Source organism: Flintibacter hominis (assembly GCF_014287965.1).
Lineage (GTDB): Bacteria > Bacillota > Clostridia > Oscillospirales > Oscillospiraceae > Lawsonibacter > Lawsonibacter aceti.
Window position 1 is genome coordinate 54,652 of sequence record NZ_JACOPO010000001.1, and the last position, 229,855, is coordinate 284,506.

General features: G+C 58.7%; 214 protein-coding genes, 5 tRNA genes and 3 riboswitches (2 of these 222 running past the window's edge). Of the genes, 108 read left to right on the top strand and 111 right to left on the bottom strand.

Annotation, left to right across the window (positions count from 1 at the left end; all coding sequences use genetic code 11):
- A protein-coding gene (htpG, locus tag H8S11_RS00310; protein WP_186851804.1) for a molecular chaperone HtpG crosses the window boundary here: on the top strand, positions 1-310 show its end. Its footprint begins 1,607 nt before the window's first position; only the last 310 of its 1,917 coding nucleotides appear in the window; its start codon lies beyond the left edge, outside the window; its stop codon occupies positions 308-310.
- Positions 311-383: 73 nt separating this feature from the next.
- Here the strand turns inward: htpG and H8S11_RS00315 are convergent, their stop codons facing one another.
- On the bottom strand, positions 384-3,266 hold the full coding sequence (locus H8S11_RS00315; RefSeq protein WP_186851805.1) for a phosphodiester glycosidase family protein: 2,883 nt from the start codon (positions 3,264-3,266) through the stop codon (positions 384-386).
- Between the two features lie 203 nt (positions 3,267-3,469).
- On the opposite strand from H8S11_RS00315, the gene murJ reads away from it, so the two are divergent.
- Genes murJ through H8S11_RS00350 form a run of 7 tightly spaced genes read left to right on the top strand, consistent with a single transcriptional unit; the run spans position 3,470 to position 11,853 of the window.
- Positions 3,470-5,029, top strand: a complete 1,560-nt coding sequence (gene murJ, locus H8S11_RS00320) for a murein biosynthesis integral membrane protein MurJ (RefSeq protein WP_186851806.1) — start codon at positions 3,470-3,472, stop codon at positions 5,027-5,029.
- Positions 5,030-5,032: 3 nt separating this feature from the next.
- A complete protein-coding gene (locus H8S11_RS00325; RefSeq protein WP_147573133.1) occupies positions 5,033-6,493 on the top strand; it encodes an O-antigen ligase family protein in 1,461 nt (486 codons plus the stop codon).
- Positions 6,490-7,623 (top strand): glycosyltransferase, encoded by a 1,134-nt coding sequence (locus tag H8S11_RS00330; protein WP_186851807.1) that lies wholly within the window; start codon positions 6,490-6,492, stop codon positions 7,621-7,623. The genes H8S11_RS00325 and H8S11_RS00330 overlap by 4 nt, the downstream gene beginning before the upstream one ends.
- Positions 7,610-8,116 (top strand): DUF4330 domain-containing protein, encoded by a 507-nt coding sequence (locus tag H8S11_RS00335; RefSeq protein WP_186851808.1) that lies wholly within the window; start codon positions 7,610-7,612, stop codon positions 8,114-8,116. The genes H8S11_RS00330 and H8S11_RS00335 overlap by 14 nt, the downstream gene beginning before the upstream one ends.
- Complete coding sequence (locus H8S11_RS00340) at positions 8,113-8,607, top strand: DUF4330 domain-containing protein (protein ID WP_147573139.1); 495 nt, start codon at positions 8,113-8,115, stop codon at positions 8,605-8,607. The genes H8S11_RS00335 and H8S11_RS00340 overlap by 4 nt, the downstream gene beginning before the upstream one ends.
- 25 nt (positions 8,608-8,632) lie before the next feature.
- A complete protein-coding gene (csaB, locus tag H8S11_RS00345) occupies positions 8,633-10,846 on the top strand; it encodes a polysaccharide pyruvyl transferase CsaB (RefSeq protein WP_186851809.1) in 2,214 nt (737 codons plus the stop codon).
- A 53-nt stretch (positions 10,847-10,899) separates the two neighbouring features.
- The gene (locus tag H8S11_RS00350) at positions 10,900-11,853 is read left to right on the top strand and encodes a tRNA dihydrouridine synthase (protein ID WP_186851810.1); all 954 of its coding nucleotides are present in this window, start codon (positions 10,900-10,902) and stop codon (positions 11,851-11,853) included.
- A gap of 44 nt (positions 11,854-11,897) precedes the next feature.
- Here H8S11_RS00350 and H8S11_RS00355 read toward each other — a convergent pair whose 3' ends face one another.
- Positions 11,898-12,605 carry a FadR/GntR family transcriptional regulator gene (locus H8S11_RS00355; RefSeq protein ID WP_186851811.1) on the bottom strand — a complete coding sequence of 236 codons (708 nt, stop codon included), beginning with the start codon at positions 12,603-12,605 and terminating at the stop codon, positions 11,898-11,900.
- A gap of 144 nt (positions 12,606-12,749) precedes the next feature.
- On the opposite strand from H8S11_RS00355, the gene H8S11_RS00360 reads away from it, so the two are divergent.
- From H8S11_RS00360 to H8S11_RS00380, 5 genes are read left to right on the top strand one after another with little or no spacing between them, the layout of a single operon-like run.
- Positions 12,750-13,442, top strand: coding sequence for a nucleotide-binding protein (locus H8S11_RS00360; protein WP_243200881.1), 693 nt, complete (start codon positions 12,750-12,752; stop codon positions 13,440-13,442).
- A gap of 17 nt (positions 13,443-13,459) precedes the next feature.
- Positions 13,460-13,672, top strand: coding sequence for a 4Fe-4S dicluster domain-containing protein (locus tag H8S11_RS00365; RefSeq protein WP_147573147.1), 213 nt, complete (start codon positions 13,460-13,462; stop codon positions 13,670-13,672).
- Between the two features lie 14 nt (positions 13,673-13,686).
- Positions 13,687-14,754: a 3-methyl-2-oxobutanoate dehydrogenase subunit VorB gene (locus H8S11_RS00370; RefSeq protein WP_186851812.1), complete on the top strand. Its 1,068-nt coding sequence runs from the start codon at positions 13,687-13,689 to the stop codon at positions 14,752-14,754.
- A gap of 1 nt (position 14,755) precedes the next feature.
- Positions 14,756-15,499: a thiamine pyrophosphate-dependent enzyme gene (locus H8S11_RS00375; protein WP_147573151.1), complete on the top strand. Its 744-nt coding sequence runs from the start codon at positions 14,756-14,758 to the stop codon at positions 15,497-15,499.
- Positions 15,496-16,029: a 2-oxoacid:ferredoxin oxidoreductase subunit gamma family protein gene (locus tag H8S11_RS00380; protein WP_147573153.1), complete on the top strand. Its 534-nt coding sequence runs from the start codon at positions 15,496-15,498 to the stop codon at positions 16,027-16,029. Before H8S11_RS00375 ends, H8S11_RS00380 begins: the two co-directional genes overlap by 4 nt.
- A 75-nt stretch (positions 16,030-16,104) precedes the next feature.
- Here the strand turns inward: H8S11_RS00380 and H8S11_RS00385 are convergent, their stop codons facing one another.
- A complete protein-coding gene (locus H8S11_RS00385) occupies positions 16,105-18,321 on the bottom strand; it encodes an S-layer homology domain-containing protein (RefSeq protein WP_147573155.1) in 2,217 nt (738 codons plus the stop codon).
- Between the two features lie 270 nt (positions 18,322-18,591).
- Between H8S11_RS00385 and rsxC the strand changes: the two genes are divergently transcribed.
- The 3 genes from rsxC to H8S11_RS00400 are packed head-to-tail and all read left to right on the top strand — an operon-like array spanning position 18,592 to position 22,201.
- Entirely contained in the window at positions 18,592-19,920 is a 1,329-nt protein-coding gene (rsxC, locus tag H8S11_RS00390; protein ID WP_186851813.1) for an electron transport complex subunit RsxC, read from the top strand.
- Positions 19,910-21,577 (top strand): RnfABCDGE type electron transport complex subunit D, encoded by a 1,668-nt coding sequence (locus tag H8S11_RS00395; protein WP_186851814.1) that lies wholly within the window; start codon positions 19,910-19,912, stop codon positions 21,575-21,577. The genes rsxC and H8S11_RS00395 overlap by 11 nt, the downstream gene beginning before the upstream one ends.
- Before the next feature lie 33 nt (positions 21,578-21,610).
- Positions 21,611-22,201 (top strand): Rnf-Nqr domain containing protein, encoded by a 591-nt coding sequence (locus H8S11_RS00400; protein WP_186851815.1) that lies wholly within the window; start codon positions 21,611-21,613, stop codon positions 22,199-22,201.
- Positions 22,202-22,273: 72 nt separating this feature from the next.
- On the opposite strand, the gene H8S11_RS00405 is transcribed toward H8S11_RS00400, so the two are convergent.
- Both H8S11_RS00405 and H8S11_RS00410 read right to left on the bottom strand, forming a co-directional pair.
- Positions 22,274-22,450: a DUF1540 domain-containing protein gene (locus tag H8S11_RS00405; RefSeq protein WP_147573160.1), complete on the bottom strand. Its 177-nt coding sequence runs from the start codon at positions 22,448-22,450 to the stop codon at positions 22,274-22,276.
- A gap of 52 nt (positions 22,451-22,502) precedes the next feature.
- Positions 22,503-23,387 (bottom strand): DUF2238 domain-containing protein, encoded by an 885-nt coding sequence (locus tag H8S11_RS00410; RefSeq protein WP_240288486.1) that lies wholly within the window; start codon positions 23,385-23,387, stop codon positions 22,503-22,505.
- 198 nt (positions 23,388-23,585) lie between these two features.
- Between H8S11_RS00410 and H8S11_RS00415 the strand changes: the two genes are divergently transcribed.
- From H8S11_RS00415 to H8S11_RS00465, 11 genes are all read left to right on the top strand, one after another.
- Positions 23,586-23,798, top strand: coding sequence for a hypothetical protein (locus H8S11_RS00415; protein ID WP_147573162.1), 213 nt, complete (start codon positions 23,586-23,588; stop codon positions 23,796-23,798).
- Between the two features lie 138 nt (positions 23,799-23,936).
- A complete protein-coding gene (gene pgeF, locus H8S11_RS00420) occupies positions 23,937-24,758 on the top strand; it encodes a peptidoglycan editing factor PgeF (protein ID WP_186851816.1) in 822 nt (273 codons plus the stop codon).
- A 44-nt stretch (positions 24,759-24,802) separates the two neighbouring features.
- Entirely contained in the window at positions 24,803-26,308 is a 1,506-nt protein-coding gene (locus H8S11_RS00425) for an ABC transporter substrate-binding protein (RefSeq protein WP_186851817.1), read from the top strand.
- Between the two features lie 71 nt (positions 26,309-26,379).
- A complete protein-coding gene (locus tag H8S11_RS00430) occupies positions 26,380-30,099 on the top strand; it encodes a phosphoribosylformylglycinamidine synthase (protein ID WP_186851818.1) in 3,720 nt (1,239 codons plus the stop codon).
- Positions 30,100-30,221: 122 nt separating this feature from the next.
- Positions 30,222-30,452, top strand: coding sequence for a phage-shock protein (locus H8S11_RS00435; protein WP_147573170.1), 231 nt, complete (start codon positions 30,222-30,224; stop codon positions 30,450-30,452).
- Positions 30,453-30,571: 119 nt separating this feature from the next.
- A tRNA-Met gene (locus H8S11_RS00440) sits at positions 30,572-30,648 on the top strand.
- Between the two features lie 38 nt (positions 30,649-30,686).
- Positions 30,687-30,761 (top strand) — tRNA-Glu (locus tag H8S11_RS00445).
- A 24-nt stretch (positions 30,762-30,785) separates the two neighbouring features.
- Positions 30,786-30,861, top strand: a tRNA-Val gene (locus H8S11_RS00450).
- A 259-nt stretch (positions 30,862-31,120) separates the two neighbouring features.
- A complete protein-coding gene (locus H8S11_RS00455) occupies positions 31,121-32,548 on the top strand; it encodes a sodium:solute symporter family protein (protein ID WP_186851819.1) in 1,428 nt (475 codons plus the stop codon).
- A 123-nt stretch (positions 32,549-32,671) separates the two neighbouring features.
- Entirely contained in the window at positions 32,672-33,676 is a 1,005-nt protein-coding gene (locus H8S11_RS00460; RefSeq protein WP_147573174.1) for an ornithine cyclodeaminase family protein, read from the top strand.
- 14 nt (positions 33,677-33,690) lie between these two features.
- Positions 33,691-34,761, top strand: coding sequence for an NAD/NADP-dependent octopine/nopaline dehydrogenase family protein (locus tag H8S11_RS00465; protein ID WP_186851820.1), 1,071 nt, complete (start codon positions 33,691-33,693; stop codon positions 34,759-34,761).
- A 227-nt stretch (positions 34,762-34,988) separates the two neighbouring features.
- On the opposite strand, the gene H8S11_RS00470 is transcribed toward H8S11_RS00465, so the two are convergent.
- Positions 34,989-36,623, bottom strand: a complete 1,635-nt coding sequence (locus H8S11_RS00470; protein WP_186851821.1) for a class I adenylate-forming enzyme family protein — start codon at positions 36,621-36,623, stop codon at positions 34,989-34,991.
- A gap of 664 nt (positions 36,624-37,287) precedes the next feature.
- Here H8S11_RS00470 and H8S11_RS00475 point away from each other — a divergent pair.
- The 6 genes from H8S11_RS00475 (at position 37,288) to H8S11_RS00500 (ending at position 42,245) form a co-directional block, all read left to right on the top strand.
- Positions 37,288-37,602, top strand: a complete 315-nt coding sequence (locus H8S11_RS00475) for a YerC/YecD family TrpR-related protein (RefSeq protein WP_147573180.1) — start codon at positions 37,288-37,290, stop codon at positions 37,600-37,602.
- Between the two features lie 24 nt (positions 37,603-37,626).
- On the top strand, positions 37,627-39,369 hold the full coding sequence (iorA, locus tag H8S11_RS00480) for an indolepyruvate ferredoxin oxidoreductase subunit alpha (RefSeq protein ID WP_186851822.1): 1,743 nt from the start codon (positions 37,627-37,629) through the stop codon (positions 39,367-39,369).
- Between the two features lie 3 nt (positions 39,370-39,372).
- Complete coding sequence (locus tag H8S11_RS00485; protein ID WP_147573184.1) at positions 39,373-39,945, top strand: indolepyruvate oxidoreductase subunit beta; 573 nt, start codon at positions 39,373-39,375, stop codon at positions 39,943-39,945.
- Positions 39,945-40,310 carry a fluoride efflux transporter CrcB gene (crcB, locus tag H8S11_RS00490; protein ID WP_366460439.1) on the top strand — a complete coding sequence of 122 codons (366 nt, stop codon included), beginning with the start codon at positions 39,945-39,947 and terminating at the stop codon, positions 40,308-40,310. Before H8S11_RS00485 ends, crcB begins: the two co-directional genes overlap by 1 nt.
- A 178-nt stretch (positions 40,311-40,488) precedes the next feature.
- Positions 40,489-41,790, top strand: coding sequence for a phenylacetate--CoA ligase family protein (locus H8S11_RS00495; RefSeq protein WP_147573188.1), 1,302 nt, complete (start codon positions 40,489-40,491; stop codon positions 41,788-41,790).
- Between the two features lie 20 nt (positions 41,791-41,810).
- Positions 41,811-42,245, top strand: a complete 435-nt coding sequence (locus H8S11_RS00500; protein WP_147573189.1) for an ACT domain-containing protein — start codon at positions 41,811-41,813, stop codon at positions 42,243-42,245.
- A gap of 119 nt (positions 42,246-42,364) precedes the next feature.
- Here the strand turns inward: H8S11_RS00500 and H8S11_RS00505 are convergent, their stop codons facing one another.
- Complete coding sequence (locus H8S11_RS00505) at positions 42,365-42,787, bottom strand: GNAT family N-acetyltransferase (protein WP_147573191.1); 423 nt, start codon at positions 42,785-42,787, stop codon at positions 42,365-42,367.
- A 211-nt stretch (positions 42,788-42,998) separates the two neighbouring features.
- Entirely contained in the window at positions 42,999-43,724 is a 726-nt protein-coding gene (locus H8S11_RS00510; protein WP_186851823.1) for a TraX family protein, read from the bottom strand.
- Between the two features lie 207 nt (positions 43,725-43,931).
- Between H8S11_RS00510 and H8S11_RS00515 the strand changes: the two genes are divergently transcribed.
- Together H8S11_RS00515 and H8S11_RS00520 are read left to right on the top strand one after the other, a co-directional pair.
- Entirely contained in the window at positions 43,932-44,285 is a 354-nt protein-coding gene (locus tag H8S11_RS00515; RefSeq protein ID WP_240288437.1) for a BlaI/MecI/CopY family transcriptional regulator, read from the top strand.
- Between the two features lie 4 nt (positions 44,286-44,289).
- A complete protein-coding gene (locus H8S11_RS00520; protein WP_186851824.1) occupies positions 44,290-45,630 on the top strand; it encodes a M56 family metallopeptidase in 1,341 nt (446 codons plus the stop codon).
- A 19-nt stretch (positions 45,631-45,649) separates the two neighbouring features.
- On the opposite strand, the gene H8S11_RS00525 is transcribed toward H8S11_RS00520, so the two are convergent.
- From H8S11_RS00525 to H8S11_RS00560, 8 genes are all read right to left on the bottom strand, one after another.
- Complete coding sequence (locus tag H8S11_RS00525; RefSeq protein ID WP_186851825.1) at positions 45,650-46,096, bottom strand: SseB family protein; 447 nt, start codon at positions 46,094-46,096, stop codon at positions 45,650-45,652.
- A 34-nt stretch (positions 46,097-46,130) separates the two neighbouring features.
- A complete protein-coding gene (locus H8S11_RS00530) occupies positions 46,131-46,976 on the bottom strand; it encodes an amidohydrolase family protein (RefSeq protein WP_186851826.1) in 846 nt (281 codons plus the stop codon).
- Positions 46,977-47,096: 120 nt separating this feature from the next.
- Complete coding sequence (locus H8S11_RS00535; RefSeq protein WP_147573201.1) at positions 47,097-48,641, bottom strand: sodium:solute symporter family protein; 1,545 nt, start codon at positions 48,639-48,641, stop codon at positions 47,097-47,099.
- Positions 48,642-48,892: 251 nt separating this feature from the next.
- Positions 48,893-50,008 carry an SLC13 family permease gene (locus H8S11_RS00540; protein ID WP_366460443.1) on the bottom strand — a complete coding sequence of 372 codons (1,116 nt, stop codon included), beginning with the start codon at positions 50,006-50,008 and terminating at the stop codon, positions 48,893-48,895.
- Positions 50,009-50,170: 162 nt separating this feature from the next.
- On the bottom strand, positions 50,171-51,523 hold the full coding sequence (locus tag H8S11_RS00545; RefSeq protein ID WP_186851828.1) for an MATE family efflux transporter: 1,353 nt from the start codon (positions 51,521-51,523) through the stop codon (positions 50,171-50,173).
- A gap of 1 nt (position 51,524) precedes the next feature.
- Complete coding sequence (locus tag H8S11_RS00550) at positions 51,525-51,959, bottom strand: MarR family winged helix-turn-helix transcriptional regulator (RefSeq protein WP_147573206.1); 435 nt, start codon at positions 51,957-51,959, stop codon at positions 51,525-51,527.
- A 171-nt stretch (positions 51,960-52,130) separates the two neighbouring features.
- The gene (gene pyk, locus H8S11_RS00555; protein ID WP_186851829.1) at positions 52,131-53,561 is read right to left on the bottom strand and encodes a pyruvate kinase; all 1,431 of its coding nucleotides are present in this window, start codon (positions 53,559-53,561) and stop codon (positions 52,131-52,133) included.
- Positions 53,562-53,774: 213 nt separating this feature from the next.
- On the bottom strand, positions 53,775-54,956 hold the full coding sequence (locus tag H8S11_RS00560; RefSeq protein ID WP_147573210.1) for a pyridoxal phosphate-dependent aminotransferase: 1,182 nt from the start codon (positions 54,954-54,956) through the stop codon (positions 53,775-53,777).
- A gap of 15 nt (positions 54,957-54,971) precedes the next feature.
- On the opposite strand from H8S11_RS00560, the gene H8S11_RS00565 reads away from it, so the two are divergent.
- The 4 genes from H8S11_RS00565 (at position 54,972) to H8S11_RS00580 (ending at position 57,528) form a co-directional block, all read left to right on the top strand.
- Positions 54,972-55,148, top strand: coding sequence for a hypothetical protein (locus H8S11_RS00565; protein ID WP_186851830.1), 177 nt, complete (start codon positions 54,972-54,974; stop codon positions 55,146-55,148).
- Between the two features lie 37 nt (positions 55,149-55,185).
- Positions 55,186-55,947, top strand: a complete 762-nt coding sequence (locus tag H8S11_RS00570; RefSeq protein WP_186851831.1) for a phosphoenolpyruvate-utilizing N-terminal domain-containing protein — start codon at positions 55,186-55,188, stop codon at positions 55,945-55,947.
- 25 nt (positions 55,948-55,972) lie between these two features.
- On the top strand, positions 55,973-56,620 hold the full coding sequence (locus H8S11_RS00575; protein WP_186851832.1) for a DUF1847 domain-containing protein: 648 nt from the start codon (positions 55,973-55,975) through the stop codon (positions 56,618-56,620).
- Positions 56,621-56,715: 95 nt separating this feature from the next.
- Positions 56,716-57,528, top strand: coding sequence for a TraX family protein (locus H8S11_RS00580; protein WP_186851833.1), 813 nt, complete (start codon positions 56,716-56,718; stop codon positions 57,526-57,528).
- Positions 57,529-57,665: 137 nt separating this feature from the next.
- Here H8S11_RS00580 and buk read toward each other — a convergent pair whose 3' ends face one another.
- A complete protein-coding gene (gene buk, locus H8S11_RS00585) occupies positions 57,666-58,754 on the bottom strand; it encodes a butyrate kinase (RefSeq protein ID WP_186851834.1) in 1,089 nt (362 codons plus the stop codon).
- Between the two features lie 12 nt (positions 58,755-58,766).
- The gene (locus H8S11_RS00590) at positions 58,767-59,666 is read right to left on the bottom strand and encodes a bifunctional enoyl-CoA hydratase/phosphate acetyltransferase (RefSeq protein WP_186851835.1); all 900 of its coding nucleotides are present in this window, start codon (positions 59,664-59,666) and stop codon (positions 58,767-58,769) included.
- Positions 59,667-59,794: 128 nt separating this feature from the next.
- Here H8S11_RS00590 and H8S11_RS00595 point away from each other — a divergent pair.
- Positions 59,795-59,869: transfer RNA gene (locus H8S11_RS00595), tRNA-Thr, on the top strand.
- Positions 59,870-60,168: 299 nt separating this feature from the next.
- On the opposite strand, the gene metG is transcribed toward H8S11_RS00595, so the two are convergent.
- The 4 genes from metG to mnmA all read right to left on the bottom strand — a co-directional run bounded on the left by metG (position 60,169) and on the right by mnmA (position 64,560).
- On the bottom strand, positions 60,169-62,139 hold the full coding sequence (gene metG / locus H8S11_RS00600) for a methionine--tRNA ligase (RefSeq protein WP_186851836.1): 1,971 nt from the start codon (positions 62,137-62,139) through the stop codon (positions 60,169-60,171).
- A gap of 26 nt (positions 62,140-62,165) precedes the next feature.
- The gene (locus H8S11_RS00605; protein WP_186851837.1) at positions 62,166-63,035 is read right to left on the bottom strand and encodes a hypothetical protein; all 870 of its coding nucleotides are present in this window, start codon (positions 63,033-63,035) and stop codon (positions 62,166-62,168) included.
- Between the two features lie 112 nt (positions 63,036-63,147).
- Complete coding sequence (locus tag H8S11_RS00610; RefSeq protein ID WP_147573227.1) at positions 63,148-63,450, bottom strand: hypothetical protein; 303 nt, start codon at positions 63,448-63,450, stop codon at positions 63,148-63,150.
- Between the two features lie 33 nt (positions 63,451-63,483).
- Entirely contained in the window at positions 63,484-64,560 is a 1,077-nt protein-coding gene (mnmA, locus tag H8S11_RS00615) for a tRNA 2-thiouridine(34) synthase MnmA (RefSeq protein WP_186851838.1), read from the bottom strand.
- Between the two features lie 306 nt (positions 64,561-64,866).
- Between mnmA and nrdD the strand changes: the two genes are divergently transcribed.
- Both nrdD and nrdG read left to right on the top strand, forming a co-directional pair.
- Positions 64,867-66,993 (top strand): anaerobic ribonucleoside-triphosphate reductase, encoded by a 2,127-nt coding sequence (gene nrdD / locus H8S11_RS00620; RefSeq protein ID WP_186851839.1) that lies wholly within the window; start codon positions 64,867-64,869, stop codon positions 66,991-66,993.
- A gap of 104 nt (positions 66,994-67,097) precedes the next feature.
- The gene (gene nrdG, locus H8S11_RS00625; protein ID WP_186851840.1) at positions 67,098-67,616 is read left to right on the top strand and encodes an anaerobic ribonucleoside-triphosphate reductase activating protein; all 519 of its coding nucleotides are present in this window, start codon (positions 67,098-67,100) and stop codon (positions 67,614-67,616) included.
- Positions 67,617-67,663: 47 nt separating this feature from the next.
- Here nrdG and H8S11_RS00630 read toward each other — a convergent pair whose 3' ends face one another.
- The 8 genes from H8S11_RS00630 to H8S11_RS00665 all read right to left on the bottom strand — a co-directional run bounded on the left by H8S11_RS00630 (position 67,664) and on the right by H8S11_RS00665 (position 74,136).
- Positions 67,664-68,245 carry an ATP-binding cassette domain-containing protein gene (locus H8S11_RS00630; RefSeq protein ID WP_186851841.1) on the bottom strand — a complete coding sequence of 194 codons (582 nt, stop codon included), beginning with the start codon at positions 68,243-68,245 and terminating at the stop codon, positions 67,664-67,666.
- Positions 68,242-69,021, bottom strand: coding sequence for an ABC transporter permease (locus H8S11_RS00635; RefSeq protein ID WP_186851842.1), 780 nt, complete (start codon positions 69,019-69,021; stop codon positions 68,242-68,244). The genes H8S11_RS00630 and H8S11_RS00635 overlap by 4 nt, the downstream gene beginning before the upstream one ends.
- On the bottom strand, positions 69,008-70,084 hold the full coding sequence (locus H8S11_RS00640) for an ABC transporter substrate-binding protein (protein ID WP_186851843.1): 1,077 nt from the start codon (positions 70,082-70,084) through the stop codon (positions 69,008-69,010). The genes H8S11_RS00635 and H8S11_RS00640 overlap by 14 nt, the downstream gene beginning before the upstream one ends.
- Before the next feature lie 39 nt (positions 70,085-70,123).
- Positions 70,124-70,780 carry a Crp/Fnr family transcriptional regulator gene (locus H8S11_RS00645; protein ID WP_186851844.1) on the bottom strand — a complete coding sequence of 219 codons (657 nt, stop codon included), beginning with the start codon at positions 70,778-70,780 and terminating at the stop codon, positions 70,124-70,126.
- Between the two features lie 218 nt (positions 70,781-70,998).
- Entirely contained in the window at positions 70,999-71,553 is a 555-nt protein-coding gene (locus tag H8S11_RS00650) for a Fe-S-containing hydro-lyase (protein ID WP_186851845.1), read from the bottom strand.
- Positions 71,554-71,592: 39 nt separating this feature from the next.
- The gene (locus tag H8S11_RS00655) at positions 71,593-72,420 is read right to left on the bottom strand and encodes an alpha/beta fold hydrolase (RefSeq protein ID WP_186851846.1); all 828 of its coding nucleotides are present in this window, start codon (positions 72,418-72,420) and stop codon (positions 71,593-71,595) included.
- Positions 72,421-72,443: 23 nt separating this feature from the next.
- Positions 72,444-73,283 (bottom strand): fumarate hydratase, encoded by an 840-nt coding sequence (locus H8S11_RS00660; RefSeq protein WP_186851847.1) that lies wholly within the window; start codon positions 73,281-73,283, stop codon positions 72,444-72,446.
- A 127-nt stretch (positions 73,284-73,410) separates the two neighbouring features.
- Positions 73,411-74,136, bottom strand: a complete 726-nt coding sequence (locus H8S11_RS00665) for a DUF554 domain-containing protein (protein WP_186851848.1) — start codon at positions 74,134-74,136, stop codon at positions 73,411-73,413.
- Positions 74,137-74,293: 157 nt separating this feature from the next.
- Between H8S11_RS00665 and H8S11_RS00670 the strand changes: the two genes are divergently transcribed.
- A complete protein-coding gene (locus H8S11_RS00670) occupies positions 74,294-75,259 on the top strand; it encodes a D-2-hydroxyacid dehydrogenase (RefSeq protein ID WP_186851849.1) in 966 nt (321 codons plus the stop codon).
- A gap of 56 nt (positions 75,260-75,315) precedes the next feature.
- Here H8S11_RS00670 and H8S11_RS00675 read toward each other — a convergent pair whose 3' ends face one another.
- Entirely contained in the window at positions 75,316-76,401 is a 1,086-nt protein-coding gene (locus tag H8S11_RS00675; protein ID WP_186851850.1) for a DUF2974 domain-containing protein, read from the bottom strand.
- Between the two features lie 109 nt (positions 76,402-76,510).
- Here H8S11_RS00675 and H8S11_RS00680 point away from each other — a divergent pair, with 109 nt between their 5' ends.
- The 4 genes from H8S11_RS00680 (at position 76,511) to H8S11_RS00695 (ending at position 78,466) form a co-directional block, all read left to right on the top strand.
- On the top strand, positions 76,511-76,759 hold the full coding sequence (locus H8S11_RS00680) for a sporulation transcriptional regulator SpoIIID (protein ID WP_147573246.1): 249 nt from the start codon (positions 76,511-76,513) through the stop codon (positions 76,757-76,759).
- 105 nt (positions 76,760-76,864) lie between these two features.
- Positions 76,865-77,695 carry a thymidylate synthase gene (gene thyA / locus H8S11_RS00685; protein WP_147573248.1) on the top strand — a complete coding sequence of 277 codons (831 nt, stop codon included), beginning with the start codon at positions 76,865-76,867 and terminating at the stop codon, positions 77,693-77,695.
- 13 nt (positions 77,696-77,708) lie between these two features.
- On the top strand, positions 77,709-78,191 hold the full coding sequence (locus H8S11_RS00690) for a dihydrofolate reductase (protein WP_147573249.1): 483 nt from the start codon (positions 77,709-77,711) through the stop codon (positions 78,189-78,191).
- A gap of 5 nt (positions 78,192-78,196) precedes the next feature.
- Positions 78,197-78,466 (top strand): hypothetical protein, encoded by a 270-nt coding sequence (locus H8S11_RS00695; RefSeq protein ID WP_186851851.1) that lies wholly within the window; start codon positions 78,197-78,199, stop codon positions 78,464-78,466.
- Positions 78,467-78,503: 37 nt separating this feature from the next.
- Here H8S11_RS00695 and H8S11_RS14125 read toward each other — a convergent pair whose 3' ends face one another.
- Positions 78,504-79,646, bottom strand: a complete 1,143-nt coding sequence (locus tag H8S11_RS14125; protein WP_186851852.1) for a 5-bromo-4-chloroindolyl phosphate hydrolysis family protein — start codon at positions 79,644-79,646, stop codon at positions 78,504-78,506.
- Positions 79,647-79,954: 308 nt separating this feature from the next.
- On the opposite strand from H8S11_RS14125, the gene H8S11_RS00705 reads away from it, so the two are divergent.
- Positions 79,955-81,907: a VanW family protein gene (locus H8S11_RS00705; protein WP_186851853.1), complete on the top strand. Its 1,953-nt coding sequence runs from the start codon at positions 79,955-79,957 to the stop codon at positions 81,905-81,907.
- Between the two features lie 21 nt (positions 81,908-81,928).
- On the top strand, positions 81,929-82,606 hold the full coding sequence (locus tag H8S11_RS00710) for a DUF2461 domain-containing protein (RefSeq protein WP_147573257.1): 678 nt from the start codon (positions 81,929-81,931) through the stop codon (positions 82,604-82,606).
- Positions 82,607-83,289: 683 nt separating this feature from the next.
- On the opposite strand, the gene H8S11_RS00715 is transcribed toward H8S11_RS00710, so the two are convergent.
- The 5 genes from H8S11_RS00715 to H8S11_RS00735 form a co-directional block, all read right to left on the bottom strand.
- Entirely contained in the window at positions 83,290-84,066 is a 777-nt protein-coding gene (locus H8S11_RS00715; RefSeq protein WP_147573259.1) for an enoyl-CoA hydratase-related protein, read from the bottom strand.
- A 100-nt stretch (positions 84,067-84,166) separates the two neighbouring features.
- Positions 84,167-84,910 carry a hypothetical protein gene (locus H8S11_RS00720; protein WP_186851854.1) on the bottom strand — a complete coding sequence of 248 codons (744 nt, stop codon included), beginning with the start codon at positions 84,908-84,910 and terminating at the stop codon, positions 84,167-84,169.
- 5 nt (positions 84,911-84,915) lie between these two features.
- On the bottom strand, positions 84,916-85,608 hold the full coding sequence (locus H8S11_RS00725) for a hypothetical protein (RefSeq protein ID WP_186851855.1): 693 nt from the start codon (positions 85,606-85,608) through the stop codon (positions 84,916-84,918).
- Between the two features lie 12 nt (positions 85,609-85,620).
- Entirely contained in the window at positions 85,621-86,508 is an 888-nt protein-coding gene (locus tag H8S11_RS00730; RefSeq protein ID WP_147573265.1) for an ABC transporter ATP-binding protein, read from the bottom strand.
- A complete protein-coding gene (locus H8S11_RS00735; RefSeq protein ID WP_147573267.1) occupies positions 86,502-86,885 on the bottom strand; it encodes a GntR family transcriptional regulator in 384 nt (127 codons plus the stop codon). The genes H8S11_RS00730 and H8S11_RS00735 overlap by 7 nt, the downstream gene beginning before the upstream one ends.
- A 363-nt stretch (positions 86,886-87,248) precedes the next feature.
- Between H8S11_RS00735 and H8S11_RS00740 the strand changes: the two genes are divergently transcribed.
- Positions 87,249-88,331: a hypothetical protein gene (locus H8S11_RS00740; RefSeq protein ID WP_240288397.1), complete on the top strand. Its 1,083-nt coding sequence runs from the start codon at positions 87,249-87,251 to the stop codon at positions 88,329-88,331.
- A 62-nt stretch (positions 88,332-88,393) separates the two neighbouring features.
- Here the strand turns inward: H8S11_RS00740 and H8S11_RS00745 are convergent, their stop codons facing one another.
- The 8 genes from H8S11_RS00745 to H8S11_RS00780 form a co-directional block, all read right to left on the bottom strand.
- Positions 88,394-89,626, bottom strand: a complete 1,233-nt coding sequence (locus H8S11_RS00745) for a glycerate kinase type-2 family protein (protein ID WP_186851856.1) — start codon at positions 89,624-89,626, stop codon at positions 88,394-88,396.
- 23 nt (positions 89,627-89,649) lie between these two features.
- Positions 89,650-90,579, bottom strand: a complete 930-nt coding sequence (locus H8S11_RS00750) for a glycoside hydrolase family 25 protein (protein ID WP_186851857.1) — start codon at positions 90,577-90,579, stop codon at positions 89,650-89,652.
- Between the two features lie 98 nt (positions 90,580-90,677).
- Complete coding sequence (locus H8S11_RS00755; protein ID WP_186851858.1) at positions 90,678-93,068, bottom strand: homocysteine S-methyltransferase family protein; 2,391 nt, start codon at positions 93,066-93,068, stop codon at positions 90,678-90,680.
- Positions 93,055-93,732 (bottom strand): methionine synthase, encoded by a 678-nt coding sequence (locus H8S11_RS00760; RefSeq protein WP_147573287.1) that lies wholly within the window; start codon positions 93,730-93,732, stop codon positions 93,055-93,057. Before H8S11_RS00760 ends, H8S11_RS00755 begins: the two co-directional genes overlap by 14 nt.
- Before the next feature lie 62 nt (positions 93,733-93,794).
- A complete protein-coding gene (locus H8S11_RS00765) occupies positions 93,795-94,859 on the bottom strand; it encodes a M24 family metallopeptidase (protein ID WP_186851859.1) in 1,065 nt (354 codons plus the stop codon).
- Between the two features lie 11 nt (positions 94,860-94,870).
- On the bottom strand, positions 94,871-95,290 hold the full coding sequence (locus H8S11_RS00770; RefSeq protein WP_147573314.1) for a nuclear transport factor 2 family protein: 420 nt from the start codon (positions 95,288-95,290) through the stop codon (positions 94,871-94,873).
- Positions 95,291-95,333: 43 nt separating this feature from the next.
- Positions 95,334-96,197 (bottom strand): TIM barrel protein, encoded by an 864-nt coding sequence (locus H8S11_RS00775; protein ID WP_186851860.1) that lies wholly within the window; start codon positions 96,195-96,197, stop codon positions 95,334-95,336.
- Complete coding sequence (locus H8S11_RS00780) at positions 96,194-96,700, bottom strand: YqeG family HAD IIIA-type phosphatase (RefSeq protein WP_240288391.1); 507 nt, start codon at positions 96,698-96,700, stop codon at positions 96,194-96,196. The genes H8S11_RS00775 and H8S11_RS00780 overlap by 4 nt, the downstream gene beginning before the upstream one ends.
- Before the next feature lie 137 nt (positions 96,701-96,837).
- On the opposite strand from H8S11_RS00780, the gene H8S11_RS00785 reads away from it, so the two are divergent.
- A complete protein-coding gene (locus H8S11_RS00785) occupies positions 96,838-97,635 on the top strand; it encodes a glycoside hydrolase family 18 protein (RefSeq protein ID WP_147573295.1) in 798 nt (265 codons plus the stop codon).
- A gap of 206 nt (positions 97,636-97,841) precedes the next feature.
- Here H8S11_RS00785 and nifU read toward each other — a convergent pair whose 3' ends face one another.
- Complete coding sequence (nifU, locus tag H8S11_RS00790; protein ID WP_186851861.1) at positions 97,842-98,255, bottom strand: Fe-S cluster assembly scaffold protein NifU; 414 nt, start codon at positions 98,253-98,255, stop codon at positions 97,842-97,844.
- A 14-nt stretch (positions 98,256-98,269) separates the two neighbouring features.
- On the bottom strand, positions 98,270-99,442 hold the full coding sequence (nifS, locus tag H8S11_RS00795) for a cysteine desulfurase NifS (protein ID WP_186851862.1): 1,173 nt from the start codon (positions 99,440-99,442) through the stop codon (positions 98,270-98,272).
- A gap of 166 nt (positions 99,443-99,608) precedes the next feature.
- Between nifS and H8S11_RS00800 the strand changes: the two genes are divergently transcribed.
- On the top strand, positions 99,609-100,037 hold the full coding sequence (locus H8S11_RS00800) for an RrF2 family transcriptional regulator (RefSeq protein WP_147573301.1): 429 nt from the start codon (positions 99,609-99,611) through the stop codon (positions 100,035-100,037).
- Positions 100,038-100,111: 74 nt separating this feature from the next.
- On the opposite strand, the gene cysK is transcribed toward H8S11_RS00800, so the two are convergent.
- The 3 genes from cysK to H8S11_RS14130 all read right to left on the bottom strand — a co-directional run bounded on the left by cysK (position 100,112) and on the right by H8S11_RS14130 (position 107,123).
- Complete coding sequence (gene cysK / locus H8S11_RS00805; RefSeq protein WP_147573303.1) at positions 100,112-101,044, bottom strand: cysteine synthase A; 933 nt, start codon at positions 101,042-101,044, stop codon at positions 100,112-100,114.
- Positions 101,045-101,058: 14 nt separating this feature from the next.
- Positions 101,059-102,342, bottom strand: coding sequence for an O-acetylhomoserine aminocarboxypropyltransferase/cysteine synthase family protein (locus H8S11_RS00810; protein WP_186851863.1), 1,284 nt, complete (start codon positions 102,340-102,342; stop codon positions 101,059-101,061).
- A gap of 485 nt (positions 102,343-102,827) precedes the next feature.
- Positions 102,828-107,123, bottom strand: a complete 4,296-nt coding sequence (locus tag H8S11_RS14130; RefSeq protein ID WP_366460462.1) for an S-layer homology domain-containing protein — start codon at positions 107,121-107,123, stop codon at positions 102,828-102,830.
- Between the two features lie 315 nt (positions 107,124-107,438).
- Here H8S11_RS14130 and H8S11_RS00820 point away from each other — a divergent pair, with 315 nt between their 5' ends.
- From H8S11_RS00820 to H8S11_RS00830, 3 genes are all read left to right on the top strand, one after another.
- Complete coding sequence (locus H8S11_RS00820) at positions 107,439-107,795, top strand: TSUP family transporter (RefSeq protein WP_240288382.1); 357 nt, start codon at positions 107,439-107,441, stop codon at positions 107,793-107,795.
- A complete protein-coding gene (locus H8S11_RS00825) occupies positions 107,792-108,157 on the top strand; it encodes a sulfite exporter TauE/SafE family protein (protein ID WP_147571675.1) in 366 nt (121 codons plus the stop codon). The genes H8S11_RS00820 and H8S11_RS00825 overlap by 4 nt, the downstream gene beginning before the upstream one ends.
- Before the next feature lie 81 nt (positions 108,158-108,238).
- Positions 108,239-109,552: an alpha-amylase family glycosyl hydrolase gene (locus H8S11_RS00830; RefSeq protein WP_186851864.1), complete on the top strand. Its 1,314-nt coding sequence runs from the start codon at positions 108,239-108,241 to the stop codon at positions 109,550-109,552.
- A 55-nt stretch (positions 109,553-109,607) separates the two neighbouring features.
- On the opposite strand, the gene mtnA is transcribed toward H8S11_RS00830, so the two are convergent.
- Genes mtnA through H8S11_RS00860 form a run of 6 tightly spaced genes read right to left on the bottom strand, consistent with a single transcriptional unit; the run spans position 109,608 to position 114,176 of the window.
- Positions 109,608-110,690, bottom strand: coding sequence for an S-methyl-5-thioribose-1-phosphate isomerase (gene mtnA / locus H8S11_RS00835; RefSeq protein ID WP_186851865.1), 1,083 nt, complete (start codon positions 110,688-110,690; stop codon positions 109,608-109,610).
- The gene (locus H8S11_RS00840) at positions 110,687-111,367 is read right to left on the bottom strand and encodes a class II aldolase/adducin family protein (protein ID WP_186851866.1); all 681 of its coding nucleotides are present in this window, start codon (positions 111,365-111,367) and stop codon (positions 110,687-110,689) included. The genes mtnA and H8S11_RS00840 overlap by 4 nt, the downstream gene beginning before the upstream one ends.
- A gap of 20 nt (positions 111,368-111,387) precedes the next feature.
- Positions 111,388-112,221 (bottom strand): EFR1 family ferrodoxin, encoded by an 834-nt coding sequence (locus H8S11_RS00845; RefSeq protein WP_186851867.1) that lies wholly within the window; start codon positions 112,219-112,221, stop codon positions 111,388-111,390.
- Between the two features lie 37 nt (positions 112,222-112,258).
- On the bottom strand, positions 112,259-112,546 hold the full coding sequence (locus tag H8S11_RS00850) for a putative quinol monooxygenase (protein WP_186851868.1): 288 nt from the start codon (positions 112,544-112,546) through the stop codon (positions 112,259-112,261).
- 30 nt (positions 112,547-112,576) lie between these two features.
- Positions 112,577-112,999, bottom strand: coding sequence for a Holliday junction resolvase RuvX (gene ruvX, locus H8S11_RS00855; RefSeq protein WP_186851869.1), 423 nt, complete (start codon positions 112,997-112,999; stop codon positions 112,577-112,579).
- 55 nt (positions 113,000-113,054) lie between these two features.
- Positions 113,055-114,176: a tyrosine-type recombinase/integrase gene (locus H8S11_RS00860; RefSeq protein ID WP_147571668.1), complete on the bottom strand. Its 1,122-nt coding sequence runs from the start codon at positions 114,174-114,176 to the stop codon at positions 113,055-113,057.
- A gap of 282 nt (positions 114,177-114,458) precedes the next feature.
- Here H8S11_RS00860 and H8S11_RS00865 point away from each other — a divergent pair, with 282 nt between their 5' ends.
- Positions 114,459-116,039: an NAD(P)/FAD-dependent oxidoreductase gene (locus H8S11_RS00865; protein ID WP_186851870.1), complete on the top strand. Its 1,581-nt coding sequence runs from the start codon at positions 114,459-114,461 to the stop codon at positions 116,037-116,039.
- Positions 116,040-116,246: 207 nt separating this feature from the next.
- Positions 116,247-116,813 carry a hypothetical protein gene (locus H8S11_RS00870; protein WP_186851871.1) on the top strand — a complete coding sequence of 189 codons (567 nt, stop codon included), beginning with the start codon at positions 116,247-116,249 and terminating at the stop codon, positions 116,811-116,813.
- Positions 116,814-116,872: 59 nt separating this feature from the next.
- On the opposite strand, the gene H8S11_RS00875 is transcribed toward H8S11_RS00870, so the two are convergent.
- Positions 116,873-117,769, bottom strand: a complete 897-nt coding sequence (locus H8S11_RS00875; protein WP_240288368.1) for a rhomboid family intramembrane serine protease — start codon at positions 117,767-117,769, stop codon at positions 116,873-116,875.
- Positions 117,770-117,937: 168 nt separating this feature from the next.
- On the opposite strand from H8S11_RS00875, the gene H8S11_RS00880 reads away from it, so the two are divergent.
- From H8S11_RS00880 to deoC, 6 genes are all read left to right on the top strand, one after another.
- Complete coding sequence (locus H8S11_RS00880; protein WP_147571665.1) at positions 117,938-119,182, top strand: adenosylhomocysteinase; 1,245 nt, start codon at positions 117,938-117,940, stop codon at positions 119,180-119,182.
- 31 nt (positions 119,183-119,213) lie between these two features.
- On the top strand, positions 119,214-119,375 hold the full coding sequence (locus tag H8S11_RS00885) for a hypothetical protein (protein ID WP_186851872.1): 162 nt from the start codon (positions 119,214-119,216) through the stop codon (positions 119,373-119,375).
- A gap of 47 nt (positions 119,376-119,422) precedes the next feature.
- Positions 119,423-119,926: a GreA/GreB family elongation factor gene (locus H8S11_RS00890; protein ID WP_186851873.1), complete on the top strand. Its 504-nt coding sequence runs from the start codon at positions 119,423-119,425 to the stop codon at positions 119,924-119,926.
- A gap of 213 nt (positions 119,927-120,139) precedes the next feature.
- Positions 120,140-121,045 carry a 3-hydroxyacyl-CoA dehydrogenase family protein gene (locus H8S11_RS00895; protein WP_147571663.1) on the top strand — a complete coding sequence of 302 codons (906 nt, stop codon included), beginning with the start codon at positions 120,140-120,142 and terminating at the stop codon, positions 121,043-121,045.
- Positions 121,046-121,135: 90 nt separating this feature from the next.
- Positions 121,136-121,234, top strand: a riboswitch (SAM riboswitch).
- A gap of 97 nt (positions 121,235-121,331) precedes the next feature.
- Positions 121,332-122,519: a methionine adenosyltransferase gene (metK, locus tag H8S11_RS00900; RefSeq protein WP_186851874.1), complete on the top strand. Its 1,188-nt coding sequence runs from the start codon at positions 121,332-121,334 to the stop codon at positions 122,517-122,519.
- Between the two features lie 137 nt (positions 122,520-122,656).
- Positions 122,657-123,310 carry a deoxyribose-phosphate aldolase gene (gene deoC, locus H8S11_RS00905; protein ID WP_147571661.1) on the top strand — a complete coding sequence of 218 codons (654 nt, stop codon included), beginning with the start codon at positions 122,657-122,659 and terminating at the stop codon, positions 123,308-123,310.
- 51 nt (positions 123,311-123,361) lie between these two features.
- On the opposite strand, the gene spoVAC is transcribed toward deoC, so the two are convergent.
- Positions 123,362-123,805 (bottom strand): stage V sporulation protein AC, encoded by a 444-nt coding sequence (gene spoVAC, locus H8S11_RS00910; protein ID WP_147571660.1) that lies wholly within the window; start codon positions 123,803-123,805, stop codon positions 123,362-123,364.
- 117 nt (positions 123,806-123,922) lie between these two features.
- Here spoVAC and H8S11_RS00915 point away from each other — a divergent pair, with 117 nt between their 5' ends.
- The 11 genes from H8S11_RS00915 (at position 123,923) to H8S11_RS00965 (ending at position 134,623) form a co-directional block, all read left to right on the top strand.
- A complete protein-coding gene (locus H8S11_RS00915; RefSeq protein WP_240288360.1) occupies positions 123,923-124,438 on the top strand; it encodes a DUF6512 family protein in 516 nt (171 codons plus the stop codon).
- Positions 124,439-124,513: 75 nt separating this feature from the next.
- The gene (locus H8S11_RS00920; RefSeq protein WP_186851876.1) at positions 124,514-125,062 is read left to right on the top strand and encodes a 4'-phosphopantetheinyl transferase family protein; all 549 of its coding nucleotides are present in this window, start codon (positions 124,514-124,516) and stop codon (positions 125,060-125,062) included.
- 67 nt (positions 125,063-125,129) lie between these two features.
- Positions 125,130-125,206, top strand: a tRNA-Arg gene (locus H8S11_RS00925).
- A 107-nt stretch (positions 125,207-125,313) separates the two neighbouring features.
- Positions 125,314-125,757 carry a recombinase family protein gene (locus H8S11_RS13820; RefSeq protein ID WP_243200882.1) on the top strand — a complete coding sequence of 148 codons (444 nt, stop codon included), beginning with the start codon at positions 125,314-125,316 and terminating at the stop codon, positions 125,755-125,757.
- A gap of 51 nt (positions 125,758-125,808) precedes the next feature.
- Positions 125,809-126,249, top strand: coding sequence for a recombinase family protein (locus H8S11_RS13825; protein ID WP_243200883.1), 441 nt, complete (start codon positions 125,809-125,811; stop codon positions 126,247-126,249).
- A 644-nt stretch (positions 126,250-126,893) separates the two neighbouring features.
- On the top strand, positions 126,894-127,331 hold the full coding sequence (locus H8S11_RS14135) for a recombinase family protein (protein ID WP_366460594.1): 438 nt from the start codon (positions 126,894-126,896) through the stop codon (positions 127,329-127,331).
- A gap of 677 nt (positions 127,332-128,008) precedes the next feature.
- A complete protein-coding gene (locus tag H8S11_RS00940; RefSeq protein ID WP_186851878.1) occupies positions 128,009-129,904 on the top strand; it encodes a DUF8600 domain-containing protein in 1,896 nt (631 codons plus the stop codon).
- Between the two features lie 882 nt (positions 129,905-130,786).
- Positions 130,787-131,686 carry a DegV family protein gene (locus tag H8S11_RS00945; protein WP_186851879.1) on the top strand — a complete coding sequence of 300 codons (900 nt, stop codon included), beginning with the start codon at positions 130,787-130,789 and terminating at the stop codon, positions 131,684-131,686.
- A gap of 244 nt (positions 131,687-131,930) precedes the next feature.
- Complete coding sequence (locus H8S11_RS13830) at positions 131,931-133,157, top strand: threonine/serine exporter family protein (RefSeq protein WP_240288354.1); 1,227 nt, start codon at positions 131,931-131,933, stop codon at positions 133,155-133,157.
- 21 nt (positions 133,158-133,178) lie between these two features.
- Positions 133,179-134,126: a GDSL-type esterase/lipase family protein gene (locus tag H8S11_RS00960; RefSeq protein ID WP_186851880.1), complete on the top strand. Its 948-nt coding sequence runs from the start codon at positions 133,179-133,181 to the stop codon at positions 134,124-134,126.
- Entirely contained in the window at positions 134,123-134,623 is a 501-nt protein-coding gene (locus H8S11_RS00965; protein ID WP_147571655.1) for a DUF4358 domain-containing protein, read from the top strand. The genes H8S11_RS00960 and H8S11_RS00965 overlap by 4 nt, the downstream gene beginning before the upstream one ends.
- A gap of 34 nt (positions 134,624-134,657) precedes the next feature.
- On the opposite strand, the gene H8S11_RS00970 is transcribed toward H8S11_RS00965, so the two are convergent.
- From H8S11_RS00970 to H8S11_RS00995, 6 genes are all read right to left on the bottom strand, one after another.
- The gene (locus tag H8S11_RS00970) at positions 134,658-135,566 is read right to left on the bottom strand and encodes a DUF2156 domain-containing protein (protein ID WP_147571654.1); all 909 of its coding nucleotides are present in this window, start codon (positions 135,564-135,566) and stop codon (positions 134,658-134,660) included.
- A 30-nt stretch (positions 135,567-135,596) separates the two neighbouring features.
- Positions 135,597-136,691, bottom strand: a complete 1,095-nt coding sequence (locus H8S11_RS00975) for a metallophosphoesterase (protein ID WP_147571653.1) — start codon at positions 136,689-136,691, stop codon at positions 135,597-135,599.
- Between the two features lie 31 nt (positions 136,692-136,722).
- The gene (gene prmA / locus H8S11_RS00980) at positions 136,723-137,667 is read right to left on the bottom strand and encodes a 50S ribosomal protein L11 methyltransferase (RefSeq protein WP_147571652.1); all 945 of its coding nucleotides are present in this window, start codon (positions 137,665-137,667) and stop codon (positions 136,723-136,725) included.
- A gap of 51 nt (positions 137,668-137,718) precedes the next feature.
- Entirely contained in the window at positions 137,719-138,591 is an 873-nt protein-coding gene (locus tag H8S11_RS00985; RefSeq protein WP_186851881.1) for a DegV family protein, read from the bottom strand.
- A 57-nt stretch (positions 138,592-138,648) separates the two neighbouring features.
- Positions 138,649-139,185 (bottom strand): DUF1836 domain-containing protein, encoded by a 537-nt coding sequence (locus H8S11_RS00990; RefSeq protein ID WP_186851882.1) that lies wholly within the window; start codon positions 139,183-139,185, stop codon positions 138,649-138,651.
- A gap of 74 nt (positions 139,186-139,259) precedes the next feature.
- Positions 139,260-140,147 (bottom strand): putative ABC transporter permease, encoded by an 888-nt coding sequence (locus tag H8S11_RS00995; RefSeq protein ID WP_186851883.1) that lies wholly within the window; start codon positions 140,145-140,147, stop codon positions 139,260-139,262.
- A gap of 182 nt (positions 140,148-140,329) precedes the next feature.
- Between H8S11_RS00995 and H8S11_RS01000 the strand changes: the two genes are divergently transcribed.
- Together H8S11_RS01000 and H8S11_RS01005 are read left to right on the top strand one after the other, a co-directional pair.
- Positions 140,330-142,954, top strand: a complete 2,625-nt coding sequence (locus H8S11_RS01000) for a translation factor GTPase family protein (RefSeq protein ID WP_186852145.1) — start codon at positions 140,330-140,332, stop codon at positions 142,952-142,954.
- 36 nt (positions 142,955-142,990) lie between these two features.
- Positions 142,991-144,046 carry an NADH:flavin oxidoreductase gene (locus tag H8S11_RS01005; RefSeq protein ID WP_186851884.1) on the top strand — a complete coding sequence of 352 codons (1,056 nt, stop codon included), beginning with the start codon at positions 142,991-142,993 and terminating at the stop codon, positions 144,044-144,046.
- 164 nt (positions 144,047-144,210) lie between these two features.
- On the opposite strand, the gene H8S11_RS01010 is transcribed toward H8S11_RS01005, so the two are convergent.
- On the bottom strand, positions 144,211-145,272 hold the full coding sequence (locus tag H8S11_RS01010; RefSeq protein WP_186851885.1) for a stalk domain-containing protein: 1,062 nt from the start codon (positions 145,270-145,272) through the stop codon (positions 144,211-144,213).
- A gap of 281 nt (positions 145,273-145,553) precedes the next feature.
- Here H8S11_RS01010 and H8S11_RS01015 point away from each other — a divergent pair, with 281 nt between their 5' ends.
- Together H8S11_RS01015 and H8S11_RS01020 are read left to right on the top strand one after the other, a co-directional pair.
- Positions 145,554-146,747, top strand: a complete 1,194-nt coding sequence (locus H8S11_RS01015; RefSeq protein ID WP_186851886.1) for a coenzyme F420-0:L-glutamate ligase — start codon at positions 145,554-145,556, stop codon at positions 146,745-146,747.
- A gap of 425 nt (positions 146,748-147,172) precedes the next feature.
- Positions 147,173-147,319 carry a hypothetical protein gene (locus tag H8S11_RS01020; RefSeq protein ID WP_243200884.1) on the top strand — a complete coding sequence of 49 codons (147 nt, stop codon included), beginning with the start codon at positions 147,173-147,175 and terminating at the stop codon, positions 147,317-147,319.
- Positions 147,320-147,499: 180 nt separating this feature from the next.
- Here the strand turns inward: H8S11_RS01020 and H8S11_RS01025 are convergent, their stop codons facing one another.
- The 3 genes from H8S11_RS01025 to ppdK form a co-directional block, all read right to left on the bottom strand.
- On the bottom strand, positions 147,500-148,870 hold the full coding sequence (locus tag H8S11_RS01025) for an aldehyde dehydrogenase (protein ID WP_186851887.1): 1,371 nt from the start codon (positions 148,868-148,870) through the stop codon (positions 147,500-147,502).
- A complete protein-coding gene (locus tag H8S11_RS01030; protein ID WP_186851888.1) occupies positions 148,804-150,081 on the bottom strand; it encodes an iron-containing alcohol dehydrogenase in 1,278 nt (425 codons plus the stop codon). Before H8S11_RS01030 ends, H8S11_RS01025 begins: the two co-directional genes overlap by 67 nt.
- A 247-nt stretch (positions 150,082-150,328) precedes the next feature.
- Complete coding sequence (ppdK, locus tag H8S11_RS01035) at positions 150,329-152,962, bottom strand: pyruvate, phosphate dikinase (RefSeq protein ID WP_147571642.1); 2,634 nt, start codon at positions 152,960-152,962, stop codon at positions 150,329-150,331.
- 549 nt (positions 152,963-153,511) lie between these two features.
- Here ppdK and H8S11_RS01040 point away from each other — a divergent pair.
- The gene (locus tag H8S11_RS01040; protein ID WP_240288328.1) at positions 153,512-153,820 is read left to right on the top strand and encodes a DUF1294 domain-containing protein; all 309 of its coding nucleotides are present in this window, start codon (positions 153,512-153,514) and stop codon (positions 153,818-153,820) included.
- Between the two features lie 54 nt (positions 153,821-153,874).
- Here the strand turns inward: H8S11_RS01040 and H8S11_RS01045 are convergent, their stop codons facing one another.
- The 4 genes from H8S11_RS01045 to rlmB are packed head-to-tail and all read right to left on the bottom strand — an operon-like array spanning position 153,875 to position 157,700.
- Positions 153,875-154,396: a GNAT family N-acetyltransferase gene (locus H8S11_RS01045; protein WP_186851889.1), complete on the bottom strand. Its 522-nt coding sequence runs from the start codon at positions 154,394-154,396 to the stop codon at positions 153,875-153,877.
- 33 nt (positions 154,397-154,429) lie between these two features.
- Positions 154,430-156,688 (bottom strand): hypothetical protein, encoded by a 2,259-nt coding sequence (locus H8S11_RS01050; protein WP_186851890.1) that lies wholly within the window; start codon positions 156,686-156,688, stop codon positions 154,430-154,432.
- A 28-nt stretch (positions 156,689-156,716) separates the two neighbouring features.
- Positions 156,717-156,887 carry a hypothetical protein gene (locus H8S11_RS01055; RefSeq protein WP_186851891.1) on the bottom strand — a complete coding sequence of 57 codons (171 nt, stop codon included), beginning with the start codon at positions 156,885-156,887 and terminating at the stop codon, positions 156,717-156,719.
- A 27-nt stretch (positions 156,888-156,914) separates the two neighbouring features.
- Positions 156,915-157,700 carry a 23S rRNA (guanosine(2251)-2'-O)-methyltransferase RlmB gene (rlmB, locus tag H8S11_RS01060; RefSeq protein ID WP_186851892.1) on the bottom strand — a complete coding sequence of 262 codons (786 nt, stop codon included), beginning with the start codon at positions 157,698-157,700 and terminating at the stop codon, positions 156,915-156,917.
- Positions 157,701-157,971: 271 nt separating this feature from the next.
- Between rlmB and ftsH the strand changes: the two genes are divergently transcribed.
- From ftsH to H8S11_RS01075, 3 genes are all read left to right on the top strand, one after another.
- Positions 157,972-160,182 (top strand): ATP-dependent zinc metalloprotease FtsH, encoded by a 2,211-nt coding sequence (gene ftsH, locus H8S11_RS01065; RefSeq protein WP_394803824.1) that lies wholly within the window; start codon positions 157,972-157,974, stop codon positions 160,180-160,182.
- 71 nt (positions 160,183-160,253) lie between these two features.
- On the top strand, positions 160,254-161,099 hold the full coding sequence (locus H8S11_RS01070) for a hypothetical protein (protein ID WP_186851893.1): 846 nt from the start codon (positions 160,254-160,256) through the stop codon (positions 161,097-161,099).
- Between the two features lie 51 nt (positions 161,100-161,150).
- Positions 161,151-161,837, top strand: coding sequence for a hypothetical protein (locus H8S11_RS01075; protein ID WP_186851894.1), 687 nt, complete (start codon positions 161,151-161,153; stop codon positions 161,835-161,837).
- 218 nt (positions 161,838-162,055) lie between these two features.
- Here H8S11_RS01075 and H8S11_RS01080 read toward each other — a convergent pair whose 3' ends face one another.
- On the bottom strand, positions 162,056-162,988 hold the full coding sequence (locus H8S11_RS01080) for an alpha/beta hydrolase (protein WP_186851895.1): 933 nt from the start codon (positions 162,986-162,988) through the stop codon (positions 162,056-162,058).
- A gap of 105 nt (positions 162,989-163,093) precedes the next feature.
- A complete protein-coding gene (locus H8S11_RS01085) occupies positions 163,094-163,774 on the bottom strand; it encodes a rubrerythrin (protein ID WP_186851896.1) in 681 nt (226 codons plus the stop codon).
- A gap of 137 nt (positions 163,775-163,911) precedes the next feature.
- Here H8S11_RS01085 and H8S11_RS01090 point away from each other — a divergent pair, with 137 nt between their 5' ends.
- Both H8S11_RS01090 and H8S11_RS01095 read left to right on the top strand, forming a co-directional pair.
- Entirely contained in the window at positions 163,912-164,316 is a 405-nt protein-coding gene (locus H8S11_RS01090) for a PaaI family thioesterase (protein WP_147571634.1), read from the top strand.
- A gap of 87 nt (positions 164,317-164,403) precedes the next feature.
- A riboswitch (Lysine riboswitch) is annotated at positions 164,404-164,572 on the top strand.
- 118 nt (positions 164,573-164,690) lie between these two features.
- A complete protein-coding gene (locus H8S11_RS01095; protein WP_186851897.1) occupies positions 164,691-166,454 on the top strand; it encodes a Na+/H+ antiporter NhaC family protein in 1,764 nt (587 codons plus the stop codon).
- Positions 166,455-166,651: 197 nt separating this feature from the next.
- Here H8S11_RS01095 and H8S11_RS14040 read toward each other — a convergent pair whose 3' ends face one another.
- Genes H8S11_RS14040 through H8S11_RS01120 form a run of 6 tightly spaced genes read right to left on the bottom strand, consistent with a single transcriptional unit; the run spans position 166,652 to position 169,062 of the window.
- Entirely contained in the window at positions 166,652-166,777 is a 126-nt protein-coding gene (locus tag H8S11_RS14040; RefSeq protein ID WP_262669713.1) for a hypothetical protein, read from the bottom strand.
- A 60-nt stretch (positions 166,778-166,837) separates the two neighbouring features.
- Positions 166,838-167,005: a hypothetical protein gene (locus tag H8S11_RS01100; protein ID WP_186851898.1), complete on the bottom strand. Its 168-nt coding sequence runs from the start codon at positions 167,003-167,005 to the stop codon at positions 166,838-166,840.
- A gap of 12 nt (positions 167,006-167,017) precedes the next feature.
- Positions 167,018-167,173, bottom strand: a complete 156-nt coding sequence (locus tag H8S11_RS01105) for a hypothetical protein (protein ID WP_186851899.1) — start codon at positions 167,171-167,173, stop codon at positions 167,018-167,020.
- A 1-nt stretch (position 167,174) separates the two neighbouring features.
- Positions 167,175-167,828, bottom strand: a complete 654-nt coding sequence (locus tag H8S11_RS01110; RefSeq protein WP_186851900.1) for an ABC-2 transporter permease — start codon at positions 167,826-167,828, stop codon at positions 167,175-167,177.
- Positions 167,825-168,685 carry an ABC transporter ATP-binding protein gene (locus tag H8S11_RS01115; protein ID WP_147571631.1) on the bottom strand — a complete coding sequence of 287 codons (861 nt, stop codon included), beginning with the start codon at positions 168,683-168,685 and terminating at the stop codon, positions 167,825-167,827. The genes H8S11_RS01110 and H8S11_RS01115 overlap by 4 nt, the downstream gene beginning before the upstream one ends.
- Positions 168,682-169,062 (bottom strand): GntR family transcriptional regulator, encoded by a 381-nt coding sequence (locus H8S11_RS01120; RefSeq protein ID WP_186851901.1) that lies wholly within the window; start codon positions 169,060-169,062, stop codon positions 168,682-168,684. Before H8S11_RS01120 ends, H8S11_RS01115 begins: the two co-directional genes overlap by 4 nt.
- A 350-nt stretch (positions 169,063-169,412) precedes the next feature.
- On the opposite strand from H8S11_RS01120, the gene H8S11_RS01125 reads away from it, so the two are divergent.
- Complete coding sequence (locus H8S11_RS01125; RefSeq protein WP_147571629.1) at positions 169,413-170,840, top strand: MATE family efflux transporter; 1,428 nt, start codon at positions 169,413-169,415, stop codon at positions 170,838-170,840.
- A 52-nt stretch (positions 170,841-170,892) separates the two neighbouring features.
- Here H8S11_RS01125 and H8S11_RS01130 read toward each other — a convergent pair whose 3' ends face one another.
- The 8 genes from H8S11_RS01130 to H8S11_RS01165 form a co-directional block, all read right to left on the bottom strand.
- Complete coding sequence (locus H8S11_RS01130; protein ID WP_147571628.1) at positions 170,893-171,456, bottom strand: rhomboid family intramembrane serine protease; 564 nt, start codon at positions 171,454-171,456, stop codon at positions 170,893-170,895.
- The gene (locus tag H8S11_RS01135; protein WP_147571627.1) at positions 171,456-172,628 is read right to left on the bottom strand and encodes a phosphoglycerate dehydrogenase; all 1,173 of its coding nucleotides are present in this window, start codon (positions 172,626-172,628) and stop codon (positions 171,456-171,458) included. The genes H8S11_RS01130 and H8S11_RS01135 overlap by 1 nt, the downstream gene beginning before the upstream one ends.
- 9 nt (positions 172,629-172,637) lie before the next feature.
- Positions 172,638-172,832, bottom strand: a complete 195-nt coding sequence (locus tag H8S11_RS01140; RefSeq protein WP_147571626.1) for a hypothetical protein — start codon at positions 172,830-172,832, stop codon at positions 172,638-172,640.
- Between the two features lie 26 nt (positions 172,833-172,858).
- Entirely contained in the window at positions 172,859-173,944 is a 1,086-nt protein-coding gene (gene serC / locus H8S11_RS01145) for a 3-phosphoserine/phosphohydroxythreonine transaminase (RefSeq protein WP_147571625.1), read from the bottom strand.
- A 133-nt stretch (positions 173,945-174,077) separates the two neighbouring features.
- Positions 174,078-175,532: a MerR family transcriptional regulator gene (locus tag H8S11_RS01150; protein ID WP_186851902.1), complete on the bottom strand. Its 1,455-nt coding sequence runs from the start codon at positions 175,530-175,532 to the stop codon at positions 174,078-174,080.
- 188 nt (positions 175,533-175,720) lie between these two features.
- Positions 175,721-175,987 carry a pro-sigmaK processing inhibitor BofA family protein gene (locus H8S11_RS01155; RefSeq protein WP_147571623.1) on the bottom strand — a complete coding sequence of 89 codons (267 nt, stop codon included), beginning with the start codon at positions 175,985-175,987 and terminating at the stop codon, positions 175,721-175,723.
- A complete protein-coding gene (locus H8S11_RS01160; RefSeq protein WP_147571622.1) occupies positions 175,984-176,214 on the bottom strand; it encodes a DUF2508 family protein in 231 nt (76 codons plus the stop codon). Before H8S11_RS01160 ends, H8S11_RS01155 begins: the two co-directional genes overlap by 4 nt.
- A gap of 135 nt (positions 176,215-176,349) precedes the next feature.
- Complete coding sequence (locus H8S11_RS01165) at positions 176,350-177,510, bottom strand: S-layer homology domain-containing protein (RefSeq protein WP_186851903.1); 1,161 nt, start codon at positions 177,508-177,510, stop codon at positions 176,350-176,352.
- Between the two features lie 189 nt (positions 177,511-177,699).
- On the opposite strand from H8S11_RS01165, the gene bioB reads away from it, so the two are divergent.
- The 4 genes from bioB (at position 177,700) to H8S11_RS01185 (ending at position 181,637) form a co-directional block, all read left to right on the top strand.
- On the top strand, positions 177,700-178,656 hold the full coding sequence (gene bioB, locus H8S11_RS01170; RefSeq protein WP_147571620.1) for a biotin synthase BioB: 957 nt from the start codon (positions 177,700-177,702) through the stop codon (positions 178,654-178,656).
- A 15-nt stretch (positions 178,657-178,671) separates the two neighbouring features.
- Positions 178,672-179,226, top strand: coding sequence for a biotin transporter BioY (locus H8S11_RS01175; RefSeq protein WP_147571619.1), 555 nt, complete (start codon positions 178,672-178,674; stop codon positions 179,224-179,226).
- A 153-nt stretch (positions 179,227-179,379) separates the two neighbouring features.
- Positions 179,380-179,961: an RNA polymerase sigma factor gene (locus H8S11_RS01180; protein ID WP_147571618.1), complete on the top strand. Its 582-nt coding sequence runs from the start codon at positions 179,380-179,382 to the stop codon at positions 179,959-179,961.
- A complete protein-coding gene (locus tag H8S11_RS01185) occupies positions 179,958-181,637 on the top strand; it encodes a PepSY domain-containing protein (RefSeq protein ID WP_186851904.1) in 1,680 nt (559 codons plus the stop codon). The genes H8S11_RS01180 and H8S11_RS01185 overlap by 4 nt, the downstream gene beginning before the upstream one ends.
- A gap of 48 nt (positions 181,638-181,685) precedes the next feature.
- Here the strand turns inward: H8S11_RS01185 and H8S11_RS01190 are convergent, their stop codons facing one another.
- Positions 181,686-183,086, bottom strand: a complete 1,401-nt coding sequence (locus H8S11_RS01190; RefSeq protein WP_186851905.1) for an MATE family efflux transporter — start codon at positions 183,084-183,086, stop codon at positions 181,686-181,688.
- 257 nt (positions 183,087-183,343) lie between these two features.
- Between H8S11_RS01190 and H8S11_RS01195 the strand changes: the two genes are divergently transcribed.
- Positions 183,344-183,856, top strand: coding sequence for an RNA polymerase sigma factor (locus tag H8S11_RS01195; protein WP_147571612.1), 513 nt, complete (start codon positions 183,344-183,346; stop codon positions 183,854-183,856).
- Positions 183,834-184,832: an anti-sigma factor gene (locus H8S11_RS01200; protein ID WP_186851906.1), complete on the top strand. Its 999-nt coding sequence runs from the start codon at positions 183,834-183,836 to the stop codon at positions 184,830-184,832. Before H8S11_RS01195 ends, H8S11_RS01200 begins: the two co-directional genes overlap by 23 nt.
- A gap of 99 nt (positions 184,833-184,931) precedes the next feature.
- Here the strand turns inward: H8S11_RS01200 and H8S11_RS01205 are convergent, their stop codons facing one another.
- Positions 184,932-186,200, bottom strand: coding sequence for a competence/damage-inducible protein A (locus H8S11_RS01205; protein ID WP_186851907.1), 1,269 nt, complete (start codon positions 186,198-186,200; stop codon positions 184,932-184,934).
- 51 nt (positions 186,201-186,251) lie between these two features.
- The gene (locus tag H8S11_RS01210) at positions 186,252-186,869 is read right to left on the bottom strand and encodes an MBL fold metallo-hydrolase (protein ID WP_186851908.1); all 618 of its coding nucleotides are present in this window, start codon (positions 186,867-186,869) and stop codon (positions 186,252-186,254) included.
- A gap of 408 nt (positions 186,870-187,277) precedes the next feature.
- On the opposite strand from H8S11_RS01210, the gene H8S11_RS01215 reads away from it, so the two are divergent.
- The 5 genes from H8S11_RS01215 to eno all read left to right on the top strand — a co-directional run bounded on the left by H8S11_RS01215 (position 187,278) and on the right by eno (position 193,331).
- Complete coding sequence (locus tag H8S11_RS01215) at positions 187,278-187,781, top strand: tRNA (cytidine(34)-2'-O)-methyltransferase (protein ID WP_147571604.1); 504 nt, start codon at positions 187,278-187,280, stop codon at positions 187,779-187,781.
- A gap of 29 nt (positions 187,782-187,810) precedes the next feature.
- On the top strand, positions 187,811-189,082 hold the full coding sequence (locus H8S11_RS01220) for a phosphoglycerate kinase (protein ID WP_147571602.1): 1,272 nt from the start codon (positions 187,811-187,813) through the stop codon (positions 189,080-189,082).
- A 225-nt stretch (positions 189,083-189,307) separates the two neighbouring features.
- Positions 189,308-190,081 (top strand): triose-phosphate isomerase, encoded by a 774-nt coding sequence (gene tpiA / locus H8S11_RS01225; protein WP_147571600.1) that lies wholly within the window; start codon positions 189,308-189,310, stop codon positions 190,079-190,081.
- A gap of 126 nt (positions 190,082-190,207) precedes the next feature.
- Entirely contained in the window at positions 190,208-191,722 is a 1,515-nt protein-coding gene (gene gpmI, locus H8S11_RS01230; RefSeq protein ID WP_186851910.1) for a 2,3-bisphosphoglycerate-independent phosphoglycerate mutase, read from the top strand.
- A 307-nt stretch (positions 191,723-192,029) separates the two neighbouring features.
- Positions 192,030-193,331, top strand: a complete 1,302-nt coding sequence (gene eno / locus H8S11_RS01235; RefSeq protein ID WP_186851911.1) for a phosphopyruvate hydratase — start codon at positions 192,030-192,032, stop codon at positions 193,329-193,331.
- 69 nt (positions 193,332-193,400) lie between these two features.
- Here the strand turns inward: eno and H8S11_RS01240 are convergent, their stop codons facing one another.
- From H8S11_RS01240 to H8S11_RS01255, 4 genes are all read right to left on the bottom strand, one after another.
- Positions 193,401-193,988 carry a GNAT family N-acetyltransferase gene (locus H8S11_RS01240; protein ID WP_186851912.1) on the bottom strand — a complete coding sequence of 196 codons (588 nt, stop codon included), beginning with the start codon at positions 193,986-193,988 and terminating at the stop codon, positions 193,401-193,403.
- A 29-nt stretch (positions 193,989-194,017) separates the two neighbouring features.
- Positions 194,018-195,184, bottom strand: coding sequence for a tRNA uracil 4-sulfurtransferase ThiI (gene thiI, locus H8S11_RS01245; RefSeq protein ID WP_147571592.1), 1,167 nt, complete (start codon positions 195,182-195,184; stop codon positions 194,018-194,020).
- A 93-nt stretch (positions 195,185-195,277) separates the two neighbouring features.
- Positions 195,278-195,736, bottom strand: coding sequence for a VOC family protein (locus tag H8S11_RS01250; protein ID WP_186851913.1), 459 nt, complete (start codon positions 195,734-195,736; stop codon positions 195,278-195,280).
- Positions 195,737-195,789: 53 nt separating this feature from the next.
- Positions 195,790-197,298: a YifB family Mg chelatase-like AAA ATPase gene (locus H8S11_RS01255; RefSeq protein WP_186851914.1), complete on the bottom strand. Its 1,509-nt coding sequence runs from the start codon at positions 197,296-197,298 to the stop codon at positions 195,790-195,792.
- A gap of 370 nt (positions 197,299-197,668) precedes the next feature.
- On the opposite strand from H8S11_RS01255, the gene nifJ reads away from it, so the two are divergent.
- Positions 197,669-201,304, top strand: coding sequence for a pyruvate:ferredoxin (flavodoxin) oxidoreductase (gene nifJ, locus H8S11_RS01260; protein ID WP_186851915.1), 3,636 nt, complete (start codon positions 197,669-197,671; stop codon positions 201,302-201,304).
- A gap of 72 nt (positions 201,305-201,376) precedes the next feature.
- On the opposite strand, the gene H8S11_RS01265 is transcribed toward nifJ, so the two are convergent.
- The 12 genes from H8S11_RS01265 to H8S11_RS01320 form a co-directional block, all read right to left on the bottom strand.
- Complete coding sequence (locus H8S11_RS01265) at positions 201,377-201,952, bottom strand: DUF4352 domain-containing protein (RefSeq protein ID WP_147571584.1); 576 nt, start codon at positions 201,950-201,952, stop codon at positions 201,377-201,379.
- A gap of 265 nt (positions 201,953-202,217) precedes the next feature.
- Positions 202,218-202,883: an HAD family hydrolase gene (locus H8S11_RS01270; protein ID WP_147571582.1), complete on the bottom strand. Its 666-nt coding sequence runs from the start codon at positions 202,881-202,883 to the stop codon at positions 202,218-202,220.
- Positions 202,880-204,136, bottom strand: a complete 1,257-nt coding sequence (purD, locus tag H8S11_RS01275) for a phosphoribosylamine--glycine ligase (protein ID WP_147571580.1) — start codon at positions 204,134-204,136, stop codon at positions 202,880-202,882. Before purD ends, H8S11_RS01270 begins: the two co-directional genes overlap by 4 nt.
- A gap of 238 nt (positions 204,137-204,374) precedes the next feature.
- Positions 204,375-205,547, bottom strand: coding sequence for a phosphoribosylaminoimidazolecarboxamide formyltransferase (locus H8S11_RS01280; protein ID WP_147571578.1), 1,173 nt, complete (start codon positions 205,545-205,547; stop codon positions 204,375-204,377).
- A gap of 27 nt (positions 205,548-205,574) precedes the next feature.
- On the bottom strand, positions 205,575-206,282 hold the full coding sequence (locus H8S11_RS01285; protein WP_147571576.1) for an IMP cyclohydrolase: 708 nt from the start codon (positions 206,280-206,282) through the stop codon (positions 205,575-205,577).
- Positions 206,283-206,328: 46 nt separating this feature from the next.
- Positions 206,329-206,410: riboswitch (ZMP/ZTP riboswitch) on the bottom strand.
- A 34-nt stretch (positions 206,411-206,444) separates the two neighbouring features.
- Positions 206,445-207,101, bottom strand: coding sequence for a phosphoribosylglycinamide formyltransferase (purN, locus tag H8S11_RS01290; protein ID WP_186851916.1), 657 nt, complete (start codon positions 207,099-207,101; stop codon positions 206,445-206,447).
- Complete coding sequence (gene purM, locus H8S11_RS01295; protein ID WP_147571571.1) at positions 207,098-208,144, bottom strand: phosphoribosylformylglycinamidine cyclo-ligase; 1,047 nt, start codon at positions 208,142-208,144, stop codon at positions 207,098-207,100. Before purM ends, purN begins: the two co-directional genes overlap by 4 nt.
- Positions 208,145-208,280: 136 nt before the next feature.
- Positions 208,281-209,705, bottom strand: a complete 1,425-nt coding sequence (locus H8S11_RS01300) for an amidophosphoribosyltransferase (RefSeq protein ID WP_147571569.1) — start codon at positions 209,703-209,705, stop codon at positions 208,281-208,283.
- A gap of 11 nt (positions 209,706-209,716) precedes the next feature.
- Positions 209,717-209,860: a hypothetical protein gene (locus H8S11_RS01305; protein ID WP_186851917.1), complete on the bottom strand. Its 144-nt coding sequence runs from the start codon at positions 209,858-209,860 to the stop codon at positions 209,717-209,719.
- Between the two features lie 3 nt (positions 209,861-209,863).
- Positions 209,864-211,006 (bottom strand): phosphoribosylaminoimidazolesuccinocarboxamide synthase, encoded by a 1,143-nt coding sequence (locus tag H8S11_RS14140; RefSeq protein WP_366460491.1) that lies wholly within the window; start codon positions 211,004-211,006, stop codon positions 209,864-209,866.
- Positions 211,007-211,039: 33 nt separating this feature from the next.
- Complete coding sequence (purE, locus tag H8S11_RS01315) at positions 211,040-211,534, bottom strand: 5-(carboxyamino)imidazole ribonucleotide mutase (protein WP_186851918.1); 495 nt, start codon at positions 211,532-211,534, stop codon at positions 211,040-211,042.
- Between the two features lie 268 nt (positions 211,535-211,802).
- A complete protein-coding gene (locus tag H8S11_RS01320; protein WP_243200885.1) occupies positions 211,803-212,894 on the bottom strand; it encodes a glycosyltransferase family protein in 1,092 nt (363 codons plus the stop codon).
- A gap of 156 nt (positions 212,895-213,050) precedes the next feature.
- Between H8S11_RS01320 and H8S11_RS01325 the strand changes: the two genes are divergently transcribed.
- Positions 213,051-213,611: a phosphatase PAP2 family protein gene (locus H8S11_RS01325; RefSeq protein WP_186851920.1), complete on the top strand. Its 561-nt coding sequence runs from the start codon at positions 213,051-213,053 to the stop codon at positions 213,609-213,611.
- A gap of 1 nt (position 213,612) precedes the next feature.
- Positions 213,613-214,467, top strand: coding sequence for an aminotransferase class IV (locus H8S11_RS01330; RefSeq protein ID WP_186851921.1), 855 nt, complete (start codon positions 213,613-213,615; stop codon positions 214,465-214,467).
- 65 nt (positions 214,468-214,532) lie between these two features.
- On the opposite strand, the gene H8S11_RS01335 is transcribed toward H8S11_RS01330, so the two are convergent.
- The 4 genes from H8S11_RS01335 to H8S11_RS01350 form a co-directional block, all read right to left on the bottom strand.
- Positions 214,533-215,615, bottom strand: a complete 1,083-nt coding sequence (locus H8S11_RS01335) for an acyltransferase family protein (RefSeq protein ID WP_186851922.1) — start codon at positions 215,613-215,615, stop codon at positions 214,533-214,535.
- 131 nt (positions 215,616-215,746) lie between these two features.
- Positions 215,747-217,228: a stalk domain-containing protein gene (locus H8S11_RS01340; RefSeq protein ID WP_186851923.1), complete on the bottom strand. Its 1,482-nt coding sequence runs from the start codon at positions 217,226-217,228 to the stop codon at positions 215,747-215,749.
- Positions 217,209-217,769, bottom strand: coding sequence for an RNA polymerase sigma factor (locus H8S11_RS01345; RefSeq protein ID WP_186851924.1), 561 nt, complete (start codon positions 217,767-217,769; stop codon positions 217,209-217,211). Before H8S11_RS01345 ends, H8S11_RS01340 begins: the two co-directional genes overlap by 20 nt.
- A 139-nt stretch (positions 217,770-217,908) precedes the next feature.
- Positions 217,909-218,478 carry a uracil-DNA glycosylase gene (locus H8S11_RS01350; protein WP_147571706.1) on the bottom strand — a complete coding sequence of 190 codons (570 nt, stop codon included), beginning with the start codon at positions 218,476-218,478 and terminating at the stop codon, positions 217,909-217,911.
- 302 nt (positions 218,479-218,780) lie between these two features.
- Between H8S11_RS01350 and H8S11_RS01355 the strand changes: the two genes are divergently transcribed.
- From H8S11_RS01355 to H8S11_RS01395, 9 genes are all read left to right on the top strand, one after another.
- Complete coding sequence (locus tag H8S11_RS01355; protein ID WP_147571553.1) at positions 218,781-220,322, top strand: 4Fe-4S dicluster domain-containing protein; 1,542 nt, start codon at positions 218,781-218,783, stop codon at positions 220,320-220,322.
- 349 nt (positions 220,323-220,671) lie between these two features.
- The gene (gene mraZ / locus H8S11_RS01360) at positions 220,672-221,088 is read left to right on the top strand and encodes a division/cell wall cluster transcriptional repressor MraZ (protein WP_147571551.1); all 417 of its coding nucleotides are present in this window, start codon (positions 220,672-220,674) and stop codon (positions 221,086-221,088) included.
- Between the two features lies 1 nt (position 221,089).
- Positions 221,090-222,025 (top strand): 16S rRNA (cytosine(1402)-N(4))-methyltransferase RsmH, encoded by a 936-nt coding sequence (rsmH, locus tag H8S11_RS01365; protein WP_186851925.1) that lies wholly within the window; start codon positions 221,090-221,092, stop codon positions 222,023-222,025.
- A gap of 50 nt (positions 222,026-222,075) precedes the next feature.
- A complete protein-coding gene (locus tag H8S11_RS01370) occupies positions 222,076-222,639 on the top strand; it encodes a hypothetical protein (RefSeq protein WP_147571547.1) in 564 nt (187 codons plus the stop codon).
- Positions 222,640-222,730: 91 nt separating this feature from the next.
- Complete coding sequence (locus tag H8S11_RS01375; RefSeq protein WP_147571545.1) at positions 222,731-225,166, top strand: penicillin-binding transpeptidase domain-containing protein; 2,436 nt, start codon at positions 222,731-222,733, stop codon at positions 225,164-225,166.
- An 83-nt stretch (positions 225,167-225,249) separates the two neighbouring features.
- Positions 225,250-226,764, top strand: coding sequence for a UDP-N-acetylmuramoyl-L-alanyl-D-glutamate--2,6-diaminopimelate ligase (locus H8S11_RS01380; RefSeq protein ID WP_186851926.1), 1,515 nt, complete (start codon positions 225,250-225,252; stop codon positions 226,762-226,764).
- Positions 226,765-226,936: 172 nt separating this feature from the next.
- On the top strand, positions 226,937-227,923 hold the full coding sequence (mraY, locus tag H8S11_RS01385; protein WP_147571541.1) for a phospho-N-acetylmuramoyl-pentapeptide-transferase: 987 nt from the start codon (positions 226,937-226,939) through the stop codon (positions 227,921-227,923).
- A gap of 69 nt (positions 227,924-227,992) precedes the next feature.
- Positions 227,993-229,225, top strand: coding sequence for an FtsW/RodA/SpoVE family cell cycle protein (locus H8S11_RS01390; protein ID WP_374740292.1), 1,233 nt, complete (start codon positions 227,993-227,995; stop codon positions 229,223-229,225).
- Positions 229,226-229,286: 61 nt separating this feature from the next.
- Positions 229,287-229,855, top strand: the 5' portion of a protein-coding gene (locus tag H8S11_RS01395; RefSeq protein WP_186851927.1) for a UDP-N-acetylglucosamine--N-acetylmuramyl-(pentapeptide) pyrophosphoryl-undecaprenol N-acetylglucosamine transferase. 559 nt of this gene lie beyond the right edge of the window; the window shows 569 of its 1,128 coding nt (coding positions 1-569); it begins with the start codon at positions 229,287-229,289; the stop codon falls past the right edge of the window.

Here is a 229,855-nt window from a genome sequence, read left to right on the forward strand (position 1 = left end):
GAACGTCCGCGTCTCCTCTATCTTGAAGTCTGGCGCCTGCTGTCTGTCAGCCGACGGCCCTGTTTCTTTGGAGATGGAAAAGTATATGAGCAAGCTGGAGGGGAGCGACCACCCCAAGGCCGACCGGGTGCTGGAGCTCAACCCCGATGCCGCCCCCTTCGCCGCCATCAAGAAGGCGGTGGACGCTGGGGATAAGGATACTGTGGCCAAGTATGCCAAGCTGCTCTACGGCCAGTCCCTGCTGATGGCGGGCCTGCCTCTGGAGGACCCGGCGGAGTATGCCCAGATGGTCTGCTCTCTGATGGTCTAAGGACGAAACGATAAGAAAAAGCCAGCCATGGAGGTTTGCTCCATGGCTGGCTTTCTGCTGTTTGGAGGGCCCGTCAATTCACAGTCAAGTAGTCAGCGGACACATAGCCGATGGCGGCCTGTCCGGCCCGGTTGAGATAGAGGACCTGATACCACCCGGCCTCCTGGCCCAGAATTACCACACAGGTCCCGTTGTCCAGCCCGCCGATGACGGGCCGGTCGGAGCCTGGGCCAGAGCGGACGTTAAGACCCAGCTCCGCGTCAGTGACCGTGCCGGTCTGGGCAGCCTGTTGGCAGAGAACGGTACAGCTGGCGGACAGGCCGTTCCAGCTGGCCGTGATGGTGACAGAGGCGGTGCCTGTCCCAGTGTAAAGGTTGGTCACCGCGCCTTTGGAGGAGACAGGAGCGGCGGAGGGATCGCTGCTGGTCCAGGAGATCTCCGCTCCCTCCCAGGCCGGGGCGAGGGAGGCAGTGAGCGGGACGCTCTCACCGGACTTTAGAGTGACCTCGTTGTGGTCCAGGGTCAGCGTATACTGGCTGGGGTCGGGGAGCTGGGGCTCTATGGGCTCCTCAGGATCGACGGGGCCCTCTGGGTCCACCGGCTCCTCAGGCTCCACGGGATCTACCGGCTCCTCCGGGCCGGTGGGCACATCCTGAATGGGGGTATAGGTGAGGGCCTTATAGAGTAGGGCGGCCATCTCGGCACGGGTCAGATAGCCCTGGGGATCGATGCCGTCGCCCTTGCCGCTGATCACGCCTTGGGCGACCAGAGTGGCGGTATGTCCCTTGGCGTAGTCGGCGATCCGGTCACGGTCGGCGAACTGGTCCAGAACAGACAAGCTGGCGTCTGGGCAGTCCTTGCCCAGCAGAGGAAGGACCTGGCGCAAGATGGTAAAAGCCTGCTCCCGGGTAATGGGGGCGCCTGGAGAATAGGCGCCGTCCCCGGTGCCGGAGGCTAGGCCTACGCTCTGGCCCCAGGACAGGGCGGTATAGTAGTAATCAGTGGGAGCTACATCGGTGAAGGTGCAGTCCTGGGTGACGGCAGGCTTGCCCATGGCATTGTACAGCATCAGCATGAAATCGCCTCGGCGGATCTGGAGGTCACGGCCAAACTCAGTAGCGGAGATGCCGCCCACGATGCCGTGGGTGTAGCAGTAATCCACGGCGGTATAGGCCCAGTGGTCCTCCGTCACATCGGTATGGACATTGGTCATGGAAATTGCGATGGTCTGGGTCTTTCCGCCAGCAGAGGCGGTAATGGAGCCGGTGCCCCCAGTCTTGGAGGCGGTGAACAGACCGTTCTCATCCACGGTCCCCACGTCCCCCTCTGTGGTCCAGGTGACGGCGGTCCAGTCCCGGAGGGCGGTGCGGCCCCAGTAACTGCCGGTGACGGCCAGTTGGACCTGTTCTCCAGGCTCAACAGACAGAGAAGTGATGGGAGAGGCGCTGCCCTCCTTGGAAATGACCAGTTCAGTCAGGTGGTCCACCACATGGATCTGGGCCTCTCCCTCTATATCCAGGTCCCTGGAGCGCAGACGGAGGGTGTCGGTGCCGGCCCTGTCGCCGGCGGTGTATACCCCGTCCTCCACTTCGCCCAGGTCCTCCCTGGAGGTGATGGTCAGGTCACGGAGCTCTCGGTCCAGAAGGTTCAGCCCTTCGTCCAGCACAGCGGCATCCGGCAGGGTGAGGGAGGTGCCCGTCAGAAGGGTGAGGCCGTTTTGCGTCAGGGCCAGTTGGTCCGGCCGGCCGTCCCCCTCCTGGTCTGTGACCAGCAGCAGATAGGTGGCGCAGCTTCGGGGCTTGCCGTCAGAGGGCAGGTTGAGAACAGCGGGCCCCGTCTGTCCCGGCAGCCAGAGGGAGATGGCGGTGGAGCCGCCCCCATCCAGATTGACGGCCCAGACGCAGCCCCGCCGGATCATCTCCTCCGCCAGATCCTTCTGGGACAGGCCGGAGGAGTAGCCGGACTGGCGGCCATCCACGGCGTAGACCAGCAGAGTGCCGTCCTCCTTCATGCCCAGGGCGGTCCTGGGCTGACGGCCGTCCTTGGCATAGGTCCACTGGGATGAGTCGGTAAGCTGGCCGTCCCACACCATAATGTCCCCCACACCTCCGGCCCACTGGGCATGAGATAGGGCCTCGTTCTCGCAGGAGGTGGTCAGGGTGATCCGGTCGCCCACCTGGAAGGACTGAAAGACGGACAGATAGCCGGAGGCATCGGCGGCGGTAAGGATGTACTCCCCATCGCCAATGGCGAGGGGCTGGTCAGACTGGAGCAGCTCCGTCACCTCCAGCTCCAGGGTGCTATTGACCGTGAGGGGCTCGTCCTCCTCCATCAGAGCCATCCGTACATACCAGCCAGGGGTGGAGGTACGGGTGGACACAGCGGAGAAGTCCTGGTTGAGCAGGTAGATGCCCCCTGACTCGCTGCGCCATTTGTTCAGGTGGGAGGGCTTCACCGTGCTGTTGTCCCGCTGGTTGACCAGAGTGAGGGATACCGACGGCCCATCTACCAGGGAGACTTGACCATCGGTGATGATCATGGCGTCCTCGTGCTCCGGGCTGGACTTGTAGACACCGTCCTCGATGACGATGCCGATGGGCACGCCGGAGGCAGTGGAGAAGAAGTCGGTGTTTACCGCGCCTAGTACGTGGTAACCCAGCTCCTGGGCATAGGTGACAGCTCGGTTGATGGTAGCGGCGCCGTAAACGGTGCCGGCAGCCTGAAGCAGGATGGGGTAGGCGTCGCTGTCCTTCTCCAGCTCCAGGGAAAAGCTCTCCACCCGGCGCTCGCTGTTGTCGGTGATGGTGTTGCGGTAAGTCAGACCATCCACCAGGTCGATGGAGGTCTGCAGCTTCTGTTCCCCAGCGTGGGCATAGACGGTGGGGAGGGCCAGCGCCAGGGCTAGGACCAGGGCGGCCGCCCGGCGGGATAGGGATCTGACGGTATGTTTTTTCATGGGTACTCCTTTGTAATATGTAAACCGATTGAATATGGCCTATTATAGCAGACACAAAAATCGGATTCAATGGAAAAAGAAAGAAAGTTGCGGGAAAGGAGATGTTTACAAATCGTTCAGGATCAGATGGTTGAAAAAGGGATATTCTTGGTGTACAATAAATCAGTTGTACTAATATTGCGCAGGGAACGGAGGAAGAAGCCTTGGAGGATCGGCACAGCGCCACAAGGACGATCAGCGCCGTCATGGCCATCACTCTGCTGGGAAAAGTGATGGGACTGTACCGGGACCACCTGCTGGCCGTGCATTACGGTATGGGTATGGAGGCCAACGCCTTCTATACCGCCAGCCGAATCCCACGGGTATTCTTTGACGCGGTATTCGCCTCGGCCATCGCCGCTTGCTTTATCCCGGTGTTCAGCGAGTATCTGGAACAGAAGGGAAAGAAGGAGGCCTACCGCTTCGCGGGCTGCTTTATTACCATCATCGCCCTGCTCACCGGCGTTCTTACCTTGGCGGGGATGGCCTTTCCCCAGCCGTTGGTGGCCCTCTTTGCCGACTATGAGGACCCACAGACTACGGCCCTGGCAATTTCTTTGACTAGGACCATGTTTCCCACGGTTCTGTTTTCCGGCGTGGCCTTCTCCTTGGTCGGAGTGCTCCAGGCCCAGGACCACTTCACCGCCCCCGCCCTCATGTCCGCCCTATCCAACCTGGTTATTATCGCCTACTTTCTGTTTCTGGACCAGTCTATGGGCATCTATGGTCTGGCGCTGGCCTATCTGTTGGGCTGGTTCCTCCAGGGGGTGATCCAGGTCCCGCCGCTTAGGCGGCTGGGCTACCAGTATCGGCCGGGATTGGACTTCCGGTCTCCGGGGATGAAAAAGGTGTTTGCGCTGATGGGGCCGGTGATGGTGTCCACCTGGGTCCAGCCCATCAATCTGGTCATCAATTCCCGATTCGGTTCCCGGCTATACGGGGGGGCGGGTGTGTCCGCTATGGAGTATTCCACCAACCTGTATCTGGTTATTGCCGGTACCTTTATCCTGTCGATCACCAATGTGATCTTCCCTAAGCTGTCCCGGCTCACCGCCGGCGGACAGCAGGGGGATTTCCGGGATACCCTCCGCCAGACCGTCCACAGCAGTTTGTTTTTCGTACTGCCCATGGCCGCGGGGCTGATGGCGGTAGCCAGACCCCTGGTGTCCTTCCTCTACGGAGGGGGGGAGTTTGGGCAGCGGGCAGTGGAAGTCACCGCCAGCGCCCTGTCCTGGATATCCCTGGGCATGGCGGGCTATGCGCTTCAGAATATTCTAAGCCGGGCCTACTTCGCTCGGCAGCAGGGGAGAGGGCCCCTGGTAGCGGGCGCCCTGTCCATCGGGGTGAATCTCCTGCTGTGCATGGCCCTGGTCGGCCCGCTGGAGGTCCGGGGGCTGGCCATCGCCTCCGCGGTCTCCTCCACGGTGTACGCACTGCTGCTGATCGTTCCCATGGAGCGGGAAGGTCAGGGATTCCTGGACCGGGCCCTGTGCCTGGACTTCTTCAAAATGCTGGCTGCCGCCGCGGTTACGGGGCTGACCGCTTGGCTGCTTTTGGGATGGCTTGGATCGGTCCTGCCTGCCGGAAAGATGGGGGAGCTGCTCTCCCTGGCCCTGTGCGCCGGAGGCGGCGTGGCCGTCTATTTCGGCGTTACCCTGTCCATGGGCATGGAGGAGGCCGCCATGACGGCGGCCCTGATCAAACGTCTATTAAAGAGAGGATAAGGGATGGAACAGATGAAGCAAGTGTTGTCCGCCAGCCTGGTCTGGCGGTGGCTGACGGCGGTATGCCTGTGGTTTAGCCGCCAATGGGAGCGGAGCGGACTGGTCCAGTGGTTCCTCCACCCGGCGGGGTGGAATAGAGCCTCGTCCGAGCGGAGCGTCTTTTTTAAGCTCTGGTCCCTGGTGCGGAGGGGCCTGTGCTGGCTCTACGATAAGCTGAGGCTGGAAAAGCTCTTTGCCGGGAGCATCTTTACCAGAACCTGGCTGTGGTGCGCGATCCCGGTGGTGCTGGCCCCGATGCTGGCCGTGTCCCGCCCCTCTCTGATAACCATGGGGCTGGCGGCCATCGGCTATGCCTCTCTGCTGCTCAATTTGGTCCGGGACAGGGAGCGTCAGTTGGCCTGGTCCCCAGTCAACAAGTATATCATCCTCTACGCCGGCGTTTATCTGGCGGGCACTCTTTTCTCGGTGGACCTTGAGAGCAGCCTTCAGCCCGGCCTGCTGTCGGTGGCCTTCATTCTGTTCTCTATCGTGCTGTACAACGGGGTGACCAACCGAAACCAGTTGGACACGCTGGTGGCCCTGATGGTGCTGGCTGGGGCCATCGTGTCCGCTTACGGCATCCTCCAGTATATCTTCCGCTGGGGCTACCAGTCCGCCGCCTGGGTGGACAGCGATATGTTCTCCAGCATCCAGTTCCGGGTGCCCTCCACTTTGGAGAATCCCAATATGCTGGGGCAGTATCTGATCCTGCTTATCCCACTGGGGGGAGCCAAGCTGCTGGGGGCCAAGGACTGGCTGAACCGGGTCTTTTACCTCGCCTGCTGCTCTGTCATGTGCGTTTGCATGATCCTCACCTTCTCCAGAGGGGCCTGGCTGGGGCTCCTGTTTGCGGGGCTGGTCTTTGTCCTGCTCCTCAATCCCAGACTGCTCCTGCTGGCCCCCTTTGTCATGGTAGCCCTCTATTTCGTCCTACCGGATACGGTGATCTCCCGGTTTACCAGTATCGGAAACCTCACTGATAACTCCACCTCCTACCGGGTGTATATCTGGATAGGCGTACTGGCCATGCTGAAGGATTACTGGCTGTGTGGTATTGGGCCGGGGGACGGGGCCTTCAACATGGTCTATCCCGCTTACAGCTATAATACTATTGTGGCCCCCCACTCCCATAACCTATTCCTCCAGATGGTGTGCGACGCGGGTATCTGTGCCCTGGTGGTCTTTCTTCTTCTGCTGTTCAACTTCTTCCGGGATATGTGCTCTGCCATCGGCAAGGAAAAGAACTGGACCAGCCGGGTTCTTCAAATCGGCATTACGGCCGGAGTATGCGGCTTTATGGTCCAGGCCATGACGGATTACTCCTTCTATAATTACCGAGTCATGTTCCTGTTTTGGGCCTATCTGGCCCTGGGCGGCCTGGCTGCCCGGCGGGGGCAGCTCCCGGAGGGGAGGCTGCTGGTATGATCCGGGTGCTGAACATCATCAGTGATACCAATATCGGCGGGGCGGGCCGGGTCATCCTGAACTATTTGAGCTATGCCGACCGCTCCCAATATGAAACGATGGTGGCCATCCCCAGGGGAAGCATGTTAAAGGAGCCCTTGGAGCAGGCGGGCGCCCAGGTCTACGAGGTGGACGGCATGGCGGACCGCTCTTACCACAGGGACGATGTGAAGGTGCTCAAAGAGCTGATCAGGCGGATCAAGCCCAATCTGGTCCACACCCATGGGGCCCTGTCGGGCCGCATCGCCGCCAAGGGCCTCCATGTACCTGTGGTGTACAGCCGGCACTCTGCCTTCCCGGTCCCGGCCAAGATAAAGTATCCGCCCGGCCGCTGGGTCAACAAGCTGGTCAACGAGCACTTTGCCGACCATATCATCGCCGTCAGCCCGGCTACCCGGGACAACCTGACCGAGGGGGGGATTTCCCCCAAAAAGATCACCGTGGTGATGAACGGCGTGGCCCCGGTGGAGGAGACCGGGCCAGAGGACCGCGCCAAGCTCCGGCAGGCGCTTTCCATCCCTCCGGACACGGTGGTATTCGGCATCCTGGCCCGGATCGAGGACTATAAGGGCCACCTGTATTTGGTTCACGCCGCAAAGCTGTTAAAGGAGCAAGGGCGCAGCGGCTTCCGGGTCCTCATCGCCGGTACTGGCTCCTTTGAGGAAGATGTGGCCCGGGCTGTGGTGGAGATGGGCGTGGAAGACGTGGTCCAGATGCTGGGCTTCCGCGCCGACGTGGCCGCCCTGCTGAATATCCTGGACGTGCAGCTCAACGCCTCCTACGGCACCGAGGCCACCAGCCTGGCCCTGCTGGAGGGGATGAGCCTGGGCCTGCCCACCATCGCCAGCGACTACGGGGGAAACCCCTGGCTGGTGACCGATGGGGAGAACGGCCTGCTATTTCCAAGCCGAGACAGCCAGAGCATGGCCAAGGCCATGGCCCATCTGATGGATAGGCCGGAGGAGCGCCGGGAGATGGGCCGTCAGGCCAGAGAGCGGTTCCAAACCAGCTTTACCGGTCAGGTGTTTGCCAAAAATATTGAGAACGTCTACCAAGGCGTGCTGAAAGGAGATCCTCATGGAAGAAAATAAGTACAAATTCCGTCTGCGGCTCAATCTGTTTGATGGCGTCATTTTGGTGGTGGCCCTGGCGGTGGCCGCGGTCCTGCTGTGGATGGCCGTAAAGCCCCAGGCCGTTTCCAACGAGTCGTCAACTGCCGCCGCTACGGTCCGGTACACTATCCGCTTTCAGCGATGGATCGAAGGGACCGGCTCCATCATTCAGCCGGGGGACAAGCTGGTAGACAACATCAAGAACAACGAACTGGGCCAGGTGGTGTCCACCCAGGCGGTCCCCGCCCAGACACAGCTTCTGGACCAGGAGAGCCACAGCTATGTACTGGCCGACGTGCCAGGCTATGAGGATATCCTTGTAACGGTAGAGGCCCCCTGTACAGTCAGCGAGGAGGCGGTCATCCTGGGCAGCAATTTCCAACTGCTGGTGGGGTCCACCGCCTATATCCGGGGCGAGGGCTATATGGCCAGCGGCCCCATTATCTCCATTGAACGGGAGGGACAGGAATGAAGCTCATTGACCGGGAGGGCCGGCTGTTCGGCAAGATCAGTATTATCGACGTGCTGGTCCTGGCCGTCGTTATCGTGATGGCTGTGGCCCTGTATGTAAAGACGAATCACCGTGAGATCACCAGCACCACCACCTCGGACACCCCCTTTACTTACCAGATCCTGGTCAGCGGGGTCCGGGGCTATGTGGCCGACGCCATCCGGGAAAAGGACATGCTGTATGACGTGGACAACAGCAGCGGCGGTGCCCTGGGAGAAATCACTGACATTCAGGTGATGGAGGGGGCCAAGCTGGCCGAGTATGACGACGGCACCATGGAGATGACTCCCGTGGAGGACGGCGTCAACCTGCTGCTTACCGTAGAGGGCAGGGGCATCATCAGCGACGGCCGCTATCTAGTCAACCGGGTGTACGACCTTGGTGTCAACTCCGCCCGCAACTACCACACGCCCTATGCCCAGTTCACCGGAACAGTGGTAGCCATCGATTGAATATGACCTGGAGAGGAGGGACCCAATGAAGATCCTCATGGCCACCATGGGCATGAACATCGGTGGGGCGGAGACACATATCCTGGAGCTGTCCAAGGAGCTGAAGCACCAGGGGCACGATGTTATCATCGTATCCAATGGAGGTGTCTATGTGCCGGAGATCGAGGCGGCCGGCATCCGCCACTACCAGGCGCCCATGCACCGCCGGGGCTTTCGAGAGATGCGCCGTTCCCGGACCATTCTCCGTGACATCATTAGCAGGGAGAGGCCAGACGTGGTCCATGCCCATGCCCGGATCCCGGCGTTCCTGTGCGGCAGCCTGCAAAAACGGATGGGGTTCCCCTTTGTGACCACTGCCCACTGGGTCTTTGATACCAGCGGCATCCTGCGCTATCTGACCAACTGGGGCCAGCGGACCGTGGCGGTGTCCGAGGATATCAAGGAGTACCTGATCCGGGAGTACGGTCTGCCCCCGGAGCATATCTCTGTGACCATCAACGGCATCGATACAGAGAAGTTCTCCCCCGCTGTTTCGGGGGAGCGGGTCATCCGGGAGTTCGGGCTGGACACCTCCCGGCCCATCCTCTCTTATGTCAGCCGGATGGATGCCGACCGGGCTCTGGTGGCCCGGCAGCTCATCCAGATCGCTCCGGAGCTGGATCGGGCGATTCCCGGCATCCAGCTGCTCATCGCCGGGGGCGGCAACGTCTTTGACGAGCTGAAGGCGCTGGCCGATCAGACCAACCAAAGGCTGGGCCGCAACTGTATTACCATGACAGGCCCCCGGACAGACATCAACGAGATCGTGGCCGCCGGCGACCTTTTTGTGGGGGTATCCCGGGCGGCGCTGGAGGCCATGTCCGCCGCCAAGCCTGTCATCGTGGCGGGCAACGAGGGTTATCACGGCCTGTTTGGCCCGGACAAGCTGGCCGAGGCACAGGCGGGCAACTTCTGCTGCCGAGGCCTGCCTGTGTCGAGACCGGAGACCTTGCTGGCCGACGTGTCTGCGGCGTTCTCCCTGACGTGGGAGGAGCGGGAGCGGTTGGGGGCCTATGGCCGCCAGGTCATCTTTGACCACTATTCCGTCCGCCGCATGGCCAGCGACTGTCTAACCATGTATGAGCAGGTCCGCCGCCGGAAATATCGGGTGGTTATGAGCGGCTACTACGGCTTTTCCAACGCTGGGGACGACGCCATTTTGGAGTCCATCCAGCAGGCCATCCATGAGGCCAGCGACGAGGTGGCCGTCACCGTCCTGTCCAATGACCCGGACCTGACCCGGCGGCAGTACGGGCTGGATGCCATTCCCAGATTTCGAATGTGGCGGGTATTCTCCGCCCTGCGCCGAAGTGACGCCCTGCTGTCCGGGGGAGGAAGTCTGCTCCAGGACACCACCTCCACCCGGTCCCTGTTTTACTATCTGTCTGTCATCCGCTGCGCCGAGCTGCTGGGCAAGCCGGTGATGCTGTACGCCAACGGTATCGGTCCGGTCCATAAGCCGGCCAACCGCCGGAGGGTGAAGCGGGTGGTGGAGCGGGCCGCCCTGGTCACCCTAAGAGACCACAGCTCCGCCAGGGAGTTGCGGGACATGGGCGTGACGCGGGACGATATCAGAGTTACCGCCGACCCGGTGTTCCACCTGGCTCCTGCGGGGGAGGCGCGGTGCGCCCAGCTTCTGTCCGGCACCGGCATTCCAAACGGCAGGCCTTTTGTGGCGGTGTCCGTCCGTGGCTGGCCCGGTACGGGAGAGTTCCCCAGGGAGCTGGCCCGGCTGTGCGACCACCTGCACCAGGCCCATGGTCTGGAGATGCTCTTTTTGCTCATGCAGCCCGATAAGGACCGGGAGGCCACCCGGCAGGTGAGAGAGCGGATGAGCACTCCCTCCTATGTGCTGGATGCTCCCTGTACCCCACGGGAGCTGATGGGGGTGCTGGGGAAGGCGAAGCTCTGTCTGGCCATGCGCCTGCACACCCTGATCTTCGCCGCCCGGATGGCGGTACCCTCCATGGGACTGGTCTACGACCCCAAGGTGGACAGCTACCTGCGGGAGCTGGACCTGCCGGCGGCCGGAAATGTAGACCAATTTGACGGAGGAGAGGCCATCCGCCGGGCGGACCAGATGCTGGCCGACTACGACGGGGTATTGTACCGGCTGAAGATACGATCCGGGGAGCTGGCACAAGAGGCCAGAGAGAATGAGCGGCTGCTGCTGAAGCTGCTGGAAGAGAGTAAGCGGTAAAGACAGCGGGGGTCGGGCCTGTGTCCCAGCCCCCGCTTTTTGAAGGGAACGCTATGGAATACTACTTTGCCCCTATGGAGGGCATCACCGGCGGGGAGTTCCGCCGGGTCCACCACCGACACTTTTTCGGGGTGGACAAATACTATATGCCCTTTATCAGTCCCACCAGGGAGCACCTGTTCACCCAGCGGGAGCGGCGGAATATGGACCCGGAGGTCAACCGGGGCATCCCGGCAGTCCCTCAGCTTCTGACCAAAAGCGCCGAAGACTTCCTCTGGGCGGCTAATGCTCTGGGAGAGATGGGATATGAGGAGGTCAACTTGAACCTGGGCTGCCCCTCCGGCACCGTGGTAGCGAAAGGAAAAGGAGCGGGGATGCTGGCCCATCCTGAGGAGCTGGACCGATTTTTAGATCAGGTATTTGGCGGCGTCCGGGTGAAGGTGTCGGTCAAGACAAGGCTGGGTCTGGAGTCGCCGGAGGAGTTTGGACCTCTCCTGGAGATATTCGAAAAATACCCCCTCCATCTGCTCATCATTCATCCCCGTGTGCGGAAAGATTTTTATTCCGAGCCTGTTCGGATCGAGGCATTTTCCAGGGCGCTGGAGATGTACAGCGGGCCTGTGTGCTACAATGGCGGGCTGGTGACGGCGGAGGGATGCTGCCGTTTTCAGGAGCGATTCCCCCAGGTGGATCGGGTAATGATCGGACAGGGGCTGCTGGCTGACCCGGCCCTGGCGGCCAAGGCCAAGGGGGAACCGCCGCCGGACAGGAAAGTTCTGCGGGCCTTCCACGACGAGCTGTATCAGACCTATTTGGAGGCCTTCGGCAGCCAGCGCAATACGGTGTTCCACATGAAGGAGCTGTGGAGCTACCTGTGCCGTCTGTTCGAGGGCGGGGACAGACTGTTCAAGGACATCAGAAAGGCCCAGAACAGCAGGGACTATGAAGGGGCGGTGGCCCGTGTCTTTGGGGAACTGCCCCTGCGCAAGGACGCGCTATGGGAATAAAAGGGGGCCGCGCCAAGTTGGCGCGGCCCCCTTTTCGTCTTTTTTTACAAAAGGGATAAGACACTGTTGTCTCCAAATTCTAGGACCCGGATGGTCCTGCGCAGGTGGGACTCCATGGCCAGCCGGGTGCCCTGGGGGTCCCGATTCCGGAGAAAACTGGTAATCAGGGCGTTGTCCTGGATCACCATATCGGGCAGAGAGGGGTAGGAGCCCACCATCCGCCAGGTGGAGGTGACCGCCCGGTTGAGGATGGGCACGAGTTGCTCCATGAACTGGTTGTGGGAGGCCGCCACAAAGGCGTGGTGGAAGTCCACGTCGGCGCTGTCCCAGTCCCTGCCGGAGCGGATCCGCCGGGCAACCTCGTCAGCACAATGGAAGATGTGGTCCAGCTCCTCCTGAGTGCCCCGATGGCAGGCCAGCATGGCGGTAGTGGGCTCGATCATCAAACGAATCTCGAACAGATCCTGGAGGCGAACCTGGACCGTTTCCAACTGGGGCAGGCCAATATCCTGGCTGATGGTGGTCCGTGGTGCTACAAAGGTGCCCAGCCCCCGCCGTACCTCCACATAGCCCTGAGCGGCCAGGAAACGCACCGCCTCCCGGACAGTGGTGCGGCTGACCCCGAACAGGGCGCACAGCTCCGTTTCGTTGGGGAGCTTGGATCCAGGGCAAAGCTCCGGGTCGGAAATAATCATCTGGAACAGACGGTCAGCGGTCTGGTCGGTCAGTTTTTTTGATGTAATCCTAGCCATAGACCCACTCCCCCGTTAAAATATACAATGATTATGCCACAGATGTAGAATTTTTGCAAGCCTCTTGACATACTACATCTTAAGATATATTATGACATCATACAATAAGTAATAAAATAATATGTCTAAAGGGAGGGGGCAACAATGGACAGAATGGAGTGGCTGGAGCAGAGCCGCTTGACCGTAGTCGTGGGATACAGTGGCAGCGGAAAGACAGAGTTCTCCGTCAATCTGGCCCTGGCCCTGGCCCGGCAGGGAAAGCGGACTGCCCTGGCCGACATGGATGTGGTCAACCCTTACTTCCGCTCCAGGGAGCGGAGAGATCTGCTCTCCCACGAGGGGGTGCGGCTCATTGCTACCTCCCAGGCATGTGTGGACGCCGACGTGCCGGCCATGCCGGCGGAGGTGAACGTTCTGTTCCAGGATCAGGACCTCTGGGGTGTGCTGGATATCGGCGGGGGCGGCGTAGGGGCACGGGTACTGGCCCGATATCGGCCGCAACTGCTGGGGTCCCAATGCCGGGTCCTATTTGTCCTCAACGCCCGCCGGCCTCAGACACGAGACGTGGAAGGAGCTCTGGCCAGTCTGGAGGAGATCCAGGCGGTCACCGGATTGAGAGTGACCGGACTGGTAGACAACACCCACCTGTGCCGGGAAACAGAGCTGGCCGACCTAGAGGCGGGAGCGGCCCTGGTCCGAGCGGTTTCCAGCCAGACCGGCCTGCCGGTGGTATGCCATGTGGTCCAGGAGGAACTGATCGACCAGGCAGAGGGGATGCCGGGCCCCCTGTTCCCCGTCCGGCTGTATATGAATAGACCATGGGAAATGGATGAATAAAAAGGAGGAGTGTCCCTATGCAAGCAAGATTGACCTTTGACCGGGACCGGTGTAAGGGCTGCGAGCTGTGTATTTCCGTCTGTCCCAAGCACATTTTAGCCCTGGATATGACCTCGGCCAATGTGAAGGGCTATCACCCGGCCGGAGTCACCGACCTGAGCCAGTGCATCGCCTGCGCCAGCTGCGCCAGGATCTGTCCAGACTCGGTGATTACTGTGGAAAAAGAGTAAGGGGGAAGAAGAAAATGGCAAAAGAACTTTGGAAGGGGAACGAGGCCATCGCTCAGGCGGCTATCCGAGCCGGCTGCGACTGCTTCTTCGGATACCCCATCACACCCCAGAATGAGATACCGGAATATATGTCCCTCCATATGCCCAAACTGGGCCGGGTCTTTGTCCAGTCTGAGTCAGAGGTAGCCGCCATCAACATGGTGTACGGCGCCGCCTCCTCCGGTAAGCGGGCCATGACCTCATCCTCCTCTCCGGGCGTCAGCCTGAAGCAGGAGGGCATCAGCTACCTGGCCGGCGCGGAGCTGCCCGCCGTGATTGTTAACGTGATGCGGGGCGGCCCCGGCTTGGGGTCCATCCAGCCCTCCCAGGCCGACTACTACCAGGCCACCCGTGGCGGCGGGAATGGCGACTACCGCACCATCGTTCTGGCTCCCTGCAACATCCAGGAGGCTGTGGATTTGACACAAGAGGCATTTGACTTGGCCGACTGCTACCGCAATCCAGTGGTGGTGCTGGCTGACGGTATGATTGGCCAGATGATGGAGCCCATCGAATGGCACGATATCCCCAAGCGGGAACTGCCCCCCAAGGACTGGGCGGCAAGCGGACGAAACGGAAGGGCCCACAACAACTTCGTTACCTCCCTGTTCATCGAGGCCCAGGCCTGCGAGGAGCACGACCTGGCCATCCAGGCCAAGTATGACTTGATTGAGGAGCGGGAGATCCGCTGGGAGGAGAAGAACACCCAGGACTGCCAGGTGCTGCTGGTGGCCTATGGCACGCCCTCCCGCATTGCCATGTCCGCCATCGAGCAACTGGCGGAGCGGGGCGTCAAAGCCGGTCTGTTCCGACCCATTACCCTGTGGCCCTTCCCCTATGCGGCGCTGAAAAAGGCAGCCAGTCAGGCCAGCGTCCAGGCTGTGCTGACCGTGGAGATGAGCCTGGGGCAGATGGTAGACGATGTTCGTCTGGCTGTCGAGGGGGAAAAGCCTGTTTATTTCGAGGGCCGTGCCGGCGGCAGCATTCCCACGCTGACCCAAATCGTGGACGCGGCCGAACGGGCGCTGAAGGGAGGCAAGTAAGATGACGACTGTATATAAAAAGACTGCCGGCCTCCAGGATACGGAGCTGCACTACTGCCCTGGATGCAGCCATGGCATTGTACATAAGCTGATTGGTGAGGTCATGGAGGAGCTGGGCATTATCGACAGCACCATCTGTGTGTGCCCTGTTGGCTGTTCTGTCTTTGCGGGCAGTTACTTCGCCTGCGACGCTGTCGAGGCCGCCCACGGCCGGGCTCCCGCTGCCGCCACCGGCATCAAGCGGACCCACCCGGACCAGCCTGTGTTCACCTATCAGGGGGACGGCGACCTGGCCTCTATCGGCGCCGCTGAAATCGTCCACGCCGCTATGCGGGGCGAGAAATTCACTACCATCTTTATCAACAACGCCATCTATGGCATGACGGGCGGCCAGATGGCGCCCACTACCCTGATCGGCCAGCGGGCCACCACCGCGCCCATGGGCCGGACAGAGGAACTCCACGGCAAGCCCATACGGGTGGCTGAGATGCTGTCCACTCTGGACGGCCTGGTATACGCGGAGCGGGTGTGCGTGGCCGATATCCCCAACATTGTCAAGGCCAAAAAGGCCATCAAGAAGGCATTTACCAAGCAGATGAACAACGAGGGCTTCACCTTCGTGGAAGTGCTGTGTGCCTGCCCCACTAACTGGGGCATGACCACCCTGGATGCTAACCGTTGGGTGCTGGATAAGATGGCGGAGTATTATCCTTTGGGCGTCATCAAGGAGGTGGCTGACCAGTGAAAAAGGAGATCGTGATTGCCGGCTTCGGCGGTCAGGGCGTTATGTCCATCGGCAAATCTTTGGTAGAGGCCGGATTGGAGGAGGGGCTGGAGGTTTCCTGGGTCCCGTCCTACGGCCCGGAGATGCGGGGCGGTACCGCAAACTGTTCTGTCATCATGTCCGATGAGCCTGTGGGCTCCCCCATCGTCTATCACCCCACGGAGCTGATTGCCATGAACGGCCCTTCTTTGAAGAAGTTTGAGGACGAGGTGGTCCCCGGCGGCACCGTCTTTTTGAACAGCTCCATTATCAAGGAAAAGGTGGACCGGGAAGACCTGCGTGTTATCCAAGTCCCCTGCGACACCATTGCCAACGAGCTGGGCAACGGAAAGGTGGCCAACATGGTTATGCTAGGCGCCTATATCGCCGCCACCGGCGCCCTGAAGGCGGATACTCTGCGGGAGATGATCCGGCAGATGTTCACTGGGCCTAAGGCCAAGCTGGTGGACCTGAACATGACCGCTTTGGCCAGGGGCATGGAGTGCGTCTGAACTGCGAAAATCGAAGAGAGGAGCGGGACCTCTGATGAGGTCCCGCTCCTCTTTTAATGTTAGGGGAGGGAGGGCTTAGAACTTGTCGTACAGGGCGCGAATCAGGATGATGGCCTCCTCCACGGTGGTGTTGGCCACAGGAGCGACGCCGTCGCCCTTGCCGCTCATCAGACCATTATTGGTCAGCTTGGCCACAGCGGGCTTGGCCCAGTCGGCAATCTGGTCCACATCGTTGAACCGGCTGGCATCCACCTGGGTGCTGGTGTCGGTCAGGGTGGTAGAGTCATTGGCCTGGTCCACATACTCAATGACCTTGTTCAGCATGACACAGATCTCCTGGCGGGTGATCTTATCGCTGGGGGCGAAGATACCCTCGCCCTTGCCGGAGGTGACGCCAGCGGCCACAGCCTTCAGTACCATGGGATCGCTGGTGTCGGTGAAGGACTGGGTAGAGGGGGTGATCTCCTTGCCGGTGGCCTCTTCAATCAGGTTGACAGCCAGCTCGGCAAACTGCAGGCGGGTGATCTGGTCCTGATACAGGCCCTCGGTGCGGTCGGTGATTAGCTTCTTGTCCTTGGCATCGGCGATGAGCTCGGCAGCCCAGGCGGAGGGCTGTTGTGTGCCGGGCGTGGGGTCGGCAGGCTGGGTGGAGGTGCCGGGTACATTCAGGGTGTAGGTCTTGCTGGAGCGGGAGAACTGGCCGCCGCTGGCCTCTGCCTTGACGGTGTGGCTGCCGCCGCCCAGAGCGGCCAGGTCGAGCTCATAGTAGTAAGGGGCCTGGGTGCTGGTGTGGACCAGCTTATCGTCCACATAGTATTTGACTGTGTTGGTCTTCTTGCCGGGGAAGCTGACATAGGAGGCCAGCTTCAGTGTGCTGTCGCCAGCGGAAAGGGCGGTCTTGTCCAGCGTTTCCCAGCCGGTGGCGGAGCCGTCCACCTCATCCAGATAGGCGCCGTTGTTGCGGATGGCGTTCTGATAGGTGGAGGACACGGAGGAATTGCCGTTGAGCATATACTTAAATCCGCTGTCGGGGTCGGCGTTGAAGTAGAACACAGCCTTTACCTGGGGATAGACCATGTTGATATAGGAATAGAACCAGTTAAGCTGCTCCACGGCGAAGGAGGTCAGGTCGGTGCCGGAGCTGTTGCGATAGGCAAAGCCGCACTCGCTGACCATAACGGGCTTGTTGTGGGACACGGCCAGGTCGATGATAGGCTTGATGGTGACCATGGGGTCATGGTCATAGATGCCAAGGCCGTAGTAGGCGTCATTGCCGTAGCCGGTATAGTCAAAGCTGTAAGAGGAGGTGCCGCTGTAACCGGCATAGTTGGTGTTGTGATAGGTGGACATACCGACCCAATCCACATACTGGTCTCCGGGATAGAAATCGGCAATGGTCCGGTTCCGGTTGCTGATATTGTCCGGGGAGAAAACCATCTGGATGTTGCTGTACCGGCTGGCGGCGTCGGCCACCTTGCGGAAGGCCTGGATATAGGTAGCGGGGTCACAGTCGGACCAGTTGTTCATCTCGGCGCCCACCCGGAGCAAGACAGTGGCATCCAAGCTGCCCAGAGCCCGTAAGCTTTCCTCAATATAGCTGTCAGCGGACAGAACGGCCTGGGCTCCGGCGGTGCCCTCAGGGCTGAAGTTCCAGGCAAACTCGATGACGCCGCCGTTTGCCGCCTCCCGGAAAGCGGGCGAGCAGTCCATGTAGTAGTCGATCCAGTAGTCCACAGAGTAGCTGTCACCGAAGGTGACATAGATCAGAGAGGCGGAGCCGCCGGTGGTGGAGCTGTCCGCCGGGGTGCCATACCAAGTCCCGGTCTTGGGGCCTACCGCATAGGGGGAGGCGCTGTCGTCGCTCTGGGCGTAGATGGTGACATTCTGGGCGGCTTTCAGGTAAGCCATCCGAGCGTCCACGTTGAGCAAGGTATCCTTGTAACTGCGAATGTTCTGGTCCAGCCAGCTGGCAAAGGTGCGCTGCCGTTCCAGCCACAGGATAGCGCCATCGATGTCGCCCTTCATCTCACAGGCCCAGGAGGCCCGGCCAGCCTTGGGCTCTAGGTTGTAGCACACATCCTCGCCCAGGCCCAGGGGCATCAGCAGGTCATAAGTCTGCTGGGCTACGGAGATGACTTGTTCAGGGCTCTTGGCAGCCACAGCCTCATCCCAGGCGGAGTGGAGCTTCCAATAGGCGGAAGGGTAGGTGAAGGCAGAGGCGGTGAAGCACATGCCCGTCACCATGACTGCCGCCAGAGCGGCGGACAGCAGTCTGCGCATGTTTTTTTTCATCTAAAATTCCTCCCTTATCCATTTTTACCGCGCGCAAGGCGGCGCAGATATACTTAAATTATAATGTAAAAAATATTTTTAGACAATAGGGCTGGCCGCATAGGGAGAAAATCCTCCCTATTGCGGAAGAAAAACACGGGGATCGGATTGTGAACTTTTCGTGAAAAGGCTGGACAGAAAAGCTGGGTTGGATTATGATATATTCTGCTACAAAATGGAGTTTTACCACGTATTTTCTCCAAAAGAGGGAAAATACAGGGAGGTTAGTCAATGCGAGGTTCCTTTTTCGGGGGAGTACACCCCGTTACAAGAAAAGAGCTTACCCGCCGCAAGCACCTGACCCAGCTGGACCGGCCGCCGGAGCAGGTGGCTATCCCGCTGCGTATGAGTGCCGGAGAGGAATCTGTCCCTCTGGTCAAGCCTGGGGACCTGGTGGAGGTGGGACAGCCAATCGCCGGCCCGGGACCGGGCGGCGCGGCTGTCCATGCCAGCGTATCCGGCCGGGTTTCGGCGATCCGGGAACAGCCCCACCCCTGGGGCGGACAGTCGGTGGCGGTGGTGATCCGTAACGACGGACAGGATACCCCCTGGTCTGGCCGGCCAGAGCCGGTCATTTTGGAGGAGGTCACGCTAGATCTGCTGCTGGACCGGGTGCGGGAGGCTGGCGTCGTGGGCATGGGGGGCGGCGCGGCCCCCACAGTCCAAAAGCTGGAACAGGCGGCCGGAAAAGTGGACACTGTGATCATCAATGGGGCGGAGTGCGAGCCCTATGTCACCGCGGATCACCGGCTGCTGCTGGAGCGCAGTGACCAGATCTTACAGGTCACTCAGGTCCTGGCCCGCTGCCTGGGGGCCCATCGGGCGGTGGTGGTTACCGAGGGTGACAAGCTTAACGCCGCCGAGGTCATTGAGCGCCGCCTTCGAAAACGGGGCGGAAAAGTGGAACTACGTACCCTTCGGACCCGCTATCCTCTGGGGGGAGAGAAGCAGATCATCCAGACCGTCACCGGCCGCGAGGTCCCACTGGGGAAGGCGGCCTGGGAGGAGAAATGTCTGGTGCTGAATGTGGCCACGGTCTTTGCCATTCAGGAGGCCCTGGTGAAAGGAAAGGCCCTGACCCACCGGGCTGTGACGGTCACCGGCGGAGCGGTGGTCCGGCCCCGGAATCTCTGGGTGCCGATCGGCACACCGCTGCGCGTTCTGTTGGAGTCCGCGGGGGGGCTGCGGGAGCGGCCTGAGCTGATCCTTACCGGCGGCCCTATGATGGGGGTAGCCCAAGAGGACCTGGAGGCCCCCGTTGTAAAAAATACCAACTGCGTCGTCTGTCTGACGCAGGAGGAGCGAAGACGGGATGGGCCAGAAGGGGTATGTATCCGCTGTGGGAAATGCGTGGCCGCCTGCCCCATGCACCTGGCGCCTATGTTTATTGCCCGTGCCCTACGTCAGCGGGAGTGGAGGCAGCTGGACCGCCTCCATGTAGAGGACTGTATCTCCTGCGGCTGCTGCTCCTATATCTGCCCGGCCCAGATTCCGCTGGTGGATCTGGTACGACAGGCAGCGGAGCATGTGGGAAGGGGGGTGGACAGCCATGGGGCCTGATTTGATGCCGGTCCGGCGGATGTCCCCCCAGCTGCGGCAGCCGGCCAATACGCGGGCCATGATGGTGGATGTGATGGTGGCTCTGGTGCCGGCGCTGGCTATGGGAGTCTTTATGTTTGGCGTCCGGGTGCTGGTGCTGGCTGCGATCTCTGTGGCCTCCTGTGTCCTGTTTGAGTTTCTGTACCGCCGGATGGTGGGGGAAAGCGACTCCGTCCGGGATCTGTCCGCCTGTGTCACCGGGCTGCTGCTGGCCATGAGCCTGCCGGCCACCGCCTCATACTGGGTGCCAGTGCTGGGCGGGGCCTTCGCCATTGTGGTGGTCAAACAGTTTTACGGCGGCCTGGGCAAGAACTTTATGAACCCGGCCCTGGGGGGACGGATGCTGCTGGCCACCTTCCCCATGCTGATGACCAACTGGTCGGAGGCTATGGACCGCCTCCCCCTGCTGGGAGTGGACGCGGTGTCTGCCGCCACGCCTATGTCTTACCTCCACCAAGGAGTCCTGCCTCCTCAGGAGCTGTCCCAGCTTCTGCTGGGCCAGAGGGGGGGCTGCATGGGAGAGGTATCCGCCTTTATGCTGCTGCTGGGGGGTGGCTATCTGTTGCTGCGGCAGGTCATATCCCCCCGTATCCCTCTGGCCTATTTGGGAACAGTCGCCCTGCTTACCTTTTTGTTTCCACAGGGAAACGACCCGGTCGCCTGGATGCTGGCCCAGTTGTGCGGCGGCGGCCTTCTGTTGGGCGCCTTCTTCTTCGCCACCGACCCGGTTACGTCTCCGGTGACACCCAGGGGGCAGCTGATGTTTGGCGTGGGGTGTGGTCTGCTTACCGTGTTGCTGCGCTACCACAGCTCCTACCCCGAGGGGGTGGGCTGGGCTATTCTGACTATGAACTGCTGTGTCTGGCTGCTGGACCGGGCGGGGATGCCCAGGCGTTTTGGAGAAAAGAATCTGGCCGCGGTCCAAAGCTGGCTGGGTCGGTTCCGGGCCCATATGTCTGATATCAAATTTGTCAAACCTCAATTCTCCCTGTTCACCAAGGCGCTGCAGGAGGGCAAGATGCCCGGTGAGGCCCATCTGGACCAGATTCGGTCCCAAGCTGTCATCCTAAGCCGCCTGGGGGTGGTGGTGCTTGCTGTGGGTGTGATGATTTTCGGTGTGCACCGCTATACAGACCTGGATACTGTCCGGGCGCAAAATAGGGAACAGAGAGAACTGCTGGCCCAAGTTATGCCTCAGGCTTCCTTCAGTTCGGAAACACCCTATCGGGCCGCCGGCGCTCTCAGTATCCTGGGTGGGTACAGCGGGGAGAATGAACTGCTTGGCTATTGCGTGGAGGTCCAGTCTCAGGGCTTCGGCGGCCCCATCACTATGGTGGTGGGAGTGGACTTGGACGGCAAGGTTACCGGCGTGGCCGTCACCGACCACCGGGAGAACCGGGATACTGGAGCCAAAGCCCTGACCCCTGCCGCCCTCAGCCGATATGTTGGGAAGGCGGGTACCATCCGTGCCTCGGGCAGCAACTCAGTGGACGCGGTCAGCGGCGCGACCGCAACCTCACACGCGATTACCGCCGGAGTCAACCGGGCACTGGCCATCGTGGCTAATCTGGATACAGAAGGAGCGGACATCTACTATGAAGACAGTGAAGCGGGTTGAGTGGTCCGCTCTGGAGAGAGGGGGCGTGGCCCTGTGGCCTCTATTTTGGAACTAGCGGGGGTGGCGTTGGCCGCCCTGCTGTCCGAAAACTTTGTGCTGGTCAGCTGCATGGGCATTGGCACCAGGACCGAGGCATTCCGAGACCCAATGGACGCGGTGCGTACCGGATATTGCCTGACCGCGGTCATGGTACTGGGGGCCCTGTGCGCCTGGCTTATCGACTTTTTCCTGCTGGGGCGGTTCGGCTGGCAGCATTACCGGCTGCTGGTCCTGGCACTCCTCATTCCAGGGCTGGTCGCCGGACTGAGAAAATTTCTGAAGGTATGTATCCCGGAGCTGTCCCGCCGGATTGACGGACAACTGAAATCAGTGGCCACCAACTGTGCCGCCCTGGGTTCAGCCCTGCTGATCTCACAGCGCAGTTACAGCCTGCCCGCCGCGCTGATATTCGCTCTGTGCGGAGGAATCGGCGCTACTGTGGCACTGGCCAGCTTTGCCGGTCTGCAAAACGAGGTGGACTTGGAGAGCTGTCCCAGATCCTTCCGGGGAATACCCATTCAACTCATTACGGCCGGGCTGATGGCCATGGCCCTTGTGGGCTACTATGGTCTGCACCTGGACTGAGAGCTTGAAAAGATACAAAGAGAGGCCCGGAGCCAACGGCTCCGGGCCTCTCTTTGTCTTTGAAAAAACTGTTCAGCGGACCTGGCCCAGCTTAAAGGAAGCGCACTCAGTACCCTCGCACTTGGTGGGGGTGCAGTCGCAGCAGCCCACCTTAATGGAATCCAGAGAACAGCAGTTCTGGGGAGCATTGTGGTAGGCGCAGGAGCTTACAGTGCACTTGATGCTGGTGTTGCAGGACTTCTTATCCATATTAAAACCTCCCTTACTGTGGATGGCCTTAGTATGGATTGCCGGGGCAGGATTATTCTTTATCAGAACGATTCTTTTTCGATTTTTTTAAAAGTTTTGGGGTCCAAGGCTCCTGATCCTCGGGCTGAATATCCACAACCTGAGGGATAAACCGCCGGGCAAAGCGGCCTTTCCCACGGCTCTTGACATAGAAATAACCGATAAAGGAGAAAACCACCGCCCCAATAAAGTTCACGAACAGGTCCTTCATGGTGTCCAGGATCCCCACATCCAGATAGCCGCCCAGGCCGAGGGAGATCTCCTCCCCACTGCCTGTGACCACGATAACGTCGGCAATGTCCCGGATGATAGTGGGGGTATTGCCCCCGGTGGGGTCCAGCATGACCGAGGAGATGGAGTGGATCACCGCGTCCTTCTGCATATCCAACAGGAAAAACTGGTCCATGGCGCACTCGAAAAACTCCCACAGGACCCCGATGGTCATGGAGAAGCAGAAAGCGACAATGGCCATGAAGGCAGGAGAGAGGGACAGAGAAAACCGTTCTGTCCGGTTCAGCATATCTACCAACGCAAAGCCGATAGCGGCGCAGAGGAAGCCGTTGAGGGTGTGGAGGATGGTGTCCCACCCCCGGAAAGTGGTGTAGTAGGACTGGATTTCCCCCAAAATCTCGGCGGCAAAAATAAAAAGCAGGATGATGATTTCCATGGTGTTGGGCAAATCGATCTTTAGTGCCCGCTCGAAGATGGTAGGCAGCAGAAACAGAATGAGGGTCAGGCCGCAGAGGAACACATTTTCGTAGTTGCCATTAAAAAATTGGGCTACGGCTATGATGATGACCAGAAAGCGCAGCAGAACATAGACCATGGCTACCGTCCGCTTCCGCAGCAGGGCGGAGTTGGCGGAGGATAGCAGGTCCCGTATCTTATGTTTTGCCAAGATGGCCGACCTCCTTGATAATAAGTTTATATAAAAGAGAGTATAGTATGTCCGCGCTGGAAAGTCAAGAAATGGGTAGGCGTTCCCCCTCCTCTCTGCTCCCCTGAAAACAACACGCCCGGTTCAGGAAAGAAAATATCGTTCATCTGTCAAACCGCCGCCCTGCTGGCATAGAATGGGAAGTGGAGGTGATCTTACATGGATCTGCGTAACCAGACCATCACCGTGGGCGAGCTGTTGGACGACCCCAAGTCCAGGGCGGTCTTCCAGCGGCGGTTTGGAAAATTGATGAAACATCCCATGGTGGGGGCCGCCCGGTCCCTGACGCTGCGCCAGCTGGCCGAGATGGCGGCGGTCTATCTGCCTCAGAAGACCATCCAGGATACCCTGCGGGAACTGAGTCAGATCTAGCGCCCAAGCCAGCCGCCTTTTGGCGGAAGTGACCCGAATCCGGGGGAAAAGAAAGATGGTTTTCTTCCATGTAACGGGTTGTCAGCGGCAGGAATTTGGGATAAAATAGAACATCATGAAAAAGAGGGGGGGACGGCCATGGATATCACACGTCAGCAGCGCCATGGCGTCCTTTTTTATGCCTGTATGGACCCTGCCTGGCGGGGGGCGGCCCACGGGTTTTCTACTCGGCTGGGTGGGATATCCCCCGCCCCATGGGACAGCCTGGATCTGGGGGCTAACCGGGGGGATGACCCGGCCAATGTCCGGGAGAATTTTGTCCGCTTCTGCGCTGCGGTCGGTACGGATGCCCGGAGCCTGGTGAAAAATCATCAGGTCCACAGCGATCTTGTCCGCCCTGTGACACGGGCTGATATCCAGTCCGACCCAGCCGCCCCCGGCGTCTATGAGGCGGACGGCCTGGTCACTGACGAGCCTGGTGTCTGCCTGACCATCTTTTCTGGAGACTGCATCCCTGTGCTGCTCTATGACCCGGTCCGCCGCTGCATAGCCGCTGCCCATGCGGGCTGGCGGGGCACCGCCCTGGGGATCGCCGCTCGGGCAGCGGAAAAAATGTGCGGCGACTACGGCTGCCGCCCAGCGGATATCCTGGCCGCCATTGGGCCGGGGATTGGCCCCTGCTGCTTTGAGACCCATGTGGACGTGCCCGATGGACTGCGCGGCGGCCTGGGAGTGGAAGCCGACCCCTTTATTCACCCCCTGTCACGGGCGGGGAAGTACCAGGTGGACCTGAAGGGGGCAAACCGCCGCTGGCTGGAGCTGGCCGGCCTGGACCCGGACCATATCTCCGTCTGTGACGCCTGTACCGCCTGCCGCCTGGACATCTTCTGGTCCCACCGGGTCCAGGGGAATGCCAGGGGCAGCATGGCGGCTATGATCCAGCTTCTCCCCACCCCGTGATGGGAAGAAGATACCTCTATCTTTGCCCTGTGAAAGGTTAGTGTATGAAACGATTTTGCGCCTGCCTTCTCTCCGCCGCCCTGCTCCTCTCCCTATCCGCCTGCGGCGGGGAAGGAGAGGCCAGTTCTTCTGACAGCTCCGTGGATACCAGCCAGGAGGAGGTCCGGGAGTCGGAAACGGCGACCCTGACCCTGGCGTTCTATCCTCAGCAGAGCCTGCATCCGGCGCTGTCCGCCAACCGGGCCAACCTGACATTAGCGCCTCTGCTGTACGAGGGGCTGTTCGCCGTGGACGGCTCCTTCACGGCCCAGCCGGTGCTGTGCGAGAGCTACACGGTCAGCCCGGACAAGCTGACTTGGACCTTTACCCTTCGCGGTGGAGTTACCTTTTCCGATGGCACTTCTCTAACGGGAGAGGTGGCGGCCGCCGCCCTGGAATTGGCCAGAGGGGAGGGCTCCCGTTACAGCGGCCGGCTGTCCCATGTCACCTCAATCACCGCTGGGGAGGGGACGGTGACAGTCACACTGGACGAACCAAACGGCTCACTCCCCCTACTGCTGGACATCCCGCTGGCCCTGGGGGCAGGGGAGCGCCCTGTGGGAACCGGCCCATACCTTTTGTCGGAAAACGGGGAGGAGGCGGAGCTAACCGCACGGGAGAACTGGTGGCAGGCCAGACAGATGCCTGCTGATACGATCTCCCTGAAGATTATGAACAAGAGTGACGAGATGATTTTCGCCTTTGACGCTGGGGATATCTCCCTGGTGGAAGTAGATTTGATGGGGACCAACTCCCTGGGTTACTCTGGCAGCTATGAGACCTGGGATTACAGCACCACGTCCATGATCTACCTGGGCTTCCATACCAGGGCCGGCCTGTGCCAGTCGGCGGAGGTGCGCAAGGCTCTGGGGCGCGGAGTAGACCGGGAGTCCATCGCCCGCATTACCTACGCTACCCACGCGGTCCCCTCCGCCCTGCCTGTCCACCCGGACAGCCCCATGTACGACCGGTGGATTGCCTCCCAACTGTCCTACGACCCGGAGGCCCTGGTGAAGGAGCTGGAGGCGTTGGGCGCGGCTGGCCGGGAGCTGGTACTGTTGGTCAACACCGAGAATATGGCCAAGGCATCTGCTGCCCAGTGGATCGCCGACCAGCTGGAGTCGGCGGGGATGAAAGTCCGTGTGGACAACCTGCCCTTTGAGGAATATATCTCCGCACTGGAGGCGGGACGGTTCGACCTGTATCTGGGGGAGGTGGCGCTCACCGCCGATTTTGACCTGTCTGCGCTGCTTGCCTCGGATGGCGCGCTGAACTACGGCCGCTGGCAGGATGAACAGACCGACCAACTGCTGGCTGCTCTGGCCGCCGCGCCTATGGACAGCAGGGAGGAGGCCGCTTCCGCCCTGTACGCCTATCTGGGGCAGCGGGTCCCGCTGGTGCCAGTGTGCTTTAAAAACAACTCCGTTTTGACGAAGTGGGGAAAACTGTCCGGCCTGTCCCCAGTGCGTGGAAACCTGTTTTACGACCTGGAGAACTGGGTTATCTCCTAGAAAGCTGCTGTTATATCCAGGGCGCGGGCTGGCGCCCTTTCATCGAAAGAAAGATAGGTGGAGGAAGAGAAATGAGTGTTTACCGCTGTTATTCCGTAAAAAAGCCCGGCTTTGATGTAGAGGCCAGGGGCTTGTGCAGGGCGCTCCAGGAGCAACTGGGCGTCCAGGGCCTGAAATCGGTGACCGTTTTGAACCGGTATGACGCCGACCAAATCAGTCAGGATGTCTATGACCAGGCCAAGAGTATCGTGTTTTCCGAGCCCCAGGTGGATACGGTGTATGACGAGACCTTTCCTGTCCCCGGCCACCCCCACTCCGTCCTGGCGGTGGAGGCCCTGCCGGGCCAGTTTGACCAGCGGGCCGACTCCGCCGCCCAATGTATCCAGCTCATGGCCGGTGTGGACCGCCCTCTGATCGCCTACGCCAAGGTGTATCTGCTGGAGGGGGAGCTGTCCTCCGCCGACCTGGACAAGATCCGGGATTATCTCATCAACCCGGTGGAGAGCCGACAGGCCGCCATGGACAAGCCGGAAACCCTGGTCCGCACCCACGAGGCCCCCGACCATGTGGCCGTGCTGGAGGGGTTCACCGCTCTGGACGAAGGGGGGCTGTCCGACCTGCTGTCCCAGCTAGGGCTGGCTATGGACCTGGATGACTTGAAATTCCTCCAGGCATATTTCCGGGACCAGGAGAAGCGGGACCCCACCATCACCGAAGTGCGGGTAGTGGATACCTACTGGTCTGACCACTGCCGCCACACCACCTTCTCCACCCATTTGGACGAGGTAGAGATCAGCGATCCCGATGTGAAGGAGGCCTATGAGCGATATCTGGCCGCACGGGTGGAGGTCTATGGGGAGGAGAAGGCCGCCAAGCGGCCCCAGACCCTGATGGACATCGCCACCATCGGCACCAAGACCCTGAGAAAGCGGGGACTGCTCCCCGAGCTGGACGAGAGCGAGGAGATCAATGCCTGCTCCATCAAGGTGCCCGCTGTGGTGGACGGCAAGGAGCAGGACTGGCTGCTGATGTTCAAGAATGAAACCCACAACCACCCCACTGAGATCGAGCCTTTCGGCGGCGCGGCCACCTGTATCGGCGGCTGTATCCGGGACCCCCTGTCCGGCCGGGTGTATGTCCACCAGGCCATGCGCTTCACCGGCGGAGGAGATCCAAGAGTCCCCTTTGAGCAGACGCTGGAGGGCAAGCTGCCCCAGCGGAAGCTGGCTCAGACCGCGGCGGCGGGCTACTCCTCCTACGGCAACCAGATCGGCCTGGCTACCGGCCATGTGGCTGAGGTGTACCACGATGGCTATATCGCCAAGCGTCTGGAGTGCGGCGCGGTTGTCGGCGCGGCCCCTGCGGAGAACGTCCGCCGGGAGCGGCCCGCCCCCGGGGACGTGGTCATCCTCCTGGGCGGAAGGACCGGCCGGGACGGCATCGGCGGGGCCACCGGCTCCTCCAAGAGCCACAACAAGAAGTCCCTGACCACGATGGCCTCCGAGGTCCAGAAGGGCAACGCCCCTGAGGAGCGGAAGATCCAGCGCCTGTTTCGGAACGGTGAGGTGACCCGCCTCATCAAGCGGTGCAACGACTTCGGCGCCGGCGGCGTGTCCGTGGCCATCGGTGAGCTGGCCGACGGCCTGAAGATCGACCTGGACGCGGTACGAAAGAAGTACGAGGGCCTGGACGGCACCGAGCTGGCCATCTCCGAGAGCCAGGAGCGCATGGCTGTGGTGGTGGCCCCGGAGGACGCGGCCAGATTTATCTCCGCCGCCGAGGCAGAAAATCTGGAGGCTTATCAGGTGGCCGTGGTCACCGAGAGCCCCCGGATGGTCATGCACTGGAAGGGCCAGACCGTGGCCGACCTGTCCCGTGAATTTTTGAATACCAACGGCGCGGTGAAGCACGCCAGCGTGTCTATTCCCCGCAAGAGCGATTTGGGCAGCCTTGTTGTGGACCCCGATGGAGCTTGGTTTGGGGAACATAAACGGGAGCATGTACCCTTCCACAGCCTGCGGGAGATGGCCTCCAGTCTGAAATGCGCCTCCCGCCGCGGTTTAACGGAGCGGTTCGACGGCTCCATCGGGGCGGGTAGTGTCCTGATGCCCTTCGGCGGAAAAAATCAGCGCACCCCCGCCCAGGCGATGGCCGCCCTGTTCCCCGTCCTGCCCGGTCAGGAGACCGACCAGGCCAGCGTCATGGCCTGGGGCTTCGACCCAGATCAGATGATGGAAAATCCCTTCCAGGGCGCTTACAACTCCGTAACCGTATCTCTGGCCAAAGTAGTAGCTGCCGGCGGAGACTATAAAAAAGCCTACCTGACTTTTCAGGAGTTCTTTGAGAAGCTCCGGGACGAGCCCCGGCGCTGGGGTAAGCCCTTTGCCGCCCTGTTGGGCGCTCTGAAGGCTCAACTGGACTTCGGCCGGGCTGCTATCGGCGGCAAAGATTCCATGTCCGGCTCCTTCCTGGACAAGGATGTGCCCCCCACTCTCATCTCTTTCGCCATCGCTCCGGTGAAGGCGGGGGAGGTGCTCTCCCCCGAGTTCAAGGAGGCGGGCCATCGGGTCTATCTCTTCCGTCCTTCGGACTGGCCCCGATTCCACAACCTATGTCAGAAAGGACTGGTTCATTCCGCCTATGCGGTGGAGAGCTGTGTGGCCGAAGCTGTGATGAAGATGGCTTTTGGCAACGGGATTGGCTTCCAGGCTGCCGCTGCGGTCCACGGACCGGAGATGTGGTATGTTCCAATGCCTGGTTGGATTGTGGCCGAAGTGGATACAGATTTGGCACGGACTTTCCTCCTGGGCTTCACCGTGGATGTTGCGTCTGTTGATCTGGGCGGCGGTGACCGTGCCCCCATCCAGGAGCTGCTTTCCCTCAATGAGGGCGTGCTGGAGAAAGTTTACCCCACCAAGGCGGGCACCACCGAGACCGTCGCCCCCATCTCCTGGGACAAGCCCTCCGTGGCCGTGTGCAGGCACAAGTCGGCCCATCCGAAGGCGGTCATCCCCGTGTTCCCCGGCACCAACTGCGAGTACGATACCGCTCAGGCCTGCCTCCGGGCGGGCATCGAGCCGGAGATCGTGGTAGTTCGCAACCTGACCACCGATTTCCTTACCCAGTCTGCTCAGGCGCTGGAGAAGGCCATCCGCTCGGCCCAGATGATGGTTATCCCCGGCGGCTTCTCCGGCGGCGACGAGCCAGAGGGCTCCGGTAAGTTCATCGCCTCCTTCCTCCGTTCCCCCGCCCTGGCGGAGGCCATCATGGACCTGCTGAAACACCGGGACGGCCTGATGCTTGGTATCTGCAACGGCTTTCAGGCTCTGGTGAAGCTGGGACTGGTCCCCTACGGCGAGATCCGGGATATGGATGAAAACTGTCCCACCCTGACCTATAACCTGATCGGCCGGCACCAGAGCCGGTATGTCACCACACGGGTCTCCTCGGTCCAGTCCCCCTGGATGCTCAAGAGCAAGGTGGGCGATCTGCATACCCTGCCCATCTCCCACGGCGAGGGCCGCTTTGTAGCGCCGCCCAAGGTCATTGCCGACTTAATCGGCCGGGGCCAGGTGGCTACCCAGTATGTGGACCTGAACGGAAATCCCGCTATGGATATCAATGTGAACCCCAACGGTTCTCTGGAGGCCATTGAAGGCATCTTTTCCCCTGACGGCCGGGTGTTCGGCAAGATGGGGCATCTGGAGCGCCGTGGCCCCTATGTGGGCCGGAATATCCCCGGAAACAAGCATCAACCCCTCTTTGAGTCGGGTGCGGAGTATTTCAAATAACGCATGGCAAAGGCGGCCCCCACGGGCCGCCTCCATTTTTATCTTTTTTTAATCCGAACATAGGGGAGTTTTTAAGAATAGCATGGTAGGATAGCACTGTAAAACACAGGGAGGGATCCTCTATGATCAAACTCTTAACGCTTTCGCTGCTGTGCCTCTTTTTGATTCCAGTGATTTTAGTAGCCCTGCTGCTGTTTAGCATCCCCTTTGCCATCGTCATGGCTGTTTTGCCCTGGCTGTTGCGGATTGCGGCAATTATCCTGCTCCTCCGGGGCCTGATGGAGAGCCCCTTCCACTGGTCTGCTCTGGCGCCGGCCGGAGTAGCCTTTGCCCTGTCTGTCCTGCTGCGGTAGGCCGGGGGGAGATGCCTCCGGCCTGCTCAGGAAAAAACAGAGGAAAAAATGAAATTTCCTGTTGACAAAGGCTGGCAAATCGGATATACTAACTCTTGCCCTGCGTAAGGGAAAAACATGGCGGCATAGCTCAGGTGGCTAGAGCATACGGTTCATACCCGTAGTGTCCCCGGTTCAAATCCAGGTGCCGCTACCATATCAATTACGGGAGTTCTCCCGTTCCCATATAAAAACGGCCCGGTGGTCAAGCGGTTAAGACTCCGCCCTTTCACGGCGGCAACACGGGTTCGAGTCCCGTCCGGGTCACCACCTTATTTATTGCCGTTTCCATATGGAGGCATAGCTCAGCCGGTAGAGCGTCCGCCTCACACGCGGAAGGTCACAGATTCGAGTTCTGTTGTCTCCACCAGGAAAAGACACCCATTCGGGTGTCTTTTCTTTTTTGATTTTTCCCCTTTATTAGCTCTGTGGATAACCTAGAGTGCCCTGTCGGTTGGCTTACTTGTAAATCAATATGACACCAGATGAGAAATTTTGGAGCTGCAGCAGAAAAAAACTGTAGCACTTTAACGGTTTAAAGTCTTGACTTGCACGGATAAGTGAACTATAATAATCCAGAACGCGAGTCGCGATCAAATTTATACCTTGTGTGTTGAGGAGGAAAAATCGTGGAAGGATCTACAAGCGGATTGATGCTGGTGCTGGCCAGCACGGTCCTGGTGATGCTGATCGGCTTTGGCATTGCCTTCTATTTCCAGCGCAGGACCAAAACAGCAGAGGACTGGGCTATGGGCGGACGAAGCCTGCCGTCTTATGTAATTGTCTTTACCCAGTTTGCCACCCTGGTAGGCGGCGGTGTGCTGGTGGGCCATGTGAGCATCGGCTTCAGTTATGGTATGGCTCCCTTGACTTACGGAATATGTGGCGCGGCTGGCTGTTTTATCATGGCCATCATCGCAGCTTGGCTTCGTGAGAATGAGTTTACCACTATTCCCGACATTTTTGAGAAAGTTTATGGCAAAAACCGCTTCCTTATGTTAGTGGGTGCCCTGATGGCCATGGTGGTCCCCTTTGGCTGGATCGCCTCTCAGGCCACCGCCTTTGCTAAACTATACACTTCCATAACCGGAATTGACAGCCGGATCCTTGTGGTGGGGATGATTGTAGTCAGTGTGTTGCTGACCCTTCCCTCCGGCTTTAAGGCTGTGGCCTGGACTGATTTTGTGTTTGGCGTGCTGATGCTGGCTTTGTGTCTCCTTACCGGCGTGCAGGCTCTGGATATGGCTGGCGGCTGGGGAAATATTGTGGCCAACCATCCCGCCCCTGAAACACTATCCCTTCCTGGAGGGCTGATGTCCGCTGGCTTCGCCACCACCGCACTGTGGTTCATCGCCGCCACCCCTGGCATGATGACCAACCAGATGACCCTTCAGCGGGTGTGCGCCGCAAACTCCGCAAAGAATGCCCGTCGTACTTTGATTGTGGGCGGTATCCTGATTGCTGGAATTGAGTTGTGGGTGGTGGTAGTAGGCAACGCCTGCCGAGTTCTCAATCCTGGCCTGGCCCCCGAGGATGCTAGCGGCTGGTTCCTGACCCAGATTCCTACCTGGGTGCTGGCTTTGTTCTCCGGCTTTATTGCTACTACTATTCTATCGACCACGGACAGCGCCCTTCAGTCTGTGTCCGTCAATCTGACCCAGGATATCTACAAACAGTTCATAAATCCCAACGCTGAGGACAAGAAGCTGCTGTCCGTGTCCCGAATCTGCACTGTGTTTGTGGCCGTGGCTGCCGTGGCCTTGGCCATCGTATTCCCACGGGTGTTGGATCTGATCGTCGCCTCTTATGCGTACTCAGCCTCCGGGCTGCTGGTGCCTATCTACTGCGGCTATGCTTTCCGAAATAAGAATTTCCTGACTCCGGCTAGCGGTGTCGCGGGCGTAGTGGGTGGAGTGATTGGCTGCGGTCTGGCCCAGGCGTTTGAAGCCTCTCTGCCTGCTGTCTTTGGGATTCAGTTGCCCTATGCCATTTATGGAATCTTGGCTTCCTTCCTCTGCCTGATTGTGGTGGCCCTGGCTACCAGGAAGTCCAAATAAGAATATTTCTGGGGCGCTTGAAGAACAGGAAAAAAAGTGATAAAATTTGAAACCAAGACAGAATGACTGTCGGCGGCGGGCCGTGCTCGCCGCCGACAAGATTACCGAAATAAGGAGGAGTTTATGATGAATACCATTCTGTTAAAGGAATCTGAGATCAAAAAGCTGGTCTCCATGCGGGACATTATTGAGATAGTGGACAAGACCTTCGTGGACTTGGGGGAGGGCAAGACGATCAATCCTACGAAGCTGAACCTGAACCTAGGGGACAGCGAGCCTACCAACCTGCCCTATAAGGCATCCCTCAATGCCATGCCCGCCTATATTGCCTGGCAGGATATGGCTGGCCAGAAGTGGGCCGGTGGCTGGGGCAAGGGCCGTCGTGAGATCGGCCGCCCCTTTATCAACGCCCTGATCATGCTGGTTCATCCCAACTACGGCGACTTCCTGGCCGTGATGGATGGCGCTTGGATTACCAATATGCGCACCGGTGCCCAGACCGCCGTTATCCTGCGCTATCTGTTGAAGGATAAGAAGGATATTACCGTTGGCCTGTATGGCGCCGGTGTCCAGGGCCGTACACAGACCGAGGCCCTGACCGCTATCTTTAATGTCCAAAAGCTGTATGTTTATGACCCCGTGCCCGCTGCCGCCGCCAAGTTTAAAGAGGACATGAAGGACTATGTCCAGGGCGAAATCATCGTGGTGGATCACCCCCAGAAAGCGGCCAAGGCGGATGCGGTCATTACTGTTACTCCTGCTACTCAGGCATTCCTGAAGGGAGAGTGGCTGGAGAAGGGCACCGTCTATTTTGCCATGGGTTCCTACCAGGAATGTGACGACCAGGCGATTCTGGGTGCTGATAAGCTGATCTGTGACCATGTGGGACAGTGTCTCCACCGCGGCAATCTAAAGCATTTGGCTGAAGAGGGTAAGATTACGGAGAATAGCGTGTACTGTACCGTGGGAGAACTGGCTGCCGGCATGAAGCAGGTGGGCGACGTGGCGGATCAGAAGCTGCTGGTGGTCCCCATCGGAATGGGCTGCCTGGATGTAGCTGTGGCTGGCATCGCCTACCGCAAGGCATTCTCCCTGGGTGTGGGGGAGACCTTCGCGTTTGACGAATAAGGAAGGCGGACTCCATGAAGCAAAATTTTGCGGTATTGGGTGCCGGCAACGGCGGACAAGTAATCTCCGCCTATTTGAAACTGTGTGGGAAACATGTGACCCTGTATGACCGCTTTCCTCAAGTCTTAGCGCCGATAAGAGCCAGAGGCGGCATTCAGCTAGAGGGAGTTTCCAAAACCGGTTTTGCCAAGCTGGATCAAATCTGTGAGGATGTGGCCCAGGCGGTAGACGGAGCGGAGATCATCTTTGTAGTACTGCCCGCTTTTGCCCATGCCTATGTGGCCCAGGAGCTGGCAGGCTGCTTGGTGGACGGCCAGACGGTCGTCGTTTGTCCCGGCGCGACCGGCGGCGCGTTAGAATTCCGGGCAATCTGGGACAGGGCCGGCTGTCGGTCCAAGGTCCGCCTGTGTGAGACGAACAGCTTGTTCTATGCTGCCCGGGCCCAGGATGCTGTAGCTACCATTTCCGGAGTGAAGGATGAGCTGTCCCTGGCGGCCCTGCCTGCACAGGATACTCAGGCCATCATTGACGATTTGTCTGATGTGTACCCACAGCTGATTCCTGCGGCCAATGTACTGGAAACCAGCCTAAACAACATGAATACGGTTGTCCACCCTCTGCCTGTTCTGCTCAACGCGGGCAGTATCGAACGAGGGGAAAAGTTCCGCCACTACTTTGACGGCATCACCCCCGCGGTGGGCGAGGTAGTGGAGCAGATGGACCGGGAGCGGGTAGCTGTGGGCAGGGCCTACGGGCTGGATATTCTCAGTCTGAGAGACGCTTATATCCACTACTACCATGTTCAGGCAGAAAAGATGTCAGACCTGTGTCATATGTCCCAGGCCCACGCCGATATTATGGCTCCTGGGGTGCTGGACTCCCGCCTGATCGTGGAGGATGTGCCCATGGGGCTGGTGCCCATCTCCGCCCTCGGCCGGGCAGCCGGGGTGCTCACCCCAATCATCGATTCGGTGATTACGCTGACGGGTGCGCTGGTCGGCCAGGATTTCTGGAAGTCCGGCCGGACGATGGAGTCACTAGGAATTGCCGGGTTGGACCGGGAACAGCTTGTGGCGAGGCTGTAAAGCTGTAAATGAGAGAAAACACCTGTGGCTTGTGAACAGCCACAGGTGTTTTTTATGATAACACTCTGCCAATCTTGGGTGTTGATAATGAAAAATAGGGAGAAAATAAATCGAACTTTAAATTACACAAACAGTTTTATGAACTTTTGGTTTATCGATACTCAGGGTTAACAGAGTGTATGATAAAAAACCAGGGCGACTCGTATGAGTTGCCCTGGTTGATTTTACTATGACCGGTTTTGCGCCTCTACCAGCCGGACGCCGCAGTATTGCTCCCGCAGCTTGGGCTTCTCGATCTTGCCGGTGGGATTCCGGGGAACGTCAGCGAAGATGAGCTTGCGGGGCCGCTTATATCGGGGGAGATCCATACAGTACTGGTTAATTTCGCTCTCGGTACAGGTCATGCCCTCTTTCAGCTGGATGATGGCGGCGGCGATTTCACCCAGTCGGTGATCGGGCAGGCCAATCACAGCCACGTCGTGGACCTTGGGATAGGCGGACAGGAAGGCTTCGATTTGAACCGGGTACAGGTTCTCGCCGCCGGAGATGATCACATCCTTTTTCCGGTCTACCAGATAGATAAAGCCCTCCTCGTCCTGACGGGCCATATCCCCAGTGTGGAGCCAGCCGTTTTCCAGAACCTCGGCGGTGGCCTCCGGATTGTGGTAGTAGCACACCATAACGCCGGGTCCCTTGACACACAGCTCGCCTACATCACCCTGCTTCACCAGGGCATTCTGTTCGTCCACAATTTTTACCTTCCAGCCATAGCCGGGAACCCCGATGGCCCCCACTTTGTCCAGGTGATCCATGCCCAGATGGACACAGCCAGGGCCGGTGGACTCGGACAGGCCATAATTGGTATCGTACTTGTGGTGGGGAAAGTAGCGCATCCAGTGTTTGATGAGGGAGGGAGGGACTGGCTGGGCACCAATGTGCATGAGCCGCCACTGGGACAGATGGTAGTCCTCCAGCTCCAGGTCCCCTCGGTCTAGGGCGGCCAGGATGTCCTGACACCAGGGGACCAACAGCCAGACGATGGTGCACCGCTCAGAGGAGGCGGCCTCGAAGATAGCCTGTGGCGTGTTGCCTTTCAGCAGAACTGCCCGGCTTCCAGTGAACAGAGAACCAAACCAGTGCATCTTGGCGCCCGTGTGGTACAGGGGCGGGATGCACAGGAAAACATCCTCATGGGTGGTGGCGTGGTGGATGGCCTCCATCCGGGCGGACTGGATCAGGGCCTGGTGCTTGAGTAGGATAGCCTTGGGAAAGCCGGTAGTCCCGGAGGAGTAATAGATGGCGGCTTCGTCCTCGTCATCGATCAGCACCTTGGGAGCGACGCTGGAACAGTTGGCGGTGGCTCGGTGGTAGTCCTCGGCAAAGGAGGGGCAGGTGTCGCCCACGAAGAAAAGGAGCATCTGCCGGGATATCTTGGGCACAATGGCCTCCACTCGGCCGATGAACTCCGGCCCGAAGAACAGCACATCCACGTCAGCCAGCTTCAGGCAGTAGTCGATCTCGTCGGAGGTATAGCGGAAATTGAGAGGGACGGCCACCGCTCCGGCCTTTAAAACTCCGAAGTAAATGGGGAGCCACTCCAGGCAGTTCATCAGCAGGATAGCGACCTTCTGTCCTCTGCGGATGCCTCGACCCAGGAGCATATTGGCAACCCGGTTGGCTTTCTCGTCAAAGACGGACCAAGTGATCTCCCGGCGGTAGGGGACGGAGGAGGTGGGCTGGATCAACTCGTACTCCTTCCAGGTGACCCGCTGTTCCTCCTGGATCTCGGGGTTGATCTCTACCAGGGCGATTTCCTCACCGTATAGTTTGCTGTTGCGCTCCAACAGATCCGTGATAGGCATGGCGCTCATATCCTTTCCAAGGCCGGATTCGGCCAGGTGCTTTATTGATTTCAACCTTTAAACCATTAAAGTATCATAACCCATTTGCGGCCTGTTGTCAAGAGGGAAACGCCAACGGGGATGGAGGCGAGGCTGTAATTGATAAAAGCGGCATTAGGTAGGCAGTCCTGTCCAGCCCCTGTACCCGGAAGTAAACAGGGAAAGTCGTTCAAAGAACAAAAATGGACTTGACAAATGATGCCAGAGGTGTATAATGCGAACCAATAAAGTGTGGACGGAAACAAAGTAGGGCGCGGGTCCGGCTGTACAGAGAGTTCCCGGTAGGTGTGAGGGGCACAGCTTCGCGTTTGAAATTTCATTTCCTGAGCTGTCCGAGGAAAGGCTTTGGGCTGAGTAGAGCGGATCGGGTCCTCCCGTTACAGAGGCTGGGTGTTGTTGGACACCCGATAAGACTGTCCCTATGGGGACGGTGAACAGAGGTGGTACCACGGGAGACGTTTCCCCGTCCTCTAGCGGCTTGGGCTGCTAGGGGGTTTTTTGTTTTTTAGTAGAATTTGGCCCCGTAAAAAGAGAAAGGCTCATTTACTTTTTTGCTTTTGTGTGCTACACTTTACACAAGTAAATTCTCCTGGAGGAGAAGAAACTTGGAAAAGGAGCGAAGACAATGGCGAAAGGGGAAAAGAAAGGCCGAAGCCTGGCCCTGTACGAAACTATTTTGAAGCTGAAGGATCTAGACGAGTGCTGCCGGTTTTTTGACGACCTGTGCACCCCGACCGAGCTGCGCAGCCTGGAGCAGCGGTTCGATGTGGCGGTCTACTTGCAGCAGGGGTTGGTCTATTTGGACATTCTGGAGAAAACCGGGGCCTCCAGTGCCACCATTAGCCGGGTCCGCCGGTCCATGCTGGACAACGGCGCCGGCGGTATTATGCGGGAGGTTATTCAGCGGGAAACTCTTCACAACAGGGGAAGCGACGAATAAATATTAGGAAAGCAGGGAAGAAACATGAAACAACTGATGCTGGGTAATGCCGCCGTTGCCCGTGGGCTTTATGAGGCCGGGTGCTGCGTGATCTCCAGCTACCCCGGTACCCCCAGTACTGAAATTACCGAGGAGGCCGCCAAGTTCGACGATATCTACTGTGAGTGGGCCCCCAACGAGAAAGTGGCTATGGAGGTGGCCTTCGGCGCCAGCCTGGCTGGGAAGCGGGCCTTCTGTGGCATGAAACATGTGGGGTTGAATGTGGCCGCTGACCCTCTATTTACTATGAGCTATACCGGCGTGAACGGCGGTATGGTTATCGGCGTGGCTGACGACGCGGGGATGCATTCCTCTCAAAATGAGCAGGATTCCCGCCGCCACGCCATTGCCGCCAAGGTGCCTATGCTGGAGCCCTCCGACTCCGCCGAAGCCCTGGCCTTCACCAGGCTGGCCTTTGCGCTGTCCGAGGAGTTCGACACCCCGGTGCTGCTGAAAATGTGTACCCGGGTGGCCCACTCCCAGTCTCTGGTGGAGTTGTCCGACCGGGAGGAGAGGCAGACCGTCCCCTATGAGAAGAACATCGCCAAATATGTGATGATGCCGGGCAACGCCATCCGCCGCCACCCCGCAGTGGAGGAGCGCACCGGCCGGCTGCGGGAGTGGGCGGAGACTGCTCCCATCAATCGGGTGGAGATGGGCGGTACCGGCCTGGGCATCATTACCTCCTCCACCAGCTACCAGTATGTGAAGGAGGTCTTTGGGGACAGCGTGTCCGTGCTGAAGCTGGGTATGGCCAACCCCCTGCCCGTCAGGCTGATCCGGGACTTCGCCGCCAAGGTGGACAAGCTGGTGGTGGTAGAGGAGCTGGACCCCATCATTGAGGAGCACTGCCGCACCCTGGGCCTGGAGGTGTCCGGCAAGGATGTACTGCCTATGGAGGGGGAGTTCTCCCAGAACCTGGTGGCCGCCCGGCTGGGCGGGACCGTACATAGCGGGAAGGCTCTGGACGACGCCATTCCGCCCCGGCCTCCGGTCATGTGCGCCGGCTGCCCCCACCGCGGGCTGTTCTACACCTTGAACAAAAACAAGTGCACCGTCCTTGGGGATATCGGCTGCTATACTCTGGGAGCGGTGGCCCCCCTGTCCGCCATGGATATGACTTTGTGTATGGGGGCCTCCATCTCCGCCATCCACGGCTTCAACAAGGCCCTGGGCACGGAGAGTGAGGGCAGGACGGTGGCCGTCATCGGCGATTCCACCTTTATGCACTCTGGAATGACCGGATTAGCTAACATCGCCTATAACCAGTCCAATTCTACCGTCATTATCCTGGATAACTCCATCACCGGCATGACTGGCCACCAGCAGAATCCCACTACCGGCTACAACATCAAGGGCGACCCCGCCGGCAAGATCGACCTGGAGGCCCTGTGCCGGGCCATGGGCTTCAACCGGGTGCGGGTGGTGGACCCCTATGACCTGAAGGCCACCGACCAAGCAGTGAAGGAGGAGCTGGCCGCGGACGAGCCCTCCGTCATCATCAGCCGCCGGCCCTGCGCCCTGCTGAAATACGTTAAGCACAAGGCGCCGCTGAAGGTAAACACAGACAAGTGCATTGGCTGCAAAAGCTGTATGAAGATCGGCTGCCCCGCCATCTCCATGAAGGAGGGCAAGGCCCATGTGGACAACACGCTGTGCGTGGGCTGCGGCGTTTGTGAGCAGCTCTGCCCCGTGGGGGCCTTCGAGAGCACCGGCAAGGAGGGTTAAGGCATGGAAACCAAGAATATTATGATCGTGGGCGTAGGGGGACAGGGCTCCCTGTTAGCCAGCAAGCTGCTGGGCCACCTGCTGATGGAGCAGGGCTATGACGTGAAGGTGTCCGAGGTCCACGGCATGTCCCAGCGGGGCGGAAGCGTGGTCACCTATGTGCGCTACGGGGAAAAGGTGTGCTCCCCCGTCATTGACAAGGGAGAAGCGGACTATATCGTGTCCTTCGAGCTGCTGGAGGCCGCCCGCTGGCTGGCCTACCTGAAGCCAGATGGACAGATTGTCACCTCTACCCAGCAGATCGATCCTATGCCCGTCATCACCGGCGCGGCCCAGTACCCCGAAAATTTGGTGGAGAAGATGAAGGCCGCCGGCGCCAAGGTGGACGCCCTTGACTGCTTGGCTTTGGCCGAGGAAGCTGGCTCCTCCAAGGCGGTGAACATCGTCCTGATGGGCCGCCTGTCCCACTACTTCGAACTGCCCGAGGAGGCGTGGCACAAGTCCCTGGAGGCCATGGTGCCCCCAAAGTTCCTGGAACTGAATAAGAGAGCGTTTGAGCTGGGGAAGAACGCCTGATGGGGTTGGGCGGTTTAATGGTTGCCGCGGGCGGCGCCTTGGGTGCCGCTGGCCGCTATGGGATAAGCCTGCTGCCATGGCGGGGGGAGTTCCCCCTGCTCACCCTGTGTACTAACTTCCTGGGGGCTCTGGCCATCGGCTTTGTCGTCGGACTGGCCGGGCCGCGCCGCCTTTCCCCCGGCTGGACTCTGTTCTGGAAGACTGGGGTGTGCGGCGGCTTTACCACCTTCTCTACTTTTTCTCTGGAGAGCTTCACCCTGCTGGAGCGGGGAAAGTGGCTTCTGTGCGGGGGATATATGTTTCTAAGCGTGGCGCTGTGCCTGCTGGGAGTGGCCCTGGGGCAGAGGTTGAGCGGGGATGCCTGAATCGGCCCTGTATGTCAGGAACAAAAGGGCGGCGATTGCCGCCGCCCTTCTATTTTTCCATATTTTTTGATATGCCGCCCAATTTGTCCTGGAAGATTTGTCAGGATTGGGCCTTTCTGAACGCAAGAATCAAAAGAAGCTGGAAAGCACGAGAGAAAACTGGAAAGGACTGATACCCATGGAGAGATATTACCAGCCAGAGATCGAAACCGCGTCCCAGGAGCAGATCCGCGCTTGGCAGGACGAGCGCCTGGTCAAGCAGGTGAAACACGTCTGGGACAACGTGCCTTACTACCGCAAGAAGATGGAGGAGAAGGGGCTGACTCCTGACGACATCAAGGGTGTGGATGACCTGCATAAGCTGCCCTTTGTCACCAAGGCCGACCTGCGGGAGGCATATCCCTACGGACTAGTGGCCAAACCCCTGAAGGACTGCGTGCGTATCCAGTCCACCTCTGGCACCACTGGCAAGCGGGTGGTGGCTTTCTACACCCAGCACGATATCGACCTGTGGGAGGACTGCTGTGCACGGGCCATCGTGGCCGCCGGCGGCACCAACGAGGACGTGTGCCAGGTGTCCTACGGCTACGGCCTGTTTACTGGCGGACCCGGACTCAACGGCGGCAGCCACAAGGTTGGCTGTCTGACCATCCCCACCTCCTCCGGCAATACGGAGCGGCAGATCATGTTTATCCGGGACTTAAACGCCACCATTCTGTGCTGCACCCCCTCCTACGCGGCTTACCTGGGCGAGTCTATGAAAGAGATGGGCCTGACCCCCGACCAGATTCCCCTGAAGGCGGGCATCTTTGGGGCCGAGGCGTGGAGCGAGGAGATGCGCCAAGACATCCAGAATACACTGGGTATTAAAGCCTATGATATATACGGCTTGACGGAGCTGTCCGGCCCCGGTGTGGCCTTCGAGTGCTCCGCCCAGTCTGGGATGCATATTAATGAGGATCACTTTATCGCGGAGATCATCGACCCGGACACCGGCGAGGTGCTGCCCGAGGGCAGCCAGGGCGAGCTAGTATTTACCTCCATTACCAAGGAGGCGTTCCCCCTGCTGCGCTACCGTACCCGGGACATCTGCGTGCTCAGTCATGAGCCTTGCCCCTGCGGCCGCACTCATGTGAAGATGACGAAGCCCCGCGGCCGCACCGACGATATGCTTATCATCCGGGGTGTCAATGTGTTCCCCTCCCAGATCGAGACCGTGCTCCTCAACCATGGCTACCCCGCAAACTACCAGATCATCGTGGACCGAGTGAAGTCCACCGATACTCTGGACGTTCAGGTGGAGATGACCCCCGAGATGTTCACCGACAATCTGGGCGAGATCAGCCGCCGCCAGAAGGAACTGGTGGATGGGCTGCGGTCCATGCTGGGACTGGCCGCCAAGGTCACCCTGGTGGCCCCCAAATCTATCGTCCGTAGCGAGGGCAAGGCGGTGCGCGTCATCGACAAGCGCAAGATCTGAAACTAAAGGAGGAAAGCGGTATGAATATCAAGCAGATCTCCGTCTTTGTGGAAAACAAGCCGGGCGCCCTGTATGCCATGACCGGGGTGCTGGCTCAGAACCAGATCGATATGAGGGCCCTGAATGTGGCCGAGAGCAGCGACTTCGGTGTGGCCCGCGTAATCGTGGATGATGTCTATAAGGCCGCCACGGTACTGAAGGAGGCGGGCTATGTCCACAATATCACCCCTGTGCTGGGGGTAGCCATCCCTGATGTGCCTGGCGGACTGAACAAAGTGCTCCAGGTACTCACCGATGCCAAAGTTAATGTGGAGTATATGTACGCTTTCCTGGGCGGTAAGGATACCACCAACGCCTATATGGTATTCCGGGTGGCCGACAACGAGGCGGCTGCCGCCGCCCTTGCGTCCCGAAGCATCAAGACGGTGGACCAGGAGGAGATGAACAACCTGTAAGGACGGGGTGTCCAAACCTTTCACAACGGCAGAGGCCGCCCATTGGGCGGCCTCTGCCGTTGTGAAAGGAAGGATTTGTCTTCGGGCGGGTCCATAATGATAGAAGATCCATGCTGGCCTTATCGAGTCCACACCATCCGATATTCCATCTCTCCGGTATGCTCATCCAGCCCTTCCCGCTGTATCACGAACCGTTCCCTCTGATAAAAGGCGACCGCTCTGGAATTTTTCTGGTATACGTTTAGCTCCAGTCGGTCTTTGCGGGCCTTTACAAAGTCCAGCAGCCGTTTCCCAACCCCTTGGGATTGTGCCTCCTGGCGGATAAATATTCCCTCTATGTAACTGCCGTTGAGGCCCACGAAGCCCTGTATGGCTCCCTCTCTCTCACAAAGATAGACCTCGGCTTGGGCAAGGGCCTCCGTTACTTCGGACAACTGGCCTTCCCAATATTGGGAAGGAATAAAAGCGTGGGCTGAGAGATTGGTATTGAGCCAGATAGCGGACACAGCGCTGATATCCTCCGTCTGTAAAGCTCTGATCATAATTCGCTCCTAAGAGATGATTTGGGGTGTCTGATACAATTATATCACAAGCGGGGAAGGGCAGCAACGGAACGAGGGGATATAAAATGCTCTCTGTGATTGTGCTGCTGATTGGCATACTGCTGATGGGAGCGGGCCTGTATGACCGGACTGTGTTTTAGAGAAAAAAGCTCCGCTTTGAGTGATTTCAAAGCGGAGCTTTTTTGTAAATTTATACATTTAGTATCACTCTCGCCAGGCCAATGGCTGCCAAATGGGCAGGATAGAAGGCATAGAAAAACCACTTTGGCACCTTGATGCCTGTGTGGGTGGGGAGAAAGATGGGAAAGGCAGACAGGACAGCGAAGATGGTCCAGTTGATGGCGTGTCCGGCGATCTTCACACTGAGGGGGTCCTCCATTTGTCCGCCCCACAGGGCAGGCAGCCAGAAGAGCACATAGACGGCCGCCCCCAGGACGGGTCTGTTTCGGCACAGATAGAAAATGAGCATCAGCACGATGCCGTTGGCCGAGTAATCAAAATTGACAAAGCTAGCCAGCAGGAATAGGGCGAGGAACAGCCACCAACGTCTGGTATGGACTCCCCACAGGGCTAGCAGGCTTACCAGCAGCGTGAAAAAGATGTTCATATTCATCCACTCCGCTTGCCAGTCCCAGGGGTGAAAGGCAAAGATGTAGAAGGGCTGGGAAATCAGGGCGAAGGCCCCCAGCCGCAGGAGGTATTTCCTGATGTCGCGGGTGTACAGCAGACCCACCGTCAGACAGTAGGCGAAGATGGGGAAGGCCAGCCGCCCCGCCCATCGAAAGGCGGGGTACTCCGGAAAAAAGGCGGTACCCACATGGTCAATAACCATGGAAAGAATGGCGATCAGTTTAAGAAAGTCAGTGTCCAGATTCGTTTTCAACTTGGGCATGGCGGAGAGCGGTTTGGTTTCCATACGGGTCCTCCTTGTATAGGCCTTCGTCCGATGCTGCGACAGTATAACACTGTCGCTGGCAAAACGCAAGACGTTTTGCCCTGACAGGACTGGGGACCGTCCGAGAAAGCCCTGCCCCTTTGGAAAAACTTACCTTGACACAGGAGGTTTATTATAGTAAACTTAATTGAGAGAGGTTTATTGTGATAAACTTAAGAAGGTGAGTCTGTGGAAAAACTGTTTGAGGGGGAATACCGCGTGATGGAGGTGCTGTGGGACAGCGGGCCGGTAAGCTCCACCCAACTGGTTTCCCTGTGCGGAGAGCGGTTGGACTGGAACAAGAGCACTACCTACACCGTTCTGCGGCGGCTAAAGAATAAGGGCTTAGTGCGCCACCAGAACACAGTGGTTACCCCTCTGGTTACCCGGGAGGAGGTCATCCGGGCCCAAGGGGAGGAGTTGGTGAGGCGGGCAGGGGGACTGCCCCTGTTTATGACCGCCTTCCTCAGCGGCCGAAAGCTTACCGCCCAGGAGGCGGAGGAGCTGAAGGAGCTGATCGACGAGAAAATGGGGGAGGGATAAAGCCGTGGAGCTTGTGGCGCGGTTCTGCTGGTGCGCCATGCTGCAGATGCTCAATTGGAGTATTTACCTGGGAATGGCCTTGGCCGCCCTTCTGGCCCTGAGACCCATGACCCGGCGGTTCCTGGAGCCCCGGCAACGGGTAGCCCTGTGGGGGGTGGTGTGGCTGTCCTTCTGCTTGCCCCAGTGGATAAACCTGCTTGACTGGGTGCCCCTGCCCTTCACCCTCCGCTCTTTCCTGACTCCCCGGACTTATTGCGACAGCGGCTTTGACCATTTCCCTATGTATTTGCCTGAGATTACTGGGGAGGGGACCTATCACCTTGCCCTGCCTGGGGGCTTTTCCATTCCCATCCAGGTGTCCTGGCAGGGGATGGTGCTTCTGGTGCTGCTGGGAGCGGCCTATTTTGTGGTGATTTTTAGCCTGGCTCGCTGGTCAGACCGGGGAGTCAGGAAACTGGCCAGCCAGGGGAGGGCGCTGGAAACGGAGGACTATGAACGGCTGGGGCTGACCATGGCCGAGGGCCAGAGCATCAAGCTGTGTCCGGACCTGCCCACCAGCTTTGTGCTCCGGCGCAAGGGCGGACATGACATCCTGCTTCAGAGAGAGCTGACCGGCGAGCAGATGAAATTGGTGCTCATCCATGAGCGAGAGCATGTGAAACAACGCCATCCCTGGCTCCAGGGGATTGCTTCTGCGGTCTGGATCCTCAATTTCTGGAATCCCCTGGTGTGGCTGGCCTACCGGGCCTTCCGCTTAGACATGGAGCTGGCTTGTGATCAGGGGGTGCTGGAGCAGCTGGACTTGGAGGGCCGGCGGAGCTATGCCCGGACTCTGGTAGAGCTTGCCAGCGACCGCCCAGTATGGGGTGGGGTTACCTCCTTCGGCGAGTGTGACGCAGCCCTCCGTGTCCGGCAGGCTGCCAACTGGCAGCCCGATTACAGAAGCTCCGGGCCGGGGGCGTCACGGAGCGGGGACAGGAAAACGGTCCTGGGCTGGGCAGCGGCCGCCGCCCTGGCTGCCTTTCTTCTGGCAGGGGGCCCCTACCGTGCCCTGGATGCCGATGTCCTGGATGTGATGGAGCGGTACCAGATCTGGTCCATGATGGCGGAGGAGGCGGACTGGGACGAGGATACAATTTTCTACGCGGCGGAGGATGGGAGCAGTTATATCTCGGTCCGGTTTCAGGATCTGAATGGTACCTGGTGCCACGCCCTGTTCCGGCGGTGGTTTTGGGGGGATACTATCGACTTCCACTTCACACCTGACGGCAGATCGCCGGACCAAGACCAGAGACTGGACTACTGGGTGCTGCTCCCGGGCGGAAAAACAGAGCCCCTGTCATAAGACAGGGGCTCTGTTCTGTTCAATGCCGGTCCTGCTTCCTGACTGCCAGATGTTCCATCATGGCCCGGTCGAAGGACAGGCAGGAGCCAAAGGGGTCCACCACAAAGCCCGCCGCCCGGTTGTCCCGCAGGACCATGGCGGCATAGTCGTCAAAGGTGAGAACCAGGGTTTGCTGGTTTTTGGGGCCGCACAGCTTGCGCAGCTCCTCCCAGCAGGTGAAGGCGGGGAAAAAGGGCTGCCCCTCCTGATTGGGCAGCAGTTGGAACTGGATGGCGGTGCCCTCCCCCAGTGGGGCGCTCTCCTGCTGCTCCGGGGCGGGAGAGATGGTCACCGGGGCCAAAAAACGGGCCTTGGAGATGACGATGTCCAGCACTGCCTCCCGGCTCGCCCGGCTGCCCTGGGCGGCCATATCAGCGACCGCCTGGGCCAGTTCCGGGTTGGTGATAGGTTGTGTGAGATCACTCATGGAAAAGACCTCCTAATCAAAAATATCCGGCGCCTTAGGACAGCCCTAGCAGCCTCTGGGCGTTACCGCCCAGAATGGCCTCCAGGTCCGGCTGACTTAGGGGCAGGGCCCGGAGCTGGGCGATGCCCTCTTCCTGCCCACGCCAGGGGCTGTCGGTGCCGAAGAGTATCCGGTGTGCGCCAAAGGTGTCCACCATGCGCAGAAACTGGGCCTTGGACATTAGATCCAGCTCCTCCGGAGCGAAGTGGCCGTCCCCCCTGTGGGCAATCCGGCCCAGGGCGTAGGCGGTGTCCAGATAGACATGGGTATGGGGCAGCAGCTCCTCCACTTGGTCCCAATTTCTCCACCCACCCATGTGAGCCAGAATGAGCTGGAGGGGGCCTGCCTGTTCCACCGCCCGAAGGACCATCTCTGGGGAGCAGTTTACTTGGCCGGGAAAGCCGATATCCAGTCCGGCGTGGGTCAGCACAATGAGGCCCAGCTCTCCGCACCGGTCCAGGATGCGCAGATAGCGGGGGTCGTCAAAGTCCACCCCCTGGTAGACGGGGTGGACCTTAATGCCCTTCATACCCAGGGCAGCCACCCGTCCCAGTTCCTCCTTCCAGCCGTCGAAGTCCGGGTGCATACAGCCGAAGGAGAGAATGCCATTCCCCTGGCTGTTCAGGCGAGCGGAGGCGTCATTGATGTGGACCACTTGGCGGGGGCTGGTGGCCACGGGGAGGACCAGGGAGAAATCTACTCCAGCGGCGACCATGGAGGCCCGCAGGCCCGCTTCTGTCCCATCGGTAAAGGGGCGGGTGTAGGAAATATCCTGTAATTTTTGAATGGTGGAGGCGGCGATGCGCTCCGGAAAGGTGTGGGTATGGATATCGACGACCATAAAAAACTTCCTTTCGGAAATGAGGATAGAACATACCGTCAGGGCCCACAAAGTGGGCCCTGACAGAGTCGTGTGCTTATTTAGGATACCACAGCGCCCGCCTTTTTGCAAAGAGGGAATTTATTTGTCCCCCAGGGCCTGGCTTTGCCGGACCAGCACCTTCTCGTCATAGCAGGAGAAGGCGTCCTCTACCAGCGCACGGTCCGGCTTGGCGGTGCAAAGGGAGACCAGGGGAACGATCACAAGACCAGCGACCATGCAGAAGGCCCCGGCGTTGATGGGGGACTGAAGGAGGGCGGGAAGGACGGACTTTAGAGGGCTGATGACAGCCAGCATAAAGACGGTGGAAAACAGGAAGCTGGTCCAGCAGGCGGCCTTGGTGGCCCTCTTCCAGTACAGCCCAAAGAGGAAGGGGGCCAGAAAGGCGCCGGCCAGGGCGCCCCAGCTGACGCCCATGAGCTGGGCGATGAAGGTGACGTTGGACCTGTATTGAATGATGGCCAGCACCACGGAGATGGCGATAAACACCACGATGAGGCAGCGCATGACAAAGACCTGGCGCTTCTGGTCCATGTCCTTCCAGACGTGGTCCTTCAGCAGATCCAGAGTCAGCGTAGAGCTGGAGGTGAGCACCAGGGAGGACAGGGTAGACATGGAGGCGGACAGCACCAGGACCACCACCACCGCCAGCAGAACGTCTGGCAGGCCGGACAGCATAGTGGGGATGACGGAGTCATAGCCGTTGGCGGCGATATCGATCTGGCCGCTGAACAGCCGTCCGAAGCCCCCCAGGAAGTAGCAGCCCCCGGCCACGATGACGGCAAAGAGGGTGGAGATGACCGTGCCGGTGTCGATGGCCTTCTCGCTCTTGATGGCGTAGAATTTCTGGACCATCTGGGGCAGTCCCCAGGTGCCGAGGGAGGTGAGGACCACCACGCCCAGCAGGTTCAGGGGGTCGGGGCCGAAGAAGGAGGCAAAGACGCCGGGGGCGGCGGACACCTCCGGGTCGCTCACCTGGGCCAGCCCCTCCAGGGCAGCCAGAAAGCCCCCCTGGCTGTTCAGGACGGCGGCAATCACCGCCACGATGCCGAAGATCATGATGATGCCCTGGATAAAGTCGTTGATGGCGGTAGCCATATAGCCCCCGGCGATGACATACACTCCAGTGAGCACTGCCATGACTACCACACACACGGAGTAGTCGATGTCAAAGGCCATGCCGAACAGCCTGGACAGGCCGTTGTACAGACTGGCGGTGTAGGGGATAAGGAAGATGAAGATAATGACTGAGGCGGCGACCTTCAGGGACCTGGAGCCAAACCGCTTGCCAAAAAATTCGGGCATGGTGGCGGAGTCCAGGTGCTGGGTCATGATGCGAGTCCGGCGGCCCAGCACGACCCAGGCCAACAGAGAGCCCAGGATAGCGTTGCCGATGCCCGCCCAGGTGGCGGCAATACCGTACTTCCACCCAAACTGCCCGGCGTATCCCACAAAGACTACGGCGGAGAAGTAGGAGGTGCCGTAGGCGAAGGCGGTGAGCCATGGTCCGACAGACCGCCCACCCAGCACAAAGCCGCTGACATCGGTGGCGTGTTTCCGGCAATACAGACCGATGCCCACCATGACGGCGAAGAACACCAGCAACATACCCAGCTTGATACCCATTTTGAACCAGTCCTCTCATCAAACACATTTGGTTTATTGGTTTGATGCGTTAAAGTTTAACGCACAAAAGCGATAAAGTCAAGAGAGAATTTGATTGTTTGGGCAAAAAGTTTTTCCAAGCTGGGATGCTCCCGATCAGAAGGGGCCGGGAAACAGGGCGATGAAGGGGGCTGCGGGGACTGGGTGGGAAGGCGGCAGATTTGCAAGTGGATGATTGAAGGGACGCTCCCGATACTGGGAACGTCCCTTTGTCACAAGGCCAGGAGGAGATAGCCACTCAGCAGTATTGTCAGAAAAACCAAATTGGCCGCGGTGAACCACAACAGGTATTTTCCCTTTTTGTAGGGAGAGCGGCGGACCACCTGCTTATAGGAAATCAAACTGGCCATAGAGGCGATCAGCGTACCCAGTCCTCCCAGATTAGTGCCAACCAGTAGTGCGGTCCCGTTGTCTGTAAAACCAGACAGCAGCAGGGCGGCGGGCACATTACTGAGCGCCTGGCTAGCCAGGACGGCGCATACCGCCTCATGGTGAGCGAGGACGGCCCGGAAAAAGTCATGGCAGGCGGGCAGGCGGCTTAGGTTGCCCACAAAGAGAAAGAAGCCTACAAAGGTGGCCAGCAGGGACCAGTCCACCCGGACCAGCACACGGCGGTCTACCAGGGCAGTGAGCAGGGCCACCAGTACGCATAACAGCGCCACAGGCAGGGCTTTCGCCACCGCGGCCAGACAGAGGACAAAGAGGATGAGGTAAAAGCCCAGACGCCTGCCTTCGGAAATCGCGGGAGGTGTCAGCTTGGGTAGGGACAGGGGGGTGGAGCGGCGGCACAGAAGGAACAGTAGAATCAGCAGACCGGAGGCGGCGGTGAGGGGGAGCATGGACCGGAAAAACTCCCCAAGGCTCATCTGATAGTGGGAGTAGAGGTACAGGTTTTGGGGATTGCCGATGGGGGTAGCCATACTGCCTAGATTGGCGGCGATGGTCTGCATGGCCACCACAGGGATCAGGCGCTCCTCCTCTCCGGCTAGCTCTAGTACCTCCATTGCGAAGGGAACAAAGGTGATAAGGGCCACATCGTTGGTCACCGCCATGCTGAAAAAGAAGGGCAGGAAGATGAGCGCACCCTCCAACTGTCTGGTCGTGGCCGTCCGCTCCAGCAGATGCTCACCCAGACGGCGGAACAGACCCAGCCCCTGGAGCCCTGCCATCACCGCCATCAAAGAAAAGAGCAGCCCCAGGGTGCCGCCGTCGATATAATCCAGATAGGCCCGGTCCGGGGGGACCAGAAAGGCTGTGGCAGCCGCCAGCAGCCAGGCGATGGACAGCACCGTTTCCCGCCGTAAAAATACTATGAGCTTTTGCAACACACATCTCTCCATTCGGGAGGATATGTTAGCACAGACAGGGGGAAAAATCAAAGAAAATATTTTTGTGGGGGAGAGGCTGGAGGATATCGAATTACCATATGTCAGCACTTTGGAGGGTAGAGAAATAGGAAAGCCCCCAAGCCAAAATGGCTTGGAGGCTTGTTAAGCCGTCCGGGACAGAAGCTTTTCCTGCCGGAGGACACGGAGAAGAAAGAGAAGGGAGAGAATGGCGGTGAGTACTCCGGTAGAGGTGGAGATGAGCCACACCCCATCCAGCCCCAGGGCGCCGGGCAGTACAAGCAGGGACAGGAGGGGGAAGACAAGAGTCCGGCTGAACGCCAGGACCAGGGAAAGCCCCGGTCGATTCAGGGCGGTAAAGAAGGAGCTGAGGCAGGTGCTCACCCACCCAAGGAGATAGGACAAGGAGAAGAGCTCCATGGCCCGCAGGGTCATGTCCAGCAGAGCTGAGTCCTCCTCCTTGAGGAACAGGGGGATGACCTGTTCGCCTCCGAGCTGCATCCAGACCAGCACAGCCAGGGAGATAGCCGCCGCCGCCGTCAGGACTCGCTTCTCCAGGGCGAACATACGGGTACGGCTGCCGGCACCATAGTTATAGCTGATGGCGGGCTGCATGGAGTCGGCCATGCCGAAAAGGAGGGCGCCGACGATGCTGTCCACATACATCACGATGGAAAAGGCGCTTACCGCCGGGGTGCCGGCCAGATGGAGCAGTACACTGTTGAGGATGACCATGAGCACCGAGCCGGCGATGCTGGAGAAGAATTCTGAGCTGCCATTTGCCAGCAGGGCAGCCAGCTGATGGAGAGGTACCCGGCCCCGGACAAAGCGTAGGGGCAGTTTTTTTCGTAGGAAGGGGAGCAGGCCAAGGACTGTGCCCAGGGCCATCCCAATGCAGGAAGCCAGGGCCGCCCCGGCCACTCCCCAACGGAAGACAATAAGGAATAGAGCGTCCAGTACAATGTTCACAAGGGAGGTGAACACATTGATTCCCATGCTGTACCGGACCCGGCCGCAGATGCGCAGATAGTTGTCCAATGCGAAAAAGAGCATGATAAAGGGGGCCAGCAGAGCATAGACCCGCAGGTAATCCACTGCCATAGCGGTGACCTGACGCTCCGCGCCCATGAGTGCCACTGCGGGCCCGGCCAAGAAGAAACCCGCCGCTCCGATTAGAAGAGAGAGCAGAAGGATGAGCTTGGAGCAGAAGCTGAAAATACGGCTGGCCTCCTCGGACTTCTGCTCCCCCAGGCGAATCGCGATCTGGACCGAAGAGCCCACGGCTACCAAATCGATCAGGGCAAAGCTGATTAAAAGCAGGGGCATGACTAGGTTAACGGCGGCCAGGGCGTCGGCCCCAACATAGCGGCCCACAAAGATGCCGTCCACTACCGTATAGAGCGAAGTGACCGCCATGCTGACCATACTGGGCAGAGCACATCGGAAAAAGAGCCGGGTAGGGGAAAGGGTGATAAAAATACGTTCTTGCTGTGTCATATTAAAGATCCTTTTGATACTCCTTGCTGAATATGTCTAAAATCGCGCAGAACAGGTCAATTTCATCCTGGGAGTAGGCGGCCTCCACCTGACGAGCCGCACGCTCCAGCGGACGGTCATAGGCTTTTAGCGCCAAGGCGGCCGGCCCGGTAACTGACAAGTAGCTGACACGCCGATCCTCCTCGCTCCGGGTTTTGGTTACCAGGCCCAGCTTGACCAGTTCCCCGACTTTGATGGTGGCTGCCGCGCGAGAGATGTGCAGGGTGTCTGCCAAGGTGGTGACAGTGCACACGCCCAGGGCCTGCTGATAGGAGATGACATCCAAATACATGATGCTGTTATAGGACAACTCACCTCCTCCAGTCTTGTTTACTTGGCGCAGGTCACTGACGGTAGAGTCATAATAAAATCTGCACAGACTGTCACGCAGGTCCATAAAACAGGCGCCTCCTAAATAGTTAACCAAATTTAATTAAATTTGCTTAATCAATATAACAGAAGATTATAATGTTGTCAAGTAGGAGAAAGAAGGATGCTAAGAAGTAAAAAATCCGTCCAAGCACAGCTTGGACGGATCAGATGTACGAAAGGGAAAGGAAAGATATGCTCAGAGATCCTCCCCGCTGATGACTTGGGCTTTAATCAGGTTGGTGGAGCCGCTCTTGCCCAGGGGGACCCCAGCGGTAATCACGACCGTGTCCCCAGCCTGGACCAGCCGTTCCTTCAGAGCCACCTCGGCGGACAGAGAGAAGATGCGGTCGGTGGAGTTGACCTCTCCGGTGAGGAAGGGGATGACACCCCAGCAGATGTTCAGCTGGCGGCGCACCTTCTCATGCATGGTCAAGGCGGCCACGGGGCAGGAGGGGCGGAACCGACAGATCATCCGGGCGGTACGGCCGGAGTTGGTGGCCGCCAGGATGGCCTTGGCGTCCAAGTCCTTGGCGGTCAAACAGCAGGTGTGAGTGATGGCGTCGTTAATGTTGCTGGCCGGGACCACCCTCTGCTTTTGGAAGTGGCGCCAGTAGTCAATGGAGGCCTCCGCCTCCTCCACAATGCCTGTCATAGCTGTGAGGGCCTCCACCGGATATTTGCCCCCAGCAGTCTCGCCGGACAGCATGACGCAGCTTGTGCCGTCAAATACGGCGTTGGCCACGTCGGACACCTCTGCCCGGGTGGGCCGGGGGTTGCGCATCATGGAATCCAGCATCTGGGTGGCGGTGATGACAGGCTTGCCTGCCTGAAGGCCCTTGCGGATGATTTTCTTCTGAAGGATGGGTACCTTGGCGGCGGGGATCTCTACGCCCAGATCGCCCCGGGCCACCATAATGCCGTCGGCGGCGGCCAGGATCTCGTCGATGTTGTCTACGCCCTCCTGGTTCTCGATCTTGGCGATGATCTTCACACTTTCCCCGCCACAGTCCTGAAGGACCTGGCGGACCGCCTCAACATCGCTGGCCTGACGGACAAAGGAGGCAGCGATAAAGTCAAAGTCATTCTCCACCCCGAATCGGATGTCTGCCACATCCTTCTCGGTCAGGGCGGGCAGATGGATATGGACGCCGGGGATATTGATGGACTTATTGGCGGATAAAGTACCACCGTTCTCCACTGTGCAGACGATGTCCTCACCCCGGATCTCATCCACCCGGATGGCCACTAGGCCGTCGTCAATGAGGATCTCCTGGCCGGGGGCCACCTCCTGGTGGAGCTTGGGATAGCTGACAGAAACATGCGTCTGGTCCCCCACCTCCTCCCGTGTGGTCAGAGTGAAGGTATCCCCCGCCTCCAGGGAAATGGACTTGGTGTCGAAGTTGCGGATGCGGATCTCCGGCCCTTTGGTGTCCAAAATTGTGGCCACCGGGCGGCCCATAGCGTCACGGACAGCCTTGAGCAGACTAAGCCGCTCCAGGTGCTCCGGGTGGCTGCCGTGGGAGAAGTTGAACCGGGCCGCGTCCATTCCGGAGCGGATCAGGGTGCGAATCATATCCTCGCTGTCCACCGCGGGGCCCAGGGTGCAGATGATCTTTGTTTTTCTCATATTGATTTCCTCCTGTGGGAATCAAACTGTTCAGACTTCGTACATCCCTATCATACAGGAAAAGAGGGGCTTTGAACAGGGGGCAATTCCATGAAATTATGTCCTCTCCAAGACCAAAAATCCGACAAATGGGAGGGGGGCTATCCGAATGGTGAACGGACGCAGAAGGTATGAAAAGACCCCCTCCCGCTTAGGCGGAAGGGGGCAGTCATTTTATAGGTAGGAGTCAGCCAGAGCCTTGAATTTCGGCAGGGCCCGCTGGATCATCTCGGTCTGGACACAGTAGGCGATGCGCACATGGCCGGGGGCGCCGAAGCCGGAGCCGGGGACCAGCAGCAGGTCGAACTTCTTGGCCCGCTCGCTGAAAGCCAGATCATCGGGCTCCAGGGACCGGGGGAAGAGGTAGAAAGCGCCGCCGGGCTGGGCTACATGGTACCCCATCTCCCGCAGGGAGGAGGTGAGCAGCCGGCAGTTCTCCTCGTACACCTTCAAATCAGAGGTCATATCGCAGCACAGAGAGGTCACCTGCTGGAACAGGCTGGGAGCGTTCACATAGCCCAGGGAGCGGCCCGCCCCGGCCACGGCGGCGTAGACCTCGGCAGAGTCGGTGATGTCACCGGGGACCAGCACATAGCCCAGCCGTTCGCCGGGGAGGGACAGGGACTTGGAGAAGGAGTAGCACACGATGGTGTCCCGGTAGATGTGAGGGACCCAGGGGACCTCGAAGCCCTGGAATACAATTTCACGATAGGGCTCGTCAGAGATGAGGTAGATGGGGTGTCCGTACTCCTGACTCTTGGCGGTGAGGACGGCGGCCAGCCGCTCCAGGGTGTCCTTGGAGTAGACTACGCCGGAGGGATTGTTGGGGGTGTTGACCACCACGCCCTTGGTGTGGGGGCCGACAGCCTTTTCAAAGGCCTCAAAGTCAATCTGGAAGTGGTCGATCTCCGGGGGAATGAGTACCATTTTGGCCCCCGCGCCTTCAATGAATACCTTATATTCGGGGAAATAGGGGGCAAATACGATAAACTCGTCCTCGGGGCAGGTCAGTCCGCCGAAGACACAGCAGAGAGAGGCGGCCGCCCCTACGGTGATATAGAGCTGGTCGGCGGTGTAGCTGGCCCCAAAACGGCGGTTCAGGGAGTCGGCGAATCGCTGGCGGGCCTGTGCGTCGCCCTGGGCGCTGGTGTAGCAGTGGATCAGTTCGGGCTGTTCCCGCAGAATGCGGATGGCGGTCTCGTTGACCGCGTCGGGGGCGGGAACGCTGGGATTGCCCAGCGAGAAATCAAAGACGTTTTCAGGGCCGACAACAGCGGCCCGCTGCTTGCCGTACTCAAACAGCTCACGGATCACAGACCGGGCGGTGCCCAGTCCAAGCATACGTTCAGAAACCACGGGGATGACCTCCTTATGAAAAATCGGGAAAAAAGAACAGGAACGGACCTGCTTGTCCATTATACCACGGCAATTTATCAGCGTAAAGCGGCAATTTTGAGTCAGAGGGAAGAAAAAGGGGGGAAGTTCGATGACAAGAGGGGCAAAATCAGCCACGCCTCGCCTTTACAAACGGAGAATGGGGGGCTATAATCAAAGAAATACCAGTGGAGAACGGGGAGGTGAGGGTATGCTGGAGTTGGCTGGAAGATCCATCGCGGAGCAGATCGCTATTGGACAGTTGCACTTTTACCGGCGTGAGCCCCCTGTGTTAGCCCCCCGCTCTCAACGCGGCCCCCAAGAGGAGCTGGAGCGATTCCAACAAGGACAGAGGCAGGCCGTACTGCAGTTGGCTGCCCTCTACGACCGTGCCTTTGCCGAGGTGGGGGAGGAAACAGCCTCTATTTTTGCCATCCACGCTATGCTGCTGGAGGATGAGGACCTTGTCCGAACCATCACGGACATGATACAAAGGGAGGGGGCCACGGCAGAATATGCTGTCAAGGCGGCGGGGGATGCTCTGGCCGCCGCCTTTGGAGCGATGGACAGCCCCTATATGCGGGCCAGATCGGTGGATATGCGGGACATCTCCCGCAGAATGCTCCGGGCGCTGCTGGGTCGCCGGCCAAAGGCACCCTTGACCCGGCCGGGGACCATCCTGGTCTGTGAGGAGTTTTTCCCCAGCGAGGTGATGGAGTTGGACCGCCGCTGGCTGGTGGGACTGGCGGCTATGCGGGGCAATGTGGACAGCCATACCGCTCACCTGCTGCGGGCCTATCACATCCCAGGCATGATTGAGCTGGACTTGTCCCCGGACCTGGAGTGGGAGGGACAGATCGGCCTGATGGACGGATTTGACAACAAGCTGTATTTGGATCCGGACCGGGAATTGATGGAGAAACTCCGCCTGAGGTATCAGGAGCGGGGCTGCCCCGTGGGCTGCGGGACATAGAAAGAAAAGAAAGGGGAGCGTACACATGGAGCGGGAGAGGAAGCGGAGGTTGAGCTGTACGGACTGCGGCCTGTACAACTGTCGAAACCGGGGGGAACAGTACCCGGAATTCTGTTTGACCACCGGATGTGTGGAGGCGGGGGAAACCGCTGAGTTGGACCAGATTTATGGCGGCGACACCATAGACGGGAAAATGGCTCGGGCTGCCGCCCAAATCGAGGGGCGGTATTACTGTACCAAGACCCGTGTAGAAGAAACCGTCCTGTTTATCAAGGAGATCGGGGCCAAAAAGGTGGGGATCGCCACTTGTTTTGGACTGATTAACGAAGCTAAGATCTTTGCCAAAATCTTGCAGAAAAACGGAATTGAATATGTCAGTGTGGTGTGTAAGGTAGGGGGAGAGGACAAGGCGAATATGGGGCTAGCCCCTGAGGACACCATCTGCAAGGGGGCCCATCCGGAGACCATGTGCAACCCCATCCTCCAGGCACGGGTGCTCAACCGGGAAAAAACGGATCTGAATATCGCTATCGGCTTGTGTGTAGGCCATGACGCCCTGTTCAGCAAGTATTCTGACGCGCCGGTGACTACCCTCATCGCTAAGGACAGGGTGCTGGGCCATAACCCGGTGGCCGCTCTGTACAGCGGGTACTATAAAAAACTTTATGAGTGAATCGATCCAGGGATGCCATGGGATGATTTGAGGAACCAGACTTGAAGGTGCTATTTGAAAGAATAAACGGTGGCGCGGACTGCCTGGATAGACGTTTGGAGCAAGTACAGTTCCTGACAGGAAATTCCTTGAAAATGATCGCTGTTATGGCGATGGTTATTGACCACACCTGCAAAATCGTCCTTCAGTGGCTCTTATCAAATTACTGGGGCGTAATGGTGGATACCGGGAAACTATCCTGGGAGCAGTTTGAGAAAATTGATTATTTCATTCGATTTGATCTGCAGAGCATAGGTACAATTGCGTTTCCGCTGTTTTGCTTTTTGCTGGCAGAGGGTTTCCAACATACTAGAAACAAGAAGCGATATATCGGGTTAATGCTTGTATTTGCGCTAATCTCCGAAATACCTTTTGATATAGGATTTTTTAGCAGATATTCGCTTATGGAGGGTACATTTCCGTTTTATTTAAAATATCAAAATGTATTTTTCACTTTGTTTTTAGGCTTATTGACATTAGCGTGTCTCGAAAGATGCTCGTGCAAATCACAGGTGCGCACTGATAAAATTAAGTCAGTGGTTTTGCAAGTTGTCAGTGTGGCGCTTTTTTCTGTAATTGCTGAACTGATACGCTGTGATTACGGGATACAGGGGATCCTGTTCATATCCGCGTTCTACGTCTGCCGCAGCCATCGGGTCTATCAAGTGCTGCTGTTCCTTCTGGCATATATGGGGGCGACTGGAAATCAGCCGACTATGTGCATCCTTTTTGCCTGTCTGCTCATTTTACTCTATAACGGCAGGCGGGGGAAACTGAAATTGAAGCGCTTTTTTTACGTATTCTATCCGCTGCACATTACGATTTTGTACCTATTCCGATTGCTCTTGGAAAAGTCGATGATAACCTGATCGCGCGATTTTGATTTGCCGGGGCACTGGCCCCCTGAAAAAACCTGTGCTGCGCATAACAAAGTCCTCCGTATGAATTCGATCATGCGGGGGACTCAGTTTGTTAAGCGATAATTCTGTAAGAGCGCAGACTATTGTTATCGAATCGGCATAGGGCAGACGGGGCAGAAAGTATGCACCTGTTCCTGGCCGTTGAGGATACGCAGAGCGCCCAGGGCCAGGGCCTCCATCTCGTTTTCTCCGGGGATGACCACCACCCGACACAGGTTGTGGAGATAGTCGATAACCATGCTGGTGAGCTTTTTGGAGTTGGCCAGCCCCCCGGTGAGGATGACCGCGTCGATCAGCTCATGGAAGCAGCCCAGCATGATTCCAACGCCCTTGGCGATCTGGAGGGCTTGGGCCTGGTAGACCAGGGCCGCCCACTCATCCCCATCCTCGATACGGCGCTCCACCTCCCGGCAGTCATGGGTGCCCAGCAGGGCGGACATCCCACCCTCCCCCCGAAGCTTTTTCAGCATCTGGGCCTTGGTGTACTTGCCCGAGTAGCACAGATCCACCACATACAGCATATTCAAACTGCCCGCCCGGTCCGGGGAAAAGGGGCCGGCGTCGTCGGACACAGAGTCGATGATGCGCCCGTGGCTGTGTGCGGAAATGGAAATTCCACCCCCCAAATGGGCCACGACCAAATTCATATCCTCGTATTTCCGGCCCATGGCCTGGGCGTATTTGTGGCTGGTGGCTCTGGCGTTGAGGACGTGGCAGAAGCTGGTGCGGGTGACCTCCTTAAAGCCAGTGACACGGGCCTCCGGGGGCAGCTCATCACTGGTGACCGCGTCGTAGATATAGGCGGGGATGCGCAGCGGTCCAGCAAATTCCCGGGCCATCAATCCACCCAGGTTGGAGGCGTGGTCAAACACTGTGTGGTGGAGCAGGCAGTCGGTCAAGTTGTCATCCACCACATAGCCGCCGGCCACGATATTAGGAATGATGCCGCCCCGCCCTACCACAGCGGAAAGCTGCGTCAGGTCAAAGCCCTCCTGGGCCAGCCAGCTTCGGACCAGGGCCACCCGGTAGTCTAACTGGTCGTTGAGGGCAGGATAGGGGGACAGGTCCTGGTTGGTGTGCCCGATGCTTTTGAGCATCAACGGGTGCTCATCCTCGTAGACAGCGGCCTTGGTGCTGGTGGAGCCTGGGTTGAGGACTAAGATCTTGTGGGACATGTCAGCTTCCTCCTAATCCATGGCGGCGCAGAGCAGGATAGAGTAATATTTCTCCTCCGGCGTGGCCCCACGGGAATTGATGGTGATAGGGACCGCCGCTCCCAGCACGACTCCGGCCATCTGGCCGCCGGCCAAGCCATATAGGGCTTTGCCCAGTACGTTGCCCACGGCGATAGCGGGGACCAGCAGAATGTCCGCGTCCCCGGCCACCGGGCTGTGGTAGCCCTTCACCAGAGCCGCCTCGCGGTCGGTGGCCAGGTCCAGAGAGATGGGCCCTTCCACGATACAGGGACCGAATTCCCCCCGCTCTCCCGCTTCTTTTAGTGACAGGGCGTCCCCGGTTTCAGGCATAGCGGGATTCACCGTTTCCACAGCGCACAAGGCGGCGGCCTTGGGCCGTTCATAGCCCAGGAAGCGGCAGAAGTCCACCGCGTTTTTCAGGATATGGCCTTTCTGCTCCAGATTGGGGGCTACTACCATACCGCCGTCGGTGATGAATAGCAGCTTGTGGTAGCGGGGCACATCCAAAATAGCCACATGGGACATGACCTGGCTGGCCCGAATGCCTGTTTCCCGGTGGACCACCGCCTTGAGCAGAGTGCCGGTCTGAAGCATCCCCTTGATGAGGATATCCCCCTTTCCCTCCCGGATAAGAGCGACAGAGCGGGCAGCGCACTCCAGATCATCCTGGGCGTCTACGATCTGTTCTGGAGAGAGCTCCTCCCCCAGACTGCGGGCAATGGATCGGATCTCGTTCCGTCGGCCTACCAAGATGGGGCGGATCAGCCCGTCTCGGCGGGCGGAAAAGACTGCCTGTAAGGTGTGTTCGTCATGGGCCGCGGCTACCACCGCCTCCCTGGGGGAGAGATGTTGCAGCCGGCTCTTCAGAGCTGAAAAACTCGAGATGACCATGGGCGTCCTCTTTTCTGTCAGTTTGTCGCACCTATTCTAACATTCCAGAGAAAAAAAGTATAGGGCAAATTTGCTGTCCTTCCCCTTGACGGATGGGACCGGAATCGGTATAATATCATTTGTTATCCGCTAGTGTGGCTCAGGGGTAGAGCAGCTCACTCGTAATGAGCAGGCCGTGGGTTCGATTCCCACCACTAGCTCCACGTCGGAGCAAAGTCCGCTTTGCTCCGACGTCTTTTTATGCCTGGGGCAAAAAAGACGTCATCCGCCCGCTTCCCTGCTCCTCCTTTTCAACTGCGGCCCGCTCCGCTGGGCACACAGTTGGTGGGCCGCACTGTGGGCGGCATTTTTCGCCATGAAGAAATATCGATTTTGACCGTCCCTGCCAGCTCGTCGCAAGCGATATGTCGCTTGCGACGAGCTTTTTCATTGTAAAGAAAGGCACGACTTACGTCGTGCCTTTCTGAAAAAATAGGAAGTTTTCGATCATCAGCCCATGCACTCAGCACATCTTGGCGCCAGCGGGGATCTTGTCGTCCAGCATAAGCAGATTCAGGACCTCAGCGCCCTTCTCAGTGTGGACGGCGGAGATGAGCATACCGTTGGACTCCAGGCCCATCATTTTCCGGGGCGGCAGGTTGACGATAGCCATGAGGGTCTTGCCTACCAGGTCCTCCGGCTTGTACCATTTGGCGATGCCGGACAGGATCTGACGGTCGGTACCGGTGCCGTCGTCCAGGGTGAATTTCAGCAGCTTCTCGCTCTTCTTCACATTCTCACAGGCCTTGACCTTGACTGCTCGGAAGTCAGACTTACAGAAGGTGTCAAAGTCCACCTTGGCCTCCAGCTGGGGCTCTATTTCCAGGTCCGGGAGAGCGGACTTCCGGGCGGCTTCAGCCGCCGCCTCCAACTGGGCCAGGGCCTTCTCTGTGTCTACACGGGGGAACAGGTTGTCCCCACGCTGGACGGTGACATCCCTCCGCAGGGAGCCATAGACGGCGGCGCTGTCCCAGGTGCGGCACTCCTGGCAGGCGCCGATTTGGTCCAGTACCTTTCCAGCGGAGCCGGGGATAAAGGGGGTCAGCAGGATACCGGATACCCGCAGTACCTCCAGCAGGTTATACATGACCCGTGCCAGACGGGGACCGTTGGCCTCCATGTCCTTGGCCAGCACCCAGGGGGCGTTCTCGTCGATATACTTGTTGGCCCGGCCGATGACCTTAAAGATTTCCGCCAGGGCGTTCTGGAAGGCGTAGTGCTCCATCTGCTCCTCATACTTGGCGCGCAGGGAGGAGATGAGCTCAACCATCTCCCTGTCCATCTCCCCGTCTTCCGACTGATCTTCGGGCAGGGTGCCACCGAAATACTTGCCTACCATGGACACGGTTCGGGAGAGGAGGTTGCCCAGGTCGTTGGCCAGGTCCACATTGATAGTCTGAATCAGCGCTTCGTTGGAGAAGTTGCCGTCAGAGCCGAAGGGGAAGGTGCGCAGCAGGAAGAACCGCAGGGCATCCACCCCGAACATCTCAGCCAGGATATAGGGGTCCACCACGTTACCCTTGCTCTTGGACATCTTGCCGCCGTCCAGCAGCAGCCAGCCGTGGCCAAAGACTTTCTTGGGCAGAGGCATCTCCATACTCATAAGCATGGCAGGCCAAATGATGGAGTGGAAGCGGACGATCTCCTTACCAACAAAGTGAACGTCGGCGGGCCAGAACTTTTCATAGTCGTGGTACTTGTCGTTGAACAGGCCCAGAGCGGTGGTGTAGTTGAACAGGGCGTCCACCCACACATAGACCACGTGACCGGGGTCGAAGTCCACGGGCACGCCCCAGGTAAAGGAGGTCCGGGATACGCACAGGTCCTCCAGACCGGGCTTTATAAAGTTGTTCACCATCTCGTTGACCCGGCTGCGGGGCTCCAGAAAATCGGTGTCCTCCAGCAGATGCTGGATGCGGTCGGCGTACTTGGAGAGTTTGAAAAAGTAGGCTTCCTCCTCCGCGTCCTGGACGTCTCGCCCGCAGTCGGGGCACTTGCCATCTACCAGTTGGGATTCGGTCCAGAAGGACTCGCAAGGCTTACAGTACTTGCCTATATACTTACCCTTGTAGATGTCGCCCTTTTCATACATCTTTTTAAAGATCTTTTGAATGGCGGATACGTGATAATCGTCGGTGGTGCGGATGAAACGGTCGTTGCTGATGTTCATCAGCTTCCACAGATCCTTGACTCCCTTGGGACCCTCCACGATGCCGTCTACGAACTCCTTGGGAGTAACGCCGGCCTCCTTGGCCTTGTCCTCGATTTTCTGGCCGTGTTCATCTGTACCTGTGAGGAACAGGACCTCATAGCCGGTCAGCCGCTTATAGCGGGCCATGGCGTCGGTGGCTACGGTGCAGTAGGTGTGGCCGATGTGCAGCTTATCGCTGGGATAGTAGATGGGTGTGGTGATATAAAAACGCTTTTTATCCATGGTAAAGCAGCCTCCAATTTATCATGTTATTCCTCGTCCGGGATGGAGCTCTCCTCGCGTTCAGCCCCTGAGGGCATTCGCCCTCCGGCAGGAAAGGGATGGTTGGACAGTAGTGCATATCCATAGCCCAGCAGAGAGAGGAGAAAGGCAGTGGTTAGAGCTAGCTGGAACCAGCTGGGGCCGTCAGCCAGAGAGATCACCCCCAATGAAATACCCAGCAGAGCGCAAAAGGTGAGCAGTTGAGGGTGGGAGCGGCCAAAGAAGAAACCGGCAGCGAAGTAGTGGCACAGCATCATCAGAATGGTAGCTGCTAGGGAGAAGCCGTACCGCATGGCGACGGGGTCGGTACCGTGGAGCAGGTGGGTGGCAAAGAGCCAGCACAGCCCAGTGTAGCCTGGGAGGACGGAGAGCAGGGCGGTCAGCCGGTCCAGCTGGCCCCGATAGGCGGCCCGTCCGACCAGCAGCAGGGCGGCTCCGGAGCCAAAGGTGAGCAGGACCGTCAACAGCAGGACGGGCAGCAGGGCGGCGGGATAGGCGGACAGGTAGGCGTCCCGGCTGATGCGGAAGAGTTGGAACTGGTCCATCCACTCCAGCAGGCCCAGCAGGCCGGCCCCTAAAAAACAGAAGCCGGAGGCGGCCATCAGTCCCATAAAACCGGGAGAGGGACAGAAAAAGGCGTCCAGGAATCCCTCCGGCCTCCTTTTTCCACGGCAGAGGACAAGAAAGGCCAGGACCAGGAGAGCCGTCAGGGCGAGCAGGGCAAAGGTGGCCGGCGCCCCGTGGAGATAGAGTTGAGTCTGGGCGTCATAGGCGGACAGCCACTGCCAGCGGCGCAGTCCAAAGCCCGCCAGGCCGCCCCCCAGGGCCAGACCCGGCAGGATGATTTCTTTTCGCATTGTATTGTGTGCCTCCTTAAACGGAGAAAGAAGTCGTGCCCACTATCATATACCAGTTTCCTCCAAAAAGCAACAGATATACCAGAGGGCTGCGGGCCTGGAAAAAGAGGGCCTATTTGCCGCCATTCCAGCGGTCCTGGCCTTTCCCGCCGAACTGGAACCACAGGGCCAGAATCAGCAAGATGACACCGATGATTGTGCAGGCGCCGCTGAACAGGGGGGAGATGAGCCCGTTCCGCTCGAGCAGCACGGTAATGGACAGAAAAACCAGGTTGCCAAAGAGCAGGGTGCGGGCAGTGGGGTCCATCCGCTTCCTGGCGCGGTCCTTCTCGTCGGCCAGCTTGGCCTGATTGGCCTGACGTTTGGCATTGATGGTGGACTGGGAGTGGCGCTTTTTATACTTCTTGTGGCTCATGGGTCAGGGAGCTCCTTTCGTATCTGTGAGGAATCAGGGGGTAATGGTGGCCCCACCTACCACCGTGTCACCGTCATACAGGACCACGGCTTGGCCGGGAGTGATGGCCCGTTGAGGCTGGTCAAAAGCGAGGTGGATGGTGTCCGGCCCGGTCTGCTCCACAGTGCAGGGCTGCTCCGCCATGCGGTAGCGGACCTTGGCCCGCAGGCGGACAGGAGCAGAAAGGTGGTCACAGGCGATGAGGTTCAGATCCGCCGCCGTGAGGGTGGAGCCATACAGGCTGTCATTGCAGGAGAGTACCACGGAGTTATCCTGGGGCCGGACCTCCTTGACATAGAGGCGCCCACGGGTGGAGGATACCCCCAGCCCCCGCCGCTGGCCCAGGGTGTAGTCGATGATGCCGGTGTGGGCCCCCAGGACCGCTCCGCCCTCATCTAAAAAGGGGCCGGAGGGATAGCTCTTTCCAGTATACTGGCGGATAAAGGAGCCGTAGTCCCCGTCGGGGATGAAGCAGATGTCTTGGCTGTCCCCCTTCTTGGCGTTGATGAGGTCAGCTTGGGCGGCAATGGAGCGGACCTCCTCCTTGGACAGAGCGCCCAGGGGAAACAGGGAGCGGGAGAGCTGCTCCTGGTTTAGACCAGCCAGTACATAGCTCTGGTCCTTCTCCGGATGGGCCGCCTTCTTCAGCAGCCAGCGGCCGCTCCCCCGGTCCAGCTCCAGCCGGGCGTAATGGCCGGTGGCCACCTGATCCCGGCCTGACTCCAAGGCCTGCTGGAGTAAAAAGCCGAATTTGACATACCGGTTGCAGACCACGCAGGGATTAGGGGTAAGCCCCCGCTCATAGGCGGAGGTAAAGGTGTCCAGAACATGGGAGCGGAAAGGGGCGCGGGCGTCAAGCACATAGAAGGCAATACCCAGCTTCCCAGCCACGGCCCGGGCGTCCTCCACGCCATCTGGAGGTCTGTCATCCTCCCGGCTCCCGTTGACCAGCGCGCCATCAAACATCTTCAGCATAACGCCCACTAGGTCGTGTCCCTCCTGCTGAAGCAGCCAGGCGGCGGTGGAGCTGTCCACACCACCGCTCATGGCCACAGCGATTCGATTTTGCATATGGGGACACCTCCTGCCGGGACAAATAAGGGTCAATCCGGCGATTTGCCGAAATTCGTTACAAAGTATATCACACTTTGGCCCTTGTATCAACCAAAAAGGCCAGAAAGAGGAAAGAAAGTTCCCGTTTTCTCTGGTTTCTTTAAAAAATATATGTTGTATCCGTTGGTAAAAAATAAGAGGCGACATACAAGATGTAGTGGACAAAACAAAAAGGACATGGTATACTTCTCCCCTGACAGTGTCTGGCGGCCATGCCGCCGGTTAGATAGTATACCATAAAGATACGGGAGAGGGAGACCAGCTATGAAAGTGATCAAGCGCGATGGGACCATCGTGGATTATGACCGAAGCAAGATCGTTACCGCCATCGAAAAGGCCAACGCCGAGGTGCCGCCGGAGGAACAGCTTGACCGGGCGCGCATCGACGCCATCATCGACCACATCGAGGGACTCAAGCGCCAGCGGATGCTGGTGGAGGACATCCAGGACCTGGTGGAGCAGGGGCTGGTGGAGGAAAACAAGTTCCACCTGGCCAAGACCTACATCATTTACCGCTATAACCGGGCCCTGGTACGCAAGGCTAACACCACCGACGAGTCTATCCTCTCTCTGCTGCGCAACGAGAACCAGGAGCTGGCAGAGGAGAACTCCAACAAGAACACCATGATCGCAGCCACCCAGCGGGACTATATCGCCGGGGAGGTGAGCCGGGATCTGACCCGGCGCATCCTGCTGCCCGAGCATATCTCCAAGGCCCACGACGAGGGGACCATCCACTTCCACGATGCAGACTACTTTGTCCAGCCCATTTTTAACTGCTGCCTCATCAACATTGGGGATATGCTGGACAACGGCACTGTGATGAACGGCAAGCTCATCGAGAGCCCCAAGAGCTTCCAGGTGGCCTGTACCGTCACCACCCAGATCATCGCCTGCGTGGCCTCCAACCAGTACGGAGGGCAGAGCGTGGATATGAGCCATCTGGGCAAGTATCTCCGCCGCAGCCGGGAGAAATTCAAAAAGCACATCGCCTATGAATGTGCCGGACAGGTGGACGAGGCTACCCTGGAGCGGCTGGTGGCCGACCGTCTGCGGGATGAGCTGAAATCCGGTGTCCAGACTATCCAGTATCAAATCAATACCCTGATGACGACCAACGGACAGTCTCCCTTTGTCACTCTGTTCCTCAACCTCCAGGAAGATGACCCCTATCTGGAAGAGAACGCTATGATCGTGGAGGAGGTGCTGCGCCAGCGGCTGGAGGGCATCAAGAACGAAAAGGGAGTCTATATCACCCCCGCCTTCCCCAAGCTGGTGTATGTGCTGGACGAGCACAACTGCCTCAAAGGGGGCAAATATGACTACATCACGGAACTGGCCGTCAAGTGCTCCGCCAAGCGGATGTACCCCGACTATATCTCCGCCAAGAAGATGCGGGAGAACTATGAGGGCAACGTGTTCTCGCCCATGGGTTGCCGCTCCTTCCTGGCCCCCTGGAAGGATGAGAATGGGAATTATAAGTTCGAGGGCCGCTTCAACCAGGGAGTGGTCTCCCTCAACCTGCCCCAGATCGGCATTCTGGCCAGGGGGGATGAGGAGAAGTTCTGGACGCTGCTGGAGGAGCGGCTGGACCTGTGCTTCGAGGCCATTATGTGCCGGCACAACGCGCTGAAAAACGTGAAGTCCGACTCCTCACCCATCCATTGGCAGTACGGGGCAATCGCCCGCCTGCCCAAGGGGGCTCCCATTGAGCCACTGCTGTACGGCGGGTACTCCTCCATATCTCTGGGTTATATCGGGCTGTACGAGGTGACCAAGCTGATGAAGGGCTGCTCCCACACCCAGCCGGGCGGCACAGAGTTCGCCCTCAGGCTGATGAACCGGCTGCGCCGGGCCTGTGACGACTGGAAGAAGGAGACGAATATCGGCTTTGCCCTCTATGGCACACCCGCCGAATCTCTGTGCTACCGCTTCGCACGCATTGATAAGGAGCGGTTTGGCACGATACCTGACGTAACTGACAAGGGGTATTATACAAATAGTTATCATGTGGACGTGCGGGAACACATCGACGCCTTTGAAAAGTTCACCTTTGAGAGCCAGTTCCAGAAGATCTCCACCGGCGGGTGCATCTCCTATGTGGAGATCCCCAATATGCGCCACAATCTGGAGGCCATGAAGGAGGTTGTCCGCTTCATCTATGACAATATCCAATACGCCGAGTTCAATACCAAGAGCGACTACTGCCAGGTGTGCGGCTTCGACGGGGAGATCGTCATCAACGACGACAACCAGTGGGAGTGCCCCTGCTGCCACAACAAGGATCGGTCCAAGATGAACGTCACCCGCCGTACCTGCGGCTATCTGGGAGAGAACTACTGGAACGTGGGCAAAACCAAGGAGATCAAGTCCAGAGTGTTGCACCTTTAAGTGAATTAGAAATTGAGGAGGTCGGCTGTGATGGGTCCGTTGCCCCCCCGTGTTCCCATTTCTAACTCCTTATTCCTCATTCCGGAAAGTTTGGAGGTTTTGCCATGAACTATGCCGACATTCGCCCCATCGACGTGGCCAATGGGCCGGGGGTACGGACTTCCATCTTTGTGTCTGGCTGTACCCACCACTGCAAAGAGTGCTTTAACCCGGAGACTTGGGACTTCGCATACGGTCAGCCCTTTGGCGGGGAGCAGAAACAGGAGATACTGGATTGCCTGTCCAAACCCTACATTCGTGGTTTGTCCCTGCTGGGGGGCGAGCCCTTCGAGCCTCAGAACCAGCGGGCGGTGCTGGAACTGGTCCGGGCGGTCCGAGCCCGGTTTCCAGAAAAGGACATCTGGTGCTACTCCGGCTATCTGTTTGAAAGCCTTCGGGACAGCCAGGTGGGAGAATACAGCCAGGAGCTGTTAAAGGAACTGGATGTACTGGTGGACGGGCCCTTTGTCCTGGAAAAGAAGGATTTGTCCCTCCGGTTCCGGGGATCGTCCAACCAGCGGTTGATTGACGTGCCCGCTTCACTGAGAGCGGGGGCGGCAGTGCTGTGGGACGGTGCGGAATAAAATAGAGAACGGGAGCCCCGGCGGTACCGCCGGGGCTCCCGTTTCATTTAGAGGACGCGCAGGGGAGGGCCATCCAGAGGGATAACCCGGTCCGCCATGGACAGGATATCCTCCTCGTGACTGGACAGCAGGATAGGCAGGCCCAATGCCCTCATCCTGTCCATGATACGCCCGGCCCGCTCCCGGTCCACCCCGGCAAAGGGCTCATCCAGCAGATAGAGCCGGGCGGGGAGGGACAGGCACCGGGCCAGAGCCAGCCGTCTGCCCATGCCGCCGGACAGGGCGGGGGGATAGACGGATGCTTCGCCGCCCAGCTCCACCAACTCCAGCAGTCGGGACACGTCCTTCCAGCGATCCTTGGGCAGTACGTCAGTGAGGTGCTGTCCCACCGACCGCCAGGGGAGAAGGCGGTTTTCTTGAAACAGGATAGCGATCTCCCTGGGACTGATGCCGGAGACCGTGCCGCTCTGGGGCCGCTCCAGACCGGCCAACACCCGCAGCAGGGTGGTCTTGCCGCAGCCGGAGGGACCCCGCAGGGCGGTGATGCCGGCGTCGGGGAGGGAGAGGGAAAAGCGGTCCAGCACCTTTTTCTCTCCAAAGGAGACACTGAGTGATCGACAGGAGATCACAACTGAGTCCCCCCCTTCTGCTCCAGCATCAGCCGGAGTCCACGCTCCAGCGCCAGGCTGAGGGCCACCACCACAGCGGTCCAGGCAAAGAGATCCGGGATTTCCAGAGAGAGCTTAGAACTGTAAATCTGAGTGCCCATGGCCAAAGAGGGGGTACATAGCACCTCGGCGGCCACACCGGATTTCCAGGCCAGACCCACAGAGGTGATGAGGGCGGAGAGAAAGTATGGCCGGAGAGAGGGGAGATAGATCAGCCGTATGGCCTTGCTCCGCGAGAAGCGGTAGGCGCGGGCCAGCTCCAGAAGCTGGGCGTCAGTGGCCTCGATGCCGTGGACCAGGTTCTCCCACGTAACCGGCAGAACCATAAGGGCGGAGATGATGGCAGGTACCTGGTCCCGCTGCGTCCATAGCAGGACCAGCAGGATAAAGGAAACCACTGGTGTAGCCCGGATGATTCGGATGGGCGGGGACAGGAGCCGGGCAGACCAGGAGCTGGCGCAGGTAAGACCGGCCAGCAGTCCGCCCAGCACCACTCCGGCGAACAGGCCCGCTGCCACCCGGAGAAAGGTGGCCCCCACGGAGGCCCAGAAGGAAACCTGTCCTACCAGAGCGGCCAGGGCGGCCAACACGGTGAGGGGGTAGGGAAGGAGCAGCTCGTTCCCCCGGCCCTCCACATGAAGCTCCACCAACCAGGCGGCAAGCTGCCAAGCCCCCAGCCAGAAGGCCGGGGGCAGCAAGGCGCGGATGAAATTGGGCCGCCCTTTACTCCCCGCCATAGTAGAAGGCGTCGTAGGGCATCCCGCCGCCGATGGAAGCGGGGTCGGTACGGAATAGGACGGCGTAGTAGCCCTCCAGAGCGGCGCGCATCTCCTGGCCCGTTAAGAAGGTCAGATTGCACTGGGGAATGGCCGCCTGGGCCACCTGTTCATTGGGGGCGATGCCGTATTTCGCCACCAGGGCGGCTCCGTCAGCAGCGTTGCCCTCCTCCGTCATGAAGGTGATGGAGTCGCCGTACAGGTCTAGCAGAGCGTCGATCAGTATGGGATTTTCCTGGATGAATTCGGTCCGGGCTACCACGCAGCCCATGGGCAGGACCCCTTGATCCAGTTTCTCCCACTCGTCAGACAGGGACAGGGCCTGACGCACGCCGGTGTCCTGTACCATCAGGGCGGTGGCGGCGGGGACAGGGAGCATACAGATGGCCTGTTCCGAGGAGACCATTTTAGCCGAAACCTCCTGGGCGGTCATCCACTGGATGTCTAAGGTAGAGGGGTCCACCCCGTTTGCCGTGAGGAGATGGTCCAATACATACTCCGGGTTTGCTCCCTGGCCAGTGGCGTAAATTGTCTTGCCCCGCAGGTCAGCCATAGAGTGGACGCTGTCCCCTTTCTCCAGAATATAGAGCACCCCCAGAGTGTTGACCGCCAACACCTGAATGGCCCCATCGCTTTTGGTGTACAGATTAGCAGCCACGTTGGTAGCGATGGCGGCCACATCGGCGGAGCCATTGACCAGGGCATCGGTGACCTGATTGTTGTCCGCCACAACAGTAGTGTTCAAAGTAAATGGGGCGTCTGTGGGGGCGCTGCCGGCAGCGTAGCTGTCCACCAAATAAGCGGCCCCGACGCCGGTAGGACCGCTGAGGACCATAAAGTTGATCTCCGGAATATCAGACGGGCCGGGAATCTCCTGGGACGAGTCGCCTGACGAGGAACCGCCGGAGGAGATGTCCCCGGAGGCAGAGCTGGAGGAGTCGTTCTCACTGGCGCTTGGTTTACAGCCGGCTAGGCTGGCCAGCACCAGGGCGGCGCACAGCAAGAGAGAGAGTTTTCGTTTCATGTGGATCATCCTTTCTGATAGAGCGGTGGGGACAGAAGCTCACAGGAACCCTTCCAGACCGGCTGGGTCGGAGATGGAGATGGTCTTTCCGTGGCGGGAGATGAGGCCGCTCTCCTCCAGGGACTGGAAAGCCCGATAGAGGGAGGCACGGCTCAAGCCCAGCCGCCGGGCCAGGTCGGTGGCGGCACAGGTGAGCTGCCCCTCCCGGACATTGGCCAGCAGGTACCGAGCCAGTTTTCCCTCGGCTCCGGACTGGACCAGGGATTGCAGCCTGCCGGATAGAAAGCGGATTCGGCCGGTGAGGTAGCGCAGGTAGTTTTCCCGGAGCGGCCCGTCCTGAGCCAGTAAGCGGTCCATGCTGTTCTGAGGCAACATCAGGCAGCGGCTGCTCTGCCGAGCGGTAATGGTGGTAACAAATTCCGGAGCCTCGGTGTACAGGGCGGCGGCTCCAAACAGATCCCCAGGCTCCAGATAGCTGACGGTCAAAGTCCCCTTGGTGACCTGAAGCCTGCCGGCTAGCAGAATGCCCAGGCAGCGGCAAAAATGGCTTGGACTATACACCGTGGCCCCGGTGGGAAAGAACTCCAGCCGGCCCTCCTGTGTGATTTGGTCCAACAGGGCGGGGGAGCAGTGCCGAAGGAGCGGGCAGCCCTCCAGAATCTCCCAATCTTCTTGGTTCAGCGGCAGAACAGGCACCTCCAAACTGTCTTATTTGATACAGAATGATTGTATGACAGGGGAGAGGAAAAGTCAACCCCGGCTCTGGGTTCCAGAACCGGGGCCAGGGAGTCGATCCTTCCCTGGAGCGTACAGCTCCGGACGGAAGATCCCATCCACCCTCCGACTCAGCTTCTGGAGGTGGGCAGGCTGCTCTGTGATAGCGGCAGGGCCGCCTTCCGCTGCGCTGTCAACCTTTATCGGCTGGCCAGATAGGCCGCCGGGCCGCTCTCATACAGATCCCCGCCGTGGGTGTCCAGAATAACGGTAAGGGGGAAGTCCTCCACCTCCAGGCGGCGCACGGCCTCACAGCCCAGATCCTCCCAGCAGAGGACCTCCAGCGCCTTCACGCTGGACGCCATCAAGGCCCCCGCGCCCCCCAGGGCGGCCAGGTAGACGGCCCCATTCCGGACCACGGCGTCCTTGACTGTTTGGCTGCGTTTGCCCTTGCCGATCATGACGGCTTGGCCCAGGTCCAGCAGGCGGGGGGAGTAGGCGTCCATCCGGCCGCTGGTGGTAGGGCCGGCGGAGCCGATGACCTGTCCGGGGCGCTCTGGGGTGGGGCCCACATAGTACAGGGCGGAGCCCTCCACAGGGAAGGGCAGGGGCTCCCCCCGGTCAAGCAGCTCCATCATGCGCTGATGGGCGGCGTCCCGGGCGGTGTAGACCGGCCCGGACAGCAGAACGGTGTCTCCCGCCCGGAGGGGGGCCAAGTCATCCTTTGACACCGGGGTGGTCAGACGATACTGCATGAAAACAGCCTCCTTAACTGATTGGATGGGTATACAGGGTTACAGGTGGTCCGACAGAAAGCGGTGGATTGTATCCGCGAGCTCTTGTGGGCGGAAGCGGTACAGATCGTGGGGAAGGTCTAACAGATGGAGAGAGGAGACGGAAAAAGCGGAGAGATACGTTCTTGCGCACATCCGCCATTCCTCCTGGGGGAGAGGGGTGCCCTTGCCGTTGGAAACCAGGAACAGCGCGGGGACAGAGGCTGGCGGCCCCTCCTGCTGTACCTGACGGATGGAGCGGGGCAGGTCCCTTGCCTCATTGACCCATACGACACTGACGAAGTTTCGGCGGGCGGCAGGGGCCAGTTCCCTCCGTTCCGAGGCGGGGAAGCGCCTCAGCAGGGCGCGGGAGGTAAGGCGGAAGAGCAGCCCGCGCTTCCAGCTGGAGCGATGGAGGGCCTCCAGCCGGCGATGGACAGTCTCCAGCTCCATGTGCTGATAGACCTGCGGTACAGCGGGGTCCAGCCCAACCAGAGCGGAGACCTCCTCCGGATATTTGCGGGCCCAGTGAAGGGCCTCCAGAAAGCCCATGCTGTGGGCGGCCAGCACCACTGGAAGAGGGCGCTCCAGGGCGGCCAGCACGCCGCGGTATTCCTCTACCACAGTGTCTACATCTCTGGGAGCATCTGTCAGGCCGCTGTGTCCATAGCCGAATTTGGAGGGGATGAGGACCGAGTACCATGGGCTCAGAGCGTCCGCCAGAGGGGCATACTCCAGTCCGGGGAACAGGATGTTGGAGCCGGACAGAATGAGAAGGGTGACCGGCCCGACGCCCGTGCAGGATACCTGGAGGCTCCGGCCGTCTATGGCAATCATTTTTTCGTCCATGGCGGGCACCTCCCGATGAGCGCTCACAGTTCAGCCGAGGCCCGGCGGGTGACGTGACAGCTGACATTCACCGCCACGGGCAGCCCCGCCACATGGGTGGGGGCGGTCTCTACGGCCAGCCCCAGGCAGGTGGTCTGGCCGCCGAAGCCCTGGGGCCCAATGCCCAGGCCGTTGATTTCTTCCAGCAGCTCCGCCTCCAGGGCGGCGTAGAAGGGGTCCGGATTGGGCTGGTCAATGGGACGGAGGAGAGCGTGCTTGGCCATGGTGGCCACTTTGTCAAAGGAGCCGCCGATGCCCACACCCAACACCACAGGGGGACAGGGGTTGGAGCCGGCCTGCTTTACGGTGTCCACCACAAAGCGCCGGACGCCCTCCACCCCGTCGGCGGGCTTGAGCATGGCTAGCCGGCTCATGTTCTCCGAGCCGAAGCCCTTGGGAGCCACGGTGATGGTGCATCTGTTCCCCGGCACCAGTCGCAGGGTGATGGCGGCGGGGGTGTTGTCCCCGGTGTTTACCCGCTGCAGGGGGTCGGCCACAATGGATTTGCGGAGATAGCCCTCCCCGTAGCCCCGCTGGACTCCTGTGTGGATGGCCTGCTCAAAGTCCCCCTGAATATGGACCTCCTGGCCCAGCTCCACAAACACACAGGCCATTCCTGTGTCCTGACAGATGGGGAGCTCCTTCTCCCCGGCCAGCTCCAGATTGTCCCACAGCAGGCCCAATGTCTCCTGAGCCAGGGGCCAAGGTTCCTCACGGCGGCTCCGGGCCAAGGCGGCCACGATGTCGGGGGGGAGCTGGGTGTTGGCCCGGACACACAACCGGGCCACTGCGTCGGTGACGGCGGCGGAAGAAATGGTCCTCATATTGGTTACCTCCCGGAATGGATAATCGTTTGATTGGGATGATTGTAACATAGCCCAGTGTGAAATTCAATTTTCTGCTGTTAGTTCCAGGAAAACAGCCGGACCGGGCAAAAGCCGGTCCGGCTGTTCATACCAGGGCGGTGTATAGCGCCCCCACCACCAGCGCGGGGAGCAGATTGGCGACCTTAAACTTGTTGCCGAAGGCAAGATTGACGCCTACACAGAAGATGAGGATAGAGCCCAGAAAGGACAGATTGTTCACCACAGCGGGGCTGAACACCGGAGCCAGAAGTCCGGCGCACAGAGTGACTGTGCCCTGGAGCACACCTACGGGCAGAGCTGAAAAGACAGCCCCCTTGCCGTAGGTGGAGGAGAAGATCATGACGATGATCAGGTCGAGGACGGATTTGGTGAACAGGGTGGAGGGGTCTCCGGTCATGCCGTCCTGGATGGAGCCTACGATGGCCATAGCCCCGACACAGACCGTGAGAGAAGCGGTGACGAAGCCCTGGATGAACTGGCTATCCTCCCCACGGGAGGCCTTCTCCTTCAGCCAGCCCCCCAGCCGCTCCATCCGGCCATCCAGATCCAGCCACTCACCCAGCAGAGAGCCGGCGGCGAGGGCCAGTATCATGCCCAGAGTGCCCCTGGTGTCCAGCCCAGTGAGTACCCCGTCCCGGACCGACAGCATCCCGTTCAGGGTGCCAGCTCCACCGATGAAAATGATGCACAGGCCCATGGCCTGGATCACAGCCTGCTGATAGCGGGCCTTGAGCCCTCCCTTCAGGACCAGGCCGGCACACCCTCCCGCCAGAATGGCCAGAACATTGACCACAGTACCGATCCCCGCCAAAGACGATCCCTCCCAGCCGGGGCCGATGTGGCCCCGCACGACTGGATTTATTATAGTGCTTCGACGGAAAATGTCAAAGGAAAAGAATTTGCATTAGGTAGGATGATATGATACAATTAACAAAAATTTGGCCCAGGGCCAAGAGGAGGAATATTTTATGAAAATCGTAGTATTGGACGGCTATACGGAAAACCCCGGCGATCTGAGCTGGGACGAGCTGGGAAAGCTGGGCGAGCTCACTGTTTATGACCGTACCAGCCTCACCGACGAGGACGAGGCTATCGCCCGCATCGGCGACGCCGAGGTGGTCTTTACCAATAAGACTCCCATTACCAAAAAGGTTATCGACGCCTGCCCCAACATGAAGATGATCAGTATGCTGGCCACCGGCTACAATGTGGTGGACTATGTTTATGCCAAGGAAAAGGGCATTCCCGTCACTAACGTGCCCACCTACGGTACCGCCTCCGTCAGCCAGTTCTCCATCGCCCTGCTGCTGGAGATCTGCCACCACATCGGCCACCATGACGCCTCCGTCCATGCCGGCAACTGGGCCAACTGTGTAGACTGGTGCTACTGGGACTATCCCCTGATCGAACTGGAGGGCAAGACCATCGGTATCATCGGCTTTGGCCGCATCGGTCAGGCTGAGGGCCGGATTGCCAAGGCCCTTGGTATGAACGTGGTGGCTTATGACCTGTATCCCAACGACTCCGGCCGGGCCATCGCCGAGTATGTGGACCTGGATACCCTGTATGCCAGGGCCGATGTCATTTCCCTGCACTGCAACCTGACGCCCGAGAACACCGGCATGATCAACAAGGACTCCATCGCCAAGATGAAGGACGGCGTCATTCTGATCAACAATGCCCGTGGCCAGCTCATCCACGAGCAGGATGTGGCCGACGCCCTGAACTCCGGCAAGATGGGAGCCGCCGGCCTGGACGTGGTGTACACCGAGCCCATCCGTGCCGACAACCCTCTCCTGAAGGCCAAGAACTGCATCATCACCCCCCACATCTCCTGGGCCCCCAAGGAGAGCCGCCAGCGCATCATGGATACCGCGGTGGAGAACGTCAAGGCCTATCTGGCCGGCGCCCCCATCAACGTGGTCAACCGCTGAAAAACTGGAAAACAGCAGCAGAGCCGCCCATGAAAACATGGGCGGCTCTTTTGCGTTCAGGGCACGTTTTCCCTCCATACTGAAGCGGCCGACCGGGCCAGCTGAATCAACCCCTCGGCCAGCGTCCGGCGGGTCCCGTCCCGGTCGTCCGCCAGAGAGCGCAGGGCGGCCTGGAGGTTCCTGGGCTGAAGCAGGTCGGCGGTGGTGCTGGCCTCTCCGGCGGACAGCAGCTGAAAGAGGGAGTCCACGAACTGACTCCGCTCCTGGGGGGACAGACCGGCCAGCCAGCCCTTAATAGCCTGGTCGGCCATCCGGCTGCCGGGAGTGATCTCTTCCGCCTGGACGAAGGAGCCCCCCTCCACCTCCCAGGAGTAAGGGTCGTGCTGGAGCAGGCCGATTTGGCGGCTCCGCACCACGGTATGGGGCTCGTCGTGTTCCAACAGCAGTCCCACCACTGAGGACTGGGGAATGAAGGTGTGCAGCCGGGTCAGCAGCTCCTGGTAGCCCGGACTGTCCAGCACCAACCGGGTGAAGCCGGGGCCGTCGTTGTTGTAGATGGCCAGGATCCGGTCCCGCACTTTGATTCGGGCCAGGGCGCCGGCAAAGACAGCCAGATTGCCTCCCTTGGAGTGGCCGCCCAGCCGGAGGGAGCCAGGAAAGAGAGAGGCAAACCGCTCCACATAGTCCAGGGCCGCCTGTTGGGCGGGGACAGCGTCCAGGAAGCTCATGCTGAAGTCCTCCTTCCAGCCCACTAGGGTGGCGTCGGTGCCCCGGAAGGAAAGAAAGGCGGAGCCATCCTCCAACAGAACGGCGATGGCGGCGAACTGCATCTCCTCCTCCGGAACAAAGCGGTCCTGAGCGAAGGCCAATCCCAGGGGAGAAAAGCGGCGGCATCGGGCCAGAGCGGCCAGCAGCTTTCGGTCCAAAGGGCATCGGACACGGCCTCGCCGCCCCTCTGGCAGGGCCAGATAGGTTTCCGCCGCCTTTCCAAGAGAGATAGGACCGCGCAGGTCTGGAGGGACCAGGTTGTCGAAGTGGACATAGGACAGGATGGACAGAATCAGGCCGTCCACCGGGTTGAAGGGGGCCTGGCTCATGGGGATATCTCCCCGCCAGGCCAGGTAGTCGAACAGATCGGACAAAGGTTTCAGGCTCCTTTCCGGGGAAAACGGCGTCCTCCAGCCCCCTTTCCCGCATATCCCCGCCCACCACCGCATAGGATGGACCAACAAGAGGCGGGGAGTGTTGTTTTTGAAAGGAAACATGGAGGAGCGGGCCCAGCGCCTAGCTCTTTACATCATAGAGAACCGGGCCACGGTCCGTACCGCCGCACAGAAGTTTGGAATCAGCAAGAGCACCGTACATAAGGACCTGGCCGAGCGGCTGCCTGTATTCAACAGGACACTCTACCTCCAGGTCAAGGGAGTCCTGGAGGAGAACAAGGCCGAGCGGCACATTCGGGGAGGGATCGCCACCCGGAAGAAATACAAAGGGGCCTGAGAACGGACAGTGGATCGGGGACGCCACCGGGCGGCCCCGATTGCTTTTTGCTTCCTCCTATGATATCATATGCCTGAATGTGAATCTTGAAGGGGGACAAGGCCCATGAGCTACGCAGACCAGATATTCATCCAGAATTGCAGGGAGATCCTATCCCATGGGGTGTGGGATACGGACCGGGAGGTGCGCCCCCGATGGCAGGACGGCACGCCCGCCCACACTGTCAAGCTGTTCGGCGTGGTCAACCGTTACGACTTACGGAAGGAATTTCCCATTCTGACGGTCCGGAAGCAGTTCCTGAAGTCAGCGGTGGATGAGCTGCTGTGGATCTGGCAGAAGAAATCAAACAACATCCATGAGCTGAACAGCCATGTGTGGGACGCATGGGCAGACGAAAATGGCTCAATCGGCAAGGCATACGGCTATCAGCTGGGGGTGAAGCACCACTACCCCCAGGGGGATATGGACCAGGTGGACAAGGTGCTGTGGGACCTAAAGCACGATCCCGCCTCCCGCCGCATCATGACCAACCTGTATAACCACCACGACCTTTCCGAGATGGCCCTCTACCCCTGCGCTTACTCTATGACCTTCAATGTGTCGGGCCGCACCCTCAATGGGATCTTGAATCAGCGCAGCCAGGATATGCTCACCGCCAACGGCTGGAACGTGATGCAGTATGCCGTTCTCCTGCACATGCTGGCCCAGGTATCCGGACTGGAGGCGGGGGAACTGATCCACGTCATCGCGGACGCCCACATCTATGACCGTCATGTGTCCGTAGTGGAGGAGCTGCTGGAGCGGGAGCCCTATGAGGCCCCCCGGTTTATCCTGGAGCCCTCCGTCACAGACTTTTACAGCTTTACCCCCTCCAGTGTGAGGCTGGAGGGATATCAGGCCCATGCCCTGGATCAAAAGATCCCGGTAGCCGTATAGAGGTGGATCTGCTATGGAACTGATCGTGGCGGTGGACCAGAACTGGGCCATTGGGCGGGGAGGGGATCAGCTGATCTACATCTCCCAGGACCTCAAGCGATTCAAAACGTTGACCACTGGGCACCCGGTAATCTTGGGCCGAAAGACCCTGGACACCTTTCCCGGCGGCCGCCCCCTAAAGGGACGCAGGAACCTGATTCTGTCCCGCAGCCCCGGCTTCGCCCCGGAGGGGGCGGAGGTGTATCCCGACATGGACGCCCTGCTGGCCGCGGCGCCGGAGGATAGCTTTGTAATCGGCGGCGCTTCGGTGTACCGGGCCCTCCTGGACCAATGTTCCACCGCCTATGTGACGAAAATAGAAGCTGCCTTCCCGGCGGCTGACTGCTGGTTCCCCGACCTGGATAGCCGTCCGGAGTGGAGGATATCAGAGGAGAGCGAATCCCAGGAGGAAGATGGAGTCAAGTTCCGGTATGTGACTTATCGAAAGGAGGAATGACGACCATGAAAAAACTGATTGCGGCCGGGCTGGCCTGTGCTCTGACACTGACTGTGGGGGGCACTGTGTTTGCGCACCATCAAGGCCGGACGGAAATATCCGCCCCCTGGATCCACTGTGATGGGGACGGCGACGGCCTATATGGTCGCTGTGCTGGCCGGCGGAATATGAACTTCACAGATGAGGATGGGGATGGTGTCTGTGACAACTGGATAGGCTGTCAGACGCCCGGCCGGGGCGAACACCACGTCAGCGGCCGTCATCACCATGGGTAAGTAAAAAGATTCCGGTACCAGCGGTACCGGAATCTTTTTACAGTCCTAGTGTCATACCCTCCTGGCCGGACAGTCCGTCTTTGGCCAGCATCCGCTCCAGCACCTCTACATCGGCGGTGATGTCCATGGCGTCCCCCTGGAAGAGGAGATCCAGCTGCTTTTCAAAGCCATCCACCACCTTATCCATCATACCCTCTATGCGTTCCATGGCGGCAGCAATGTTCTCTCCGGATATCTCCTGGTCCTCCAACTGTCCATAGGCCCGGAGGATCTTCAGGGTGGTGGGCAGGTAATAGCTCAAAAAGCTATGGAGTTGGGGAGAACTCTCCGGATGGGATTTCTGATAGTCCAGGATTTTGGCGGTGATGACCCCGATCCGGTCGATCTGGGCAGACAGCTTCTCGTTGTCCACGGCCTCGTTGACTGCCCGTATCTCTGTCAGAATGGCGTTCTCCTCCTGGTGGAGGGGCTGGGAGGGAGCCTCCTCCTTGGGCTGGGAATCGGACAGCCCATCAGCACTGAGGACCAGCCGGTCCCCACCATAATCCAAAAAGCCTTGGGGCAGGATCCCCTCCCCCAGCATATCGGCCAGATCGTCCCGGACCCGGCGGGGAGGCAGCCCGGAAGCGGAAGCCAGGGTGGATATGGCGATGGACTGCCGGGTCCCAATGACAGCCAAGTAATTGCGGTAGCGTCGAGCCTCCTTGTTTTTTCGTACGCCGGCCCATAGGCAGCCGAGGCCGCCGCAGGCGAAACACAGGGGAACGAGGATGCCTGACAGATACCAGCTAATATCAGGAAGCATCCACAGATTTTCTACCCCGTTGATTAGAGTGATCATTCCAAAGCAGATGGCCAGAGCGCCGCCTACCTGAGTCAGCCGTTTGCCGTCCTTAGCCAGTTTAGACAGCAGGTCCTGCTGGGCCTTAGATTTTTTTCTTCCCTTTCCCTTGGATGTGGACGGCTCCTCTTGGAACGTGGTCGTTCTAGCCCCCACAGGGGCGGCCTGGTCACGCTGGGTGTAATAGGGGTGCCGGCCGCGCTTTCCCCTGCCCATCAGCTTGAGTACGATCATCAGAATCGCCACGGGAGCGGCGACTCCAGTGAACAGCAGTACGGCGGCAATCGCCCAATAGGCCATATCCCCCGATCTCTCATTTCCCTTGTTGGTGTTTGCCACAGTCAGTCCCCCCAGCGGATGCTTATATCTTTATCATAGCAGGTCTTTCCCAAAATGGAATTTAAATTTTCTTAAAAATCAATGAATGGGTCCAGCGCTACTATCATACAGCAGCGGCGCATAAAAGTAAATGGCAGACGCTTTTTTTCCTAACAAGGGAAAAAGGTGCAGAAAAAGGCATCAGGTTGTAACTGTTCTGTAATTGTATCAGGCAAGTTTGGGTGATATAATAAGCGCAGTTGGCTTTTTGCCCAGATAGAAAATAGAGGGAGGCCCTGTCACAATAAGGGCTTCCTTGGAGGGATAGCATGGAAGGCGAGCGCGTGATGAAGGCGCCGGAGAATGGAAAAAAGAAAACGTGGCTTATCGTGACAGGCGTAGTTCTGGGTGCGTTGCTGATGGCATATCTGGGGCTGTGCGCCTGGGTGGGAACGATGGACCGGATCTTTCCCAACACGACCATCGCCGGTCTGGATGTGTCCGGCATGACCGTGGAGCAGGCTCGGAAGGCGCTGGATCAGGCCATGGCGGAGCATGGAGATGAGATTGCCGGGACTATCACCTACGGGGAGTGGCGGGGCACCATCACCGCCTCCCAGATGAACTATGACTGGTCCGCCTCGGCGCAGGCGGCCTATACAGACGGCAGAGATCACTTTCTGACCCAGGGAGGGCAGTATGCCGCCAGACTTTTGGGCAAACAGTGGTCGGTGGAAACCAGAAGTATGGAAACAACAGAACTGGAGCGCCTGCTGGACCAGATGGAACAGGATCTGGCCGGTGATGTGACCAGAGCCGCCTGGCGTCTGGAGGGGGACCGTTTGGTGATGACCAAGGGCCGCACCGGGGTGAGCTTGGACCGGGAGTCTGCCCGGGAGGGAGCTTTTTCCGCGCTGGAGGAGGCGATGGAGCAGAAGCTGGGTGGCGGCCAAGAGGGGAACGCGGAGGTGGAGCGGCAGCTTTACCCCGAGGAGATACCTCCCCAAGAACCCGACTTTGATGAGATTTATACTCAGTTCCATACCGAGCCGGTCAGTGCCCAGATGGACCCGGATACCTTTCAGATCACCGACCATGTGGTGGGGGTGGACTTTGACGTGGATGCCCTGAAGGCCGCCTATGAGGGGGCCGCGGAGGGGGAGACCTTCTCTATCCCCGTTACCTTGACCCAACCCAAGGAGACTAAGGCGAGCCTGGAAGAAAAGCTGTTTCAGGACCTGCTGGGGGAGGGAACCACCAGGGTGACTGGCTCGGCCAACCGCAAGTTCAACGTCAAGCTGTCCGCCGAAGCCTGCAATAACGTGATCCTCCTACCTGGACAGGAGTTCTCCTACAACAATACCACCGGCAGCCGTACGCCGGAAAAGGGCTATAAAAACGCCCCCACCTACCAGGCCGGAAAGTCGGTGGACGACATCGGCGGAGGCATCTGCCAGACCTCCTCCACCATTTACTATGCCGTTCTTCATACCCCGCTGGAGGTCGTGGAGCGGCACGACCATCAGTTCAATACTGGTTATGTGGATCTGGGCATGGACGCCACGGTATATTTTGGTTCTCTGGACTTCCGGTTCAAAAACAATACCGAGTACCCCGTCAAGATCGTGACCAGCAGCTATGACTCCAACGGGAGCCGGTATTTGAATGTGAAGATCTATGGTACCAACCCCGATGGCATCTACGCCATCCCCAAGAGCAGCGTCTTTGACAAAGTGGCGCCCACCACCAAGTATGAGCCAGACCCCAGTGTTCCAAAGGGTACCCTGGTGCTGGATAAGGAGCAGTACGCTTACACCGGCTGGAGCGCCCACACTTATCGATATATTTACGACAAAGACGGCAATCTGTTGGAGAAGCAGGATATGGGGAGCAGCAAATACAGTATGCGCCCCAACCTGTATCACTATAACCCGGCCGACGGCGACCCCAGCACCTGGCCAGACGGCAAGCCGCCGCAGCCCGGCACTGACCCTGGGACAGAGGTTCCTGTGGATCCCAGTACGGAGACCGGAGGGACAGCAGGCCCCGGCACAGAGGGCGGAGCCGTCCCCGGTACCGGAGAAGGGGAGGCTGGGACGGACCAGCCCGCACAGGACCAGCCGGCATCTGAGCAGACGGACGCCGGCGAGAGCGACCAAACCCAGACGGAGGGAGTGAGTGGTGGAGAGCGGCCCTCCGACCAGTCCGGCCAGGAGCAGGAAGAACCCTCCGGCCAGGGTGAGGAGGCATCCTCTGGCCAGAATACGGAGGCGGCGACCTGACAGACAGAGAGGAAGAGGACGATGTTCCAAGGATTTTCCCAGGGTGCCATCGATTTTCTGTGGGGCATCCGTTTCAACAACGAGCGAGGTTGGTTTTTAGCCCACAAGGAGGAATTCCTGACTCTGGTGGACGCCCCCATGCGGGAGCTGGCCGCTCAGGTGAGTCAGGCCATGACGGAAGAATTCCCCAAGCTTGGACTGGAGCTGAAGGTGAGCCGTATCTACCGGGATGCCCGGCGGCTCTTTGGCCGCGGGCCCTATAAGGACCACCTTTGGTTTTCCCTCCGCCGCCGGAACGAGAACGAGGGGGCGGAGCCCAGCTTCTACTTTGAGATCGCCCCGGAGTATTACAGCTATGGCATGGGAGCCTGGGATTTGCCTCCGGTAACCATGGCCAAGCTCCGGGCCCGCATCGACCGGGACCCAAAACCTCTGGAGAAGCTGGCCCGAAGGCTGGAGAGGCAGGGGGAATTTGCGCTGGAGGGCCGGCAGTATAAGCGGCCCAAGGGGGACCCGGGAAAGCTTCTGTTTCCTTGGTATAACAGTCGTCAGCTGGTCATCTCCAGCGACCACAACTGTGAGGGCCCCCTGTTCGGCCCTGAACTGGCGGACCAGGTGCTGGAGGGGTTTCGATTTCTGGTGCCCTATTACCAGTATCTCCAGACATTGGCCGGGGACGCGCCTCCGCCTGAGATCTGAATACAGAGAAAAAGCGCTCCGGCCTCAGCTTGGGGCGCTTTTTGCAGGACGGTGGTTTGAGACTTGTGCTGTAGAGCTGACGGCACAGAAAATTTTGAAAATTTCTCACAAATACTATTGACAATAGAGTGGAGATGTGGTACATTATAGCCAGAAAGGATGAGTCCAATGTATTAAGAAAGTCCCCGCACCTGATGCTGTGATGCAAGGCCGAGAAGCATAAAAATCAGAAAGAGGAGAACAAGAAGAACATTTGAGGAAAGTCCCATATGCCAATGACATCGGACAGAAAGAATCTTCTCGGAGCGGAAACACCAGCACAGGGACATACCACAGAGCAAGGTCAGGTATATGTTCCGCCGCAAGATGCCTCACATATGAGGAAGAGCCGCAGAAGCGGCCACAATGATTTGGGAGAGATACAAGGACCGGGACCGGCGAGATGTGGTATGGCGATTCTGTAGAAAGAGAGGTAAACAATTGATGTTAGATAACAAGAACCACCAGAAATGACCCTTGGCTGCAACGGATTACGAAACGGGCAGTCAAGGGTCATTTCTTTTTCAAAGAGCACCGTGGACAGGCGGGGAGCTGGAGGTGTGGAGCCAAAGGGCTCTTTTTTTATGCCCATTTTGAAAAAGAGAAAGCCCGCCGTTTTCAGGCGGGCTTTCTTTCTGGAGAGATCAGCGGTTTTTGAAGGAGGTGAGCTTCTCCTTATTGACGAAGGCGCGCATGGCGTCCTTCTGGTCCTCGGTGGCAAAGCAGAGGCCGAAAGCCTCGCTCTCATAGGCGGCGCCGGTGTAAATATCGGTCTGGAGCCCCCGGCGGATGGCGGCCTTGGACTGGCGGACGGCTACCTGGGCGTTGGATGCAATGGCGTTGGCCAGCTCCAGAGCCTTGTCCATCAGCTCATCGGGGGGATAGACATGGCTCACCAGGCCCAACTCCTTGGCCTCGGCGGCGCCGATGGTCCTGGCGGTGAGGATCAGCTCCATAGCGTTGGAGATGCCCACGATCCGGGCCAGACGCTGGGTTCCCCCAAAGCCAGGGGTGATCCCAAGACCTACCTCCGGCTGGCCAAACTTGGCCTTTTCACTGGCGAGGCGGATGTCGCAGGCCATGGACAGCTCACACCCGCCTCCAAGAGCAAAGCCGTTGACGGCCGCAATGGTGGGCTTGGTCAGAGTTTCCAGCTTTAGAAAGACCCCATTGCCGTAAGCGCCGAATTTCTTGGCCTCCACGGAAGTGAGGGTGGACATCTGGCCGATGTCCGCGCCGGCTACGAAGGAGCGGCCGGCTCCGGTGACGATGGCCACCAGAATATCCTCACGCTCCTCTACCTGGTCCAGGACGGCGTCCAGATCCCGAAGTACCTGCTCATTCAGCGCATTGAGGGCATCGGGCCGGTTCATGGTGATGATGCCCACGGGGCCCTTCTGCTCAAGGGTGACAAAAGACATAGCTTGTTTCCTCCTTGTTTTTGTTCCGTGTTAAGGATCATTTTGCCTGTTTTCTTGTATTATAGCCTATCCTGAACAGAACAGCAAGGGGAAAGTGGCGTCATGACCGGACTGCCGCGTGAAGCAGGGACCAGAAGGACCAGATCACACCTACTACAGTCAGCGCCACCCAGAAAACTACCATGATCTGGCTCATATCGCCGATGAAATAGGCGTTTCTACCCACCAGCTGGGGGCCAAAACAGGCCGCCATCCAGATACCCCAGATGATCCAGCCACCCTTAGCTCCGTAGCGCTGCATGATTGCGCCGATAATGAGGCCGCAGGATAGAGCAAAGACCAGAATGGCGGGCCACCACCACCAGTTCAGGGTGAAGTCCTCGATAAATAGAGTGCTCTCCCAGGCGGGGTCCACAGGAGCGCCTAGACTGGGCTCGGGCATAGGGGGGATGCCCTCCAGGGACAGCCCCGGCAGGCCGGTCAGTTTCAGCCACAGTACCGGGGACACCATATGCTCCAGTGCGGTGAGCAGAGCGGCCATGCCCATGGAACAGACACCCATGAATAGGCTCCTCCCCAGCTCCATCCCCAGGGCCCGGCGGCGGGTCTGGCCAAAGCGGATGGCCTGTTCAAAGCTCACCCCCATAGCCGCTACCGTTACAACCAGAGCCATAATACCCGCCACGATGGGAAGTACGGTCCCGGAGATCATGATGCCGCTGTTCTCAGCGGAGAGGAGCAGGACCGCGGCTATCACGCCCTGGATCAACACAAATAGTCCGGTTACCACGCCCAGACACAGAAACAGGTCGTCCAGGTTGAGCCGTATCACTTTTTTCAGCATCCCAATCACCTCACTGCAAAACGGAAAATCTGCCGCCATATAACGACTTCACCAATGGCCAGCGTCGCTAACATTCCGATGGTCAGAATGGCGGGCAGGCTGCCCCACATACCGCTCCAGGCGCTGCCCATCAGAAAGGACCAGGCGTCCAGATCGGCCATGAGGGCCAGAAGGATGGAGCCCATGAGCAGGGCGATGACGGACACGGAGAGGATGACGGCGCCCCAGACCTTGGACTTGGCGGACACCAGCCCGCCCAAACAGCCCAGCACCAATATGGTCAAACATACTAGAGGGAACACCCACAGCGTCCCTCCGTAAAAGGCCCGGATCAAAGTCCAACGGCCCTCCTCAATCCAGCCACCCAACTGGGGCAGAGCAGCCAGCAGGACTTGCACGGCCCAGCAGAACCCGGTGTACACAACCAGCACTCCCTGCACAGCCCAGAAGAAGTCCCGCCGCCGGGCCCCAAAGGACAGCCCCAGATTCAGGTTGCTGGTGCACAGGGAAAAGGCGAAAATGAATAGGACGAACAGGGTGACCAGGGGAAAGGCGCCATAGTAGGTAGCGAACAGATTGCTCGCCCCACCGGGCACCCCGGTGGCGTAGCAGCCCACTACTACAAGGACGGCGAAGCCCAGCAGGCAGGCCAGATTGATCCAGGCGAACTGGAAGAGAAAGCGAAAGGATTTCAACATTGGTATCCCTCCTCACTGGGTGTCCCCATGTCCGCACAGGGCCACAAACACGTTCTGAAGGTTCATGGGGGACACATCCACATCGGCCTTGAGAGCGTCCTGGAGCTTAACTCCGCTCCCCCGGACGGCTGCGGTCTTGTGCCGGCCCATCTGATGGGTGGACAGCACCTCCAACCCGGCGCATACCTGATCTACCACATCCTCATGGCCGGAGATGTAGCGGAACTGGCCCACCAGCTCCTCGGTGGGGCAGTTTTCCAGGATACGGCCCTCATCCAGGATGATGACCCGCTCAAAGACGGAGGCGGCCTCCTCGATGATGTGAGTGGACACCAGGAAGGTCCGTCCGGTCTGGGCGAAATCGTCCAGCAGAAGCTGGTAAAACCGCTCCCGCATCACCACATCCAGTCCCGCCGCCGGCTCATCCAGGATGGTGATGGGAGACCGGCTGGCCAGGGCGATGAGGATGGTCACCATGGACATCTGTCCCTTGGAGAGCTGACAGATCTTCTTTTTCTCGTCCAGCTTAAATTCCTCTAATAGCCGCTGGGCGTATTCCCTATCCCAACCGGGGTAGTAGATGGCCGCAGAGCGGAGATAGTGGCGGATTTTTAGATTGTTCTGCCCGGAGAACAGGGTGGGCTGCAGCTCGCGGGAGAAGCAGATGTTGTCCAGTGCCGCCTGGTTTTCCCAGACGGGCTGTCCGTCGTAGGTCACCTCGCCCCGGTCCTTGGTGTTCTGGGCGGTGAGGATGCCCAGCAGAGTGGTCTTGCCCGCCCCGTTCCGGCCGATCAGGCCATAGATCTTGCCTGGTTCTATTGTCAGGTCCAGATTATGGAGTACCTCTTTGTCCTTATAGGATTTATACAGACCCTGAGCCTTTAAAATTCCGGTCAGCATGATTGCTCTCCCTCCTTGATTGCACGGTCCACCATAGACAGCAGTTCCTCTCCGGTCAGAGAGATAGCGGTTCCCTCTTTGACCAGCGGTTTCACAAATCCGTCGTAAAAGGCGGCCTTCCTTTTTTGTTTCACAGTATCACCTGCTCCTGGGGATACGAACATACCGATCCCTCTTTTTTTGTATAAGATCCCATCGGCCACCAGCATATTGATACCCTTGGCCGCCGTGGCTGGGTTGATGTTATAGCCCCGTGCCAGCTCATTGGTGGAGGGCACCTGCTCCTCCTCCTGGTAGATCCCCCGTAAGATGTCGTCCTCCAGCATCCGGGCGATCTGTAGATAGATCAGGGACTGATCGTTCAGGATTCCATGCACATGATCACCTCCATAATTGTTTCCTCCGCGCGGCGGAGAGCATCCAGGAGCCGTTACAGCAAAATGCTATAGACCGCAACGATGAAATAGCGCAACAGGCGATACCGCCCCTCTACTTTTTGTGCTCTTTTATCCAGACGTTGATTTTTCCATGAGATAGTGCCCCTCTTCTGGACCTTAGGCTCCCATACGCTTTCTGTTCGTTGGTTAATTACTTGTGTAATTAACCATATCACCGATGAGGAGAAAAGTCAAGACCTTTTTGTACATAAAAAAGAGACAGGGGAGGGGGGCAGCTTCCTCACCCTTTGGGCCGCCGCGGCATAGTCTGGGGTACAGATTCGTTGATACGGAGGGTCGGTCATGACTTCTTTGCCTAAAATCCAATATTTTTTGGGGGCCAATTCCCCCACTGGTTTTTACTCTCTTTACCCTGAACTCATCCAGCCTGAACGGGCCCGGACTATCTATATCCTAAAGGGCGGTCCGGGCTGTGGAAAATCCACCCTGATGCGCCGGGTAGGGGCCCGGATGGAGGAGGAAGGTCTGGATACCGAGTACATCCTATGCTCCGGAGATCCGGATTCGCTGGACGCGCTGCTGCTCCCCCAGCTAGGGGTAGCCCTGGTGGACGGGACCGCTCCCCATGTGGTGGAGCCCAAGTATCCCGGCGTAGTGGACCGGTATGTAAACATGGGGGACTGCTATGACAAGGAGGGGTTGGCGGTCCGACGCCAGGAGATCATGTCCTGTATGACGGGCTATAAGGGCTGCTACCAGCGGGCCTATCGATGCCTGGGGGCGTCGGCGGAGATCTTTGAGGATGTGCGGTCCACTCTACTTACTGACGTTCTGGGGGAGAAGCTGGCCAAACGAGCCCATGGTATCCTGTCCCGGGAGTTCAAAAAGCGTAAAGGCGTCCAGAGCGGACAGGTAAAGCAGAGATTCCTGGGCGCGGTGACACACAAGGGAGCGATGACGCTGTTTGATACAGCGACCGCCCAGTGTGACCGGATCTATGAGCTGGTGGACAGCTACGGCTTGGCCCATGAGCTGCTGGTCCATATCCTGGCCGGAGGGGCCGCCGGGGGCTATGACATAGTGGCCTGCCCCGATCCCATGGCCCCTGACCGGCTGGCCCACCTGCTGGTGCCGGAGCTGGGGCTTGCCTTCCTGACCTCTACCTCCGTCCTGCCCTTCCCAGGGAGCCCATACCGCCGGATCCGGCTGGACGCGGCCGCGGACCGGGAGATCCTCCGGCACAGCCGGCCCAGACTTCGCTTCGCCAAAAAGGTGTCCGCCGCTCTGGCGGAGGAGGCGGTGGAGTCTCTGGCCCAGGCCAAGGCCATGCACGACGACCTGGAGGCCCTCTACAACCCCTTTGTGGATTTCCAACTGGTAGACCAGATGGCACAGTCTGTAGGGGACGAGATCCTGAAAATATAAAGAGAGTCCCCGGTATCCTGTCTGGATACCGGGGACTTCTGTATATCAAGGTGTTTGCGCCGTTACCGGCGGATCAGGGCTATGGCCACGTCGTTGACATTAGTGCCTGTAGCCCCGGTGACGATCAGCCCGTCACAGGCGGCCAGGGCGTTGTAAGCGTCGTTATCCTGAAGGACCTGGAAGATGGACACACCCTTCTCCTCCAACTGGCCACGGGTCTCCCCAGTGACAAAGCCGCCGGCGGCGTCCGTGGGGCCGTCCGTCCCGTCAGAGCCCACGGAGAAGACAGCGGTGTCCCTCAGGCCGGCGATCCCCTCGGCCGCGGCAAGGGCAATCTCCTGGTTCCGGCCGCCCTTGCCGGCCCCAGTGAGCTTCACTACCGTTTCCCCACCGGCCAGGAAGGCCAGAGACCGCGCGCTGTTCTGGTGATACCGGGCGATAGAGGCCAGGAAGGAGCCCGCCTCCCTGGCTTGGCAGGTCAGGCTGTCGGTAAGGACTACGGGCTCATATCCCAGCTGGCGACACACGTCGGCAGCGGCCCGGCACAGCTCCCGGACACTGCCGGTAATCTGAGTCTCCACGTTGTCCAGGGCCTTGGGCGTCTCCTGAGCCAGGACGGCGGCGGCCTCCGCGGAGAGCCTGATGCCGTATTGGGACACAATGGCCTCCGCCTGGGCGCTGGTGGAGCTGTCGGGGTAGGCGGGACCAGATGCGATCATGTCCAGCGGGTCGCCGATGATGTCGGACAGCACCACCGCGAAGACCTGGGCCGGGGCACAGTGGAGGGCAAAACGGCCCCCCTTGACAGTGGAGAGATGCTTGCGGATGGTATTCATTTCTGTGATATCCGCTCCACAGGCCAGGAGCTGCCTGGTGATGTCCTGCAGCTCCTCCGTGGAGATGATGGGTTTTTCAAACAGGGCAGAGCCGCCGCCGGACAGCAGGAACAGAACACGGTCCTCCGGCTTGAGATCCTGGGTCAGCTCCAGGGCCCGGCTGGTGGCGGCAAAGGTGTCGTCGTCAGGGACCGGATGGCCCGCTTCCCAGACCTCCAGGTTTCCGATGGGACCCTCGCTGTGGCCGTGCTTGGTGATGACGATGCCCCCATCCGGTTTGCGGTCCAGACTTTCCCAGGCCGCGTGGGACATGGACCAGGCCGCCTTACCTACCGCTACAAGGATCAGCTTTCCCGCTCCGAACTCTTTTCCGGCCAGAGCCCGAGCCACTGCCGCATCCGGCCGGACCTGGGCGATGGCCTCCCGGACAATGGTGTTACAGTCATTTCTCAGCCGCATTGTCGCCGCCTCCCAAAATAAATTTATTCTTCCGGTTCCTCCGGCAGGGCAGTCGGGCGCAGGTCCAGGTTCCAGTCCACCTCTCCCTGGATGCCAGCTACCGTGCCGGTGTGGGTGTACTGCCAAAAATCAAAGTGATAATAAAAGCCTGGGATCTGGTCGTATTCCGCCAGCCAGAAGGGCCACTGGTCCAACTGGGTCAGGTCGTAGGTGAGATAGCCCTGGTCCTGGTTGAAGTAGACCATGGGCTGATACCCACCCTCCTGGATGGTCCGGCAGAAGGAGACGGCGCACTGGGTCAGAGTCTGACCGTCCAGCCCGTCGGTGCGGGCACCATTGCCGGGAGTGATGGGCTCCCAGTCAAAGACCACGGGGTAGGTGATGTCGCAGTCAGCCAGGGCGTCCAGCACGAACTGGGCCTCCTCCATCCCCTCCTGGGGGGTGATGGCCTGGGAGAAGAAGTAGACGCCCACCTCCAGTCCAGCCTCCAGGGCCCCCTGAATGTTGGCCTTGTAGAAGGAATCCAGGAAGAGCCCTCCCTCGGTGTAGCCGCGGTAACCTAGGCGAATGAGGGCGAAGTCCACGCCGTCCGCCGCCACGGCCTGCCAATCGATCTCCCCCTGGTAAAAGGACACATCAATACCCGCCTTGGCCAAAAGGCCATCCCGCTCATAGGACACCCGGCCCAGTGGATCGGTGGAGAAGCCTTTGGTCCCGTAGCGGTTCACAGCCAGACCATCTATCGCGGTCAATATCTGGTCCCGGTAGGAAAAGGTGACAGGAGGCGGGGGCTGCTTGCCGCCCAGGAACAGGGTGAGCAGCATGGCACCGCCTCCCAGAGCAAGGGCGGTCAGGCCGCAGACCAGTGCCAGGCGTTTTCCCCATCCGGAGGAGCGGGGCGCCGCCCTCCGTCCTGGGGGACGAGGCGCCTCTGGTATTTTGTTCTGGTCCATGATCTCACCTCATTGTCTGGCCCTGTGTGGGGAAGCAGGTCGCATTTTGCACTATTATAGCAGACCACGGACCAAAGCACAATGAGAAAGAGAAGGGGTCAGCCGATTACCCGCTTGGCCACGTCCACGCTTTCTTTGGCGTCCCTGGCGTAGAAGTCGGCGCCGATCTGCACGGCATACTCCGGGGTCAGGACGGCACCGCCGACCACGATCTTACAGGACAATTCCTGGCTATGGAGAAGGGCAATGGTGTCCTCCATGCTTTTCAGCGTGGTGGTCATCAGGGCCGAGAGCCCCACCAGAGGGGCCTGATGCTTTCGTACCGCCTGCGCCACGTCGCCGGGGTCTACATCCTTGCCCAGATCGATGACCGTGTAGCCGTAATTTTCCAATAGGACCTTGACGATGTTTTTCCCGATATCATGGATGTCTCCCTTGACGGTGGCCAGCACGATGGGGCCTTTGCCTGACGTCTGGTCAGATGGGCCGGACATCTCCTGCCGGATGACCTCAAAAGCGGCTTGGGCAGCCCCGGCGGACTGGATGAGCTGGGGCAGGAAGACCTTGCCCGCCTCAAAATTAGCTCCCACCCGGTCCAGAGCAGGGATGAGGATGTGGTCCACGATATCCATGGAGGAGGTGGTCTCCAACAGGCGGCGGGTGGCCTCACCCGCCTCACCCTTTAGTCCGGCCTCCACGATCTGGGCCAGAGAGCGGCCCTCCGTCGGTACAGGAGTCTGGCCTCCAGCCCCGCCGGAGGTAATGGAGGTCTTGATCTCGGCGTTTCCGTAGGCGGCAATAAACGCACGGGCCTCCCGATCCACATTCATCAGCAGGTGGTAGCCCCGGACAGCGGCCATCATAGCGTCCGTGTTGGGGTTGAGGATGGGCAGGTCCAGGCCGCAGGTCATGGCCATGGTGAGAAACGTCTGGTTGACCAGGGGTCGGGCGGGCAGACCGAAGGAGATGTTGGATACGCCCAGCACCGTCTTCAGCCCAAGCTCGTCCTTGACACGGCGGAGGGCGTCCAGCGTCTGGGAGGCACCCTCCTGTTCCGCCGAGGCGGTGAGGGTCAGGCAGTCGATATATACGTCCTCCCGGCGGATGCCGTAGGACAGGGCCGCCTCCAGGATGCGGCGGGCGATGTCCACCCGCTGCTGGGCGGTCTTGGGGATGCCGTCCTTGTCAAGCGTCAGTCCCACCACGGCGGCCCCGTACTTCTTGACCAGGGGGAGAATGGCCTCCATGGTTTCCCGGTCCCCATTCACCGAATTAACGATGGCCTTGCCGCAGTAGACCCGGAGGGCCCGCTCCAGCACCTTGGGGTCAGTGGAGTCCAGTTGAAGGGGGGCGTCGCATACCCCCTGGATGGCCTTCACCGCCCGGACCATCATCTCCTCCTCGTCCACCTCAGGCAGACCTACGTTTACATCTAAAATATCAGCCCCCGCCTCCACCTGGGTCAGAGCCTGGTTCAGGATATAGTCCACATCCCCCCGGCGCAGGGCTTCCTTCATCAGCTTCTTTCCCGTGGGGTTGATACGCTCGCCGATGACACGGACCCGGTCGATGGGTACGGCTAGTGTGGGGCCGCACACGGCGGCGGGCACCTGGCGGGAGGGCTCCCGGATGGCCTGCCCCATCAGGGCCCGCTTCAGCAGGGCGATGTACTCCGGGGTGGTACCGCAGCAGCCCCCGAACAGCTTGACCCCCATGGGGGCCAGGTCGGCCATAGCGGCGGCGAACTCCTCCGCGGTGATATCATAGCCGGCTCCGCCAGGGTCGGGGAGGCCGGCGTTGGGTTTGATGGCGATGGGCAGAGTGGACCACCGGGTCAGCTCCTCCACCAGAGGGGGCATCTCGCGAGGACCGAGAGAGCAGTTGACTCCGATAGCGTCTGCCCCCATCCCCTCCAGTACCAGAGCGGCGCAGGCGGGGGAGTGGCCCAAAAAGGTCCTGCCCCGGTCCTCGTAGGTCATGGTGACCATCACCGGCAGGGAGCAGCACTCCTTGACAGCCAGCAGGGCGGCCCGGCACTCCTGGAGGTCGGTCATGGTTTCAATCAGGACCAGGTCCGCCCCGGCCTGAACCCCGGCGAGGACCACCTCCTTGAAGATGTTTACCGCCTCCTCAAACCGCAGGGAGCCCGTGGGCTCCAGAAGCTGGCCGATGGGGCCGATATCTAGGGCCACCAGGGCATTCCCCGCGGCGCCCTCCCGGGCGGCGTCAATGGAGGGGGGGACCACCTCGGTCACAGTTTTTCCGGTGCGCCGCAGCTTTTCCCGGTTAGCGCCAAAGGTATTGGCGCACAGGATCTGACTGCCGGCCTGGGCGTACTGGCGGTGAATATCCACCACCCAGTCCCGATGCTCAAGAGCGGCCAGCTCCGGATGCTCCCCAAGGCCCAGCCCCCTGGCCTGGAGCATGGTGCCCATGCCGCCATCCAGGATCACAGGGCCGGGGCCCTTCAACAGCTCATAAAAGTCCACAGTGTCCACCTGCCTTTCGGTATTGGCAGCCGCCCTGGGCGGGACAGCCCAGGCAGCTTCGTTTGTTTCTAGCGATCTCTCGGTCGGATACCCCCAGGATGGCAGTCACCGATTTCCGGGGGATGAGGATGTGGCTGGCGCTGGCCGTCAGCCCCACCCTGCGGGGAGCGTCCAGCAGGGAGAGAAGCTCCCCTTGGACGGTCAGGGGCAAATCCCCATAGCCAGGGCTGTACCGGAAGGGGAAGGAGCAGCCGGGAAACATAGCCTGGAGCTCCAACTCGATCTGGTCGCACCCCTGTTCCACCGCCGTGTCCGCGGCGCAGTCCAGGGCCAGCCCCTGGAGCATATCTCCGCTCTGGGTCTTCCGGATAAGCACGTCCACCGCTGCCCCCAGAGTCATACAGAACACTACCGCCCTTACACAGCCCTCCAGATGGGCCTTCAGGTCCCGGCCGGGGAGGAGCAGGCCGCAGGACAGACGCACGCCGTTCTCCTCCTGGAGTATATCGTAACAGCGCCAGGCCCAGCGGAGCCGGGCCGTCTGGCATATGTGCCGGCCACAGAGCTGGGCCTGGTTTCGCAGGTCCGCTCCGGCCTGGTCCGGGGGACAGCCCATGTAACGTAAGATCTCGTCTGTATCTAGCTGCTTCAATTCAATGGACATGGGCCGGGGGCCTCCTCTCTGTATGGGGCCTGGCATATTGGGTGGTATGCATCTTGTCCCCTTTACAATACGATCAGGTCCTTGGGGGAGCGGGTGATGTCCTCACATCCGCCGTCCTTCAGGACCAGCACGTCCTCAATGCGGACGCCGAATCTACCGGGAATGTACACGCCGGGCTCGGCAGAGATGACCGCCCCCGCTGGGAGAACGCGGTCCTCACTGGGGCTGGCATTAGGGGACTCATGGATATCCACTCCAAGGGAGTGGCCGAAGCTGTGGGTAAAATAATCCCCATAGCCCGCCTCCCTCAGTACCCGCCGGGCCGCGCCGTCCACCTCCCGACCAGATACCCCAGCCCGGGCGGCCTGGATGCCCGCCCGCTGGGCGGCCAAAACGGCGGCATACACCTTCTCCATCTCCGGGCTGGGCTGTCCCAGGGCCACCGTGCGGGTCATGTCAGAGCAGTAGCCCTCCACCTTGCAGCCGAAGTCCATGGTAATGAACATCCCCACATCCACCACCTGATCTCCGGGCACGGCGTGGGGGCGGGAGCCGTTGGGCCCGGCGGCCACGATGGGGTCAAAGGACACCTGCTCCCCGCCCCGACGCAGCAGTTCGTATACCAGTCGGGCAGCGATCTCTCGCTCGGTCAGTCCGGGCCGGATAAAATTCAGAATGGCCTTGAACGCCTCGTCGGTGATTTCCTGGGCCCGGCGCATATGGGCCAGCTCCCCCTCGTCCTTGCTGGCTCGCAGATCATCCAGGAGTCCCTGGGCGGGGGTGAGGATGCAGGGCAGCTCCTGGCTGTATCGGCGGTGGGCGTCTACGGTCATTTCACCGCTCTCAAAGCCTACGTTGCGCAGCCCATGGACCTGGATAAATTCCTTGGCCTGAGACAGGTGGCCGCTGCCGGCGGTGACTAGAGATACCTCCGCTCCCACGATCTGCTCCCGAGCGGCCTCGATATACCGACCGTCGGTGGTGTAGCGGGCCCCGTCCCGGGTGACCAGGAGCAGACCCTCACCATGGAAGCCCAGAGCGTACCGCTCCCCGGAGGGGCTGGTGATCAGCATGGCGTCCAGGCCGTATTCAGGGAGTTTTTTTGCGATATTAGCAATATGGTTCATATAGTTTCTCCTCAAAACCAGATGTTGGGCGCTTCCCGGAATTTTGGAGCTGGGCCATCGGCATAGGGGTCATACCGGTGAAGATTGCATCCAAACTCCTGAAGGCGGCAGATTCTATCGTCCCCATCCCAGTCTATCAGAGAGAGGCCATCAAATATTTCTGCCGTTCCGTCGTGCATTTTATTTTCGAAGTACCACTCTACCACCGTCCGGTCCTCTCTGTGAAAAAAGCCCCGGATGTCCCAGGCCAGTACCTTTCCGCGGGTATTCCACTCCTCAAACCAGTGCTTGATCTGCTGGGCGCCGCGATATTCCGGCCCCCAGCTCTCGATATACAGGGCATCTGGAGCAAAAAGCTGCAGAATACCGGTGTCCCGGCCCTCCAGCCACATAGAAAACCAGCGGCGGACAGCCTGCTCCCGTCCTGCCATATCCATACCGTTTCTCCTTTCGGCGCAGCTCCATGAGAGCCTCTCATGGGTTTGCGGCATACTGCTCGTAGATTCGTTTCATAGTCAGAGCATCCTCCGCCTGAGTCCCCGCGCTCTCGCAGATAAAGGTGGGGCTCCAGCCCCGGCGGGCCACCTCGGCAGCCAGCGGCGCCCAGCCGGGGCCGTATCCGTCGTTGTCGGAAAAGGTTCGGTGGCACTTCTCGCCTCCACCGGGAGTGAACTGGATATGGGAGAAATGGCTGTGGAACCGGGCAGCCCGCTCTGTCCCCAGTACCTCCTCTACCCGGTCCAGCATCCGGGAAAATGCCTCCTGCCCGTCGTCTGCCCCCAGGGAGCGGGCGTACAGATGCCCCCAGTCGATGCAGGGGATCAGCCGCTCATCCAGGGTACACAGCTCCAGCACCTCGTCCAGATCTCCCAACTGGTTGATCTTGCCCATGGTTTCTGGGCATAGGGCGATGTGGCCAAAGCCCTGGTCGTCACAGGCGGCGATGACATCCCGCAGGGAGCGGCGCGCGATGTCCAGGGCTTCCCTCCGGCTGCGCTTCATCAGCGCCCCGGAGTGGATGACCACCCGGCCGGCCCCCATTTGGCTGGCCACCAGACAGGCGGCAGAGATATAGCCGATGGTCTTTTCTAGGGCCGACCGGTCGGGATTGGCCAGGTTGATGAAGTAGGGCGCATGGAGGGACAGGGAGATGCCAGCCTGACGGGCCCGCTCCCCCACCCTGCGGGCGGTTTCTTCTCCCACATGGACCCCTTTGCCGCACTGGTATTCATAGCAGTCCAGCCCCAGGCCGGCGATCCATTCCGGGGCCTCCACCGAGGAGCGGTGTGCCTTGGAAAAGCTGTCGGAATTGCCCGCCGGGCCAAATTTGGCGCTCATAGGAAGGGCCTCCTTCTGCCCAGCATCCGGAAAGGGGTTTCAGCGGCGTAGCGGAGGTATCGGCCCGGATTGCCCGCCAGCCGAATAGGCTCCACCAGCAGGGGGATGACCCCGGCGTTGTTGGCCCCAAGGGTATCGGTAAAGATCTGGTCCCCCACCATCACCGTTTCCTCCGGCCGGCAGCCCATCCGCTCCATAGCCCGGAGATAGCCCCCTTTTTTCGGTTTGCCTGAGTGCCCCTGATAGGGGATGCCCAGCTGTTCGGCAAACTTCTGCGCCCGGCCGGGCTTCCGGCTGTTGGACAGCAGGAACAGTTGGATCCCCTGCTCCGCCAGCTCTGCGGCCCAGGCGGCCACCTCGGGGGAAGGCTCTGTCACATGGTAGGGGACAAGGGTGTTGTCCAGGTCTGCCAGTACCAGCCGGACCCCTTTGGCGGCCAGCTCGCTGGGGCTGATGTGGGTGACCGAGGGATATACCCCCCGGGGAATGGGTGAAAAGGGCACGGGTAGGTCCTCCTTATGTCTCGTTCTATGCTTTGGCCCGCTGGCATAGAGTGGAGGGAGCGGGCCTCCATTTGGTCTGACCACAATCATCGGTTAAGTATATCACGATACAATATTCTGGGCAAGGGGGAGCCGTCATGACGAGGGACACCATTATCATTACCACGCCGCCTCAGACTCTGCGGTCAGTACAGGGGTGGGATGTGACCCCAGGTCACCTGGCCTATCGGGTGGGGAGGGGGCCGCATTTGTTCCGGGCGGGCGGCGGCACAGTCCAGCCCAGGGGCGGGATCATGGTGGTGGACGATCAGGGCTTCGACGGTCTGGGCGACCCCGGCCCGCTGTGCCAGGAGGTGGTCCGGGAGTGTTCCGCCCGTGGCTTCACGGGGGCGGTACTGGACTTTGATGCCAAGCTGCCCCCGCTGGAGCGGATGGCCGCCACACTGGAGGAGGGATTTGCCCGCCGGGGCTGGACCCTCTATGTGCCGGAAAGTTACGGAGCCAGGCTTCAACGGGCCAGAGTCATGATATCCTCCGCCCTATCTGGAGGCTCTCTGGCCCTTCGGCTGGAGGAGGCGTCCGGCTGCTTTGGGGCGGACCGGGTGGCTCTGGCGCTCCAGAGGGTGGCGGAGGACTTTGCCCTGCCTTCATCCACAGGCAACGGGCAGCCCCTGACCAGGGAAGAACTGGCCCAGAAAAGGCGGCAGATGAACCCCTCGGTGTTCTTTTCCGGAGAGCTTTGCGCTCGGTATTTTACCTATATGAACCGGGAGGGTGGAGCCCACTTTGTCCTCTTTGATGATGGCGACACCCTGCGTCGAAAAATGGAGGTAGCCCGCAGAGCGGGGATACACACCTTCCTGGCCGCCTGGCCGGAGGTGGCGGACTGTGTGGAGCAGCTGGGGCTCCAACGGGCGCAATCCAGAGCCAGATAGGTCCAGCCTTCCCAGGGGTATATGACAGAAAACAGACGTTTCAAGAGAGAAAAATTTGTATGCGGCCGCAAGCGATTAGGCCGTTGAAAAGATTTCGATAAAAAGAGCCGATAACCGCAATGAGATCTGCGTGTTATCGGCTGTGTGGTTTTCCAGCCTAGGTCCTTATCAGACTAAAAGGCTCTAAAGGAGACCGACAAAGGGATTCAGCGCCCATCGGCTTCTACTGAACACTCTGGTGGTACGGGCTCGCCCCGCTTTGTATAGTAGTCAGCTAAAGCCGCTTTTACTGCTTCTTCTGCAAGGACGGAACAGTGCATCTTATGAGGGGGAAGACCGTCCAATGCCTCCGCAACAGCGGCGTTGGTCATAGTCAATGCCTCTTCGATGGTCTTGCCCTTTATTATCTCAGTTGCCATAGAAGAGGTAGCGATGGCAGAACCGCAGCCAAAGGTCTTGAACCTGACATCTGTGATAACGCCATGGTCAATTTTGAGATACATTTTCATGATGTCGCCGCACACTGGATTGCCTACGGTACCAACTCCGTCCGCATCCTCAATGATCCCCACATTCCGAGGATGATTAAAATGGTCCATAACTTTATCAGAATAAATCATGGTATTCTTCTCCTTTACCAAGTCGCCTTTTGGGCCGTGGTATCCCAAACGGGGGACATGGCCCGCAGATGATCAACAACTTCCTTGAGTGCCAGAATGATGGTATCCACGTCATCTTCCGTTACATCACTTCCCAGACTGATCCGTACAGAGCCATGGGCGATCTCGTGGGGGAGGCCAATGGCCAGAAGCACATGGGAGGGCTCCAAAGAAGCGGAGGAACAGGCGGAGCCACTGGAAACGCAGATGCCTCTCGCATCAAGCTTCAGTAAAATGGATTCTCCCTCAATGGCCTCAAAAGTAAATGAGGCGATGGATGGCAGGCGGTTTACCGGGTCGCCGGTGAGGCGGGTTCGGGGAAACTTTAAGACCTCTTGGATCAGTTTGTCCCGCAGCGTGGAGATACGGGGAATTTCTTCCTCTAAAACGGCACACCGCTCTTTTAAGGCGGCGGCAAGCCCCACCGCGCCAGCCACGTTCTCTGTCCCAGAACGGCGGTTTCGCTCCTGACCACCGCCGTGGATCAGCGGTAGAATAGGAGTTCTGGATTTGATATACAGGACACCCACCCCCCTCGGACCATGAAATTTATGCCCAGATAGACTGAGTAAGTCTACCCCCAGATCGTTTACGTCCACCGGGATATGGCCTGCCGCCTGTACGGCATCTGTGTGAAATAGTGTACCATTCTCGTGGGCAATGGCAGCAAGTTCCTTAACTGGTTCAATCGTCCCAATTTCATTGTTGGCCATCATAATGGAAACAAGAATCGTGTCAGGCCGCAAAGCGTCTTTCAGGACTTCCGGTTGTACAGTACCAAATTCGTCTACCGAAAGCTCCTCCACATCAAACCCCTGCTTTCTCATCCATTGGGCTGTGTGAAGAATAGCGTGGTGTTCCACGGCGGAGATCAGGATATGCTTCCCCTTTTTGTTAAGAGCTTCTGCCACTCCGCGTAGCGCCCAGTTGTCGCTCTCAGTGCCTCCGGAAGTAAAGAATATTTCCTCTGGTTGAGCGTTCAGACACAGCGCCACGTCAGCTCTGGCCCTGTCCAAAGCCGCCTTCGAGTGAGTAGCGAGATTATATAAAGAGGATGGATTTCCATAGTCCTCCGTGAAATAAGGCGTCATCGCCGCAAGCGCCACAGGAGAAAGTTTTGTTGTTGCGGCGTTATCCGCGTAGATCATGGGGCATCTAGCTCCTTTCTTAATCATAGTAGGAATATAGGTTTTATAAACCTATTATATCACTATGTTTTCTGAGTTTCAAGTAGTAGCCATGACTTTTTGATGAAGCCATTGATATATGATTAACCCTGTTGTATAATAGGATTATCGAAAGGGGGATATGATAATGATCGTTTCGACAAAAGGCCGCTATGCGCTTCGGGTGATGATTGATTTGGCCGAACATCCTTCGGACGGCTATATTCCCCTGCGGGAAATTGCCCAGCGGCAGGAGATATCGGAAAAGTATCTAGAAATCATCCTGAAATTGTTGGTACGTGGGAATCTGCTGACGGGGCTTCGAGGCAAAGGCGGAGGGTACCGGCTGAATCGTGGTCCAGAGCAGTATACGGTGGGAGAAATTTTGCGCTGTACAGAGGACAGCCTAGTTCCCGTGGCCTGTCTGGGCTCCGGCAGCAATGAATGCCGTCGTGCGGCGGAGTGTCGTACCCTGCCGATGTGGAAGAAATTGAACCAGATGGTCAATGACTATTTCGATAGTATTACCATTGCTGATTTGATAAGAGCTGATGGACAGGTAGCCTGCCCGATCTGACCATGCATACTATGTGCGCTTGAAAAAGCCGCCGCATATGCGGCGGCTTTTTCAATGCGATGATATGATTTTGGTTATTCTGAAAAGAGGGGGGTGGAGAGATACCGGTCTCCGGTGTCAGGGAACAGCACCACGATTGTTTTACCCCTGGCCTCCGACCTCTTGGCGATTTCCAAGGCGGCCCACAGGGCAGCTCCGGAAGAGATTCCAACCAAGACGCCTTCTTTTCTGCCTGTCAGCCGGCCCAAAGCAAAGGCATCCTCATTCCTCACCGGGATGATTTCGTCATAGATGGAAGTATCCAGCGTATCAGGAACAAAGCCAGCGCCGATGCCCTGAATCTTATGGGATCCGGCGCACCCCCCACTGAGTACCGGAGAGTCTTTCGGCTCCACGGCAATGACTTTGAGATCGGGATTTTTCTCCTTTAGAAATTTTCCCACGCCGGAAACAGTGCCGCCGGTGCCCACTCCGGCAACAAAGTAGTCCACGACACCTTCGGTATCTATCCAGATCTCCGGCCCAGTGGTGGCATAGTGGGCGGCGGGATTGGCGGGGTTCACAAATTGTCCCGGCACAAAGCTGTCAGAGATGCCTGCGGCTAGCTCATTTGCCCTGGCGATGGCGCCCTTCATACCTTTGGCTCCCTCTGTCAGTACCAACTCCGCGCCGTAGGCCTTCATAATCTGCCGCCGCTCTACACTCATAGTTTCCGGCATGACAATAATGATGCGATAGCCGCGGGCGGCAGCAACGCTGGCAAGGCCGATTCCGGTATTACCGGAGGTAGGCTCGATTATGACGCTGCCGGGTTTTAGCAGGCCTTTTGCCTCCGCATCGTCGATCATGGCCTTGGCGATGCGGTCTTTTACGCTTCCAGCTGGGTTAAGATACTCCAGTTTGGCAATGATCTTCGCTTCCAGACCCAGCTCCTTTTCAATGTGTGTCAGTTCCAAGAGCGGAGTATGCCCGATTAGCTGGTCAGCCGCGGCGTAAATCCTGTTCATCTTCTCTCCTCCCCCTATTTTACCTGTGCGAAGCCTTTTTCAAGGTCTGCGATGATGTCGTCAATATGTTCTGTGCCAATAGAAAGCCGAATGGTGTTAGGTTTGATTCCTACATCTAACAGTTCCTCCTCAGTAAGCTGGGAGTGAGTTGTGGTAGCCGGGTGGATAACCAGAGATTTCACATCGGCCACATTCGCCAATAGGGAAAACAAATCCAATCCATCAATAAACTGCCACGCCTGCTCTTTGCCTCCTCTGATCTCAAAGGTGAAAATGGATGCGCCTCCATTAGGAAAGTATTTCAGATATAGAGCGTGGTCAGGGTGGTCGGGCAGGGAGGGGTGGTTCACCTTCTCCACCAGTGGATGGCTTGTCAGGTACTCAACCACCTTCTGAGTATTCTCTGCGTGGCGATCCAGCCGCAGGGACAGCGTTTCAGTCCCTTGGAGCAGCAAGAAAGCGGCAAAGGGAGAGATAGCGGCCCCGGTATCCCGCAAGAGGATTGCGCGGATATAGGTGACGAAGGCAGCCTTTCCGGCGGCCTTGGTGAATTTAACGCCATGATAGCTGGGATTTGGCTCGGACAGCCATGGATACCGGCCCGACGTTGCCCAATCAAAGGTGCCGCCGTCCACAATGACGCCGCCCAAAGCAGCGCCGTGTCCGCCAATGAACTTGGTAGCGGAGTGGACGACGATATCCGCGCCATGTTCGATTGGCCGGATCAGATAGGGTGTCCCGAAGGTGTTGTCAATCACCAGGGGCAGACCATGGGAATGGGCAATTTGTGCGATGGCGTCGATATCTGGAATGTCACTGTTGGGGTTGCCCAGTGTTTCGATGTAGATGGCCTTGGTATTGGGTTGAATAGCCCCAGCTACCTCACTCAAATCATGAATGTTAACGAAGGTAGTCTCCACCCCATATAAGGGTAGCGTATGAGCCAACAGATTGGATGTGCCGCCGTAGATGGTTTTTTGCGCTACAATATGTTCACCTTTTTTAGCAAGAGCCTGGATAGTATAGGTGATGGCCGCCGCACCAGAGGCCAGAGCCAATCCAGCCGCGCCGCCCTCTAGTGCGGCGATACGGTCCTCAAACACTCCTTGGGTAGGGTTGGTCAAACGACCGTAGATGTTTCCCGCGTCAGCCAGCCCAAACCGGGCGGCGGCATGGGCAGAATCGTGGAACACATACGATGTGGTAGCGTAAATAGGGACAGCGCGGGCATCGGTAGCAGGGTCTGGCTTTTCTTGCCCAATATGAATTTGCAGCGTTTCAAATTTGTAGTTGTTCATAACAGATACCTCTTTCATTATTCCCTGATATGGAAAATTGGGGTTAGCACACAACTCCCGGACAGGTATCTGGACCTATTGATATCGTATTTACCAAAGACACAAACAAGAAAATGTTATGCGCCTAGCCAGATCACACGTCCGGAAGCACAACATTCGTCCACATCGGAAATTGCTACGCAAGAGTGATTGAAATATACTTTGCATAAAGCAAACTCCTTTCCATAAATGATAGGCAGATAATAACATAATTTACCTACTATGTCAATAGGTATTATGTTTTATTCAAAAGAGAGTGGCCGCTAGTATGCCCCGGTCCGAGGAAAGTAAAACGAAAATTGAAGAATCCTGGACCAAAAATCAGGAGGAGCCGGTGTGGTAGAATCCACACCGGCTCCTTCAAAGCAGATCTAAATTGTCGTGAGGGTTCTCCATGGGAAGACTTCCTTATGGGAATTTCCTCATTTCGCTGTGCCCCCAAAATCTTACTTTGCAATATCCTTGCAGAAGTTCATGAAGATCTGTGCTACCTCGGCGCGGGTGGCCCCGGCGGTAGGCGCCAGGGTGTTGTTCCCCTTGCCGGACAGCAGACCGGCGTTCACCGCCCAGTCCATGGCCTTCACGGCATAGCTGGAGATGGAGGAGGCGTCCAGATAGCCCTCTGTACCCTTGCCGCTCTGGCTGGTCTTGTACCCCTCGTTCTGGGCGTAGCGGTACAGGATGGCCGCCAGCTGCTCCCGTGTAATGGGATCGTTGGGGCCGAAGGTGTCGCCGTAGCCGGACACGATGCCCTCACCGGCCGCCCAGGAAATGGCGTCGGCGTACCAGGCGCCCTCCGCCACGTCAGCGAAGTCAGCGCTGCCGGCCGCGGGCTTGCCCTCCAGGCTGTACAGCATCTGGGCCACCATGGCGCGGGTCAGGGTGCTGCCGGGGGCGAACTCCCGGTCGGACACACCGGACATCAGGCCATTGTCCAGGGCATAATCCACCGCCTCATGGTACCAGGCGTCCTCGTCCACATCCCGGAAGTCGGCGGCGGGGCAGGTATCCTGGTGGTCGATCTCCACGAAGGAGGCCTCAATGGTTACCTTGGACCGGGGCATCTTGAAGGTATACCTGCCGTCGCCCTTGTCGGTCAGCTCGATTTCGTCCCCGTTCTTGTCGGTGACGGTCAGCTCGTCCAGCTCATAGCCCTCGTCGGCCTTGACAGTGATGGTCACCGTCCGGCCGCTGGAGGCGCTCTTGGGGGACACGGTCACGCTGCCGTTGTCAATGTTCTTGTCCACGCTGATGGAGTAGCTGCTGGAGCCGCCGCCTCCACCGCCGCCGGAGGTGTACCAACTGGCGGTAAAGGTCACATCGGCGGTAATGGTCACTGTCGCACCGGCGGCATGAACTGTGGTTCCGTCATACCAGCCCTGGAAGTTGCCTCCGGCAGGGGCAGCAGGCAGGGTGAAGGGACTGTTGTTGGTCACGGTTTGAATGTCAATGACCTGGCCGTTCACCACGACCTTGACGGTGTGGGAGCCTGCGGGTGCGGTGGTGACGATCTCGCCGGTGATGGCGCCCTTGTTGTCCAGAGTGCCACCGTTGATATCGATCTTGTCAACGGGCTTGCCGTCCTTATCCTTGTTGCCGCTGGCAGTGAGCTTGGAATTCTCGTCTACTGTCAAAGATCCGTCAGACTTCAATTCCACCACGGCGTTCATGTCGTTGCCCTGCCAGTCTTTGCAGGGCAATTCCTTGCCGCTGTTGGTCACAGAGATGGAGCCGCCGCCGGACACAGTTACATCTTGGGCGACCACGCCGGTCTTGTCTACATTCGTGACATTGACGGTAGAATTATCTACGGTGATATCCTGTACGCTTAGACCATAGTCGCCGCAGCCGTTTACGGTGAGAGTGGAATGATCCTTGATATTCCACACGCCGCCGTTGGAGGCGTTGCCGTCGATGTTCTGGATGGTCAGCTTGGAGTTGATCATCTCGACGCTGGCCAGATTTTCGGCGGACACCTGGAACACCAAGCCGCGCTGCAGCTCAGTCAGTTCCACCTCGGCATTGTTCAGGATCAGCTTGCCGCCGTTGCCATTGGCGCTGTTATTCAGAATGAAGCCGGTGCCGTCGTAATTGCCGCCCTTTCCTTCGGTATCAGCAGTGCCCTTAACCGTCAGCTTCACGCCGTTCAAGGTCAGAGCGGCGTTCTCGGTGATCGTAAAGGCACCGGTAGTAGGACCAGCGGCGACGGTGGCGGTGATGGCGGGGACAGCCGCAGCATTCTCGTCTTTGAGGATGGTGATATTCTTGCTGATGGTGAACTTGGCGCTGTCCAAAGCGGCATCCTTCACCAGGTAGATGTTGCCGCCGTCAAACTTAGGATCAGCCAGAGCGGTGGCCAGCTTCCCGGTTGTGATGGCGCCATTGGACACCCAGACGGCCTCGTCGTCCTCTCCGATAATCACGCCGATGAAGTCCGACAGATGGTCGGTGGTCCAGGACAGAGTGCCGGCCTCATAGATGGTGGTCATAGACTCCAGCTGGCCGTCCTCGCTCACATAGTAGACCACGACTTTGTCGCCCTGTGCTAACTCCTGTGCGGGAGTATAGGGTACAGAAACGGTGATCTCGCCCTTGCGGCTGTCGTCCTCAGCGGAGAACACGGGGTCGCCGCTGGCGTTAACGGCGGACACGGTCCAGCCGCCACCGATCTTCTCCTCCACGGTCAGGGCCACGCTGCTGCCATCGGCCTTCTCGGTGATGGTGTTCCAGGCGTCCTTGTCCAGGGTGACGGTGCCCACGTCGGTGGCGATGGCTACCTCGGATACGGCGCTGTCCTTTACAGATTCCAGAGAGATGGACTGAATGGTGACGGTGGTCTTGTCCACATTCTCGGCAGGCTGACCATCTACACCAGTGGTCACGCTGATTTCCAACTTGCCGCCGCTGGTTTCAACACCCTCGCCGTTTTCACCAGAGGTATTGAATTTACCGACAACTTCGGCGCTGACGGTATCGTCGGAAACAATGGTGTCGGCCTCCATGCCTAACTTTGCCTCAACGACCCATTTACCTTCGACTTCGTTGGCAGTATAGCCAGGAACAATGTATTTCTCGTCGGGCTTTTCAGAGAAGGTGCCGCCGGTAATATTCAGATGCACTCTATCATTGTCAGCTACATCAATGGTGCCATTGAAGGTACCGCCGGAAATATTAATCGCAGCCGTGGCGTCCGGATATGACCCCAGGTCTAGATCCGCTTTCAGCATGGGCTTATCTCCTGTAACGGTAAACGTTCCGCCGTATACATTGATCGTCCCGCCACTGCTAAAAATATAAAGACCATAATTTTCCGAGGTGAATTCGCCACTATAAATATTTACGATACCAGTTCCGTTGCTGGCAGAAGCAATCATACTATTCCAATCATAGTATCCTGTCTGTGAGATATTGCTGTTATAAATATTTACTGTGCCGCCGGCGGCTGTTACACCGCCGCCTGTGGTGGAGTTTAGCTGAGAATCCCTTAACTCAATAGTGCCTCCAGCAAAAGCTTTTATACTAGCCCCAAATGCAGTACTATTATTGAGGATCATGTCTTTTGCAACGATTGTAGACCCATCAGCCGCACCGAGTGTACAATAGGTACCATCTCCAGCGGTAATAGTACCGTTCATCAGAGTTAGTAAGCCGTCACCCTTCGCTTTGCTCCGAATTGCAATATTCTTATTATCTCCAGTAAATGTATTCTTAGCAAAATCTACTGTTACAGATTTAACTTCAGTGAGGTCTGTATTAGCAGTACAAGTTATACTGTCCAGCAGGTTCACAGTGTCGCCGTCTTGGGCGGCAGCGATGGCATCGGCCAGCGTTTCATACTGATAACCGCCGACCTCAGCCGCAAAGGCCACCGAGTTATCACCATCAGGGCCATGCGTATATGTGGGAGAAGTGAGACCATAACCGTTTACGTATTGCGTACCGTCCGGTTTGGTCTCTATCTCAGCCTCCCAATTTACGCTGTCGTCTATGGTGATGTCACAGCCGGACATGCTGATGCCGTTGGTCTTGGCTTTATTGCTCCCGTCGTAACCAATTAGGACACCGCTGAAGCAGGCCTCTGGATCGGTGCCGTCGGCCTCCAGAACCACATGGCTGTTCGTCACGGAGCATTTATTTGCTACAAAGGAACCGCTTTGGGTAAAGCCGTGAAGCAGACCAACCTTGGTGTAGCCCCTCACAGTGCTGTCCACGACATTGACATTATTGTAAGTCAAAGTTCCAGTGTTGTTGGCCACGACCACAGCCAAAATGCTGGAGCCAGTGGAGTTTTCTGCGGTAGTCAGCGGGTTTGCATCGATCTCAGCACCGGAAAAAGTCAAGTCGTTGATGGTCAGCGTTCCCTTATTATTGGCAATCCAGCCAGTGTAATAGTCGCAGGAGCCGCCATCACCCGGAATTCCGGAGCCATTCGGTCCCATATAAGCTTTGTGCACCTTGAGATCGGAGATGGCATTCCCATTACCATTGATGACCAGAACGCGCCCTGATTCAATCTGGATGCCCTCCCAGTCTGTGTCACCCATCTCAATATCCTGGGCGATATTGATAGTGGACACGGAAGAATTGTTCAACGCGGCTTCCAATTCTTCACGGGTGGATACGGTGGCTTCGTCTGCCGCATCAGCTTGGCTGCTCTGGTCCTCGACGGCAAACACAGCCGAAGGAACGAGGGACAGAAGCATACACAAAGTCATGAATCCTGCCAAAAGTTTTTTCTTCACAAAATTTCCTCCTCTACGTAAAAAATAAGGAATAAACATATACTAATTTGACTGTCATCCTCCTTCGCTTGTTTCAAAATGTGTACCTACAAAAAGTTTTGAGAGCACACCTATACAATATTAAAATATAGCATTAACGGGGGAGAAAAGCAACCATTTGACAATAATTTTCATCTTATTTCTGAATTTGTAAATGTACACCTTTTCAAATTTGTGTCTGCCGCCTAAATGAGCGGGCCCCTCTTTTTATTCAAGCTGACTTTTTACATAAACCGCCCAGCTTTTGGCACACTAGGTCCAAAAGGGGGCGGTTTTTTGCGCGGTCAAACATGGAGATATCTGATTGCCGGCGGACTGGCCGGGGTCGCCAACGGCTTCTTTGGTGGCGGAGGGGGCTCGGTGTTCGTTCCGCTGCTCACCGGGTACTGCCGTCTGGATCAGCGGAGGGCTTTTGCCACCTCGGTGGCGGTCATCCTGCCCCTGTGCGCCCTGTCCGTGTGCGTCTACTTTCTGCGGGGCGGGCTGGACTTCTGGGCCGCGCTGCCATACCTGGTGGGAGGGACTGTCGGCGGCTGGGCGGGGGGAAAGTGGTTCAAAGGAGTACAGATGGTCTGGCTGAAGCGGGCCTTCGGCCTTCTGCTTATCTATGGGGGAGTGAGGAGCTTTTTATGAGCGAATGGGTTTTGCCCCTGGCAGTGGGGGCTGCCACAGGAGTTCTGTCCGGCTTCGGCGTGGGGGGAGGCACCCTCCTGCTGGTCTATATGACCGCCTTCGCCGGTGTGGACCAGCATCTGGCACAGGGCATCAACCTGCTCTATTTCCTGCCCGCTGGGCTGATGGCCCTGCCCGCCCATGTCAAAAACGGTTACATCGAGAAACCAGTGCTCCTCCCGGCCATCGGGGCAGGGCTGGTCTGCGCCGCCCTGGCGGCGTGGGCGGCCACCGCTATGGAGGTAGGGCTGCTGCGCAAATTCTTCGGAGCGTTTCTCATCGTGGTGGGGCTGATGGAGCTGTTTGGGCGTACAAAGGAGTAAAAATGCTTGCTCCCAGGCGCCGGATAGGGTATGATAGGACCATATCCGCCCCTAAGGGCAGGATGGAAGGAGGGCCTGTCAATGTGGTTTGACGAAGCGGTCATCTATCAAATATATCCTCTGGGCCTGTGCGGCGCACCGAAGGAAAACGACGGGGTGAGGACCCCCCGCATCCTGCGGCTGCTGGACTGGGTGGACCACATCAAGCGGCTGGGAGCGGACACGGTGCTGCTCAACCCGGTCTTTGACAGCGACCGCCACGGCTATGACACCCGGGACTATTTTACGGTGGACCCTCGGCTGGGGAGCGATGAAGATTTGGCCCAGGTGTGCCGGACGTTCCATCAGGCCGGCATCCGGGTGATGCTGGACGGGGTGTTCAACCATGTGGGACGGGGCTTCTGGGCGTTTCAGGAGGTACAGAAGAAAAAATGGGACAGTCCATACCGGGACTGGTTCCACCTGAGCTTTGACGGGGATACCGAGTATCATGACGGCTTCTGGTACGAGGGCTGGGAGGGCCACAACGAGCTGGTCAAGCTGAATCTGTGGAATCCGGCGGTGATAGAACACCAATTTAACGCCATCCGGTCCTGGGTGGAGCGGTTCGGCATCGACGGGCTGCGGCTGGACGTGGCCTACTGCTTACCCCCGGAGTACCTGAAGCGGTTGAGAGCCTTTGCCCAAGGGCTGAAACCGGACTTTGTGCTGATGGGAGAGACGCTGCACGGGGACTATAACCGATGGATGGGGCCGGAGCTGTGCCACTCAGTGACAAACTACGAGTGCTACAAGGGACTGTGGTCCAGCTTCAACTCCAGGAATATGTTTGAGATCGGCCACTCCCTTGCCCGGCAGTTCGGGCCGGAGCAGTGGACCTTATATCAGGGGGCCCACCTGCTGTCCTTCCTGGATAACCACGATGTGGACCGCATCGCCTCCCGACTGACCGACCGAAATCATCTGGCCCCGGCCTATGGGCTGATGTTTGGGATGCCTGGGGTGCCGGCGGTATACTACGGCAGCGAGTGGGGGCTGGAGGGCCGGAAGGGACCGGACAGCGACGACGCGCTCCGTCCGGCATTGGAGAGGCCGGAGTGGAACCAACTGACGGAGCATATCGCCAAACTGGCGGCGGCCAAGAGAAACAGCCCGGCTCTGTGTTATGGGGGTTACCGGAACGTAGTGCTGACCAACCGCCAGATCATCTTCGAGCGGAAATGTGAACAGGAGCGGGTGCTGGTGGCGGTCAACGGGGACAGCCAGCCCTATACCGCCCATTTTGACGCCGGCTGTGGCCTGGCCTGGGATCTGATCTCCGGGGAAAAGCACGACTTCGGCGGAGGAAGCGAGCTGCCGCCGTACAGCGTCCGGTTCTGGAAGATGGAGCGGTGAGGGCCGCCCAGAAAAAATAGAGAACGAAGCGGCCGCCAATCTGGCGACCGCTTCGTTATGGGCTGTATGAGGGTTCGCCTTGAGGGGGAGAAAACAGGGCTGGCAGGGAGAGGGAGTAGGGAGGACGGCAGATGCCCCTCTCGGTGATAATGGCGGAGATCAGCGTATGGGGAGTGATGTCGAAGGCGGGGTTATAGCACTTTACCCCGGAGGGGGCCATGGGTTCCCGGTACCACAGAGAGCGGATCTCCTCCCCGTCTCGCTCCTCGATAGGGATGTGATCCCCGTCAGGGCAGCTCAGGTCGATGGTGGAAGTAGGCCCCAATACATAGAAGGGGACCCCGTAGTGGCGGGCCAGGATGGCCACCCCGCTGGTGCCGATCTTATTGGCCGTGTCCCCGTTGGCAGCTACCCGGTCGCAGCCCACGAAACAGGCCTGGACCCAGCCGTTTTTCATGACGATGGAGGCCATATTATCGCAGATGAGGGTCACGTCTACCCCAGCCTGCTGAAGCTCCCAGGCGGTGAGCCGAGCTCCCTGGAGCAGAGGCCGGGTCTCGTCCGCGAATACCCGTAGAGAAATGCCGCGCTCCTGGGCCAGCAGGATAGGACCAAGGGCGGTGCCATAGCGGGAGGTAGCCAGAGGGCCGGCGTTGCAGTGGGTGAGTACCCCGTCTCCTGACTGTAAAAGGGACAAACCGTACTCCGAGATTTTGTGGCACATATCCTGGTCCTCCTGATGGATGGCCCGGCACTCCCTGCCCAGCGCCTCCGACATGTGCTCGCCAGCCGAGCCCCGGGCTGCGCGCAGCATCCGATCCACGGCCCAGGACAGGTTGACAGCGGTGGGCCTTGCCCCGGCCAGAGCGGCCCCCAGCCCCTCCAGTTCAGCCAGCAGGGCCGGACCCTTCCACCCCCGCGCCTCCAGCTGACGGGACAGGGCATACAGGCAGTACCCGGCAAAGATTCCAATGGCAGGGGCGCCCCGGACCCGCAGGGAGCGGATGGCCTCTATCATCTCGGCCAGGGAACGGACCTGCCGTTCCTCCAGGCGGTTGGGCAGCTGGGTCTGATCCAGCAGGATAACGCTGTCTTCTCCTGGGCCCAGCCGGATATGGTCTGGATAAGGCTGCGTCATGTTCTTCCACCTCCCTGTTCCTCGTGGGGAGTTCTGGACCCGGACAGCGTCCGGTAGTGCCCCTCCAGCCCTCGGATAGCCCCTACCTGCTCTGGTGACAGTTCCACCCCGCCTCCAAGTTGGTGAACGAGGGCAAAGATCTTGGCGGTCTGCTCCACCTGCTCCATCCGGTCAAAGGCATGCCAGAGGTCTCTGCCCCAGGCGATGGCCCCATGGTTGGCCAGCAGGGCCCCATTGCAGCCGGCCACATAGGGGCGCAGGCTGTCGGGGACCTGGCTGGTGGAGGGGAGGGCAAAGGGGGCCACAGGCACCTCCCCCAGCCCACTAATGGTTTCGGTCAGATAGTGCTGGGCCAGGGGGCGGCGGCAGATGGAAAAGGCGGTGGCCGCCGGCGGGTGAGCATGGACCACCGCGCCTACATCGGGGCGCTCCCGGTAGACGAGCAGATGCATAGCAGATTCAGAGGAGGGGTGGAGGTGTCCTGCCAACACCCGGCCCTCCAGGTCGCATACTACCAGCATATCAGGGGTCAGCCGGCCCTTGCTTACACCGGAAGGGGTGATGAGTACCTGGTCTTCCCCAATCCGAACGGAAACATTGCCGTCGTTGCTAACCACATAGCCCCGCTGATAGAGCAGCAGGCACACCTGACACAGAGTTTCCCGGTCCTGTTCCATTCCCCGATCTCCCATGTTCTTCAGATAAAGATCTTGCTCTCCGCCCGGCGGGCAGCGTACAGGTCCTCCAGCTCATGCTGGTGGTATAGGTAGCCCTCATGGTCGAAGTACTTGGCCCCCATGGGGCACTTCTTCACACAGGCGCAGCACTTGATGCACTTGCCCACCACCTGGCTCACATCGTTGGGATCGATGGCCCCCATGGGGCACAGCCGGGCGCACAGGCCGCACCGAACGCACTTGTCCAGGTCGGTGACGGGCTTGGCCTTCAGGAAGTCCTTGATGGGCTCGCCGTTCCGGTCCCGAGGGGTGTAGTAGGGGCGGATGGGGTCGCAGCCCTCCACCTGGACCGGTTCAGCGGGCAGCGCCGCCAGACCCTTGACCTTCTCAGCAGTCTGCTGGGCCAGCTGGTCCACCAGAGCCATGTCCTCCCCGTCGGGGCGGCCGGCGCCCAGGATCTTGGAGAAGGAATGCTCGCCCACGATGGCGGCCCCAGCGATGGGCAGGAAGCCGTTGGCCGTCATCACCTGCTTGAGCTCCATCAACCCGTCGTCGAAGTTTCGATTTCCGTAGAGGACCACGGGGACGGCCAGGGTGCCCTCGCCGTGGATGCTGTTCTGTACAAAGGGCAGCATCATGTTGGGGACTCGCCCGGCATAGACCGGAGTACCCAATACCACCAGTTCATCCGGACCGAACTGTAGCGCGTTTTCCCGGCCCTTGGGCTGGGTGTAGTCATGGGACTTGTACTGGGCTCCCAGTTGCCCAGCCAGGGACCTGGCAAGATGGGTAGCTACCTTTTCTGTGGTGCCGGTGCCGCTAAAATAGACGGCCCAAACAGTTTTGATTTCCATATGTATTTCCTCCTTCACCATTTTCAACCTGGACCGCTTACGGCAGGTCGTAAGTTTCCAGAATCGTATCGGCCGCGCAGCGATCCTTGACCTCCTGGATCAGCGCCATATGAGGCTGGCCCATGTGGACCTTCTGGGCCTCCCGATTGGTCCACTTCTCCAGCAGGAGCAGTTTGTCCGGGTCATCCACCGAGGTGAAATAGTCGTATTGCAGACAGCCCTCCTCCCCGCGCACCGCCGCCTGAGCGCCGCTTGCGGCCACTCCGGCCAGAAATTCCTCCCGCTTGCCGGACTTCATGGTGTAGATCACATTGATACCGTACATATTTCTTTCCCCCTTATATCTGTTGAACTCCTATTGTTGAGTCATTCGTTTGAAATTCAGATAGCCCTCCAGAATCAGGGAGGCCGCCACGGCGTCCACTGTCTTTTTCCGCTTTTTGGCGTTCTGTCCTGCCGCAAAAAGGATACGGTGGGCGTCCACGGTGGTCCTCCGCTCGTCCCACAGGATGGGCTTCAGACCGGTGACCTCCTCCACCTGGCCGGCAAAGTCCCGGTATAGCTGGGCCCTAGGGCCCTCGGTGCCGTCCATATTCCGGGGAAAGCCCATGACCAGCTCCTCCACCCGGTAGGCATCCACCAGCTTCTTCAGCTCCTCCAGCACCACCCCGCCCTTCCGGCTGTGGATAGTAGTGGTGGTCCCGGCCAAAAGTCCGGTGGGGTCAGAGATGGCCACGCCGGTGTGGGCGTCGCCGTAGTCAATGGCCATAATACGCATAGACACTCCCTCCTCTCTCTCAAATGATACCGCAAATTTAGAGGGAATACAACGGTTATTTCAGCGCGTCCGACACCCGCATCAGAGTCTCCTCGTGGGTGCGGTCGATGAGGTGGGTGTAGATGCGGCCGGTGGTGGCGGGGGTGGAGTGGCCCAGGGCTTTGCCGATATCGAAGAGGGACACGCCCTGGAAGGAGGCAATGGTGGCAAAGGAGTGGCGCAGGCCGTGGAGGGTGACCCGAGGCAGGTCATTTTTTCGCACGAAGCGGGTAAAGGCCAGGGACAGAGCGTTGGGCGAGTAGGGCAGCTCCTTGTGGTCCAGCACCACATGGCCAGGCTCCTCCCGCCCGCGGAAGAGCGCGTTCTGGCGCGCCCGCTCCTGGTTCAGCAGCCGGAAGATATCTTCGGGGAGATAGAGTGTGCGGACCGAGGCGCGGTTTTTGGTCTCCTTTTGGATGATGGTGGCGCCGAAGGCGGTGCGGGCCTCCCGAATATAGATGACCCGGAGCTGAAAGTTTACATTTTCCCACTTCAGACCGCACAGCTCCTCCCGCCGCAGACCCAGGCTGCCCGCCAGCTTGACAGGCAGTTCCAGCCGGTGGCCGGGGAGGAGGGCGTAGAGCCGTTTCAGCTCCTCCGGGGTGTAGAAGTCCGCCTCATAAAGCTTGGACCTGGGGGGCTCCACCCGGTCCATGGGAGAGACCAGCAGCATATCCTGCCGCACCGCCGTCCGCAGGGAGGAGGAAAGAAGGTCGTGGTGCCGACGCATGGTGTTGGAGGAGAGGCTGTTATCCCGCTGTACCTGGGTATAGTATTGCTGGATGTCCTTAGGCGTCAGCTTCAGAAGGGGCATATCCCCCAGGGCTGGGCCAAGGTGATTGTCAATGATCTTTTGATAGGAATACACCGTGGTTTCCGCCCGATTGGGCCGCACGATGGTGTCCATCCAGTATTCCAGCCACTCGGACAGGGTGAGCTGATGCCGGGGGGTCTGGCGCTCCTGATCCCGATGGGCCAGGAAATCCCGCAGTCCCGCCCGGGCGGCGGTCAGGGTGGGAAAGGTACGGTACTGCTTGATCCGCCTGCCCTCCTCATCACGGCCCAGGTCCATACTGACGTAGTACAGATCCCGGGCGTCGTCGTATGAGATATTGCGCTCCACAGTTTTTCTTGCCATGATTTTCATTGCCTCCATTTTCTTTGTATTCTGCTGACGGTCGGCCCCCCGGTACAAATGCGGCGATTTTTCCTCGGCACGGGGGCATAAAAAGAGAATAAATGGGAAAAACTGCTTTTTTCAACATATTTCGACAAATTCTGGGAAAAAGACGGGGATTCGCTCCTCTGGGCAGAGCGGCGGGATGCGAGCTCCAGGCGGAGGAAAAGGAGAAAAAGAGCGATCCAAAACTTCCGCTTTGCCGCCGGCTGTGATACAATACTCTGAAAAGAGGTGATTGAGATGATAAGGATCGGAGGGCTGGCCCTGCCAGTAGACGGGGACCTGGATCAGCTCAGAAAGCGCGCGGCCCGGACGCTGGGTGTGCGCCCTGGGGCACTAGGGGAGCTGGACATCGTTCGCCAGTCCATTGACGCGCGGAGGAAAGATGATGTCCACTATGTCTATACCGTGGAGCTGTCCATGGCCAACGAGGCTTCCCTGGTCCGTTCCGCCCCCGGTCGAAACATCTCTCTGACGGAGCGGAGACCCTACGCCTTCCCCAGTGTGGGACGGAAGTCGGCCCTGCCTCCGGTAGTGGTGGGCATGGGCCCGGCAGGACTCTTTGCCGCCTTGTTTCTGGCCCGCAATGGTATTCCCTCTGTCATTTTGGAGCGGGGGCGGGATGTGGACCGGAGGACCCTGGACGTGGGGGCTTTCTGGGACACTGGGATTTTGGACGAGGAGTCTAACGTACAGTTTGGCGAAGGGGGAGCTGGTACTTTCTCCGACGGGAAGCTGACCACTGGGACCCACGATCCCCGCATCTCCGCTGTGCTGGACGTGCTGGTGGAGGCGGGGGCCCCCGCCGATGTCAAGTATTCCCATAAACCCCACATCGGAACCGATATTTTGCGCCAGGTGGTGAAAAATATCCGCCGGGAGCTTATTTCCCTGGGCTGTGATGTCCGGTTTGGCCATCGGTTGACTGGACTGACCGTCAGCGGCGGAGTCCTGGCTGGCATACGGGTGGAGGGCCCGACAGGGCCCTATCGCCTGCCTGCTGACGCCCTGGTCCTGGCCCCTGGCCACTCCGCACGGGATACCTTTACCATGCTAAAGGAGGCGGGGGTGCCCATGGAGAAAAAAAATTTTGCTATTGGGGTGCGCGTCGAACACGACCAGCAGGCGGTGAGCCGCCAGCAGTACGGCCCAGCCTTTTCCAAGCTGCCGCCCTCGGATTACAAACTTGCCTGCCACCTGCCCAGCGGCCGGTCGGCTTTCACCTTCTGTGTCTGCCCCGGTGGGCAGGTGGTGGCGGCCGCCTCCCGGCAGGGGGGCGTGGTCACTAATGGTATGAGCCTGCGGGCCCGGGATGGGGCCAATATCAACGGTGGACTGTTAGTGGGAGTAGGGCCGGAGGACTTTCCAGAGGCGGATGTGCTGGCTGGAGTCTGGTTCCAAGAGCGATGGGAGAAGGCGGCGTTCCAACTGGGGGGTGGAGGCTTCCGGGCCCCTGCCCAGCGAGTGGAGGATTTTCTGCACAAGCGGCCCTCACAGGGCCCTGGCGCCATTCTTCCCACATATCAACCCGGAGTGACTTGGACTGATTTAGAGGGCTGTTTACCCAACTTTGTGTCGGATACCCTGCGGGATGCCTTGCCCCTGATGGACCGAAAGCTGCGGGGTTTCTCTGTACCAGATGGGGTGCTGACCGGGGTGGAGACACGCTCCTCCTCTCCTGTCCGCATTTTACGGGATGAGGGCTGTCAGTCCCCTCTCCATGGCCTGTACCCCTGTGGCGAGGGGGCGGGCTATGCGGGGGGCATTGTCAGTGCGGCGGTGGACGGTATTCGCGTGGCCGAAGCGGTGGCGCGGGGATGAGCCGCCCCCTCGCCGGGGCCCTATCGGGGATGGGGCGGCCGATAGGCCGTAAATGTGGAGCGAAGCGGAGAATTTCCGCAGGGCGAATATTTATTTCGCCCAAGGACAGAAAAGAAAAGGCCCCCCACAGGACTTCTTCTGTGTGGAGGGGCCGATCCAGATACCAGACAGGAGCTGGATTCTGATATTTTCAAAAGGAGAGCTTATATGGACCAGTTGGATGAATTTTTGACCCTTTTATCTGGAAGTTTTGATAACGCCCAGCAGTTCGAGGAAATGCGGCGTAAGGGGGACCTCCAATTTCCTTTTGCCCAGCATATCAATACCGTATGCAACAGCAAGATCAGGAACCTTCCGGAAAACTTTGAGGGCGTTTTCTTAGTGGAAGAGAGTTACTACACGGTAGAAGGAAAGACCCATGCATCCCCTCACCTGTTCCTATTCACAGAGGAAGGCGATAGGGTCAAGCTGACTTCTTATGAACTGCCAGAGGGCTGCGAAAAGGAGCACTTCACCTATCAGGAGATGGATGAGATAGAGTACAGCAGCTTGAAGTGTTCAGACAAATTTAGTCCGGCCCTCTATGAGAAAAAGGGTGACATTTGGGAGGGCGGCAGTGTCAGTATGTTCACTCCTGTGCTTAAATTTACTTTGTTTGAACGCTTTTCTCCGGAGTGTTTAGCGGTATCTGAGACGATGGAAGTTAACGGAAAGCGGACATTTGGCTATGACGTGCCTATCTTGTACCGCAGGATAGAGCAGCGAACTGAATAAAATTAAGAGGGGCACCCCGTAGGGCGCCCCTCTTGATTTTTGGACAAAAATGGCTGCCATCACTGCACATGAGTGTGGTCATTGATGTGCTTCATGCAGTAGCAGTAGTAGCCATTGCACTTGGAGCAGTAGCGGAACTCCATATTGGGATCGTCCGCGTCGGTCAGACCGCAGACGGCACATTTGTGGAGATATCCCTTCCGCTCTTTTACATCCTTTTGGGCCTTCTTGAAGTTGATGGTCTGGGGGGAGGTCCTGTAGCGGATTCGCTCGCTGCCCCGGCCCAGAACAGACATCAGGTCCTCCCAGAAGAAAATGAGGTAGTTCAGGATGGCAATAACGGGAAGAAGGGCCCGCAGGGGTGTGTGGCCAGTCAGGTAGCCAAAGATGTCGTAGGTAAAGAATATGGCGTCCAGCCAGGCCAGCCACTTGACCTTCAGCGGAATGATGCCATAGAGCAGCACCTGCATATCCGGGTACAGAGTGGCAAAGGAAAAGAACATGGAGAGATTCACATAATACATCGTGGCGGTTTCAAAATAATAGCCGCTCAGGTTGGAAGTTATGGGCATCAGCAGATAGGTGACGATGCCTACTACAATGTTCAGCAGCACGCCCAGGCCATAAAAGACTGTGAATCGGGTGGAGCCCCATTGACGCTCCAGAGAGGAGCCGATCCAGTAGTAAAAATAGGTGGTAACGGCAAAGAAGAAGGGGCCCCAGAACCCTCCGCCCACGCTCAGGGGGGAAAAAATAAAGGTAACGAGGCGCCACACCTGGCCCTGAAGGATGAGCTCGGGGTAAAACCGGATGAACATGGAAACCCATCCGTTGGTCAGCATATCTGCGATATAGACAAACACATTGCCCAAAGCGATGTACTTGATTAGATCGGGAATGCCCAGATTGGGATGGTTGTAGCAGAATCGGCTCAAGCCGCGGGATATGGCTCTCATGAAGAAGCCCTCCTCCTGTTGGATGTCAGATAAAAGACATTGTAACCGTTTTTAGAAGAAATGTCTACGTCCAAAGTGTAAACAAATAGCGGAAAAGAAAAATCTCCTTTTGCCGGGAATAAAAGTGTGATAGAATAGGCCGGAGAACAAGGATATGGAGGAAATGCCATGAGCATCGTGAAAGATATGTCCCTGGCCCCATCTGGCCATCAGAAGATCCGCTGGGTGCGGGATTTCATGCCTGCCCTGTCCGGCATCGAGGAGCGGTTCCGCCGGGAAAAGCCCTTTGCCGGGCTGACCATCGCTGTTTCTGTCCATCTGGAGGCCAAGACCGCCAACCTGGGCCTGGTCCTTCGGGAGGGGGGAGCCGACGTCCATCTCACCGGCTGTAACCCCCTGTCCACCCAGGACGATGTAGCCGCCGCCATGGCGGACCTGGGCGTGGACACCTATGGAGTCTATGGGGTGGACATGGCAGGGTATGAGAATCTGTTGGTGGAAACCCTGAAGTGCCGCCCCCACCTGATCGTGGACGACGGTGGCGACCTCATCAGTCTGCTGGGGGACAGGTGCAACCAGTATGGGGAGCGGCTGATCGGCGGTTGTGAGGAGACCACCACTGGCATCCACCGACTGTACGCCCGCCAGCGGGCCGGCATTCTGCCCTGCCCCATGATGGCGGTGAACGATGCCAAGGCCAAGCACTACTACGACAACAAATACGGCACCGGCCAGTCCACCATGGACGCCATCATGCACACCACCAACCTGATGGTGGCGGGCAAAACGGTAGTGGTGGCGGGCTACGGCTGGTGCGGCAAAGGCATCGCTATGCGGGCCAAGGGCATGGGGGCCAACGTCATCGTTTGTGAAGTGGACCCCTTCAAGGCGCTGGAGGCCACCATGGAAAACTTCCGGGTGATGCCAATGGATCAGGCGGCCCGGCTGGGTGACCTGTTTATTACCGCCACCGGCTGCAAGGACATCATCGTGAAGCGCCATTTCCAGGTCATGAAGGACAACGCCCTGTTGTGTAACTCCGGTCACTTTGACTGTGAGGTGGATGTGGCGGCCCTGGGGGAGATGGCGGCGGAGCGGTTTGACCGCCGGGCCAACATCCGGGGCTACCGCCTGCCCGACGGCCGCACGCTGAATGTGCTGGCCGAGGGGCGGCTGGTCAACCTGGCCGCCGGGAACGGCCATCCGGCGGAGATCATGGATATGTCCTTTGCCGTCCAAGCCCTGTCCCTGGAGTGGCTGGCGAAGCACAGGGGAGAGCTGGAAAAGAAGGTGTACAATGTCCCGGATGAGATCGACGACCAGATCGGCCGGGTAAAGCTGGCTGCCATGGGGCTGGCCATCGACGAGCTGACCCAGGAGCAGAGGGATTATCTGGCGGGCTGGGAGGCCTGAAACGGCAGGACATGGAACAGGGGTGGTATAGGTGAAGCAGATGTTAATGGGGATCTTTCTTCTGCTCCTTGGCGTATGGTGTTATCTGTTTGGAGTGGTGGATCAGGCGGCCCTGTTCGCGGTGCTGGGCGTTCTATTGCCCATCCCCGCTGTGCTCCTGACGCTGTATGGCTTTTTCAATAAAAATAAATAGGGGCTGTCACAGAGTACCCGAATCGGGAAGAAAAGAAGGGACCTGTCATGCATAATGAATTGACCAAAATGGATATCCAAAAAATGCGGGAGGAACTGGACTACCGCCGTGTCACGCTCCGGCCACAGCTTCTGGAGGAAGTAAAGGTGGCCCGCTCCTTCGGCGATTTGAGCGAGAACTTCGAGTATAAGGCGGCCAAGCGGGAGAAAAACAAAAATGAGAGCCGCATCCGATATCTGGAAAATATGATCAAGACGGCGCGTGTTATCGAGGACCGTTCCGCTCCAGACACGGTGGGGCTGTACGACAAGGTGACCATCTATCTGGAGGAGGACGGGGAGGAAGAGAGCTGGCAGGTGGTGACTACGGTCCGCCAGGACGTGCTCAACGGGCTTATCAGTAAGGAATCTCCCATGGGGGCGGCTCTGCTGGGCAAAAAAGTGGGGGAGCGGTTTTACGTCCAGGTCAATCAGGACTACGGATACTACGCCGTGGTCAGGGCCATACAGAAGGGGGCGGACGACGGTTCGGCTCAGTTGAACCGCTATTAAAAAAGAGCGAAAAAATCGGAAAACCGATTGGGATGGCTGTCAGCCATCCCAATCAATATTTTTAGGACAATATTTGCATATTTTATGGCCATTTATGCTAAGACTTGCGACAGTTGCTATGCTAAGATAGGGCCCGCAAGAACCTGGACCTCCCGTAATTGGAAGGGCGGGAGTAGTCCGGAACTGAAATACGGATGAAAAAGGAGTTTTTATATGGCAATCCAGAATATTTTTGTGGTGGGAGCTGGCCTGATGGGCAGCGGCATCGCCCAGACCGCTATGACCAGCGGTTATCATGTCATCCTCAATGACCAGCGGCAGGAGACGCTGGAGCGGGCCCAGATGGGAATTGAGAGCCGGCTGAAGCACATGGTGGAAAAGGGAACCATGAGTGAGGAGGAGTTTCAGGACTGCATGGGTCGGCTGAAGATCGATACCCGTCTGTCCGCTGCGCGGGAGGCCGACCTGGTGGTGGAGGCCATCTTTGAGAACCTGGAGGCCAAGCAGGCGGTCTTTCGCCAGCTGGAGGAGATATGCCCCGACCACACCATCTTTGCCTCTAACACCTCCTCCATCTCTCTGACCGCCCTGGCCGCCGCCACCAAGCGTCCCTCCCGAGTGGTGGGGATGCACTTCTTCTCCCCAGTGCCCAAGATGAAGCTGTGCGAGGTCATCTTCGGCCTGCTCACCGCCCAGGATGTGCTGGAGGACATCAAGGAGGTGGGCGAGAAAATGGGCAAGACCCTGATTCTGGCCGATGACAAGCCCGGCTTTATCGTCAACCGGGCCCTGCTGCCCATGCTCAACGAGGCCTGTGTCATTGTGGGCTCTTTTATCGGCTCGGTGGAGGACGTGGACAACGGCATGAAGCTGGGCTGTAACCACCCTATGGGTCCCCTGGAGCTGGCGGACATGATTGGATTGGACATCCTGCTCAACGTGATGAACGTGATGGACAAGGAGATCGGTGCCAAGTATCACCCCTCCCTGCTGCTTCGTAAGATGGTCACCGCCGGCTATCTGGGCCGCAAGAGCGGGGCCGGCTTCTACCTGTATGAGAACGGCAAAAAGCTGGGGGTCAACCCAGTGCTGACCCGCCGCCACTCCTTGGAGGGCTGATAGGTCAAGGGACCAGGCCTGCGGAGAAATTTGCGGAAACCAGTTGACAACGGGAGAAAAGTTGATATAATCAATCAGTAAAACTAAATAGCCTTATCAAGAGTGGTTGAGGGACCGGCCCTATGAAACCACGGCAACCTGCCTCTGGCAAGGTGCCAAATCCGGCGGTAGAGTATCGCAAGATGAGGATGCAAGCCAAACTGCAACGCTCCGCCTGCCGCGGGGCGTTCTTTCATCCTCCCAGGCCCTTGTACTCCAAGGGGAACGAAAGAAAGGAAAGAATATTATGGCAAAGCGACTGTTTACCTCTGAATCTGTAACCGAAGGACACCCCGATAAGATCTGTGATCAAATCTCCGACGCGGTGCTGGACGCTATGCTGGAGCAGGACCCTATGTCACGGGTGGCCTGTGAAACCACCGTGACCACGGGGCTGGTCCATGTGATGGGCGAAATTACCACTAACTGCTATGTGGATATCCCCAAGATCGCTCGTCAAGTAATCAAGGACATCGGCTATGACCGGGCCAAATTTGGCTTCGACTGTGACACTTGTGCCGTCATTACCTCCATTGACGAGCAGTCTCCGGACATTGCTATGGGGGTAAACAAGGGGCTGGAGGCCAAGGAGGGCACCATGGACGACGGGCTGGATAATGGCGCCGGCGACCAGGGGATGATGTTTGGCTACGCCTGTGATGAAACGCCTGAGCTGATGCCGCTGCCCATTTCCCTGGCCCAGAAGCTGGCCATGCAGCTGACAAAGGTTCGCAAGGAGGGGAAGGCGAGCTATCTGCGTCCAGATGGCAAGAGCCAGGTCACCGTGGAGTACGACGATGACAACCGGCCCGTCCGGGTGGACGCGGTGGTGGTGTCCACCCAGCACGGCCCTGAGGTCGAGCTGGAGCAGATCCGGCGGGATATGATCGAGCTGGTCATCAAACCCATTATCCCCGCCCAGTTTATGGATGAGAACACCAAGATCTATGTCAATCCCACCGGCCGCTTTGTGGTAGGAGGACCTCAGGGGGACTCCGGACTCACCGGCAGGAAAATCATTGTAGATACTTACGGCGGCTCCGCCCCCCACGGCGGCGGCGCCTTCTCCGGCAAGGACCCCACCAAGGTGGACCGCTCCGCCGCCTATGCCGCCCGGTGGGTGGCCAAAAACGTGGTGGCTGCCGGACTGGCGCGCCGCTGCCAGATCCAGCTGGCCTACGCCATCGGGGTAGCCCGTCCTGTTTCCGTCCGGGTGGACACCTTTGGCACCGGCACCCTCTCTGACGCCCGGCTGGAGGAGGCGGTAGGGCGGGTTTTCGACCTGCGCCCCGCCGCCATCATTCGGGACCTGGACCTGCGTAGGCCCATCTACCGGCAGATAGCCGCCTATGGTCACTTTGGCCGGAGCGACTTGGATCTGCCCTGGGAGAAGCTGGACCGGGTAGAGGAGCTGAAGGCCGCCCTCGGTGTGTGAGCCGCTGACACTGGAAACGGGGAATCTGCGGATAAGGTCGAATTAAGGCTGGACAAAATCGGGTATACTGGTATAGAATGGGACGGCGAGATATTTGTCCGGACCAAGTCCGATTTTTGTAAGGGAGAACATAACCGATGGAGCATCAGGAAATTTTGAACCGGGTGGACCATACCATCCTAACCACAACTGCCACTTGGGAACAGGTGAAGGCTGTCTGTGACGAGGGGCTGGCCTATTCCACCGCCTCTGTCTGTATCCCGCCCCGCTATGTAAAGAAGGCGGCGGACTACGTGGGGAACCGGCTGAAGATCTGCACTGTCATTGGCTTCCCAAACGGCTATTCCACCCCGGAGGTAAAGGTCTTTGAAACAGAGGACGCTATCCGCAACGGCGCTGACGAGATCGATATGGTCATTAATCTGGGGCAGGCCAAATCAGGAGATTGGGAGGGCGTGCTGTCTGAAATCAAGGCGGTAAAGGCCTCCTGCAAGGGCCGCATCCTGAAGGTTATCGTGGAAGCCTGCCAGTTGACCCAGGAGGAGAAGGTAGCCGCCTGCCGGGTGGTGTCCATGTCCGGAGCCGACTTTATTAAGACGTCCACAGGATTTTCCACTGGTGGAGCCACTGTGGAGGATGTGAAGCTGTTTAAGGAACATATCAGCCCTGACATCGGCGTCAAGGCGGCGGGCGGGATCCGCACCTTTGAGCAGGCTCAGGCCATGATCGAGGCCGGTGCCGACCGCATCGGAGCCAGTGCCCTTGTGGCCCTGGCCCGCCAGGAGGGCTGAAGAGTAAAAAAGCTGTCTGTCCCATATGGGACAGACAGCTTTTTTACCGCCTCATACCAGCTGGAACAAAAGTAAGATAAGGCCGTAAATGACACTGGCAGAGATACCAAAGACCAGCACGGGCCCGGCCACTACAAAGAGCTTGGCCGCTGTGCCGGTGATGAGTCCCTCGCTTTTGAATTCCAGGGCTGGGGAGACCATGGCGTTGGCAAAGCCGGTAATCGGGACCAGGGTACCGGCTCCGGCCCGTTTGGCCAGTTTGTCAAAGCAGCCCAGGCCAGTGAGCAGGGCGGCCGCAAAGATCAGGGTGACAGACACCGCCGTCCCCGCCTGGTCTTTGTCAAGCCCCCAGCTCTGATAGAGGTTGGAGAGCCCCTGCCCAATGGTACAAATGGCGCCCCCCACCAGAAAAGCCCATACCAGATTTTTTCCCATAGGAGATGGCTTGGAGCGGTCGTTTACCAGCTTGCCATAGTCCTGATTGGTCATGTCCATAAAAACACCCCGTGGAAAATAGATTTTCCCTAGTTTGACTCCAGAAAGAAAAAATATACCATCTAGAAGAATAAATCCTTCTTCTTCCGCATAAGGTGAAGCGGAGAGGTGATCCAGATGTTCTATGGCAAGCGCGCGTTGATCCTGACCTGCCTGCTGGCCATGCTGGCCGGGACTGGGCTGCATTTTCTGTATGAGTGGCTGCCTAACCCAGTGACGGCTCTGCTGTCTCCAATCAATGAGAGCCTGTGGGAGCATATCAAACTGATATACTGGCCCTATCTGGCTGCCGCCCTTTGGCTGAACCGTGGCAGGCCGGGTGGTATCAGACCGTGGCTGTTGGCGTTGCCGATCATGAGCGGACTCATGCTGCTGCTAGGCTATCTCTACCACATAGTCCTGGGGGGAGAAGCTATGGCGGTGGATATTGCAATTTTTGTGGCTGTGATGGTTTTCGGCTTCTGGTTTTCCACCCGATTTTCCGGACCTTTCCATGGCGCAAAGTGGATGGTGCCCATTCTGCTCGTGGTGGGAATGGGCATCCTGATCGCCCTGTTTACACTGTGGCCCCCGGACCATATCCTATTCATAGATTTGTCCAAGACTGGGGCCTGGTACCAGATCCCCTGTTGATGCTGGGGTCCCCGTGAGCCCCCTTGCCTGCTTGACAAGGACATGGTACAATGGCACAGAGGAGGCGGGTGGTCAGTGGAACTGTTTGGCATGGAGATCCAGAAGCGGCAGGACGCCTACCAGCTGTTGGCCCTGGCTCTCCGGGAGAGCCGGGGGCTGACGCGGATGCCGGAACTGGACCGGAGACCTGGCGGAAAGCCCTATTTTCCTCATGAGGAGGGGCTGGAATTCAATCTGAGCCACAGCGGGCATCTGGCCCTCTGCGCTTTGGATAACGCCCCGGTCGGAGCAGACATCCAGATGGTCAGAGAGTGGCGGCCCGGACTGCCCGCCCGGGTCTGTGGTCCGGAAGAGTTGGCCTGGCTGGAAGGGCAGCCGGACTGGTGGAGGTCCTTTTCCCTGCTATGGTCACTGAAAGAGAGCCGGGTCAAAGAGAGCGGGCAGGGATTGAGGGGGACCATCCGGTCCATCCGGGTCCCGATGATGGGAGAAGGGGAAACCCGGCAGATGGATGGCCTCTGGTTCCGGACTTACGGGGGAGCGGGCTGGGTAGCCGCAGTGTGTGGGGAGGCCCAGCCGCCGGTGAAGATATGCTGGTGGCGTCGTCTGGAAAATGAAAAATAAAACAGGGGAAAATCCTCTTTACAAACGGGGAGGATTCTGATATAATAACGGAGCGCTGTTAAGAGATGCGTCCGTAGTTCAATTGGATAGAGCGTCAGATTCCGGTTCTGAATGTTGGGGGTTCGAGTCCCTTCGGGCGTGCCAAGTTAAAAGCTACATTTTAGTCTTGGGAGTAAGACTGAAATGTAGCTTTTTCTATTGTAAAACCTCCGTGATATACTGCTGGTCAGTGGTATCATGGAGGTTTTGCTATGTCTGGCTATGTGATTGAGATTCCACAGGAGAAAGAGAACAGTACTATTTGGAGTCAGCAATTAAGAGTCGCTGCTTATTGTCGGGTCAGTACTCCTTACGAAGAACAACAGCAAAGTCTGGAAAAGCAGATCGAGTACTTTACGCAATACATCAAAAGAAATCCATTTTGGAGGTTTGTCGCTGTGTATGCGGACAATGCCTCCGGACTCCACGCGAAGAACCGGCCCGGGTACCAGAAGATGCTGAGAGATTGTAGAAAAGGAAAAATCGATTTGATCCTTGTGAAATCGTTGAGCCGCTTTGGAAGAGATGCAAAAGAAACGATAACTACTATAAGGAGGTTAAAGCAAATGGGTATCGGAGTGTACGTTGAGATGGGTGGGATCAATACATTGACAACTCCAGATAGTATTATTGATCTGTATGCCGCATTTGATTAAGCGGAGAGCCAGAACAAAAGCGACAATATCAAGTTCGGTTTGCGTCAGCGGATGAAAAGTGGAAAAGCTATGCTGAACCATTCTCGATTTCTTGGTTATACAAAAGGACCAGACGGTGTATTGCGGGTGGTCCCGGAGGAGGCGGAGATCGTACGGAAGATATTTGATTTCTATGTGCAGGGGAACGGTGTACGGAAGATCAAACGCTACCTGGGAGAACACGGGATCAAAACAGTGACAGGGAAAAGGGAGTGGAGCACCTCCACCATTGATCGAATGTTGAGTAACGAGAAGTACATCGGGCAGGTGCTAATGCAGAAAAACTATACAACGGATTTCCTGACCGGAAAGCAAGTCAAAAACGATGGGCAGTTGGATATGTACCTGGTAGAGGATGCTCATGAGGCGATCATTGACCGGGAGACTTTTGATCGGGTACAGAAAATGAAAGGCCAAAGGAAACATATAGTCCAAATGGAACAAATACTTTGACAAAGTACCGATTCGGTAGGTCAGCGATGGTCGTATTTAATAATCTAAATTCTGTGCGGCGGAAATAGCATCTGGTTCTTCTTGTCACGTGGGACTTTTCGAAGTTTGGTTGCTTGATTTTCAAATCTGCTACGGCGCAGGATCTTCGGATATAGGGTTCGGAATTCTTCCCCCCTGCCAGCTCGTCGCAAGCGTCATATCGCTTGCGATGAGCCTTTTCCTTCCAGGACAAAGCTCATCGCGCGCTCATTCTGCTGCTTCTCGCTTCCAAAGCGCAACCGCTTGCGCTGGGTTGCGCTTTGGGGCTGCCGCGCGGCAGTTTTGTTTTATCAGGGAAAATATCGATTTTAGCCGCCCTTTCCAGAAAAGAAACCTGTTTTTGATTTGGGTCAAAAGCAGGTTTCTTTCTATTTCGAGGCAATTATTTTTCCAGAAACAGTAAAATCAGAGGATTATAACAGGTTCCGTTGCCCTTTCACAAGTTTATAATCCACATATCCTTGACTTCTCCATGATGCCTTAGAGAAAACTTCCATATAAGTAACATTAAAAATTCAGAGAGGAGCATCTCAGCCATGGGTGTCCAATACGGATATTATCTCGCACCAAATGGCCATGTGGCCATCGATTAGGAAAAAGCAAATATCGTGAGAATGATTTATCAGCAATACCTCTCCGGCATGAGCCTGGGCAGGATTGCTGATTTTCTGTTCAAGAGGGACATTCCATCCCCTAAAGACAGGGATCGCTGGACACAGCCAGTTCTCAGCAATCTGCTTTCCAATCAGAAGTACATTGGTTATATTGTAAGCTTTGACGATTTCTTTTTGGCACAAGGAGAGAAAAGCAGGCGAAGCAATATAGATGAGGACACCCACCAGAGAAAGGCCACCCGGGACAACTCGCAGAGTGTACTGAGCGGCCTTTTGGTTTGTGCGGAATGTGGCCATAACTATCGCCGCATTACCAGACCATCTGGCGAGATCGTCTGGCGTTGTGCCAGTCGAGTGGAGCATGGGAAAAAGGTTCTGTCAGCATTCGCCTTCCATATCGGAGGACAGGATCAAGAGTGTTCTCTGTGAGAAGTTAGGACTGAGTACATTTGACGGGGACGAGATCAAAAGCAAGGTCGATGTCATTTTGGTTCAGTCTGATTGCAGTTTACAGATTAAACTGCAATATGTGGAATATTTTGAGATATTCCCGAATTAAGACTATCCTTGCAACAGGTTGTCTGGTATAATATCCCTATCAGCGCTTTTATATGGAGAGGGGCGTTTGCCATGACAGACAAGAAAGCGCAGATCGAGGTGATATAGTAATAGAAGATAATCCCTGATTATCGGTTGTTTATTGGGAACTGCACTTAAATATTGTTTCTGAGGATTTCAAAACATTTTCTAATGGAATGTAAATAGGTACAGGTGAGGAACTGGTTGAACGTATCAACAACTCAACGAACTATGTCCGCCCACCCAATCAATAAGATATCCACGGATACCGATTGTAAGTGTTGCCATATAGCGGGACAAATTCATACTAGTACTCTACCAAGTTAGAAATTGCAGATTGGATTTCGAGAGAAATTTTTGAAGAACAAGGCAGAGGACGCCGGTGGTCTGACGCCCATCAAGGACGATAACGAAGTGATTCGGAAATTTCGCCGAAAGGCAAATGTAAGTTTCTGGCTTAGTAAAGTACTAGTGACGCACAGCAGATATTTGGATTTGAGATATGAAAGCATGAGAGAGGGTAAATTATGGGGAAAGATATCATAGCCTCCGACGCTGTATCTTTGTGGGCTACATTCTCGCAAACGGCACAATTCCATGATGACCATTATGACGCTAATTTGGAGAAGCAAATACGATGTGATTTAAAATTGCCTACCAGAGGCCAGATGCTAGACTTATTAAAAAAGAAGGAAATTTCTGTTGAGGAACTGCTCACTGCAATTTTAAATGCAATGAAGCCATTTTCTCAAATGCTGAATGATCTCCTTCGAATGTTTGAACAGGCCTCGGCTCAATCCAGCAACACTAATCTGCGGATTGAGTTTGATTTTAATAAGAAACTTCCTCTATTCCAATTTAAATTAGACTATTTTAAAAAAACTGTTCAATCTTCAGTAGTTCGTTTCCAGAGGAAAACAATTCGCCTGCCAAATAACTGCTGGCAGTTGGTCGATTCCATCAATATCTTTAATTTTCCATATGATAGGCCTTGTCCGGAGTCAGCTACAGTGTGCAAATGGCTGGATGAATATAGGCAAGACACATGGCCGGTGTTCATGCCAGAAATGCCGGAATCAGGCTACAAAGAACTGGATCACATTGCAAAGCGTATTTGGGGCATGGTGGAAGGCGCTATTAGTTATTATAAGCAGGCATATGATCCGGCCAAGGGGCGGGTATCGTCTCACCTGGAGGGAGGGTGTCAGTATAGAGATGACTTTTTTTGGTCGTCTGAAACAAATTTTTGGACGGAAAGTTTTATACGTATAACAGCCTGTACCATGGAACGTCTTGCTAAACTACCCCCAAAAGAAAAGGTAGCTGAAGCAAAGAAACTAGTCGATGTACTTAAAGCACTTTTGGATACATCAAAAATGAGTGAAAAGGAAGTAGTGGAAATCATTGATTGCCTAGAGGATATCTTGAGTCTCCCTTTTTGGAAACGACGCTATGATCTGTATGCCGCATGGATTTTGGCAGAGATCGCCGATGCAATGGAAAAATGGGGGGTGCAATTCCATGTGCAGGATGGCGTGTTATCATTTCCTTTTCATGCGACGCGCATGGCCACTTGTGAAAAATTAAATCCACCTTTGGAAATTTGGGCGGAACTACGGACTAAAAGTTCGAAAATTATAGGCAGAGGCAGAAGTAAGCATATCCAGCCGGATTATTCGCTGACAGTAGAGGATCCTTCGGACATCCATAATACTGTGGCAGTCATAGAGTGCAAACAATACAAAGGATCTCACCGAAAAAATTTTTTTGAGGCTATTTACGATTATACGAATGGACGACCAGATGCGAAAGTGTTTCTTGTAAACTATGGACCAATTTCAAAAACGTTACTGAATGGTAACAAACAATTGCAACAAAATGCTGTTCCAATCGAACGTGTTTATCCAGATGCACAGACCCAGCAGATTTTTAAAGAAAAATTGGAGAACGCGATTTTAGAGTACTATAGAAGAAAGGCAAAAAAAGACAGCCGCTTTATCTACCCATGGGAAAATGCCAATGCTGAATGTTGTATTCAGTTACAGTGGGAGAAATTACCCCAAGACCTGGATTTAATTCTTAAGATTACAGATCCTGATGGCACAATTCAGACCATAGGATATTTTAATGATGGAGAAAATAGCAACCCCCCTCATGCTTGGTTCGATAAAGATTGTCGTTCAGGTTATGGTACAGAAACAATTCGCATCGTCCATTGGATGGATGCTGAATATGACATAATAATCGATAACTTTTCAGGGGAATCGGAACTTGATGGGGTCATTACAGTCAATATTGAATGTGGCCTAAGCAAACTTAATTGCTGCTGTACTGAATTATGGGGACCTTCGTCTGTCTGGATTCCGTTTCATCTGAATTCTTTGGGTGTGCGAAAACTTGATCAATGTATGCCAAAGCATTGAATAGTTCCCGTTTTTCGAACATTTTTATCGAAAAGCGGGAACATTCTTTGTAAAAATCCTTCATATACCTGGGCTTTTGGCTTTTATACAGCTTTCTGATAACAGTCAAAACTCATCAAAGGCAAATGGTAAAACTTTTACGGTTCACCGTCCGTTGAACATGACTTTTTAATATAAGACGAGTAGTAAGCAGTCTCAAAGGCTTGCGGTGTCTGATATCTCGGTGTTAGATGGAGGTGCACATCATCTCATTTTAAGACCTGATGTATTTCCAAATTAAGGGAATTAGATCGTCGTTAAGACAGGATTAACCAATCAGAAAACATCCGAATTGTTGCCCCTTTCCACGTCGGAGCAAGCGTTGTATCGCTTGCTCCGACTTATTTTATAAGTCAGAGCGCGCTTATGCCGCTGCTCCTCCTTTCCAAATCGAACCCACTGCGTTGGGCTTCGATTTGGGGCGCCCTGTGGGCGGCGCTTTTCACCATTATAAAAATATCGGTTTTAACCGTTATTTGTAAGTTAAAAGCTGCATTTCAGTCTTGAAATCAAGGCTGAAATGCAGCTTTTTCTATGATGAAACCTCCATGATATACTACTGGTCAGTGATATCATGGGGTTTTGCTATGTCTGAGTATATGATCGAAATTTCACAGGAGAAAGAAAAAGATACTATTTGGAGCAAGCAATTAAGGATCGCCGCTTATTGCCGGGTCAGTACCGCTTATAATGAGCAACAGCGGTTCATCATAAAAAATAAAAACTAGTTGAGATTTTTTGTAAGCGGGTGTATGATTACCCTAATACCTATCTGCTAGTAGGCCCCTTGTCACCGCCTGGCGGGGTGTGGACATGGGGAAAAGGAGGAAATAGAGGGACTGTATGAACTTTCATATTGTCAGTGACAGCTCCTGTGATTTAGGACGGGAGAGGCTCCAGCAGCTTGGTGTGGATATGGTGTCCTATTATGTGGCGCTGGGGGATGAGGTCTATTACCGGGAGGAGCGGGATATCTCCACCCACGACTTTTACCAGAAGATGGCGGACAATCCCGGAGTATTTCCTAAAACCTCTATGCCTACTTTGGAGGACTATCTGGAGGCATTTCGTCCACAGGCCCAGGCAGGGATGCCGGTACTGTGTATTTGCCTGAACGAGTCGTTCAGCGGATCGGCCCAGTGCGCTAGAAATGCCAGGACAGTACTGCTGGAGGAATACCCTCAGGCCCGAATCTATGTAATGGACTCCCAGTCAGCCACTGTGCTGCAGGGGCTGCTTGTAGAGGAAGCGGTGGTCCTTCGGGACCGGGGCAGCACGTTGGAGGAAGCCATAGATGCTCTGGAGAAGATACGGTCTACTGGCCGCATCTTTTTTACCACCAATGACCTGGAGTACCTCCGCCACGGCGGCCGCATCGGTAAGGCGGCCGCGGCTACTGGTACACTGTTGAAGGTTAAGCCCCTCATTGGCTATCAGGACCGGGAACTGGTGTCCGACGGAATTGCCCAAGGAAGAAAAAAATCCCTTCAGCGGGTGCGGGATCTGTTTTTCCGCTATGTGGACCGCAAGGAATTGGATTTGGCCGATTACAGAGTGGCCACTGGCTACGGACTGGATCGGGAGGAATATGACCTATTCACCCAGCAGATTCGCGAGGGTCTTGCGACACGGGGATTTGATATGCCTGATTTCCGCCCTTATCAGATTGGTGTGACCATCGGCGTCCATACCGGGCCAACCCCTATTGGAGTGGGGCTGATGCGCAGAGTGGTGAGGCCCTGAACCGGCGAGCCACGATTTCGATCCGGCAAATCTTATGGAGCCGCCCATGCTAGACACATGGGCGGCTTTTTCATAGCGCCCATTATTTAGAAAAGGGAGGAAGAGGGCCATTGGAGCAGCCGGAATCTGAACGCCCCGGCGAATAGGCGATACAGCATGTCCAGGTGGGCAAAAATGTAATTGGATTGTTACTTGTAATTTTGTAAAAACATGATATCCTGTTCTAGTGGAGAGGGGACATTCGATGGATTACGACAAGCTGCTCAATTTAGGCACCGAGCTGGGCTGCCGATTGATGGAGAGCGGGGCGGAGATATACCGTGTCGAGGAGTCCGTCCGCCGCCTGCTGACTGCCTACGGCGTAGAGCCACAGGTATTTGCCATCCCCAACTGCCTAATCGTCAGTGTCAACACTCCAGAGGGGCATCCATTGACTCGTATGTGCCGCATCCCTGCCCACGGAACGGATATTGAACTGCTGGAGCGGTGTAACCAGCTCTGCCGCTACCTGTGTAATCAGCCTGTCCCGGTCCTTGAGGCACAGGAGTTGGTAGCCGATCTGCCAAGGGGGCTCCGCGGCTTTTCCCCTAAAATTTTAGTATTGGCCTATGGGGCTACAGCGGCCTTCTTTGCTCTGTTTTTTGGCGGAGGGCTGTTGGAATGGCTGGCCGCAGCCTTGTGCGGTCTGGCCGCCGGTGTCTGTCTGCTCTACGGACAGCGTTTCATTGGCTCTAATACCTTTTTCCGTACGACCATCTGTGCCGCGCTCATTTCCGGACTGGCGCTTCTTTTGGTCACACTGGGGCTGGGAAAGGATCTGGAGGCCATCTCCATCGGCGCGCTGATGGTGCTGGTGCCTGGTATGGCCCTGACGAATGCTATGCGGGAAATTATGGCCGGTGATGTATTCTCCGGGCTGAACCGGACAGCAGAGGTCATTCTGGTGGCCACCGCCATCGCCTTGGGTACTGCTCTGCCCCTGCTGCTGGGTCAGGGCGCTCCAGGAGGTGGGGGCGGGCAAACAGAGGGGATCGATCTGCTGCCCTGCCTGTGGGCTATGCTGGCCTGTGTAGGCTTTGGGCTGGTGTTCAATATCCAGGGCTGGGGGGTGCTGATCTGCGGCTTTGGGGCCGGGCTGGGTTGGCTGGCCTATCTGGCGGCCATGGAGCTGTCTGCCAACGATATCCTTTCTGCGTTTCTGGCGGCTGTGGTGATTGGAGGATATTCTGAATGGATGGCTCGCCTGCGCCGCTGCCCAGTAACGGGGTACCTCCAGGTAGCACTATTGCCTCTGGTGCCGGGAGCGGGTATCTACCACGCCATGCAGTATTGTGTGAGTGGTTATACCCAGCTGTTTCTAACTACGCTGCTGCACACGTTTGGAATGGCCGCCGCCCTGTCGGTGGGGGCTATGCTTACATCTTCTGTTCTACGGGCGATCCTGCCCAGATTTGCCCCCCTGGGGCGATAGGTTGATTTTTGGAGGTACGATATGTATAGAGGTCGTAGAAAATACCGGACCTATTGGACCATATTCCTGATTTTAGCGGCGGCTGTCGTTCTGGCCCTCGCGGTAGGGATGGGGCTGTCAGCCCCAAAGGATACCGGCGGAGACGCTTCCGGGGGGCGGAACGATACTTCGACCCAGCCGGGGACGGGGAGTGGGAGCGGCGCTGCATCAGAGGTGGACGATTCCTCCGCTATACCCCCTGACAGCTCCAACCCGTCAGGCGATCTGACAGAGGAGCCAGACCAACCGGAGGAGAAGGATGAGCCGGAAGCGGGCTATGACTTTTCCCAGCCCGCTCCCCAGTCTGATCCGGTGGATAACAGCTACTTTGATGACGCGGCCTTCGTGGGAGATTCCCGTACCGATGGATTTATGATATACAGCGGTATAGGGACGGGCAAGAATCTGACCTCCAATGGCCTTTCTATCTTCAAGCTGGGGGAGAAGAAGGCTTTGACTATCAATGGGGAGAAGTATACTTTGCTGGAGGCGCTGGCACTGGAACAGTACGGCAAGGTCTACCTTTCTCTTGGCGTCAACGAGCTGGGATATTTTAACGATCAGGGCTTTTACGACAGCTATTGCAGCGCCATCGACGAGATTCGGACGCTGCAGCCCAATGCTGTGATCTATATTCAGGGGCTGATTCCGCTGAATGAGGGTGTCATCGCTCAGACTGGGGGCCGGGACTATTTGACCAACGAACACCTCCGAGTGTATAACGATTTGATGAAGAAGGCGGCGGAGGAGAAGCAGGTGGTATTTCTGGATCTGTACTCTGAGTTCGTCGATGAAAACGGGGAGCTGCCCGCGGATGCCAGCAAGGACGGCATTCATCTAAGTAAGGCTTACTGTCAGAAGTGGTTGGCCTATTTGCAGACCCACACTGTGGACTATGACACCCTATATCCGAAGGAGGAAGCGCGATGAAAAAATTTTTGACCGCCGCCCTAGCCCTGGTCTTGCTACTGACCCTGGCTGCCTGCGGCGGCAGGGAGGGCAAGGAGGACCCCTCTGGCAGCCCCGCCCTCTACGGCGTTAGCGAGGTCCAGAGTGTGGTGGATGCCGGCGCCTTCTCCGAGTCCCTGGAGGAGGTAGACGCCGACACCGCCTTCGCTCTGTATAAGCTGGCCGACTACGGCCTGGAGCGGGAGAATATGTACGATGCCTCCGTGATCCGCTCCGCCGGCGCTACCTGCGAGGAGATGGCGGTGCTTTGTTTTGACAGCGAGGAGCAGGCTTCCAAGGCGGTGGAGGCCCTGGAAGATTATGTGGCCGGTCAGATCACCGCTAACGAGGACTACCGCCCCGCCGAGATCCCCAAGCTGGAGAACGCACTGGTGAAGCAGCTTCAACACACCGTCCTGCTGCTGGTGGCCAACGACTATGAGGCCGCCGCCATCGACGCTTACCATTCCAAATCGTGAAAAAACACCGGGTCCAATCTGGACCCGGTGTTTTTTACTTTTGGCAGAAGGCGCAGGGCTCCTCCACCGTGACGGTGTACTTCTCCAACAGGGCGATGGGGTGATAGGACAGCTTGCTGGTACGAAGGCCCAGATCACCGGCGTCATCCTCGCGGTTGATGAAGGCGATGCCTTCCGTAGCGAAATGCTGGGCGAACTGGGCGACCAGCATCTGGTAGCAGCCCTCGTAATCCCGGTCCGCCTTCTCGATGTGGGTAAACAGGGTGTCGCCAATGATCTCTCCCAGGGAGAACCCGGCGATTTGCCCATCCACCAGCAGCATACCGCCCAGCAGGTCATAGGTCTGGTAATTGTCCAGCACTTCATGAGTCTTGGCGATATCCTCATGGAAGGAGGCCGCGGATTTGTCTACCCGGCTGGCATAGCGGTCCAGAAAGCCCTTGACTGATGGGATATCCTCTGGGGCGATGGGGCGGAACAGCCAGCTGCCATAGGTCTTGAGAAATTTGTTTACATGGTTGCGCTGGCCACTCAGCTTTTTCCCCCGAAAATACTTCAGATCCTCCGCACGGTACAGATAGTCAAAATTGTCCCGCTCTGTGGCGGCGGTGCTGGCAGGGAAAAAGTCCTGAAGGCGCTCCAGCTCATCCTTGGAAACCGGATAAAACTGGATAGGCATTTCCCGCCGGCAGCAGTAGTCGGCAATCTGACGGTAGTGTTCCGTCCGGCCGCCGCCCAGGGGCAGGGTAAAGGTGGGGCCCAGTCCAGGGTAGTCCACTTTGAAATAGAGGGAGCCGTCATAGATAGCCCACTCGGTCTTGTACATATCCCGCCAGATAAAGACGGTGCCAGGGGTGGTGTCGCAGATACGGCTTCCGCTGTATCCGAAAAATGGGCGCAGTCTGGGGAAGTCTTCCAGCTGCAGGGGGTGGAAATCCAACATAGATCCAAATCCTTGTCTATTTATTTCTTTTTACAGTATATCCGATAACCGGCCATAATACCAGCCAGTACGTCCTTCTTTTTTGCACAAATATCCCTGTGAGGTGGAAGCTACAACGGTCAGCCGGTCGCCAGGGGATACAGGAAGCGCGTAGTCGGTGGAGTCCTCGCACCACAGGCCGTTGGGTCCACGGCGGAGGTAACGGTTCAGAATGGGCAACACCCGGCCTGTTTCCAGGTGGCGGCATAGGGAGGTGTCCTCTCCCTTCTCCAGCAGTTCCAGGCCGCTTCGGCCCCAGCGGACGTTGACTGAGTCGGAGGAGGGGGACTGCCCATCCAGAGCAACGGCGACGGGCAGTCCATCAAAGGCGTCCCAGCTGAATTCCTCCGAGTCCTCAGAGGGGAGGATCAGGGCATTGAGCTGGCCGTCCAGCTTCAGCACACAGCCGCCGTCGATAGAGGCGATTTTCCGATCCCGGAGCAGGATGGGGGCGGCGGAGGGAATGTTGGGGTCGTATAGCGTCACTGGCCAGTGGCCCACAATGACCCACTTGGGAAAAGACCGGCCCTGTCCCAGAAAATCGTCGTTTTTCATGCACCGCCAGCGGTCCAACTCCTCCATCCTTTCCAGGGAGGGAATACCCCCGTGGACAAAGACCAGATGCTCGGTTTCCAGAATGGTGGGCAGCGAAGCCAGCCAGGTCCGCTCCCGTGGAAAAGCCCGCCGCAGGTCCTCACGCAGCCGGGGAAGATCCTCCAGCTGTTCAAAGCCGCCCTCCCGAGCCATCTGCCGGAGAGTGGATTCGGGGTGCTGGGGCAGATAGACGGAAAAAAAGTGCTCATCCAGCTCGTCTGTTTCAAAGAAGCGGTGGACCAGACCGTCGCAGTTGCCGCACAGGGGATAGACGGTGTGAGTCCGTGGCAGCTCCATAAGATGGCGCAGCAGAGCCAGACTGTCCTGCCCTTTTTCCAGCATATCCCCCACCAACACCAGGATATCCTCAGGGGACAGCCTGATTTGGTCCATTAGAGCCTGAAAAAAGGGCAGGTTGCCGTGAATATCGCTGACAGCGATGACCCTTCTATTGGAGGGAAATTGGGGACGAATGACAATGGCGCGGTCCATAGGAGGGGCTCCTTTCTGCGGAGGTTGGGGTTTAGCCCAGTTTAGACTCCAGAGCCACCCAGCCGTTTTTCTCCCGGCGGCGAGTGACGGTCAGTCCATTTTTTACAAGGGCCTCTTCCACCTCGTGGGCACGGGTGTCGATGATGCCGGAGCACAGGAACACCCCGTCCTCTTCCAACAGGCGGGGGACTTGGGCGGATAGGGGGATAATGACGTCGGCTACGATATTGGCCAGCACCAGATGGTACCGCTGCCGGGCCAACTCGCCGGCCAGGGAGCGGTCAGAGAGGACATCCCCGGCCCGGACGGTATACCGGTCCTTCCCGATGCCGTTGAGGGCGGCATTTTCATAGGCCACGTCCACCGCCTTGGGATCAATGTCCACGGCGACTGCGGTGCTGGCCCCCAGGCACAGAGCGGCGATGGAGAGGATGCCGCTGCCGCAGCCCAGGTCCAGCACTGGCCGTCCGGGGGCGGTGTGCTCCTCCACTCCCTCTAGGCATAACTGGGTGGAGGCGTGGGACCCGGTTCCAAAGGTGAGGCCGGGGTTGAGATACAGCGGGCTGCGGCCTTGGGGGATAGGCTCCTCCCGTTCCCACTGGGGAACCACATACAGCCGCTGGCCAATCGCAAGAGGCCTGTAGTATTTCTGCCAGCTATATGCCCAGTCGTCGTCCGTAAGGGGGGTGACAGTATACTCTTGATCTAGTCCACGGGTATAGCGGGCCAGTTGCTCACGGCCGTCGGTGTCATCCGTGACATAGAATTTGATCCGGGTGACTCCCTTCATCCGGTCCAGCAGCTCCTGGTCCACATAGTCCCAGTATTGCCGGTTCTGCTCCAGAAACTGGAGAAAATCTCCTTCATCCTCGATGACCAGTCCATCCATACCAGCGGCAGTCAGCTTGGCGGACACCTGGTCCAGTTGGTCGGGGGTGGTATTGACGGTGATCTCCAGCCATTTGATATCGGCCATGTTGATCCTCCTGAATGTTCATTTTTCACCGCTCTGCGGCGTAGGGTGTGGTCAGCGCTCAGAACCTACATAAAACAGAGCCACCACGCCCGGACCAGTGTGGGCGCCGATCACAGGGCCCACATAGTTGATATAGATGGTCTGGACCCCAAAGCGGTCCCGCACCATCTGAGCCACCATTTCGGCGTCCTCCAAACAGTCGCCGTGGCTAATGAACACGGTCTGGTCGGCGGGGTCAACAGCGGTCAGCTCCATCTTATCCACCAGGGCCTTCAATGCGGCGGCACGGCCACGGGTCTTGCCGATGTTGATGAGATGACCCTCGTCGTCCACATGGATAATGGGCTTGATCTGAAGCATGGAGCCCACGACGGCGGTGGTGGCGGAGATACGGCCGCCCCGCTTCAGAAAGTGGAGGTCGTTCACCGTCACCTGGTGGCAGATAGATAGCTTATGGCTCACCACCCAGTCCCGGACCTCCTCGATGGAGCGGCCCTTCCGCTGTTCCTGAACGGCCAGCCACACCAACATGCCCTGTCCCAGGGAGGCACACAGGGTATCCACAGTATACACCTTGCGCTCAGGGTATTTTTCCCGCAATTCGTCCACCGCGATGGCCGAGGAACTGAAGGTGGTGGACAGACCGGAGGAGAAGGCCAGGATCAGGATATCCTGTCCCGCCTGGAGTAAGGGCTCAATGAGCTCCGTATACTGGGCTACGTTGACCGCGGAAGTGGTGGCGGTATGGCCGTTCCGCAGCAGCTCGTAAAACTGGTGGGGGTCCATCTCCCGGTTGTCGGGGTAGTTATGGTAGATCTTTTCGTCCATCTCAAAGCTGAGCGGCAGGACCTGAACGCCCAGATCTCGAACCATATCGGCGCTGAGATCGGCAGAGGAGTCAGTAAGGATAACAAAGTCTGACATAATAAACACGCTCCTTGGGAAGAGGATAAGAAATGGGGAGAAGATGTCTTCAACAGGTCATTTCTTGGGCTTTTTGTGTTCCGCCGGTCCGAAGGACTGGAGGATATCCAGGATCCGGGCACAGGCCAGCTGGTTGGCATAGCTCCGCAGGGCCAGGTCTAGAGCGATGCGGGGCAGATCCTCTCGCTGGGCATCGGCGTCAAAGCTCTGGGCAGTATCGGTCAAAGCTCGGTCCAGAGCGGAACAGAAGTAGTTGTACAGCGCCTCTGGGTCCTGCCCTTTGGCTTTACGGCCGGCGCTGATAAGAACGCCGGTATCCCGGACAGAGAGTACCTTTTTCAGGGCGCACACCGCGGTGAGGTAGCCCAGGTGGACCGGGCCGTACCGCTTGCCGTCCGCACGGGGGACCAACCCGTCCTTGATATAGTTGTTGACCATGGCGGAGGTCAGGGACTCCCCCTCGCCAAAGCGGATCAGCTGCCGGGGCATATAGGCGATGATCTGGTCCATATACAGGGCCAGGTCCGGCAACTCCTCCCAGGGGGTGGGACGCTCCCGCTCCATACGGTCCTTGAGATCCAGCAGTTCCTCCACAGAAATGGCCTCCTTTTTGATTATGATTATCATTATGCTATCATAAAGTGGAAAAAATTACAACGGAATATTTGCTACTGGCCCATGCGTCGGCGCAGCCGCTCCAGCGCCTCCTTGTACCGGGTGGAACGGAGCCCAGGGAAGGCCTTGAACAGCCGGTACTGGCCAAAGCTGTCCCGGTCCAGCAGCTCCTGAATACTCTCCTTCCAATCCTGAAGCTGGCGGCGGTATTGCTCCCGGCGCTCCTCCAAATGATCCTGAAGGTCTTCCCTGAGATCGCCCAGGTCCTCCCGCAAGCCCTCCTGGCGCTGGGCAAGGCGGTCGGTGAGCTCCTCCAGTTCCTCCTTCCAGTCGGATCCTTTCTCAGCGGCATCCAGCACTCGCTCGGCCAGGTCCTCTCCAAAATCGTTGGAGGCGTCCTTGATTTTGGCAGCCAGCTGGTCCAACTGAGAGAGGCGGCGGTTGAGCTTGGCGATGGTACGGACCGTGGCGGCCAGGTCCACCGCCATGACAGCGGCCAGAAGGGCCAGCAGCGTCCAGCCAAGTCCCCTTGGTACCAGCCGGATGACCAGTAGGACTGAGGGGTGGAGGAGCTTGACTACGAACAAGCAGGCCAGACCCCAGGCAATAGAAAACCGGAGACAAATATAGCCGTTGAGGTTGAAGGGCTGGTCAGAGTAATCCCACCAGCGCTGGTGAAATATTTTTTCCAGCACAAAGCCAGTGGCCCATTCCAGAGCGGAGGTCAAGACAACGGAACCCAGGAACAGCAGCAGGAGGTTGCTCTTCAGAGGCTCCAGAAAGGCCAGCACGATGACCACTCCAAAGCCGTAGACAGGGCACCAGGGGCCGTTGAGAAATCCGCGGTTGACAAAGCGGCCCGTGACCAGGGCGGCATAGCTGACCTCGGTACACCAGCCCAGAAAGGCGTAGACGAAAAAGATAAATAAAAATTGATACACAGGGGACCTCCTGCCAATGCTATCTATGGTAAGAACGACATAGTATACCGCATTTCTATGTAAAAGTCCAGAGAAAGTAGCCGGAAAGTGGAAAAAATGGGAAGGGAACTACCTTGACAGTGGACCGGGGACATTGTATGCTGGATAAAAATGAGAAGTGCGGAAGGCGGGACAGCCATAAAATGAGAAGGATCGTAATGGGGGTTTTGGCCCATGTGGACAGCGGCAAGACCACACTCTCCGAGGGGCTGCTGTATCTGAGCGGTGCCCTGCGGAAGCTGGGGCGAGTGGATCATCGGGACGCCTTTCTGGATACAGATACTCAGGAGCGGGAGAGAGGCATCACCATCTTTTCCAAGCAGGCGGAGTTCTCCTATGGGGGAACAGCCTTCACCCTGCTGGACACCCCAGGGCATGTTGATTTCTCCGCGGAGATGGAGCGATCTCTCCAGGTGCTGGACTGCGCCGTTTTGGTGGTCAGCGGCACTGATGGCATCCAGGGCCATACCCGCACGCTGTGGAAGCTGTTGGACAAGCACAAAATACCCACGTTTCTATTTATAAATAAGATGGACTTGGCGGGCAGCGACCGAGACGCCCTGCTGGCCCAGCTCCAGGCCAGACTGGACAGCGGCTGCCTGGATTTCTCTCAGGGGATCGGCTCAATTCAAGAGGATCTAGCCGCCTGCGACGAGGCGTTATTGGAACACTATCTGGAGGGAATGGAAGTCACAGAGGAGGATGCGGCCGATCTGGTGACCCGTCGGCTCATCTTTCCCTGCTTCTTTGGCTCCGCACTTAAGCTAGAGGGGGTGGAGGAGCTGCTGGACGGCCTGGCTGCTTACGCCTCTGCTCCCCAGTATGGTCCGGAGTTTGGAGCGCGGGTGTTCAAGATCGCCAGGGACGGCAGCGACCGGCTGACCTATGTGAAGGTCACCGGCGGCACGCTCCGGGTCCGGACCGCTTTGGGAGGAGAGGGCTGGCAGGAGAAGGTCAACCAGATCCGGATCTACTCCGGACCCAAATATCAGACTGTGGACGAGGCGCCAGCTGGCACGGTGTGCGCCCTGACCGGCCTGACCCATACCCGGCCTGGGGATGGGCTTGGAGGGGAAGCCGGGCGGTGGGAGCCGGAGCTGGAGCCACCTCTCACCTACCAGGTGATCCTGCCCCATGGGTGTGATGTCCACGCCATGCTACGGAACCTGCGGCAGTTAGAGGAGGAGGACCCCCAGCTCCGGGTGGTGTGGAACGAGGCTCTGGGAGAGATACATCTCCGACTTATGGGCGAGATACAGCTGGAGGTGATGACCCGTCTGATCCGGGAGCGGTTCGGGGTGGAGGTGTCCTTCGGAGCTGGATCCATCGTTTACCGGGAGACGATCTCTGGCCCAGTGGAGGGGGTAGGCCACTTCGAGCCCCTGCGCCACTATGCCGAGGTACACCTGCTGCTGGAGCCGGGAGAGCGGGGAAGCGGGCTGCGCTTTGCCTCCTCCTGCTCGGCGGACCAACTGGACCTGAACTGGCAGCGGTTGATTCTCACTCATCTCGAAGAGAAGGAACACCTGGGAGTGCTCACCGGCTCCCCCATAACGGACATGAAGATCACACTGGTGGCCGGCCGGGCCCATCTGAAACACACCGAGGGGGGCGACTTCCGCCAGGCCACCTACCGAGCGGTGCGCCAGGGGCTGATGCAGGCGGAGAGTATTCTGCTGGAGCCCCATTACGAATTCCAACTGGAGCTGCCCCCGGACTGTGTGGGCCGGGCCATGACCGACCTCCAGGCCATGGGGGGCATTGTGGACGCCCCAGAACAGGAGGGAGAGCTGGTCCTCCTCTCCGGTCACGGGCCGGTGGCTGGCCTGCGGAACTACTGGCGGGAGGTGGCCTCCTACACCCGAGGCCGTGGCCGCTTAAACTGTGCGCTTCGGGGCTATGAACCCTGTGCTGACCAGGAGAGCATCGTTGCCCAATTTAGCTACGACCCGGAGCGGGATGTGGAAAATACCCCCGACTCTGTGTTCTGTTCCCATGGGGCAGGCGTCAACGTGAAATGGAGCGAGGTACGGGACCATATGCACGTGGACAGCGGCCTGCGCCTAGGGCTGGAGCGCCCACGGCAGGCTGAGGCCCCTCCCGCCGGCAGACAGCGGACCTACTCTAGCGGAAGTCTGGAGCAGGACAAGGAACTCCAGGCCATTTTCGAGCGGACCTATGGCAAGGTGGAGCCGCGGGCCTTCCAACCCCAGAAAAAGCCGGTGCGGACCAGCCTCAGCGACGAGAAGTACGCCATCCGTGCCCAAAAGACTGGGCCGGAGTACCTGCTTGTGGACGGATACAACATCATTTTCGCCTGGGAGGAGCTGAAGCGGATAGCGCAGCAGGACGTGGCTGCCGCCCGTTCTACGCTGGCTGATATCCTGTCCAACTACCAGGGCTTTCGAAACTGTGTGGTCATTTTGGTCTTTGATGCCTATAAAGTGAAGGGGAACCCAGGCTCGGTGGAAAAGGTCAACGGTATCTATGTGGTGTACACCAAGGAGGCGGAAACTGCCGACGCCTATATTGAAAAAACGACCTATGACCTGGGGAGAGACCATCGGGTGCGGGTGGCCACCTCCGACGGGCTGGAGCAGATGATCATTCTGGGCCACGGGGCTCTGCGCCTGTCCGCCAGAGCCTTCAAGGCGGAGGTGGAGGAGAGCCAGGGGCAGATTGCCAAGCTGGTGGCCCAGCACAACCAGGGAAACCGGGAGTGGAACAAGCTGGGGCGCACTGCCCGTATTACTGGGAAAGACCTGTAAGCCCACAGGAATATTTGGATGGATGGTGAGGAGTGTATGCATTACAAACTGTTTGAAACGGCCCGGCTTGGGCCTCTCCACTTAAAAAATAGGACGGTCCGTTCAGCGACCAATGAGCACCTCTCGACCCTGGATGGGCAGATCACGCCAGCCTGGGTCCAGGTGCAGAGGGAGCTAGCCGAGCGAGAAGTAGGTCTTATTATTACTGGCCATATGACGGTAGACCGCTCTCAGCGCGCCGACGAGGGACAGGTGGTGTTGGACCGGCGGATTGACCACAGCCTGTTGCGCCAGGCCGCGGAGGAGGTACACCGGGCTGGCGGCCGGATTGTGGCCCAGATCAGTCACAGCGGACTGAAGGGAATGGAGAGAGTCAACGGATGCCGTCCAAAGGGACCGGATGATTTTACGGAGGAAGAGCTGGACCAACTGGTAGAGCAGTTCATTGACGGAGCACGGATATGTCAGGCGGCCGGACTGGACGGGGTGCAGGTCCACCATGCCCACGGCTATCTCCTGTCCAATTTTCTGAACCCCCAGGAGAATCACCGGACAGACAGCTATGGCGGCTGCCTGGAGAATCGCTTCCGCCTGCCGGCAAGAATTCTGGCTGGCGTGCGCGCGGCCTGTGGGCCGGAGTTCGCGCTGCTGGTCAAGGTGGACTCCAATGGATGCGGAGATTTGCGTGCTCTTCTGCGGCTCTGCCAAGGGGCCGGCGTAGACGGAATAGAGATCAGCGGACTTGATTTTGCCACCCGGGCAGGGGAGAAAAAGCCATTCTTTCTCCATGAGATCATGGAGGCCAGAGAGGACGTTGAGGTGCCGCTGATTCCAGTAGGAGGAGTTTTCTCCCGTAAGACAGCGGAACAGGTGCTGGAAGCCGGGTTCCCCTTTGTGTCATTTAGCCGAAGCCTGATCTGCCAGCCTGATTTTATCTCCCGTATGAAGGAAAATCCAGAGGCGGAGAGCCGCTGCTTTGCCTGTAATGGGTGTTATAAAATTTATCGCCAGCGCCCTGTACGCTGCGTACAGCACACACAGCCGCTCAAACAACTGGAAATAGTATTCGGGCCGTACCACCAAAAGGACTAGGCAAATAAAATCTTATGTTAATAAACCTGGCATCACCCCGTGTGTGTACCTGTGTTTGGAGTCTCACTTGTCAGCCCCCAGCGGGCCGGACGTTGGAAAAGGGAGCCGCTTCACCAGGAAGCGGCTCCCTTTTTGTATGATCTATTTCTTGATTCAGGCTCAAATCACTCAATGATAAGATTGGTGCCCTCCAGGGTGACAGTCCTGCCCAGCATCTTGAAGATCTCGGCGGGCGCCCAGGTGGTGCCAGGGGCGACCACATAGGGGGCCTTGCCATAGTCCAGGGGGCCGGTGGCGCCTACGGCCCCTTCGATCTTAGTAACGCCGGTGATGATCTGCCGGTCCAGGTACAGGCTGACCCGGAACTGGTCGCTCTCCACGGTGACCAAGGCGCCCTCGTCTGTATTGGGGGTGTAAGTCACGTCCAGGCCCAGAGCCTGGGCGACGGCGGCCACGGGAACCATAGCCACGCCGCTCTCATAGCGGCCTACCATGTTGGGTACTTTGCCGTCCAACTCCATAGTCAGCTGGGCGCCCTCCTCAGGCTTGGGCAGATCCTCGGCCTTAGCGGGCAGGAGCATGATATGGCTGGCGCCACTCTGACCGGGGTAGGAGGTGAGTACGATATCGTACCAGGCCATGATGCGGTCACCGGCCTGGATATCAGCCAGGGCGGGGGCGTCCCCCTCGTAGGCGGACAAGCCGGCATCTACGGATACGGAGAGAATGAGTCCTCCATTGTCCACAGAGAACTTCACAGAGCCATCCTCCTGGGACACCACATTATTTACGACGTGGTAGTGGGGCGCACCCATATCTTGGGGCACGTTAACGACCACGGCGAAGGCGGCGGACTGGGGAGGGAGAGAGCGGGTGGAGACGTGGCTGTGGTACACATACAGTCTGTCGCCCACCTTCACCGTGGAGGGATCAGCGGCGGTTTTATTTCCAGCGTCTACCCATACGGTGTCTGGGGAGAGATTCATCACATACTGTCCATGGGCCTCAGACTCCATAGTCAAGCGGGAAATGGTTCCGTCCTCCTCCGTGGAGATGGCGGACACGGTTCCGTAGTAAAGCGCGCTGTCTGTCATGGCGATGTCCTCCACAGGGGCGGAGATTGGAATGATATCAGACTGGCCTGCCGGCTGTGCGGCCAGCGCGTGGGCGCCCATCAGCCAGACGACGGCACCGCTCAGTACGACCGCGGTTAGCTTCTTGTTCATTATAATCGCTCCTTTTCCTTTTTGTGGGGCGTTCCTGTCCCTTTGCTTTTAATAGACGTATTGGGGAGAGAAAAGTTCCCGCACAGTCCAAAAAATTTTTTGGCCGTCCATTTGCACAGAGGGGCGGCGCCTTTGTCCGTGAAACTTTGGATGCCAAAGAAGCCCAGGCAGAGCTATTTTTTATTTACTTTTTGAACATTTCTTGCTATACTAAAAAATTGGGGACAGATGTTCCCCATCTGATGAAATGATACACATGAAACGATAAGGAGTGTTCCAACATGAGTCGTATGGTCGGTACCGTTTCCCGCGGCCTGCGGGCCCCTATCATCCGCAGCGGTGATGACCTGGTGGAGATCGTCACCAATTCCGTGCTGGAGGCGGCCGCTGACGACGGCTTCGCCATCCGGGACCGTGACGTGGTTGCCATGACTGAGGCTATCGTGGCCCGCTCCCAGGGCAACTATGCCTCGGTGGACAATATCGCCGATGATGTGAAGGCCAAGCTGGGCGGCCAGACCGTGGGCGTTGTCTTCCCCATTCTCAGCCGCAACCGCTTTGCCATCTGCCTAAGGGGCATCGCCAAGGGGGCCAAGAAGATCGTCCTGATGCTCAGTTATCCCTCGGACGAGGTGGGCAACCACTTGGTCAGTTTGGATGCCTTGGATGAGCGCGGCGTGGACCCCTATAAGGACGTCCTGTCTCTGGAGAAATACCGGGAACTGTTCGGCTATGAGAAGCACCCCTTCACCGGCGTGGACTATGTGGAATACTATCAGCAGCTGATTCGGGAGAGCGGCGCTGAGGTGGAGGTAATCTTTGCCAACGATCCGCGAGCTATCTTGGGATACACCAAGAATGTGCTGTGCTGTGACATCCACACTCGTCAGCGCACCAAGCGGCTGCTAAAGCAGGGCGGGGCGGAGAAGGTCTTTGGCCTGGACGAGATTATGACCGCCCCAGTTGACGGCAGCGGCTATAACGCCAAGTACGGCCTGCTGGGCTCCAACAAGGCTACGGAGGACCAGGTCAAGCTATTCCCCCGGGAGTGCCAGGATCTGGTGGAGGCCATTCAGAAGAAGCTGCTGGAAAAGACCGGGAAGCATGTGGAGGTCATGGTGTACGGAGACGGCGCCTTCAAGGATCCGGTGGGCAAGATCTGGGAGCTGGCCGACCCGGTAGTATCTCCAGCCTATACCGCCGGTCTGGAGGGGACCCCCAACGAGCTGAAGCTGAAGTATCTGGCGGATAACGACTTTGCTGACCTGTCCGGCGATGCCCTGAAGGAGGCCATTAAGGAACGCATTCACAAGAAGGACGGCGACCTGGTGGGCCAGATGGTGTCTGAGGGCACCACCCCCCGCCGCCTGACGGATTTGATCGGCTCCCTGTGCGACCTGACCTCCGGCTCCGGCGACAAGGGAACTCCTATCGTCTATATTCAGGGCTATTTTGACAACTATACCACGGAGTAAAATTGAGCAGTAAAAAAGCCCCGCCAGTCATGACTGGCGGGGCTTTTTTACTGCTGGATAAGTTCTTGGCGCAAAGTCAAATAATCATCTTCCAATGCGGTGAATCTGGATGACAGTTTGTCGCAGTGTTTGGAAAAGTCGATAGCCTGAGGAGAGCTTAGTCCATAGTCATCCGCCATTTTTCCAGTCCCTTTTGGGCAAGCCTGAGTTCGGAGCCGACACTCGAGAGCTTTTTGCCCAGGCGGACAAGTTGTTGCAACTTTTCGACGATACTCAACCCCTTTCACATTTTTTCAACATTATAAAGTGATAGCATTTAGCTGTCAATAGACTGTATATATTTTTGTGTTATTACACTATGATATATTCGAAAATAGAAAGGGGCGGGCAATATGGCCACTATCAAACGAGTGTTTACGTTGCGTATGTCGGACGATGTATTTGATAGGATCGGGGTCCTGGCTACGGCTGAACACCGCTCTATGACGAATTATATTGAATATGTACTGCTGAAGCACCTTGACGAATACGAAAAAGAAAATGGCCCAATCGAGCGCGGAAAGAACATGTGACCCCTTCGAATGATTCGACCATGATAAAAAACACCCATCTGAGTAAAATCAGATGGGTGTTTTTGTTATCAGATTTCATCCGCAATGGCCTTTTGTCCTGCTGGCGGCTTCGGACCCGCAGGAGCAAGACCACAAATGCGGGCCGCCCTGGGCCATAGGAGGCCTCGGAAAGAGGCGGTTTCAGCGCAGAAAGAGGCGAAGCAGCTTCTCCTGAAGGGCGGTATATGGTGCATAGCGCACCGGCATGTCCATCCAGGTGGACTTCTTCACCACGCTTTTCCGGTGGGAGAAGGTATCAAAGCTCAGTTTGCCGTGGTAGCTGCCCATGCCGCTGTCACCCACACCTCCAAAGCCCATCCGGCTGGTAGCCAGATGGATAATGGTGTCGTTGACGCAGCCCCCGCCAAAGGGGACTTGGCGGAGGAACCGCTCCTGGGCGGCCCGATCCTCGGAAAACAGATATAGGGCCAGGGGATGGGGGCGGCTGTTGATGAACTCCACCGCCCGGTCCAGGGTGTCATAGGTGAGGACAGGGAGCAGGGGGCCGAAAATCTCCTCCTGCATTACCGGGTCCTCCGGGGACACACCGTCCAAGATAGTGGGCTGTATTTTCAAGGTGTCCGGGTCCCCCCGGCCGCCATAGACCACCTTGGCCGGGTCAATGAGGCCCATCACCCGGTCATAGTGCTTGCGGTTTATCATCCGCACATAGCCCTGATTGTCCAGGGGATCCTGCCCATACATGGCGGTCATCCACTTTTTGACATGGGATAGAAATTGCTCCTTCACCCGGCCGTCGATGAGCAGATAGTCAGGGGCCACACAGGTCTGGCCGCAGTTGAGCAGCTTGCCGAATACCAGCCGCTTGGCAGCCAGGTCCAGCTTGGCGGTGGCGTCCACCACGCAGGGGCTTTTGCCCCCCAACTCCAGGGTGACGGGGGTGAGGTGGCGGGCCGCCTTGGACATGACCTCCCGCCCCACGGCCACCCCGCCGGTAAAAAAGATATAGTCAAATTTTTGGTCCAGCAGGGCCTGGTTTTCCGCCCGGCCTCCCTCTACCACACAGACGAATTCCGGGGGAAAGCACTCCGCCAGGATGGCGCGGATGAGGTTGGACGTGGCGGGGGAGTAGGCTGAGGGCTTCACCACACAGCAGTTGCCCGCGGCGATGGCCCCGATGAGGGGCTCCAGGGTCAGCATAAAGGGGTAGTTCCAGGGGGACATGATAAGGACCACTCCATAGGGCTCGGCCACCGTGAAGCTTTTGGCGTGGAACTGGGCTAAGGGGGTGGCTGCCTTTCGGTCCCGCATCCAGCGGGCCAGGTGCTTCCTTACATAGTTCAGCTCGGCCAGGGTCATCCCCACCTCACACATATAGCTCTCGGTGGCAGACTTGTTCAGGTCGGCCGCCAGGGCGCTATTGATGTCCGCCTCATGGGCCAGAATGGCCTGACGCAGCTTGTCCAAAGCCCGCCGGCGGACAGCTAGGCTAAACGTCTGGCCAGTTTGGAAATGGGCCCGCTGGTCCTGGACGAGGGCTTGGATATCCATGGGGATGCCTCCTTTGCCATCAGCTTTTGATACATGATCTCCAACTCCTGACGATCCATGAGCCGGGGTACGGGATAGAGGGGATTGCACTCCTGGTCCGCATGGCGGGCCATAGCGGGGATATCTTCGGCCCGGAGCTCGGCAATCGTCTCCGGGATGCCCATGGTCCGATTGGCCTCTTTGATCCAGGCGATGAAGGCCAGGGCGCTCTGCTGGGCAGAGTCCCCCTCCTGGGCCAGCCCAGCCGCTTTGGCCAGCTTACCCAGTTTTTCCCAGCAGGCGGGGCCGTATTCCTCCAGAAAATAAGGCAGGATGACGGCGTTAGCCAGCCCGTGGGGGATGCCGTACTGGCCTCCCAGGGAGTGGGCCAGCCCGTGGACATAGCCCACATAGGATCGGGTAAAGGACACACCAGCGCAGTAGGCGGCCCGGAGCATGGCCCGGCGGGCCTCCAGATCCGTGCCATCGGCAAAGGCCCGGGGCAGATTGTGGACGATGAGGCGGGCGGCCTCCTCGGACATAGCTTGGGTCAGCTTGGTAGTGGTCTGGCCGATGTAGGACTCAATGGCATGGGTCAGGGCGTCCATTCCTGTGGTAGCGGTAATAAAGGGGGGCAGGCCCAGGGTGATCTTCGGGTCCAGCACCGCGTAGTCGGGGATGAGGGCAAAGTCGTTGATAGGGTACTTGTGCTTTTTCTCCGGGTCAGTAATGACAGCGGCCAGGGTGGCCTCGCTTCCCGTACCGGCGGTGGTGGGAACAGCAATCGTCAAAGGGGTGGGCACAAGCACCCGCAGCAGGCCCTTCATTCTCCGCACCGGCTTATGGGGCCGAGCGATCCGGGCCCCCACGCCCTTGGCGCAGTCCATGACCGAGCCACCGCCCACGGCGATGATGGCCTGGGCTCCGCTGTCCAGATAGAGCTGCCGGCCCTCCTCCACATTTTGGATAGTGGGGTTGGAAACGGTGCCGTCATAGACAGCGCAGATGATGCCTTCCCCGGCCAAGGACTTCTCCAGAGGGGCCGTAAGGCCCAGGGAGCGGACGGAACGGTCGGTGACCAACAGGACGGAGCCCACCCCACTCCATTTGAGTAGCGGAGGGATGGAGTCCAGTCCGTCCAACTGTTTGGGCTCCCGGTAGGGGAGAAAGGGGAGCGCCAGCCGGAAGGCCAGCTGAAAAGCGCGGCAGGTAAGCTTTTTCAGAGGATGCATAGTGATATCAAATCCTACTTCTTCAAAATTGAACGGACTGATGATACCACTGTTCCGGGGGAGCGTCAATCAATTTAATTAAAAAAATTGAAATAATTTTTGGTGAACAGGCTACCGGGAAAGGAAACGGACAGGGGAGAACCTTGCCGGGAATAAGGCGGAACCAAAGAAACAGGCACACCGTCCACTGGACGGTGTGCCTGTTATTCTTATTGGAGAGAACCGGATTCAGAAACCAGGGGAGGGATCAGGCGCGGGGATTCTTAATCGCGGCCTGGGCAGCGGCCAGACGGGCGATGGGCACCCGGAAGGGGGAGCAGGACACATAGTCCAGCCCGGTGTTGTGGCAGAACTCCACAGAGGAGGGGTCGCCGCCGTGCTCGCCGCAGATGCCCAGCTTCAGGTCGGGGCGGGTCTGACGGCCCAGCTTGCAGGCCATCTCCACCAAGCGGCCTACGCCGTTCTGGTCCAGGCGGGCGAAGGGGTCGCTCTCATAGATCTTGCTGGAGTAGTAGGACTCCAGGAACTTGCCGGCATCGTCACGGGAGAAGCCGAAGGTCATCTGGGTCAGGTCGTTGGTGCCGAAGGAGAAGAACTGGGCCTCTTTGGCGATTTCGTCGGCAGTGAGGGCGGCACGGGGAATCTCGATCATAGTGCCCACCAGGTACTTCATGTCGGAGCCGGCGTCAGCGATCAGCTGGTCGGCCACCTTGACCACCACGTTCTTGACGAAGGCCAGCTCCTTGACCTCGCCTACCAGGGGGATCATGATCTCGGGGACCATCTTCCAGTCGGGGTGCTTGGCCTGGACATTGAGGGCGGCCTTGATGACAGCCCGGGTCTGCATGGCGGCAATCTCAGGATAGGTGACCGCCAGACGGCAGCCGCGGTGGCCCATCATGGGGTTGAACTCGTGCAGGCTGGCGATGATGGCCTTGATGTCGGCCACGCTCTTGCCCATATCCTGGGCCAACTGGGCGATATCGGCCTCCTCGGTAGGAACAAACTCGTGCAGCGGGGGATCCAGGAAACGGATGGTCATGGGACGGCCCTCCAGAGCCTCGTACATGGCCTCAAAGTCGCCCTGCTGCATGGGCTCAAGCTTGGCCAGAGCCTTCTCACGTTGCTCCACGGTATCGGAGCAGATCATCTCCCGAATGGCGGGGATACGGTCGGCTTCAAAGAACATATGCTCGGTGCGGCACAGGCCGATGCCCTCGGCGCCGAACTTGACGGCCTGGGCGGTATCACGGGGGTTGTCGGCGTTGGTGCGGACCTTCAGCTGGCGGAACTTATCAGCCCAAGCCATGATACGGCCAAACTCGCCGGAAATAGAAGCGTCCACAGTGGGGATGGCCTCACCGTAGATGTTGCCGGTGGAGCCGTCCAGGCTGATCCAGTCGCCCTCACGGTAGGTGCGGCCGTCCAGCTCAAACTGCTTGTTGGCCTCGTCCATCTTGATGGCGCCGCAGCCAGACACGCAGCAGGTGCCCATGCCGCGGGCTACCACGGCGGCGTGAGAAGTCATACCACCACGGACAGTGAGGATGCCCTGGGAGGCGACCATGCCCTCGATATCCTCGGGGCTGGTCTCCAGACGGACCAGACACACCTTCTCACCCCGCTCGGCCCAAGCCTTGGCGTCGTCAGCGGTAAAGACGATCTTGCCGCAGGCGGCGCCGGGGGAGGCGGGCAGGGCGGTGGCCACGGGGGCGGCCTTCTTCAGAGCGGCGGGGTCGAACTGGGGATGGAGCAGGGTGTCCAGGTTGCGGGGGTCGATCATGGCAACAGCCTCCTGCTCGCTGATCATACCCTCATCCACCAGATCGCAGGCGATCTTCAGAGCGGCGGCGGCGGTGCGCTTGCCGTTACGAGTCTGAAGCATATAGAGCTTGCCGTTTTCTACGGTGAACTCCATGTCCTGCATATCCCGGTAATGGTTCTCCAGGCGCTGGCACACGTCCTGGAACTGGGCAAAGGCCTCGGGGAACTTGTCGGCCATCTCCTGGATGGGCATGGGGGTGCGAACGCCGGCCACAACGTCCTCGCCCTGGGCGTTGGTCAGGAACTCGCCCATCAGCTTCTTCTCGCCGGTGGCGGGGTTACGGGTAAAGGCAACGCCGGTACCGCAGTCGTCGCCCATGTTGCCGAAGGCCATGGACTGGACGTTGACGGCGGTGCCCCAGCTGCCGGGGATATCGTTCATGCGGCGGTACACGATGGCACGGGGATTGTTCCAGGAGCGGAAGACGGCCTTGATGGCGCCCATCAGCTGCTCCTTGGGGTCGCTGGGGAAGTCGGAGCCGATCTTGGACTTGTACTCTGCCTTGAACTGGCTGGCCAGCTCCTTCAGGTCGTCAGCGGTGAGCTCCACGTCCTGGGTGACGCCCCGCTGTTCCTTCATCTTGTCAATGAGCTCCTCAAAATACTTCTTACCCACTTCCATGACAACGTCGGAATACATCTGGATGAAGCGGCGATAGCAGTCCCAAGCCCAGCGGGGGTTATTGGACTTCTTGGCAATGACATCCACCACGTCCTCGTTCAGACCAAGGTTCAGGATGGTGTCCATCATACCGGGCATGGAGGCCCGGGCGCCGGAACGGACAGAAACCAGCAGGGGGTTGTCCAGATCGCCGAACTTCTTGCCGGTGATCTCCTCCATCTTGACGATATACTCCATGATCTGAGCCTGGATCTCGTCGTTGATCTTTTCGCCGTCCTCATAGTACTGGGTGCAGGCCTCGGTGGTGATGGTGAAGCCCTGGGGCACAGGCATACCAAGGCTGGTCATCTCGGCCAGGTTGGCGCCCTTGCCGCCCAACAGCTCCTTCATCTTGCCGTTGCCTTCGGAGAAGAGGTACACGAATTTCGTTGCCATTTGTAAACTTCATTCCTTTCTTCTTACGCGACGACGATCTGCTGCCGCCCGGACCTAGCCCGAACAGAACTGGCGCAACGCCGCCACCATTTCCTCCCAGATATCTTTTCCATGGGAGCGTACAATAATTTTGCTGACGAATCATTATACCATTTGCAGGAAATATTGCAACAGCTTTTTTGCTGAAAAAACATTAAAATGAGAAAAAAGAGCTAAAAGGACAAAAAAATATTTAGTTTTCTGTAAAACGGAATAAAAAGGATGGACATGATGACGAAGTAAACAAATAGAGAGAAATAAAATGGGAAAACATGGGTAAAGGGGAGGGGAATTAAAGCAAAGAAAATTAACATAAGAAGAATGGATGAAAAAGGATGATTAAGGTCTAGCTAAAAAGTAAAACAAGAGAAAAAATCTTGACCAAAGGGAAAATAATTTCCCGTGGGACAGCTCTGGCAGGGAGGAGGTCCAAAAGAGCTGGGGAGCCGCGGGAGAGCGGGTTGCAAAGGGAGAGAAAAAGAGGTACACTGTACCCCGATATAAGCCGACATGGCGAAAGAGAGGGGGAGAGCGATGGCCCCGGAGCTTGTACAGCTTGTGATCCTGTACCTGATGGCAGTCAACCTGGCTGCCTTCTTTCTGATGGGGGTGGACAAGAGAAGGGCGGTAGGGAAAAAATGGCGTATCTCGGAAAAGACTCTGTTTTTGCCCGCCGTGCTGGGCGGCGCCCTGGGCGGGCTGCTGGGGATGCGCTTTTTCCACCATAAGACGAGGCACTGGTATTTCCGCTGGGGATTCCCTCTGCTGCTGGTGGTCCAGCTTTTGCTGGTGGTCCTGGCCTTGCGGCAGGCGGCCTAATAAAGAGCGGCGGGGACACCCTTGGGTGTCCCCGCCGCTCTGTTCTATCTCCGATTACAGCTTCTTCTCGTAGCAGTTCAGGATCTCATGGATAAATCCCTGGAAGAAAAACTCGGCAGCCCCAGCCAGCCGGTAGCCCAGACGGGCATACATGAGATTGGCAGGGGTGTTGCCCTCCGGGGTATCTAACCGGATGACAGATTTTCCCTGGCGGCGGCTCTCCTCCTCACAGAAGGCGACCAGTTCCCGGCCCTTGCCCCGGCCAGACCAGTCCGGGTGGACCATCAGGGTGTGGATCACGGCCACCTGGTCCGGCGGAGCCTGAAACTGCCAGGGGATCTGGGCATACTCCGGAAGCTGGATGCCGTTGAGGATAAAGGTGCCGTAATACTTCCCATCCTCCCCGGCCAGCCAGAGGGTGTGCTCCTCCATGGCACGGCGGGCGTGGTCCAGAGTGGGATACTTGCCCCGCTGCCAGTTGGTGAAGGATACGGGGCGGGCCTCCTCCAGAGTCAGGATGGCGTCATAGATGGCGTCGACGGCGTCTAGGTCGTCAGCACAGGCCAGTCGGATCAAAAGGATCACCTCATTCGTTCAGATCAGGTCCCATCAGTAGCGGTGGACCCACCCGGACAGGAACCATACCGGGAACAGCCAGGTGAGCATGAAAACGAGCAGATTCAGAGGGGAAAGGGAGGAATAGGCGGATACAGAGGTGAGATAGGCGGCCAGCAGCAGACCCAGCAGGGAGCCGGCACAGCAGAGAATGGCGCCCAGCCGGGTTGCCCACCGCAGTCGCTTGGCGGCCGTCACAGCCTCGGCAAAGGGAAACAGCCCCTCCCGGCACAACAGAGCGGTGAGGACATCGCTGTGGGGCTGCTCCGGATCGGACAGCTCCCGCCGCCGTTCCACCGGAGGAAAGTCCATTTTGTCCGCCGCCAGCTTGAAACGCTGGTGAAGCATGGCGGGGATCAGATTAAAATCACGGGTGGCCAGCACAGGGCCGATCTTCTCACGCATCAGCTCCTCCAGAGCGGGGAAAATGGTGTCGTGGAGGGAATAGCTCAAGGCAAAGATACCGGCCAGCTCCCCGTTGATGGCACAGAACACGGCGCTCTTTACGTTTAACCCCTGAGGGAGGGGAATATCCATCAGATTCATAAAGGCTGCGGAACCTACCAGCACTTGGTCTCCGCGGATATTGGCGGACAGGCCGCCCCCCTCGTAGCAGCACAGGTGGTCGGCATTCCGCATCAGGCCTCCCAGAGCGCGGAGATGGTCGTGGAACAGCTTGGTCAGGCCGCTGCCGGAGTCCCGGATGAGAGTGGCTGTATAGGCCACCACCCGCTCCATAGGGAAGTTGCCCAACACCTTCACTCCGTTGAGTTCTACATAGCCGGGGGGGAACAGATCGGTATCCGTGATGAGAACTCGGTCCCCCCTCCGGGAGCGGGAGATGCCTGGCCAGCCAGCCAGGGCGGCACCGCTTTGGGCCAGACGCCGGGCCAGCTTGTGGAAGGAGCGGCCGTAGATCAAGCTTCCTCCAAAGGCGGAGGTGGCGGTAAAGGTGGCGGACAGACACCATAACAGATGCTCAGGCTGGCCGATCCCCACCGAGGTCAACAGAGAAAGCAGCAGGCAGCCCAGCAGCAGCAGGGGGCAGAAGCGGCGAAAAATACGCTGGGCTCCATCGTCAGCCTGGATCTGGCTGCCAAATCCCTCCTGGGTGCCGGACCATTTGGTATAGGTGTCCAGGCCGTTCCATTTCCCCTCGTCCAGGGTGACCCGATAGGGAGTGGCGGAGGCGGCCGCGGTTCGGCAGGAGAGCCGCAGGCCGCACCGCTTGTGATAGGCTCCGTGGAGCAGGAAGAACAGGCCGGCCAGGGCCACCGCGCTGTATGGCAGCTGATTTCCACGAGAGGGGTGGAGAGCCAGCACAGCGCCGTCCGCCAGAGTGGCGGCGCACGAGAGGGCCGCCAGAACATCCATCCCAAGCCTGCCATGGAAGGCCCGACCAATGGCGGACACCAGCGCGTCACCGGCCAGCAGTACGCCCGCGGCCAGCAGGCCTACGGCGATCCAACGCTGGATGGACAGGTCGTCCAGAGGGGGGAGCCATACAAGTCCCAGGGCGGGTACCAGCAGTTGGACCAGGGAGAGGGCAAAGAGGAGGAACACAGCCAGTACCCGCAGCCGGGCCCCGCCCAATCCCTTGTGATAGCTCCGGGCCAGCTCCTGGGGGTCCGTGTCCGGGGGAGGGGGGTCCTGGGGCCTGGGACGGCGGGACCGGGGGACCTCCTCCGGCTCCTCCTCCCGGTCCGTGCCTGGAATCAGCTTCTCCAGGCGGCGGACCTCGGAGTGGTCGATGGCCTCGTCCTCCTCAAACATATGGTCCGCATAGTCGTCGGCCTTTTTGCCCAGGTCCTTGAGAAAGGCGGATAGGACGCTCTCCTCCTCCGGAAAAGGAATGACTTCTTTGTCAGCCGCCGGGCCGTCCAACTGCTCCTCTGGCTCCTCACTGGGGAGAGAAGCCTCGTCGGGAGGCAGCTCCTCCTCGTCAGGCAGCTCCTCCTCATCAGGCAGCTCCTCCTCATCAGGAGGCTGCTGTATCTGGCCCCCGGGAAAGGCAACTACCTTCCCCTCACGCCGGGAGGTGCGGGGAGCCTCCGGCCAGGGCAGGTCAGGTCCCTCTGGCTCCCGCTCCTTTTTTGGGGGAACAGGGACCGCACCCCGGCCCGGAACCTTGCCGGACCCGTATTCCGCCAAAATATCTTCCAGAGAGAAACCGCCTGTGTCCGTGTCCCCGATGAGGGAGCGGATCTCCGCCAGGTCGTCCTCGTTTCGTTTTTTATCGTCGCGGTCGCTCATGGGAGGCTCCTTGAAATTTGAAATTCAGTCACTGGTTACGATGGATGGCGCTCAAGAGGAATCCACCCATGGTGGCAATAGCAAATACTACGGCGCCCGCACCCGGGATGGCCAGCAGGCTCCCGACGAGGTACCCGACGACAGCCATTGCGATGGTGCAAATAGCGGCCTCCAACCCGTTAAAAGGCTTAATTGGCATCATAGAAAATTCCTCCTGCAAGTCTGACTAATTGCCTGTTCGCTGGCGGACAGCCTCATACAGCAGGACCGCGGCGGCGGCGGAGGCGTTCAGGGAATTGATCTTGCCGAACATAGGGATGGAAACGGTGAAGTCACAGCTCTCTCCCACCAGGCGGCCCATCCCCTCCCCCTCGCTGCCGATGACGATGGCGGCAGGGCCCTTCAGGTCGGCATGGTACAGGGAGGTGGACCCATCCATGGCGGTGCCGAATACCCAGACTCCCGCCTCCTTCAGTTCCTTCAGCACAGTGGGCAGATTGGCCACCCGGGCGACAGGAACGTGGGCCACAGCCCCGGCTGAGGTCTTAGCGACCACGGCGGTCAGACCGGCAGACCGGCGCTTGGGGATGATGACTCCGTGGGCGCCGGCGGCGTCGGCGGTACGGATGACCGCCCCCAGGTTGTGGGGGTCGGATAGCTCGTCACATACTACGATAAGGGGGGGCTCGTCCTTATCCCGGGCGGCGGCTAGGATGTCGTCCACAGAGGCGTACTCCCGAACGGCGGCCTGGGCGATGACTCCCTGGTGGGAGTGGGTTCGACTCATATTGTCCAGCTTCCGCCGGTCGGCGTCTACCACTACGATGCCCTTCTCCCGGGCGGCGGAGGCGATATGCCCCAGGGCCGAGTCACGCTCGCCCTTGAGTAGAAATATTTTGTCGATGGCCACGCCGGCTCTCAGGGCCTCGATGACCGCGTTGCGGCCTTCAATGATGCCGTCGTTCTCCGTTTCCACAGGGGCGGAGCGGCGCAGAGGCGGTCTATTATTCATGGGGCAGTTCCCTCCGATGTCAAAATTTCCAACGATAAAAAACAGTATATCATATTTAGGCGAAAGGGGGAAGTCAAAAATACAGGACGGGGAAAAAACCGATTGGGGATCGAGGGGCTCCGCGGTCCGAGCAGACCCCCTTACCTTTTACAGAAAGTTTACACCCGCTTTTCTTGTTTTTAAAGTGCGGATGTGGTATGATACCATTTAGTCCTAAATGTGATTTGGACAGAAAAGAGAAAATCAAGCAGAAAATTGGAGGTATTCTCCTTTGAAACCAGATAAGGGAAACAACAAAAAGAACACGTTGGGCCTCATCAGCATTATTATGTGGGCCCTGGTACTGACCATGCTGTTCAAAAGCTGCACCTCATCCTATGCCAACGCCAACCAGGTCCAGGTGGATTACTCCATCTTCCGCCAGTGGGTGGTGGCGGAGCTGGTGGAGTCCGTGCGGATGGAGAGCGGCGAGTATGTCATCACCCTGAAGGAAGGGATGGAGGAAGAGGCTGAGGCCTATCTGCCCCAGGAAGAGGAGCGGGACCAAGGAATCTTTGCTGGAATGCAGATCCCACTCCGGGGCCAGAGCCAGGAGAAGGAATATGTCACAACCCCGCCCCCAGTATCCGACCTGAGCATCTACGACCTGCTGGATGAGCACGGGGTGACCAACTACGGCAGCGACCCGGTGGACAGCTCTGCCTATATTCTGTCCCTGCTCATCTCCACACTGCTTCCCATCCTGCTGTTGGTGGGCGCTATGATGTTCCTGTTCCGCGGGGTAGGCGGCAAGGGAGGAATGGGCGGCCTGGGCGGCGTGGGCAAGGCCAACGCCAAGGTGTATGTGGAGAAGAAGACCGGTGTTACCTTCCGGGATGTGGCCGGCCAGGATGAGGCCAAGGAGTCCCTCCAGGAGATCATCGATATTCTCCACAACCCCGGTAAGTACACTGAGATCGGCGCCAAGCTGCCCAAGGGCGCCCTGCTGGTGGGCCCTCCGGGTACTGGTAAGACCCTGCTGGCCAAGGCCGTGGCCGGCGAGGCCGGCGTCCCCTTCTTCTCTATCAGCGGCTCCGACTTTGTAGAGATGTTTGTGGGCGTGGGCGCCAGCCGTGTCCGTGACTTGTTCAAAGAGGCCAGCAAGATGGCCCCCTGTATCATCTTCATCGATGAGATCGACACCATCGGCAAGTCCCGCGACAACCGCATGGGGGGCAACGACGAGCGGGAGCAGACACTGAACCAGCTGCTGGCCGAGCTGGATGGCTTTGACCCCGGCAAGGGCGTCATCGTCCTGGGAGCTACCAACCGGCCCGAGGTGCTGGACAAGGCTTTGCTCCGCCCCGGCCGTTTCGACCGGCGCATCACCATCGACCGGCCTAATCTGGCCGGACGTCTGGCCACCCTCCAGGTCCACACGCGAAACATCCGTTTGAGCGAGGACGTGGACCTAAAGAAGATCGCCTTAGCTACCGCTGGCACTGTGGGCGCTGACCTGGCTAACTTGGTCAACGAGGCGGCCCTCCGGGCCGTCCGCCACGGCCGCCGCATGGTGACCCAGGAGGACCTGCTGGCCTCCTTCGAGTTTGTCATCGCCGGCAGTGAGAAGAAAAATTCTGTGCTCACCCAATTCGAGCGCAAGCTGGTGGCTTACCACGAGGTGGGCCACGCCATGGTGGCCTATAAGCAGAAGAACGCCGAGCCGGTGCAGAAGATCACCATTGTCCCCCACACCGAGGGATCCCTGGGCTATACCCTCTTGATGCCCGAGGAGGACAAGACCAACCTGCGGACTAAGGAAGAGCTTATGGCCAAGATATCTGTTTCCATGGGCGGCCGGGCCGCTGAACAGGTGGTGATGGATACCATGACCAACGGTGCCTCTCAGGATATCCAGGAGGCTACCAATATTGCCCGGAACATGGTGGCCATGTTCGGTATGAGCGAGGAGTTCGGCATGATGGCCCTGGGCTCGGTCCGTAACCAGTATCTGGACGGGGGCTACGGCCTGGACTGCGCCCAGGATACCGCGGCTGTGATGGATAAGGCGGTCAAAGCAATTTTGGACGTTTGCTACGAGGACGCTGTAAAGGTTATCCAGGAGAACCTGGAGGATATGCACAAGGTAGTGTCCTATCTGCTGGAGAAAGAGACCATCACTGGCGGCGAGATGGTGGCCATTATCGAGGGCCGGGATCCCGCTCTGGTGGAGGACGCCTACGCCTCTACCCGCAAGAGCGAAAAGGCGTTCCGCCCCTCCGTACCGGATGTGATCGAGGCGCCGGCCAAGCACATCCATATCGTCAGCGAGGAGGTCAAGCCTCCCGCTCTGGACGAAGGGGAGGCCAGCGGCCGTCAGCCTGAGGGGGAGGGCACAGAGGAGCGAAAGGACTCTGAACCCACCGCTCCCGCTGGTCAGGGACCGGCGGAACAACAGGAGCACGCCCCGTCTCAGGACGAGGATACCAAGGACCAGACCTGATGAACGGGACGCCTCGGAGAGCGTAAGCTCTCCGAGGCGTCTTACCTCTTTTGTATCAAGGGGGCAGGACCGTGAAATTTGTAGAGGACCGGCGACCCACATTGGCATCCTGGCCAAAGCGTATCTATCAGTGGTCGGAGCTGCCCCAGCTTTTCCGCCCGGCTTTGGAGGAATGGCGGGGAGAAGGGCTGCCTCCCGGCAACGTGACCTATATTCCCCAAGTACGGCAGGGAGTAGGGGAGGAGGAGCACGCCGTGTCCTGGTGGCGTGGCCAGGTCCTCCTACAGACCCTGTGGCGGGGAGGGGTAACCCGGCTGCTCATCCCCCAGGGGGCGGCTGCCATCCGCTATGAGGTCCAGCTGTTGAAATGTATCCTGACCATCTACTTAAAGAATGGCGATCAAGCCTCTTTCTCCTACAACAAGGTGAAGGAGGACCAACTGCGGCCGGTGCTGTCCCTGCTGCTGGGGCGGCCCTCCGGTCTGGCCTTTCCCACCGAGCACCCAGAGCCTGAGCGGCTGGGCTGGCTGCTGGAGGAGAGCTATGGGATGTACCACACCGCCTTGCTGTGCTACCGGCTGGGGGAGCGGCTGGAGGACTGCCTGTACCTTCGGGGAAAGACGGGCGGCCTGCTCTGGCTGATCCAGAGGACCCCGGACCCGGAGTATTTTCTGGGAGTCATGAACCGGGGCCTGGCTGCTATTAGCCACGACAGCTATTCCACCTGTGTCCTGTATGCCCCCTGGGAGAGCATGGACGGCGCGGAGCTGGTGCCGGAGAGGCGGGGATACTCCCTCCAGGTGCAAGCTGCGGGAGGGAAAATGACTATCCCGGTCCAAGGGGGACAGATAGAGAAGGTCCGAAATTTTTTGGACCACTTATCTCGGGAAAATGACCAGATATCCCAATTTCATTGACCGCATAGCCCACCTTCTGCTATCATTTTCGAAAAAGGGGGAGGGAACCTTATGGAAGGATTGGGACAGAAACGGCTGGGTGTAGGCCTGACCCTCTTGCTTCTGGTGGGGCCCCTGATTGTGTTTGTCCTCCTTTCTCTTGGTTTTCCACCAGTCATCGGCAATCTGAAGGCCGCCCGCGCGATGAAGGAATATGCGGCCCAGGTCCATCCGGAGTGGAGGGCGCAGGGCCACTGGGCGGGCTATGATTTGGTGGGCGGCGGCTACTATCTCTCCTTCTCCGACGGCGGCGAGAAGCGGAGTCTGGGATATGGCGGGCTGGTCGTAGAGGATAAGGAACGGGAAGAGGCCCTGCGGAAGAAACTGTACATCGACAGTGTCATCCGCCGGACAGGGCTCTGGGTCCCGGACCAGAACATTACCATGTGGTCAGCCAGATGGAGCCCCCAGATGCCGGACGAGGCCGTCATATCCGTCGATGTGCAGTTCTATGGCGGCGCGGATGAGCCCATCCCCGATGAGGCAGTCATGCGGGAAAGAATGGCCGACCAGGCCATGTTGGCATATGAGGTCCTGGCTGCCCATTGTCCCATACACAGATTCTCTGTCCGATACCACCACAGGGGAACGGAGGGGAAACAGGGTGGAATGCTTTGGAACAGGATTACAGTGGATCTGCCCCAGGGAGAGACCATGACCAGATACCACATCCTGACAGGCGAGCTGGTGACAACCTGAGGGTGGAGGGATTAGGGTGGCGCCTTGTGCCCCTCTAAACCACCCGTTGTATCTCACCATCCATGATTGTCGCGGTTCCGATGAAAGCAGTATTCCTCTTCAAAGGGGAAAGACAGTAAAAGAGCGGCCGTACAGCCGCTCTTTTACTGTCGTATTTTTCTGGGCTCCCTGTACGCCAAAGGGGACAAAGAGGCAAAACACTGGGGAAAAACCGGGCTCTAGTCAAAGAACCTCTGTTCCAGCCAGACCAGCAGGTCCTCCATGACCTCCTGGCGGTTGAGCTCATTGAACATCTCATGGCGGCCTCCAGCGTACAGCTTGACAGTTACATCCCGGCACCCGGCGGAGCGGAACATCGCCTCCACCTTCCGTACCCCCTTGCCCATGGAGCCCACGGGGTCCTGGTCACCGGACAGAAAATAGATGGGGGTGTCCACGTCCATTTTGGATAGATTTTTTTTGCTGGCGATGAACTGCAGTCCTTCCATCATATCCCGGAACATGGATACCGTGGGCTGGAAGGCGCACAGGGGGTCATTTAAGTTGGCGTCTACCATGTCACGGTCCCTGCTGAGCCAGTCGGCACGGGTCCGGGCGGGCTGAAATTTCTTGTTGTAGGCGCCTAGGGACAGCTCATAGATCAGTGGGCTGACATAGTCCGAGCCCTTGAGGGCAGCCAGCCCCCCGGCGAGAAGCCGACCGAAGGCCACCAAGGGTGCCTTTTCCTGGCCGGTGCCGGAGAGAACCGCTCCATCCACCGTTCCCGGCCAGCGAATCAGATAGGTCCGAGTGAGGAAGGAGCCCATGGAGTGGCCCAGCAGCACATGGGGCAGACCGGGGAACTTTTTTCCCTCTATCTCCCGTAGGCGGCGCACATCTTGGGTGACCAGGTCCCATCCTCCGCGGGGGGCGAAGTAACCGTATCGACCGTCGTTCACTGTGAGGCCGTGGCCCAGGTGGTCCTCGCCGCACACAACAAAGCCGTGGGCGGTGAGGAATTGGGCCAGATGCTGGTACCGCCCGATATGTTCTGCCACCCCATGGACAATCTGAATTACAGCGATAGGGCTGCTTTGGGGGAACCACTCATGGGCGTGTATAGTATGGACGCCGTCAGAGGAAGGATAGGAGAACTCCTTGGTCTGGGTCATAGGACCGCGCTCCTTTCATCGGTATGTGGAGGATGGCGGGGGCGCGTGCAGTCTGGCCCTGCCGCCCACCTTCCTGTCCAGTTTACCCCAAAGCTGAGAAAACAGTCAACCCATCTGTTCCAGCAGTGAGCGAATGGTGGCGGCATGGAGGACCCCGTCTTGGGCAAGTTCCTGGTATAATTCCTTGAGACAGGCATCCGAGGTGGTTTCAGCGGCCTGCTGATTGGCCCGCTCCCATCGCTGCTCCCAGACGAACTGATCCCGTAGGGCCAGGGGGAGAGAGGCGTTAATGACCACAGAGGGGGTCGGTGGGCGGTAACGCTGACCGGTGATGAGAAAGTAGGCGGCAGAGAGCTGGCGCAGGGCCCGGCGGTGGTCGGCAGCCAGACAGCTCAGTGACCTGGAGCAGCTTCCGCCCCTGCGGACCAGGGCCTGGGCGATGAAGACCCCTTCTTTGGCCAGGTCCATGAGAGAGGTGAGCGTCTGTTCCTCCCCCTGGGACTGGCTGCCGAGGCAGAAGGGGGGTTCCTCCTCCGCTTTGCTGCGGGACGGGGGAGGGGGTGTAGGAGAAGCGGCGGGCTGTACCGGGGGCTCGGCTGGGACCGGCGCGGCCTCGCACTGGTCTTGGGGGGCGGTTTCGGCGGGGGCGATCTCATCTACTTCCGCCCGCCCTATGGCGATGGGGCTCTGCGCTTGATCGGGCATCACACGGCGCCATACCCGGTCAAACGCCTCCTGGTCCACGCCCTGGGGAGTCAGGGCGGCAGGGTTCGAGTTTTTTTCCATGGCGATTCCTCCTTGGGTATGAGTTCTTACCAATCTATGCGTTTGGGGGAAAATCGGTGAAATTTTTCCCGTCAGCCTTGCCCCACAGATGTTTTTGTGATACACTGTCCCCTGACAACGAGCAAAGGAGCGGTTCCATGACTGACCAGGAGAGGACCGATTTTATATTCCGCACAGTCAATACGCCGCACCAGTTTTCCTATGAGAACGGCATCACCGTGACCCATGTGGAGCCCGGTTATGCCAAGGGGGAGCTGGTGGTGGGACCTAACAGCATCAATCCCCATAAGAATGTCCACGGAGGGGCAATGGCCACCCTGGCCGATACGGTGGGGGGATGCTGCGCCTGTTCCAGGGGCGGCGTCTGCGTCACCGCGGGAAGCACTATGGAATTTTTGCGCCCCGCCTCTGGAAAGAAGATATTCTGTGTAGCCACGCCCAAGAAGATGGGCCGCACCCTGTCTGTGATCCAGGTGGTGCTCACCAACGACCAGGATGTAGTGGTGGCCACCGGCACTTTCACCTTTTTTATGATGGATTGATAGAAAATTGAAAAAGAAGGAGCTTTTTTTCGAAAGAGGCTTGACAATAGTGAAGGGCCGTGGTAGGATACTTGCAATTCCAAATGAATAGTGGATAGAGGCGCGGTACTCATGCGTACTGTGGGACAGGGCCAGGCAGCCGTCCCCAGGAGAGGGTGTACCGCCGAAGGCTGGCTTCTCTGCCTGGAGAGGCGAACCTGGGCCGCAGGAGAATATCCTGCGGACTGTCACGAACAAGTGGAGCGCTATCCGAAGGTCCCTGGGGTCCGCCTGGGGACGTCCGGCTTTGCCATGGGCGCTTGACGTGCCTGTGGCTTTTTTGTTTGCGCGGGGGGCTGCGGCCCCGGAGAGAGAATCATGTGGAGGGAAAAGAAATGAGAACGAGAAGATCCTGGCCTGTGCGCCTGATCATCATGGTGATGATGGTGCTGGCCCTGGCCACCACCAGCTTTGCCGTGCTGGCGGACGACCCCACCGAGATATCGGGCACCAAGATGATCGAGTGTCCCGACTGCGGCCTTACGGGCGGGTGTTCCGTATGCCTGGGCACTGACGCTGAATGTGAGGCCTGCGGCGGCACCTTTGTGTGTCCCACCTGTGGGGGTGAGGGGTATATCCAGTCCCCCAGCAGCTCCTACAACACCGCCCTGTCCCTGCTGCCCCCGGTCATCGCCATCGCCCTGGCCCTGATTACCAAGGAGGTGTACTCCTCCCTGTTCATTGGAATCCTGGTGGGCGGCCTGCTGTACTCCAATTTCTCCTTTGAGGGGACGCTGAATCACGTGTTCAGCGGCGGTATCGTGGCCTCCCTGTCAGACAGCTACAATGTGGGCATTCTCATCTTCCTGGTCATTCTGGGCACTATGGTGTGTCTCATGAATAAGGCAGGCGGTTCGGCCGCCTTCGGCCGGTGGGCCAAGAAGAACATCAAGTCCCGGGTCGGTGCCCAACTGGCATCCATCCTGTTGGGCTGCCTGATCTTCATTGACGACTACTTCAACTGCTTAACCGTGGGCAGCGTCATGCGGCCCATCACCGACAAGCACAACGTGTCCCGGGCCAAGCTGGCCTATATCATCGATGCCACCGCCGCGCCGGTATGTATCATCGCGCCCATCTCCTCCTGGGCAGCCGCCGTGTCCGGCTTCGCCGAGGACGGTCAGGGCCTCAATCTGTTTATTCGGGCCATCCCCTATAACTTCTATGCCCTGCTCACCATTGTGATGATGCTGGGCCTGGTGCTGATGAAGGTAGACTTCGGCCCCATGGCCAAATTCGAGAAGAACGCCGTAGAGAACGGCGACCTGTTCTCCGGCTCCAACCCCTATGCCATGATGGATGAGGAGATCGACGACACCAAGGGTACTGTGATGGACCTGGTGCTGCCCATCGTGGTGCTGGTGGTCTGCTGCGTCATCGGCATGATCTACTCCGGCGGATTCTTCTCCGGGGAGAATTTTGTGGACGCCTTCTCCAACTCTGATGCCTCTATCGGCCTGATGCTGGGCTCCGCCTTTGGCCTGCTGTTCGCCCTGATCTACTACTTCGTCCGCCGCTCCATGACCTTCAAGGAGATGATGGGCTGTATCCCTGAAGGCTTCAAGGCCATGGTGCCTGCCATCCTCATCCTCACCTTTGCCTGGACCCTGAAGAGCATGACCGATTCACTGGGTGCCAAGTACTTTGTCCGTGACTTCGTCCGCAGCGCCCAGGGCCTGCAGATGCTGCTGCCCGTCATCGTATTCGTGGTGGGCTGTCTGCTGGCCTTTGCCACCGGCACCAGCTGGGGTACCTTTGGCATCCTGATCCCCATTGTCCAGAACGTATTTTCCATGGACAACCCTCTGGCCATCATCTGCATCTCCGCCTGTATGGCCGGCGCGGTGTGCGGAGACCACTGCTCCCCCATCTCCGACACCACCATCATGGCCTCCGCCGGTGCCCAGTGTGACCATGTCAACCATGTGTCCACCCAGTTGCCTTATGCAATCTCCTGCGCGGTTATTGCCGGCATTTCCTATGTGGTAGCCGGTGCGTTAGCTTACTTCGGCCTACCCGGTATCATCGCTCTGCCGGTTGGCATCGTCCTAATGCTGGGCTTCCTGTTTTTCGTAAAGAATGCTCGGAGGAGCGCCTGAGGTAAAACGGCGGGATATCCAGACCGAAAGCAGAAATAAAATAAACAAAGACGGAGCAGAAGCGTCGCTTCTGCTCCGTCTTTATTTAGATGCGGCAGGAGAAGAAAGATTCTCAATGATTTCAAATCCTGCTGGGGACGTTGTGCGTTCCCGATTTTGCCTTTCCCGATTCCTGTCCGGCCTTCACATCTGGGGAGCTAGACCTTTTCACACTCCAGCTTTTCCTGCAGTGCCTTGATGGCGAGGTCCAGAGCAGGGATAGACTTGGCGGTGGCATACTGCTTCATGTGCTCCAATTCCCGGATGGCTTCCTTAGTGGTCATAGCGGTCACACTCCCTCAATCATTTTTTACTATTATAGCATGGGAGGGAGAAAATGTAAATCACCGGCGCTTTCGCCAGCCGCCGCCAAGGAGGACGAGGCCGGCGGCCAGGGCAAAGAGGAGCCAGAACAGAAAACTTCCACTGGGGATGGTGCCCGTAAAGGTGAGTGCCACCAGGGTGACAGCTACGGCGCGGCCAGCCCAGATCAGGGGCATAATTTTTGGCATAGAGGTTCCTCCTTATCTCCGATGGGCCAGAGCGAAAGCTCCGGCCAGAGCCAGCAGCGCCAGGACCAGCACCCGCTCCACGGCGGTAGCGATCCAGGCGAAATGCAGGACAGACAGCGTGATGGATACCAGGCAGCCCGTCCATACCATCAGGACCCCGGTTTTCATATCAAAACTCCTTCTGTTCCATGATACGGCAGGAGATGAGGTAGGATAGCCCAAGTCCCAGGAGTGGGATCAGAGGGAGTAGGGAGCCCACGGCCAGAACAGTGCTCTCCGGCATCCGGTCCAGAGAGGAGAGGTTGATGCCCTCGAAGAGCCCCAACTTGTAGGCACCGAAGAACAGGAGCAGGGGGGCGAAAATGACGATATACATATAGGGGCGGGCCCGTTCCACCCCCAATTTATAGCACAGGGGGAGGAGAATATCAGCGATGATGAGTCCCAGCCCCAGAGATACCATCAGGCTCAACAGGTTTTCGGCCATGGCGCTCTGCCCTTTCCCAATGGACAGGACCACGCAGGCCACCAGGGAGTAGAGGGTTGCGGCGGCGGCCATCACCAGGGTGAACAGGTAGCGCGCGCCCACCAGACTCCTCCGGCCAGTGGGGAAAGTGAGGGCGTATCGGTCCCATTTGGCCAGTTCGTCGAAGGAGAAGGCGGACAGGGGCAGCATCATGATAATGATTTGAGTGACGGCGGTGATGGTGGAGATGGGAAAGAGTCCAATCACGGCCAGCAGCAGGTAAAAGGCTAGAAACAGCACATAAGTCTTAAGGGTCTTTCGCATCACGAGCATATCTTTTAGAACCAGTCCGGTCATTGTGCTTCCCCCTTTGCGATGAATAGCATGATGTCTTCCAGCGTGGTCCGCTCCACCAGCAGTTCTGGATACCGGCGGCGGAAGGCGGCCCGGTCGGCCACCAGGCCCTCGCAGCCGTAGGAGCTGCGGCGTACCCGGATCAAATCGTCTGGGGCCACAGAGTTCAGCTGTGCGACGGTGCAGGCCAGACGACCGTAATTGTCCAGAATACGATCCTTGGCGTCGGACAGGACCACCTGCCCCTGGTGGATATAGGTGATGTAATCAGCTGCCTTCTCCAGGTCGCTGGTGATGTGGCTGGAGATGAGGATGGCATGGTCATCGTCCTGGATAAATCCGAGAAACTCGTCCAGAATTTCATCCCGGACAATGGGATCCAGACCGGAGGTGGCCTCATCCAAGATCAGCAGCTTGGGGCGGTGGGACAGGGCGGCAGCCAGGGACAGCTTCATCTTCATCCCGCGGGAGAATTCCTTGACGAATTTGCGCTCCGGCAGCTGGAATTTGGACAGATAACGCTGGTAGAGGGCGCTGTCCCAACCTTGATATATCCGGGAGAGGATCAAATCGATGTCCCGGGGGCGGAGGGAGTCGTGGAAAAAGCATTCGTCCAGCACCACGCCGATCTCCAGCTTGGCGGCCCGCTCCTCCCTCTGGTTGTCGTGGCCCAGGAGGGTGATTGTCCCCTCGTCCCGGCGGATCAGGTTCAAAATACATTTGATGGTAGTGGTCTTGCCTGCCCCATTCTCGCCAATGAGGCCCATGATGGCCCCTCCGGGAACGGTCAGGTTGATATCCCGCAGAGAAAAATCGCCATAGGACTTGCGGAGCCCTTGCACTTCAATACTATTTGTCATAATTCGTCACCTTTATACAGAATATTCAATAGCTCATGGAGCTCATCGAGAGAGAAGGCTCCCTTCCGGGCCTCCTCCACCGCCTGGGTAAGCTTCTCCTCCACCCGGCGGAGCTGGGCCTCCCGCAGCAGCTCCCGGTTTTGGGGCGCCACGAAGCAGCCCTTGCCTGGGACGTTCTCCAAAAAGCCATCTCGTTCCAGCTCCTCGTAGGCCCGCTTGGTGGTGATGACGGAGATACGGAGCTCCTTAGCCAGCAGGCGCATAGAGGGCAGGGCATCCCCCGCCGACAGGGTTCCGGCCATGATTTGCTCCTTCACCTGGTCGGTGATCTGCTCGTAAATGGGTTTGACGCTGGAATTACTTAGAATGATGTCCATCTCATGCCCCTTCTAACAGTGGAGAGAGGGGAGAGCTGCCGGCCGGTACCAGGTCCAGCGCCCGCCCTCTGACGCACTGTTATTTTGTGTTTTCTGTATATATACTACATATACAATATAACAATAGAAAGCTGTTGTCAATAGGGCGGGTAAAAAATTTTTTGGCAGTGGTATGGCGGAAGGCGGAGCATGGGAGACATCCGGCCTCCGCCATTAAGCATTTTGGCCAGTTTTCTGGAAAAAAAGCGGGAAATGCTATGGTTTTGCCTAATTTACAAGGAGAGAGGCCGGTGCTATAATTGCCAGCGCCTAGAGAAGACTTAGAAAAAGTGTGTGGAGAGGCGAAGAACGTGAAACTGGAAAATGATCTGGGCCGCGATCCCATCCGAAAGCTGGTCCTGAATATTGCGATTCCCAGTATGCTGGCCCAATTTGTCAGTGTGCTGTACAGCATTGTGGACCGCATCTACATCGGGAATATCCCGGAGATCGGCAACCTGGCCCTGGCGGGGGCCGGCGTCTGTGGTCCCGTGGTCACCATGATCGGCTCCGTGGCCTTTTTGGTAGGGGTCGGCGGTTCCCCCCTGATGTCCATTCGAATGGGCGAGGGTAACCTGGCCCAGGCCAGAAAGATACTGGCAAACTGCTTTCTCCTGCTTAACGTGCTGGCGGTGCTCCTGATGGCCGGTGCCCTGTTGACCAGGCGGCCTCTGCTCCTGCTTTTCGGAGCCAGTGAGACCACCCTGCCCTATGCTCTGGACTATTACACCTACTACCTGTTCGGCACGGTATTCGCCTTGCTGGCCAACGGAATGAACCAGTTTGTCATCTGCCAGGGCTTTGCCAAGAAGGGGATGCAGTCGGTGATGCTTGGGGCGGTGCTCAACATCGCCCTGGACCCAGTGTTCATCTTTGGGCTGAACATGGGGGTACGTGGAGCGGCCATCGCCACTGTAATCAGCCAACTGGGCAGCTGCCTGTTTGTCCTCCATTTTCTCTTTGGCCCTGTACCCCAGGTGCGCATCACCTTCGGGGGATACAGCCGGAAGATCATCTCCAGGGTCCTGCTCACTGGGCTGGCTCCCTTCCTCATCATTGCGCTGGACAATGTGATGATTATCGCGCTGAACGCTGTTCTCCAGAACTACGGCGGACCGGAGCAGGGAGATATGCTGGTAGCCGCCGCTACCATCGCCCAGTCCTTCATGCTCATTATCACCATGCCCATGGCGGGGATCACCGGCTCTACCGGCTCCATTCTGGGCTATAACTTTGGGGCTGGCCGCCCCGACCGCATTCTGGAGGCCCAGAAGTACATCCTGGCCCTCTGTCTGGCCTTTACCACCGTGCTGTTCCTGGTGGGCCAGTTCCTGTGCGCCCCCTTTACCCACATTTTCACTCCCGACCTCCAGGTGTCCGCTCTGGCGGTCCAGGCCATCAAGATATGCACCATTGGCCTCATCCCACTGGCCTTCCAGTACACCTTGATCGACGGGTTCACCGGCATGGGGATGATGCAGTGGTCTCTGCCCCTGTCTCTGCTCCGCAAGGGCGTGTACTTCACCGCCCTGTTCCTGCTGCCGGCAGTCTTCGGCGCTACCGCCGCTTTCTTCGCGGAGACGGTGTCCGACCTGTTTCCGCCCCTGGTCACCATGGTGGTCTACTGGAAGCGGCGGAACTGGATTATCCAGGAGGCGGCTAGCCACCGCCGTCTGGAGAGTGACGCCCAGACCGCAGTGCAGCAGCCAGCGGCATTGGGTCAGGCTCAGGCCATATAAAAAGAAGCTCTCTGTCAAACCTATCTGACAGAGAGCTTTTTTATGGATATCGTTATGGCCTCCGGCTCATGGCAAAGCCTAGGCAGGCCCCGCACAGCCCGCCCACCACATGGGTGAGCTGGGATACGTTGTCCCGGAGGGTGATGGCGTCAACCACCTCGCCTCCCAAATAGAGGACGGCCACCAGAATAAGGGTCAGAGGGATAGCCCCCGCCCGCATACCGGACAGGGAGGAGAGCAGGATCAGCATGAATACGATGCCGCTGGCCCCAAGCAGAGCTGTCTTAGGAAAACACAAAAACTGGACCAGCCCGGAGATAAGGGCCGTGACCAGGATGCACAGGAGCAGGCGGCGGGAGCCGTACTTTTCCTCCAGGGGAGGGCCCACCACCAGCAGGAGCATCATGTTGCTCAAGTAGTGGGCATAGCCGGAATGGCCCAGCACATGGCCCACCAGACGCACATAGGTCAGGGGGTCAGACAGGGGAGAACGATAGACACAGAACAGATGCAGGGTGGTCCAGCCACCGGTGGCCCACCCCAGGGCCAGAGCGCCGAGGGAGAGGAGAGCAAAGGTGAGGACCACCGGGGAGTTGTACTGGATATGGGGCCGCATCAGTGGTTCAGCACCCGGACACGGATCATATTGGGGATGGCCCGCAGCTCATCCGCCACTTCGTCAGTCAGCCGGGTGTTCACATCTACGATGGTGTAGGCATAGTCCTTTCTGGACTTATTCGTCATGTTTTCCACGTTGATGCGGTCGTCAGAAAGGGTGGACATGATCTGGGTCAGCATGGCGGGCACGTTCTTATGGATCAGGCACAGCCGGGCGATGCCGCTCCACTCCTGTGACACGTTGGGCAGGTTCACCGAGTTGGTGATGTTGCCGTTAACCAGATAATCCTGGAGTTGGCGGGCGGCCATGACAGCGCAGTTCTCCTCGCTCTCTGGGGTGGAAGCCCCCAGGTGGGGCAGGGCGATGACGTTCTTTACCGTGGTAATCCGCTCGTCCGGGAAGTCTGTGACATATTTGGCGACCCGGCCGGATTCCAGGGCGGCGATCATATCCTCGTCATTGACCAGGCCGCCGCGGGCCAGATTGAGGACGCGCACCTGGCCCTTCATTTTGGAAATGGCCTCGGCGTTGATAAAGTCCTTGGTGTTGTTGTTATAGGGGACGTGAATGGTGATGTAGTCAGACACCCGGTACAACTCATTCACGTCCTTGACCACATGGACATGGCGGTCCAGCCGGAGGGCCGCGTCCACAGATAGGAAGGGGTCATAGCCGTATACATCCATCCCCAGGTCCAGGGCGATGTTGCACACCAGGGCGCCGATGGCGCCCAAGCCGATAACGCCCAGGGTCTTGCGGTAGAGCTCTGGCCCCACAAAGGCGGATTTGCCCTTCTCCACAGCGGCGGCCACATCCACCTTAGGGGTGTGGGCCTGCTCCTGGACCCAGTCCGCCCCTCCCAGAATATCCCGGGAGGCGATGAGCATGGCGGCGATGACCAGCTCTTTCACCGCGTTGGCGTTTGCGCCGGGGGTGTTGAACACCACGATGCCGTTCTCGGAGCAGCGGTCGATGGGGATGTTATTGGTCCCGGCGCCCGCCCGGGCGATGGCCCGGAGGGCGGGGGGGAAGGAATAGTCCTGCATGGGGGCGGAGCGGACCAGGATGCCATCCTCGTTCTCCACTTCCGTTCCAATCTGGAAGCGGCTTTTGTCCAGCTGGTCCAGCCCGGCGGAAGAGATTTTGTTCAAAGTCTTAATACGGTACATACGATCACCTTATTTTATGTTATAGGAGCGGCCATGTCGGCCGCGTCGGTCCTTCCGGTCAAACGCCTGGATAAAATCGCACAGCTTTTCAACGCCCTCCACAGGCTTGGCGTTGTGGTTGGCGCAAAGTTCGCTTCGCTCGGGACGCTCTGGCAGGTATTCCTCGCTGCGATTCCTTGCGCCTCCTCTCCCCATGGGACCCACTGCGCGGGGCTCCTATGGGGGCCCCGTCAGTTCGCTTTATCGAAGGCCTTGATAAAGTCGCAGAGCTTTTCCACGCCTTCGACGGGCATAGCGTTATAGATAGAAGCCCGCATCCCGCCGGTCTTCCGGTGGCCCTTCAGATTGACAAAGCCGGCCTGGGCCGCCTGGGAAACGAACTTGGCGTCCAGTTCCTCGCTGCCGGTGCGGAAGGTGACGTTCATGCCGGAGCGGGAGCCCTTTTCCCCGTGACACCGGAACAGCTTGGAGTTGTCCAGCGTGTCATAGAGCATATTGGCCCGCTGCCACTTCAGCTTCTCCATACCGGCCAGTCCGCCGTTCTCCTCCACCCAGTCCAGAGTGAGGCCCAGCATATAGATGCACCAGCAGGGGGGGGTATTGTACATGGAATCCTTGTCGATCATGGTCTTGTAGTTCATGATAAGGGGGGTATAGGGCAACTCATGCCCGGCTAACTCCTCCTTGATGATGACCACAGTGAGGCCGGCAGGGGCCATGTTTTTCTGTGCCCCAGCATAGATAAGGCCGAATTTGGATACATCCACCGGCATGGACAGGATGTCGGAGGACATATCACACACCAGGGGCACGCTGCCGGTGTCAGGGACATATTGCCACTCGGTGCCATAAATGGTGTTGTTGGCGCAGTAGTAAAAATAGCTGGCCTCTGGGTCCAGCTTCAACTGGCTCTGGGCGGGGATGTAGCTGTGGTCCCGGTCCTCGCTGGAGGCGGCCAGATGGATCTGGCCGTACTTCTGGGCTTCCTTGTAAGCCAGGTTGGAGAAGTTGCCGGTGACGGCGTAGTCGGCCTTTCCCGTCTTTCCAATGAGGTTCAAGGGGATCATGGAGAACTGGCCGGAGGCGCCTGTCTGGAGAAACAGGATCTTATATCCCTGGGGGACGTTCATGATCCGGCGCAGTTTCTCCTGGGTCTCCTCAAAGATCTGGATGAAAACTTTTGACCGGTGACTCATCTCCATCACAGACATACCGGACCCCCGGTAGTTGGTGATTTCTGACCCGGCGCGCTCCAGTGCGGACAGTGGAAGCATAGACGGGCCGGCGGAGAAGTTGTAAACACGCTGGTCGCTCATTTGAAGAGCCCCTTTCCTATAAAAAATTGCCCCGCTCCGCAGAAGGGACCGGGGCAACTTTTAATTATAGACAACTGAAAAGGGAGTGTCAATGGCTGAACAGGGAAAAGGGGCCAGGAAACGATCTCTTTTCTTAGATTTGCCGAATGGAGAAGTCATATCGGACATACTGCTCCTGGCCCGGCAGGGAAACCAGCTGGCCCTTGTGGCTGTCATACCCCTTCAATTCTAGCTCCAGGGTGAGCTGCCAGCCGTCCACAGTCCAGCTCTGGGTGCCGGGACGGGGTTCCTTCAGGGCGGACAGCACCGGTTTCAGGGAGGGGTGGGCCAGCAGTTCGCCGTGACCCAGCAGGGCGTTCACCGTGTGCCATACCTGAGTGGTGGAAAGGGAACGGACGCCGCCCTGCTCCCGGTTCTCCATGGAGAAGGACAGACCGGTGACCGCCCCCTGCCGGCTTTGGATGTCCATATCCAGAGGGCCGGAGCCAAACAGAAAGATGGGGAAGCTGTTTGGGTCCGTCTGGAGCCAGGAGCCGTCTGGCTGGAGCATATAGCCGGGCTCCTCGGGGGCGGAGGCAAAGGTGGCTAGATGGTTGTAGTTGGCGGCAAATTCCTCCGGGGTCAGGGCGCCATGGTGCCGGGGGATAGCGGCAAACAGAGCGGCGCCCATAAGGAGGGCCACACAGAGCGCGTAGATGCCCGGATAGGCTGCCGCGCGGCGTCCGGAGCGGGGCTGATCCCAGAAGCCCTGAGTGCCGTCGGTACCGTCGGACCAGGCCTCGTCCTCCAGGGCCCAGGGCTGCTCCCGCCCCTTTTTGCAGCGGACGTAGCCCAGGATCAGAGTCACAAGAGGGATGAGGGCGAGAATGGAAAGCGTGATGGTCAGACCCAGCCCCATAATGATTACCGACAAGGTCCGCCGAAAGCCCTCCTGGAGGGAGAGATAGCTGCCGTCTGACCGGGTGAGCTTCAGCCGGAAAAGGGCCTTGCCTGGGGTGGTCCCCCAGCGGTGGAGGAACAGGGGCTCCAGCGCCGCCATAAGGGTCAGGGTGGCCGCCGTATCCAGCAGATCCCCCAAAGGGCCCCGCCAGAGGATGTTGATCCGAAAGACCAGAGCAAGCAGTACGCTCCACAGAGTGCCATACAGCAGCAGGTCCAGGGAACGTGCGAAATACCGCCGCCAGGGGATGCGGAAGCGGATGTCGGCCACCTCATCCGCTGGGGTGGAAGGGGCCCAGGAGAGATAGCGGGCCGGGTCCATGGAGGACCAGTCCGCCCGGTCCTCCCGCAGCTTCTGGCATAGGGCCTTGGCCTGCTCCAGCTCGGCGTATCTGCCCTCCAGCTGGGCCAGCCTCTGCTCCAGGAGCTGATCCAGGGATCGTTCTCCCGCTTGGAGGGACCGGATGTCCTCCAGGGAGCAGTCCAGCTTCCGCAGCAGCTTGATTTTCAGCAGAGTCTGACAGTCCTCCTGGGAGTAGTCCCGATAACCGTTTTCCCCACGGCTTGGGGCGATCAGGCCCTGGGACTCATAGAACCGGATATTGGCCCGAGGCAGCCCGGTGCGGTCTTCTATTTCTTTGATGGTCATAGCTGTCTCCTTCCTGAAAATGAATGGCTTAGATGGGACCAGTGTAAAGTATGAAGTCCCTTTACAGTCAAGAGAAAAAGAAGAATATAATCAATTATATAAATATTTTCTGAAAACGACAAGAACTGCCGCCCAGAAAAGCCGGGCGGCAGTGTGAAAGGCGGCTATATAAAGCCTGGTCAAGCCATCTATTTTAGCACCCACTGGAGCATCAGCAGCAGGCCGAAGCCAGGTACGCCCAGCAGCCCCAGCACCAGGGCATTGACCAGGTTGACCCCCAAAGTCACGCCCAATGCCTGACCAACCTGGGAAAACAGGGCCAGGGCGGCCAGTCCCACTGAGGAGCGCAGAATCAGACGGATCAGCTGGGCCACAGGGCGGCGGAGGATCAACAGGGCGGTGCAGACCAGCAGTCCGGCCAGCCCCCAGGCTGCGAATCCCGGCAATCCTGTCATGAAACCCCCTCCAGCTGCTTGACCCGGCGCAGCAGGTAGTTGTACCGCGCCTGGAGGGCATTGATCTCAAAAACATAGGACTCGATGAGGTCCCCGTCGCTGGCTGTATTAAACCCCCCATAGGCCTGATTGATGAGGGTGCGGGTATGGGCCAAGGAGGCCACCAGCTCCTGCCGCTCCAACTCCTGTGCGCTATCACACCGGCGGCGGGACAGAGAAAACGCCATATAGCCACGCTCCTTTCATTTCTTCCTGTGGACCATTGTATGGATAGTTTGGACAAATATTCCAGCCTTTAACCACACAGGGAAAAAAGAGCACGGACCCGGCCGGAAAACCGGCCAGGTCCGTTATGGGAAAGGTCAAAGCTCCAGGAGATCCTGACAGAAGCGATACAGAGCCACAGCCAGTTCCGCACGGGTGACGCCCTGTCCGGGATGGAGGGAACCATCCTCATAACCGGACAGCAGCTGATGGTCCACAGCCCAGCCCAGGGCCACCCGTGCCCAGGAGGAGGTAGAGGGACCGTCGGTAAACAGCGCCAAAGACTGCCCACCCTCCATCTGGAGCCCGGTCCTGCGGGCGTATTGGTACAGGATCAGAGCTAACTGCTCCCGGCTGAGTACCTGGTTCGGGCCAAACCGCTGGTCGCCTACACCGGACATGACTCCCTCCTGGGCGCACCAGCAGGCGGCGTCAAGGAACCAATCTCCGGAGGAAACGTCGGTGAAGGAAACTTCCCGCCCTTCTTCAGAGCCGCCCAAGCGCCACAGAATCTGGGCCAGTTGGGCCCGTGTGACCGTGCCCTGGGGGGAGAAGGAGTCCTCGCCGGTGCCGGAGAAAAAGCCCTGGGCCAGACCATATTCCACAGCCTCGTAGTACCAGGAGCCAACGGGCACATCGGAGGGGATGATCACCGACTGGAACAGCTGGAGGTAATAGTGGAGCGTCTGGGGCTCGCCCCCGCCGGCAGGAACATAGGAAAGGGAGAGCAGGTAGATCAGATGGTCCGGGTCCACATCCTCCTGACCTGCCGCCAGCCGGCCTTGGAGGACAGCCTGCCCCCGGCTGGCCAGCAGATCGGCGGGGAGGGCAAAGATCTGGCCCTCCTCCAGCCTGTGATCCACCCCGTCCCAGGCGGTCAGCCGGCCGTCAGCGGTGACTACGTCACAGATGGGATCATCCTGTCCATCTAACAGTTCATAGACACCATCACTGTTCGCGTCGGTCAGGTAGTCCACTGTCACCTGTACCCCGTCAGCATGGAGCTGGATATAAAAGGTGGTGTTCCCTGCGGTGCGATTAAGGGGGAAACTTCCGACTACCTGGTCGGAGGGAACAAACGTCCCGGTTTGATCTCTCTGGTAGAGCTGGATATGCAGGGGGCGCTGGGGAAAGTCCATCTCATCCCCGTCGATCAGGAAGGAGGCAAAGTCCGCTTCCGCGGCCTGAGCAGGCAGAGCCGGTCCAGCGAATAGAAGGAAGGCCAGAAACAGGCACAACCATCGGTTTTGTTTGATCATAGGAGACTCCTTTCATCCATGGAAAACACGTGAAAGAAATTATACCCAAAAGAGAATAGATTTACAAGGGCGGATGTTGTCGAAAGGCGAAATACGCAAATCGTCAACTGAAAAATTTTTTGGTTGACAGACTGCGGGGGGAGACGTATACTAAAAAATGAAAATGGTTTACAATCTGGGGGGATCAAAGTGAAAAAACTAGCTGAGGAGATCCGATCAGGCCGCCGCCTGAACCGGTCGGACGATCTGTCCCAACTCTTGACAGCGGACCTGGAAGAACTGCGGGCGGGAGCGGACACCATTCGGAGAGAGCTGTGCGGCGACCGCTTTGATTTTTGTACGATCATCAATGGCCGAAGCGGCCGGTGCGGGGAGGACTGCAAATTCTGCGCCCAATCCTGCCACCATAACACCCATGTGAAGGAGTACCCCTTCCTGCCGGAAGAGGATATTTTGGCCGAGGGAAAGCGAAACGAGGCTGCCGGCGTCCACTGGTACTCCATTGTGACGGCCGGCCGGGACCTCCACGGCCAGGAGCTGGAGCGCGGTCTGGCGGCCTACCGCCGGCTGCGGAAGGAGACGGGTCTGGCCCTGTGCGCCTCCCACGGTCTACAGACCCTGGAGGAGCTCAAGGCGCTGAAGGAGGCCGGTGTGACCCGCTTCCACGCCAATCTGGAGACCTCCCGTAGATATTTCCCCATGATATGCACCAGCCATACTTATCAGGATAAGATAGACAACATCCTCCGAGCCAAGGAGGCGGGACTTCAGGTGTGCTCCGGGGGGATCTTAGGAATGGGGGAGAGCTGGGAGGACCGCATCGATATGGCGTTGAGCCTGGCGGAGCTGGAGATAGACTCCATCCCGCTGAATCTGCTCACCCCCATCCCAGGTACTCCACTGGAGCAGGTCGAGCCGATCTCCCAGGAGGATGTGCTGCGGGCGGTGGCCCTGTTCCGGTACATAAATCCAACCGCCTGGATCCGCATGGCGGCCGGCCGGGGTCGATTTCCCGATGGGGGCGAGGCGCTGTTTCGCTCCGGGGCCAATGCCGCGATTACCGGGGATATGCTGACCACCACTGGCACCAGCGTGGCGGGAGATATGGAAATGGCTATCCGGCTTGGCTATCAATTAGAACGGTAGATAGGGAGAGAAAATATGGAAACCAAAACAAGGAATAAAGTTTATCCGCTGGCGATGACCGCGGTTATGGCTGCCGTCATCTGCGTCCTGGGCCCCCTTTCCATTCCCGTCGGGCCGGTGCCAATCTCCTTTACGAATTTTGCCATTTACATCACGCTGTATGTTCTGGGCTGGAAACGGGGTACCGTCAGCTATCTGGTCTATGTGCTCATCGGCATGGTGGGAATGCCTGTGTTCTCCGGGTACTCCGGCGGCCTGGCTAAACTGGCCGGCCCAACGGGCGGCTATATCGTCGGTTTCATCCCCATGGCGGTGATTGCCGGCCTTGTGATCGATAAATTTCGGAACCGGGGCGTACAGCTGGCCGGGATGATTGGAGCCACCGCCCTGTGCTATGCCTTTGGCACGGCCTGGTTCTGCTTCCAGGCGGAAAGCGATCTGCTGCCCGCCCTGACCATGTGCGTATTCCCCTTTATCCCCGGGGACCTGGTCAAGATGGTAGTGGCTATTGCGGTAGGACCGATGCTCCGGAACCGGCTGAAAAAAGCTGGGCTCCAGCCGGAGGGATAAAATAAAAATTGGCCAAGAGCCGCCGAAGCGGCTCTTGTTTTTTTTAGAAAAAAGGTTTAAACTCAAACGCTAGGTAGGTGTCAAAAAAACTTTTTCCACCGCGCAATAAAACGAGCGGCTTGTGCATTACTTGAATGACAGGAGAAATGGCCCATGCTGATGCTGCTTATGGCACAGACAACGAAAGGAACGGGCAAAGAGGACCGGGAGGCGCTGGACAGGCTGCTGATCGAGATAGCCGCCGGCAGCCGGGAGGCTCTGGCAGAGCTGTACCACCGTACCCGTACGGCGGTATATGGTATCACTTTGTCCTATGTGAAAAACGCCCATGACGCCCAGGATCTCACCCAGGACGCCTTTGTTCGGATCTGGGAGAAGGCGCCCCAATACCGCCCCCAGGGCTCGCCCATGGCGTGGATCCTGGCGGTGGCCCGGAACCTGGCGCTGATGGCTTTGCGGCAGAGAGAACGTCAGGCGGATCTGAGCGAGGAGGAGTGGGACGCCATTCCGGCCGAGGGTCCGGCCCTCTCCCCGGAGGAGCGGGAGCTGCTCCAGACGGCCCTGGCGGCGCTGGAGGAGCAGGAGCGGCGGATCGTGGTGCTCCACGCCGTCACTGGGCTGAAGCACCGGGAGATTGCGCAGCTGTTGGAGCTGCCTCTGGCCACGGTCCTGTCCAAATATCACAGAGCGCTGAAAAAGCTGAAAGTACGGCTGGAAGGAGATGACGCCCGATGACAGATAAGGAACTGGAACGCCGGCTGGAGCTGGCCCTGTCCGCTGCCGCCCCCGATGATCTGGAAGGGGTGCTCTCCCGCTGTGAGGCGCGGAAAGGAACCGTGATCCCTATGACGAAGAAACGTCCAAGCAGGACCATACGCAATCTGATGGCTGCCTGTCTGGCCCTGGCGCTGGTTGGCGGCGGAGGCGGCGCGTTTTATTATCAGGCAAACGCTGTGGCCTCTGTTGTTTCTCTGGATGTGAATCCAAGTATTGAGTTGAAGGTAAATAAAAGGGAGAAAGTCCTCTCCTGCACCCCCCTGAATGAGGAGGCCCGTACAGTCCTGTCCAGTATGGGGGGTGGGGCAGACCTGAAGGGGACAAAGCTGGACGTGGCGGTGAACGCCATCGTCGGTGCCCTGGTGAGCAACGGTTATCTGGACAGCATCTCCTCCGCCATCATGATCTCTGTGGAAGATAAGGACCAGGCACGGGCGGTCAAGCTCCAGCAGGAGCTGACAGGTGCCGTGGACGCAGTCCTCCAGGCCCAGGCATCCAATGCGTCTATCCTTAGCCAGACAGTGGACGCCAGTGTGGAGCTGGACCAGCAGGCGAAGGCAAATAACATCTCCACCGGAAAGGCCAGCTTGGTCAACCAGGTGATCGCGCTGAACAACGATCTAAAGTTTGAAGAGCTGGCCAAGCTCTCTGTGGAGGAGCTGAAGGACCTGGCCAAGATCGGCGCCCCCGCGATGCCGATTGGAAAAGAGGCGGCGTTCATCGCTGCGGAGGAATATGCGGGCACGATGGCGGTGAGCTCTGTGGTGGCCGATGTAGATCCTGAGTTGGACGACCGCGTACCCCACTATGAGGTGGAGCTTAAGACAGCCAGGGGAGAGTTTGAGTACCATATCGACGCTTGGACAGGAGAAGTTCTGAGCGGCCAGAAGGATATTCTGGCCAGCGGGCAGAGCGGCGATGCCGGGACGAAACCCAGCAGCGGCTCCAGTGATATTGGCCAGGAGAAGGCCAAGGAGGCGGCGCTGAAACATGCCGGCGTGTCTGAGAGCCAGGTCAGCGGTCTGCGGGTCCGGCAGGACTGGGATGATGGCCGGCTGGAATACGAAGTGGAGTTCTGGGTGGATACCACCGAGTACGACTATACTATCGCCGCCGCCGACGGCTCTGTACTGAAGCAGGAGCGGGAGACCCACCGGGCGCCGAATTACAGCGGTTCCGGCACTGGTGGCTCTGGCACCCAAGATGTGGGCGCGGAAGCGGCCAAGTCCGCCGCGCTGAAACACGCCGGTGTCAGCGAGTCCCAGGCCACCGATGTAAAGGTGAAGCAGGACTGGGACGATGGGCGGCTGGAATACGAGGTGGAGTTCTGGGTAGGCAGCACCGAATATGACTATACCATCGACGCTGTCGATGGCTCCGTGGTCGCCTATGATACGGAGAAGCACGCCAGTGCCTCCAGTACGGATATCGGCTCGGAAGCGGCTGAGTCTGCCGCCTTGGGGCACGCCGGCCTGTCCGAGAGCCAGGTCGCCGGCTTGCGGTCTGAGCGGGACTATGACGACGGCCGGCTGGAGTATGAGGTGGAATTTCGGTCCGGCGGCATGGAGTATGAGTACACCATCGACGGAGCCTCCGGAGCGATCCTGGAATACGAAAAGGACTGGGACGACTAAAAAAGAAAAGGCCCCGGCGCTCGTTGAGCGCCGGGGCCTTTTGGCGGTTTAGGGCCGGGATGGCATGGAGGCGGAGTCGTCTACCAGACGGTTGCCGCCCAAACCTACTCGGTGGTAGTAGACCAGAGTAACCACACTGCACATCAGCCAGCCAGCCGGATAACTCATGGCGATAGGAAGGACGGTGTTGGAGATGAAGTTCGCTGTGACGTACAGATAGATCTGACGGAACACCACAAAGGAAAAGAGCATGATGTACATAGGGACCTGACTCTTGCCCGCCCCCCGAAGGGCGCCGGCATAGATCTGATTGACACAGCACAGCACATAGCAGGGACCCAGGGCCCGCAGGAAGAGGGTGCCGTAAGAGACCACTTCCGGCTTATCGTTGAAAAAGGCCACCAGAGCGGGTGCGGCGCAGAACGTCACAACAGAGAGGGCTACGGTGATGCCCAAAGAGAGACAAAAGGCGGTCCGGGTGCCCTCCTTGGCCCGGTCCAGTTGGCCGGTGCCCAGATTCTGGCCCACAAAGGTGGTGGCGGCCAGGGCCAGGGACTGCATGGGCAGGAACATGATCTGATCGATCTTCGTATAAGCGGTCCAGCCGGACATGCAGTCAGCCTGGAAGAAGTTGATATAGGACTGAACGAATACGTTGGAAAAGGCGGTTATGGCCATCTGCAGGGCAGCGGGGATGCCGACGCGGGCAATCTGCTTCAAAATGAAGGGGGTAGCCCGCAGGGCCCGCCAGTCCAGCTTGACGCAGGAGCTGGTGCGGACCAGGAGCAGCAGAGTGAGCAGGGCGGAAACGCCCTGGGAGATAATGGTGGCGTAGGCCACGCCCTCTACTCCCATATGGAACACAATGACCAGCAGTAGGTCCAGGCCGATGTTGAGCACGGCCGCCGCCACCAGAAAATAGAATGGGCGCTTGGAATCACCCACCGCCCGGAGGATGCCCGCTCCCATATTGTAGAGCATCAGGCCCATCACCCCTGAGAAATAGATGGTGAGGTAGGCCGTGGCCTCTGGAAAGACATCCGCGGGCGTTTTCATCAGCCCCAGGAGGAAGGGGGTGAGCAGGATGCCGGCAGCCGTCATGATTACGCCCAGCACCAGAGTCATGACAAGGGAGGTGTGGACGGCCTGCTTGACCCGCTCCATCTGTTTGGCGCCGTAATATTGGGAGATGACCACGCCAGCCCCGCTGGCAAGGCCCATAAAAGAGCCGATGAGCATATTGACGATGGGGGTGACGGTACCCACAGCGGAGAAGGCCTCATTACTGACGAAGTTGCCCACTACCCATGTGTCTACGGTGTTGTAAAATTGCTGAAAGATGTTGCCCGCCAGAAGGGGGAGGGCGAACATGACTAAATGGTGGGCCACATTTCCCTGCGTCATGTCCACATCGCCCCTCCGCTTGGGACGGGTCCCGAGCCGATGCATTTTACTGTCACATCCTTCCAGACTGGTTTGGGGAATAGAAGGCCGCACAGAGGGAGGCTCTGTACGACCTTGTAAAAAGCAGTTGCGTTTTTTATTGTTATATTTTAGATTATAGCAATAGACATGGCAAAAGGCAAGATGGAATCGACCTTTTGCGCGAATAGATGGAAAAATAAGTATTTTTTATAGACGGGTAAAATGTTGTAACGAAAGGGCCTGACAAGGAACTAACGGTCAGAGAGAGGGAGGTGAAGGCCATGGCACACAGGGGGGAGGACCTGTACGAGCAGCACGCCCGGCAGGTGTTCCGATATCTGTTCTCCATCACCGGGGAGCAGGATACCGCGGAGGAACTGACCCAAGAGACCTTCTATCAGGCGCTGAAGAACCTGGATGCCTTTCGGGGGGACAGCACGCCCCAGGTCTGGCTGTGCGCCATCGCCAAGCGCCTGTGGTACAAGGAACTGGAGCGCCGGAAGAGGACGGCTCCGCTGGAGGAGGAGCGGCTGTCTACCCTGGCTGCCTCTGACGATCCAGTGGAGGAGACAGAGCGGAGGGAGGACCGTATGGCACTGTACCGGGCCATGCAGCGGCTGGACGGGGATACACGGGAGGTGATCCACCTTCGGCTGGCCGGCGATTTCTCCTTCCGTGAGATCGGGGACATTTTGGGAAAGAGCGAGGTGTGGGCCAGGGTGCGCTTTTACCGGGGTAAGGAGGAACTGGCCAAACTGATGGGAGGTGGATATGGTGGAAAACGGTCGCAATAATTTGGACTGCTGTGTGGTGCGGGACCTGCTGCCCGCCTATTTGGAGGGACTGACGGAGGAGGAAACTTCCGCTCAGGTGCGGGCGCACCTGGAGGGCTGTGAGAATTGCAGGGAGCTGGAGAAGGATATGCGGGCGCAGGTGCCGCTGGAGAAAGCACCAAAGGGGACGCTGAAGTTCCTGAAACGGGTGAAGCGGACCCGGCTGCTGGCCGCCGTGCTGTCAGTGGTGGTGGCCCTGTGGTGTATGTGGTGGCTCTATGACCAGGAGTTCCACTATCCCAATACCGAGGCCGGCCGGCTGGCCGCTGTGGAGGATTATGTATCCCGTCCATCAGACAGCCGGGATACAAAGGGAGTCCAGGAGGGAACGCCGATCCATGTGGGCGGCTGGCAGGAAATAGAAGGACAACTGGCAATTTTTTTCAAGGCGGACAACAGGAATAATGTAAATGGGATCGTACTGCTCAAGCGGGGGATATTTGGCAAATACCGCCCGGTCAGCGCCTCCTATTCTCCCTCCCCTTACACCGCCGGAGTATATTGCGATGATGTAGGCGGATTGGGGACGGACCGGACACAGTTTATGATCGCCGGGTATGGGTGCCGGGAGATATTGTCCGCCCAACTGGAATTCTGGGGCGGAAGCTGGGACGGGATCCAGCGGTGGACCACCACCCGGACCTATGACCTGGAGGAGCCTGACTTCCTGTGGCTTTATGACCAGGAAGAATTGATCCGGGACTTGGGCTGGGAATTCGGGGATGGTCAGGATCAGGTGTTTTGGCTGGATGTCCGGGAAATACGCCTTCTGGACAGGGAAGGAAATGACATTACCGGCCGGTACCGGGACGGATCGGTGACAGAAAGCTGGGGCGGCGGTATCGGTACAGCAGAGCAGTTTTTGCTCTATGTGTATATGGGGATCATAGCCCTGCTGGGGCTGACCATGGTCCGGTATTTCCTGCGGAAGGATTAAAGAAAACGGGGCCTCTGTCATAGACAGAGGCCCCGTCCCAGTTTGTCGAAAAAGTGGCTATGCCACTTTTTCGACAGTCCATTGTTGTCCCGTTTTCTGTCAGACCGCTCCGTCCTCATAGGGCAGGCCGGTGAGATACCGCCGGGCCAGATCGAAGGCGTGATGGGCGGTCTGGGTGCGCAGCCGGGCCCGGACCGGGCGGCTGCCCAGCTTCAAGGGACGCACATGGGTGCCGTCCGGGGTGGCGATGGCCACGAACATGGTGCCCACCTCGTTGTCCCAATCGTCCTTGTCCGGCCCGGCAACTCCGGTGGTGGCAAGAGCGATGTCGCACCCCAGGGCCTTCCGGGCCCCCTCTGCCATGGCCAGCGCCACCTCGGGGGACACGGCCCCAAACTGGTCCAACAGGTGCTGGGGCACATGGAGCATCCCTGCCTTCACCTGGTTGGTGTAGGACACGATGCCACCCAGAAAGACTTGGGAGGCTCCAGCCACATCGGTCAGCCGTTTGGCCATCAGCCCGCCGGTGCAGCTCTCGGCCACGCCGATGGTCATTCCCTTCTCCCGCAGCAGCCCCTCGACCACCTCCTCCAAAGAGGACACATCCACCCCGTAGACCTTAGAGCCGAAGAGGGCCTTCACCTGTTCCACCGTAGGCTTCAGCAGGGCCTGTGCCTCGGCGTCGGTGGGGGCCTTGGCGGTGACCCGGAGCTCGCACTCCCCCTCCTTGGCGTAGGGGGCCAGGGTGGGGTTGGACATCGCGTTCATCTGATCCCGGAGCTGGGCCTCCATCGCTGACTCACCGATGCCAAACAGCTTCAGCGTGTGGGAGGCGATGACGCCCTCGGACAGGGATTGGAGATAGGGCTTTGCCCGGTATTGAAACATGGGGCGGCACTCGCTGGGGGGGCCAGGGAGCATGATGACATGGACCCCTTCGGCCTGAAAGGCGCAGCCGGGGGCAGTCCCCCAGTCGTTGGCCAGGACGGTGCAGCCCTCTGGCAGCATGGCCTGCTGCAGATTGTTGTCCGTCATGGGCCGTTTCGTCTTGGCAAAGTAGGAGCGGATGCGCTCCGCAGAGGGCTCGTCAAAGACGAGCTTTTTACCAAACGCCTCGGCCAGCACGTTCTTAGTCAAGTCGTCGCAGGTGGGGCCCAGCCCGCCGGTGGTGATGATGATATCCGCCCGCTTCTTGGCGATAGCCACCGCCTCCCGGGCCCGCTGAGGATTGTCGCCCACTACTGTGTGGTAGTAGACGTTAAGCCCTAACTCGCTTAACCCTTGAGAGAGCGTCTGGGCGTCGGTGTTGGCGATGTTGCCGAGAAGCAGCTCGGTGCCTACGGAAAGGATCTCGACAGTGTGAGACATGGGAAAGACCTCCAGTCATTGGTTTATGGTATGCGGGGAATGGGAGCCGGTCTATTTTCCCGCCTGATAGGTCAGCACAGCGGTCTGGGCGGGGGTGTCACAGGTCAGCTCCAGGGTGTTGCCATCATAGCGGACCACGTGGTCACACAGGTCCAGAAAATCCTCCAGCCGGGCGATGACATCAAAGCCAAAGGAGTCGGAGCGGTAATGCATAGGCACCACCACACGGGGCCTCAACGCGCGGACCAGTTCATGGGCCTGCTGGGCGTCGATGGTGTAATAGCCCCCCACAGGGAGGAGTAGAGCGTCCAGCCCCATCAGCCGGTCCATCTGCTCCGGAGTGGGGAAGCAGCCCAAATCACCTAGATGGGCCACCCGCAGTCCCTGGGAGGAGAGGATGTGGATGGTGTTTTTCCCCCGTTGGCTGCCTTGGGAATCGTCGTGGAAGGTGTCCAGCCGATCCACTTGAAAAGCGGCGGTGCGGCCGGTGAGCGCTACCGTCTCCCTGGCCCCGTGGTCCCGGTGTTCATGGCTGCACAGCACCAGGTCGGCCGTCAGAGACAGGGGGCTCAGACCGGGCACAGAGCCGTCCTGATAGGGGTCCAGTACCAGGGTGCCATCCTCTGATTGAATGGTGAAACAGGAATGCCCGTTCCAGATAAGCTTCATAAATGCCGCCTCCTTTTGGGGAGCAGAGCTCCCGCAAGCATAGATTTGTGGAAAATGCCCATATCTTTTAGACCTGGCACCATTATAGCACGAGTTTGAAAGAAAGGGGAATAGGAGGAGCAAAAAAGAGCCAAAATTTTTAAGTGAGCGGCGGAAAAAACTGGGTATGGGGTTGGAAGAAGAAGGATAGGAACTGTATTAAAGAGAAAAACCGGGCATTAAGATGAGAGCAAGGACGGGAAAAGAATAGTTTAATAAGAAATAAAAAAATAGGAGCCCCGCTTTTTGGGGGCAGAATGAAAAATGGCCCTGTTTTTTGATTTTTTGCAATTTTTCGACCAAATTACAGTTGAAATTCCCGATAAAATGGAATACAATGATACCCGCGAAATCAAGGGGGGTCCTGCTGTGCTGAATATCGTGCTGGTAGAACCAGAGATCCCGCAGAATACCGGGAATATCGCACGGACCTGCGCCGCTACCCGCAGCCGCCTCCATCTGATCAAGCCTCTGGGTTTTGATATCAGTGAAAAAGCCGTGCGTCGGGCCGGGCTGGATTACTGGAATATGGTGGATCTTCAGGTCTATGAGGGGTTGGACCACTTCTTTGAAGTCAATCCTGCCCCGGATTTGTGGCTGGCCACGACGAAAGCGCCACGGGACTATACCCAGGCAGTCTTTCGAGATAATTGCTGGCTGTTCTTTGGGAAGGAAACTGCGGGGCTGCCGGAGGGATTTCGCCGGCAGTACCCGGACCGGTGTATCCGCATCCCGATGCGGCCGGACGCCAGAAGCCTGAATCTGGCCAATTCAGTGGCCGTCCTCACCTATGAGGCGCTGCGGCAGCTCGACTTTCCGGGGCTGTCGGGCGAAGGCGAGATGGCGGAGAAAGGGAGATCCCAAGTTCTATAACCCTTTTGTTTTAAGAAAGGAGCCAAGAGATGAACTACAATAAAAAGACGGTGAAGGACATCAATATCAAGGGGAAAAAGGTCCTGTTGCGCTGTGATTTCAATGTGCCGATGGCGAAGGACGGAAGCGGCGTTATCACCGATGACAAGCGCATCCGGGCCGCCCTGCCCACGATCCAGTATCTGCTGGACCAGGGGGCGGCGGTGATTGCCTGCTCCCACATGGGTAAGCCGGCGGCTACCTTTGATTCCTATGTGAAGAAGCAGACTGAGAAGGGGAAAGACCCCGCCTCTCTGACCGAGGAGAAGTGGAAAAAGTCCCTGGCAGAGCTGTCTCTGAAGCCGGTGGCCGCCCGCCTGAGCGAACTGCTGGGCAGGCCGGTGCTCATGGCGGAGGACGTAGTAGGGCCCGACGCCCAGGCTAAGGCCGCCGCGCTCCAGCCTGGCCAGGTGCTGCTGCTAGAGAACACCCGCTTTGAGAAGGGGGAGACCAAGAATGACCCCGCCCTGGCTAAAGCCATGGCCTCCCTGGCAGATGTCTATGTGTCCGACGCCTTTGGCGCCGTCCACCGGGCCCACGCCTCCACCGCCGGGGTGGCCGACTATCTGCCCGCCGTGTCCGGCTTTCTGATCCAGAAGGAGCTGGAGATCATTGGCGGCGCCCTGGCCAACCCCAAGCGGCCTCTGGTGGCTATTCTGGGCGGGTCTAAGGTGTCCTCCAAGATCGGCGTCATCAACAACCTGCTGGAGATCGCCGATACCATCATCATCGGCGGCGGCATGGCCTACACCTTCTCCGCCGCCCAGGGCGGTAAGGTGGGCGACTCCCTGCTGGAGGCCGACTGGATGGACTACTCCAAGGAGATGGTCCAGAAGGCAAAGGACAAGGGCGTTAAGCTGCTCCTCCCTGTGGACACAGTGTGCGCGGACAAATTTGCTCCAGACGCCAACACCCAGGTGGTGAAGGCCGGGGCGATCCCGGACGGCTGGCAGGGACTGGATATCGGCCCGGAAACGGTCAAGCTCTACTGTGACGCTGTAGCTGACGCGGGCACCGTCATCTGGAACGGGCCTATGGGCGTGTTTGAGTTCCCCGCTTTCGCTAAGGGAACCGAGGCGGTGGCCGAGGCCCTGTCCAAGACCAGCGCCATTACCATTATCGGTGGCGGCGACTCCGCGGCCGCAGTGCAGCAGCTGGGCTATGCCGACAAGATGACCCATATCAGCACCGGCGGCGGCGCCAGCCTGGAGTTTATGGAAGGGAAGGAACTTCCAGGAGTGGCCTGCCTGCTGGACAAGTAAGGCTTTGTCCCGTCCCACGACAGACCAGAGAGATCTGTCATAAAAAAGGGAGGCGGAGTCCTCCAAAGCGGCTTGCCCGCAGGTGACGCTGAACAAAGAGCGAAGTCAGGAGCGTGAACGGCGGAAAACAGAGAGACACAGGAGACACCTGTACTTTTGTTTTCCTCTCTCTGCTGCTTTGCTCTATTACAAAATATACAAAAGGAAAAGATAGGAGTAATCGCTATGAATCGTCGTTATCGTAAGACTATCATCGCCGGCAACTGGAAGATGAACAACACCCTCTCCCAGACCAAGGCATTTGCTGAGGAGATTAAGCCGATTATGCCCAAGGGCAAGTGGTGCAACGTGGTGCTCTGTGTCCCCGCCACCAACATCCAGGCGGCTGTCCGTCTGTTCAAAGACTGCCATATCGCCATCGGCGCCGAGACCTGCCATTACGAGGACCACGGTGCCTATACCGGAGAGATCACCGCCGAGATGATTAAGGAGGCCGGCGCCAAGTATGTCATCATCGGCCACTCCGAGCGCCGCCAGTATTATAACGAAACTGACTTTACTGTGAACAAGAAGGTCCACGCCGCCATCAATGCCGGCCTTACCCCCATCATCTGCGTGGGCGAGAGCCTAGAGCAGCGGGAACTGGGCGTCACCATGGAGCTGATCGCCTATCAGGTCAAGTGCGCTCTGGCCAATGTGCCCGCTGAAAAGATGCGCCATGTGGTCATCGCCTACGAGCCCCTGTGGGCCATCGGCACTGGCAAGACCGCTACCGCCGAACAGGCCGGTGAGGTCTGCCAGGCGATCCGTGCCGTCATCCGCAAGCTGTATGGCGCCCATGTGGCCCGGTCCGTCACCATCCAGTACGGCGGCTCTATGAACGCCAAGAACGCCGCCGAGCTGCTGGCCCAGCCCGACGTGGACGGCGGCCTGATCGGTGGAGCCTCTCTGAAGCCCGCCGATTTCGTGCAGATCATCAACGCGGCGAATCAGGAGTAAGCTTGCGGCCGCTGCCCATACTGGACCAGCGTGAACGTGAGTGTAAGGCGGGCGGCAAAGCCGCCCCAGAATGGGAGGCCGCCAAAGGCGGTGTGACCATGAGTACCCTGAAAAGAAAGGTTTGTTATGAAAACACCTACGACTCTTATCATTATGGATGGCTTTGGCACTGGGGCCCAGTCCGCCGGCAACGCCATAGCCAATGCCCCTACCCCTAATCTGGACCGTATTTTTGCCGAGTGCCCCGGCTGCCGTCTGTCTGCCTCCGGGCTGGATGTAGGTCTGCCTGAGGGGCAGATGGGCAACAGTGAGGTGGGACATACCAACATCGGCGCGGGCCGGGTGGTGTTCCAGGACCTGCCCCACATCAGCCGTGATATTCAGAGCGGCGAATTTTTTAAAAACACCGCCTATACAGAGGCGATGGAGAACTGCCGGGAATGGGGTTCTGCCCTGCACCTGATGGGCCTGCTGTCTGACGGCGGTGTCCACAGCCACATCACCCATCTTTTTGCCCTGCTCCAGATGGCCAGGGAGCAGGGAATTGAAAAGGTCTATGTCCACTGTTTTCTGGACGGACGGGACGTGCCTCCCACCTCCGGCAAGCACTTTGTCGAGCAGCTCCAGGCCAAGCTCCAGCAGCTGGGCGTGGGACAGATCGCCACGGTGATGGGCCGGTACTACGCCATGGACCGGGATAAGCGATGGGATCGGCTCCAGCGGGCCTATGACGCCATGGTCTGCGGGCAGGCTCCCTATGAGCCGGACCCCGCGGCTGCGGTTCAAAAGTCCTATGACGCCGGCGTCACAGATGAGTTCATGGAGCCCGTGGTTTGCGCCAAGGGGGCCCAGTTCCAGGACAATGATTCGGTGATCTTTTTCAATTTCCGCCCTGACCGGGCCAGGGAGATCACCCGCACTATGGTGGACGAGGACTTTACAGATGTCCAGCGTACGACCGGCTTTGTACCGGTCCACTTCGTCTGTACCACCGAGTATGACGCCACCATGCCCAATGTCACAGTGGCCTATCCCCGCCAGAAGCTGGAGAATATTTTTGGAGAGTATATCTCAAAGCTGGGACTGACCCAGCTGCGCATCGCGGAGACGGAGAAGTACGCCCATGTCACCTTCTTCTTCAATGGAGGTGTGGAGCAGGTATTCCCAGGGGAGGACCGGGTGCTCATCGCCTCTCCCAAGGTAGCCACCTATGACCTGAAGCCGGAGATGTCCGCCTACGAGGTGATGGAGGAGGCGGTGCGCCGAATCCTAAGCGGAGCCTATGACGTCATCATCCTCAACTTCGCCAACTGCGACATGGTGGGCCACACCGGGATTTATGAGGCCGCCTGCAAAGCGGTGACTACGGTGGATGAATGTGTGGCTAAGGTGGTGGAGGCTACCTCTAAAATGGGGGGCATTTCCCTAATCACCGCCGACCACGGAAACGCGGAACGGATGGTGGATACAGATGGTGAGCCCTTCACTGCCCACACCACTAACCCCGTGCCCTTCTATATCGTGGGTGCCAACGTGCGGCTGCGGGATGGACGGCTGGCCGATATCGCCCCCACTATGCTGGACCTCATGGGCCTGGAAAAGCCAGCAGAGATGGATGGGGAGACCCTGATTGTGACCTGATCCCGGGGAAGTTGAAGTTCCAAGCCAAAGGGGCTTTTCCAGGCCGGTTAAATTCTGAGCGGAGCGAGGAATTTCCGGAGGGGCAATTTATTTGCCCCGAGGACTCAAAATCAAAGGGCCCCCAAACGGGCCTGCCCGTTTGGGAAAGCTGGAAAAGCCGGCAGAGATGGATGGGGAGACCCTGATTGTGACCTGAGCGTATTCGGGCGGCCACAGGCCGCCCCTACGGATACCGGCGGCGTTCAATAGCAGGGGCGGCCTGTACCGCCCGGCGTGCCGCCGGAAAAATGAAAGGAGATAAAATCATATGAAGCAGATGATCGAAATTGTGGACGTAGTCGGCCGCGAGATCCTGGACAGCCGCGGTAACCCCACTGTTGAGGTAGAGGTGTATCTGGAGGACGGCACTATGGGCCGTGCCGCCGTGCCCTCCGGCGCATCTACCGGCATCTATGAGGCCTGTGAGCTCCGTGACGGCGACAAGGGCCGCTACATGGGCAAGGGCGTGGAGAACGCTGTGAAGAACGTGAATACTGAGATTGCCGAGGCCCTGATTGGCACCAACGTGCTGGACCAGGTGGCTATCGACAAAATGCTCATCGACCTGGACGGCACCCCCAACAAGAGCCGCTTGGGCGCAAACGCCATTCTTGGCGCCTCCCTGGCCTGCGCCAAGGCCGCCGCTGAGAGCCTGGGCACCAGCCTGTATAACTATATCGGTGGAGTGAACGCTAAACAGCTTCCTGTCCCCATGATGAACATTTTGAACGGCGGCGCCCACGCCACCAACAACGTGGAGATCCAGGAGTTCATGATTATGCCCGTCTCCGCCCCCTCTTTCCGTGAGGCCCTCCGCCGCTGTGCCGAGGTGTTCCACACCCTGAAGACCGTTCTGAAGGAGAATGGCACCCCCGCTGCCGGCGTGGGCGACGAGGGCGGCTACGCCCCCAATCTGAAGAAGGATGAGGACGCCCTGAAGGTCATTGTGGCCGCCATTGAGAAGGCTGGCTACAAGCCCGGCGAGGACTTCAAGATCGCCATCGACGCTGCCTCCTCCGAGTGGTGGGACGAGGAGCAGAAGTGCTATGTCCAGCCCAAGTCCGGCAAGAAGCTGACCCAGCAGCAGCTGGTCAATATGTGGAAGAAGTTTGCCGACACCTACCCCATTATTTCCCTAGAGGACGGTATGGCCGAGACAGACTGGGAGGGCTGGGCCATGCTCACCAAGGCCATCGGCGACCGGGTCCAGCTGGTGGGCGACGACCTGTTCGTCACCAACGTGGAGCGCCTGTCCACCGGCATTGAGAAGAAGGTGGGCAACGCCATCCTCATCAAGGTCAACCAGATCGGCACCCTGACCGAGACTTTGGACGCCATCCAGATGGCCAACCGGGCCGGCTACACCGCCATCGTGTCCCACCGCTCCGGCGAGACCGAGGACGCCACTATCGCCGACATCGCCGTGGCCCTCAACGCCGGCCAGATCAAGACCGGCGCCCCCAGCCGCACCGACCGCGTGGCCAAGTACAACCAGCTCCTGCGCATTGAGGAGGAGCTGGGCGACATCGCCGAGTACCCCGGCATGAAGGCCTTCTTCAATCTGAAGTAAGCAATTTTACGTTAAAAGGCAGGACCGCTTCAGCGGTCCTGCCTTTTTGTATACAAAAAGATCCACCGGCTATGCCGGTGGATCCTCGTGACCGTAAGCGGCCAGCACCCGATCTACCTGCTGCTGGTCAAGCTGGCAGAAAGGGAGGACAGGCTGGGGGTCCGCGTCGTAGGGAGCCAGACTCTTCTCAAACCACAGCACGTCTCGCCACTGACCAGCCTTGTAGCCGGTATTTTTATGTACGCCAATCAACCGGAAGCCCAGGGATTTTTGGAGGGCCTCGCTGGCCGGGTTCGGAGAGGTCACAACCCCGTATACGGTACGGACGCCCTGAAGGGACAAAAGGTCCAGCAGAGCTTGGTACAGCCGTCTGCCATAGCCCTTTCCAGCAGCGGCAGGGGCCAAATAGATGGACAGCTCCGCGTTCCACTGATAGGCCTTCCACTCACGCTCTGGATGGGCGTAGGTGTAGCCCAACAGCCTGCCCTGGTCCTCCAGCACCAGATAGGGGTATTGTTTCAACGCATCGGAAATGCGCCGGGTAAATTCCTCCAAGGTGGGCAGCTCATATTCAAAGGTAATGGGGGTCTGAATATACTGACGGTAAATCTCCAACAGAGCCAGAGCATCTCCAGGGACAGCAAGTCGGATCGTCATGGCTGACCGTGCTCCTTTCCCTCTTTCCATCAGACTTGGACGCGCTCAATGCCCTCCACCGCCGCCTGGACCATGGCGTCGACGTCCAGCTTTTCCTCCGCCGCCTCCACCTCGGTGAGAATGGGGCGGAGCCGGGGGTGCCGGGGAGTAAAAACGGTGCAGCAGTCCTCGTAGGGCAGGATGGAGGTCTCAAAGGTGCCGATCTTCCGGGCGATCTGGACAATCTCCTCCTTGTCCAGCCCCACGACTGGCCGCAGAACAGGCAGGGCGGCCACAGCCCCCGTGACGTTCATCGCCTCCATGGTCTGGCTGGCCACCTGGCCCAGACACTCACCAGTGACCAGGGCCTTGGCGCCGCACCGTTTGGCCACCTCCTGGGAGATGCGCATCATGAACCGGCGCATGATGATGGTGAACAGCTCCTCCGGGCAGGAGCGGCGCAGCTCCTCCTGGATGGCGGTGAAGGGGACCACATGGACCGTGAGCCGCCCGCACCAGGGAGTGAGCAGCCGGGCCAGCTCCAGCACCTTCTCCTTGGCCTCCGGGGAGGTATAGGGGTAGGAGAAGAAGTGGACCATCTCCAGTGCGACGCCCCGCTTGGCAATCATCCAGGAGGCCACTGGCGAGTCAATGCCGCCGGACAGCAGGGATACCGCTCTGCCGTTGATGCCCACCGGCAGGCCGCCCGCGCCTGGCTCCGGGTCGGCGTGGACGAAGGCGGCGTAGTCCCGAATCTCCACATAGACGGTCAGCTCCGGGTGATGGACGTCCACTTCCAGATTGTCATAGGCCTCATGGAGCTCACCGCCCACATACTGGCTTACCTGGATAGAGGTCATGGGAAAGGTCTTGTCCGCCCGCTTGGTCTCTACCTTAAAGGTTTTGGCGGAGTGAAGCTGGCTGTCCAGATACTCCCGGCAGGCGGCCAGGATGGCGTCCTTGTCCTTCTCACAGGAGCGGGCCCGGGACAGCCCCACGACTCCAAAGACTTTTTTCATGGCCTCCCAGGCCCCGTCCATGTCGCAGTCCGCATTCATGGGCTCCACATAGGTGGTGGACTGGCGGGTATATACCCGGAACTGGCCCAGGCCGTTTAAGCGGCGGTGGATGTTGGCCTGGAGCTTATCCTCAAAGCTGCGGCGGTTCAGACCCTTCAGGACCAGCTCGCCCAGCTTGAGCAAAATCATTTCATTCATATTTGGTCGGTTCCTTTCCTGTTGAACACTGGTGATTAAACCATCATAGCAGATTTTTTTCCGGGGGACAAGGGGGAGCATCGGTATGTAGGATCACCGCAGGCAGGCATTTACGAATTTCATAGGTACGTCCATTCGGACAGCGACCTGGTCTGGCGTCATCCCACTGGCCAGAAAGCGCCTGCAGACCGCCTTCATATTTTCCCCGACCTCAATGATATGCCGGTCAGGGTCATAGAAGCGGACCACGCGCTGTCCCCACCTATGCTCCTTGACGGGGTGTACATAGTCCACCTGGAACCCCTTGAGCCGGTCAGCAAACTGGTCAAAATCATCTTCTTCAAAGTAGAGCTCGAAGCTGTTGCCGCCGAAGGAGATGGCCCTGTCTCCGATAAATTCCTGATAGGTCTCCGCGGTCTGGAGGGCCAGACCGCCTGTTAAGGTCTTATTCGCGCCAAAATCCATAATTACATGGAGCCCAAACACCCTGTTATAAAATTCCACAGACTGATCAATGTCCCTGACCACCAGCATGGGATTTTTTAATTTCATGGTATATTCCTCCATAAATTTCCAAGTAATCGGGGGAACGCCCTGGTTTTACCTCACCGCCGCAGGTACTCCGGTGGGCGGAACTGCAGGGCCTCGGCCAAGTGTGGGGGCTGGATGGTCTCGCTTCTCTCCAGATCGGCGATGGTCCGGGCCACCCGCAGGATTCGGTCATAGCTCCGGGCGGTGAGCCCAAGGCGGTCGAAGGCTCCCCGCATCAGCTTTTGGCAGTCTTCATCCAGGGCACAGAAGCGGTCCAGCTCCACCCGGCCCAGCTGGGAATTGCAGGGGGAGCCGCTTCGGCGGGTCTGTACCGCTCTGGCCCGGTCCACCCGGGCCTTGATCGCGGAGGATGGCTCTGCCTGCTCCCGCTGGGACAGCTCCTCAAAATTAAGGGCATCCACCTGAACAAAGAGGTCGATACGGTCCAGCAGGGGGCCGGACAGGCGGGAGAGATACTTTTTTACCTCGTGCTCCGTACACCGGCATCGGCCGGAGGGGTGGCCGTACCAGCCGCATTTGCAGGGGTTCATGGCGCATACCAGCATGAACCGGCTGGGATAGGTGACTGTGCCGGAGGCCCGGGAGATCTGGACCTGGCCGTCCTCCAGGGGCTGGCGCAGCACCTCCAGCACCTCCTTGGGGAACTCGGGCAGCTCGTCCAAAAAAAGCACGCCGTTGTGTGCAAGAGAAATTTCACCTGGCCGGGGATTGGAGCCGCCCCCCGCCATTCCCATAGGGGATACGGTGTGGTGAGGGGAGCGGAAGGGTCTGATATCGATCAGGGGCCGCTCTCTGGAGGTCAGGCCCATTACCGAGTGAATCTCAGTGGTCTCCAGCGCTTCCTGCCGGGACATGGCAGGCAGAATAGAGGGCAGTCGGCGGGCCAGCATGGACTTGCCGGAGCCTGGTGGGCCGGACATGAGTACATTGTGTCCCCCGGCAGCGGCAATCTCCAGAGCCCGCTTTACCAGGTCCTGCCCCTTCACCTCGGAGAAGTCGGGGCAGCAGTCGGATTCCGGGGAGGGGGACCACGGGGGCGCGGGGATGATGGCTTCCTCGCCGGACAGGTGGCGTACCAGCTGGGCCACATCCCGTACAGGGTAGACGGCGGGACCATCGGCCAGAGTGGCCTCGGCAGCGTTATCCTCTGGGACGAAGAGGGCGCGGATGCCCTCACGCTTGGCCTGTAGGGCCATAGGCAGCATCCCAGCGCAGGGCCGCAGCTCCCCTGAAAGGGAGAGCTCCCCCACAAAGGCGCAGTCCCGGTCGCGCAGCTTCAGTTGGCCGCCGGCGCACAGGATTCCCACCAAAATGGGGAGGTCGTAGAGAGTGCCGGACTTTTTCACATGGGCGGGCGACAGATTGACGGTGATGCGGCTCACCGGGAAGGTGAAGCCGCAGTTTTTGATGGCCGCCCTTACCCGGTCTCTGGCCTCGTTGACAGCAGCGTCGGGGAGGCCCACCACATTGAAGGCGGGCAGTCCGCTGGACAGATCACATTCGGCGGAAACAGAATAGCCGGACACTCCATGGAGCCCCAGGGAACGGATGGTGAAGACCATGGGAAAACCTCCTGTTGCCGGGCCGAAGGCCCGGATGGGTTGCTTGATTTCTATTTTACTTGTTTCTCCCAAAAATTTCAATGGAAGGTATAGCTTTTTCTATATATGTCGAGGAAAAAAGCAAGAAAAATTTCATCCATTGGATTTACAAACGGGGGAAAAAATGATAAACTAGGAGCGGTCAAGAATACTGCTCCGCTCCCCTACTGCCGGGGGGCGGCACTGTCATGTGCTCCCATAAGAAAACACCTATAACTATCATAGGCGTTTTACAGGGCGGGGCATTGGCATGCTTAGGGCAGAAATGTCTGGAACATGGACGAGCGTTCCCCGCCCGTCCGCCAAAATATGAAGAAAGTAGGGAACTCTCATGGCAAGAAAATTCAAAACCATGGACGGCAACAATGCTGCGGCATATGTCAGCTACGCCTTCACCGAAGTGGCCGGCATCTACCCCATTACCCCGTCCAGTCCTATGGCCGACTATGTGGATCAGTGGGCGGCCCAGGGCCAGAAGAACATCTTTGGCACCACTGTCAAGGTGATCGAGATGCAGTCTGAGGCTGGTGCCGCCGGTACTGTCCACGGCTCTCTGAACGCGGGCGCCCTGACTACCACCTACACCGCCTCCCAGGGTCTGCTGCTGATGATCCCCAATATGTACAAGATCGCCGGCGAGCTGCTGCCCGCGGTGTTCCATGTATCCGCCCGTACCGTGGCCGCTCAGTCCCTGAATATCTTTGGCGACCACTCCGACGTTATGGCCTGCCGCCAGACCGGCTTCGCCATGCTGGCTGAGGGCAACGTGCAGGAGGTCATGGACCTGGCTCCTGTGGCCCACCTGTCCGCCATCAAGGGCCGCGTCCCCTTTATCAACTTCTTCGACGGCTTCCGTACTTCCCACGAGATCCAGAAGGTTGCCATCTGGGACTATGCCGACCTGGCTGAGATGGTGGACATGGACGCCGTGGCTGACTTCCGCAAGCGTGCGCTGAACCCTGAGCATCCCACCATGCGCGGCTCCCACGAGAACGGCGATATCTTCTTCCAGCACCGCGAGGCGTGCAACAAGTACTATGACGCTCTTCCTGAGATCGTTGAGGAGTACATGGGCAAGATCAACGCCAAGCTGGGCACCAACTACCAGCTGTTCAACTACTATGGCGCTCCCGATGCCGACCGGGTCATCATCGCCATGGGCTCCATCTGCGACGTGGCGGAGGAGGTCATTGACTACCTGAATGCCCACGGTGAGAAGGTTGGCCTGATCAAGGTCCGTCTGTACCGCCCCTTCAAGGCGGACAAGCTGATTGCCGCCATTCCCGCCACCGCCAAGAAGATCGCTGTTCTGGACCGCACCAAGGAGCCCGGAGCCCTGGGCGATCCCCTGTACCTGGATGTCATTACCGCTCTGGCTGGCGCCGGCATCACCGATAAGGTGGTCGTGGGCGGCCGCTACGGCTTGGGCTCCAAGGACACCCCGCCCAAGAGCGTCTTTGCTGTGTATGAGAACCTGGCTCAGGACAAGCCCAAGGACCACTTCACTATGGGCATCGTGGACGACGTGACCGGCAGCTCCCTGGAGGAGCACAAGGCGCCCAACACCGCCGCGGAAGGTACCATCGAGTGCAAGTTCTGGGGTCTGGGCGGCGACGGCACTGTGGGCGCCAACAAGAACTCCATCAAGATCATCGGCGACCACACCGACAAGTACGTGCAGGCTTATTTCCAGTATGACTCCAAGAAGACCGGTGGTGTGACCATCAGCCACCTGCGCTTCGGCGATAAGCCCATCCGCTCCCCCTACTATATCAATAAGGCCGACTTTGTGGCCTGCCACAACCCCTCCTATGTGACCAAGGACTTCCCCATGGTCCGTGACGTCAAGCCCGGCGGCGTGTTTATGATCAACTGCCAGTGGTCTGACGAGGAGCTGGCCCACCACCTGTCTGCCGAGGCCAAGCGGTATATTGCCGAGAACGATATCCAGCTGTATACCATCAACGCCATCGACCTGGCCCAGCAGATCGGCATGGGCAAGCGTACCAATACCATTCTCCAGTCCGCCTTCTTTACTCTGGCCAAGGTCATGCCCCAGGAGGAGGCCATCCAGTATATGAAGGATGCCGCCACCAAGTCCTACCTGAAGAAAGGCCAGGATATCGTGGACATGAACCACAAGGCCATCGACCTGGGCGCCACCGCTTTCAAGAAGTACGATGTGCCCGCCGACTGGAAGAACGCCAAGGACGAGGTCAAGGTCAGCAAGCACACTGGCCCCGCCAAGCTGGTGGACATGGTCAACAGCATTCTGGACCCCGTGGACCGCATGGATGGCGACAGCCTGCCTGTTTCCGCCTTCGTGCCCCATGCGGATGGCACCTTCGAGCTGGGCGCCGCCGCCTACGAGAAGCGCGGCGTGGCCGTCTCCGTGCCCACCTGGGACTCCTCTAAGTGTATCCAGTGTAACCAGTGCTCCTATGTCTGCCCCCACGCCACTATCCGTCCCTTTGCCCTGACTGAGGAGGAGGCCGCCAAGGCTCCCGCTTCCGCCAAGATCGTGGACGTGAAGGCCGGCAAGGGCAAGGGTCAGTACAAGTTCTCCATCGCCATCAGCCCCCTGGATTGTATGGGCTGCGGCGTGTGCGCCAACATCTGTCCCACCAGCGCCCTGACCATGGTGGGCCAGGAGGAGGAGCTGCCCCAGCAGGACGCCTTCAACTACATGGTGGCCAATGTTTCCGTCAAGGAGGATGTGGCTGACCTGACTGTTAAGGGCTCCCAGTTCAAGAAGCCTCTGCTGGAGTTCTCCGGCTCCTGCGCCGGCTGCGCCGAGACCGCCTATGCCCGCCTGATCACCCAGCTGTTCGGCGACCGGATGTATATCTCCAACGCCACCGGCTGTTCCTCCATCTGGGGCGGCCCCGCCGCTACCTCTCCCTATGCCACTACCGCTGAGGGCAAGGGTCCCGCCTGGGCCAACTCTCTGTTTGAGGACAACGCCGAGCATGGCCTGGGTATGTATCTGGGTCAGAAGGCCATCCGCAACCGGCTGGCCGCTAAGACCGAGGCTCTGATCGCGGTGGAGTGGGCCCGTCCCGAACTGAAGGAGGCCGCCCAGAAGTGGCTGGATACCATGGAGGACGGCACCGCTAACGGCGAGGCTGCCAAGGCCTATGTGGCCGCTCTGGAGGCCAGCCTGTGCACCGTGGACGAGCTGCTGGCTAACTCCAACCCTGAGATCCAGGCGTTTGGCAAGGAGCTGCAGGCCAAGGGTGAGAAGCTGTGTCAGTGCGACGCCTGCAAGCTGGTGGCGGAAATCCTCCAGGAGAAGGATTACCTGGCCAAGAAGTCCGTCTGGATCTTCGGCGGCGACGGCTGGGCTTACGACATCGGCTTCGGCGGCGTGGACCACGTCCTGGCCTCCGGCGAGGATGTCAATATCTTCGTCTTTGACACCGAGGTGTACTCCAACACCGGCGGACAGGCGTCCAAGGCCTCTAACATCGGCCAGGTGGCCCAGTTTGCCGCCGCCGGTAAGACCGTGGCCAAGAAGAGCCTGGCTGAGATCGCCATGACCTACGGCTACGTCTATGTGGCCCAGGTGGCCATGGGTGCCAACCCCAACCAGACACTGAAGGCCATTGCCGAGGCCGAGGCCTATCACGGCCCCTCCCTCATCATCGGCTATGCCCCCTGTGAGATGCACTCTATCAAGGGCGGTATGACCAACTGCCAGGCTGAGATGAAGAAGGCTGTGGAGTGCGGCTACTGGAACCTGTTCCGCTTCAACCCCGCTGCCAAGGCGGAGGGCAAGAATCCCTTTACCCTGGACAGCAAGGCGCCCGCCGGCGGCTATCAGGAGTTCCTGATGAACGAGGCCCGCTACTCCAGCCTGACCCGGTCCTTCCCCGACCGCGCCAAGGAGCTCTTCGCCCTGAACGAGGAGACCGCCAAGAAGCGCTACGAGAAGCTGACCCGTCTGCAGAAGATGTACGAGGAATAAAGATCCCCGGCACATCCTTGCCACAATAAAAAGAGCCTGTGTCCCACGGGACACAGGCTCTTTTTATATCACTTATTGGTCTTCCGCTGTGAAGAACACGAAGAAGGTATCGCCCTCAGAGTTGTCGTCAAACTGCTCCAAATAGGAGATGGAAAAATCCCGGTTGCCGGCGGGTACCTCGTATACCAGCAGGCCGGTCACTTCCTCGTCCACCGACAGAGGGTAAGTACCGGGGAGCTGCTCGTCAGTCAGAGGAGGCAACTCCTCAAACGTCTCCGGGTCAGTAGTGATGGGATAGCAGAAGGCGTTCTCGTCATCGCTGTTCCACTGGACCTGGAAGTCGGTATCATACATTTCAATGCTGGAGGTGCTGGTATTTTTTACAGTCACCTCAGCCACCAAAAGCTCATTGCCTTCAGCGGGGAGATATCCCTCGTACTCCTTGGCCATGTGGGCGCTGTTGACCGTATAATCAAAGAAATAAGTGTGTACAGTGTCCGCGATCCGTCCCTCGCCATAGCCGTCTTCCGCGTGTACGTTGCCGCTGCTGTCAGCGGTCCCGCCAGTGGAGGGAGTGCCGCCTGTGCCACAGGCGGCCAGAGTGAGGGAGAGCGCCAGTGCCGCCGCGATAGAGATAAGTTTTTTCATGTTTTACAGTCCTTTCAATATCCTCTGATTTAAAATTAAAAAGGTGTGCTTTTATAAAGGGGATGGAAATGGAAAAATGTTGAAAAAAACTTGCCCAATCAGGTGCCTTGTGATATATTTAGGAACTGGAAAGGTGTGGAGCAAAAATTTGTAAAGGTACACCTTTTCAAAATATTTCTATCCGGAGAGAAACATACTGCTTATCTTTCCAACTATGATGCATACCCCTTCTGCCCTGGAGCGACCAGGACAGAAGGGTGTTTTTTTACAGTTTTCGCTGTAAATAGTGTAGTAGGCTGGACAGATCATCAAATTTTTTCCAGATCAGCGAATCCAACTCAGGGGAAGAGGGGATCAGGTCTGGTATCATCACAGCGGTCATCCCCGCACTGAGGGCGGAGCGGATACCGTTGGGGGAGTCCTCAACAGCAACCGCCTTGGCCGGAGAGACGCCCAGCCTCTGGCAGGCCACCCGATAGATCTCCGGGTCCGGCTTGCTCTTGGATACCTGGTCCCCGGTCACAACGGCCTGGAAGTATCGGCCCAGACCGGAGTGCTCCAACCGGTACATGGTCCGGTCGTAATAGGTGGAGGTTGCCAGCGCCAGGGGCATCTGCCGTGATTGAAGAAACTCCAGAACCTCACGGGCGCCCTCCTTGACCGGGACGCCCTCCCGCTCCATCCGCTCGGTGGCTAACCGGGAGCGGAGCTCCATAAAGGGCTCGTGAGGAAAGTCAGGCCCCAAGAGCCGGGGCAGAAGGGCCAGCACATCCCCGCGGCCCCGGCCCACTACCTCTGGATAGCAGTCTGCCGCCTGAGGGCAACCCATCTGCCGGCCGGCTTCCTCCCAGGCCCAGTAACCCAGACGCTCGGTGTCAAAGAGGGTGCCGTCGGCGTCAAATACTACGCCCTCCAATTCTTTCTTGTTCATACCTTCCCGATATCGGTGCGGAAGTGCATATCCCGGAAGGATATGGGCTTGGCCGCCTCATAGGCCCTAGAGATGGCCTCCTCCAGATTGGACCCGGTGGTGGTGACCCCCAGTACACGGCCGCCCGCGGTGAGGATCGAGCCGTCCTTGCCAATCTTTGTGCCGGCGTGGAATACGGTGGCCAGCCTGCCCGCCTCATCCAGTCCGGAGATAGGGTAACCGCTCTGGTATTTCACCGGGTAGCCTCCGGAGGCCAGCACCAGACAGCAGGCGGCGCCCTTCTTCCATTTGATTTCGCACCGGTCCAGGGTGCCGTCCACACAGGCCTCGAAGATGTCCAGCAGGTCGCTGTCCAGCATGGACAGGATGGGCTGGGTCTCCGGGTCGCCAAACCGGGCATTGTACTCTACCACTCTGGGGCCGTCCTTGGTGAGCATTAGGCCGAAGTAGATGACCCCCTTAAAGGGACGCCCTTCCGCCTTCATAGCAGCCACAGTGGGTAGAAAAATCTTGTCCATGCACTCCTTCGCAATCTCCGGGGTGTACTTGGGAGAGGGACAGAAGGCGCCCATGCCCCCGGTGTTGGGTCCCTGGTTTCCGTCATAGGCCCGTTTGTGGTCCTGGCTGGACAGCATGGGGACCAGGTGCTCCCCGTCACAGAAGGCCAGCACAGTGACCTCAGGGCCTACCATACACTCCTCGATGACCACAGTGGAGCCGGAGTCACCGAACTTTCTGCCCTCCATCATGTCTCGGACGGCGGCCTCGGCCTCCTCCACAGTGGCGGCCACCACTACCCCCTTACCCAGAGCCAGGCCGTCGGCCTTGACTACGATGGGAGCCCCCTGCGCCCGAATATAGGACAGGGCGTTGTCTAAGTCGGTAAAGGTCTCATATTTGGCGGTGGGGATGTGGTACTTCTTCATCAGCCCTTTGGAAAAGGCCTTGCTGGCCTCGATGATGGCGGCGTTGGCACGGGGGCCGAAGGCGCGGATGCCCGCCGCCTCCAGGGCGTCTACCATACCCAGGGCCAGAGGGTCATCCGGGGCTACCATGACAAAGTCCATGGCGTTCTCCCTGGCCCATTGGACCATGCCCTCCACATCGGTGGCTTTGATGGGGACACACTTGGCCACCTGGGCGATGCCACCGTTGCCGGGGGCGCAGTATAACTCCGTGACCCTAGGGCTCTGGGCCAGCTTCCAGCAGATGGCGTGCTCACGCCCGCCTCCGCCGACGACTAAAACTTTCATAATATGCTCCTTTCATACGGGCGGCCATAGACCATCCAGTTTAGCGGAGTTTCTACCAAAGGCAGAAAGGATATTAATGCTGTCCGAAGGCGAATTTATTTTGCCGCAGGACACTATGCCCCCTGGCCGTGCGGCGGTTAAAACGATATTTTTCATTGAAAAGGCGAGGGGGTATCGGCGGCGGCTCCCTTAAGAACCGACGCCGTATCCAGAGGGGTAAAGCCCCCACTGAAAACGCTTAATGGTGGAACAGTCTGATTCCGGTAAATGCCATGACCATGCCGTACTTGTCCGCCGTGGCGATGACCTGATCGTCCCGGATGGAACCGCCGGGCTGGGCAATGTACTGAACACCGGACTTCCTGGCCCGCTCCACGTTGTCCCCGAAGGGGAAGAAGGCGTCGGAGCCCACGGTGACGCCGGACATCTGGGCGATCCAATCTTTCTTTTCCTGCTCTGTCAACACATCGGGCTTCACTTTGAAGGTGTTCTGCCACACGCCTTCGGCCAGCACGTCGTCGTGCTCGTCGGAGATATAGATGTCGATGGCGTTATCCCGGTCAGGGCGGCGGATGTGGTCTACGAACTGCAGCCCCAAAACCTTGGGGTGCTGACGCAGCCACCAGATATCCGCCTTGTTGCCCGCCAGACGGGTGCAGTGGATGCGGCTCTGCTGGCCGGCACCTACACCGATGGTCATGCCATCCTTGACATAGCACACGGAGTTGGACTGGGTGTACTTCAAAGTGATGAGGGACAGGAGCATATCGTTTTTGGCCTGCTGGGACAGCTCCTTGTTTGCGGTGACCAGGTTAGAGAGCATCTCCTCGCTGATATCCAGGTCGTTATAGCCCTGCTCAAAGGTGATACCGAAAATGTTGCGGCGCTCAATAGGGGCGGGCTGGTACTCCGGGTCGATCTGAACCACATTATAGCCGCCCTTGCGTTTCATTTTCAGGAGCTCCAGGGCTTCATCAGTATAGCCGGGGGCGATGACGCCGTCGGACACCTCGGCGGCCAGGAAGCGGGCGGTGTCTCCGTCACACACATCAGACAGGGCGGCCCAGTCCCCGAAGGAGCACAGCCGGTCGGCACCTCGAGCCCGGATATAGGCGCAGGCGATAGGGGACAGGTCTCCTTCTGGAGCGAAATAGATGTGCCGCTCGGTATCGGACAGGGGCAGGCCCAGGGCGGCTCCGGCGGGAGAGACGTGCTTGAAGGAGGCGGCGGCGGGCAGGCCGGTGGCCTTCTTCAGAGCCTTCACCAACTGCCAGGAGTTGAGAGCATCCATAAAGTTGATATAGCCCGGCTTGCCATTGAGCACCTTGAGGGGCAGATCGCCCTGCTCCATAAAGATGCGGGCGGGCTTCTGGTTGGGGTTGCAGCCGTATTTCAGTTCCAGTTCATTCATGTGAGCGTACTTCCTTTCTGGCGGTGTTCAGCCATGCTTGTTGATGATGACGGTCTCCCTGGCGCCGCTGGCCAGGTCGATGTACTGGACGAACAGGGATACTTTATTGTCGTGGTTCAGGTTGGCCCAGAGCTCTTCCGCCCAGGTCTGAGCGTCCGGGGCCTCGATGGCCACCTTCCGGGGCTCGCCCTCGAAGGAGGGCAGAGGGTCCAGGTTCTCCTGATAGGTGTGGATGAAGTGGCCGGTGCCGGCCACAGGGGCGTCGTACTCATAGAAGTAGCGGTGGTTGCAGCTGGGATCACCGTCAGCCGACTTCAGGATGGATAGCTGATAACTGCCGTCGGCCTCCACCACACCAGAGATGCGGGGGGTGTAGTTGGGGGGATCGGGCTCAAAGCAGCGGGTGCGAAGGGCCTCGATATAGCTCTTGCCATCCAGAAGGAACCGCTGGATGGTGTCGGTCTGGTCCCCGTTAGTGACTACGGTGGCCCCGTTTACCACCCTCACAGGATGGTAGATAATGAGAGAGGGGTCCACCATCTTGCTCTCGTCAAATGCCTTGGTGCGGATGCCGTCCTCGGTTTCCTCAAAAACCCGGTTGCGGCTGTTCTCACTGCGGCCCATAATGAAATAGGCGATGGCGGCCTTGCTGTTGTCGGCGGTGCGGCCCAGGACGATGCCGCGGCCAGGATAGGGATGGTTGGAAAGGATCTCCTTCAGATCATGTGTCTTCACAGTATTCCTCCTTTGTTGTAAAAAAAGGGCGCACCAGTTCTGTGAATTGGTGCGCCCAGACGGTCGGCCTTGTATTACGCGATACTCCCCGTGGTCATTTCCACTTACCGTCAGTCATATCGCACAGTTACATTGTAGCAAAAAAGGGTAAGAAAAGCAAATTCATTCTGCGTTCCGCCGTCCGCATTCTGGATGCTCCAAAACACGGACGGTCCGCCCCTCCACCTTTAGCCGGTCCTGACAGAACAGGGACACGGCTTGGGGGAGCAGCTGCCACTCGCACTGCTCCATGATGCGCCGCTGGAGTACCTCCGGCGTGTCGTCGGGGAGGACCTCCACCGCCTTTTGAGAGACGATGGGGCCGCCATCGCACTCCTCACTGACGAAGTGGACAGTGGCGCCGGACAGCTTGACCCCATACTCCAGGGCCTTCTCATGGACATGGAGGCCGTAGCACCCTGGGCCGGCGAAGGAAGGGATGAGGGCGGGATGGACATTGAGGATGGCGTTGGGGAAGGCGCGGACCATCTCGCCAGTCAGAATGACCATAAAGCCGGCCAATACCACCAGGTCGATATCCAATCCCTTCAGCTTGTCTACCAGGGCCGCAGTCATGGCCTGGCTGGAGGGGTAGTCCTTTCGGGCCGCCACATAGCCGGGGATGCCGGCGGCCTTGGCCCGCTCCAGGGCATAGGCGCTGGGGGTGGAGGAAATGACAGCGGTGATTCGACCGTTGATCAGCTCACCCCGCCCCTGGGCGTCGATGAGAGCCTGGAGATTGGTGCCGCCCCCGGATACCAAAACCGCGATATTTTTCATTTGACTAACTCCACACCGTCGCTGCCAGAGACCACAGAGCCGACCTGATAGGCATTCTCGCCCGCATCCGTCAGAGTGGAGAGAGCCCGCTCCGCCTGAACAGCGGGGATGGCCAGGATCATGCCCAGGCCCATGTTGAAGGTGTTGTACATATCCCGCTCCGGGATGTTTCCCTTCCGCTGGATCAGATCAAAGATGGGCAGCTTGGGGAAGGTCTTGAGATCAATGCGGGCGGTGAGGCCGTCCGTCATCATTCGGGGCACGTTCTCGTAGAACCCGCCGCCGGTAATATGACTGATGGCGTGAATATCTACTCCGGCCTTCAGCAGAGCCTTGACCGCCTTGACATAGATGCGGGTGGGGGCCAACAAAGTCTCGCCCAGGCTCCGGCCGCCCAGCTCCTCCATGGGGGAGGTCAGGTCAGTGTGCTCCACATCCAGCACCTTGCGGACCAGAGAGAACCCGTTGGAGTGGACGCCGGTGGAGCCAAGTCCGATGAGCACGTCGCCGGTGGATAGGCGCTTGCCGTCAATGATATTTTCCTCGTCCACGATGCCCACAGAGAAGCCGGCCAGGTCATAGTCCTCGTCGGGCATGACGCCGGGGTGTTCAGCGGTCTCGCCGCCCACCAGGGCGCACTCAGACTGGCGGCAGCCCTCGGCGATGCCGGCGACGATCTCGGCAATACGGGCGGGATCATTCCGGCCACAGGCGATGTAGTCCAGGAAAAACAGGGGAGAGGCGCCGCCGCAGATGATGTCGTTGACGCACATAGCCACGCAGTCGATGCCGATGGTGTCGTGCTTGTTCAGCAGCATGGCCAGCCGCAGTTTGGTGCCCACGCCGTCGGTGCCAGACACCAGCACTGGTTTTTTCATGCCGGCCATGTCGGGGGCAAACATACCGCCGAAGCCGCCCAGAGTACCCATGACACCGGGAATATAAGTGGATTCCACCATAGGCTTGATGCGCTGAACAGCCTCATAGCCAGCGGTGACGTCTACGCCGGCGGCGGCATAGGAAGCGGAGTGGGAGTTTTTCATCTTCAGACCTCCAGATCAAATTAGAACTTAAAAGTCAGGAATTGTGGACTGCGCCCCAGACGGAACAGTGGAGTTCAGCCCGGCAGGACCGGAGCCATTCTGACTTCACATTCCGGTTGGGATGGCGTGCTGACGCCTATTCTTTGCCGCTCCAGCAGTAAGTACACACCTTGTCCCGGTCCAGACCGATGGCCTCCAGCAGGCCATCCAGAGACTGGTAGCCGAGAGAGTCAAAACCGAGCTTCTCACAGATGGCCTTGAGCATGCACTGGCCTCGTTCAGTGCGGGCGTCAGAGTACTCCTCCAGGTGGAGCTGGCCCTCGTCCCCCTCCAGCTCCTGGACCGTACGGCGGGCCAACAGGTCCATGTCCGAGTTGCCACGGGAGAAGTTGAGGTATTTGCAGCTGTACATAATGGGGGGGCAGGCGGAGCGCATATGGACCTCCTCCGCCCCGGACTCATAGAGAAATTCCACCGTTTCCCGGAGCTGGGTTCCCCGGACGATGGAGTCGTCCACGAAGAGCAGTTTCTTGCCCTCAATGAGCTCGGGTACCGGAATCTGCTTCATCTTGGCCACCTGATTCCGAACGTCCTGGTTGGTGGGCATAAAGGAACGGGGCCAGGTGGGGGTATACTTGACAAAGGGGCGGGCAAATGGCTTGCCGCTGCGGTTGGCATAGCCGATGGCGTGGGGCACGCCGGAGTCGGGCACACCGGCCACATAGTCCACCTTGGGGAGAAGACCGTGGAGAACCTCATCCCGGGCCATAATCTCGCCATTCTGATAGCGCATGACCTCCACATTTTTCCCCTCATAGTTGGAGTTGGGGTAGCCGTAGTAGGTCCACAAAAAGGCGCAAATCTTCATCTCCTCGCCGGCGGGGGACAGGGTTTCATACCCGTCAGCCGTAATACGCACGATCTCTCTCGGCCCCAGCTCATAGGCGTCGGCATAACCCAGCTTATGGTAGGCGAAGGACTCGAAGGACACACAACAGCCCTCCTGGTTCTGGCCCACCAGGACCGGCAGCCGGCCCAACTTGTCCCGGGCGGCGATGATCTCCCCCTTGTCGGTGAGGACGAGCAGGGTCATGGAGCCCTTGATTTCGTCCTGGGCGTGGAGGATACCGGACACCAGATCATCTTTCTGATTGATGAGGGCCGCGGTCAGCTCAGTAGCGTTGACCTTGCCGGAGCTCATGGCCATAAACTGATGTCCGTGGTCGGAGAAATACTGCTGGATCAGCTCCTCGGCATTGTTGATGATGCCCACGGTGGTGATGGCGTACAGGCCTAAGTGGGATCGGACCAGCAGGGGCTGAGGATCGGTATCGCTGATGCAGCCGATGCCGCTGCAACCGTGGAAGTCAGACAGATCCTTCTCGAACTTGGTGCGGAAGGGGGTGTTCTCGATGGAGTGGATCTGGCGCTGGAATCCGTCCTGGGGGTCATGGATCAACATACCGCCCCGGCGGGTACCCAGATGGGAGTGGTAGTCCACTCCGAAAAAGATATCGAGGGTCACGTCCCGCTTGGAAACGGCCCCAAAAAAACCACCCATTTATTTGCTCCTTACTTTTTGCGTTTGTGCAGGAAAAACCAGGCAGCTCCAACCAGTCCCGCAAGGATCAGCAGCATGAAAGGCAACGCGATGGGGCTGCTGCTGATAAGAATGGCGGTGGGGCCGTCCTGCCCGCCAATGATACCGACGTCCACGATTTAGGCGAAGAACAGCTTGGACAGGGTCATGGGATCGATGTACTTGCCGTCCTTGTAGACCCGCATATTGCCGGAGGCCACCTCGTCGATGAGCATAACCTTGCCGTCCGCGTCGTAGCCGAACTCGAACTTGATGTCGTACAGGACCATGCCCTTCTCCTTCAGGTCGTCGGCCACGATCTGGGTGATCTTCTGAGTCTCCTCCTTGATGGCGTCGTACTGCTCCTCGGTCATGACACCCAGAGCGACCAGACCGTCCTTGGTGACCAGGGGATCGCCCAGGGCGTCATTCTTAAAGGTAGTTTCCACATAGGCGGGCAGGTCGGCACCCTCGGCGATGTACTCCCCATAGCGGCGGAGGAAGGAGCCCACTGCCTTGTGGCGGCAGATGACCTCCAGCCCGTGGCCAAACACCTTGGCAGGCTTGACCTCCATGGTGGTGTTCTTCAGGTCGGCGGACACATAGTGGGTGGGGATGCCGGCAGCGTTGATTTTTTCAAAGAAATAAATGGACATCCGAAGGTTCACGTCGCCCACGCCATCGATGGTCAGGCCCACAGAGTTTTCGCCGGGATCGAACACGCCGTCCTTGCCGGTGCAGTCGTCCTTGAACTTCAGCAGGTAGTTGCCGTTGTCCAGAGCAAACACGTCCTTGGTCTTACCAGTGTAAACAAGCTTCTTTTCCATGATGACATTCCTCCATGTATGAAATTGAAATGGATGCTGAGTGTATTTGGGATAAAAAATGGAACAGGCGAAAAGGAAAACGGGGATATAGACAAAAAAGGAGCACAACGAAACAAAGAGGAGGGCGAATCCGCCTCCACCGCCCAGAGAGGCCTCTGTCTGAAAGACGGCCCGGTAGATCTCATTCGGGGTGGGGAACAGCATTCCCCAGAGGGGGGTGGAGAGGATCCACAGGAGCAGTACCCCGCCATACCGTCCCCTCCCAAGGGGGAGATAGAGAGCGGCCATGGCCACGGCACAGACAGCCGTAAAGAGGGCGGCGAAGAAAATATCCATGCCCGCGGGGATGGACCACAGGGCGATGCAGCAGTAAAAGACCTTCTGCAGATGGGAGATCAGGGCGGACAGGGCGCCGAGAGCAGCGCCAATCAAGCAGATAGGAATCGACTTCTTCATGACGCGCCTCCACAGTGAGCGGGCTGCCTCTTACTACCCCAGCTCGGCCTGGAGCTTCTTCTCCTTTTCGGCGATCTGGGCGGCCATGCTCTCCCTCGCCTGGTCCAGCCGGGCGGCCAGCTCGTCGTCGGAGACAGACAAAATCTGGGCGGCCAGTACAGCGGCGTTCTTAGCCCCGTTGATGGCCACAGTGGCCACAGGAATGCCGCTGGGCATCTGGACGGTGGCGAGCAGGGCGTCCAGCCCGTCCATAGCGCCCCCCTTCATGGGGATGCCGATGACCGGCAGGGTGGAGTTGCCCGCAAAGGCCCCGGCCAGGTGGGCCGCCATGCCGGCGGCACAGATGAGGACACCGAAGCCGTTTTCACGGGCGCTTTTGGCAAAGTCGGCGGCAGCGGCGGGGGTGCGGTGGGCGCTGAGGATATGGGCCTCGAAGGGGATGCCAAAGCTCTGGAGCTGCTCACAGGCTCCCTTCACCACCGGCCAGTCGGAATCCGAGCCCATGATGACAGCGACTTTTTTCATCAAAACCTCTCCTTTGTCAAAAAAGATTCAGGCTATCTGCGGGTACAGATAGCCTGATAGAATGTTAGTGTTCGGCCTTGGGCAGATTGGGGCCGTAGCCAGTGACGAACCTAGGAGAAAACACCCGGATAAAGCCCATGACTAAGCCCCCTTCCATCCATTAGGGTTCCATTTTATCGAAAAAACGCGGGCTTTGCAAGAGAGGGAATGAATTTCGTAGGCTTGTACAAGGAATTGCGAAATACGGGACAAAAAAGTTGGCATCCTCTGCTCACAGCAGGCCGGCAGTGTCCAAAATACGGGATACCGCAGCGGCTCGGAGGGACCAGGCCGCCGCCGCGCCGTAGCTCTGGCGGCGCTGAGAGACGAAGCCGGGGGCCTCCTCCAAGGCGTGCTGACAGAGGGTGAGGAACTCCCGCTCGTCATGGGCTCCGTAGACCACGTCGGGGAAGATCTCTACCTGCTCGGGCCACAGCATAGACACGATGGGCTTCCCGGTAGACAGGTACTCATACAATCGACCAGAGATCACATCGCTGTCCGGCCGGTCCTCCCGCAGCAGCTCCAACAGCACATCGCAGCGGAACAGCCAGTCGGGTACCTCATTGAGAGGGCAGGGGCCGGCCAGCGCCACGTTGGGCTGCCGCCTGAGTCGAGGAAGGAGGGGATTGTCCTCCTGCCGGCCCAGCAGCAGGAAGGTCCAGCCAGGCCGCTCCCTGGCGGCGTAAAGGATGGGGGACAGATCGAGTTCCCGGTGGATGACCCCGGCCCAGCCCAGCACCGGGCCGTGGACCTGGGGCAGAGGGTCCGACTGAATAGAGCCCCCCTCGCCGGAGAACATGGGGTAGTTGACCCCGTTGGGCAGTTGAGCGATGTTAGAGCTGCAGGGGGACAGCCGGTCGGCCAGCAGGGGGGAGGCGGCGAAGACTATGTCGGCGTTGTTGGCCAGGGCGCCCTCCCACAGTGGGGGCAGCTCCTCCCAATCCCGGTCGCAGTCGTAGACAAGCCCGTCATATTCCAGGTGGTCCAGCAGGTGGACCTGCTCTGGACTGGTGGTCCACAGCAGGGGTGATTGGAAACGGTGGCAGGCGGCCTTGTCGGCGATGAATCGGCCCAGCTTCCTCTGGTTGCGCAGGAACAGCCGGGAATACTGCTCCGACACCGGGAATAGGGTGGGGGGAAGGGTGTAGACCGTCACGTTGGGGCGCACCTTCTGCCCCTTCTGCCGAAAGCTCCGGTCCCGTCTGCCGGCAGGGGGAGCGAAATATAAGATCTGTGTGTCCCGCAGCCGGGAGAGGAGCTGCTGGGTCCGGCCCGGAGAGGTGCTCCAGGGCTCATTGGATAGACATAGGATCTGCTTCAAAGAGGAGACCTCCCGGTAAAATGACATTGACTTATGGGACCTTTTTACCTATTATAGTATGGAGAGGGAGATACCGTCAAGCGGGCGGTTTTTCCTGCCCCCCTCTGGCTGGCGGAGCCGGGGGTGGCAGGGGCTCCGTCTGGAAAGGAAACGAGAATGCTGGAAGCCTTATTGAATTTGGATGCCTCGCTGCTGCTGGCCATTCAGGACCTGCGCTTGGACTGGCTGGACCCCATCGTGGCCTTCTACACCCAGCTTGGCAACGCCGGGCTGCTGTGGATCGTACTGTCCCTTTCCATGCTGTGCTGGCGGCCTACCCGGCGGGCGGGGGCCCTGGCGCTGACAGCTATGGTGCTGGGACTGCTGGTTACCAATGTGACCATAAAGCCGCTGGTGGAGCGGACCCGCCCCTGGCTGGACCTGCCCATCCTTCCACTGGTGGTGGAAAACGACCCCCATTCCTTCCCCTCCGGACATACCTGTGCCGCCTTTGCGGCCGGGGTGGCTTGGGCCAAGACCCTGCCCTGGCGCTGGGGACGGATCGGGGCTGTACTGCTGGCGGTCCTGATGGGGCTGTCCCGGCTGTATGTGGGAGTCCACTATCCCACGGATGTGCTGGCTGGGGCTTTGATCGGAACACTGTGCGCCTGGGTGGCGCTGAAGCTGGACGGTTACAGGACGGATCGGTTGAAAGAAAATAGGAAAGGAGCCAAGTGATATGTGGAAGAACGTCGGTTATTACAACGGAGAAATTGGCCCTCTGGAGGAGATGAAGGTGCCCATGGGGGACCGGGCCCTCTACTTCGGCGACGGCATCTATGAGGCCGCCTGTGTGGCCAACCGCGTCCCCTTCGCGCTGGAGGACCATCTGGACCGGATGTATAACAGCCTCCGGCTGCTGGAAATCCCCTTCCGGATGGAGCGGGACCAGGTGCGGGCCGAGCTGCAGAAGGTCATCGAAGCGGCGGAGGAGGCCCCCTACCACTTCTTGTACTGGCAGGTGTCCCGGGGCGTAGCCCCCAGAGGGCACGCCTTCCCTCCGGCAGAGGTGGCCCCCACTTTGCTGGCCTATGTGCGGCCCCACAGGATGAAGGACCTGAATCAGCCCTATCGGCTTATCTCCCTAGAGGATAACCGGTACAAGCTGTGTCATATCAAGACACTGAATCTGATCCCAAGCGTACTGGCCAGCCAGCGGGCGGCGGAGCGGGGATGTGACGAAGCTGTGCTCCATCGAGGCAGCCGAGTCACCGAGTGCGCCCACAGCAATATCTCCATGCTGAAGGACGGAGTGCTGCGCACCGCCCCCACAGATGAGCTCATCCTCCCCGGTATCGCCCGGAAGCATCTGATTGCCCTGGCGAAAGAGAACGGCGTCCCGGTGGTGGAGGAACCCTTCTCCATGGTGGAGCTGATGAACGCGGACGAGGCCATTGTCACCAGCTCCAGCGCCCTGTGCATGGGAGTGGAGTCCATCGACGGCATCCCTGTGGGTGGCAGGGATCGGGAACGATTCCATTTACTCCAGAGCGCCTGTATGGAGGAATTCCAGCGAGAAACCAAGGCCAGGTGAGATGGACGTTAATAAAGAGCGCGGACAGAAACCCTGTCCGCGCTCTTTTTCGTTTATGAACAAAATCAGCGGGGGTGAATCGTCTGCCGCAGCCGGTTCCAGAGCCAATAGAGAAGGAAGGAGCCCAAATAGGCGGCAACTAGACGGCCAATTAGCAGCAGAGAGAGGGAGTGGACGCCCAGCTTCTGCAGGATAGCGGTGGCGTAGGTCAGCACCAGGCAGTGGACAAAGAACACAAAGAGAGAGGCCTGGTACAGCCAGTTGAGGAACCGCCGGAGCAGAGGGCCGCAGTTCTTCAAGGCGGCGCACAGCTCCATCAGCAGGTAAATGGACAGGAGGTTGGAGAGGGGCTTCATCAGCTCCAGGTTAAAGAATACCACCCCGGCGGAAAATTCCAGATAGCACAGGCCCAGATAGGTCAGCACCACCAGCCCTGAGCCCAGGATGGCCCACAGCCGGCGGGCCGGGGCCGGGCGCTCCGGCCGGAGATAGCCGGCGTACAGACCGGCCACCCAATAGAACAGATAGGTAATGAACAGCTTGCCCTGATAGGGCGCGAACCAGGGAAGGGCCCGGGCGGCCGCGCCCTGGAGCCAGAGAGCGGCTAGCATGACCACCAGGGCGCCCGCACAGCCGGCCAGCCAGCCCACACGTCGGACCAGCTGCCGCCACAGGGGGCGCAGGAGATAGAGCTGCATGACCACCAGTACATAATAGAACTGGGCCGACAGGGAGCCGAACCATAAATAATTTCCCAGCTCTGCCAGACTGCCCCGCACATAGCCGATGGGCAGAAAGCAGAGATAGTAGAACAAAGTCCAAAAGAGGTAGGGGAAATAGACCTTTTTGGCCCGGCGCAGGATATAGGGCCCGTAGGGGGACAGGGTGTCCCTCGCCAGCTCCAGCCCCATCTTCATCCCGCCGCTGAACAGAAAGCCGGGGACAGCACACCGGCTGAGAAGCCAGGGGACAAAGACCACCGCCCCCTGCCAGGAGGTGGGGTCGGCGTCGGTGATGCCTAGAGACATGACGTGGATCATGATGACCAGCAGGCAGCACAGGGCATTGAAGTCATCTAAAACAGGCAGGCGGGAGGGGGGACGCTCCAGCCCGACGGACGGATGAGCGGTGTTGTGCAAGGCGGACACTTCTCTCTCTCCGGCCGAAGCCGGGTGATGGACGGCGTTCTTCGCCAGAATTCGTTTTTAGTATAAGGAACTGGCAAAATAAAGTCAAGAGCGCCCCCGCCTGGATTCAGGCAGGGGCGCAAGCGGCAGGATCAGGGGATGATGAGCCAGGCGTCGAACTGGAAGCCCTCGGGAGAAACATCGTGGCTCCAGCATCCCAGACACCAGATGTTCCAGGCGTCCTCCAGGAGATGGTGCCCCACCAGCAGGTCGCACCCGTCCGGGACGGGGACGGCGGGGTTGGGGAGATACATCTCGTCGCCGTTTTCGTCTGTTTTGGTGGAGTAGTAGGTGGCCTCAATAGGCTGTCCGTCCACCAGGATGGTGGAACTGCCCGCTGTGGCGGTGATGGTCACCCCGCGGTACCGAGCGGTGGCGGTCTGGCTGTCCTCGTCCCAGCGGTACTCCGCTCCCAGCCTCTCGCAGAGCTGGCGGAGGGACAGATGGCCCAGGCGCAGCCCCTCCAGGTCATAGACCGGGCTGGGCGGGTCCATCAGGAAGGGCCGCAGACGGGGGTCCAGTTCCGCCTCTCTGGCGGGGGAGCCGTCCACGGGGAACTCCCACTGGTCAAAGACGATGGAATCCACCTGGGTCAGGTCCACCACCTGTTCAAACTGATGGTCCACGTCTCCCAACTGTGCCAGAGTCAGGATGGAGCCGTCCTTCATCTTCAGATAGAACAGGTCGGTGGCAACGCCCAGGTCAGTGATAGAGTCGGCGTAGGAGGACCAGTCCCCGAGGCGTTCCAACTCGTAGGAGTAGGACACTGGGGTGAGGATAAGCTCCTTCAACCGGCCCCGGAGCCCCAGAAACTCATTGGAGATGACCTCCAGGTCCGGGGTGACGCGGATGGGCTCCACCACAGAATCCATAGGCAGCCGTACGGCGTAATCCCGGCCCATAAAGGCCAGCCATACATTCAGAGGCTCCTCCAAAGGGCCGACATACTCGCCGAACTGAATGTCGATCTGCCAGGAACGGCTGGTGCCGCTGGGATTGGGGAGGTCATGGATTCCCATACTGCCCGAATGGGTGCGAAGATCGTAGGAGATCCCATCGGGGCCGGTGCTGCCGCTCTCCAGCAGCCTGCTTACCATATCCTCCCCCCAGGGCTCCCGGTGGGCCTCGGCAAAGGCCCGGTTGCTCATCAGGTCGTCGATAGCCTGCTGATTCAGCCCTTCCACAGTGAGAACAACAAAGACGTTTTGACCGTCATAGAGCATACTGTCCGCCGTCAGGCGGTAGTCCTCGTTTTCCACGCTTTTGATGGTGTCCTGTACATAGGGCTCCACCACGCTGGCGTCCCCCCGTGTGAAAAACAGGTCCAGTACCCCCATCTGGTAGGCCGCCGCCAGGGCGGCCCCCGTGGTCAGTGCCAGGGTGGCGGCCAGCAGGACCGCCCATTTCATTTTTTTCTTCATACTGTTCTGCCTTGGACCTTCCGGCGGAGCGGAAGCCGCCTCTTCCTGCTCCAGCGCCGCCTCGACACGGGAGAGGATGGCTTCCGGGTCCAGCTCGGGGTACTCCTCGGGCAGACCTAAGTCGTTCCACAGCTCATGAATGTGACTGGACACAGGGCGTCCCTCCTTTCCCACACAGGGCCTCCCGCAGCTTATGCCGTCCCCGTGCCAGCCGGGTCCGGGCAGTGGCCTGGTTCAGCCCCAGCTCTTTGGCCACCTGGTGCAGCGGCTCCTCCTCAAAGTAATAGCGCCGGAACAGAGTCCGGTCCGGCTCCTCCATGCCGTCCACCAGCCGCCGGAGCTGACTGTGGAGCTGGTTCCGCTCCGCCAGCTCTTCGGGGCCCGGCCGGCTGTCGGGAAGATGGTCTGGAATGGCGTCCGTTTCCCGCCGCCTTCTGACCCGGTCGATGGCCAGATTCCGGGCGGTCACCGCCAGCCATGGCCGGAGGGAGCGGACCGGGTCCAGCGATTCCCGGCTGCGCCACAGGGCGAGAAAGGTGTCGGAGACCACTTCCTCCAAATCCTCCCTCAGCGGCTCAGGGGCCAGGGCCCTGGCGGCTACTGCGGCCACATAATGGGTATACCGCCGGATGGTATCCTCCAGCGCGGCGCGGTCGCCCTGGGCCAGCGCCAGGACCAGACCTGTTTCGTCCAAGGAGCTTCCTCCTCTCTGTTTCAGTAGGGTGTAGACCATTCGTACGTTTGGTTCTGCTTATAGGTACGGCTGGGGGTGGGGCGGCGTTTCACAGTATCGAAAAAAATCTGCCGGCAGAGCAGCTGCCGGCAGAACAACGTCAATAGGTCCGTTCACAGATCGCCTGGATCTTGGCCTGGAGGCCCTTTAAATCCTCAAATGTTTCCGGCCGCCGCCGGGGGTCCCGGAGGATGGCCGCCGGGTGGAACAGGGCGGTCATATGGATACCGGCCTTTTCGAACCACTGGCCGTGCTCCTTTGAAATCTTAAAGTCCTCCTTGATCAGACGGATGGCGGCGACGCGTCCCAGACACACAATGATTTTGGGGCGAATCAGGGCGACCTGGTTGCGGAGATAGCCGATGCAGGCGTCCTGCTCCGAGTTGAGAGGGTCACGGTTCTGGGGCGGGCGGCATTTGACGATATTGGCGATGTATACGTTCCTCTTCCGGTCCAGGTCGATGAGCTCCAGCATATCGTCCAGCAGCTTCCCGCCCCGGCCTACGAAGGGCTCGCCCTGCAAGTCCTCGTTCTCTCCAGGGCCCTCCCCGATAAACATGACTTCCGCGTTTGGCACACCTGCCCCAAAGACCACGTTGTGCCTAGTGTCCGCCAGGGCGCATTTCTGACAGGACATACAGGCCTGTTCCAGAGGTCCCCAATCCAGCATCGCCACCGCTGATCACTCCTTTCTATATCTCAAAGCTCCTTGCTTTCAGTATAACACGATTTACCTGCCGCGCAAAGAAAAAGATTACTCCGGCCCCTATAAAAACTGGACAATTTCTGAATTAAATTCTGCAAATAAAGAAAATACATCCTAGAAAATCCCAGCCTTCACACAAAAATACAATTTTTCCTGCAAAAAACGGGAATACTTGTCAGATGAGGCATTGTCAAGCAACAGGATATTGTGGTATGATACCGATTGAAAAAGAATCTTATCTGTATCTTTCTAAGGAGGAAACTGGGATGCGAGGAGTGCATACCGTAGTCAACGACATTCGCCGCAAGGTTTTTACCGAGGTGGCGAGGATGTCCTTTGAGGGCGGCGACTATGGGGAGACGCTTAGACGCCTGCCCCATAAGATCATCCCTGGCGAGGTGGCCCGTTACCGCCAGAATATTTTGGTGGAGCGCGCCATCGTCAGCGAGCGGCTGCGCCTGGCCATCGGCCTGCCTCTGCGGGATCTGAATGAATACGCCCCTACCATCGACCATCTGGAGGACAGCGTGGTGGCGGAGAAGTACTATGAGCCCCCGCTGATCAACATTATTCCCTTTGCCTGCAACGCCTGCCCCCCAAAGCAGGTCCGGGTGAGCAATATGTGCCAGGGCTGTCTGGCCCATCCCTGTCGGGAAGTCTGTCCTAAGGATGCCATCAAGGTGGTCCAGGGTAAGAGCGTCATCGACCAGGAGAAGTGCATCAAGTGCGGCAAGTGCGTGGACCAGTGCCCCTATAACGCCATTATCAAGTTTGAGCGGCCTTGCGCCGAGGCCTGCGGCATGGATGCCATTAGCTCTGACGAGCTGGGCCGGGCCAAGATCGACTATGACAAGTGCGTATCCTGCGGAATGTGTCTGGTCAACTGCCCCTTCGGCGCCATCGCGGACAAGAGCCAGATCTTCCAGATGATCCAGGCCATCAAGCGGGGGGATCGAGTCGTCGCCGCTGTGGCCCCCGCCTTCGTCACCCAGTTCGGTGAGAATGTGTCCGCCGCCCAGATGCGGGAGGCTATGCTCCAGGTGGGCTTTGCCGATGTGCGGGAGGTGGCGGTGGGCGCCGACCTGTGCACCATCGAGGAGGCCAAAGACTTTTTGGAGAAGGTGCCGGACGAGCTCCCCTTCCTGGCCACCTCCTGCTGTCCCTCCTGGTCTGTGATGGCTAAAAAGCTGTACCCCCAGTTCAAGGACAACATCTCCATGGCCCTGACGCCCATGGTGCTTACGGCCCGGCTCATCAAAAAGGAGGACCCCGAGGCCCGTGTGGTATTCATTGGCCCCTGCGCCGCTAAGAAGCTGGAGGCCTCCCGGCGTACCATCCGAAGCTATGTGGACTTCGTCCTCACCTTTGAGGAGATGCAGGGCGTGTTCGACGCTAAGGGCGTGGACCCCAGCAAGATGCCCGGCGATCCCGAGAACGACTTTATGCGAGCCACTGGCGCTGGCCGTGGCTTCGCGGTGACGGGGGGAGTGGCCGCCGCGGTCAAGGCTGCCATCAAGGAGCTGGACCCCGAAAGAGAGGTTCTGGTGGAGCACGCCGATGGTCTGCGGGAGTGCCGGAAGATGTTGGCAATGGCTAAGGCCGGCAAGTATAATGGCTATCTATTGGAAGGGATGGGCTGTCCCGGCGGCTGTGTGGCCGGCGCGGGAACCATCACTCCGGTGAAGAAGAGCACCACCGCTGTGGCCGCCTATATGCAGACATCCTGTAGCCAGAGCGCGCTAGAGTCCCCCGTAGCCCAGCGATTGGAGGAGCTGGAGAGGCTGGAGGATGAGGCTGAAGTCAACTGAACCCCTGTTTGTCGGAGATGACAATGGATCCGTCCGCGCCCGTTTCGGGTGCGGACGGACTTTTTTTGTCAGAAAAGAAAAACAAGCACAACATATTGCGATGGACAGAAGAGAGTGGCACAAGATATCAATGGGACTGGACTGGTTGGAAGTTATTGTAAACTAAATGGAACAGATGTTTTTGTAAAGAAACCGCCGATTTCGAAGGAAAGCGGCGGTTTTTTCTATAAAAAACCATGAAAAAAAGACTTGCATTTTATGTCAACACCTTTTATACTAAAAGGCAAGGTGGAGTAAAGTGGAGTAAAATCCCTATATAAACCACTAAAGTGGGGGAGAGGTGAGGAACATGACCGGCACATACGAGCACAGCATCGATGCTAAGGGTCGGCTGTTCATCCCCGCCAAGCTCCGGGAGGAGCTGGGGGTCACCTTCTACCTGGCTATGGGCGTGGATGCCTGCCTGGCCATCTATCCCCAAGCCACCTGGGATCGCTTTACTGAAAAATTCGCTTCCCTGCCAATGAGCCAGTCCAAGGCCATGCGGCCGCTGTTCGCCAACGCTGCCAAGTGCGAGCTGGACAGCCAGGGGCGCATCGTCATCCCCCAGAAGCTGCGCAAATATGCCGGCCTGGAGAAGGATGTAGTCATCATCGGAGTCAATGACCGGGCGGAAATCTGGTCCGCCGATGCCTGGAATGCCCAGGAGGAGGAAGAAATGACGCCGGAGAAGATGGCTGCCTGTATGGCGGAGCTGGGATTCTGATATGAGTGAGTTTACCCACTACCCAGTTCTGCTCAATGAGTGCATTGAGGGGCTGAATATCCGCCCGGACGGCGTGTATCTGGACGGGACCTTGGGCCGGGCAGGCCACAGCCGGGAGATCGCAAAGAGATTGAATACCGGGCGGCTCATCTGTGTGGACCGGGACGAGGCGGCCTTGGAGTCTGCGGGTCGGCGGCTGGACGAATACATGGATAAGGTCACCCTGGTCCACAGCAACTTTGACCGGGTGGGCCAGATTATAGAGGAGCTGGAGTTGTCCGGTGTGGATGGGATGCTCTTTGATTTAGGGGTGTCCTCCCCGCAGCTGGATGACAGCTCCCGTGGGTTCTCCTACATGGCTGACGCCCCCCTGGATATGCGGATGGACCGGTCTGAGGGGCTGACCGCCGCGGAGGTGGTCAACACCTGGAGCCAGGAGGAGCTGCGGCGCATCCTCTTTCAGTACGGTGAGGAACGCTGCGCTCCTCAGATCGCCGCTGCTATCGTCCGCCGCCGGGCGGAGAGGCCTATCCTCTCTACTCTGGAGCTGGTGGACATCATCAAAAGCGCTATGCCCGCCAAGGCGTTGAGAGAAAAACAGCACCCCGCGAAGCGGACCTTTCAGGCCATTCGGATCGCGGTCAACGACGAACTGTCTTCTGTGGACCGGATGCTCCAGGGGGCGGTCTCCCATCTCAACAGAGGGGGAAGGCTGGCGGTGATTACGTTCCACTCTCTGGAGGACCGCATTGTCAAGACCAGCCTGGCCGGTTTTGCCAGGGGATGTACCTGCCCGCCGGATTTTCCCGTCTGCGTCTGCGGCAAGACGCCGGACATCCGGCTGGTGAATAAAAAACCCATTCTCCCCTCTGCCCAGGAATTGGAGGAGAATCCCCGCTCCCGCAGCGCCAAGCTGCGGGTGGCGGAAAAATTGTGAAGGGCACGTCCGGCGTGCCCGCTTCCTACCAAAGAGAAGGAGTGAGCGCTATGGCCGCCCGCCGTCGCAGCACAACCGTATATAACACCTATGGCAGCGTGGCCTATGCCCCCGCCTATGACGGCTCTGCCGTCCGTGCCCCCAGAAGGGAGGAGGAGCTTCAGCGCCGTCCCCAGCCCAAGACACGGGAGCACGTCCGCCGCAAGCAGCTGACCCGCACCCAGGTCCAGGTCCGAGAGGCCGGTCAGGTGGCTCCCTTCGCGGTGGTGGGATTCATTGCGGTGGCAGTCTTTGCGGCCCTGCTCATTACCAGCTTTGCCCAGTTTACCGCCCTAAATGGGGAGGTGGTATCCCTCCAAAACCAGCTGACCACACTCCAGACAGAGAACGCTACCTTGTCCGCCCAGTACGAAAAGGTCTTTGATATGGAGACGATCCAGGCCGCGGTGGGAGAGAGCATGGTGCGGCCCACCAGCGACCAGGTAGAGTACATCGATTTGTCCGAGCCGGATACCGTGGTGGTCTACGGTGAGCAGGAGGCTTCCGGAGGCATCGTCGGCGCCCTGAAGGCAGCGGGCACAGTGTTGGGAGAAATGATTGAATATTTCCGCTGAACCGGCCATATAGATGAAAGACGAAAGATAGAGCAAGGGGCGCAAGAAAGGATATTTCTTGCGCCCTTCTACCGCAAAGGAGGGAAGCGTTATGCGGGAGGAATACGGGAGAAAAAGCCGCCAGAGCGCGGGCGGCGGGACCCGGGGCAGCCACTCCAAACGGTCTATATTCCGGCGCACGGTCTTCCTGATGGCGGTGTGCGGTGTGCTTATGTTCATCCCTCTGTTTTGGAAGCTGTGGAACATCGCCATTGTCAACCATGACTACTACCAGCAGCTGGCCACCAAGCAGCAGACGCTGGACCTGTCTGTATCCTCCAGCCGGGGGAACATTTACGACCGAAACGGCAACGTGCTGGCCATGTCAGCCACAGTATACAACCTGATCTTATCCCCCAACGACCTGGAAAAGAGCGTGTCCAAAAAGGACTTTACCGATGAGGAGGGCAATCTGGACCAGGCGGCTTACGAGGCGGCGGTGGCCGCCAAGCAGGACCAGATGGTCCGGGACCTGATGGCTCTCGTCCCCGGCCTGGACGAGGAGAGAGTAGATACCCAGGTGCACGCCACCAAGTATTCCTACCGTGAGATCAAGAAGAACATCGAGGAGGAGGAGGCCCAGGCCATCCGGGAATACATCACCGAGAACAAGACCTCCGCCTACCTATACCTTACTCCCGGGACCAAACGCTACTACCCCTACTCCGGCCTAGCTGCCCAGGCCCTGGGGTTTGTCAATGACGAGGGGGGCGCCTACGGTATCGAGGCGGCGTACAACGACGTGCTGGAGGGCACCGCCGGCCGGGTGGTCACCACCAAGACCGGAGCGGGCACCCAGATGTACAACGCATACTCTGATTTCGTGGACGCCATTGACGGCTATGACTTGACCCTGACTATCGACGCTACCATCCAGTCCTATCTGGAAAAAACCATTGAGGAGGGCATCCAGGACTATGACGTGCGCAACGGCGCCTTCGCCATTGCCATGGACCCCAACACTGGTGCTGTCCTGGGGATTGCCAGTTCCCCGGACTTTGATCCCAATAACTACTCAAAAATTCTGGATGATATGCTGAATGGAAAGATGGATGAGAACACTCAGGCCATCTACGAGCAGTTGAAGGCGGACAATCCGGAAAATCTGACCGACGCCGAGCTCATGGCACAGGCAGAGAGTCAGGCATACAGTCAGGCCGTGATGAGCCAGTGGCGGAGTAAGGCCATCGACGATACCTATGAGCCGGGCTCTACCTTCAAAGCCCTGGTGCTGGCCGCCGCCCTGGAGGAGGGGGTGGTGAGTGAGAGCGACACCTTTTACTGCTCCGGCAGCGTGAAGATCGCCGATCACACGATTCACTGTTCCAAGGTCACTGGCCACGGTTCCCAGACCCTGGCGGAGGCGGTGGGCAACTCCTGCAACCCCGCCTTCATCGCCATCGGTCAGCGGCTGGGCATCGATTTGTTCTACGACTATTTCGAGGCCTTCGGCATGAAGGAAAAAACAGGCATTGACCTGCCTGGAGAGGGCAAGGGCGTGGTCTGGGAGCGGGAAGACATGATTCCCACTGACCTGGCGGTAGCCTCCTTCGGCCAGCGATTCAACGTCACCCCCCTCCAGATGATTCGAGGCTTTGCGGCCGTCATCAATGGCGGTAACCTGGTAAAGCCCTATGTGGTCCAGTCTATCAGTACGAAGGATGGCACCGTGGTCCAGAACACGGAGACCGAGGTCGTCCGTCAAGTGGTCAGCCAGGAGACCAGCCAGCGGGCCACCGATATCCTGGAGCAGGTGGTGTCCAAGGGGACCGGCAGGAACGCCTATGTGGCGGGGTACCGCATCGGCGGTAAGACGGGCTCCTCGGAAACAGGGGAGACGGGGCGCACTATCGTGTCCTTTATGGGCTTCGCTCCGGCTGACGACCCTCAGGTCATCGTCCTGCTGGCCTACGACAAACCTCAGGAGAGCGCCACTAACCCCAAAGAATCCACCACAGGGGTGTACATCAGCGGCGGCAATATGGCCGCCCCAAAAGCTGGCCCCCTGATCGCCCAGATCTTGGACTATATGGGAGTGGAGAAGAAGTACAACGCCGACGAGTCCGCCGCCGTGGATGTAAATACCCCCAAAGTCACCGGTATGACAGTGGCCGATGCCAAAAAGGCGTTAGACAAGAAAAACCTAAAGTACCGCACAGTGGGCGAGGGAGAGAGCATTACCGCTCAACTCCCTGCCGCCGGGGCCAGCGTCCCAGGAGGTTCCACTGTGGTGCTATACCTAGGGGACGCGGTGCCCGAGGAGAGCGGTACTGTCCCAGATGTGGTGGGCATGAGCTATGAGGGCGCCAAGAAACGGCTGGAGGAGGCCGGGTTCTTTATGCGGGCCTCCGGCGTATCTGTGTACTATAGTAATACCACGACTGCCAGTGACCAGAGCATCCTGGGCGGAGAAACAGCCGCCATGGGCACCGTGGTAGATGTTCAGTTCTCCAACATTGTGGAGGACGGCGCGGTAGACTCGAGATAGGGAGATCCCTCCGGCTCGCTAGACTGCTGCATCATTTTGGCAAAATTTATAGAGAATCAAACCCACCCTTGAGGGGTGACGACATGAAATTGCGCCAATTGTTGAACGGCGTCCCCCTCAAGGGGGGTAACATTGACCAGGAGATGGAAATAAATTCCATTTCTTATGACAGCCGGACCCTGGAGCCCGGCGCTCTCTTCGTGGCTCTGCCCGGAGATAAGACGGATGGTCACCGGTACATCGACACGGCTCTGGAGAGAGGCGCCGCGGCCGTCCTGTGCCAGCGGGCTCCGGATCGGCCGGGTCCCTGGCTGGTGACAGAGGATACCAGACTGGCTCTGGCCCTTCTCTCGGCCAACTGGTTTGGACATCCGGGGGACGCTATGACCCTGGTGGCGGTCACCGGGACCAACGGCAAGACCACCACCACCAGCCTCATCAAAGAATTGCTGGAGGGGACGCGCCGGGCCAAGGTGGGCCTGATCGGCACCAATCGGAACATGATAGGGCGGGAGGAGCTGCCTGCCCACCGCACCACCCCGGAGAGCTATGAGCTCCAAGCCCTTCTGCGCCAGATGCTGGACAATGGCTGTACCTATGTGGTAATGGAGGTATCCTCCCACGCCCTGGTCCAGCACCGGACGGCGGGATTGACCTTTGACCTGGGGCTGTTCACCAATCTGACCCAAGACCACCTGGATTATCACCACACCATGGAGGAATATCGAGCGGCCAAGGGACTGCTCTTTGACCAGTGCCGCCAGGCGGTGCTGAACCTGGACGACCCAGCGGGCCGCTGGTATCTAGAACGGGTCAGATGTCCGGTGTTTACCTATTCGGAAAACAGGACCCAGGCGAATTTGAGCGCCAAAAATATCCGCCTGTTCCCCAGCCACGTGGAGTTTGACGCGCTCTCCACCGGCAGGTTAGTCCGCGTCCACCTGCCCATCCCCGGAGGGTTTTCTATCTACAACGCCCTGGCGGCCCTGTCCGCCGGACTGTGCCTGGGCCTGGGTCTGAAGGAGATGGCTCGGGTCATGCCTGCGGTCCACGGGGTAAAGGGCAGGGTGGAGGTGGTCCCTGTTCCTCCAGCCTATACCGTCATCATCGATTACGCCCACAGCCCCAACGCCCTGGAGAACATCCTGACCACCGCGCGGGACTTTACCGCCGGGCGTCTCATCTGTCTGTTTGGCTGCGGGGGAGACCGGGATAAAACCAAACGGCCCATTATGGGGGCCATCGCCCAGGACCTGGCCGATGTGGTGGTGGTCACCTCGGATAATCCCCGGACGGAAGATCCCCAGGCCATTATCACCGATATCCTGTCCGGTATGGAGGGGGAGCTGGAGAAGGTCCATGTGGAGCCGGACCGGCCTGCGGCCATCGGCTGGGCCCTGTCCCAGGGACAGCTTGGCGATGTGATCGTGCTGGCGGGCAAGGGCCATGAGACCTATCAGGAGATCAACGGCGTGTTCCATCATCTGGACGAGCGGGAGATCGTAGCCGACTGGTTTGCCGCGCAAAAAACGCCTCCTAAGGCGGCCGCCCAAGCGCGGGCCAGCACGGCGCTGGCGGGGAGTGGGGCGGAGCCGTGAGAAAGGCGTGCCATTTCCAAGAAAAGGGACGGGAAAGTGTGTGCAAAGGCTTAAAACTCTGCCGGAACGACAAGAAAGGACTGGAAAAACTCCGGCGGGCATAGTATAATAATAGGCCGCATATGCGCGGTTTGACTTACTTGAGAGAAAGACGACCTGGAGGGGTTCCGACATGACATATATACTGAGCTTTATCGTGGCCTTTGGCGTGGCCGCTATCGCGGGCCAGATCCTGATTCCGCTGCTTCGCCGGCTGAAGGCGGGCCAGTCCATCCGGGAGGATGGACCCACCTGGCACATGGCCAAACAGGGGACCCCCACCATGGGCGGCATCATGTTTATCCTGGCCATCGGCGTGGCCGTGCTTACAGCCGGGTGGGAGGACCTGCTTCGGGGAAGCCGAAACCACCTGTATGTGTTTCTGTTTGCTCTGGTCTTCGGAATCATCGGCTTTATTGATGACTTTCAGAAGCTGCGCCACCACGCCAACGAGGGGCTGACTGCCGGTCAGAAGTTCCTGCTCCAGCTTGCGGCGGCTATCGTCTTCACTGTGCTGCTGCGCGGAAGCGGCTATCTGACCCCCAATTTGTATATCCCCTTCCTGAATGTAGAGCTGGCCCTTCCCTGGGTGGTGTACATGGTGTTCGCCGCTTTTGTCATGGTGGGCACTGTCAACGCCGTCAACCTGACCGACGGCATCGACGGGCTGGCCACCGGCGTCACCATCCCTGTGGCCCTGTTCTATGTGGGCGTATCCGCCTGGTACGGCCGGGATGACCTGACGGTACTCTCTGCTGCCCTGGCCGGCGGTCTGTCCGCCTTCCTGCTCTATAACTTCCATCCCGCCAAGGTCTTTATGGGGGACACAGGCTCCCTCTTTCTGGGCGGTATGGTGTGCGGGCTGGCCTTCGCCCTGAATATCCCCCTGGTCATCCCCATCATCGGCCTGGTCTATGTGGCTGAGGTGCTGTCCGATATTATCCAGGTAGTCTATTTCAAGAAAACAGGCGGAAAGCGGTTCTTTCGCATGGCGCCCCTCCACCACCATCTGGAGATGGGCGGCTGGAGCGAAACCAAGCTCTTTTGTGTCTTTTCCGGACTGACGTTGGTGCTGTGCGTCGTGGCCTTTCTGGGAGTAATGAACCGCTATCCGGTCTGACGCCGGGAGAGAGCAGCCCCGCGTTTTTCCGGGTCCCTGTCCGAGTACGTCCCCATTTGATCAAAGGAGGTGGACATTATCGCCAGAAAAGCAAAACGTGACCTGACCATGGAGGAGCAGCTGGCCCGCGGCCCCATGGACCTGCCCTTCCTGATGCTGGTGCTCATGCTGGTGGGGATCGGGCTCATCATGATGTTTTCCGCTTCCTTTGCCTCGGCCTACTATGACTCGTCCCAAAATGTACAGAACAACCCCATGTTCTACATCCGAAGGCAGGCCGCCTATGCCGCGGCAGGTCTGCTGGTGATGTATGTGACATCCAAGATCAATTACCAGCGTTTTCGCTGGATGTCTGTCTTTGTGCTGGTGGGCGCGATTGCGCTGCTGGTGCTGGTATTGACGCCCATTGGCGTAGAGATCAATCAGGTGAAACGCTGGCTCTATCTTTTCCTGGTGGCCGGCCCCACCTTTCAGCCTTCCGAGATTGCCAAGGTGGCGGTGGTCCTGTTTTTCGCGGCCCGGCTGTCCAAGCGGGACACCGAGCGGAAAAAGAAGTTTACCAACCGGACGCTCACCGGGCGGACTCTGAATCGGCTGGAGCGCATCGGCTTTTTGGAACTGGTGCCTTACGGTGCGGTGCTTTCCCTGGTGCTGGTACTGGTGGTCATGGAGCCCCATATGTCGGGTACCATCCTCATCATGGTGGGGGCCGCCGCCGTCCTTTTCGCATCAGGCATCAATCTGGGATGGTTCGTAGGGCTGGGCTCCTTTGCTGTGGCCGCCCTCACCTTTGTGGTCTTTGCCACCGACTATATGACGCGGAAGATCAACCTGTGGCTGGACCCCTGGTCCGATCCCCAGGGCGCGGGCTATCAGCCCATCCAGTCCCTCTATGCCATCGGCTCTGGCGGCCTGTTGGGCCTGGGGCTGGGCAAGAGCCGCCAGAAGTTTCTCTACATCCCTGAGCCGGAAAATGACTTTATCTTTTCTATCGTGGTGGAGGAGCTGGGCTTCATTGGAGCGGCCATCGTCCTGATCCTGTTCGCCCTGCTTATCATGCGTGGTTATTGGCTGGCCCTCCACGCCAGAGACAAATTCGGCACCCTGACCATCGTGGGTATCATCACGCTGCTGGCCGCCCAGGTATTTCTAAACATCGGGGTGGTTACCAACTTGATCCCCAACACGGGCATCTCCCTGCCTTTCTTTAGCTACGGGGGTACCGCGCTGATGATACAACTGGCGGAGATGGGCATTATTTTGAGCATCTCCCGGCAGATTCCGGCGCCGAAAAAGGACTGATAGAAAGCGTGGAGAGCTAAGATAAGGCATCTGTTCTTCACGCTCACAGAAGAGGTGTTTTATGAACATTCTGTTTACCTGCGGCGGTACCGCCGGCCATGTGAATCCCGCGGTGGCTCTGGCCCATATCTTCCAGGAGCGGCACCCAGGCTGCCGGGTCCTCTTCGTGGGGGCCGATGGAGGGATGGAAAATAAGCTGGTGCCCAAGGAGGGCTACGAGATCCGCTCCGTCACCATCACCAATTTCCACCGCTCCTTTGCCCCTGCTGATATCGCCCACAACCTGGGCACCCTGATGAATATGCGGAAGTCCAAAAAGCAGGCTCAGGCTATTCTGGATGAGTTTAAGCCTGACCTGGTGGTGGGCACCGGCGGCTACGCCTCCTTCCCTGTGGTCAACGAGGCCGCCCGCCGGAAGATCCCCACCGCCGTCCATGAGTCAAACGCCGTCCCAGGCCTGACCACAAAGGCCCTGGCCAGAGTGGTGGACCGGGTGATGGTGGGCTTTGAGGAGAGCCGTTCCCACTACGACGACCCCTCCAAGGTGGTGGTCACCGGCACCCCGGTCCGGGGCGATTTTTTCAAGTATACCCGCCAGGAGGCGAGAGAGAAGTTGGGCCTCGCCGACGA

Excerpts from the sequence above, each read along its gene's own strand:
- H8S11_RS00315 (WP_186851805.1), bottom strand. The coding sequence starts at position 3,266 with ATGAAAAAACATACCGTCAGATCCCTATCCCGCCGGGCGGCCGCCCTG.
- H8S11_RS00325 (WP_147573133.1), top strand. The coding sequence starts at position 5,033 with ATGGAACAGATGAAGCAAGTGTTGTCCGCCAGCCTGGTCTGGCGGTGG.
- H8S11_RS00330 (WP_186851807.1), top strand. The coding sequence starts at position 6,490 with ATGATCCGGGTGCTGAACATCATCAGTGATACCAATATCGGCGGGGCG.
- H8S11_RS00335 (WP_186851808.1), top strand. The coding sequence starts at position 7,610 with ATGGAAGAAAATAAGTACAAATTCCGTCTGCGGCTCAATCTGTTTGAT.
- H8S11_RS00340 (WP_147573139.1), top strand. The coding sequence starts at position 8,113 with ATGAAGCTCATTGACCGGGAGGGCCGGCTGTTCGGCAAGATCAGTATT.
- csaB (WP_186851809.1), top strand. The coding sequence starts at position 8,633 with ATGAAGATCCTCATGGCCACCATGGGCATGAACATCGGTGGGGCGGAG.
- H8S11_RS00350 (WP_186851810.1), top strand. The coding sequence starts at position 10,900 with ATGGAATACTACTTTGCCCCTATGGAGGGCATCACCGGCGGGGAGTTC.
- H8S11_RS00355 (WP_186851811.1), bottom strand. The coding sequence starts at position 12,605 with ATGGCTAGGATTACATCAAAAAAACTGACCGACCAGACCGCTGACCGT.
- H8S11_RS00360 (WP_243200881.1), top strand. The coding sequence starts at position 12,750 with ATGGACAGAATGGAGTGGCTGGAGCAGAGCCGCTTGACCGTAGTCGTG.
- H8S11_RS00365 (WP_147573147.1), top strand. The coding sequence starts at position 13,460 with ATGCAAGCAAGATTGACCTTTGACCGGGACCGGTGTAAGGGCTGCGAG.
- H8S11_RS00370 (WP_186851812.1), top strand. The coding sequence starts at position 13,687 with ATGGCAAAAGAACTTTGGAAGGGGAACGAGGCCATCGCTCAGGCGGCT.
- H8S11_RS00375 (WP_147573151.1), top strand. The coding sequence starts at position 14,756 with ATGACGACTGTATATAAAAAGACTGCCGGCCTCCAGGATACGGAGCTG.
- H8S11_RS00385 (WP_147573155.1), bottom strand. The coding sequence starts at position 18,321 with ATGAAAAAAAACATGCGCAGACTGCTGTCCGCCGCTCTGGCGGCAGTC.
- rsxC (WP_186851813.1), top strand. The coding sequence starts at position 18,592 with ATGCGAGGTTCCTTTTTCGGGGGAGTACACCCCGTTACAAGAAAAGAG.
- H8S11_RS00395 (WP_186851814.1), top strand. The coding sequence starts at position 19,910 with ATGGGGCCTGATTTGATGCCGGTCCGGCGGATGTCCCCCCAGCTGCGG.
- H8S11_RS00405 (WP_147573160.1), bottom strand. The coding sequence starts at position 22,450 with ATGGATAAGAAGTCCTGCAACACCAGCATCAAGTGCACTGTAAGCTCC.
- H8S11_RS00415 (WP_147573162.1), top strand. The coding sequence starts at position 23,586 with ATGGATCTGCGTAACCAGACCATCACCGTGGGCGAGCTGTTGGACGAC.
- pgeF (WP_186851816.1), top strand. The coding sequence starts at position 23,937 with ATGGATATCACACGTCAGCAGCGCCATGGCGTCCTTTTTTATGCCTGT.
- H8S11_RS00425 (WP_186851817.1), top strand. The coding sequence starts at position 24,803 with ATGAAACGATTTTGCGCCTGCCTTCTCTCCGCCGCCCTGCTCCTCTCC.
- H8S11_RS00430 (WP_186851818.1), top strand. The coding sequence starts at position 26,380 with ATGAGTGTTTACCGCTGTTATTCCGTAAAAAAGCCCGGCTTTGATGTA.
- H8S11_RS00435 (WP_147573170.1), top strand. The coding sequence starts at position 30,222 with ATGATCAAACTCTTAACGCTTTCGCTGCTGTGCCTCTTTTTGATTCCA.
- H8S11_RS00460 (WP_147573174.1), top strand. The coding sequence starts at position 32,672 with ATGATGAATACCATTCTGTTAAAGGAATCTGAGATCAAAAAGCTGGTC.
- H8S11_RS00465 (WP_186851820.1), top strand. The coding sequence starts at position 33,691 with ATGAAGCAAAATTTTGCGGTATTGGGTGCCGGCAACGGCGGACAAGTA.
- H8S11_RS00470 (WP_186851821.1), bottom strand. The coding sequence starts at position 36,623 with ATGCCTATCACGGATCTGTTGGAGCGCAACAGCAAACTATACGGTGAG.
- H8S11_RS00475 (WP_147573180.1), top strand. The coding sequence starts at position 37,288 with ATGGCGAAAGGGGAAAAGAAAGGCCGAAGCCTGGCCCTGTACGAAACT.
- iorA (WP_186851822.1), top strand. The coding sequence starts at position 37,627 with ATGAAACAACTGATGCTGGGTAATGCCGCCGTTGCCCGTGGGCTTTAT.
- H8S11_RS00485 (WP_147573184.1), top strand. The coding sequence starts at position 39,373 with ATGGAAACCAAGAATATTATGATCGTGGGCGTAGGGGGACAGGGCTCC.
- crcB (WP_366460439.1), top strand. The coding sequence starts at position 39,945 with ATGGGGTTGGGCGGTTTAATGGTTGCCGCGGGCGGCGCCTTGGGTGCC.
- H8S11_RS00495 (WP_147573188.1), top strand. The coding sequence starts at position 40,489 with ATGGAGAGATATTACCAGCCAGAGATCGAAACCGCGTCCCAGGAGCAG.
- H8S11_RS00500 (WP_147573189.1), top strand. The coding sequence starts at position 41,811 with ATGAATATCAAGCAGATCTCCGTCTTTGTGGAAAACAAGCCGGGCGCC.
- H8S11_RS00505 (WP_147573191.1), bottom strand. The coding sequence starts at position 42,787 with ATGATCAGAGCTTTACAGACGGAGGATATCAGCGCTGTGTCCGCTATC.
- H8S11_RS00510 (WP_186851823.1), bottom strand. The coding sequence starts at position 43,724 with ATGGAAACCAAACCGCTCTCCGCCATGCCCAAGTTGAAAACGAATCTG.
- H8S11_RS00525 (WP_186851825.1), bottom strand. The coding sequence starts at position 46,096 with ATGAGTGATCTCACACAACCTATCACCAACCCGGAACTGGCCCAGGCG.
- H8S11_RS00530 (WP_186851826.1), bottom strand. The coding sequence starts at position 46,976 with ATGGTCGTCGATATCCATACCCACACCTTTCCGGAGCGCATCGCCGCC.
- H8S11_RS00535 (WP_147573201.1), bottom strand. The coding sequence starts at position 48,641 with ATGGGTATCAAGCTGGGTATGTTGCTGGTGTTCTTCGCCGTCATGGTG.
- H8S11_RS00545 (WP_186851828.1), bottom strand. The coding sequence starts at position 51,523 with ATGACACAGCAAGAACGTATTTTTATCACCCTTTCCCCTACCCGGCTC.
- H8S11_RS00550 (WP_147573206.1), bottom strand. The coding sequence starts at position 51,959 with ATGGACCTGCGTGACAGTCTGTGCAGATTTTATTATGACTCTACCGTC.
- pyk (WP_186851829.1), bottom strand. The coding sequence starts at position 53,561 with ATGAGAAAAACAAAGATCATCTGCACCCTGGGCCCCGCGGTGGACAGC.
- H8S11_RS00565 (WP_186851830.1), top strand. The coding sequence starts at position 54,972 with ATGAAAAATCGGGAAAAAAGAACAGGAACGGACCTGCTTGTCCATTAT.
- H8S11_RS00570 (WP_186851831.1), top strand. The coding sequence starts at position 55,186 with ATGCTGGAGTTGGCTGGAAGATCCATCGCGGAGCAGATCGCTATTGGA.
- H8S11_RS00575 (WP_186851832.1), top strand. The coding sequence starts at position 55,973 with ATGGAGCGGGAGAGGAAGCGGAGGTTGAGCTGTACGGACTGCGGCCTG.
- buk (WP_186851834.1), bottom strand. The coding sequence starts at position 58,754 with ATGTCCCACAAGATCTTAGTCCTCAACCCAGGCTCCACCAGCACCAAG.
- H8S11_RS00590 (WP_186851835.1), bottom strand. The coding sequence starts at position 59,666 with ATGGTCATCTCGAGTTTTTCAGCTCTGAAGAGCCGGCTGCAACATCTC.
- metG (WP_186851836.1), bottom strand. The coding sequence starts at position 62,139 with ATGGATAAAAAGCGTTTTTATATCACCACACCCATCTACTATCCCAGC.
- H8S11_RS00605 (WP_186851837.1), bottom strand. The coding sequence starts at position 63,035 with ATGCGAAAAGAAATCATCCTGCCGGGTCTGGCCCTGGGGGGCGGCCTG.
- H8S11_RS00610 (WP_147573227.1), bottom strand. The coding sequence starts at position 63,450 with ATGAGCCACAAGAAGTATAAAAAGCGCCACTCCCAGTCCACCATCAAT.
- mnmA (WP_186851838.1), bottom strand. The coding sequence starts at position 64,560 with ATGCAAAATCGAATCGCTGTGGCCATGAGCGGTGGTGTGGACAGCTCC.
- nrdD (WP_186851839.1), top strand. The coding sequence starts at position 64,867 with ATGAAAGTGATCAAGCGCGATGGGACCATCGTGGATTATGACCGAAGC.
- nrdG (WP_186851840.1), top strand. The coding sequence starts at position 67,098 with ATGAACTATGCCGACATTCGCCCCATCGACGTGGCCAATGGGCCGGGG.
- H8S11_RS00635 (WP_186851842.1), bottom strand. The coding sequence starts at position 69,021 with ATGGCGGGGAGTAAAGGGCGGCCCAATTTCATCCGCGCCTTGCTGCCC.
- H8S11_RS00640 (WP_186851843.1), bottom strand. The coding sequence starts at position 70,084 with ATGAAACGAAAACTCTCTCTCTTGCTGTGCGCCGCCCTGGTGCTGGCC.
- H8S11_RS00650 (WP_186851845.1), bottom strand. The coding sequence starts at position 71,553 with ATGCAGTATCGTCTGACCACCCCGGTGTCAAAGGATGACTTGGCCCCC.
- H8S11_RS00655 (WP_186851846.1), bottom strand. The coding sequence starts at position 72,420 with ATGGACGAAAAAATGATTGCCATAGACGGCCGGAGCCTCCAGGTATCC.
- H8S11_RS00660 (WP_186851847.1), bottom strand. The coding sequence starts at position 73,283 with ATGAGGACCATTTCTTCCGCCGCCGTCACCGACGCAGTGGCCCGGTTG.
- H8S11_RS00670 (WP_186851849.1), top strand. The coding sequence starts at position 74,294 with ATGAAAATCGTAGTATTGGACGGCTATACGGAAAACCCCGGCGATCTG.
- thyA (WP_147573248.1), top strand. The coding sequence starts at position 76,865 with ATGAGCTACGCAGACCAGATATTCATCCAGAATTGCAGGGAGATCCTA.
- H8S11_RS00690 (WP_147573249.1), top strand. The coding sequence starts at position 77,709 with ATGGAACTGATCGTGGCGGTGGACCAGAACTGGGCCATTGGGCGGGGA.
- H8S11_RS00695 (WP_186851851.1), top strand. The coding sequence starts at position 78,197 with ATGAAAAAACTGATTGCGGCCGGGCTGGCCTGTGCTCTGACACTGACT.
- H8S11_RS00705 (WP_186851853.1), top strand. The coding sequence starts at position 79,955 with ATGGAAGGCGAGCGCGTGATGAAGGCGCCGGAGAATGGAAAAAAGAAA.
- H8S11_RS00710 (WP_147573257.1), top strand. The coding sequence starts at position 81,929 with ATGTTCCAAGGATTTTCCCAGGGTGCCATCGATTTTCTGTGGGGCATC.
- H8S11_RS00715 (WP_147573259.1), bottom strand. The coding sequence starts at position 84,066 with ATGTCTTTTGTCACCCTTGAGCAGAAGGGCCCCGTGGGCATCATCACC.
- H8S11_RS00720 (WP_186851854.1), bottom strand. The coding sequence starts at position 84,910 with ATGCTGAAAAAAGTGATACGGCTCAACCTGGACGACCTGTTTCTGTGT.
- H8S11_RS00725 (WP_186851855.1), bottom strand. The coding sequence starts at position 85,608 with ATGTTGAAATCCTTTCGCTTTCTCTTCCAGTTCGCCTGGATCAATCTG.
- H8S11_RS00730 (WP_147573265.1), bottom strand. The coding sequence starts at position 86,508 with ATGCTGACCGGAATTTTAAAGGCTCAGGGTCTGTATAAATCCTATAAG.
- H8S11_RS00740 (WP_240288397.1), top strand. The coding sequence starts at position 87,249 with ATGACTTCTTTGCCTAAAATCCAATATTTTTTGGGGGCCAATTCCCCC.
- H8S11_RS00745 (WP_186851856.1), bottom strand. The coding sequence starts at position 89,626 with ATGCGGCTGAGAAATGACTGTAACACCATTGTCCGGGAGGCCATCGCC.
- H8S11_RS00750 (WP_186851857.1), bottom strand. The coding sequence starts at position 90,579 with ATGGACCAGAACAAAATACCAGAGGCGCCTCGTCCCCCAGGACGGAGG.
- H8S11_RS00760 (WP_147573287.1), bottom strand. The coding sequence starts at position 93,732 with ATGTCCATTGAATTGAAGCAGCTAGATACAGACGAGATCTTACGTTAC.
- H8S11_RS00765 (WP_186851859.1), bottom strand. The coding sequence starts at position 94,859 with ATGAACCATATTGCTAATATCGCAAAAAAACTCCCTGAATACGGCCTG.
- H8S11_RS00770 (WP_147573314.1), bottom strand. The coding sequence starts at position 95,290 with ATGGCAGGACGGGAGCAGGCTGTCCGCCGCTGGTTTTCTATGTGGCTG.
- H8S11_RS00775 (WP_186851860.1), bottom strand. The coding sequence starts at position 96,197 with ATGAGCGCCAAATTTGGCCCGGCGGGCAATTCCGACAGCTTTTCCAAG.
- H8S11_RS00785 (WP_147573295.1), top strand. The coding sequence starts at position 96,838 with ATGACGAGGGACACCATTATCATTACCACGCCGCCTCAGACTCTGCGG.
- nifU (WP_186851861.1), bottom strand. The coding sequence starts at position 98,255 with ATGATTTATTCTGATAAAGTTATGGACCATTTTAATCATCCTCGGAAT.
- nifS (WP_186851862.1), bottom strand. The coding sequence starts at position 99,442 with ATGATCTACGCGGATAACGCCGCAACAACAAAACTTTCTCCTGTGGCG.
- H8S11_RS00800 (WP_147573301.1), top strand. The coding sequence starts at position 99,609 with ATGATCGTTTCGACAAAAGGCCGCTATGCGCTTCGGGTGATGATTGAT.
- cysK (WP_147573303.1), bottom strand. The coding sequence starts at position 101,044 with ATGAACAGGATTTACGCCGCGGCTGACCAGCTAATCGGGCATACTCCG.
- H8S11_RS00810 (WP_186851863.1), bottom strand. The coding sequence starts at position 102,342 with ATGAACAACTACAAATTTGAAACGCTGCAAATTCATATTGGGCAAGAA.
- H8S11_RS00825 (WP_147571675.1), top strand. The coding sequence starts at position 107,792 with ATGAGCGAATGGGTTTTGCCCCTGGCAGTGGGGGCTGCCACAGGAGTT.
- H8S11_RS00830 (WP_186851864.1), top strand. The coding sequence starts at position 108,239 with ATGTGGTTTGACGAAGCGGTCATCTATCAAATATATCCTCTGGGCCTG.
- mtnA (WP_186851865.1), bottom strand. The coding sequence starts at position 110,690 with ATGACGCAGCCTTATCCAGACCATATCCGGCTGGGCCCAGGAGAAGAC.
- H8S11_RS00840 (WP_186851866.1), bottom strand. The coding sequence starts at position 111,367 with ATGGAACAGGACCGGGAAACTCTGTGTCAGGTGTGCCTGCTGCTCTAT.
- H8S11_RS00845 (WP_186851867.1), bottom strand. The coding sequence starts at position 112,221 with ATGGAAATCAAAACTGTTTGGGCCGTCTATTTTAGCGGCACCGGCACC.
- H8S11_RS00850 (WP_186851868.1), bottom strand. The coding sequence starts at position 112,546 with ATGTACGGTATCAATGTGATCTACACCATGAAGTCCGGCAAGCGGGAG.
- ruvX (WP_186851869.1), bottom strand. The coding sequence starts at position 112,999 with ATGCGTATTATGGCCATTGACTACGGCGACGCCCACACCGGCGTGGCC.
- H8S11_RS00860 (WP_147571668.1), bottom strand. The coding sequence starts at position 114,176 with ATGGCAAGAAAAACTGTGGAGCGCAATATCTCATACGACGACGCCCGG.
- H8S11_RS00865 (WP_186851870.1), top strand. The coding sequence starts at position 114,459 with ATGATAAGGATCGGAGGGCTGGCCCTGCCAGTAGACGGGGACCTGGAT.
- H8S11_RS00870 (WP_186851871.1), top strand. The coding sequence starts at position 116,247 with ATGGACCAGTTGGATGAATTTTTGACCCTTTTATCTGGAAGTTTTGAT.
- H8S11_RS00875 (WP_240288368.1), bottom strand. The coding sequence starts at position 117,769 with ATGAGAGCCATATCCCGCGGCTTGAGCCGATTCTGCTACAACCATCCC.
- H8S11_RS00880 (WP_147571665.1), top strand. The coding sequence starts at position 117,938 with ATGAGCATCGTGAAAGATATGTCCCTGGCCCCATCTGGCCATCAGAAG.
- H8S11_RS00890 (WP_186851873.1), top strand. The coding sequence starts at position 119,423 with ATGCATAATGAATTGACCAAAATGGATATCCAAAAAATGCGGGAGGAA.
- H8S11_RS00895 (WP_147571663.1), top strand. The coding sequence starts at position 120,140 with ATGGCAATCCAGAATATTTTTGTGGTGGGAGCTGGCCTGATGGGCAGC.
- metK (WP_186851874.1), top strand. The coding sequence starts at position 121,332 with ATGGCAAAGCGACTGTTTACCTCTGAATCTGTAACCGAAGGACACCCC.
- deoC (WP_147571661.1), top strand. The coding sequence starts at position 122,657 with ATGGAGCATCAGGAAATTTTGAACCGGGTGGACCATACCATCCTAACC.
- spoVAC (WP_147571660.1), bottom strand. The coding sequence starts at position 123,805 with ATGGACATGACCAATCAGGACTATGGCAAGCTGGTAAACGACCGCTCC.
- H8S11_RS00915 (WP_240288360.1), top strand. The coding sequence starts at position 123,923 with ATGTTCTATGGCAAGCGCGCGTTGATCCTGACCTGCCTGCTGGCCATG.
- H8S11_RS13820 (WP_243200882.1), top strand. The coding sequence starts at position 125,314 with ATGTCTGGCTATGTGATTGAGATTCCACAGGAGAAAGAGAACAGTACT.
- H8S11_RS13825 (WP_243200883.1), top strand. The coding sequence starts at position 125,809 with ATGAAAAGTGGAAAAGCTATGCTGAACCATTCTCGATTTCTTGGTTAT.
- H8S11_RS00940 (WP_186851878.1), top strand. The coding sequence starts at position 128,009 with ATGGGGAAAGATATCATAGCCTCCGACGCTGTATCTTTGTGGGCTACA.
- H8S11_RS00945 (WP_186851879.1), top strand. The coding sequence starts at position 130,787 with ATGAACTTTCATATTGTCAGTGACAGCTCCTGTGATTTAGGACGGGAG.
- H8S11_RS13830 (WP_240288354.1), top strand. The coding sequence starts at position 131,931 with ATGGATTACGACAAGCTGCTCAATTTAGGCACCGAGCTGGGCTGCCGA.
- H8S11_RS00960 (WP_186851880.1), top strand. The coding sequence starts at position 133,179 with ATGTATAGAGGTCGTAGAAAATACCGGACCTATTGGACCATATTCCTG.
- H8S11_RS00965 (WP_147571655.1), top strand. The coding sequence starts at position 134,123 with ATGAAAAAATTTTTGACCGCCGCCCTAGCCCTGGTCTTGCTACTGACC.
- H8S11_RS00970 (WP_147571654.1), bottom strand. The coding sequence starts at position 135,566 with ATGTTGGATTTCCACCCCCTGCAGCTGGAAGACTTCCCCAGACTGCGC.
- H8S11_RS00975 (WP_147571653.1), bottom strand. The coding sequence starts at position 136,691 with ATGGACCGCGCCATTGTCATTCGTCCCCAATTTCCCTCCAATAGAAGG.
- prmA (WP_147571652.1), bottom strand. The coding sequence starts at position 137,667 with ATGGCCGATATCAAATGGCTGGAGATCACCGTCAATACCACCCCCGAC.
- H8S11_RS00985 (WP_186851881.1), bottom strand. The coding sequence starts at position 138,591 with ATGTCAGACTTTGTTATCCTTACTGACTCCTCTGCCGATCTCAGCGCC.
- H8S11_RS01000 (WP_186852145.1), top strand. The coding sequence starts at position 140,330 with ATGAGAAGGATCGTAATGGGGGTTTTGGCCCATGTGGACAGCGGCAAG.
- H8S11_RS01005 (WP_186851884.1), top strand. The coding sequence starts at position 142,991 with ATGCATTACAAACTGTTTGAAACGGCCCGGCTTGGGCCTCTCCACTTA.
- H8S11_RS01010 (WP_186851885.1), bottom strand. The coding sequence starts at position 145,272 with ATGAACAAGAAGCTAACCGCGGTCGTACTGAGCGGTGCCGTCGTCTGG.
- H8S11_RS01015 (WP_186851886.1), top strand. The coding sequence starts at position 145,554 with ATGAGTCGTATGGTCGGTACCGTTTCCCGCGGCCTGCGGGCCCCTATC.
- H8S11_RS01020 (WP_243200884.1), top strand. The coding sequence starts at position 147,173 with ATGTCGGACGATGTATTTGATAGGATCGGGGTCCTGGCTACGGCTGAA.
- H8S11_RS01025 (WP_186851887.1), bottom strand. The coding sequence starts at position 148,870 with ATGGATATCCAAGCCCTCGTCCAGGACCAGCGGGCCCATTTCCAAACT.
- H8S11_RS01030 (WP_186851888.1), bottom strand. The coding sequence starts at position 150,081 with ATGCATCCTCTGAAAAAGCTTACCTGCCGCGCTTTTCAGCTGGCCTTC.
- ppdK (WP_147571642.1), bottom strand. The coding sequence starts at position 152,962 with ATGGCAACGAAATTCGTGTACCTCTTCTCCGAAGGCAACGGCAAGATG.
- H8S11_RS01040 (WP_240288328.1), top strand. The coding sequence starts at position 153,512 with ATGGCGAAAGAGAGGGGGAGAGCGATGGCCCCGGAGCTTGTACAGCTT.
- H8S11_RS01050 (WP_186851890.1), bottom strand. The coding sequence starts at position 156,688 with ATGAGCGACCGCGACGATAAAAAACGAAACGAGGACGACCTGGCGGAG.
- H8S11_RS01055 (WP_186851891.1), bottom strand. The coding sequence starts at position 156,887 with ATGCCAATTAAGCCTTTTAACGGGTTGGAGGCCGCTATTTGCACCATC.
- rlmB (WP_186851892.1), bottom strand. The coding sequence starts at position 157,700 with ATGAATAATAGACCGCCTCTGCGCCGCTCCGCCCCTGTGGAAACGGAG.
- H8S11_RS01075 (WP_186851894.1), top strand. The coding sequence starts at position 161,151 with ATGGAAGGATTGGGACAGAAACGGCTGGGTGTAGGCCTGACCCTCTTG.
- H8S11_RS01080 (WP_186851895.1), bottom strand. The coding sequence starts at position 162,988 with ATGACCCAGACCAAGGAGTTCTCCTATCCTTCCTCTGACGGCGTCCAT.
- H8S11_RS01085 (WP_186851896.1), bottom strand. The coding sequence starts at position 163,774 with ATGGAAAAAAACTCGAACCCTGCCGCCCTGACTCCCCAGGGCGTGGAC.
- H8S11_RS01090 (WP_147571634.1), top strand. The coding sequence starts at position 163,912 with ATGACTGACCAGGAGAGGACCGATTTTATATTCCGCACAGTCAATACG.
- H8S11_RS01095 (WP_186851897.1), top strand. The coding sequence starts at position 164,691 with ATGAGAACGAGAAGATCCTGGCCTGTGCGCCTGATCATCATGGTGATG.
- H8S11_RS14040 (WP_262669713.1), bottom strand. The coding sequence starts at position 166,777 with ATGACCACTAAGGAAGCCATCCGGGAATTGGAGCACATGAAGCAGTAT.
- H8S11_RS01100 (WP_186851898.1), bottom strand. The coding sequence starts at position 167,005 with ATGCCAAAAATTATGCCCCTGATCTGGGCTGGCCGCGCCGTAGCTGTC.
- H8S11_RS01105 (WP_186851899.1), bottom strand. The coding sequence starts at position 167,173 with ATGAAAACCGGGGTCCTGATGGTATGGACGGGCTGCCTGGTATCCATC.
- H8S11_RS01110 (WP_186851900.1), bottom strand. The coding sequence starts at position 167,828 with ATGACCGGACTGGTTCTAAAAGATATGCTCGTGATGCGAAAGACCCTT.
- H8S11_RS01115 (WP_147571631.1), bottom strand. The coding sequence starts at position 168,685 with ATGACAAATAGTATTGAAGTGCAAGGGCTCCGCAAGTCCTATGGCGAT.
- H8S11_RS01120 (WP_186851901.1), bottom strand. The coding sequence starts at position 169,062 with ATGGACATCATTCTAAGTAATTCCAGCGTCAAACCCATTTACGAGCAG.
- H8S11_RS01130 (WP_147571628.1), bottom strand. The coding sequence starts at position 171,456 with ATGCGGCCCCATATCCAGTACAACTCCCCGGTGGTCCTCACCTTTGCT.
- H8S11_RS01135 (WP_147571627.1), bottom strand. The coding sequence starts at position 172,628 with ATGTACCGTATTAAGACTTTGAACAAAATCTCTTCCGCCGGGCTGGAC.
- serC (WP_147571625.1), bottom strand. The coding sequence starts at position 173,944 with ATGAGCGACCAGCGTGTTTACAACTTCTCCGCCGGCCCGTCTATGCTT.
- H8S11_RS01150 (WP_186851902.1), bottom strand. The coding sequence starts at position 175,532 with ATGACCATCAAAGAAATAGAAGACCGCACCGGGCTGCCTCGGGCCAAT.
- H8S11_RS01155 (WP_147571623.1), bottom strand. The coding sequence starts at position 175,987 with ATGACAGGATTGCCGGGATTCGCAGCCTGGGGGCTGGCCGGACTGCTG.
- H8S11_RS01160 (WP_147571622.1), bottom strand. The coding sequence starts at position 176,214 with ATGGCGTTTTCTCTGTCCCGCCGCCGGTGTGATAGCGCACAGGAGTTG.
- H8S11_RS01165 (WP_186851903.1), bottom strand. The coding sequence starts at position 177,510 with ATGATCAAACAAAACCGATGGTTGTGCCTGTTTCTGGCCTTCCTTCTA.
- H8S11_RS01175 (WP_147571619.1), top strand. The coding sequence starts at position 178,672 with ATGGAAACCAAAACAAGGAATAAAGTTTATCCGCTGGCGATGACCGCG.
- H8S11_RS01180 (WP_147571618.1), top strand. The coding sequence starts at position 179,380 with ATGCTGATGCTGCTTATGGCACAGACAACGAAAGGAACGGGCAAAGAG.
- H8S11_RS01185 (WP_186851904.1), top strand. The coding sequence starts at position 179,958 with ATGACAGATAAGGAACTGGAACGCCGGCTGGAGCTGGCCCTGTCCGCT.
- H8S11_RS01190 (WP_186851905.1), bottom strand. The coding sequence starts at position 183,086 with ATGCATCGGCTCGGGACCCGTCCCAAGCGGAGGGGCGATGTGGACATG.
- H8S11_RS01195 (WP_147571612.1), top strand. The coding sequence starts at position 183,344 with ATGGCACACAGGGGGGAGGACCTGTACGAGCAGCACGCCCGGCAGGTG.
- H8S11_RS01200 (WP_186851906.1), top strand. The coding sequence starts at position 183,834 with ATGGTGGAAAACGGTCGCAATAATTTGGACTGCTGTGTGGTGCGGGAC.
- H8S11_RS01205 (WP_186851907.1), bottom strand. The coding sequence starts at position 186,200 with ATGTCTCACACTGTCGAGATCCTTTCCGTAGGCACCGAGCTGCTTCTC.
- H8S11_RS01210 (WP_186851908.1), bottom strand. The coding sequence starts at position 186,869 with ATGAAGCTTATCTGGAACGGGCATTCCTGTTTCACCATTCAATCAGAG.
- H8S11_RS01220 (WP_147571602.1), top strand. The coding sequence starts at position 187,811 with ATGAACTACAATAAAAAGACGGTGAAGGACATCAATATCAAGGGGAAA.
- tpiA (WP_147571600.1), top strand. The coding sequence starts at position 189,308 with ATGAATCGTCGTTATCGTAAGACTATCATCGCCGGCAACTGGAAGATG.
- gpmI (WP_186851910.1), top strand. The coding sequence starts at position 190,208 with ATGAAAACACCTACGACTCTTATCATTATGGATGGCTTTGGCACTGGG.
- eno (WP_186851911.1), top strand. The coding sequence starts at position 192,030 with ATGAAGCAGATGATCGAAATTGTGGACGTAGTCGGCCGCGAGATCCTG.
- H8S11_RS01240 (WP_186851912.1), bottom strand. The coding sequence starts at position 193,988 with ATGACGATCCGACTTGCTGTCCCTGGAGATGCTCTGGCTCTGTTGGAG.
- thiI (WP_147571592.1), bottom strand. The coding sequence starts at position 195,184 with ATGAATGAAATGATTTTGCTCAAGCTGGGCGAGCTGGTCCTGAAGGGT.
- H8S11_RS01250 (WP_186851913.1), bottom strand. The coding sequence starts at position 195,736 with ATGAAATTAAAAAATCCCATGCTGGTGGTCAGGGACATTGATCAGTCT.
- H8S11_RS01255 (WP_186851914.1), bottom strand. The coding sequence starts at position 197,298 with ATGGTCTTCACCATCCGTTCCCTGGGGCTCCATGGAGTGTCCGGCTAT.
- nifJ (WP_186851915.1), top strand. The coding sequence starts at position 197,669 with ATGGCAAGAAAATTCAAAACCATGGACGGCAACAATGCTGCGGCATAT.
- H8S11_RS01265 (WP_147571584.1), bottom strand. The coding sequence starts at position 201,952 with ATGAAAAAACTTATCTCTATCGCGGCGGCACTGGCGCTCTCCCTCACT.
- H8S11_RS01270 (WP_147571582.1), bottom strand. The coding sequence starts at position 202,883 with ATGAACAAGAAAGAATTGGAGGGCGTAGTATTTGACGCCGACGGCACC.
- purD (WP_147571580.1), bottom strand. The coding sequence starts at position 204,136 with ATGAAAGTTTTAGTCGTCGGCGGAGGCGGGCGTGAGCACGCCATCTGC.
- H8S11_RS01280 (WP_147571578.1), bottom strand. The coding sequence starts at position 205,547 with ATGAATGAACTGGAACTGAAATACGGCTGCAACCCCAACCAGAAGCCC.
- purN (WP_186851916.1), bottom strand. The coding sequence starts at position 207,101 with ATGAAAAATATCGCGGTTTTGGTATCCGGGGGCGGCACCAATCTCCAG.
- purM (WP_147571571.1), bottom strand. The coding sequence starts at position 208,144 with ATGAAAAACTCCCACTCCGCTTCCTATGCCGCCGCCGGCGTAGACGTC.
- H8S11_RS01300 (WP_147571569.1), bottom strand. The coding sequence starts at position 209,705 with ATGGGTGGTTTTTTTGGGGCCGTTTCCAAGCGGGACGTGACCCTCGAT.
- H8S11_RS14140 (WP_366460491.1), bottom strand. The coding sequence starts at position 211,006 with ATGAAGAAGTCGATTCCTATCTGCTTGATTGGCGCTGCTCTCGGCGCC.
- H8S11_RS01325 (WP_186851920.1), top strand. The coding sequence starts at position 213,051 with ATGCTGGAAGCCTTATTGAATTTGGATGCCTCGCTGCTGCTGGCCATT.
- H8S11_RS01330 (WP_186851921.1), top strand. The coding sequence starts at position 213,613 with ATGTGGAAGAACGTCGGTTATTACAACGGAGAAATTGGCCCTCTGGAG.
- H8S11_RS01350 (WP_147571706.1), bottom strand. The coding sequence starts at position 218,478 with ATGCTGGATTGGGGACCTCTGGAACAGGCCTGTATGTCCTGTCAGAAA.
- H8S11_RS01355 (WP_147571553.1), top strand. The coding sequence starts at position 218,781 with ATGCGAGGAGTGCATACCGTAGTCAACGACATTCGCCGCAAGGTTTTT.
- mraZ (WP_147571551.1), top strand. The coding sequence starts at position 220,672 with ATGACCGGCACATACGAGCACAGCATCGATGCTAAGGGTCGGCTGTTC.
- rsmH (WP_186851925.1), top strand. The coding sequence starts at position 221,090 with ATGAGTGAGTTTACCCACTACCCAGTTCTGCTCAATGAGTGCATTGAG.
- H8S11_RS01370 (WP_147571547.1), top strand. The coding sequence starts at position 222,076 with ATGGCCGCCCGCCGTCGCAGCACAACCGTATATAACACCTATGGCAGC.
- H8S11_RS01375 (WP_147571545.1), top strand. The coding sequence starts at position 222,731 with ATGCGGGAGGAATACGGGAGAAAAAGCCGCCAGAGCGCGGGCGGCGGG.
- H8S11_RS01380 (WP_186851926.1), top strand. The coding sequence starts at position 225,250 with ATGAAATTGCGCCAATTGTTGAACGGCGTCCCCCTCAAGGGGGGTAAC.
- mraY (WP_147571541.1), top strand. The coding sequence starts at position 226,937 with ATGACATATATACTGAGCTTTATCGTGGCCTTTGGCGTGGCCGCTATC.